Genomic DNA, 228,718 nt, shown 5'->3' on the forward strand with positions numbered 1-228,718 from the left:
AGGCCATAGCGATCCACGAAGGCGCTCAGCGGGTCGTACAGGATCACCGCGGCAACCGCGCCGAAGACATAACGGTTGCAGACGATATAGAACGCGCCCTCCAGGAACTCCCGCACCGTCAGCCGCCAATGGGCATGGCGTTCGTTGACCCATTCCAGGGCCATGATCGTCGCCATGATCACCGTGCCGGCACTGGCGCCGACCCAGGCGTTGCCCGTCACCCAATCGGGGGCCAGGGACCAGAACGCCAGGATGCCCAGTAGCATCGCGGGCTGCAGATACTTGAAGATAGCCCGCTTGACCGCGCCAACGGGCCGATGCGTGACAGGTTCGTCAGGACGAAAAGCCGCCGCTACCGCATTTCCACCTGCCGGAGCCATATCGTAGACCTGTTCACTACCGCCCATAGGAAATCTCCTGACGATCGCCGACACTTCTGACCCGCAGAACCTTCTTCATCTTCAGCTCACCAGCACGGCATGGCGGGCGAGGTGGCGCTTTTCCTGCTCCATCCAGTCGGCCCCCTCCACCGTCGATGGCGTCTGCGTATCGAAGGCGAACTCCGGTTCGAACACGTCGACTTCATAGAGGAGCACGCAAGGGTCGCCGCCGACGATCCCTTCTTGCGCGACAAGGCCGTCCGACCGGATCGAGAAGTCGCCCGCGCCGATCGCCTTGCCGTATCTGTCGGAACGGGTGCTGTAGGTGATGGTCCGTCCTCCGATCGCGACCGAAACCTCGTAACTTTCGATCTCGGCCTCCGTAGCGATGCCGTCTGACAGTGCCTCTTCCAGGCTGGCCGCGCGCTGCAGCGCCGCGTCGACCCTCGGCAGGCGTGATTGTGCGAAGGCTGCATGTTCGCCGGCGATGACGAGGCCGCCGTCCAGTTGGAACTCCTGCCCGGTCGCCTCGCTGATCGCGCTGACTAGGCGTAGGCCCAGGAACGGCCCGGCGCAGGATTTCTGGCGCCAATCCTCGACATAGGCCCCGGAAGGCGCGAATTCGAGGACGCAGTTGCCGATGAAGCTCAACTTGGCCGGCTCCGGCCACTGGTTGCGCGGCTGGTAGCTCTTCGCGATCTCCCAGGAGAGCTGGCGCGTGCGATCGTCCCAGAGCGTGTCGCCGACCCAACCCTGCCGCTCGGTCACCGGCGTGCCCGCAACCTCGGACAGTCGCAGATCGAGGCTGAAGCTCTTGGACTGGAGCCAGTAGACGATCGTCGTCTCGTCGGTGACGCCGGTGCAGAAGCTGATGCTCTTCCGCCGGAACGTCCCGAGCAGGTTGCGCGGGAAGGCGAGGCCTTCGATCTCCTTGCGGGGCAGGCGATCGAGCAGATCGGCCAGGGTCATGCCCGCACCCCCCCTTCCTGAAGGCCGAAGGAGTCGAGCGGAACCGCGTTGTTCAGGACGACCTCGCCCCGGGCGACCCGGCGCTTGAGATAGGCGAAGGTCTGCGCGGTCTGGTTGTAGAGATGCTCCCCGCATTTCAGCGGCTGATACCGTGGCGCCTCGCCCAGCGTGATCGGGGCGATGACGTGATCGTAGTCGCAGGAGAAGAAGAGCGGGAAGGAATAGCGCTCCTCCTTGACCTTCCTGACGCGGTGCTTCGTGGCCAGGTAACGGCCGTTCGAGATGATCTCCATCATGTCGCTGATATTCATGATCATGGTATCCTCGATTAGGGGCACGTCGACCCACTCGCCCTGCTTGTCGACGACCTGCAGGCCCGGCGCGGTCGCGAAGAGCAGGGTGAAGCATTCGTAATCGGTATGCGCGCCGATGCCCGGCCGATCCTGGGCGCTCGCATCATGCGGGTAATGGATCAGGCGCAGCTGGCTTGGTGGATGGCGAAGATGGGCGTCGAAGTGATCCTCCCGCAAGCCCAAGGCGATCGCAAAGGCGCGGAACAGTTGATCTCCGATCCTTTTGATGTGGCGATAATAAGCCAGAACATCGTCCCGGAATCCCGGCATGTCCGGCCAGAGGTTCGGCCCGATTAATGGGCGACGCTCCTCGGCTGCGTCGCAATCGTAATTGACGTCGTAGGCTTCCTTCAGGTCGTAGGTGCCGACGCCGAACTGCTCCTCACCCACCGGCACATAGCCGCTGTGGTTTTCGGACAGGCCGATATAGCTCCGCATCTTGGTCGCTTCGTCGAGCGCGAAATAGCTCTTCGCCCGCGTCACCAGCCGCCGGAACAAGGCGGCGTCGAACTGCGCACCCTTGATGTACAGGAACCCCGCCTCCACGCAGGCGCGGTCCAGATCGCGGGCGACGCTCAGCCTGTCTTCGAAGCTGTCACTGGACAGCCGCGAGATATCGACGAGAGGAAGAACGTAATCCTGCATTCCTGTCAGCACCATGTGTAAGTGTCGCCGGGGATGGCCCCGGCTTCCCCCGCTCTCACCCGTGACGAGAGCAGCCCCACGCAACGTTTGTCGCAAGCTCGCTGCATCGCGCTAGAACGTGAATCTTCATGCGAGACATTGATTTGGTCTATGCCCACGGCCCTTCGCCAAGGGCGGCGCGCAGCGGGGCGAGGTGGTGGGCGAAGCGAGCGGCGGAGCCGACCGACCGCACATGGATCGGCGCGCGGACCTGCGCCGCGCTGGCGGTCATCACGGCCGTGGCATCCTTCTCAGGATGGAGGCAGGCCTCTTCGAAACCGAGGCCGAGCCGGGGAAGGAGCGCCTCCATCGTGGCTTCCGACTGTGACACCAGCGCCTCGTAATCGACCTCGACAAGCCGTTCGCCGAGCGCCTCCCGCCAATGGTCCATCAACGCCCGATAGGCGTGATGATACGCCCCCATTTCCGCCTGATCGTAGGAGAAAGGATACCCGTCCCGAAACAGCGTCTTGAAGACCGCGAAGCACAGGTCGAGCGGATTGCGGCGAATGTGGAGGAGGGTGGCACCCGGGACGGTGCGGGCGATCAGCCCCGCATAGAGGAAATTGATCGGCAGCTTGTCAACGAAGCGCGGCCGCCGATCGCGAAGCGGCGCTGCCATCGACAGATAGTCCTTGCCCATCGCCGACATGTCGAGACCCGCACTCGAGTCGATCAGCTCGGCCTTGCTGCCGGGCATGCGCCCCATCCGGTCGCGGAACGCACCGACCAATGCCTGACCGAAGAAGGGCAGTTCGCCCAGGGACTGGACCTGCGTGTGCCGCCCCAGCATCCTTTCGAGCAGGGTCGAACCGGACCGGGGCATGCCGATGACGAAGATGGGGCCGCTCGGGTCACGGGCCGATCGCGCCGATGCGCACCAATTCCGGTCGTGCACGGCCGCTATACGCTGCATCGCCCCGATATCTTCGGCCACCGAATAGCGCATGTGCCGTCGCCGGACGTCGGCCCCTCGTGCGATGCTGGCGAAGGCCGCGTCGTCATCGCCGAGGTCCTCCAGCTCCTTGCCGAGCGCGTATCGCAGATAGACCTCGCTCTGCCAGGGCAGCGGATCGCGGCCGAGTGCCGAGACGAGTGAATCGACATGGTTGCGCGTCGCGGACTGGCGTCTCAACTGAGATCGGTTGAGATAGGCCTCCGCTCGATCCGGCGAGGCGGCGATGATCCGGTCATAAGCCTGCTCAGCCTGATCGGTAAGGCCGAGGAAGGCGGCCGCCGTGGCGAGGTTGAACAGGACCTCCGGCCGGTTCGGCGCGACCTGCGCGGCGCGGGTGAAGGCCTCGTACGCCTGTGTCGGCCTGTGGCACCGCGTGAAGACGCTGCCGAGCAGGTCGAGCGCCCACAATTCGGTGATCGGCGTTTTCATCGCGCGATCCGCCTCGGCCAGCGCATATGCGACCTGACCGAGTTCCGCGTGGGCGTAGGCCCTCTGCACCTGAAAGCGGGGATCGACGGAACCCTGCGGCACGCTCCGCAAGAGGTCTGCGAAGCGCCCGGCCTGCAAAAGCTTCAGGCCGTCGGCGATCAGCCTGGCTGTGGGCGGTTGCGGCCGCGTGTCGCTCATCATCCGGGTCTAGCGACGAATGGCTTCAGTTGCCGATCTTTTCGGGGTGCGGCCACCAGGTCATGGTCTGGATGTCGTGCTCGGTCGTCCATAGCCCGGCGTCGACATAGCGTAGTGCGCCGCTGCCGATCTGCGGACCGATGCGGGCCTTGATCGCGAGCGTGTCGGGGTCGATCACGACGAACATCTGGTCTTCGGTCGTACGCAGCCAGATCTTCCCGCCGCCGGCGGTCACCTCGCCCCATTTCAGCTTCGCACCGATCTTGATGCGGCCATTCACCTCGCCGGTCGCAGGGTCGACCCGCGCGACCGTGCCGTCGCCTTGCTCCTGAACCCAGATCCCGCCTTCGCCGGCGGCGAGGAAGCCGGGCTCCGATCCGACCTTGATCTTGTGGACCACCTTGTTGGTCGCGGGGTCGATCCGCTGCAGGCTGCTATGCGGCCCGCTCGCCGCCCAGAGCGACCCGTATCCGAAGACGAGGTACCAGCTGTCGGGATCGACGGTGATCCTGGCGATCACCTTCAGCGTTTCTGGATCGACGCGGCTGATCAGCCCCTTTGTGTCGCTGGGCACCCAGAGCGAGCCTGCCCCGACTGTGACGTTGAACTCGCCGGGGCTGGCAAGACCGGTCTTTATCTTGGCGGTGATCTTTATCGTCGCCGTATCGATGCGGTTGAGGGTGCCGTCCTTACAGTCCGCCGCCCAGAGATCGCCGCCGATCAGCGATATGGCGCCGCAGGGCTTGCCCATTACCAGCTCGCCCAGCTTGCCCTTGGTCGACCAGTGTTCGATGCGGTCTTCATTGTTGATCCAGACGCTGTTGTCGCGGGCATCGATCTCCGCGAAATTCGCATAACCGGGCACCGACAGGGTTTGTTTCTCCGGCTCCGCAGCTGCAACCGCGATTGAGCAGCAAGCGGCCACAATCACCTGAGAAAACCCTAAGAACCGCTTCATGCACACCCCTTCTACGAACGCAAGCGCACTCCCGTCACCCCGTGGCAGCAAGCATTTGACGATCGTGCTCCGGCACTACACAAAACGGAGGCGCCTCAGCAAACATGCCCACGACATTGTCAGCGCTTCGAACAAGCCGTCCGGCGTGATGTTCTCGTATGAGCTCCTGTGTCGCTAGCCCGGCAGCGTTCATGGGCGTCATAAACCGGATCTATGGCTTAGCTCGGCCAGCCGTGACGTGCTCCCCTGAAATGTGACCGATTTTGAGTAGAGTCCGACGCGAAGGAGTCGGACGAAGATGAAGCGCAGCAGGTTCAGCGAAGAGCAGATCATCGCGATCTTGAAGGAGCAGGAAGCGGGCATGGCGACGGCGGATGTGTGTCGTCGCCACGGGATCAGCGCGGCGACGTTCTACAAGTGGAAGTCGAAGTATGGCGGCCTGGAGGTGTCCGAGGCCCGGCGCCTGCGCACGCTTGAGGAAGAGAACAGCCGGTTGAAGAAGCTGCTGGCTGAGGCGATGCTCGACAACGTCGTGCTGAAGGATCTGGCCTCAAAAAAATGGTGACGCCCGGCGCTAAGCGGGACGCTGTCGCCCATGCTCGTGAGCATCACGGGCTGAGCGAGCGTCGGGCGTGCAACCTGGTCGGCGTGAGCCGCGGGGTGATCCGGTATCGGTCGTCACGGCCAGATGACGGTCCTCTACGGCAACGACTGCGCGAGTTGGCAGGGGAGCGGCGCCGGTTCGGCTACCGGCGCCTGGGCTATCTGCTGGCGCGAGAAGGCATGACGCCCAACCACAAGAAGCTGCTGCGGATATACCGCGAGGAGAACCTGCGAGTCCGACGCCGCGGTGGTCGCAAGCGCGCCTTGGGCACCCGGGCACCGATGGTGCTGCCGGATGGGCCGAACCAGCGCTGGTCGCTGGACTTCGTCTCCGACACCCTGACGTGCAGCCGTCGGTTCCGCATCCTGTGCGTGGTCGACGACTACACGCGGGAATGCCTGGCGCTGGTGGCTGACACGTCGCTGTCGGGCGTACGGGTAGCGCGGGAACTGACGCGGCTCATCGGTATGCGCGGCAAGCCGCATACGGTGGTCAGCGACAACGGCACCGAGCTGACGTCGTCGGCCATTCTGCCCTGGTCGCAGGAGCGGCGGGTCGAGTGGCACTACATCGCCCCGGGCAAGCCGATGCAGAACGGCTTCGTCGAGAGCTTCAACGGCCGTCTGCGCGACGAATGCCTCAATGAGACGCTGTTCACGTCGCTGGCCCATGCCCGCTTCGTGCTCGACGCTTGGCGGCACGACTACAATCACGTCAGGCCGCACTCGAAACTGGGCGGGAGAACACCCGCCGAGAAAGCCGGCGAACCTGTCTGGGGGCATGCCCCCAGACAGGTTGTCATACACTCAACCAACCATCATGAAGGAGCCGGACTCTACCTCTGAATGGTAACAATCAGGGGAGCACGTCAACCCAGATAGCTTTTAACTCTCGCATCGAGATACGTTGCGGCGGCAGAGAGGGTGAGTCCGTTCACCGGGCGCGCGGCAATCTCGACCTCCGCGCCTTTTATCTTTGACTTCGGAACGTTCTGCAGACGATCCAGCGGGCCGAAGATAGGATCGACGAACTTGGCCCGCAGCTGCTTGTCCCGGTACTCGTAGTAAAAGGCCGCAGCATTTATGTTCAGGCGGCGATCGAGCAACTTCTCCCGGACTGCTTCGGGATCTCTCCATCCTATTACCTCTCGTATCCCAAGTCGAATTTCTCGACCTTGGCGTTCAGGTCATTTATCAGGTTTGTGTCGGAGGCAGGCATTTGAATCTTGATCTCTGCAAGATCGTAACCTTCGCAGGCGCTCCTTAATCGAGGAGACGCTCTGGACGTCATGAGTTGGCTCGTGTTTCGCTCGCCAACCCTCTGGCGAACGCTCACACACTCGCAACGCCGTCATAGCCTATCTTATGCGTCGGCGCTCTGGTGCGCGTTGATTGATCGCGTTGTTGCCTTATCGACCACCCGATCATCTGTCGCGCTCACTACTGCGCACTTCCGAAAACGGATGAAAGCATCCGTCCCCTTACGACGCGGGCAGCCCGACGTTAGCTCCGGCTCGTATAATCGACTATGAGCCCGGATCCCGTGCAGTCATAAGGCTGGAGCGAACGAGGAGCTAAGAAGTAAGTGCGTTTGTTCGAACAGGTTCGCGACTCGATCCTTCTCCAGATCAAGGAGGGGACCTTAGTATCGGGCAGCCGGCTGCCAAGCGAACGGGCGCTCGCAGAACAGTTCAAGGTCGGGCGACACGCCGTGCGCGAGGCGCTCCGTACGCTGGAGATGTCCGGTGTGCTGCGGTTCGCGAAGGGTACATCCGGTGGCGCCTTCGTTCGCGAGAAGAGTTCGAGCGGTGTCAGCACTTCCATTCGCGACATGATCCTGCTGGGTCGCATGCCGATCAGCGATCTCACAGTAGTCCGGATCAATCTTCTGACGCAAGCCGTCGAACTGGCGATCACACACGCGGATGCCGCCGACTACACACTTCTGTTGGAAAACATAAGGAAGACGGAACGTGAAGTCGCCACTGGCGATCCGATGGCCACGATCGGTCCTGTTCTCGAGTTCAATCGAATTCTCGGGCGGGCGTCGGGGAACCCCGTTCTTGCCATGCTGATCGATTCGGTCGCGGACATCATGCAGGAGGTTCTGGAAGCAGCGCCTCTGCCGACCGAGATCGACTTGATCCAACCCCGGCTGGAAATCCTTGACGCCATCAAAGCCGGTGACACCGCACGCGCTGTCCATGCCGTCAAACGTCATTATGAAGAAGTGACTGGCTACGTTCTCGCGAGGCTACCTGCCGCCTATGATTTCGCTGGCGAGAGCGCCAAAAGCACAACTCATTTTCCGCACAGGAATGGTTTGACCAATTCCTAATCAAAAGGTACACATGTTATCAATCGGCGGGCTTGCAGCACCTTCGAACGATGTTGCGGAGAGGTTGAACGGAGCGGATGATAACTGGGCGTAACATGCCGGCGCGGCGGCACCGGCAAACCCACTGACGAGCATAGTGCTGCCGAAGGCTCTTAATAAAATTGAAGGCGACGCCCATTCGGAAAGTCTAGATCGAAGTTCAGTAAAGTCAGCGCGAGGTTGCAAAAACCCGCATGAAAAGGAGGATGGATGTCATGAATAGCGGATTTGGATTCAAGTTGGTACTGCTCGCGTCCGCGGTGGTGCCGCACATGGCCTTCGCCCAGACCAGCGATGTCGGCGAACCCGCAGCGGCAAGCGCGCCCGATCTCAGCGGCGAGATCGTCGTGACCGCGCAGCGCCGTTCCGAACGGCTCCAGGACATTCCGGCCTCCATCTCGGCTCTGGACAGCGAGCGGCTGCAGGCGGCGGGCGTCGTCGACATCAGCAATATCGCGCCGCGTATTCCCGGCTTCTACGCAGGCGGCTTCGGCGCGAGCCGGCCGCAGCTCTATATCCGCGGCATCGGCACCCGGCAGTTCGACCCCGGCTCGGAATCCTCGGTCGGCGTGTTCGTCGACGAGAGCTATCTCGGTCGCACCGGCGGCGTGCTCGGCACTCTCAAGGACATCGAGCGTGTGGAGGTCCTGAAGGGACCGCAGGGGACGCTCTACGGCCGCAACACCATCGCCGGCGCCATCAACGTCATCACCAAGGGCCCGACCAGCACGCTTTCGGCAGAGGCCGAGGCGGGCGCGGGCAATTACAACAGCTACGATCTGTTCGGCGCGGTGTCGGGCCCGATCGCAGGCGACGCGCTGAAGGGCCGCATCGCCGGTTGGCGCAGCTATCGCCGTGGCTACGTGACGAACCTGACGACAGGAAACCACGCCCAGGGCCTCGACAATTATGGTGGGCGCCTTCGCTTCGAGATCAACCCGGCCAGCAACCTGAAGATCGACCTGATCGGCGAAATCATGCGCGACACGGGCCCATCGTTCCAGGGCGAAAGCGTCGGCAGCACGCTCAACCCGAACGGGATCCTGCTCGGCAAGGCGACGCTGGTCGTTCCGCGCACCGGCGACCGGTACAAGCAGCCGTACACCACCGACACGGACTATAACCGCCACGTCGATGCCGTCACCGCGAAGGTGCAGCTCGAGACCGAGCTTGCCGACATCGTTTCCGTAACGTCCTATCGCAAGATGAAGTATTCGGACGACCGTGATTTCGACAACACGGTCTTCGACGTCATTCGCCAGATCAGCGTCGAGGACTCCAAGCAGTTCTCGCAGGAGCTGCGTCTCGTCTCCAATGAGGACGGCGCACTATCATTCGGCGGTGCCTTGAACTGGATCCTTGGCGTCTACTACTATGACGACAAGAGCTATCACCAGGATACCTTTGACTTCGGTGCCGACAGTGTCGTCGGCGAAGGCGGTCTCGACACGACCTTCGGCAATTACCGCACCAAGAGCCTCGCGTTCTTCGGCCAGGCCACGATCGATATCACGTCGACTCTGAATTTCACGGCCGGCGCGCGTTATACCGAGGATCGCAAGCGCGCGGACTTGGGTGGAACGACGACCGACGCGCGGCCGCTCGTTCCCGCACCGTTCCTGCAGCGGAACCCGGAGAAGAAATTCACCTCGTTCGACCCGCGCTTCACGCTCGCGTGGCAGCCGACCCGCGACCTCAACTTCTACGCCAGCTATGGTACGGGCTTCAAGTCAGGCGGATACCAGTACACACCGCTCAGCGCCGCGCAGGCCGCGCTCGTCTTCGATCCGGAAGAGATCAAGGCCTATGAAGTGGGCGTTAAGAGCGTGTTCCTCGACGGCGCGGTGCGGGCGAATGCGGGGGCTTTCCGCTATGACTATTCCAACCTGCAGGTCTCGCGCGTGACACTGCTGCCCGATGGCACGACCCCTTCGCTCATCACCAATGCCGGCAAAAGCCGGATCGAGGGTGGCGAGCTTGACCTGACGGTCACCCCGATGCGCAGTCTGGAACTCAGCCTCGGCTATGCGTACACCAAGGCACGGTATCTCGATTACGTCGCCGGCGCGCTCGATTTCTCGGATACGCGCATGGTCCGGGCACCGAAACACTCGGTCAACCTGGGTGCGCAGTACACGGCCGAGATTGACGACAACAACGACCTGACCTTCCGCGTCGATTATGCGTACCTCAGCAAGTTCTTCCATGAGCCCGGTCAGGCGGAGATCCGCTTCGGTTCGACCATCCCGCTCACGGCGGAATCGGGCTATGGCCTCGCCAATGCCCGGATCACCTACCGCATGGGTGATTGGAAGCTGAGCGGCTGGGTCCAGAATCTCGGCGACGTCGATTACCGCCGCACGGTGCTGGCGCTGCCGGGACAGGTCATCAACATCTACGGTCAGCCGCGTACCTGGGGCTTTACCCTGAACTGGTCGATCTGACGAACCGACACCGAACACCGCTGCGTATCGAGAGTAGTATAGTGGGTACTTACCAGTTTCTTCTTCTTGAACGTCGCGGCGGTGTTCTTGTCGTATCGCTTAACCGGCCGGACCGGCTGAACGCCCTCAACCCCGCGGTGATGGCAGAGTTGACCGCGCTCTTCGCCTCGCTCGGCGGGGAGGAGGGGGCGGGCATCCGCGTCGTCGTCCTTCAGGGCGAGGGCCGTGCCTTCTGTGCTGGGGCGGATATCGGTTCCGATGCATTCGCCCCCGCAGGGCCCGGGCGCGCGCAGCGGCAGTTCGCGATGCAGAAGCTGGCATCGGGCCTCATCCGCGAGATGCGGGCCTGTCCGCAGCCGATCATCGCGCTTTGCCACGGGGCGGTTTGCGGCGGCGGGTTCTCGCTGGCGCTCGCGGCCGACGTCCGGCTCGTTACGCCGGATTGCCGGATGAACGCCGCCTATCTGCGCGTCGGGCTAGGCGGCACCGACATGGGCTCCGGCTACCTGCTCACCCGGCTGATCGGCTATTCGATGGCGTCGCGTTACCTGCTGACCGGCGATTTCATCGTGGCGGAAGTTGCAGAGCGGCTGGGCCTCGCCGCGGGGATCCACGCGCGCGAGGAGCTGCTGGAAGCCGGCCTGGCGATGGCGGAGCGTATGCTTGATGCATCTCCGATGGGGCTGCGCCTGACAAAGGATGCGCTCAACATGCTGGTAGACGCGCCCAGTTTCGATGCCGCCATCGCGCTGGAAGATCGCCAGCAGGTCATCCTGATGGAGACCGCCGATCACCGCGAGGCGCTCGCCGCATTCATGGAAAAGCGCAAGCCCGTGTACCGGGACGAGTGACGATGGGCTGGACGGATCGCCTCCCGCTCGACGGCCTGATGATGGGCGAGCAACTGTTGCTCTCGCGGCTGATCGACTATGCCGCCGACTATCACGGCAAGACCGAAGTCGTCGCGCGGGAGCTGGACGGAACGGTCGCGCGGAGCGACTGGGCAAGCGTCCGCCGAGGCGCGGCGCGCATGGCGAACGGGTTGCGCGCGGCCGGGTTCGACGGTGAATGCCGCGTCGCCTCGCTCGAGTGGAGTACACTGGCGCATCTGCAGCACTATTATGCCGTGCTCGGCTTGGGGCTGCCGCTCCACACACTGAACCCGCGACTAACGCCCGACGACCTCGCCTATATGGTGCGGCTGGTCGGCGATGACGTGGTCATCTTCGACACCGAGAACGCCGCCCTTGCCGCCAGCCTGGCACCGCTCGTGCCGGAGGTGGCCGCGTGGATCTCAGTCGGCGACATCGCGGACGAGCTGGTGGCCGCATTTCCCCGCCTGATCCGTGAGAGCGATCTCCTTGCGGGTGCGGCCGATGCGGTCATCTGGCCGGAGTTCGACGAGAATCGTGCCGCCACCATCTGCTTCACATCCGGCACCACCGGCCGGCCGAAGGGCGTCGCCTATACCCATCGTTCGATCACGCTGTCGGCGATGAACATGTCGATGGCCGACATGTATGCGAACACGCGCGGCGGGGAGGCGGAATGCGTCTTGCCGATCGCGGCGATGTTCCACGCCAATGCCTGGATGATGCCGTTTTCGGCCGCGCTGAACGGGCAGAAGCTGGTGCTGCCCGGTCGCAGGCTGGATGCCGGGCCGATCGTCGACCTGATCGTCGATGAAGCGGTGACGCTCGCAGGCGGCGTGCCGACGATCTGGACGGGCGTGCTCGACGAACTCGACCGGCGGGGTATCACCTCGACCCCGCTCCGGACCGCATTGGTGGCGGGCACCGCGCTGCCGGGCCATATCTTCGATCGCCTCACCGAACGCGGCGTCGTCGCCCGCCAGAGCTGGGGCATGACCGAAGTGCCCGGGGCAGCGCGCGGGGCTCCTCCACTTGGCGCGAGCCGGCAGACGCCCGAACAGCAGCGCAAGCTGGCCGTTGAGCGTCAGGGCCGCGTGGCGGCACAGGCGCGCGCCCGTCTTGTCGATGGTGAAGGACAGCCTCTGCCCTTCGACGGCGTCGCCGCCGGCGACCTGGAGCTGCGCGGACCGACTGTGCTGAGCCGCTATGTCGGCGAACCGCCCGAGGCCGCGCGCGAATGGCTGGCGACCGGCGACATCGCGGTGATCCATCCGGACGCCACGCTGGCGATCGTCGACCGCGCCAAGGATGTCATCAAGTCCGGCGGCGAGTGGATCAGCTCGCCGCAGCTGGAGGCCGCTGCGGTCAGCCATCCCGCGATCGCCGCCGCCGCCGCGATCGCCATGCCGCATCCCCGCTGGCAGGAACGACCGCTCCTGGTCTGCGTCGCTGAAGCCGGCCTGACGGTCAGCGACGAGGAATTGCGCACCCATATGGAGGCTGCTGTCGCACGCTGGTGGCTGCCCGAGATGATCGTGTATCGCGCCGATCTGCCGCTGACGCCCACGGGCAAGATCAACAAGGCCGCCCTGCGTGCCGAATACATCGAGGCGGAGGGATCGAAGCGATGAGCGCGCGCATCGCAGCTATGCATGGGAGCCTTCGGCGTGGACTTCTCTGACACCGATCACCTGCGCCACGGCCCGGACAGCTCCGGGAGGATGCGCGATTCCCTGTTCTGGCAGGCGACCTTACCGGGCGAGCGGCTGGGCTTTCAGGCCTATCTGTACCTCACCCATGCCGGGAAGGCCGGGTTCAACGTCGTCGTCTGGGGTGAGGATGCCAAGCCCCTCGTCTTCGACTTCGCGGAAGGAACCATTCCCGCCGAGATGAACCTGGACGACTTCACCTTCGCCGGCCTCCGCCTGCGCAAGACCGGCTTCGGCGAGCCTGCAAAGGTCGAATACGAGAGCGCCAAAGTGAAGCTGGCGTTCACCTTCACCGGCAGCCACCCGCCCTTCAGCTACCACGCCAATCCGGACGGGCTCCCCAGCTGGTTCGCCATGAACCGCTACGAACAGACCGGCACAATCACCGGTTCGATCGAGGCCAAGGGACGGACGATCGCGCTGGACGGGATGGCGCATCGCGATCACAGCTGGGGCAATCGCATGTGGGGCGTGCCGCAGCATTGGAAGTGGTTCTGCGCCTATACCCCGGATGGCGCGCGGATGGTGAACGGCTGGATCTGGATCGCGCGGGGCGAGTGGGGCTGTGCCGGCTATGTCGTGCGCGACGGTCGGCAGCTGGCGATCGCCACCATCCGACAGCACGCGATCTATCGCGACGACATGAGCCAGCAGTCGCTCCGCGCCGAAATCGTCGATGTCGAAGGCGAGACCTGCCTGGTCGAACTGGAGCGGTTCGGGCTGGTCAAGCTGCCCGGCAGGGACAAGTTTGGCACGATCATCATGGAAGCGGCCTGCACCGGACGGATCGACGGGCAGGAGGCGGCCGGTCAGTTCGAGACGCAGTGGCAGCAATCCTATCTTGACGGGCTGATCGAAAGCGGGGCGACGGGATGAGCTGGGCCTTCACGCCCGACGTCGAACAGCGCCTGCACGCCTTCCTCGCCAATCGCGGACTTGCCACCGGGCCGATCGAGATCAGCCGCATCGGCGAGGGCCATAGCAACCTTACCTTTCGGGTTCGGAGCGGCGGCCGCGCGGTGGTACTCCGCCGCCCCCCACCCCCACCCCTCCCGCCCGGCAGCAATGACGTGCTGCGCGAGGCGATGTTCATCGGCGCGGTGGAAGGGCGCGGCGTACCGGTCCCCAAGCTGCTTGCCACGGGCCAGGCGGGCGATGTGTTCGACGTGCCGTTCTTCGTCATGGACATGGTCGATGGTGTCGTCATCACCGATGTGCTCCCTTCCGCCCTCTCAGCGGCCGGAACCCCGCGGTTGCTTGCCGAGGCGATGGTCGACGCGATGGCCGCGCTCCACCGTGTCGACTGGCGGGCGGCGGGGCTGGCCGATGCGGGTCGGCCGGAAGGGTTCAACGCCCGACACCTGCACCGGATCGCGAGGATCGTCACGGAAGCTGATGGCGAGATCGCCCCGGAGTTCGTGGGCCTGTACCGCTGGCTCAGCGCTCACGTTCCGCCGGAATCGGGCAGCGCGATCGTGCATAACGACTTCCGGCTGGGCAATCTGATGTGGGACCGCGCCGCGCCGCCAAGGCTGGCGGCGGCGCTCGACTGGGAGCTTGCGACGATCGGCGATCCGCTGCTGGACCTCGCCTATCTGGTCACCGCGATGCCGCAGCAGGGGGTATGCCGCACGCCCGTTCAGGACCTCGCCGCTGCACTCGTCGCACCCGATCTGCCCGACGCGGCCACGATCTGCGGCCGCTACTTCGCCGCGACCGGATCGGCCCCGCAGCCGCTCGCCTGGCACGCCGTCATGGTCAATTGGAAGCTCGCCGCACTCTACCGCTACTCACGGTTGCGCGGCGAAGACGCGTATTTCGCCGACCGCTGCCATGAGGCTCGGTTCCTAGCAGAAGCGGAGCGCTGGTGCCCGAAGTAGGGCACGCTTCCGAGCGACCAGAACCGCCAAGAAATGAGCGAGTGATATTGCCGGCGCTGCTGGTCAGACCTCCGCGACGACCATCCGAGAGCCGCCATTGTACGCCGCACACCCCCCACTATGGCGAAGCCGGACTCGCGAGCGCCGCCGGCGCCGCCACAACCCCGAATTCTCAGCGCGGGCCTGTGCAGGTTGGCGGACGCGTCGTGGCCCCTGCTCTGATGGCAACGTACATCGAGGATGTCAGTTTGCCCCTAAAGCGCTCCGCCCCCTAGCTTATATGTCACCTGGAACAGCGCACTTCGGCCAACGCTGTCGAACCAGCTGATGTCGTAATAGGGATAGGAGGTATAGGTCGGATCCTTTACCGGCATCTTGTCGAACAGGTTGGTGACCGAGACCGACGCGCGCAGGTGATCGGTGAAGTCATACTGCAGAGTGGTGTTGAACAGATAGCTCGCCTTGGTAAACGCGTCCTCGTCGTAGTTCGGCAGCTTGCCGAGGCGGCGGCTTTCGATGGTCCATTTTACGGCGTCGAGTGACCAGGTCACGCTTACCGTCGATTTGTCGCGCGGGATGTAATAGCCGCTGGTATACGCCAGCTTGTTGATCGTCGGATCGCCCGGATACTGCCGGAAGGTGTGATCGAAGACGTGCGTGTGCGATGCGCTCAGCGCGAAGGTGCCGATATCCGTCGGCAGATTTCCGTGCACGGTGACGTCAATGCCGCTCGTCTTCTCCTTGGCGATGTTGATCGGATTGACGGCGCCTTCATTCACGCCGCCCGAAAAGCGGTTCACCCGTGCGATCGCGTCCTGGCAGGTGGCCGAATTGATATCGACGGCAGCGCCCCCACTGGTCATGCCGATCCGGCAGTCCGCCTCGTCGCGGAGGAGCGCATCGGTGCTGAGATCGCGCACCTGGTTGGATAGCGCCACGCGAAAGTAATCGACCGAGATGTCGAAGCGCGGAGAGGGAGCCCAGACAATGCCGGCATTGATCGACTTGCTCGTCTCCGGCTTCAGCTTGCGGTTGCCGTTGCGCTGCACGACGATACTCTCGTCGGAATAGCTGCAACCGCCGATATCCTCATCCGGCTCCTCCGTGCGGCAGCGATAGTAATCCGTTGCTGACGGGTGCGTGTTGCCGGGGCCGGTGAACACGTAATGCAGGTCGGGCGCGCGGAAGCCGGTGCCATAGGCCGCGCGCAGCAGCAGCGTGGAGAACGGACGAACCTCGATGCCGCCATTATAAGTGAACTTGCCGACACCATTGCCGGCAAAGCGGAAATGATCGTAGCGCGCTGCGCCGGAAAGCTCGATGAAGCTGGCGATCGGCGCGCGCAACTCGCCGCCCAGCGCCCAATGATCGCGCTTGCCTTTGCCGTCGCTGTCGCGAAGCCCGTAGTAATAGTCAGTCAGCGCCAGCGGGTCCGGCTTCAGATCATAGCCCTGCTTGCCGATCTCACCGACTGCCGCGAAGCCGATCGGCCCGGCGGGAAGACGGAACAGCTCGGTGCTGGCGATAGTGGCAGAGAAATTGTCGGTCCAGCTTTTCGGGTTGTAGACACTGTAGACGGCGATGCTGTCATACTCCGCCCGCGTCAAAGGCGTATAGAGGCGCGTCGGGTCCGCGTTGTAGATCGGGTAGCCGTCCTCATCGACGCCCAGCTGCTCGCCCAGGAACAGAGCCTGCGCCTTCCCCGCGATGATCTGCGGGAACTTGACCTTCGACTTGTATTCGCTGTGATTGAACGACGCCTCGTAAGTCCACTTGGAGCCGAGCGAGCCCTTCAAGCCGGGTGTGATGCTGAACGTCTGCTGCCGATTGCGCGTTTTCGCCGTCGAGAAGCCACCCGATTCTTCAGGGGTGAACTGCCGGTACCAGTCGTCGTAACGTTCATCGAAGGCGTTGTAGAATGTGGTGTCGCTGCTTCCCGGTGCGGACAGCGTCTCCCAACTCAGAACGTCGGACAACAGCGCGACCTTGCTGATGCCGAACTGCGCATCGACGAAGAGGTCGATCGCGTCGGTCAGTTCGTAGCCGGCCGAGGCGTAGGTGTTGAAACCTTCGCGGCGTGAGATGATCGTTCCATAGCCGATCGACGTATCACTGCCGCAGAACCGACCGGGGCCGTAGTCGTCGAGCGCCTCGTCGAACGGTCCCCAGCCAGGGCGCGAGGCATAATAGGTCGATCCGCCGTTCAGATAGGAGAGGCCGGCGCAGGTCGCGGCACCCGGGTCGACATATTCCTGGATGTCGGGATCGTACCGCAGGAAGGTACGCCGGGCAATCACGTCCGTGGTGGTCGGGTCGTCGGCGGTGCTGTCCTGGATCTTGCGATCATAGGCCCAGATCGGCTTCTGCAGCAGATACTCGCCGCCCACGACGATGTGGAAGCGATCCTTCGACCAGCCGGTGCTGGCGACGAAGCGATGCGACTTGCCACCGCCCCGCTCGCTCAGGCCGTATCGATAATCGAGCGTGGTGCCGTCGACCGTGTCCTTCAGCTTGAAGTTGATCACGCCGGCGATCGCGTCCGACCCGTAAATGTTTGATCCCTCAGTGTGGTGGTACGGTCGACCAGCATGCATTGCGGGAGGAACTATGGGCCAGGTTCTACACGGCAGCGCCAGAACGACAGAGGCGGTCCGTCGAGCGATACAGCGCAGTGAAGAGAGCGTGAGCGCGCTTGCCCGACGTCACCGGATCAGTCCGACTACGGTGCAGAAGTGGCGGAAGCGGACACACACCGCCGATGCTCGCATGGGGCCGAAGGCCATTCACTCCACCGTGCTCACGACCGAGGAGGAGGCGATGGCCGTGGCGTTCCGCCGCCACACGCTGCTGCCGCTGGACGACTGCCTTTACGCTCTCCAGCCGACGATCCCGCACCTGACCAGATCGTCGCTGCACCGCTGCCTCCAGCGGCATGGCATCAGCCGCCTGCCGGCCCTGGAAGGGGAGGCCGCCGAGAAAAAGCGCTTCAAGGCCTACCCCATCGGCTACTTCCACGTCGACATCGCTCAGGTGCAGACGGCCGAGGGACGCCTCCAGCTGTTCGTGGCGATCGACCGCACCAGCAAATACGCCTTCGCCAAGCTCGAGGAGAAGGCCACGATCGCCATCACAAGCGCCTTCTCGAGGCGCTCATCGAGATCGTGCCCTACGACATCCACACCGTGCTAACCGACAACGGCGTCCAGTTCTGCCACGCGCCGCGCAACCGCAACGGCCCGACCGCCCAGTATAGCCTGCACATGTTCGATCGCATCTGTCGCGAGCACGGCATCGAACACCGGCTCACCAAACCGAACCATCCGTGGACCAACGGGCAGGTCGAACGAATGAACCGCACGATCAAGGATGCGACCGTCGAGCGATACCACTGCGGCTCCCATGACGAACTGCGGCAGCACCTCCAGCTCTTCATCGACGCCTACAATCATGGTCGCCGGCTCAAGACCCTGCGCGGCCTCACACCAAACGAATACGTCGCTCGCACCTGGACAGAAGACCCAAGCCGCTTCAAAACCGACCCGTATCACCACACCTCGGGACTAAACACCTAGCTCCGCGATCTTGGCGACTCGAAGTCCGGAAGGGTTTGGGGAACTGATCCCTCCGCTACCGTGGCGACCGTCCGGAAGCGGGACGAGCTGCGCCTTCTCAGGGTGGAGCGAATGTCACCGCATGACTTTGCATGTTCCTGGTCGTTGACCCGTCAGTGATCCGCCTTAGCCTCGCGCGCGAAAGCTTCCAGGGGTCAGCGTTGCGCATTGCCATTATTGACGATAGCGGGCTGCGCGCGACCATCCTGGAGGAAGGGCTGCGCGAAGCGGGCTTCGAGGAGATCGAGGTGGTGCCGCCTCATGGTGCTTTCGTCGCGCGGCTGGAGCGGATGGCGCCCGACGTCGTGCTGATGAACCTCGGCAACGCCAGCCGCGACTCGCTGGAGGAAATGCTGACGGTCAGCCGCGCGCTGGCGCGACCGATCGCTATGTTTGTCGACCAGTCGGATGAGGGCATGATCGGTGCCGCGATCGACGCCGGCGTCTCCGCCTATGTGGTCGACGGGCTGCGCAAGGAGCGGGTGAAGCCGGTGCTGGATCTCGCGATCCGGCGGTTCAACGCCTTCTCCAAGCTGCAGAACGAGCTTGAGGCCGCACGCACGGAACTGGCCGAGCGCAAGACGCTCGACCGCGCCAAGGCCATTTTGATGCAGAGCCGGGGCCTGAGCGAGCCGGAGGCCTACGCAGCGCTGCGTACCACCGCGATGAAGCAGGGGCGGCGCATCGCCGAGGTTGCCGAGGCCCTAATCACTGCCGCCGACCTGTTTGGAGATGGGCGATGACACCGCTTTCGATCGCCTTCCTTCCACTGACCGACAGCGCGCCGATCGTCGTGGCGCGCGAACGTGGCTTTGCCGCCGCCGAAGGGATCGCGCTTTCCCTGGTGCGCGACACCAGCTGGGCGGCGGTGCGCGACCGGCTGGTCTATGGTCAGGTGCAGTGCGCGCATATGCTGGCCCCGCTGGCGGTGGCAGTGACGCTGGGGCTCAGCCAGGCACCCTGCGCGATCGCGGCACCGTTCAAGCTCAACGACAACGGCAATGCGCTGACGCTTTCGGCCGAGTTGGCCGCCGCGCTCGACCCGGATGCCCGCAACCGGGTGCAGGATCCCGTCGCCACCGCCCACGACTTCGCCGCCGCGATCGGGCTGCATCGGCGTAAGCCCGTGATCGGCATCATCCACCGTTATTCCAGCCATGCGCTGATGCTCCGCTACTGGCTTGGCTATGCCGGGGTGAACCCGGATCGTGACGTGACCCTCAGGGTGCTGCCGCCCTCGCTGATGGTGCAGGCTCTGCGGCTGGGCGAGATCGACGGCTTCATCGCCGGCGAACCCTGGGGCAGCGTCGCGGTGGCGGAGGGCGTCGGCGAGATTGCGGCGGCCGGCGTCAACATCTGGCAGCGTGGCGTGGAAAAGGTGCTCGCCACCCGTGCCGACTGGGCCGAAGCCAATGGCGCGGCGCTGGACCGGCTGCTTCGTGCGCTCGACCGCGCCGCTGCCTGGTGCGACGATCCGGCGAACCATGAGGAACTCGCGCTGCTGCTGGCCCGGCCCGACTATCTCGGCCAGCCCGCCGAGCTGATCGCGCAGGCGCTGGCCGGGCGGATGCCGCTGATGCAGGGGGGCGAGGCAATCGACTTGCCCGGTTTCCTGGTCTTCCACCACGGTGCCGCCAATTTCCCGTGGCGCAGCCAGGCGCTCTGGATCTACTCGCAGTTTGTCCGCTGGGGGATGGTCGAGCCAAGCGCCGAGACCCACCGCGCCGCCGCCGGCGTGTTTCGGTCCGACCTCTACCGCGACGCGCTCACCGGACATGGCGTGGCGATGCCGGGCGCGAGCCTGAAGGTGGAAGGCGCGCTGGCCGCCCCCCTGCCCGCCGCATCCCACCAAGGGAGCCTGTTGCTCTCGCCGGACCGGTTCTTCGACGGCAAGTCCTTCGACCCCGAAGACATCGCAGGCTATCTCGAAGCACTGAAGCGAAGCTAACATTTTTGCACTTGCGAAGATCGCGACTTCGCGTCAGCTTGTGCAGGTCGCTCGAATGGCCGGGCGACACATATAGGGTGATCGCGGCGACGTAGGCGCGAACATCCACCGGAATTCAGCAAAGCCGCTGTCGGATCCCCGCTCGTCGGGAGGTCGGCAGCGGCTTTTTCGTGCCTGCGGCACAGGGGAGCAGAGCGGATGACAGTTGCGGAACTGATGCGCGAAGGGTTCGTGGCAATCGGCGGTGGTGCCGACGTCGATCCCTCGCCACCGCGCGCCACGAAATCTGCGTTCTGGAGCAGCGGCCACACGCCGACGCTGATCGCCGCGTTCCTCTACTTCGATCTGGCGTTCATGGTCTGGGTGCTGCTGGGGCCGCTCGCGCCCGAGATCGCCAAGGATATCGGCCTGAGCCCCGCGCAGAAGGGGCTGATGGTGGCGACGCCGACACTGGCGGGCGCGCTGCTCCGCCTGCTCGTCGGCCTGCTTGCCGACCGGATCGGGCCGAAGCGCACCGGCTTTATCGGGCAGTTGATCGTAATCACCGGCTTGCTGACCGCCTGGTGGCTGGGCGTGCACAGCTTCGCCGCGACGCTGGCGCTAGGGGGCGTCCTGGGCTTCGCAGGAGCCAGCTTCGCGGTCGCGCTGCCGCTCGCCAGCCGCTGGTATCCCCCGGAGCATCAGGGCAAGGCGATGGGCATTGCCGGCATGGGCAACTCGGGCACCGTGCTCGCCGCACTGTTCGCCCCGATGCTTGCCAAGGCGTTCGGCTGGAACGCGGTCCTCGGGCTGGTGTGCATCCCTCTGGCGGTCGTGCTGGTGGTGTACGTCGTGATGGCCAAGGACGCGCCGAACCAGCCCGCGCCCAAGCCGCTCGCCGCCTACCTCGAGCCGCTCAAGACCGCCGACGCCTGGTGGCTGATGTTGTTCTACGGCGTGACCTTCGGCGGCTTTTCGGGCCTAGCCTCCTCGCTGACCATCTACTTCACGGACCAGTTCGCGCTGAGCACGGTCGCCGCCGGCTACTGCACCGCCGCCTGCGTGTTCGCCGGATCGCTGGTGCGCCCTCTGGGCGGCGCCTTGGCGGATCGGGTCGGCGGCGTCGCGGCGCTGACCGCCGTCTACATCGTCGCGGCGGTGGCACTCTTCGGTGTCAGCACGTCGCCAGCCAGCCTCGGTGTGGCGCTCACCCTGTTCGTGATCGCGATGCTCGCGCTCGGCACCGGCAATGGTGCGGTGTTCCAACTCGTGCCGCAGCGTTTCGGCAAGGAGATCGGCATCCTGACCGGCCTGGTCGGCATGGCGGGTGGCGTCGGCGGTTTCTACCTCGCCTCGTCGCTCGGCCTTGCCCGCCAGATCACGGGAAGCTTCGGTCCAGGTTTCCTGATCTTCGCGATCCTGGCCGTCGCCGCCGTCACGGCCCTGACGCTCGTCAAAGGAAGATGGCGCGCCCGCTGGGACGCGGCATCGCAGGGCGTGCGGATCTGATGCGCCGCGCGCTCCTCTTCCCTGTCGCGATCGCGGCCACTCCGGCGCTGGCACAGGAGGTGACGCCGATCCTCGACGCCCGCCTCCGCCATGAGGCCGTCGATCAGGCCGGGTTCGCGAAGGACGCCCATGCGCTGACCGTCAGGCTGCGCGCCGGCGCGGAGATCAGGCAAGGCGACTTCGCGCTGCTCGCCGAGGCGGAAGGCACGCTCGCCCTCAAAGAGCGGTACAACAGCAGCACCAATGGCCGCACCGCTTTTCCGATCGTGCCCGATCCCGAGAACATCGAGATCAACCGCATCCAGCTGCAGTATCGGGGCATCGAAAGCACGCTGATCACGGCCGGTCGCCAGCGGATCGCCCTCGACGATCAGCGTTTCGTCGGCAATGTCGACTGGCGCCAGAACGAGCAGACCTTCGATGCGGTGCGTGTCGAGAGCAGGGCGATCGGGCCGCTGGCGATCGACCTGACATATGCGTCGGCGGCGCGCACGATCTATGGCACCCGCAGTCCGATCGCGCGGATCGATGGCGACAACATCTTTGCCGGGGTCAGCCTGAAGCTCGGCCCAGTCAACGCCAAGTGCTTCGCCTATCTGATCGATCAAGACACGGCGGTGCGGCGGCATTTCTCCAGCCAGACCTATGGCCTTCGGGCAACGACAGCCCTTCCGCTTGGCCGCGCCAAGCTTTCCCTGGCGGCGAGTTACGCCCGCCAGTCCGACTGGCGCGACAATCCGAACCGCTATGCAGCGGACTACTGGCTCGCCGACGCACAACTTCAGTTCAAGGCGGTCGGCTTCAGCGGTGGCTACGAGGTCCTCGGCGCGGATAAGGGCCTGACGAATACCAGCTTCCAGACCCCGCTTGCGACGCTGCACAAATTCCAGGGCTGGGCCGACAAGTTCCTGGTGACGCCGGCTGACGGCATCCGCGATCTCTATGCGGGCGGCAGCTATACGCTGGTGCTCGGCAAAGCCCCGCCGATCAGAATGCAGGCGATTTACCACCGCTTCGACAGTGATCGGAACACCCGTCGTTACGGCGATGAATGGGATCTTCAGCTCGGCTTCAGGCCCGCCAAACGGCTGGCCGCGCTCATCAAATATTCCAATTACCGCGCCGCCAGCTTCGCGACCGACACGCGCAAGCTGTGGCTCCAACTTGATTTTTCTCTGGCGAGTAATCAGGCATGACGCAGCACATCAAACGCCCGCATCTGGTGGTGATCGGCAACGGCATGGCCGGTTGCCGCGCGGTGGAGGAACTGCTCGCGCGCGACGCCGGCCGCTATCGCGTGACCATCTTCGGCGCCGAGCCGCATGTGAACTATAACCGGATCATGCTCTCCCCGGTGCTCGCCGGTGAGAAGACGTTCGACGAGATCGTGATCAATCCACGCGGCTGGTATGACGACAACGGAATCGAACTGATCGCCGGCGATCGCGTCACCGCGATCGATCGGGCGGCGCAGACCGTCACCGCCGATAGCGGCAGGAGCGTCAGCTATGACAAGCTGCTGATCGCGACCGGTTCCGACCCCTTCATCATCCCGGTGCCGGGCAAGGACCTGCCCGGCGTGATCAGCTTTCGCGACATGAAGGATGTCGACGCGATGCTCGCCGCCGCCGACAAGGGCGGTGACGCGGTGGTCATCGGCGGCGGCCTTCTCGGGCTGGAGGCGGCGCATGGCCTGACGCTGCGGGGCATGAAGGTGACCGTCCTCCACCTGATGCCGAGCTTGATGGAGCGCCAGCTCGACGAGGCGGCGGCCTGGCTGCTCAAGTCCGAACTCGAGACGCGCGGCCAGACGGTCCTCACCGGCGCGGACACCGCCGAGATCCTGGGGGGCGATCATGTCGAGGGCGTGAAGCTGAAGGACGGTCGCGTCATCCCGGCCAGCCTCGTTGTGATGGCGGTCGGCATCCGCCCTTCCACGGAACTTGCCCGTAGCGCCGGGCTGACGGTGGGGCGCGGCATCCAGGTCGACGACCACATGGTCACAAGCGATCCCAACGTGCTCGCGGTCGGCGAATGCGTCGAACACGACGGCAACGTTTACGGTCTGGTTGCGCCACTTTGGGAGATGTGTCGCGCGCTGGCGGACGGGTTGGTGGAACAGCATAGCGGCTATCGCGGCTCGGTCACGTCCACCAAGCTCAAGGTCTCGGGCATCGACCTGTTTTCGGCCGGCGACTTCTCGGGCGGCGACGGCGCCGAGGACATCGTCCTGCGCGACGCCAGTCGCGGGGTCTACAAGCGCGTGGTGGTCAAGAACGACCGCATCGTGGGGGCAGTCCTCTACGGCGATACCGCAGATGGCGGCTGGTATTTCGACCTGCTCAAAAAGCAGGAGGACATCTCGGAACTCCGGGACCTGCTGATCTTCGGCCAGGCCTACGCCCAGGGAGGTGGGCAGGCGGACCCTAAGGCGGCCGTTGCGGCGCTCTCGCACGATGCAGAGATCTGCGGCTGCAACGGCGTGTCCAAGGGTCAGGTGGTCGCCTGCATCGACAATGGCGCGTGCAGCCTCGACGCGGTGCGCGCCGGCTGCAAGGCCTCGGCAAGCTGCGGATCGTGCACCGGACTGGTCGAGACCCTGCTCTCCGTCACGCTGGGCGGCGCGGTCCAGGTGGCAGCGAAGACGATGTGCAAATGCACCAGCTTCGGTCATGACGACGTCCGGCGCGAGATCGTCGCCCAGAACATGCGGTCGATCCCGGAGGTGATGCAAAGGCTTCACTGGAGTACGCCCGATGGCTGCTCCAGCTGCCGCCCGGCGCTCAACTACTACCTGCTCTGCGCCCTCCCCGGCGAGTACCGCGACGATCAGCAGAGCCGCTTCGTCAATGAACGGATGCACGCCAACATACAGAAGGACGGCACCTATTCGGTCGTGCCGCGCATGTGGGGCGGGATCACCAGCCCCCAGGAACTGCGCGCGATCGCCGATGTCGTCGAGAGATACGACGCGCCGATGGTCAAGGTGACCGGCGGCCAGCGGCTCGACATCTTCGGGATCAGGAAAGAGGATCTGCCGGCCGTCTGGGCCGATCTCAACGCGGCGGGGATGGTGTCGGGCCATGCCTATGGCAAGGCGCTGCGCACGGTGAAGACCTGCGTCGGCTCCGAATGGTGCCGCTTCGGGACCCAGGATTCCACCGGCCTCGGCGTCAAGCTGGAACGCGGGTTCTGGGGCAGCTGGATGCCGCACAAGTTCAAGATGGCGGTCTCGGGCTGCCCTCGGAACTGCGCCGAGGCGACGATCAAGGATTTTGGCGTGGTCTGCGTCGACTCTGGGTACGAGCTGCATGTCGGCGGCAATGGCGGCATCCATGTCCGTGCGACCGACCTGCTGGTGAAAGTCGCAACGGAGCGTGAGGCGCTCCATTACGCCGCCGCCTTCGTCCAGCTCTACCGTGAGGAGGCGCGCTACCTGGAGCGGACCGCGCCGTGGATCGAGCGGGTCGGGCTGCAATACGTCAAGGAGCGGATCGTCGAGGACGAGGAAGAGCGGCACGCGCTCGCCGACCGCTTCTGGCATTCCCAGACATTCAGCCAGGACGACCCCTGGGCCGACCGCGCCGCCGGCAAGGCGCGGGAGCAACACGCCCACATGGCTGCATTCAAACCCATGCTTCAGGAGGAAATCGCATGATCGGCGACTGGCTCGACATCGGCTGGCTGCAGGAGATCCCTTTGCGCGGCAGCCGCACCGTGCCGGTGGACGGCGGCGAGGACATCGCCGTGTTCCGGACCGGCGACGACAAGGTCTTCGCCCTGATCGACCGCTGCCCGCATAAGAACGGCCCGCTCAGCCAGGGCATCGTCCACGGCCACAGCGTCACCTGCCCTTTGCACAACTGGAAGATCGCCCTCGCGACCGGCAGTGCCGAGGGTGAGGACAAGGGCTGCACCCCAGTCATTCCGGTCAAGGTGAGCGGCGGGCGGGTGCTGATCTGTCGCGCGACCACGATGAAGGCCGCCGCCTGACATGGCCGAAAAAACCCGCACTACCTGCGCCTATTGCGGCGTCGGCTGCGGCATTGTCGCGACACGCACCGGGGCGCGGACGGTGGAGATCAAGGGCGACCCGGATCATCCCGCCAATCTCGGGCGGCTCTGTTCCAAGGGCATGCACCTTGGCGACACGATGGGGCTGGACGGCCGTCTGCTCTACCCGATGATCGGCAAGCGGCGCGCAAGCTGGGACAAGGCGCTGGACCTCGTCGCCCGGCGCTTCAAGCAGGCGATCGCCGAACACGGGCCGGACAGCGTCGCCTTCTATGTCTCGGGCCAGCTGCTGACCGAGGACTATTACGTCGCGAACAAGCTGATGAAGGGGTTCATCGGTTCGGGCAATATCGACACGAATTCGCGCCTCTGCATGTCGAGTGCGGTGGCGGGACATGTCCGCGCCTTCGGCGAAGACGTGGTGCCGGCCAGCTATGACGATCTTGATGCGGCCGACCTGATCGTCCTGGTCGGCTCCAACACGGCCTGGTGTCACCCGATCGTCTACCAGCGCATCCGCGCCCGCTGCGATGCCGGCGCCAGGCTGGTGGTGATCGACCCGCGCCGCACCGAGACCTGCGAGGGTGCCGATCTGCACCTCGCCATCCGTCCCGGTAGCGACGTCGCGCTGATGAACGGCCTGCTTGCCCATTGCCGGGAGGCGGGGCTGGTGGATGAGCCCTTCCTCGCGTCCAGCGTGCAGGTTCCGGACGGGTTCTGGGACATCTTGAGCACGGCAAGCGATCTGTGGTCGGTCGCGCGGACCTGCGATGTGCCCGCCGCCGACCTCCGGCGTTTCTACGATCTCTTCGCGACGCATCCCCGCACGGTCACGCTGTTCAGCCAGGGCATAAACCAGTCGCTGCGCGGGACGGATCAGGTCAACGCGATCATCAACGTCCATCTGGCGACCGGCCGTATCGGCAAGCCGGGGGCGGCGCCGTTCTCGATCACCGGCCAGCCTAACGCCATGGGCGGCCGCGAGGTCGGGGGGCTCGCCTCAAGCCTCGCCGCGCATATGGATTTCGCGCCCGAGAACCGTGCACGGGTGCAGCGTTTCTGGTCTTCACCCGCAATCGCACAGAAGCCGGGGTTGAAGGCGGTCGACCTGTTCCGGGCGGTGGACGAAGGCCGGATCAAGGCGCTGTGGATCATGGCGACCAACCCGGCGGTCTCGATGCCCGATGCAGGTGCGGTGCGCGCCGCCCTCGCGCGCTGCCCCTTCGTCGTCGTCTCCGACGTCATCGCCGACACCGACTGCACGCCCTACGCGCATGTTCGCCTGCCCGCGACCGGCTGGGGTGAGAAGGACGGCACGGTCACCAATTCCGAGCGCCGGATCAGCCGACAGCGGCCTATCTTCGAACCCCCCGAAGAAGCGCGACCGGATTGGTGGATCATCAAGGAGGTCGGCCGCCGCATGGGCTGGCCAATGGACTTCGACTATGCGCGCCCGGCCGACATCTTCCGCGAGCACGCCCGCCTGTCGGCCTATCAGAATGACGGCGCGCGGTTGTTCGATCTGAGCAGCAAGGTCGCGGTCAGCAACGCCGATTACGAGGCGATGACACCCTTCCGCTGGGGCGGCGATGCTTTCGCCGACGGCCGTTTCCCGACAAGCGACGGCCGCGCCCGGCTGGTGCCGGCCAGTCAGATGTCCCTGCCCGCCCCTCCCGCCAAATGGCCGCTGACGCTCAACACCGGGCGCTACCGCGACCAATGGCACACGATGACGCGGACCGGCCTCAGCCCCAAGCTTTCGCGCCATCGTGAGGAGCCGCTTGTCGAGGTGCATCCCGCGGATGCGGCGGCCTATGCGCTGGAAGACGGCGGCCTCGCCCGTGTGTCGACGCCGCAGGGTGCCAGCCTGTTCCGCGTCCTGTTCAGCACGGGCCAGCGCCGGGGTGAGATCTTCACGCCCATCCATTGGACCGACCGGCAATCGACGGGCGGTCGCACCGGCCTGCTGCCCCGTTCGCTGGTCGACCCGCATTCCGGCCAGCCGGGGTTCAAGTCGACGCCCGCGACGGTGGAGGCGGTGAAGACCGCCTGGCGCGGCTTCCTGATCACGACCGAGGCGATGGAGCGCCCCGATTGCCTCTGGGCGACGCAAGTCAGCGTGCCCGGCGGCAGGCTCTTCGAACTGGCGGGCGACGGGCCGACGCAGGCGATCGCGACGAGGCTGCCGCGCGGCGAGCGGATCGAGAGCCTCGACCGGGGACGCGGCTCGCACCGGGTCGCGGTGCTGCGCGACGGCCGCTTGGTCGCCGCGCTGTTCTGCACCGATCGCGGCGTCCTGCCCAAGCGCGCATGGCTCCTCGACCAGCTCGGCCAGCTTGCCGGCGCCGCGCTCCTCGCCGGTGGGCCACCGGGCAGGCAGGAAGATCGTGGCCCGATGGTCTGCGCGTGCTTCGACGTGGGCCTCAAGACCATCATCACCGCCATCGGCAGTCAGCAGCTCACCAGCGTCGAGGCTGTGGGCGTCGCGCTTTCGGCGGGCACCAACTGCGGATCATGCCGCCCCGCCATTCGCCGCATCCTGGAGGAGAACAGAAATGTCGCAAATGGCTGACATGCCGCATCCCGGCGAGGTCTGGCTGGTCGGCGCGGGGCCGGGCGACCCCGATCTGCTCACGCGAAAGGCCGAACGGCTGCTACGCGCGGCGAGCGTGGTCTTCTACGACGCGCTGGTCGGGGCCGGCGTGCTGGCGCTGATTCCCGGCAATGTCCGGCAGGTGGCGGTCGGCAAAAGATCGGGACGCCATTCGAAGGATCAGGATGCGATCAACACGCTGCTGGTCCACGCGGCGCGAGCGGGCGAGCGGGTAGTCCGGCTGAAGGGCGGCGACCCTTCGATCTTCGGCCGTTCTTCCGAGGAGATGGTGGCGCTCGCCGCAGCCGGAATTCGGGTGCAGGTCTGCCCGGGCATCACCGCCGCCAGTGCCGCCGCCGCAGGGGCGGGCGTGTCCCTGTCGCTTCGCGGTCTCGCCCGCCGCGTCCAATTCGTCACCGCCCATGTGCGCGCAGGCGAGCCTCTGGGACTCGACTGGGCCGCACTCGCCGATCCGTCCTCGACGACGGCCTTCTACATGGGCCGGAATGCTGCGGGTGACATCAGCCGCAACCTGATCGCTGCCGGCTTGAGCGGCGCCACGCCGGTGCTGATCGCGTGCGACGTCAGCCTGGACAGCGAACAGCTGCTGCACACCAGGCTGGACCTGCTGCCGATCGCTGCAAAGGTGATCGCGGGAGACAGGCCAACCCTCCTGCTGGTCGGCGAGGCTGTGGCAGGCGATCGTGCTCAAACTGCGGTCGCGATGGCAGAGCAGCTGGCATGAAGCACGCTCCGGTCACCCGCTGCGAACAGGTCCCCTGTGCCGCCACGCTGAGTTTCGACGCTGCGCAGGCGCTGCTCGCCAGTGTGATCTCTCCGCTCGGGACCGAGAGCGTGCTGCTGGCCAAGGCCGGAGGTCGCGTACTGGCGGAGCCGGTGCGGGCGGCGATGGACATCCCGCGCGAAGATCTCGCCGCGATGGACGGCTTTGCCGTTCGGGATGCCGATCTCGCCGCCGGGCAAAAGCGGTTCAGGGTGATCGGTGCCGCTTATCCGGGTGCGCCATATGAAAAGCTGATTGGCAGAGACGAGGCCGTGCGGATCATGACCGGAGCCGCGACGCCGCGTGGCACCGACAGGGTCCTGCTGCGCGAGCTGGTGACGGAGATCGCAGGCTCGATCGAGATCGACGAGAAGCCATCGGGTAAGCCGCATGTGCGGCCGCGCGGATCGGACACGCTGGCGGGCGTCGAAGTGCTGCCGGCCGGCAGGGTGCTCGATCCCCGCGCCCTTGTCGTAGCGGCGGCGGCGGACGCGGCGCGGCTCACCGTCTGGTGCCGTCCGCGCGTGCGCCTGATCGCCACCGGCGACGAACTGGTGCCCCCCGGCGCGGCGTCGCAGGGCAATGGTGTGCCGGACAGCCTTTCGCAGGCGGTCCTGCTGATGGCGCAGCAATGGGGCGGCTTGGCCGCGGGCGCTGCGCTCGTCCGCGACGATATCGCCCTGCTCACGGCAGCGGTGGCGGCGGCCACCGAGGACGCCGACCTGATCGTCCTTACCGGTGGAGCCTCCCGTGGCGATCGCGACTTCGCCAAGTCGGCGCTGGCACCGCTCGGGCTCGAACTGCTCTTCGCCGACGTGGCGATCAAGCCGGGCAAGCCGGTGTGGGTTGGTCGCATCGCTCGAACCTTGGTGCTCGGCCTACCCGGTAACCCGACCGCAGCGATGACCGTGGCCCGGCTGTTCCTGGCGCCATTGCTCACCGGCCTTGGCGGTCGCGGGATGGCGGCAGGCCTGCGCTGGGAGCGTGCACCCTTGATCGAAGACACGGACGCCGGCGACCGTGAAAGCTTCCTCTGTGCCGAGCGTCTGAACGACGGTGTCCGCATCATCGCCCGGCAGGCGGCATCGAGCCAGTGTATGCTGGCGCGCGCCGATGCGCTGGTTCGTCTCCCTGCAGCCCGGGAGACCTTACCCGCCGGCACCCCTGTCGATCTGTTGCGCTTCTGATGCCTGTCCTCGGCGCGGTGCTCGCCGGCGGCAGATCCACCCGCTTCGGCAGCGACAAGGCGCTGGCGGTTCTCGACGGGAAGCCGTTGATCGAGCACGCAATCGCCGCACTTCGCGCACATTGCGAGACCGTGGTCATCTGCGGACGGTCCTGGCAGGGCTTCGAGACGCTTGAGGATCGCCCGGCAGGTGGCTGCGGCCCGCTCGCCGGGCTCAACGCCGCGCTAGCGCTTGCACGAGAGCGTCAATTCGATTCGGTGCTTTCCGTTCCGATCGACACTCACCCTCTGAGCGGCGCCCTGTCTCGCATCCGTCACCTCGGCTGCGCAGTTTCGGAGACGCAGTGGACTATAGGCATCTGGCCGTCTGACCTCGGGCAAGTATTGGATCGCCATCTCGCTGACGGACGGCGCTCGCTTCGAAGTTGGATAGATGTCGCGCAGCCGACCCTCGTTCCTGACGGGGATCTGGAACTGCGTAACTTCAATCTGGCTTCGGATCTGCTCGATCGCATGCCGGTCACCGACGATGGCAGCATGAAGATCGCTCGAAGCTTGTAAATGATCGGACGGCAGATGCGACTCTGAGCACTGAGTGAATCAGAGGACCGAAGCTCGGCCATGCCGTCGCGCCAGCGGCGATGTCGGCATTCGTGATCTGATCCACGCCCATGTCGCCGAACGGCAGCAACAGGCCACGGCGGATCACGGAGCAGCTTGGTGAGGGTCATATCCGACAGGGGGGCACAAAGTCATAGAGACCCTCCGATACGCACATGTGAAAACCTCATAATCTGGAGGATGCGCTCGCAAGGATGGGGAATATGCAAGTGCGGGAGAAGCTAAGTCCTTGAACCAGCCCGCCTATCAGGTCCTGGCGGAGAGGGTGGAAGGATAATTCCTGAGTTATGTATCTGCATTGCAACTGAAAAGTTTCAGAAGCAAGTCTGTGTGCCATACATCATACCATAGATGCTAGACCGTAGATCATTGGGGACGTTTCGTGCCTCTCTACCTGTGATCGCAAGTCCGACCTTCTAAGCATCGAACGTCGCACTTGGGACCCTGCCTGGAGAGGCACCGCGCGGCTCCAGCGGGAAAGACGCGCGCACCCAGCGTGTTCCGTCGCGCTTGCGGAAACGAAGCGTTGCCGGTGCCCCAAGCGACAACGAGAACCGCCACGGACCGTTGATTGGCAATGAGTCCCGCACTCCCCGACGGCACCTCACAACGCGCCTGGCTGCCCAGGCGCGTGTTCGTGACCCGCTCGGCACGGGATTGGGCACATGGTTGTGCGATCGCGGAGAAAGCAACCAGTCGGGGCGTCGATGTCCGGAGCTTCCAGGCGACAGGGTCACCCTGGACCTGAGCGAAGATTCACGACGCGCCTATTCGGAAGCAAAGTCGACGCTAGCCGTCGCTGTGACACCGCCTTCGAAGCGGCGGCTTCAGCCGATCGCACCCAGTGCCGACTGGCGGGTCGATCTGGCGGAGGGCTGCTCGGCGCATCGCAGCTATTGTTATCTCGTCGGATCGCTGAAGGGGCCGCCGATAACGCGGGTCTACGCCAACCTGGAGGAGATCCTTGCGGGCTTGCCGGCCTATCTGGGCCAAGGCTCGGTCACTTCGCGGAGCCGGGCACGGAGCCATGAGGGGACGACCTTCGAGGCGTCTTGCTATACCGACCCGCTTGCCCTCGAGCCGCTGACGGGTTCGCTGTCGGCCGCGATAGCGTGGTTCGGCCGGTGGAATGCGGATGCCCAGCTCCATTTCACCACGAAGTTCGCCGATGTAGCCGCCCTCTTGCCGCTCGATCATGGCGGACGAACCCGGATGCGGGCTTCGATCAACCCGCGTGCTTTCGCCCGCTTCGAGGGGGGAACCGCGCCTGTCGCCGCCCGCCTGTCGGCGCTCAGGCGCATGGCGGACGCGGGCTATCCGGTCGGATTGACGATCGCGCCGATCATCGCTGCTGAAGGGTGGGAGACCGCTTATGGCGAACTGATCGAACAAGCAGGCATTGCCCTGGATGGCGTCATCGACCTGGATCTTACGGTCGAACTGATCACCCATCGCTTCAATCCGGGTTCCAAGGCTGTGCTTGAGAGCTGGTATCCCGGATCAGACCTCGACATGACTGGCCAGAACCGGGCGACCAAGCGGACCAAGTTGGGGCCGAGAAGCAGGTTTATGACGCGGACACCATGCGCCGCCTGCGGACCTTCTTTGAAACCCGGATCACCGAACGCTTACCGGCAGCGCGGATCCTCTACTGGACATGACGGTCTTTTTCACGTCCGACACCCACTTCGGGGACCATCGCACAATCAACCTCTGGAAGCGTCCTTTCGCGAGCACTGCCGAGATGGACGCTCTCCTCATACAGCGTTGGAACGCGGCCGTCTCGCTTCCGGACGAGGTCTGGCACCTCGCACCTCCACAAGCTCGACGTCCGGGTAGCGGGCGAGGCTTCCGGCCCCGTTCGTACCCGCGTACTGCCGGCCCAAGGTAGATGAGCTTGGGGTCGATCAGGGTTCGCGGGAACGCGCCCGGTTAATAGTGGAAGCTTGCCTGCAACATTACTTCACGACCTCGAGCGACAACACCGCGCTGTTCGCTGATCGTGAGCGGCGCCGCGATGCCGCCTGTACGATCGCCGGCAAACAGCAGGTAGTACTTGTTCGTCAGATTTCGGCCGATCAGCGAGACTTGCCAGCTCCCGTCTTCGGCGCCGACCCTGGCACTCGCGTTGAACCGCCAGAAGTCATCCTGCCGCGATGAGGGCGCAAACGAATCGCTCGCGTAGTAACCCGAGCTGTAGAAAGCATCGCCGGTCAGGCCAAACTCCAGACGGTCTGCCGCTGGCAGGGTCATCTCGAACCCTGCGTTTCCGCTGAAGTCGGGCGAGCGGGCTGGCGAGCGGCCATCGAGCACCGCCTTGAGGATTGGAGCCCCCGATGCGGTCAACGCCCGCCCACCGCTGCTATTGGTCACGAACGAGCACCCCGGAGGCGGTGCCGCAGTCTGAGCGACGCTGGCCGGCACGGTATAGCCGTAACATTGACCCGTGTAATTCCGGAACCGATTTCTGACATAGGCGATCGCAGTATGGAGTTGAAGGACGCTGGACGCCTTGAACGCCGCCTCTAGCTCAAAGCCCCGCTGACGCACTGCGCCGGCGTTATTGATTTGGAACCGGATGGCGGTCGCGTCGTACGTCGTGACCTGCAAGTCGCGGAAGTTGTATCGGAAGGCAGAAGCAGTAAGCCGCAGCCGGCGATCGAATAGCTCAGCTTTCGCGCCGGCCTCGAAGCCTTTCACTGTCTCGGAGTTGAAGTCGAAGTCGCCGATCGTCGAGCTCGTCTGCAAGGGACTTGTTATACCAAAGCCGCCGGACTTGAAACCTGTTTTGTAGGCCGCATAGATCGTTGACCCTGGAACCGGATGGTACGACAGCGTGACTTCCGGCGAGATGTTACTGTCCTTAAAACGTCCTGCGAGAATACCGGGGGCCGGGTCAGTCGAGCTCGGATAGATCGTGGCAAGCGTGTTGAACTGCCCTAGCGCTGAATTCACCCCATAATGGTTCTGGTTAAACGTCTTCTTCCGCTCGGAAGTGTATCGTGCACCCGCTGCTAACTCCAGCTTCGACGTGATCTCCCACGTACCTTGCCCGAAGACGGAATAGGTTCGGCCATCTAGGGTTGCATCCTTCACGTAGGTGACAAGCTGGTCGGCCATCGGGTTGTAGCTGAGATCAGCACGAAAGTTGGTGTGATTATAGAGTGCGTCACGCGTGTCGCCGAAGTACGCACCCAGCAGGAAGTTCAACGCGCCGTCGAACTTTGTGAGGAGCCGGAGCTCCTGAGAGAAGCTGCGATAGCTCGTGTTCTCATAGGTGGTCAGCGCGTTGTCGACAGTGTGCGTCAAACCGGAAACGCTTCGATACCGATTGAAAATTTGGCCCGTAAGCGAGGTGAGGCTGAAGTCATCGTCCTCGTACTTCAAAGTTAGCGAGGCCGTATACGCCTTGTTCACACCCCTCGAACGGTTGTCGCCGTTCAGAGCGGGAATGCGGTCGGCGATTGCTGGCACGATATTGCTGAAGGACACGTGATTGTCGGCCTTGCATTCACCGAACGGATCCACGACGCCAAAGGACCGAGGCCAGCCGTCCCGGCAAGGGCCGATATTCTGCGACGTCGAACCACCGCCCTGATCGTGGCCGATGAGGCCAAACAGCTTAACCGTAGCTGAAAAGGCACCGTCGTCGTCATAGGCGAGCGTCAGTCGGGCAAGCTTCTCATCATCGCCGACACGCCTACTACGCGGCCCCGGCAGGCGTCCCGACGACGCCGGGAGCGCGGCGGGGAAAAAGGGATTAGCCGCTGCCTGAGCATCATTGTGCAACCAGCCCTTGGCGTCACGAAAGCGGATAGCAAGCCGTGCGCCGAGCGTCTCTGTCAGCGGGCCTGAAATATGACCTTCGGCCATAAACTCGTCTGCGACAAATTCATAACCGACCCGGCCTCCGACCTCGAAGTGGTCTGTCGGCCCAGCGGTCGTAATCGATATGACGCCTGCTGGGCTATTTTTTCCAAAGAATAGCGCCTGCGGTCCCTTGAGAATCTCGACCTGTTGAAGATCGAAGAAGCCTAAGGTGGCCACGCGCCCCGAGGATGACTGAATGCCGTCGATCGCGACCGAAACAGGCTGCTCATAGCCGACCTGCGTTGGCGGCGAGCTGATGCCTCGGATCGCGATCGAGCCCCCGCCAATCGTCCGGTAATTGCCGACGATAACCGTTGGAGTCAGCTCTCCAATCTTCGTAAGATCGACCGCATTATACTTGCCGATCTGCGAAGCAGAAAGAACAGATACCGCAACCGGCGTCTCCATCAGCCCTTCCGACCGAAGCCGCGCCGTAATCACGATGTCGTCAGCGGTCCCTTGCAACGGCTCATCGGCGGGAGACGACGCGCTCGTTGAAGGATTGGACTGGTTCGCAGCAGCTTCCCGCTCAGCTGCTGCTGCCGAATGGGAAAGCGACGCACCCAGACATGACGCAGCGAGGGCGGCCGAACGCAACCTTCGCCCGAAGCTTTTCCGCATTGATCCCACTCCCAAGGCTCGCCTGATCCGCCTACGCATGTCTCCGCGCTAGCGTCCGCCTGTTTAAGCTGTTCCAGTTAGGCGCTCGTTGCGCGTGCACTCTTTCGTCGGCAACACACGTGTTGTCAATCGCTCGAACGACAATTAATTGTATTGGAGCTTCAGCGTACGTCAGTGTACGCCCTTAATACACACATCATGCCTGATCGGCCGGGCTGGTTAATCGGACGGAGGCGCGCAGTGCAGAACGTCAGCCGCGTCGATCAAGGCTCAGGCTTCTGCGAGAGCATGGAGCCTCGGGTTTATGCCGCCTGCGGCGCGTCCGCTCCGACCGCGCGACATCCCATTTCAGCCCACAGGCTTAAGGCCATTTGGCGCCGGCGATAGCTCGCGTCGAACATGACAGCTTGCGACTAACCCTCGCCGCAGACAACCCCACCCTACCCCATTGACAACATATATGTTGCCAGGTTTATGATCTAGTGGATTATCGAATTGGTCGGATGCTGTCGCCGTTCAAACCGGCTCAGCGGCACCGGTTTCGAAGATGCGCCGGAGCTACTTCCCTCGAAAACTAAGCGTTCCCCCACAGACTGCATCCCGAGATGCGTACTCTGTAACAGCAGGAGAGTTCAATGCGTAGTGCCCTGATCGTCTCAACAGCTCGCACGCCGATCGGCCGCGCTTATCGAGGAGCATTCAACAACCTGCCGTCGCCCACCCTTGCATCGCACGCAATTCGCGCGGCGGTCGAGCGCGCGGGGTTGGCGGGCGAAGAAATCGAGGATGTCGTTATGGGGGCCGCCCTCCAGCAGGAGACGCAGTATACCATCGGCCGGAACGCAGCACTCAGAACTGGTCTGCCTGTTACTGTGCCTGGCCAGTCGATTGATCGTCAGTGCGCATCGGGACTTATGGCAATTTCCATCGCGGCTAACCAAGTTGTGCTCGACTCGATGGATATCTGTGTTGCCGGAGGCGTCGAGTCCGTTTCCCGCGTTCAAACTAAGGCTCTTCGGACGACAGCCGATCCCGAGCTGGAGGCGATTTTACCTGAAGCTTACATGCCTATGCTTCAGACGGCCGAGGTGGTTGCCAAACGCTATAAGATCGATCGCGAGAGGCAGGATGAATATGCCTTGCGATCGCAGCAACGTACGGCGGCAGCACAGGCCGCTGGTGCCTTCGACGATGAAATCGTGCCTGTGATGGCGACGATGACGATTCAGGACAAAGCGACCGGGGAGGTCTCCGGCAGAGAAGTCACGCTGTCGAAAGATGAAGGCAACCGTCCCGAGACCACGATTGAAGGGCTGCGGTCCCTGGCACCGGTTCTTGGGGCCAACTCCGTCATCACCGCCGGCAATGCCAGCCAGCTTTCTGACGGGGCATCCGCCTGCGTGGTCATGGAGGAGCGTACCGTCGGCGCGCGTGGGCTGCAGCCGCTCGGCCGGTTCATGGGAGTGGCTGTGGCCGGCACCAATCCTGACGAGATGGGGATAGGCCCTGTCTTTGCGGTGCCGAAGCTCCTTCGCGCACACGGCCTGAAGATGGATGATATCGGCCTTTGGGAGCTGAATGAAGCCTTCGCAGTGCAGGTTCTGTATTGTCGTGATCGCCTCGGCATTCCCGACGAGTTGTTGAACGTGAACGGGGGAGCGATCTCGATCGGCCATCCTTATGGGATGTCCGGCGCGCGCATGGCGGGACACGCCCTGATCGAAGGGAAGCGCCGCTCGGCCAAGTACGTCGTCGTAACCATGTGCGTCGGCGGCGGCATGGGAGCCGCAGGCCTGTTCGAGGTACTGTAATTGCGCTTCTTGCGGGTCTGGTCCTACGATTATCTCGCCTAAGGTTCGGCCCCGCAACTCTCCACCCTGTAATCATGTACACTCGCCGCCGAGGCAATCGTGCCTCCGCGGGGGTCTTGCCGTGTCTCGGACTCGGCAATGTTTGTGAAGATGCGCGTCAGGTGCCCATCTTCGACGAAATCCGCCGAGTAACGCTTGACAACACCTATGTTGTGCGGGATCGTGTTAGAAAGATCGGGGGTGCAGACCCTCGGCGAGGAGAGACTGCTCATGGATTCGGCTTGGATTAGGTCGGCATTGTGGGACCGCATCGATGCGCCCGTGCTGATTACGTCATGTCTACGCGATATCGCTTAGTGCGGCGAGCCAATCCCACGATCAGCCATGAGCCGAAACTCGCAACCTGATAGAGAAGAAGGAATGATCCGGTGAGGAGTGCATCTGAGAGCGAGGCGGTCGTCCGAAAGTTCATGGAAGTGTTCTCCTCAGGAGACGCTGACGGCGTGGCGGCGATGATGGATCCCGACGCCACCTGGTGGGTGGCGGGGACGATGCCTATTTCTGGCACGTACACGCGGGAAGAGTTCAGGGCACTTCTCGTGGGAGTCAGCGACGCCTGCGACGGTCCTATACGGCTGATTCCGCACGAGTTCACCATTGATGGTGATCGCGTCGCAGTCGAAACGGAATCCATGGCCCAGACCTTAAATGGCAGGACTTACAATAATTTCTATCATTTCCTCTTTATCCTGAAAGGCGACAAGGTTCTCCGTGTAAAGGAATATCTCGATACGATGCACACCAACGCTGTTCTTTGCACACCCTGACCCCCCGTTAGTTCGGTAACATACAAAAAAAAGACGTTGGCCTAAGCAAGTCCATAGTCTGACCTGCGCGAACTCGTCCGAATTGGACGCGCACCCAACAACAAAGATAGGGAGAGTAAAAGTGATTTCATCTCGTCGCGCGTTGGCTGTCTGCTTGCTCCACAGCCTTTCCTCGCCCGCTCTTGCGCAGACCAGTTCGACTGAGGCAGCGGTTCCGGCGAACACGGGTATCGGCGCGGCAGACGCATCGCAGGCGCAATCGCCATCCAGTGCCGCCACCACGGCGCCCACCGACAATGGGATTGGCGAGATCGTCGTCACCGCCACCCGGCGCGCGGAAAATCTCCAGCAGGTTCCGATCAGCGTCTCCGCGATCAGCTCTGCCCAGTTGGCGAGTCGCGGTGTCGCCCTGACAAACGACCTGGCGACTGTCGCGCCGAATGTCACGGTTAACACCCAGTACGGCGAGACGCAGCCGAACTTCACCATCCGCGGCGTCGGCGTCGCGAACGAGTTCAACGTGAACGCAGCATCTCCGGTTGGTGTCTATGTGGACGACGTATATAAGTCCTTCCGATTTACCCACGGCCAGTCTCTGTTCGATCTCGATCGTGTCGAGGTCCTGCGCGGCCCGCAAGGAACATTGTTCGGTCGTAATACAACGGGCGGTGCGATCAATCTCATCACCCGCAAGCCTACGTTGAGCGGATCAAGCGGCTACGTCACGGCGGGTTACGGCAACTACGATCGCTACAAGGTCGAAGGCGCTTTGGAGACGACCCTGAAGGACGATGAGGCGGGCATTCGGGTTGCTGGGTATCGGACGAAGCAGGACGGCTTTTTCCGCGAAGTCGATCCATCCGCCAACAAGTTCGGATCTAAGCGGTATAACGGCGTTGATTCCTATGGCGGTCGCGTGACGCTTCGCATCAAGCCTTCGGACCGCTTCGACGTGACGCTGAGCGGCCAATATGGGCATGACAATCCGACCGGCCCTGCACGCTATGCCTACGGTATCGTACCTAATGGCAGCGGCGGTTTCACCGACTTCAGCGGTTACTCGCGCTTCGACGATCCGCTGATCAAGAGCAAAAACCAGTTCCATATGAACGACATGGGCAAGTTCAAGACGATCTCGCGCTCGGGTATCCTGAACATGACCTGGAACGATGGCGACCATTTCTCGGTGACCTCAGTCACCGGCTACACGTCCGGTCTCTATGATCTGAACGACGAGAGCGACGGCGGCCCCAATGGGCTGGTCGGCATCCACTACCGCGCCTCGACGAGGGATTTCAGCCAAGACGTGCGGATTAACTATGACTCGGATAATTTCAAGTTTATTCTTGGCGGATATTACGGAACGGACCGTTTGCGTGCGCGCAACGATCTTGGCTTCTTCGGGTTCTTGCCTGATGCGACGTCGCCTGGAACGTTCAACCCCGGCGTTTCCTCCTCGTTCAATGCGCTGCAAGTCTATGGCCAGGATCGTAAGTCAAAGGCCGTATATGGCGAGGGAAACTACAAGTTCAGTTCCAAACTCGATCTGACGATCGGACTACGATATACCGACGATCAGATTGAGTATGTAAATGGAAAATCCACCGTCTACTCAAATTTCTCGTCGACAGGCACGCCGTTGTTTCCGCTGTTTTCGAACTTGAATCAAAAGAATGGATCCAAGAAGGTCTCCGGTCGAGCGATCCTCAACTATAATTTCGCGGACGACATCCATGCGTATGTGAGCTTCAGCCGCGGCCAGCGTTCGGGAACGTATAATGGGTTCGCATATCAGAGTGCCTCGCAAGTTTACTTCGTTCCCCCGGAGCAACTCGACGCTTACGAAGGCGGGTTGAAGACGCGCTTCTTCGACAACCGCCTGCAGGTGAACGCGGCGGTATTCCACTATGACTATAAGGGTCAGCAGGTTCAGGAGATCCGCGGCGTCGTCGGCTTCCTGACGTCGGTCGATGCCAAAGTGGACGGCGCGGAGCTTGAGGTGATCGCGCGTCCGATCCCTGATCTTACACTGCGCGGCAATGTCGGCTATCTTGACACCCGGTATGCGGGTGGCTCGGTCATCTCCGGCGTCGATATCGGCGGCAACAAGCTGCCCTTCGCTCCGAAGATTACCGCCAATGGCGGCTTTGACTTCACCCTGGCGAAGATGTCCGCGGGCAACATCGTGGTGAGCGGCGATGCGCAGTATACCGGTCTGTTCTGGTATGACATCTTCAACGACGATCAACCGCCGCCCCCCGGCTTCACGCGCCAGATCGTTCTGCGGCAGAAAGCCTACACGCTGCTGAATGCGCGGCTCAGCCTCGTGAACAGTGCCTTCACACTCGCGCTGTGGGGCAAGAACCTGACGAACAAGACCTACTATCCGGCCGGGTACAACGTCGAAGGCGGGGTGGGCATCGATTATCAGGTGCGGGGCGCGCCGCGCACCTATGGTGTGGAAGGAACAATCCGTTTTTGACGGTTATCTCTACCATCACGTGTTTCGTACATCAGTCCGGTGGCCTGACACCCTTCCCGCAGGCCACCGCCCTGAGCAATGTTCGACTTGGTTGGGAGCCACCATCAGCAGGTCTGGTTGATCCCGAACGGCTGCCGACACATGGCAGGAGGCTGTTTCATGAAGAGGCTTGAGCACAAAGTCGCGATCATCACCGGTGCGGCGCGCGGCATGGGAGAAAGTCATGCACGTCTCTTCGTATCCGAAGGGGCGAAGGTGGTTCTCACCGACTTGGATGCCGTCGCCGGCGAGGCGCTGGCCGACGAACTCGGTGAAGGTGCCCTGTTCACACTTCACGACGTCGCCGATCCGGACGCCTGGGGGCCGGTAGTCGATCTCGCGATTTCCCGGTTCGGGGGAGTGGACATCCTCGTCAACAATGCCGGGATTTTGGGACCGATCGCGCCCCTCGTCGATCTTGCGATACCCGACTATCTGCGGGTTTGCGCGGTCAATCAGCACGCACAGTTCTTTGGCATGAAGGCGGTGGTGCCGGCGATGCTGGAACGTGGCGGCGGATCCATCGTCAACATCTCGTCCATCGCGGGGCTGGTGGCGAATTACGGGGCGCCGAGCGTTGCCTATGTGTCGAGCAAGTTCGCGGTTCGCGGGCTGACCAAGGCCGCAGCCATGGAATACGGCGGCCGGAACATACGCGTTAATTCGGTTCATCCTGGCTTCATTCGTACCCCGATGATGACAGAGGGTACGGACGACACGGGTGGTGACGCGCTGTCGCTCATCCCCCTCGCCCGCATCGGCGAACCCGACGAGGTATCAAAGCTGGTTCTGTTTCTTGCCTCGGACGAGGCGTCCTACATCACCGGAGCGGAGCACGTTATCGACGCGGGCATGACCACGCATTGATCGAGAGCGGTTACGTTTAACGACAGACCCAGGAGTATCAGATGCCTTCCAAGTTGCGCTATGGTGCGTTCATCGGCCCTCATCACCCTATGAACGAAAACCCGACCCTCTGCTTGCAACGAGATCTCGAGCTTGCCGAGCACCTCGAATATCTCGGCTATGACGAAATCTGGTATGGTGAACATCACTCTGCGGGTTGGGAGACGATTGCCAGCCCGGAGGTGATGATTGCAGCCGCAGCGGAGCGCACGAAGCGGATCAAGCTCGGCTCTGCGGTAAGCTCCGTGCCGTACCATCACCCCTTGATGCTTGCAGAACGCTACAGCCAACTCGATCACATGACGCGTGGGCGCACCATGCTGGGCATGGGACCGGGTTCCCTCGCCTCCGACGCCGAGATGATGGGGATCCCCGTCGCACGCCAACGGGATATGATGGACGAGGCTATTGACGTCATCACGCGCCTTATGCGCGGTGAGACAGTCACCCACCGGACCGACTGGTTTGAGCTGAACAACGCGCGTATTCACCTGACGCCCTATTCGCGGCCGAGCATCGACATGATCGCCGCAAGTACCGTGTCGCCGACGGGATCGCGGGCGGCCGGCCGGAACGGTATCGGGATGCTGTCTTTTGGCGCAACATCGTCGGCGGCGTTCGACGCGCTCTCCTCTAACTGGGCGATCTGCGAAGAGATCGCGCGCGACAACGGGAAGACCGTGGATCGGTCCAACTGGCGGCTGGTTGCGCCCATGCACATCGCCGAGACGCGCGAGCAGGCACGTCACGATGTCCGTTTCGGCATCGAAGGCTGGGCGGACTATCTGCGCAATGTAGCCGCACTGCCGATCGTGCCCGGCGGCGGCGACGTGGTCGACGCGATGCTCGACTCGCACATGGCGGTGATCGGCACGCCGGACGACGCTATCGCTCAGATACAGCGTCTGAAGAAGCAGTCCGGCGGCTTTGGAACGCTCTTGCTCTTCGGAACGAACTGGGCAGACTGGCCGCAAACCAAGCGATCGTACGAGATGATTGCGCGCTACGTCATGCCAAAGATCGACGAAGCGCCGGATAATCGTATCATTTCGGAAGCAGAATGCCGTGCGGCGCGGCCGGAACTCGCCGGAAAGATTGGTGCCGCTATCCAGGACCGGATTCAGCGACACATCGCAGAGAAGGGAGAAAGCAACATCGCGCCGGAACTCATCGCCGCTCTACCCCCGAAAGCAGACGAAAGCTGACGCTTACGTCGGCCTACGCACCCGCCGGGCTTAGGCGCTGATCGTTTCCACTGCAGCCCTGTTTCATCTTGAAGGGATGCAGCCTTTCAACATATTTGGTCCTTCAGTAAGGCGACTCCAAGCCGGACAGGACCATCTCGGCGTAGGTTTTTCCGATCTCCTCCGCTGAGATGTCGCTCCGACTCGGCCGAAACCACCGGTTTGTCCAGCCGATGACGCCGAAGATACCGTAGGCGACAACCTTGGCGGAGCCGATCCTCCGAAAACTGCCGTCGGCGAAACCTTCCTCGATGACGGTGATCAGGGCGTCCGTGGTGCGCTGGTTCATGGCGCGCATCTCCGCCGACCACGCGGATCGCGCGTCACTCACATGTGAGAGGTTTTCTCGGATGTAGATGTAGAACAGAGGGTAGTGTTCGCCATACGACGTCATCAGCGCAGTGATCATGTCACGCATTTTGCGGCGGGGATGAAGCTTGCTTCGCGATATCTTCAGGACAAGCTCAAGATTACGTTCGACAACGGCACGAACAACCTCGTCAAACAGCTCTTCCTTGCTGCTGACATAGTGATACAGAGTAGACCTGTCGGTCTTCATCTCCTTCGCCAAAGCGGAGATGCTGGCCTTTTGGAAGCCAAGACGGTCGAAGACCCTGACGGCTGCCTCCGCTATTTCCCGACGCCGAGCAGCATAGGCGACGGGATCCGCCTCCGCCGCTGCACGACGTTTTTCGATGACGCTTTCATGGCGGGACGATGCCTCGCTCGGCGGAAGGCTGGTCGGCTTATCGTTCGGCACCACGTGTCCACATGTTCGCTGATCCTTGGAAGCTCGATCGACTTCCATATCCCGACACCAACCACAGTGGAACCATCAACGCGCGAACAGAAATAGCTTACGATCAGAAGAAGCGGATACGAGCGATGGCCGTGCCCCTCGGGTCTGCCGCCCTCCCCCACGCCCAGGCATCGTCAGTCCAGGATAGCGACAGCCCTTGTCCATCCCGCCGACGCACCCTTGATCTTCACCGGGAAGCACACGACGCGAAAACCCGTCGACGGCAGGCTCTCCAGATTGTGCAGCTTTTCGAGATGACAGTAGCCGATCTCTCGCCCAGCCTTGTGCCCCTCCCAGATCAGGTCGGCGTCGTTGCTCTCAGCGAAACGGCCAGCCGTGACCGTGAACGGCACGTCCCAACTCCAAGCATCGGTGCCCGTAACGCGAATCCCGCGGTTCAACAGGTAAAGAGTGGCTTCCCGGCCCATGCCACAGCCCGAACTCACGTAATTGTCCTGCCCGTACCGGGCACCGGCGGCCGTGTTGACGATCACGATGTCGAGCGGCTGCAGTTCGTGGCCGATCCGCGCCAGCTCTTCGGCAACATCCTGTGCCGTGACGATGTAACCATCAGAGAACCTGCGGAAGTCGAGCTTGACGCCCGGCCGGAAGCACCAGTCGAGCGGAACCTGATCGATCGTGATCGCCGGCGTACCCTGGTCCATGGTCGAAGCGAAGTGCCAAGGAGCGTCGAGATGGGTGCCGTTGTGAGTATTGAGCGTGATGTGCTCGATCGCCCATGCTTCTCCGTCCGGCATCGACTGCTTGTCGAGTCCTGGAAAAAATTGCTGCAGGGCCGGCATCGACTGCTGGTGATTCACATACTCGATGTGCGGCGTGTAGCCCGGAGGATCGGACCTGACATCGTTTTCAATCGGGATGGAGAGGTCGATGATGTTCATGGCTCAAATCTCCGTACGATCGGCGCCCTTCAGTGCCAAGATGGCCCGAGCCTCCTCCGCCGAGGCGGGTTCACGGCCGAGTTCACGAACGATGCGGACGATCTTCTCCACCTGCTGTGCGTTCGAGTCGGCGAGAACGCCGCGCTTGATGAAAAGACTGTCTTCAAGGCCGACGCGGACATGGCCTCCAAGCAGAGCGGCTTGCGTGACGAACGGCATCTGATGCCGGCCTGCCGCGAGAACCGACCATTGAAAGTTCTCAGGACCGAACAGGCGATCAGCCACGCCCTTCATCAACACCATGTTTTCGAGATCGGCACCGATGCCGCCGAGAATGCCGAAGATCATCTGCACGAAGAAAGGGGGCTTGACGAGGCCGCGATCGATGAAATGGGCGAGGTTGTAGAGATGGCCGACGTCATAGCACTCGTGCTCAAATCGGGTGCCATGATCCGCGAGGCTCTCAAGGATATAGCGAATGTCTCGGAACGTGTTCTTGAAGATATAGTCATCGGAATTGATAACGTAGTCGCGCTCCCACCCATACTTCCACTCTTCGACATGACGTCCGGCATCGAAGAAGGCGAAGTTGATGGAGCCCATGTTAAGAGAGCACATTTCCGGTCGGAACCGCATCGCGGCGAGCAGCCGTTCCGCGACCGGCATGGTCGCCGATCCGCCGGTGGTTAGGTTCAAGACTGCGCCGGTCCGCTGCTTCAGGGCTGGCAGGAAACCGTTGTAGATATCCGGATCGCCGGTTGGTGCTCCAGTCTCCGGAATGCGGGCGTGAAGGTGCAGGATGGCCGCACCCGCGGCGGCGGCGGCGGCGCCTTGGTCAACCATCTCCGCCGCGGTGACCGGCAGTGCCGGCGACATGGACGGCGTGTGCGCGCCACCGGTCAGGGCACAGGTGATAATCACCTTGTTCGCGTTGGTACTCATTCTTCTGGCCTCCTCCGGAGAGCGTGCCTTAGACAGGCATTGGACAAGTGCCCGGCATCGGGTTGGGCTCAATTCCCCGCTTCCAGCATCTCGTCGCGTGAAGGCGACGCCAAGGTCGTGTCTCCTGCCGTCATCCCGCCATCGACGGTGATCACCTGACCCGTCACATAGGCCGCCTCGTCGGAGAGAAGAAAGGCGATCACATTGGCGACATCCCGCGGCACCCCGAACCGGCGCATCGGCGTGCGATCGAGAACAGCCTTGGAAAAGCGCGGAATGCGGAACGCGATACGTGTCATCTCGGTTTCGATATAACCGGGATTCACAGCGTTCACGCGCACGCCTTGCTCCGCCAGCTCCGTGGCGACCGCGCGCGTGAACATGCCGATCCCACCCTTTGAAGCGGCGTATGGTGAGAGATTTGGCGCGGCGAATTGTCCCATGACCGAGCCGATGTTCACGATTCCGCCGCGCTGACCGGCCAGCTGCCGAACGAAGTGCTGCGTCATCAGCATCGTCCCCGTCAGGTTGGTGTCGATCACCTTGCGCCAGGCATCCAGCTCCAGATCGACGAAGGCAGAGCGGATCGTGATCCCGGCCGAATTGACCAACCCGGTCACCATTATGCCCCGGCTGTCCAGATCAGCGAACAACTTGTCGCAGGCGCCCGTACTACAGACATCGAGGTAGACGCCTTCGGCGCTACCGCCCGCCGCAACCGCCTTTCCGGCCGTGACATCGGCAGTCGCCGGGTTATGGTCCGCGACGATAACGTGAGCGCCCCGTTCGGCGAGGACCTCGACTACGCCGGCGCCGATTCCCGAGCCGCCACCTGTCACGATGACCACATGTTCCGCCAGGCTCTTCACTGCAGGCGTTCCCCCGTGTGATCGCGCACGAACTGCCCGATCTCGGCGAGCGCCTCACGCGCCTCCGGAAGCCTGTCGGCATAGACCGGATAGATATGGACCATCTTCGCGCCGACGTGAAAACGCGCGTCGACCCCCGACCGCAACGCAGCCTCGACACATAACTTACCGTCGTCGCGGAAAACCTCGATCTCGCCGGCGATGACCAGCACCGGCGGCAACCCCGTCCAGTTCCCGAACAGGGGCGACAACGTGGGGGCGGTTCGGTCACGATCGCCGCAATACGTGATGGCCATCGACTCGAGCAGCTCGGTCGTGACAAGCGGATCAAGCGCTGCATTGCTGGTCCGGGATTCTCCCGACGCGGTAAAATCCGCTAATGGCGAAATGGCCAGGGCGCAGCCCGGCAGAGGAAGGCCGGCCTCGCGCACCTGCTGCAACGCAATTAAAGCAAGCCCGCCGCCCGCGCTGTCGCCTGACAAGGCGAGCTTGGCCGGATCGGATCCACGATTTAGAAGCCAGCGATAGACGGTCAGTGCATCCTCAACTGCGGCAGGATGCGCATTCTCGGGAGCGAGCCGATAGTCGACGAGCAACACTCGAGCACCAGTTGCCGCCGAAAGAAGACCGCCAAACGACTTGTAAGATGCCGCCGATCCCAACAGATACCCGCCCGAGTGGAAATGCACGACAACACGACTGTTGTCCACTGACGCGCCGTCTGCCCAGATGCAGGACACCCCGTCCGCATCCGCATCCTCAAACCGCGTTCCCTCCGGGATCGGAAACTGCGCCAACCATTCCTCGAAGATGCGACGAAAGTCATCATATGTGTAATTCGGATCAGCAAGCCAGCTGGCCAGCAGATCTCGATTCATTTCAATCAGTTCATCATGGGTAATGTCTGCCATCGCACTCTCCCGTGCCACTTCGGCGAGGCCTCTTACAGAGCCGTTCTAAACCTTTTCGAGGCCGCCTTTTTCAGCCAATATGCTGGTATCAGCCGTGGACAGCAGAGGCAAGCCCGTCGCAACACCATTGTTGTTGACTTCCTCAAGGCGCGCCCGTAGCTTTGCAGAATGAAAATGGAAATGCGTTCGGGGACAATGGTGTCCGGACGGGGAGATGGAGACAGAATATGCAAATCGGCCACCTGAACGTTATGCAGAACTGGCATAAGGATCTGGACGATTACCAGATGTACCAGGGTGAAATCGATCTGGCGGTGGCCGCCGATGAGCGTGGCTTCGATTCGCTATGGTGCGTCGAGCATCACTTCGAAGATTATGGGCTCTGCCCCGACAACATCCAGTACTTATCCTACTTGGCGACGAAGACGAAGCGTGCGAAGCTTGTGCCCGGCGCGGTAATCCTTCCATGGAACGATCCGCTGCGCATCGCCGAAAAGATGGCGATGCTGGAGTACTTTGCTCCGGGGCGGGTTGGTCTCGGCATCGGCCGCGGCCTCGCCCGGCGCGAATATGTCGGCATGCGGATCCCGATGGAGGAGGCGCGCGGACGCTTCGATGAAGCCGCCCGCCTCGTTCTGAAGGCGCTCGAAACCGGCTACATGGAGAGCGACACCGCCCTCTTCAAACAACCGCGGGTCGAGATCCGGCCGCGGCCGCTCAAGAGCTATTATGACGACCTGAACTGCGTTGCCATGTCCAACGACTCCGCGCTGGCCGCTGCGGAGATCGGCGGCAGCATGATGACTTTCATTCAGTTCGCATTCTCGCGGCACCTGCCGATGATCAACCTGTACCGTGATCGCTTCCGTGAGGTGCATGGGCGTGAAGCGCCGCCGTGCACCCTCACCGATGTGACCGTCATCCACGAGGACGAGGAGGAGGCTCGCCGCCTCGCCTACGAACACATCGGCAACCACTACATGGCGGTGACCGACCATTATGAGTTCGCAGGCGATCACTTCAAAGGCATTCGCGGCTACGAATCCTATCAAACGGGTGCGGACCTGATCAAGTCGGCTGGTCTCGAGGAATCGCAGCGGACCTATATTGAGGCGCAGAACTACGGTACGCCGAAGCAGGTGATTGAGAAGTATCGCGAGCGTCTCGAACTCGTCGGAGAATTCAATGCCATGCTCGTGCTGTCGTTCGGCGGCATCTCCTTCGAAAACGCCCAGAACAGTCTTCGCGTATTCGCCGACAAAGTCATGCCGGAACTTCGCAAGATGCACACCAACACGCGGCAGGCGTCGCAGGCCGCCTGATTGTCGGTTTCCGGGCGGCGACTGCTTCGTCGTCTGGACCTTGCATTGAACGACCGGCCGCTCGTACGCGACGCGGCCGGCAACGATGGGTTCGATGGCGTGGCCGAAGCAATAGAAATCAGGATTGCGCACCTCCCGGCGGGGCACGTCCGGGGCAGCGACTTTCAGCAGGTGGCCGCGCGCCTTGCCGACCCAGGCCCGACCGAGGTCTTGGTACGGAATGAATGGATGTCGCTCGATCCTTACATGCGGCTGGGTTTGACGGGACAAGACGGCTACGTCTCGCCTCTGCAACCTGGCGATATCCTCGGCGGTCCCGCCATCGGGTTGATCGAGGCGTCGTCGGATGCAGGCTATCCGATCGGAACGCGCGTTTTGAATCAGCTGGGCTGGCGTTCTCGTTTCGTCGCCACGCCCGCCGAGGCGGGTTTGGTCCGCATCGACGATGAAGATGTGCCACTTGAATGGCATCTCGGCCTGCTCGGTCTGACGGGTGTAACGGCGTGGATCGGCATAGAGCGCGTCGTGCAACCTGCGGCGGGGGAGACGATCTTCATATCCGGCGCGGCCGGCGCGGTTGGCTCGCTCGCATGTCAATTGGCCAAGTTGCGGGGCGCACGCGTGTTGGGATCTGCGGGAACCGCAGAGAAGATGACCTGGCTTTTGGAAGAAATCGGCGTCGATGCAGCCTTCAACCATCGGGAAGGTGGGCTGGAGACGTTCCTGGATGAACATGCGCCGGCCGGCGTCGATTGCTACTTCGACAACGTCGGAGGCCCGATGCTCGAAACCTTCCTTGGCAGGACCAGGCGCGGCGGACGTATTGGGCTGTGTGGAGCGATGTCGCAGTACGAAGGATCGGATTACCGTGTCGGTCCCGCCAACTTCTTCGCGGTGATCGAGAAGGAGTTGAAGCTTGAGGGGTTTAATGCATTTCTCCTGACGGGAGAGGAGTGGGCGTCCGCACAGGCCTCGCTCAAGCGCCTTGCTCAAGCCGGCGATATCCGACCTTGCCACGCTGTGGTCGGGGGAATTGAGAAGGTGCCGGAGGCTTTCGCACAACTGTTCGAGAGCGGGCACCGTGGAAAGTTGATCGTACAGATATGAGCCGCGCGGCGGAAGTTGATCCTTCGCTTCGGACGCTGCTGAGCTACGATCGCGCACAGATCAGGGCACCAGCGTCGTGGAACGACGTGACGAAGTTTCGCGCTTTCCTGGACGCTCCACTGCTGGCGATCAAAGGGAATCCGGTCTCTAAGGTCCATGATCTTACCATTCGGGGGTCAGACGGAGATGTTCCGCTTAGACTGTACTATCCGGAACGGTCCTGCGAGGGTACACCCGCGACCGTCTTCATGCACGGTGGTGGTTTCGTAGCGGGATCGCTCGACACGCATGATGCGCTGTGTCGCGCGCTCTGCCGCGCAAGCGGGTCGGTCGTCGTGGCTGTGCAATATCGCCTCGCACCGGAACATCCGTGCCCTGCGGCGTTGGAGGACTGTATGTCCGCCCTTCACTGGATCATGGCGCATGGCGGCGAAGAGCACCTCCGTACCGATCTGGTCAGTCTCTGCGGAGACAGCGCGGGCGGCTACCTCGCCCTGCGGATGGGCGCTGTCGTGAGGGATACCGGACTGCCGGTGCGGGTGGGCCATATCGGCCTGCTCTATCCTGTCGTGGACCCCGGTTGCGATACGTCGTCGATGCACGCTCTGGCCGAGGGTTTCGTACTCACGCGAGGTGCAATGAAATGGTTCTGGCGGGCATTTGCCGGCGAGCGAGAGCAGACAGCCGAATTGTCCCTGCTGAACCTCGATCTGTCAGGACTGCCGCCGGTATCGATGGTCATAGCTGGGTACGATCCGTTGAAGGATGAAGAAGCGTCACTGGCCGACCGGCTTTCGGATGCGGGTGTCGTGACGTCGACGTTCTTCCACGCCGGAATGATTCACGGCTTCGCGAGCTTGCCGCACATTACTCCGGCAGCGGAAGTCGCGGTAAGTCAGATCAGCGCAGCGATGAGAGCGGGATGATCAACAGCCTGCGATTGACCCCACAACAGGCCTGTTGTACGGTTTTGGTAGAATGTTGACCTAGACCGTCGCAATGAAAAGATCATTGCGGTAAGGATTTCGCCAGTGCGACTGTGGCGTCGTGATGCTAAAATCAAAGTAAGGGCTTCGCAAGATGTTCAGTATTGAGGGATTGGAACAGAATGCGAATTCTGACTGGCTAAGGTCGGCTATTCGCGTTGCTAATGTTCCGACCCTAGCGTGTCTGCTGGTTCAGCTTACGGGCGATATACGTTGGATCGAAGGTCGGTTCGTCCCCGTGCGGACGCGCGGCCTGGATGATAACGAGGATGGCGGCCTTCCTCTGGACGTCCAGGAGGAAATTCGTTCTGCGGCCATCGAGGCAGTCGAGGCATGGCTGGCAGGGAAGCCTCCTGCGCTTGAAGATCCCGATGACGCGCTGCTGTGCCGCATCATGGGCGTCTCGTTGGGAGAAGAGATCCCGCTCGATTACGCCCCCATGATCCGGCAGGAGCTACGTCTGCCGAATCGGAGCGATCCCCTCCCCTCCGTGCAGGTTCCAGACGATTTCCTGGCGATCATCATCGGGGCGGGTATCTCCGGCCTTTGCGCGGCTCTCGAGTTCCGCAAGGCAGGCATTCCTTATATCATCTTGGAAAGGAATGATCGACCTGGAGGCGTGTGGCTGGAAAACCGCTATCCTGGGGCAGCATGCGACGTTCCAAGTCATCTCTATTCCTTTTCCTTCGCCCCTGGCGACTGGTCGCGCTACTTCGCCGGCAGCCGCGAGATACAATCCTATCTCGAAGCCTTTGCTGCGGATCAGGATATCGTCCCGAATATCCGCTTCCGCGAGGAGGTGGTAGAAGCACGCTATCGCGATGATGAAGCCTATTGGGAGGTCGATGCCATATCCGATGGCGTCACACGGACATATCGCGGAAAGATCATCGTGAGTTGCGTCGGCGCGTTCAACAAGCCGCGTCTACCCTCGATCCCGGGAATGGAAACGTTCATGGGGCCGAGCGTCCACACCGCCCGATACCCCGACGAGGGGCTTGCGCTCGCGGGCAAGGACGTCGTCCTGGTCGGCAACGGCGCGAGCGCGATGCAGGTAGCCCCGGCGATTGCGGGCGAGGTCAAATCGCTGACGGTCGTCTTGCGAACGCCGCAATGGGTGGCACCGTTTCCCAAATTCGGCCAGAGCATTCCTGACGATCTGCGTCGATTGCTACGAGAGGTCGAGCCCTATCGTCTATGGTACAGGCTTCGCCTGAGTTGGGCCTTCAACGACAAACAGCATGGGTCGTTGCAGATTGATCCAGATTGGACGTCGCGGACGGATTCCATAAACGCCCTAAACGATGCGCATCGACGAGGTCTGACCGCGTATATGCAGCAGGAACTGGGAGATGCGCAGCATTTGCTGCCTAGCGTGATACCGGATTATCCGCCTTTCGGTAAGCGGATGCTCCTCGATAACGGGTGGTTTCGCACGCTCGCCAAGCCGAACGTCACGTCCGTGAACGGTTCGGTGGTCGAAGTCCGCCCGGTCGGTGTCGTTACGAGCGACGGTGCCGAGCACAAGGCCGACGTTCTTATTTGGGCGACGGGGTTCGACGTGGTGAACTTGCTCGCTCCAATGAACGTACGTGGCCGCGGTGGTCAGATCTTGCATCGAGAGTGGCAGGGGGATGATGCCAGAGCTTATCTCGGCACGGTCGTACCGGGCTTCCCCAATTTCTTCTGTCTCTATGGTCCGAATACTCAGTTTGGCCACGGCGGGAGCTTGATCTCGGTGCTCGAGAGACAGATGCACTATGTCATGTCGCTGTTGCTGCAGATGTTTGATGACGGCATCGCTGTGGTCGACGTTCGCCGCGACGTCTATGAGAACTACAATCAGCGCGTTGATGATGCCCACGCCAAGATGATCTGGTCACGGCCAGATCTGAATGGTTACTACAAGAACTCGAAGGGTCGCATCGTCGTCAACAATCCCTTTCGCATCATCGATGTTTGGAAGATGACGGAACGCGCCAATATCGCGGATTACGAGGTCGTAGAGACAATCGATGCGCAAGACCGAGGCCTGATGACCCACAAGGCGTGACCCCGTGAGTCAGAATGGAGCCAGCTGCCCGGCAAGCAGGCCCGCCTTCCGTGATTCACCATCCCCCACCGTGACATACGGACCGCTATGATGATGGCTTCGCCTGCTCGTTGGAATGCGCCTGATGGAGGGGCAGTGATGATGTCGCGTATCGAGGATGTTATTGCGGATGCGCGCGCCGGTCGCCCATTTGTCTTGATCGACGATGACTTACCGGAGGCAACCGGGCACCTGGTGGTGCCGGCGGAGGCCGCCACTCCCGACGTTATCAACTTCATGGCTAATGATGCGCGGGGCCTGATCTGCCTCGCGCTCGAAGCCGGAGCAGCCGACCAGCTGCAATTGCGGCAGTTGCCGCAGACAGGATCGACACGGCGCCACGCATTCGCCGCTTCGATCGAAGCAAAAGAGGGCGTGACGACCGGCATCTCAGCCTATGATCGCGCCCATACAATAGCGGTAGCGATCGATCCGAACTCCACCGCTAAAGACATCGTATCGCCCGGCCACGTCTTCCCGATCGTGACCCGGAAAGGAGGCGTGTTGGTCAGTCCGGGAAGGGTGGAGGCCGCTGTCGACATAGCAAGAATTGCAGGTGCCAGACCCGCGGCGGTCGTATGCGAGGTGTTGAACGCTCAGGGAGATCTCAGCCACTTGGCGGAACTCGACGCACTTTGCGCGTCACGCGGCATGAAGATCGCCACGGTGGCCGAGTTGATCGCGTACCGCCGCCGGTGGGAGAGGCTGGTGGAGCGGGTGGCCAGCGCGCCGATGTCCAGCCGTTACTGCGGCCAGGTCACGATCCACGTTTATCGCGACAGCGTCGACGGCGGCGAACACGTGGCGATCGTGCGCGGCGAGATAACGCCGGATGCCCGCACGTTGGTCCGTGTGCATCAGGTCGATATCGCCACCGACTTACTTGGCTGGTCTGCCGGCCGGGAAGACTACGTACCCATGGCCCTCACAGCCATGGAGGCTTATGACGGTCCGGCAGTGGCAGTCTTCGTCCATGATCCAAGCCCGACGTCCATCGCGGACAGGATCAACGGCAAGCGTCACGAGTATATGATGAAGCATGCCGTCCGTGATTATGGTCTGGGTGCCCAGATCCTGCTCGACCTCGGCGTCAGAGACATGGTGCTGCTGACTTCCAGCGCCAGGAAGCTCGACGCACTGGAAGGTTTCGGCTTGACGATCGTCCGACATCAGCAAATCTGACGCGCGCCACTGCGTCGCCGTTTCGCTCCGCCAGGAAGGTCCATGGCAATAGCTGACGCTTGGCGGCGGGAGGCGACGTCGCATCAAAGGCTGAGTTCGGATCGGGAGGAGTGATCAATGAAGTACCGCCGCCTCGGCCACTCGGATCTGAACGTCAGCGCGATCTGCCTGGGATCGATGACATGGGGCTCTCAGAACAGTGAAAGCGAGGCCCATGATCAGCTCGACTATGCGACTGATCACGGGGTCAACTTCATCGACACAGCAGAATTGTACCCGGTCACTCCGCCAAGCCGGGAAACTCAAGGCCGGACCGAGGAGATCATCGGTACTTGGCTGCAGGGTCGCAAGCGGCGGGAGACCACCATCCTCGCAAGCAAGGTGGCTGGCCCCGCCTTCGATCCCAAGCGGCCGGTTAGAGGCGGGAACAATCGCCTGGATCGGCGTAATATCGAACAGGCCATCAACGATAGCTTGCGACGGCTAAGGACCGATTATCTCGACCTCTACCAAATTCATTGGCCCGATCGCACCGTCGCGATGTTTGGTGACAGGGCGCGCAACTCCCTCGACGATCACCCCGATACGGTTCCCATCGAGGAAACGCTTTCGGTCCTCGCCGATCTGGTGACGGCCGGTAAGGTGCGCCATGTGGGCGTGTCTAACGAGACGTCGTGGGGCGCGGCCGAATATCTCAGGCTTGCGCGGGATGGCCGGCTGCCGCGTATCGCCTCGATCCAGAACGCCTACAATCTCCTGAATCGGCTATATGAAGGTGGTCTCGCGGAGTTCTCCCTACGCGAAGGCGTCGGTTTGCTTGCATATTCTCCGCTTGCGGCCGGTCACCTTACCGGAAAGTATCTGGGCGGCGTGACGCCCCCCGGATCGCGTTTGGCGGTCACCTGGAACTTCGCGCGTTATGATCGGCCCACGCAGCCGATCGCCACCGCCCAGTATGTGGCGATCGCCCATGCCCACGGTTTGGATGCCGCCACCATGGCGCTCGCCTTCGTCAACCAGCAACCCTTTGTTACCGCGAACATCATCGGAGCGACCACGCCCCAACAACTGGCGGTTGCCATAGCAAGCATCGACGTCACGCTAGACGAGGCGGTCGTCGCAGCTATCGAGGCGGTTCATGCACAACTGCCGGACCCCTGCCCCTGACGAGCCCCGCGCTCGCTTACCTATCCGAGTTCGTGTTTGAGTATCTTCCCCGAAGCGTTCTTCGGCAAAGTCTCCTTGAAAATCACTGAAGTCGGGCACTTGTAGCGGGCGAGCATCGATCGGGTGAACGTTATCAAATCACTGTCGCTTGCTTGAAAGTCTGCACGAAGCACGACAAAGGCACGCGGCGTCTCGCCCCACAATTCATGGGGAACGCCGATGACGGCGACTTCGGCCACCGCAGGATGCGCGCTCATCACGTTTTCGATTTCGACCGGATAGATGTTCTCTCCGCCCGATACGATCATGTCCTTGTATCTGCCGCGAAGGTAAATGTAGCGATCCCCGTCGAACGCGGCAGCATCACCCGTTCTCAGCCAGCCATCCTCACTCAGCGCCTCGCGAGTAGCGCCTTCGCGATTCCAGTACCCGAGCATGACCATGGGGGAGCGGATGCAGAGTTCCCCGGTGACACCCGGTTCAGCATCGGTGCCGGTCGTCGGATCGACTATGCGCGCCTGCGCCCATGCGACAGCCTGCCCGCAGGATGAAAGGCGCTCCGGGTGAGGGCCCGCCGGGTCATGGTCCTTGGGCAGCAGCGTCACGACGGTTCCCGCCGTCTCCGTCATGCCGTAGGCGTGGGCGAAGTCGCAGCCGAGAACGGCCGTGGCGCGCTGAAGCAAGGTGGGACTGATCGGTGCCGCACCGTAAATCACCAGCTCGAGAGACGGCAGTGTCGAGCCGCTTTCCTCGAGATGCTCGACCAAGCGCAGAATGACGGACGGTACGAAGAATGCGTGCGTCACCCGATGGCGGGTCATGACATCCTTCAGGGAGGCCGCATCGGGCTGCGCCAGCAGCACAGTGGTGCCGCCCTGGCTGAGAGCCATCATTCCGTAGCCAATTCCTCCGACATGGAAGAGCGGCATGGCGACGAGATTGACGCTATCTCGTGTGAAACTCCAAGCCTCCCGTGCAGTCCGCCCATTCAGCGCCACGCTCGCCTGACTGAGCATCACCCCCTTGGGTACGCCTGTCGTTCCCGATGTGTAGAGAAGGAGAAGAGGCTTTTCGGGATCAGAGACCGGCAAGTTTCCGGACGCCCGGGCGCCATCGCGCCAAGCTACGAACGGCTCGCCCAAATCTATCGTGTCGGCTACATCGACAACCTCGCCGAGGAGGTGGCGTAAGCTGGGATCTACGATGATGAGCTTGGGCGCGCCGTCAGCGATTATGGCGGCGATCTCGCGCGGCGACAGGCGCCAGTTCAGGGGGTTCATGATGGCGCCCAGCTTGGCACAGGCGAACACCAGCTCGTAGAAAGCGATGCTCGTGTGACCGATGATCGCGACCCTGTCGCCGGGGCCAACGCCGCGCTGCTGGAGCGCGGTGGCCAACCGATGACTTCGGCAATCCATTTCGAAGAAGCTGACCACCTCCTCCCCAAAGATGACGCAAGGCCGATCGGGGTCGTCAACGGCATTCACGCTCAGAAAGTCGAGGAGTGTCGGCGGCGCCATAAGCGTCACGGTCATGGCCTTACCACGTCCCGGAGCAGTTGTCGGCATGCTGCGCCATGAGAGGAACGAAAACCGATCGCCAACCCGGCATCCTCTCGCAAGGCGAGGTGCCACGAAAACTTACCCTGATCCATCTGCCGCCGTCTCCTAACTCTCATTATCTAGGCGCAGCGCCTGCTGCTCAACCTTCACGTTCGTCTAGTTCTCGGTCTGCCGCACGGCAGGACAAACGCCGCCATCGAACACAATGTCATCGTCCGCTCCCACCATGTCGCCTTTTGGATCAAGTGATCAACGCCACCATCCGATCGCCGTTGACGCTTACAACAGGAGTGTTGTAAGCCTTCTTCGGCTAAGAGCAAGGGATGGTCGTTCGGGGCTGATTGTAGAAGGCGTTTGCAGCGGGCCCGGCCGGCGCGCTGCGTTATCCGCCTGAACCTTAAGACAGGCCGCTGCAGAACTGTGCGGCATCATGTCTCAATTGAAAACAAGAGGATGGGGATGAGTGGCTTTGAATGACGAAGGCGAGGCGCCCGTGCTTGTCGACCGCGACGGCGCCGTTCTGATCATCTCGATCAATCGGCCGCATCGACGGAATGCCGTCAACCGCGATGTTTCCGTCGCCATTGCAGCCGCGTTGGACGACCTCGACAGCGATCCGGGTCTCAGCGTCGCGATCATCACCGGAACGGGGGGGCAATTTTCCTCCGGGATGGATCTGAAGGATTTCGTGGCCGGCGCTCGGCCGGAACTTCCCGGACGGGGGTTCGCAGGCGTGACGGAGCGGCCGCCTGTGAAGCCCTTGATTGCCGCGGTCGAAGGCTTTGCGCTGGCCGGCGGGTTCGAGCTGGCGCTGGCATGTGATCTGATCGTGGCGGGGACCGGGGCGCAATTCGGTCTGCCAGAGGTCAGTCGCGGCCTTGTCGCCGGATCCGGTGGGATGGTGCGGCTCGCTCAGCGTATGCCGTTCGGCATAGCGCTCGAGTACGTGCTCACCGGGCAGCGACTTGCTGCGCCGGAAGCCTACCGACTTGGTCTGGTCAATCGGCTGACGGAGGATGGCCAGGCCCTGCAAACGGCGATCGACCTTGCAAAGGTGATCGCCGCCAATGCGCCGCTGTCGGTCGCCATGGCCAAGCGGATCATGAACGAGGCGCGCGACTGGCTGTCCACCGAAGTCTGGGAACGGCAGCGTCCGCTGGCCGAATCCGTCATCGGGTCGGAAGACGCACAGGAAGGCGCGCGTGCCTTCGCAGAGAAAAGAGTTCCCATCTGGAGCGGCCGATGAAAAGGGTTACGGTTATTGGCGGCGGTACGATGGGCATCGGCATCGCTTATGTCGCCGCTCAGGCGGGCGGTGAGGTCACGGTCGTCGAACCAGGCAACGAGCGCGCGGAGGCGATGATGCGCACCGTGGCGGACGCGGCACAGGGTGCGGTCTCCCGAGGCAAGCTCAGTGCGTCCGGAGCCTCGGAGTTGATCGGGCGTATCCGGCGCGTCGCATCCACGTCGGACGTACCGTTGCGCGAAGACGTCATTATCGAGAGCGTTCCTGAGGATAAAGCCCTCAAGCTCAAGGTGCTCACTGCCGCCGCTGCCCGTTCACCGCGCCTCCTGGCCAGCAATACGAGCGCATTGTCGATCGACCGTCTGGCGACGGCAGTCGCCGATCCGACGATCTTCCTTGGGATGCACTTCTTCAATCCTGTCTGGTCCCTCAAGCTCGTCGAAATCGTGCGCGGTGGCGCTACGGCGGAAGCGGCTGTCGATGAAGCGCGCGAGATCGGACGCTGGATGGGAAAGGAAACCCTCGTCGTTCTCGACATACCGGGCTTCGCGACCAGCCGGCTCGATCTTATCGCGTCGCTGGAAGCGATCAGGATGCTGGAAAGCGGCGTTGCGAGCGCCGAAGACATCGATCGCGCGGCGACGTTGGCCTACCGGCACCCCGTTGGTCCATTGCGGCTTAGCGATATCGTCGGCCTCGACGTGCGGCTGGATGTCGCGCGCGCCCTGGAGCGTGCGCATGGCTCTCGATACGCCGCTCCCCCTTTGCTGGAGCGCATGGTCTCCGAGGGACGGTTGGGTCAGAAAAGCGGCCAAGGCTTCTTCAGCTGGCCAAGCTAGAACTAGCGGAGAATGAGAATGTCATCGCAATCGATCTTCCACAACGGACTCGTAGATCAGGCGGATCATCATTCCGATCTGCGCAGGAGCGTCGCGCGCCTGATGTCGCGATTCGGCCGTGGATACTTTCAAGAACTGGTTCGCAAGAACGAACGGCCGGACGAGTTGTGGAGAGAACTCGGTCAGGCCGGGTTTCTCGGGATGCACGCGCCGGAGGAGTTTGGCGGCGGCGGGGTCGGAATGTCCGAATACCAGCTGATGGTCGAGGAGGTGGCGGCACATGGCTGTCCGTTGCTTCAGCTTGTGATCAACTCCATCACCGTGCCGATCATCGCCACATATGGCTCTGATGCCATGAAGCGCGAATGGCTCCCGGCGCTTGCGAGCGGTGAGCGGAAAATCTCATTTGGCATCACGGAGCCGGATGCCGGGACCAATACCCACAACGTTTCCACCACGATAAGGCGGGATGGAGACGGCTGGCTTCTGAAGGGTGCTAAGTACTGGACGTCGGCGATTGACGAGGCGGATGCCGTGCTGGTCGTTGCGCGCGACGCCGATCTGTCGACGCCCGAGCGGTCGGCATTGTCGCTTGTCCTCGTGCCCACTGATTCGGTTGGTCTCAGTTGGAAAGCAATCGACTCCGCCGTCATGGTTCCGGAAAAAACGTTCTTCACGTTCTATGACGACATAAAGCTTCCGGCCGAGGCGTTGATCGGCGAGCCTGGGAAGGGCCTCAAGCAAGTCTTTGTTGGCCTCAATCCAGAGCGCATGGCTGCAGCGGCAATCAATAACGGCATCGCACGCTTCGCTCTCGCTCAGGCCGCTCAGTACGCCGTCGAGCGTAAGGTATGGCAGGTGCCGATCGGGGCGCATCAGGGTGTTTCCCATCCGCTCGCCGATAGCTACGCGGGCGTTCAGGCCGCGCGGCTTATGACGGCGCGTGCCGCCGATCTGTTCGACCGGGGGGAAGATGCGGCGGAAGCTGCAAACATGGCCAAGCTGCTCGCCGCCGACGCTTCGCTCAAGGCGCTTGATCAGGCTATACAGGTCCATGGCGGCAATGGGCTTTCCTATGAGTACGGCTTAGCTGACCTGTGGTTCGTTGCGCGTCTCCACAAAACCGCCCCGGTCAGCCGAGAAATGGTTCTAAACCACATCGCACAGCACAGCCTGGGGCTGCCCAAGAGCTACTGAGCGTTGTCTTTGCCGTTGCAAGACGTACTTTAGGAAAAGTTGGTTGATATGATAGATCGCAACGTTCGGCTTCTCCGGGGATTCGCGGTTGATTTCCTGACGGCGCACAATCCGGAGGCTGCGCGTGTCGTCATGTCGCCCCGGTATTGTCTATCCATTGGGGGCATTGTCCTCGACGGGCGTGAGGAGGCCTATCTTCCCGCTACGGTCGCGCAGCTTGATCAGTTCCCCGGTCTATGCGTCACCGCGCATGATACGGTGATCGGGACGGACGCTGTGGCGCTGCGCTTTACCGAACACGGGGTGAGCGCGAAGAACGGCCGTGTATCGACATGGGGCGGAATAACCCTGTTCCAGATCGCCGATGGGCAGTTGAGAAACGGCTGGGCTGAAGAGGACTATTACGCCCGAAAACGTCAGCTAAAGTCGGGCGTCCCAGACGAGATCCGCCCTCCACATCATGCCCCTTGGGACAAAACCGCAGAAGCTCACGACAGCCAGACCGAGGTCATGGTGCGCGCCTGGCTCGCCGACACAGCGCACCTGCTTGATCTTATTGACGAGATCAGCGCCGAAGGCCCTCGCCTCGCGGAACTGATCAGACCGGAAAAGATCCGGTTGTCCTTCCTGTTCACGGCAGGACATCGCGCGGCTTTTCATGGAGAGATCGAGGGAGTCTATACCGGCGGCTTTTCCGATATAGATCGTACAATGATCTCAACACCGGTCCGTCTCCCGATCGCGGCAATCGTCGACATCGCCGAAGCACAGGTCTATCGCGTCCAGCTGTGCGGTGACCGCCTCGGCCTGCACCGATCTCTGCTCCCCTCGCGCTGAACCTCGTTGATATGAGAAGCCTAAGCGAGTGCGGCTTCAGAGAGCCTCTACCAGCAGTCATATGTAGCTGACGTATTCGCATATCGTCGGCATAGAAGCCACCGGCTGACAGCTTCGACGCAGCGCTTGAGAAGGTTGATATCGAACCCGACCACGCGATCGTTCTCCGAGACACCCCGTACGATGTCGAGGGGCGCTTAAGACTGATATTCCAGCAGTCGGACTGACGTCCGGTCCATTCAGCGCGGCTCAACCGAAGAATGCGGGTGCAGTTGCCGTGTACGCCGATGTCGCCGTACTGCTAGCCAACTTCGAGCTGTCGCCGCTCTCAGCCTGACGAGCGCTGAAAGCCGATCGGGCGGTGCGGAGCGAATCACCATCGCCCATCACGCTGATCTTCATCAACGTACCATCGATCCCTGATTACCCCGACCGCCACCTGGCGGTCGGCACCTCACATTCGACTTGCTTGCCGCCGGTATTCGAGCATTCTAACTTCGCTCCCGTGAAAACCGGGAGCGGAGGCCTGCCGTAGCCCACTTCCGATCGCTACGGCCGCAAGCTTCGCGTGCTGGTGCGAAGCGCGCACTCCCTTGGCGATCGCTGGACTTCAAAAAACATCTTGCTTCCAGGTCCAAGAGACTCTCAGGCGCTCAGTTCGGCTCCCGCCGCTCGCGCAAGTGCTCGCGGCGGGAATCTCTCCAACCTTAGTCTGACGCTTTGCTCACCATGGCCTCGTCGATCACCCGATTGATAAGCGCCCAGACGCTCTGCCGACGATCTTGCTCCTGGATGTGAATCTTCTTATCCATTCCGGAAATGCCAAGTTCGGGCGCTGCTTCCTCAGTGACGTACGCGGTGTAGCGATTTTCGAGAATGTTGAGGCTGGTGTTGGCGATCCTGGCCTCGGCTAGGGTTCGGGCTTCTTCCTCCTTGCCAAAGGGCCAGAGCTGAACGGTGACCACGATCATCGTGTCGTCTCCCGCGGCTGTCCTTCGCCGTCTGAGTTGGTGATCATCATTTCCTCCATCTGCTACTGATCACGCAGCAGCCATTTTCTCGTCATCGGTCAGTCGGCCGTCCGGGGCTGACCAGTCTCGGTGCGCTTCAGCCCCAGACCTCGCTGCGTAGATAGTCCCGCACCTTGCGCACTCCGTCCTGCTCCTCGAGCATAAGTGCCAGCGCAGATCGCCCGGCGGTTAAGGACGCGCTATTTGGCTTGCGGAACCAGGCGCATGCTCGCTCCACGTCCGACAGCAGCGTGGCAGCGAGCGTGACACTCTCCATGAGGACGATGACCCGCTCGACCGGCGCGAGCGGCCATTGTGTGATCGGCACCTCGCGAAGAGCGTCGAGGGTCGATCCAGAGTCTAGCCCGAACAGGCGCTGCGTTTTGCCATCGTCCAGAGCGAGACCATGCCGGATGCTCTCGGCCGCGATCACGAGCATTTCCGCAAGCTCTGAAGCCGTAATGCCGGCATCCACCTCGCGCGCCTGACGCAAGATGAAGCCGATTGCGATGGCGCGATCGCCGCTGGTGAAAGCCTCATCCCGGGTCGCATCCTGCGCTTGCGCCAACCACGCGTCGAAGCGAGCGAGGATCGAAGCCTCATCCTGCATAACCGGCTCCCTCGCGATGAGCCGACCACTCAGCGTCGATGAGCTTGCGGCCCTCGGCGGGGTTGATGAGCTGCTTCACGAAGGTCGAGAAGCCGACCGCGGAGCCGATCCTCCGAACCGGGATAACGAGGTGCGCGTGAGCGCCATTCGCGCCCCAGGAGCGGGCGGGCACATGCAGGATCACGACGCCAGCGACCTCGAGCTTGCGGGTGAGCGTGAAAGCGAAGCCGCGCGACAGCTCCCACGCCTCATGCAGGTGCATTCGCACTGCCGAGTCTTCGATCTCCGGAAAGCGTAAGGTCACGACCGCTGCGAGGTGCTGGATCTTTTCCCGTGCTTTCAAATGATACGCCTGTGACAGCACCTGCGGATCACCAAAGCCGTCGCAAGCCTCGCGGGGCAGGATAACATCCCACTCCTCGCAGGTTGGGTTCTGCCATGGGAGCCCCGGCCCCGGCCGCTCGGTCGGAAAAAGGCGCCGAACGAGGACATCACTGAGCGTGCGTCTCGGTTCGTCACCGTTCGCGGCTTCGACCACGCCATAGGAGAGGTTTGGATTGGTGCCAGAGATTGGCGCGTAGTCCAGACCGGCTGGAATCTTCATCTGAGCCGCCATCAGCGCCACGCCTCCATGGCTGCATTGCGGATCCGCTTCGCGGCCTGGCAGACGCCGTGATTCCGCTCATCCCAGCTGACGAAATCAGGCACGACCTCGATGTGGATGCCGTCGGCGGCCAGCCGCAGATAGGGTCCGTTCTCGGGCGGGACGAGCCAAAGCTCTCCATACCTGGTCTCGCACAGGATGTAGTCGCAAACGGAGGTGACGCCGTTATTGTACCAATAAGCCACGTCCCAGAGGACCGGGCTCAGCGCCTCTGGATAGAAGCCATGGCGCGACAGGATGACGTCGGCGCGCGTGTCCTCAGCAACGCGCGTCATGGCGGGCTGAAAGACTGGCACCATCATCGGCGTGCCGCCGATGATGAGCCGCGGCTTGTCGAGATAGATCGAGCCGGCGGGCAGGCCGGCGGTGATCGGTGAGCCTGCCGACTGCTCGGTTGCACCGAGGATCAGGCTGATCATGGCGTGCGTCGACGACGCAACATAAGTGTCGGCTGTTACAAGAGTGTTCATTTCGAGGAGGTCCTCAGCGGGTGTCAAACGACCTTCTGGTCGCTCGGAGCCTCCTTCCGATTTCATTCACTTCCAGAAGCTCGCAGCTTCGTCTTCAACCTTCATCTTACTGGACGGTCGTCACTCGCGACGGTCTCGGTCCAGCTTCACGTCCGGCGCGCCTGAACCAGTACCCGCGTCGGTTAGCCCAGCTAGGCGCTTAAAGAAGCCTATTTTGGGACTTTCCTGACCGGCAGCTATCGCGAGCCTCGAAGAGGATAGCTGCCAATTGGCACTTCGGGGCGGGATCGTAACCAGCCATCGTGCAACCGATCGTAGCAGATCGTGAAGATCCTGAGGTCGACTCTCAGTGCGATCTTGACGCTCGCCCTAACGAGTTCGGAACAACGTTTACGCCATGCCGCTTCCATGTGTTTCTCTCACCCGGATGTCAGTGCTCATGACTTCACCTCCGTCGGATCAATCTCGTTTGCGGGGTGCCCGCCCGAGCGAGATCTCCAGACGTTGACAGCAAGTCCGGTCAGCACGAGCGCTGTCGCGGCAACCTTCCAGGCCGGCATCGGCTCGGCGAGCAGCCAGGCGGCCGCCGATATGCTCAACACCGCCACCAGAAGTCCGATGGGCGCGACGTCGGCGGCGGGATGGCGCGCCAGCAGCCAGATCCAGACGGAATAACCGAACAGCGAATTGGCGAACGACTGCCACGGAACGGTGGCCCAGGCGAACGCGTCCGCCTGCGTAAGTCTCCGCATCATCAGCTCGGGACCTTCGATCACCAGCGCAGCTGCGAGAAGAGGCGGGACGGCGGCGAGACCGCTCCACACCATCAGCGCGAGCATGTCGATGTTTCCGGCACGCTTGGCGAGGATGTTGCCGCCAGCGCAGCCGAGCGCTGCCCCTAGGACCAAAACGATCCCGAGCGGATCCGCAGCACCCCCGGTATTGAACCCGATCAGCGAACGGCGACGATAATTTCCTGCGAAGTCTGATCTGGCGGTCAACGGCGGGTCTTGCCGCCGGCTAACGTAGCTTTCCGGTCCGCCAAACGGCCTGAGTTGGTCGCGAGCCGCATGGCAGCTCGCGGCCGCGACGGCCCAATAGTCGACACTCGCGCGGCTTTCCGATCGTCCCAACTTCGGCCATTGGCTCATGTCGCGCGGCGCGGGTCTCAACGGCTTGCTTTGGGACAAAGCCGTCCGCCTGTTCTGAACATCACGACTAGCCATAGCTGACGCCGTTCTCATCGGGATAAGCCGATAGGTCTTGCTTGTCGGACACTGATCGAATATTCCCGATCTATGAATCAGGATTTGGCAATCGCCGCGCTCGCGGCTCTGGCGCATCCGACCCGGCTCAACGCTTTCCGCTTGCTTGTTCGCCACGAACCGGACGGTTTGCCAACAGGTGCGCTGGTCGAGGCAAGTGGGCTCATGCAAAGCACCTTCTCAACGCACCTCGCGGTGCTCGCCAAAGCCGAGATGGTGATTGCCGAGCGACAGGGCAGACAACAAATTCAGCGCGCCAACATCGACACGCTCCGTGCTCTCATGACCTTCCTCGCGAAGGATTGCTGCGAGGGCCGTCCCGAATTATGCGAGCCTTTGCTCGCCGAGCTCGCCTGCTGCTGAAGGGCCGGCCGTGACCGATATTGTGGTCTACCACAATCCCGCCTGCGGCACGTCGCGGAACGTGCTTGAGCTGATACGCAACAGCGGCGTCGAGCCGCACGTAATCGAGTACCTGAAGACGCCACCGCCTCGCGCGCTGCTCGTTGAGATGATCAAGCGCGCCGGGATGACGACCCGAGAGCTGCTCCGCGAGAAGAGCACGCCCTATGCGGAGCTCGGTCTTGATAACGAGGCGCTGACCGACGAGGCCCTGATCGACGCGATGATGGAGCACCCGGTCCTCATCAACCGCCCGTTGGTTGTGACGTCGCTCGGGGTGAAGCTCTGCCGCCCGTCCGAAGCGGTCCTGGACATCCTGCCCGACGCGCAGCGCGGCGCTTTCGCCAAGGAGGATGGCGAGCAGGTCGTCGACGCGGACGGTCGGCGCGTCGCCGGGGCGTGATCCGCCGCGCCCTCCTGTCCGAGGCGCTCGGCACCCTCATCCTCTTCGCGACGGTCATCGGATCCGGCATCATGGCCGAGCGGCTGGCCGGCGGGAACGTCGCCGTCGCGCTCCTCGGCAACACGCTGGCGACAGGCGCGATCCTGTTCGTGCTCGTCTCCATGCTCGGCCCGGTCTCCGGGGCGCATCTCAATCCGGCCGTCACACTCGTCATGCGCCTGCGCGGGCACGTCAGCACCAGGGTGGCTATCAGTTATGTCCTCGCCCAGCTGATCGGTGGCATTTTCGGCGTTTGGCTCGCCCACCTGATGTTCGACGTCCCGGTTCTGCAGCTGTCGCACAAGATTCGCACCGGTCCCGGCCAATGGAGCGGCGAGGCGGTTGCCACCTTCGGCCTCATTGTGACGATCCTCGGCACAGCGAGGATGCGGCCGGAGAGTATCCCGACCAGCGTCGCGCTCTACATCACGGCTGCCTACTGGTTCACGTCATCGACCAGCTTCGCCAATCCCGCGATCACCATCGCACGGTCGCTGAGCGACAGCTTCGCCGGCATTGCCCCCGGGTGCGTGCCGGGCTTCATCGCGGCGCAGATCGTGGGTGCCCTGGCGGGGCACTTCGCAGCCGATCTACTGTTCACCGAAAATCTGAAGGCCACCACATGAGCCGCGTCCGCGTCCTGTCCGATCCCGACCATCTGCCTGCTCTCGACCGATCCTTCGTCATCGACCGGCCGGCGCTGGGACTCGGGGCTGACCAGCCGCCGCCACGCATTCTCCTGCTCTATGGATCGCTCCGCTCGAGATCCTTCTCGCGCCTGTGCGTCGAGGAGGCGGCACGTCTGCTCCAGTTGTTCGGCGCCGAGACACGCATCTTCGATCCCTCCGACCTACCGCTGCCCGACCAGGCGGCTGGTGACGACCATCCCGCCGTTCACGAGCTGCGCGATCTTTCGATGTGGAGCGAGGGACACGTCTGGTGCAGCCCTGAGCGGCACGGCCAGATCACGGGCGTCATGAAGGCTCAAATCGACCACCTACCGCTGGCGATGGGCGGCATGCGCCCCACGCAGGGCCGCACGCTCGCCGTCATGCAGGTTTCGGCCGGATCGCAGTCCTTCAACAGCGTCAACACGCTGCGCCTGCTCGGCCGCTGGATGCGGATGTTCACGATCCCGAACCAGAGTTCCGTCGCCATGGCCTATAAGGAGTTCGGCGACGACGATCGGATGCGGCCGTCCAGCTATTACGACCGGATCGTCGACGTAATGGAGGAGCTCGTGCGGATGACCGTGCTGATGCGCCCGCACGTCGCCCAGCTTGTTGACCGTTATTCCGAGCGTAAGGAGGGCGGCGTGACGGTGGCGCGCGAGGACGGCGATTGCTACCGGACGGTAAGTTCTCGCTCTGGACGTCAGGTAACGAGGACGGTGGCCCGTCTCTCAAACGGCAACAAATGGAGTGATGGTCGCCCGTCAGGTTCGTAGCGGCAACGACCCAAAATCGGTCGTTCGGCGCGTCTTGCTCACCTCTCGGAACCTGCCATTCGTTCATGAGAATCAAGCGCCAACGCTGGCGAGAGTGACACCGGCGTCCGTGGCTGGCAGCCTTGATCGCCGTTCGTGTTCTTGCCAGCCCGGAGTTGCGATGGCGCCCCTTAGCTCAGCTCGATAGTAGAGCGAAGCATCGAACGGTAGTTGCCGCTACTGAGGAAGAGCGCGTTCTCTATCCGGCGAAACTTACCGGCGATCACGCCCGCCCAAAGCTCCGCGCCAGGTTAGGGTAAAGGCTGAAAGGAGAAGAGTTCGGTACGGATCGCTGGCGGAGCGCCGGGCTTGAACCACATCGTGTCCTGTATGTGACTGGCGGTCACGTAGATCGTCCCATCTGGCCCTTCCGAGAAGGTGTCGGGCCAGCGCAGGCGTCGGTCGGTCAGCACCTTGGTGACGGTCTGGCCATTGAGCCGGGTGATCGAATAATCGGTCGGCGAGGTCAGATAGAGCGTTCCCGCCTTGCTCATCCAGAGCCCGTCGGCGACATGGGTGCGGGCGACCGTGCGGACGCCGAGCTGGCGGTCCTTGTCGCTCACGTCGGCGCGGAGGAGGCCAGTGTCGATCGCGTAGAGCGTCTGCCCCGTCAGCGCCTGCCAGTAGAGCGTACGGCCATCGCCAGCGATCGCGATACCATCGGACGAGAACATCGGCTGGCGGCCATCGGGGCGGCGCAGCGGCTTGCCGTCGAGCGTGATAGTTACGGTTTTGTCGACCTGGGTGGTCGGACTCCCGTCGAGAGCACGCCAGCTTCGTCCGCTCTCGAGATCGACGACGATGATCGCGCCGCGCGTGCCGCTGTCCGTGATGTAGCCCATGCGGCCGTCGGGCGAGAAGCGGATGTCGTTCAAATAGCTGCCCTGGAGCGCGACGTCTCCTGGGATCGCGATGACCTTCGCTACGCGATTGGTGGAGAGATCGATCTTCACGAGCTTTGGCGCGCCCTCCAGGATCTTCTCGTTACCCGGCGCGCCCGGATCGACCACCCAGAGATTCCCGTGGCCGTCCGGCACGATCGACTGGACGCAGACGAAATAGTCGCTGACTGGTAGTTCATTGGCGCGGGCATTCCGCCAGCTGTTCCAGCGCGCGTCGGGATAGGGGCGGAGCGAGCCATCCTTCATTACCTCGGCCACCGAGATCGGCGCGTCTTCGGTCCAGCGCGGGAAGTTGACGAAGCGGCGACCGTCGGCGGTGACCGCGACCCCGGTCGCCTGATGATCGAAGGCGGCGACCTGGGTCAGCGGCGCAGCGGCGCGCTGGGCGATCGCGACCGAGCCGGCAAGCGCCGTAACGGCCCCGATGCTCGCCAGAAGGATGATCTTTCTCTTCATCGCTCGTCTCCAGAGTCCGTCCCCCCGAACCCCCGGCCTTAGGGCGGGTTCCCGAGCAGCAGGACCGGCCAACATGGATCAAGATACTGAATTAGTTAAGGTTAGAGGAACTCGCCCGTCGCCCCGCGGTTATGCGACGCGGGGCGGCCTCCACAGGGACATCGGAATGAACAAGCGCGTGCCTCTCGGCCTAGCCCTCCTTCTTGGCGTCTCCGCGCCGGCACTCGCGCAGTCGCCAAGCTCGCTCAACGCACCGCCTCCGCCGCCGCCACCGGTTGCGACCCAGGCGGCGAAGGTGGCCCCGGACATGCAGGCGGTGCTCGACGCTCACGCCACGCTCGGCGCCAAGCCGATCGAGGCGCTCACACCCGTTAAGGCGCGGCTCCAGCCGAGCGCCGCCGATGCGGCCCATGCGGTGATGCGCAAGCAGGGCATGTCGACCGCGCCCGATCCGACGGTCGTGACCCAGGAACTCCCCTACGGCGCCGATCGGATGCAATATGCGCGCATCTACAAGCCCGCGACTGCGGTCGCGGGCGGGCCGCCGCTGCCGGTGATCGTCTATTATCATGGCGGCGGCTGGGTGATCGCCGACATAAACGTCTATGACGATACGCCGCGCCTGCTCTCCAAGCAGCTCGGCGCGTTGGTTGTCTCGGTCGAATACCGCCATGCGCCGGAGGCCAAATTCCCGGCCCAGCACGAGGATGCGGCGAACGCCTATCGCTGGGTGCTCCAGAACGCGGCTGCATAGGGCGGCGATCCAGCGAAGCTGGCGCTCGCCGGCGAGAGCGCGGGCGGCAACCTTGCGGTGGCGACCGCCATCTATGCGCGCGACAACGGACTCGCCGCGCCGCGCCATATCCTCGCCGTCTATCCGATCGCGAACAGCGACATGGGCTTGCCGTCGAAGCAGGACTCGGCGAACGCCAAGCCGCTCAACACACCAATGCTCAAGTGGTTCGGCTACTACCATTCTAAAACCGAGGCGGACAGATGGACCCACGTGTCAATCTGGTGAAGGCGGACCTGCGCGACCTACCGCCGGTGACAATCGTCAATGCCGAGATTGATCCGCTGCGCTCCGACGGCGAGACTCTGGCCGATGCGATCCGGGTGGCCGGGGGCAAGGTCGAGCAGAAGACCTTCCCGGGCGTGACGCACGAATTCTTTGGCATGGGGAAGGTCGTGCGCGGCGCCTACGATGCCGAGAATTGGAGCATCGCCAAGCTGAAAACGGCGTTCGCCAAGTGACCCGCCGAACAGGAGACCGGACCATGAAGACAAGTATGCTTGGCGCGCCGCTGATGCTGGCGATCGCCGCCCCTGCCGCCGCGCAGGTGATGACCCCGGCCGACTATGGCGCGACGGCCGGCGCCAGCGATCTCTACGAGCGCACCTCCAGCCAGATCGTGCTTGAGAGCACCAGAGATCCGAAGGTAAGATCGTTCGCGACGATGATGGTCGCCGATCACGGCAAGAGCACCGCAACGATCGAAGCCGCGGCCGCGAAATCGCAGGTGACGGCGCCGCCGCCGAAGCTGATGCCGTTGCAAGAAGAGCTGGTGGCGGAGCTTCGCGCGGAGAGTGGCCCGGCGCGCGACACCCGCTACGTCGCCCAGCAAAAGGCGGCGCACAACCAGGCGCTGGCGGTGCAGAAGGCCTATGCGGCCGAGGGCACCGCGCCGGCGCTTAAGTTGGCGGCGGCCGGGATCGTCCCGGTCGTGGAGCACCATATTGACATGCTGAAGACGATGTGAGCGGATCGGAGTTGTGCTGTACAAAGCGCAGCTCCGATCAACATCAATCTACCTGAGCTTAGGATGGTGTCTGCAGACAGCTACATGACCGCTGATGTCGGGCGGGACGTTAAGGCAGCTGCGACCCATATTCGGCCGTTCGTGCCACCCATCCCGCTTCTCCGAATCGGCCATTCACCCATCTGATCGTTTCGAAGCTTGGGGCTCGTCATGCGGCACCCGTTAGCAACTGTAGAGTTACTGGATCGCGACCAAGGAGATACGCAATGGCCTCGACCCCAACCAACGCTGGTGAGAGCAATGCGGGCAGAATAGCGCGCGGTTTGGTCGCAGGGGTGATCGCGGGCGCCGTCGCTTCCTGTGCGATGGACCAGTTCCAAGCGGTGGTATCTCCGCTTCTACCCGAGAACGAGAGCGACCCTGAACCGGCAACCGAAAAAGCCGCCGGTGCCGTTGCGACGGCTATCACTGGCAGAACAATCCCGGCCGCGGACAAACCGCTGGCCGGACAAGCGGTCCATTACGCGATCGGTATCGCACTAGGTGCGGCTTATGGTGTCGCTGCGGAGTTCCGGCCATCGATCACGGCAGGCTATGGTACTGCATTCGGCGTTGGTACCGCGACGATACTGGACGAAGCTGCGGTCCCCGCCACAGGTCTTGGCAGCGCGCCTTGGAAAGCGGGGATCGCGAGCAACCTCTATTCATATGCCTCGCATTTGGTCTTTGGCTGCGTTAGCGAGATCGTGCGCAGGCAGGTCGCGAGCACGCTGAAGCCGCGGCAAGCCGGCTGAGCTCTCCCACGAGAGCGCCAACATGACCCACAAGCGGCCGTTCAGCACCTCCTTACCACTTGCGGGAAGCGGACGCTTGTTCAGGCCCGCAGCTGGAGACTGGACGCCGGGCCGATGAGGGATCATCAAAGGCGCGTTGCGCAGCTGAAGACTCAGCACATGGCAAGTGAGGCGAAGGGGCCCGCATCGTACTTTCCGGCGATCGAGAAGAAGTATGGTCGCCCAATAGGTGAGTGGCTGGACATTGTACGACAGCGCCTGCTCGCGAAGCACATGGAACTGGTGGCGATGCTGAAGTCCGAGCACGGCATGGTTATGGCCACGCCAACGCGGTCGTGGCGCACGCGATGGCTCACGAGGGCGTCTAATTTGGCTATATCTCTTCTGTGACGCGGCTTGCCCTTACGCAGTCTTTCGACGACGGTCTGGACTCGTGGGATGTGGCCGACGCGGCGCCCTCTCCTGCGCTCGCCGGAGCTGCCACACGGTACAGCTGGTGGCGCGAGAGCACCGGCAGCTTCGATACACGACAGGAGCTGGCGTTGACGGGCGGCGTCTTTATCATCAACCTAGGGGCTCGCTCGAGATCACCGACGCGAGCGGCGCAACGATCCGCCTGCGCGCGGGGGACGGCTTCGTCGGGGGGATGGCTCAAGGCACATCCCTGTCCCGCTCCACCGGAGCCATGGAGGGTATCCACGTCTTCATGTCCATCGACGAGTTAGCCCGTTCGATGGGCGTGTCGGTCGGAGACCTTGCCGATCGAACGGTGACGCTCGACCAAGTGCTCGGGCGCGAAGCCGGGGAGCTCGGCGGCCGTCTTCTCACGAGCGGATCGACCGACACTCAACTCGACGTCCTGGACACCTTCCTTGCGAAGCGGTTGAGCTTGGCGCCAGAGAGGGACGGCACGATGGCGCACATCATGCAGCGGCTGCGTTGCTGTCAGTCTAACGCGAACCGCTCTCCACAGGATGCACTTGGGTCTTTGAGCGCAGCTGCTTAGCTCGCGATGAGCTGCCACTCCGCCAGGGCGGCGGAGCGGCGTTTCTTGTAGGTTGGGCGGTCAACGAGGTGGCGTTCGAGGCCGAAGTGATTGTGCAGGCTGGCGTGGACGGACGAGAACTTCTGCAGGCTCTTCATCTGCCGAAAGCGGAGCATCGCTCGTTCTCGTCGTCGGAACGGCAGGTGTGAGTTCTCTATCCGGTTGTTGGCCCAGCGACCAACCTCCTGCCGATCGCGGCAGCCAAGCTCGTCCATGGCATCGCCGTAGCTGCGCAGCCCGTCGGTGGTGATCGCCTCGGGAGAACCGTGGCGCTTCAGCGCCTTCTTCATGAAGCGGAGTGCCGCCGCCTTGTCGCGGGCACGGGTGACATAGCTCTCCAGCACCTCGCCCTCATGATCGACCGCCCGCCACAGGTAGACCATCTCGCCGTTCAGCTTCACGTACATCTCGTCCAGGTGCCAGCGCCAGTGCCGGAGCCCGCGCATGCGGCTGACCCGCTGCCGGCGTATGTCGCCGGCGAACATGGGACCGAACCTGTTCCACCATAGCCGCACCGTCTCGTGACATACATCGATCCCGCGCTCGAACAGCATGTCTTCCACGTTCTGAGGCTAAGCGGAAACCGCACGTACATCAGCACACCAGCCGATCACCTCAGGTGACGAGTTGAGACGGCGGAACGGGCTAGGCGGGAGCGCTCGTGATCTGCGGGGCATCCGGCGCGAGTATCAGCCCGCGCCCGCCTGCCACGTTGGTTTGACTGTGCCCTCCTGAGCCATATCCCAACTGGTACAACACGCTGATGACCCACGTGAACACATCCCGACACGCGGTTGATGGGGATCGCGCTACTGCTAGCATCCTTCGCTCTGCCGTCGAGATCCTGCTCGTTCCCGAAACGTGGACGGGCTGACCCCGACCGTTTTCCTGAAGGCACGATTGAGGTGGGAGGCGTCGAAGAACCCGAACCAATGAGCGATGTCCGTTACGCTGAACCCCGCGAAACTGTCGCTCAGAAGCGCCTCTCTGACCCGATCGAGCCGGGTCGTAAGAACGAAGGCGGAGAACGTCGTTCCTTCAGCCGCAAAGGCGAGCTGAAGGCTCCGCGTGCTGCTTCCCACAGCCTCCGCCACCGACATCAGTGTCACGGCATCCAGATCGGCTGCCGTGATATGGACCTTTGCCAGGCGCGCGAGGCTGCTGAGCCTACCACGCGATTTTGCGGGTACTAGACTTTCGGAGAGATGCAGGCACAAGAGCTCGATCGCCGTGTCTAGGAGGCGTGCCTGCTGCGTTCCTGAGAGCGTCGCTCCCTCATCGACAAGGAGGCGAAGATGTTGGCTGACGATCTTGGGCAATCCGCTCGCGCTCGAGGTCTTCATGCCAATGCCGTCCCGGATTGTGCCTACCCGCAGTTCCGCCCAGCGCGTCGGGAACCAGAAGTTATAGGCTCTCGCGTCGCTCTCGTTCTCCAGGCGCATTGGCGCGCGATTATCCCAAAGCACGATGTCGCCGGGTGATAGGACGACATCATGATCGGGGAAGCACATACGATGCTGGCCCTGCCGCTGAAGCGTCAGGCACATGCGCGCATCCTCACCAGAAGAGCCTCGTGACCGTGTCGCGCGGCAAGGGCCAAAGCGGACGTCCGCGAACTGGAGCGAACCGACCTGCTGTGTCCTAAGCCGGGCGCTGAAACGACTGGATCGTGTGTCCAGCATCCAGGGTACGGGCAAATCCTGGACGGCTGCCGCAAACTCATCGAGTGACAAGCATTCGAGCGAGTTCACACGAGTTTGCGTTCCGCTCATGGACCAAATCCTCCTCCAGCTTACTCTTTTATGACTCAAGCCTATTCGCATGACCGACGGCGGGCAAGCGATGAGCAACCTGCGCAGCGATACAAGCGCGGATGCGCGCATGTCCTATTCAGGGCGGCGTAAATCCGTTGATCTATCGGGCAGTCAAAACCAGAAGCATTGGAGGGGGCGTGATCAAGATGATCGTCGCCGTGTACCGGCGACCCGAACTGACACTCGAGGAATTCGAGTCCTATTGGCGAGATACGCACGGCCCGCTGGCGGCGATCTACGGCCGTGTCCTTGGCATGAAACGCTATGTCCAGAGCTACGGCATCGACGCGCCCGAGATACAGGCCTTCGCGCGGTCGCGTGGCTGGGTCGAGCCGCCAGAGGCGCTGGCGGAAGTATGGTGGGAAAGTCGCGACGCGATGGAGGCCGCGTTCGATACGCCTGAAGGACGCGAAGCGAGCCGAATCCTTGCCGAAGACGAAGCCAAGTTCTGCGACATGACGAGGATGTCGGCGTTCCTCTCTTACGAGAACGTCGTCTTTTCCGACTTTTAGAAAATTCACATCAGGGGAGGTGTCCACAGGATGGCACGCGAAATGAAGAATCTGTTCGTCGGATGTTCGATGCTGCCGTTGCTTGCGATCTCGTCGCTTGCTGGCGCGCAGACTGCCGCTCCCGCAGGCGAGACGCCCGCCGCCGCGCCCGATGGAGACATCATCGTCACGGCGCAAAAGCGCGAACAGCGGCTCCAAGATGTCGGGCTTGCCGTTGCCGCCATCAGCGGAGAGGCGCTTGCTGCGCGGCGTATCGTTACGCTGGCGGATCTCGCACAGGCGGTGCCGGGCCTTATCTACACACAGAGCCAGGCGAATACGCCGGTCTATACGCTGCGTGGCGTCGGCTTTTTCGAATCCTCGCTTGCCGCCTATCCAGACGTGGCGACCTACATCGACCAGGTCCCGCTGCCACTGCCGATCACCTCGACGCTTACCGCCTTCGATCTGGAACGGGTCGAAGTCCTTAAGGGTCCGCAGGGCACCCTGTTCGGCAACAACGCGACCGGCGGCGCCATCAACTTCATCGCCGCCAAACCCACGCGGGATTTCAGCGCCGGCGTCTCGCTGGGCTATGCGCGCTTCAACACCGTAGAGGCCAGCGGGTACGTCTCCGGCCCGCTTACGGACACGCTCCGTGCCCGGCTGGCGGTCAAGGCCGTCAAGGGTGACGAATGGCAGAAGAGCTTCACGCGAGACGACAAGATCGGGAAGACCGACAACGTGGCGGCGCGACTGCTCGTTGACTGGGATGCCACTGATCGGCTGAAGCTGTCGCTCAACGTGAACGGCTGGCGCGATCGGAACGATCCGCTGAGCCCGCAGGTGTACAAGCGGAATCCGGTGAACCTGCCCGGCACGGTCGGCGTGGGCGGCACCGTTCCGGACGACCTCCCGATCTTCAACACGCCGCTCGCGCCCCACAAGCCACGGGCGACCGACTTCACGCCGGGCAGCCGCCCATTCGCCAACAACAGCTTCTGGCAAACGGCCCTGCGCGGCGATTACGAACTGGCGGATTCGGTGACGCTGACGTCGCTCTCCTCCTACCTTCGAACGAAGATCGACAGCCGCATCGAATACGATGGCACGGCGCTCATCGGCCAGGACCTTGATCAGTTCCGCGGTAAGATTCGCTCGTTCAGCCAGGAACTCCGGCTCACGGGAGACACGGGGCCGCTTCGTTGGGTCGTCGGCGGCAATTACGAGCGTACCACGGTATCGGAATCGACCTCCGACCTGACGCTCGATTCGTCGAGTGCGATCCTGAACGGCTTCAGCGAGAGCCTGTTCTTCTCGTCGCAGAAGATGCGGAACTATGCGGCTTTCGCAAATGCCGAATACGAGATCGTGCCGCGGCTCACCTTCAAGGCGGGCGTCCGCTATACAGAGGCGCGGCGTACCGCTGTATCCGGCAATCGGGAGAACACCGACCGGCCCGATCCGCTTTCCCCCGGTATCACGAATTTCTTCAACATCGTGTGGGGATCTCTCGGCTTCATCTACCCGAATTATAAGCCGATCCGGCCCGGCGAGTCCTTCACGATCGATAACCGCCTCGGCCCGGACGGGCTGCCGCTCGATCCGAGCACATACGGCACCGCCGGCACGTTCGTCGGCCGGTTGAAAGAGCATAACACATCATGGAACGTAGGCCTCGACTACAAGGCGACCGACGATGTCCTCCTCTACTTCAACGTCCGCAAGGGCTACAAGGCGGGCAGCTTCCCGACGGTGGCGGCAGCGGCGTGGAGCCAGCTCGTCGGCATCAAACAGGAGTCGCTGCTGGACTATGAGGGCGGGTTCAAAGCTCAGTTTTTCGACCGCAGGCTGACGCTGAACGGTGCCGCCTTCTATTACGACTATAAGGACAAGCAGCTTCGGGCCAAGATCGTTGACGGTATCTTCGGACCGCTCGATGCGCTGGTCAACGTTCCCAAGTCGCGGATCACGGGCGCCGAGCTCGAACTCATCGGACGTCCGCTCACAGGGCTGACGATCAACGCGTCGGGCACATACATCAACGCCAAGGTGCGCGAGTACCAAGGCGTTGTCGGGTCTGACCTCGATGCCGCGACGGGGCTGAGGATCCCGGTTTTCGCGTCGTTCAAAGACGCACGGCTTCCATTCGCGCCGAAATGGCAGCTGTCGGGCAACATCCAGTACGAAACCGCGCTCACGGAAAGCCTCACCGGTTATCTCGGCGCCGACGTTTCGTTCCAGACAAAGAGCCTCGCCATTCTTGCGATCACGGCATCGGATAAGCAAGATTATGAGGTTCGGGAGCGTGCGCTGGTCGGCGCCAATATCGGCTTCGGCTCGGCAGATGGACGCTGGAAGGCGCTGTTCTGGGGCAAGAACATCTTCAACAAGTACTACACGATTAACACCATTCTCGATTACGATACGACCGGCCGATACGCTGGCCGCCCGGCCGAATACGGCGTCACCCTATCGTGGAAACTATAGGCCAGCCGCCGGAAGGGGTGCCCGACCGGCAGTATGCAAGAGAGGTTGATATGAGACAGTTGGAAGGCAAGTCCGCGATGATCACCGCGGCGGCGTCCGGGATCGGACGGGCGACCGCGATTACCCTGGCGAAGCGGGGTGCGTCCGTCATGCTCGCGGACATCGCACTGGGTGCCGCAGAAGCGGTCGCCGCCGAGATCCGCAGCGAGGGCGGGGTGGCCGAGGCAATCCACTGCGACATCGGTGAGGAGGCGCAGATCAAGGCGGCGATCGACGCCACCGTATCTACGTTCGGCAAGATCGACATCCTCCACAACAATGCGGCGCTCCTCGATCCAGAAGTCTTCGCAGAAGACGTGGACATTACCACGATCAGCACCGAAGCGTGGGATCGAACGATGCAGGTCACGCTGCGCGGGACGATGCTCGGGTGCAAATACGCGGTGATTGAAATGAAGAAGACGGGTGGCGGCAGCATCGTCAACACGTCTTCGATGTACGGTGTGAGCGCCTTCTACCGGCAATCCGCCTACGGCGTCGCCAAGGGCGCGATCATCACGCTCACCGAATATGTCGCGACATCATTCGGCCGCGACAACATCCGCTGCAACGCGATCGCCCCTTCGATGATCCGCACGCCGATCCTGGCGGAGATCATTCCCGAGGCGCTCATCAAGTTGAATGAGGACAGCGTCCTGCTGCCGTTTCTGGGTGAGCCGCAGGATATGGCGAACGTCGTCGCCTTTCTGGCGTCGGAAGAGGCGCGCTATCTGACGGGTTTGGTGATCAAGGCGGACGGTGGTTCGACGTCGCACCTCGCCACCTATGCGGATGCGCGGCGCTTCTACGATGGCGCCTGACCAAGCGACACCGTCGTCGGTTGCTCGCGCCGTTGCCGCGTGAGAAGACAAGCTTGCTCGGCAACAGGCTCGATCGGCAAACGCCGATCGCACTTGGCAGGCGCACCGTGGAGAGGATTGCAGAATGACTGAGGCATCAACGCCAGCGATCGCGGGCACGTCCGGCGGCGAACCTTTCCCGCTTGTCGATTTCTTTTCGGCTGACATCCTCGCCTCCCCCCACGACTTCCTACAGAAATCGCGAACAAGCGGCGGAATCGTGGAAATCAGGACCTCGCCCAGCCAGCGGATCCAGTATCTCGTCACGCGTTATGATCTCGTGAAGCATGTCCTCCTCAATCCACAGCTTTTCTCCAGCAACTATCAGGATATCCTAACCAGCGGCGGCCGTGCCGACCCGGAGGTCGAGGAAATCCGCGCCCAGGGCTTCGAGGAGGTCAGCAGCGTTCTGACGGCCGACGATGCGGATCATCGCCGGCTGCGCACCCTGATCTCGGACGCCTTCTCCCCGGCCAGGCTGCGCGCGATGAGCGAGGCGCTGGAGCAGGTGGTCCATGATCGTATCGATGGTTTCATCGAACAGGGCCGCTGCGATTTCATGCATGACTTCGCGGATTGGCTGCCCTCCGCTGCGCTTGCCTCGATGATGGGGCTGGATGGCAAGCGGAACGGGGAGATCCAGGCCTGGGCCCTCGCCATCACCCGCCGCTTCGGAGGTATGGGCGAGCTCTCGCAACGGGTCGCGGACGAGCGCGCCATCCTCGATGCCAAACGCTTCATGGAAGAGCTGGTCGAAGACCGCCGACGCCGGCCCGGAGACGATCTGGTTTCCGATCTGCTGCGCGCCCGCCTGGATGGCGACCGGCTCAGCGAGCTGGAGATCTACGCGACCATCTTCATCCTGCTCGTCGGGGCGACCGAGACGACGTTCAACACACTTAACTTTGCCATGTTGCATCTTGTGGAGTATCCGGAGCTCCGCGACCGATTGAGGCAGGATCCTCCGCTCGTGTCTGCCTTCGTCGATGAGGTGCTTCGCTACTATACTCCCGTGGCCGGCGTCTGGCGGATCGTCCGAGAGGACCTTGAGCTCGGCGGGGTTTCCCTATCCAAGGGAACGCTGCTGATGGTCCGCTTCGATGCCGCAAATCGCGATCCGGCGCAGTTTGAGCAGCCGGAGGATTTTGACATCTTCCGCAAGAACAACTCGCGCCACCTCAGCTTCAGCCTGGGGCCGCACACCTGCATCGGGTTCCGCTTGGCCAAGCAGGAACTGACCATCGCCATACCCGCGCTGATCGATCGGCTCTACGATCTAAAGGTGGACCGGGAAAGATCAGACCTGTCGCTTGTGCCCGCAGCACATGCACGCGGCCTGACTTCGCTTCACCTGACCTTCACACCGGGGTCGCGATTGAAATGAGCCATAGCGGTTGATCTCGGGGCGAACTACACTCAAGAACAAAAAATTTTGGTGGGGCTTAATCATGCTCAAGGGTCAGAAGCTGGCGCAGGTCGCCTACTGCGTGCCGGATGTGGCGGCCGCGGCGGAGCAACACAGCCGCTTGTTCGGCTCGGGTCCGTTCTACTTGGCCGAGCACGTCCCGATCAGGTCCGCAACCTATCGCGGCGCGCCTGCCGAGTTCGATCACAGCGCCGCCTTCGGTCAGTGGGGCGATGTGATGGTGGAGCTGCTGACCCTCCACACGCCGGGTCCATCGATCGTTACCGACGTTTTTCGGAACGTGGTGAGCCCCACAGGGCTGCATCACCTCGCATTCATCGTTGATGATCCCCACGCCGCGATCGCCGCCGCAGCGCGGGAAGGGTTCGATCTGAGCCTCCACGTGGTGCTCGAAACCGGGCTTGAGGCCTTCTTTGTCGATACTGTCCCGGCCTACGGCCATCTGACCGAGCTTTATGCCCCCTCGCCAGAGATCCTCTCGATCTACGACTTCATTCGTGAGCAATCGATCGGCTTCGATGGCACGAATCCGGTTCGCAGCCTGCAGATCGGGGCTGAAGGCACTGCCTGATCGGCTGCCGCCCGTCCGAGTGACAGCGAGGACTTTGACATGAGCGTACTCAAGGGGCAGACGGTCTTTGTCACCGGCGGAAGCCGCGACACCGGCCGATCGATCGTCACCGCCTTCCTCAATCGGGGAGCGCGGGTTTTCACCGTCGCGTCGAACATCCAGCCGTGACCAGAGACCGTAATTTGTCAAGGCCGTGCTAGCCAGAGCAGCGGTCGCAGCCGCGTCTGCTGATTCGCTCCACTCGTCCGTGCCGGTCTTTTGACTCGTTACCCGAGCTGCTCTAACCTCCCGGGAGCGATATACATGGGCTGAAACCGTGTGGTGTGGTGCGCCTTAGCCGTACTCCTCGGAATAATTCTTGACATAATCGAAATAGTCACGATTCCAATTGAACTCACAGATCCCAACGCCGGGTTTTCCATCGAACTCCACCGTCGCATAACCGGTATTGATAACCGTTTTGGGGTCGTAAGCAGATACCAAGAATCGAAAGATGTTATACGTGATCGTCGCTTGCCGCCCTTCCGTGTCTACGACTGTGACCTGAAAGTCTTTCTGCAGCATATTACCGTCGAACCTATATGCAGGTTGCACATTTGCCAGGTGCGCCATCTCACCGTCTTTGAACAGGAAGCCCTGCATTGTCACACGCCCGAAAGCATGCATTTCGAAGAAATGCATTGATTCCTCGCCTGTAGTGGCGTGAACCCATTTGTAGTGCTGGTTGACGCCCCATATACGCGGACCCCAGCTGTGATCGCGAACCATCAGTCCATCATGGTCGAAGGTCTCGCCGTCGAGAGTGATCTTCCCTCGAAAGCGCCCATGCTGTTCAGTACGATCGTCGCCGTAATATCGCGGATTTCCGTCCGGATGAGTGCTGAAACCATAAGGCGGATGAAACGCCTCAAATTCGCCATCAATCTTTATCCGATTGCCATCCCATTTCAGCGCGACCCGCTTGAAGGGTTCTAGCACCTGCATCTGCAGATTGCCTACTCGCCAGTCCTCGAAACCCATGTCAGGTGACACCTGCGCTTCGGAAACTTCGAAGATTTGCTCGTCGAAAGGGCCGCCCGAAGCACTCGCCACCGCTTTGGCTTGCCCGTCGCCGAGAACGGCGGGATAGAGGTAGGCAGCGACACCACGTTCGGGGATGATGATCATATGCGCGAGAGACTCGCGCGCCTCGTTGCTCCGCAGCTTGTGGCGGAAAGCATGCTGAGTCGAATAATTTAGAAATTTCTGGTTGGTATCAGTCATCTCGCCTCTCTTCAGCGGAGCTCAGTGATGACCGCGCCCTCACAAAGCTTTGTCTCTGCAAGCAGAGGATAGTCCGGCTCGGCACAAATAGCCAGCTAGGGCAGGACCCACTGATGTGAGGCTGTCGGTCCGATCCAGGCTTCGCAAGAAGACGGAGCGCAAGCGATCTGTACTTGCTGACGAATGAGTAGATGGAGCGGCTTGAGCCGTATTTTCCCAGGAGCCACTGCAGGCCGAGAGTGGACGATCGGCGCATGCTGAGCGGGATCATCTACGTCAACTGCGGCGAGTTGCGCTGGCGGGGTCCGCGGAAGGACTATCGCGCGCGCAAGACGCTCTACAATCGTGGGAAGCGCTGAGGTCAGAGGTCTCGTCAGTCTAACGCGAACCGCTCTCCCGCCCATGATCAGTGGCGAGTGGACAGGAGTCGTGGCGCTGACGGAGAGTGGCGCGGGCGACGTGCAGCTTCGTAATTAGACAGACCCACAAGTGGACGTTCAACGACGCGCTGCCACCTCCCGTAATCTGCCATCCGTTCAGGTGACGAGAGGACTCATGAAGGGGCAGGCGAAAACGGTGCTTGGCGCTGGCTACCAGGCTGCTATCGCTTGGTTGAGCGGTTACTCAGCCGCAAACTTGCCGTGCAGCCGGATGTGGCGCGGCCTCGCAACCCGCCTTCGATAGTCGGCAACGCTGAGTTGAGCAAAGCCCTGAAATGGAGCATCCTGGCTACCAGCAAAGGTATAAACATAATGCGGATATCAGAATCTGCGCTTGCCACGAGCGAGCCATTGTTCGAGCAATTTGTTGAATGCATGCGGGTGATCAGGGACTTTCATTGCGAAGCGTTTGCGAAGAGGAAACAAAAGGACCTTCACTCCGAGACGCTGCGGGTGCTGAACCACTATCAGCAAGACCGAACTCAGGCAGCATATTGCCTGATAGTAAATGGGCTCGTCTGGGACGCGGAGGTCGTAATTCGGGTCGCCTACGAGACCTTCGCGAAAGTGGCCTTTCTAGCAACTGCTTCTGAAGAGCAGCGCGCTGAATTGCTTCACGAGTATTGGGAGTTGCTCGGCGCCGTCTACGACAGACAAACCGCCCTGAAGGCCATGGCAAGCGAGCACCTCCTCGATCGTTTCGGCGGCCACGGCGGCTCTCGCATGATGGCTGCGCTTCGCGATGGAAGCGTCTATAGGACCGACCCGCTCGGGGATAAGCGCTTCCGGAAGCAACTTGAGCAACGGTGGTCTTTTTCGGAAATTCTCGAGGCGTTGAAAAGTGGCCGATTAGGCAACGCTCCCCTGAGTGGCATTGAAGCGCTCGCGCATATCTATAGCATGTCCAGTCATTTCGCTCATGCCAACTCTAGGGCGCTGGACCTATTAGAAGACCGCGCAACCCGGGTAAGCGACCTCATCCAACTAGGTCGTGAACCCATAAACGGCGCTCATAGGGACGTGGCTAGCCATTGGGTGAGTGAGCCAATGACGCGAGCATCTGCTCGTAGTCCTTGAGCGCTTGTTGCTTCTTCGACCATCGCCAGCGGAACGTCGCTCCGACTGCGGAGCTGACCAGTCCACCAACTATGAAGTTGACTTCGACAGCCCACAGCTCGCTCCAGCCAAGAAGGCCGCGTGAATGTGCCCATAGTAGATAGGCGAACATCCCAAGGACAAGAATCGCCGCGAGTCCAAACCAGAGCAAATAGGTTGCACGGGACGGAACCAAGGGACGGATGCCCCCAGCACCTTTAACCCGCCCATTTGATATCCTGCCACTCATAGGCCAATCCTACATCGCTTGCGCCTGCTCGCAACAGGGCAGCTACCGAAGTTTGGCTTTCGCATTGCGGTGGAATCTGATTCAGCGTCGGCATGAGCCGATACGACCTGACCGACTTCGAGTGGCGCGTGATCGAGCCGCTGCTGCCCAACAAGCCTAGAGGCGTGCCCCGCGTCGATGACCGCCGCGTGCTGAACGGTATCTTTTGGGTGCTGCGCTCCGGTGCGCCATGGCGTGACCTGCCAGAACGATACGGGCCGCGCACCACCTGCTACAACCGCTTCGTGCGATGGCGAAAGGCGGGTATGTGGGACCGGCTCATGGACGCCATCACCGCCGCCTACGACGGCGACATCCAAATGATCGACAGCACCTCCGTTCGCGCCCACCAACAGGCTGCGACGGCAAAAAGGGGGGTGCAGATCAGTGTCTCGGTCGATCACGCGGCGGGCTCACGACCAAAATCCACGTCGTCGTCGACGCGCAGGGCCTCCCGGTTCGGTTCGGCCTAACCGCCGGACAGACGCATGACGGACAGATCGCTGACACGCTGCTCAGCCACCTTGGCCCGCGCACCATCGTGTTGGCCGACAAGGCGTATGACGCCGACCGCATCCGCGAGCTGATACAGGACCAGGGCGCCACGCCCAACATCCCGCCCAAGAGCAACCGGCGCTGGAAACCCTGCTTCAGCAAACGGCTCTACCGCGAGCGCAACCTGATCGAGCGGTTCTTCTCGAAGCTGAAGCACTTCCGCCGCGTCGCCACTCGGTACGACAAGCTGGCTGCCAACTTCCTTGCCATGATCCAGCTCGCCTCAATGCGTCTGTGGCTGCGCGCTTATGAGTTTACGGCCTAGAGGTGGGACATATATGCCGAATGCTCAGCGACATGGTTTCACTTACGTCTTTCAGCCTATTCCTGAGTGAAAGGTCGTGGGCCGGTGGTAACGAGATGCCAGATCCGTTGGCGGCCGCCTTCCGGGCGATGTCCAAAAGCATCGAGCCATTCCAGGCCGAATTCGAGTCTTCCCAAGACGACCTCTACCGCAGGTGGCCGATGAAGGGGTAGGGCGCACGCTTCCGGCATCCTCGCCGTGGAAGCTAGCTGAACGAGGGTCTGCTTCTATGACCAACGCCGCGATCAAGCGAAATTTCCGGTTCTGACATGAGCGGAAGCGGCAGAAGCTGATCCATTTTCACCGCGTTCAGGCGGTGCCAGACAATGCACTGTTGACCGGCAGGCTACGCGATGGTGTAGTATCCACCCCGGGGGGAATATGCGCACGGAATATGAGACGATACAGGATAGCGGGCCGCATCGAGGAGCGACACTCCCGACGGCACCGATTCCGGCTCGTCCGACCGTCGGCGCGTAAGATGACAACCTCGTCTGAACCAGCCGACGGTGAACCGCCGGCGCCGCCCCGATTCATTGCTGTCGACTTCTTCTGCGGTGCCGGCGGCACCACTCGCGGCCTCGTTGATGCAGGAGGTTACGTGCTGGCAGGGGTCGACAAGGAGGCGCGCTGCAAGCGCACCTACGTCGAAAACAACACCAACCTGCGCGGCGACCGAAGGCCTCCGGAGTTCCTTCAGCGCGACATCTTCGCTAAGTCCGAGGCGTACCCGGCGGGTGAGCAGGAGGAGCTCGCGCGCGAATTGGCCGCACTGATCGGAAAGGCGCAGGAGCGGTTTCCCGGCGTACCCCTGCTATTCGCCATCTGCGCACCTTGTCAGCCCTTTACCACGCTGTCGTCGCGCAAGAAGATGAGCGGCGGCAGGATCGAGAAGCGCGGTCGCGACAGCAACCTCCTTCGGGCCGCACTTACCTTCGTCGAGAAGCACAGGCCGGACTTCGTCCTTTCGGAGAATGTCGCCGGCATCCAGGATGAGCGTTTCGGCGGTATCTGGGGCGACTTCCGCGAGCGACTAAACCAGCTCGGATTCGTCACCGGATCCGAGACCGTCTGCGTGTCGAAGTTTGGCGTGGCGCAGCGCCGCAAGCGCTCGATCCTTCTCGCCGCCAGCCGTGATCGGGTCCGCAAGGATCGGCTCACCGGGGACCTGGTCGCCAGCGAACTGATCGTGCCCCAGAAGGACGAGAACGCCGGGCCGCTAACCGTGCAGGAGGCTATCGAGCACCTCCCGCGCCTGAAGGCTGGAGATAACGATCCCTCGGTGGCGAATCACCGGACACGCTCGCTCACCGACATCAACATCAAGCGCATCAGCTCGGCGAAGCCCGGCGAGACGAATCGCTATCTGGACGCGACCAAGTATGGCGACCTCAGTCTCGACTGCCACCGCCGCGTTAACGCCAAGCTGAAGACGCGCGGCTTCAACGACGTCTACACCCGGATGCGCCCAGACGGCCCCTCGCCCACGATAACAACCCGCTGCCACAGCATCTCTAACGGCAGGTTCGGTCACTATGACACGACCCAAAATCGCGGGATCTCCCTGCGAGAGGCGGCGGCGCTCCAATCCTTTCCGGACGGGTACGTCTTCTATCCGGTGGAGATGATCGAGCCGGTCGCCCGGATGATCGGGAACGCCGTGCCCCCGCGCCTCGCCCAGTTCTTCGCGACTTATCTAATCGAGTCTGTCGAGGCCTGATTCCGACGCGCCTCCAATTCGGCAAGGAGGGCGGCAACACCGCTCTCAAGGCCGCATTCCCAGATCACCCATACGTTCCAGCCGAGCTCCCGCAGGCCCGCCTCGGCACGACGGTCACGCTCGAGGTTCCGGTCCAGCTTGGCGGTCCAGAACTCCCGGTTGGACGCTGGCCGTTTGCCGCGAGCGCAGTCGTGACCATGCCAGAAGCAGCCGTGCACCAGCACCGCGACGCGGTACCTCGGCAGAATCACGTCGGGCCTGCCCGGCAGTTCTTTCCGATGTAAGCGGTATCGGAAGCCACGAGCGTGGAGTGCGCGCCTGACCACCATCTCTGGACCGGTATCCCGATTCCTCACCCGTGACATGTTCCGGGATCGGGTCTCCGGGGCTACCCGATCCATTCAGCTTCGGCATCCAAGCCGGTCTAGGCAACGACCATCGCCGATCACGACGAGAAGGCGGCCCGCAGGGTCGCGGCGTCGTACGCCACTACGTGCTCCTCGTCGGCGACCACGCCGGCAGCCGCAATCATGGTGGCGATCAGGTTAGCGATCGCCTCATCCGGACTCTCCTCCACGACCGGGCAGCTCCCGAACGGGTCAGGCCGCGAGGCCGGACTTGCCGCTCCCCTCATTCTCCCCCTCCAACTCGCCGAACTTCGCGTAATCCACCCCAATGCGGGATTGGTGATTGCCCAGGAGGTGTAGGAACCTGGCCGCGTACTGAGGCCTAAGCTGGCTCACGGCGAACGCCTTGCGCTCCCCGATGTCGAGCGCATCCCCCACTTTCCTCAGCTCCTTGAAAAGAAAGCCGTGCCTCTGCCAGACCAAGTCGCCCGAGAAGCCGGCCGGCTCCAGCATCCACGTCAGCGGCCGAGGCTGCCGCATCTGCGCGTGGACTGCGCGCAGGAAGTGTTGCCTCCCGTCCACGGTGACGAAGACCTGCGTCCCGCGCTCTGCCTCGGGCAAGGCCTGCTTCGCCTTACTCTTCTCCAGCTTGAGCAGGTGCACCGGGCGGAACGGGAACATGTCCGCGTGCCAGCTGAATGCGTCCGAGGACTTGCGCGGCACCATGTCGCAAGCCGGCGTCACGCAAATCCACCACTCGTCGGTATCAGCCGAGCAGAGTACCGTTCCTGTAGTCAGGTGACCGCCCCGGAAACGGTCCGACGACAGGTACTCATTCAAGGCGTGTAGAACCTCGAACTCCATGTTCGCCTTGTCGCGCCAGGCGACACCCGCCTCCTTCGCCGCGGCCGCGACCACCTCCACCTCCGGCTTGCCGGTTAAGTTACCCATCGCCTCCACGGAGAGCCGGGCCGCAACCTTGCCAAACCGCATCAGCTCGGATTCCGGGTCGGCCAGCTGAACTTGGATCGACTGCTCGATGGACTCTGCCAGCCGGGCGTTCAGGGACGCCACTAGGCCGTCAACGGCCATGTCTTCGCCACCGGCACCGTGCTCACGCAGCATGTGAAACATCCAGCCTGCCTTAAGCAGGCTAGATGGCATGAGCGAGCTGTCGAAGGCATAAGACCGGTGCTCAAGCTCGTTCTGCAACTCGGAGACGAGGAGTTGAAGGACGCTTGGCTTCCACGTCTTCAACGCCGCGTCGAGGCAGTCGAAGATGTCCGGCTTCTCATGCTGAGTCGGATGCCCGTCCTCGCTCTGCTCGGGCTTCTTCATCAGGCAGACGAAAACGCTTCCCGCGTTCAGATAGGGTGGAGCGCCGGCCGGAGCGCCCTCCAGAGAGCGAGGTTCAGCCGCGTCTGCCTCGGCCCCATGACGCTGGATCGCGGCGCGATGGATAAATGCCTCGAGAACGGCCTTCGTCTGGGCACCCGGCACCCTGTGCAGCTCCCGGAGGTCTTTGAGCAGTTGCTGATACTGAGAGCAGATGTGCCTCATCCCGTGCAGGACGTAGTCGCGCAGGACCTCGTCGGGAACGAGTTCTAAGGTGCCTTCCGGGTCAAGGTCGCCGACCAGCTCGTCCGCATCCCTGCCTTGGCCGAGGTCGAGGCCGTCGAGGAAATGCTCCTTCTCGCGCCAACCTCTATGCAGCCTCACGGCCGCTCGAGTCCAAACCTTCAACAGGTCGTCCCGCGTGTAGATGATCACGAGATTGAAGTGCGGGCTGTGCGACAGGCCCGAGAGCACGCGGACCGCATCCTCGCTGTCCTGCGGCTCGGCTCGCCTGAGGTTCCAGTCGAGCACAACGAGATCGCTCTTGCGGATTTTTTCGATGAACTCGCCATCCACGTGGCCGACAGTGTTCTCGACGTCGCACACGATACGGTGCCTGTGCATCAAATCGTACAGGCGCCGTGCCTCGTCGACGTCGGGGAAGTCGGCACGAACGGCCGCCGCGTCGTTCGCCGCCAGCAGGTCGTTGTAGCTGGGGAAGCTGTCGTCGATGAGGATAGCGGACTGGACGGCCCGCTTCCGCAGCGTCTCGACGATCGCCTCGTCATAGGTCGCCAGCTCAGCCATGAGTCATACCTCGGAACTCGATGATGAAGTTTGCGCCGGGCAAGACCTTGGAATCCTCCGGACCCGCATAGCGGATGTCATGATGGGAAACCGCCAGGTTCAGCTTGCAAAGATGCAGGCCGACGCCCCTGCCGTTCGTCCGGCGCGTGAAGAATAGGTCGAACAGATTGGGAATGTCGTCCGGGTCAACGCCGGGTCCCGAATCCGCCACGACAACCAGTTCGCCGACGAGGTCGAGCGTTATCCTGCGGTCGTCAACGAACCGCACCCAGTATAGCGCGTTGTTCACCAGGTTGATGAACACCGGCAGCAGACGAGACCTAAGATCGATGACCCGGATGGACCGGAACGCGGGCGTAGCGGTGAACTCAACCCGCTCGTCCTTAAGCCGGCGGCGAAAGAAGTCCTGGACGAAGTCGGCTATCGAATCACCGGTGATCGTCTCCCGTGACCTGTAGCCCGCCAGGCGGAGCGGCGCCAGGAAGCGCAGCCGATCTGTGATAGCGCTGTGGGCTTCGAAGGCGAGCCGATAGGCATCGCTCTTCTGAACGTCGGCGGGAAGCCGGTGCAGGTTGCGCCGGACCTCGGCGTCCATGGTGTCCAGCTCGTGACCAATGATCTCAATTGCGATGCCCATCTGGGCCAGCACGTTGAAGTCGTTCACGCGGCGATCGAGCTGTGCCCGCTCGTCCTCCGTGACTGCCAGCGCGCCCTCCAGGTCGATGTCGTTGCGCAGCTGCTCGAGCGCCCGGAGGAACGGCTCGTAGCGGCCGACGAAGTCCTCCTCGAGCTGGGCCGCCGTTGCGTCCAGCCCGTTCAGCACCGTGCCGAGCCGGATCCCGCGCTCGAGATCCTGCAGCTGCGGGCTTGCCAGCAAATAGTACTGCTTGAAGTCCGACTCGGCCTGCGCCCGCCACTTCTCGCGCAGTTCAGAGATCTGGGCGTCGATGATCTTGCGGAACCGGTCGACCCTTGCGCTCAGCCTCGATTGATTGCTCTGAAGCCGCCGCGTCGCGACAGCATCGGGAGGCTCCACTCTCATTACCTCAAGCGCAGCTGATATTTCGTTGCCGGCAGCATCGATGGCCGCCCCAAGCGCCCGGTAGTCGTCGCGATACCGTCTGTACGCTACCTCTTGGTCGCCCAGCTTGGAAGGCACCTGCGGGACGCGGAGTCGATCGCGCTCGTCGCGCAGAGCGTCGAGCTCCTCGGACGCGAGCGCAACTTCTCCCGGATCCTGCTGGGCTAGTGCCCCTGCAAGGCGCTGCCTCAACGCGCCCGCCGCCTCCACTGCCTGTCGGACGGGCTCGGCATTCGACTTCAGGAACTTGCGAAAGGTCGAGGCCCGCGCCCGTGTGGCCTTCTGCGCCGCCTCCGCGGCAGCCTTGTTGCGGGCCTTGATCTCCTCCAGTTCCCCTTTCCGGATATCGGAGTCGGTACCGAAGTACCGCTTTCCAACTGAGACCAGCAGATCCTCCACGAGAATCCTGAGTTCGCGAAACGCCCGGTTGTCAACCAGCCCCTCGCGTCCCGCCTTGTCACGCAGGTTCGGATTTTGCTCGCGGGTGAATGCCGTCCGACCGAAGCTCCTCCGATGGGCCCAGAAGTATCTTCCCGCGTGGCGGGACCTGCGCTCCTCGATGGCATAGAGGTCGGATTCCGGATTGCCGTAAGGCATGATCCGAAGATTATCGCGATAGACGTAGACGCCCCCGTACTGATCCGTTTTCGCCGACAGGGCGGCATGGACAGCCTTCGGGTGTGTGCTCGCATCCGCATCCTGCTCGAAGGTTCCGATGCAGAACTTCACCGGTCCTAGGCGCTCGCGAGAGCCGCGAGGCGGCGGCCGGGTCGGAACATGGGTGATCTCGCCGCGGTCCTTACCGAGCACGCGCAGCTTCCCACGAAACACGCCGAGCTCGTCGAAGCCACCGTCAATCGAGTGCTCAAGCGTTCGGAACTCGTCGATCCCGAACACATCCGCAGCCCTCACGATGGCGCGACGTTGTTCACCTTGGTGCAGGACCACCTCGTAGTCGAACGGCTCGCGGTCCTCCTCGAACGGGTCGGTGAAGCCGGTCAGCGTCTTCACCAGATCGAGCTTGACCACTTCGACCTCGGCGTCGTCATCCGCCGCCGAGGTGTCGACTTGGACGGACAGCTCACGATGCACATCTAGGAGGAGGATGGCGGTTCCGGTCTCCCGCGTCCCCGCGAAGACCGGCCAATCACGCAGGTGCCGCTCCTCGAGCTGCACGCGCGCTCCGGCTAGGATCCGCTCGGACGTAGTCTCCGATAGACCTAACGCGCGCTCGTATTCATCGAACCGCGACCACGCCGCCGTCAGCCGGTCGTGCCTCGGATCGTCCTCGTCCGGTCTGACGTTTGCGGTCAGGGTTGCACGCATCGAGTCCAAGAGGCCGAGGATTTCGCGCGTCGAGGTGAAGCCCTCGACCGCCACTGCGATGTCCTCAAGAGCCAAATACGGGTTCTCGAACAACCGCCAGTCGACCATCACTGCCGCGAAATCGCTGCCGGCCCTCTTCGAGAGGATCAGTGTGACAGGCGCCAGGAACGCCGCCGAGAGACGACCGATGCCCTTCTCACCCTGACGGGGCCGCGGCGTCCGGCCCTCGGGAACATCGGCCTGGTCATCCCTGTCCCTGATCTTCGAGTCGGTGCCGACCACTAGCCAGCGCTCGAGGAAGTCGGCCCGCGACATGCCGAGGCCGTCGTCATAGATTGCGCCGACGGCGGGGCTGCCGTCGAACACGTGCAGGGACACGCTGTCGGCGTAAGCATCGTAGGCGTTCTTCCAGAGCTCGCTGACCGCGGTCGGGCAGTCGGCGATCTGACCGCGCCCAAGGTGGTCGATGGTGCGGGCGCGAGTCTGAAACGTGGTGCGCTGCACCGTCACGCTGACCACCACCGCACGTACGCGCCCCTGCCTTCCCGGCCGCTCGGCAACCTCTTCAAACCTTCTTCCCCCGCCCGCTGCGACCCGAACCAGTGCGGGTTCCCTTCTCTCGGGCTAACGGATCATAAACGCCGCGGCTGCGCCAGTCAGCAGACGTCGCAATTGGATTTGGAATTCGATCCACTCCGGCTGCGGTTTCCTGCCAAATTGAGGGCGAGCCGAACAGGACGGGCGGCGCCATGCAGTTCATCGTGGACCTTCCGACCAGACATGCCGGCTACGAGGGCGGGACGCGTACCATCGCCATCTCCCCCTAATGGCTGGATCTGCACCCCGAATATTGCTCTAAAATGAACGAAGGGCGGCTCACCGCGGTGGGTGCCCGAAAGCGGACCGGCAGCTAACCACCCAATCGTGGAAGATCCGAGGGACGAGGTCACCCGATGAGAATCGGTGAGCGGATATCTGGATCTAGCACTCACATCGGAGGAGGCGCATCCGTGGGTGAGAACAGCTATTTCAGTATCGTAGTTATCTTTCCACCAACCTTTCCTGGCAAGAAATCTTTAAGACTTTGGGGCGATAACGATGACTTCGAGGGGCGTGCGTCGATGGCTCGGAAGAGCCAGCTACAAAAACCTAAGCTGATGCTGCTCAGGCTTGCCTGACAGATTGAAGCCTCGAAGGGAGGGTAGGCGAAAGCCTGCCCTCCTATTCGCGTTATCGAGCGCGACCTCGCTGCGCAGCGAGAGCTGCCAATGTCGCCAGATCGATGTCATTGCTGTCCGACCGCTTCTCCTCAAGTGTCGGCTGCCTCGTAGCCTCTTGCCGCGGAACAGGATGCGGTGTCGCGAACAGATCGTCGGGCGGGCGCGAGCGCAGCACAGCAGTGACATTGACGCGCCGCGACAGCGGCTTTTGCGACGTGCTGGCGGAAGCGCTCTTCTCGCGGGCCGCTACGAACTCCGACCAGTTGGGCCAACGCGAGCGGCTGAGAGAAGCAAGTTCGTCCTCAAACCTTTGGCGTTCAGCGGCTATCGCAGGCGCGCGGACCTCGGCATCAAAGCGACTGTAGAAAGCTCGTCGCTCGCCCCTTGCAAGCTTCTTCGCCTCTCCGCGGCGACGGCGCATGAGCGCACCGCGCAGCTTCGCGATGGCCGCCGCGAGTTTCTCCCGCGATGCGTGACGCTTGCGCTTTTTCTCAAACTCCGCTGCGACATGGGCCGCGCGCAAGCGGTCATACTCGGCTTTGAGAGGCGCACTAGACACATTCGGACCGGGAGCAGACAACTCCGGCGGTGCACCATCCTGGGCTGCCCAGTACTCTTCAAGTCCTAGTGCCCCGGGGGCATTCCGCGACTCAAGCTGGCACCACCCATATCTGCGGTCGGCCAGATCAAACTGCGACGCTTTGACCGAGTTCGCCGGATCCGAGAGATCAAAGATCACGACGCCGCGGATCTTCTGCTGGCGTACTGCGACCCTCGACACCGGCTTGAATGCCAGCCCAAGCGCGCCGAGCGCGCGCTGTCGGCTGGACCAATCTGTCGTATCCAGTGCGGCGCGGATGTCAGCGGCGCGTTCGACAAGTGGAACACTGCCGGTCCTCTCGCCACGTCGAATCTGGCCGACCGGCACCGGGCGCGCGGTGCCGGTCGCCCGATCCTGAGCCGTCTGCGCGGGCGTCCGTAGTTCGCGAAGCTTCAATTTGCGCTCGAGGTCGCGGCACACATGCTGCGCGCGTGGCAGCATTCGAGAGTCATAGCTCTTCCGTTTGCGACGGCGTGGTGAAATGCGGCCAACTTCTTCATCGGTCAGAGCTCGCGGTCCGATTGAGGGGTCACCGCAACCCCTTGCGAGAAACCAGCGCTTGGGTGGAGTCTGACCGGTTTCAACGGAGACCGTGCACCAAAAGACGTGGACGTGATCATGATCCTTGTCGCGGTGACGAACGACGACGCGCTGGTGTCCCGCGAGACCGAATTCGAGCTCGTGCCGCTCGACAGCAAACAGCCACTGATCCGGCGTGAGCACGCCATCCGTGGGGGATGCGGATAGAGAGAGGTGAAGAAGCTTGCAGCGAGTACGCGACGATAGGTCGGCGACAGCGTTCATCTCGGCAGCGGCATGCTCGATTGATGAAACGGCTGTCAGGTCGAGCACCTCGTGATCGCGGTTCTCGGTGAGGTAGCTCGTGAGACCTGCGAAGTCGCTACCGCGCGTGATGTTGGGGATCACGATCGCGCGACCCTCAGCGCGAGGAGGAGTCCGGCGTACGCGTCGCGCAAATCTTCAGCGGAAACGACGCTGTTCGCGTTCAGGCGGCGGGCAATCTGGTTGATGTTCGTGCCGAGTTTTGTAACTTGGAGCACCAGGTCGCGCGACACAACGATGTGGCGGTCCGCACGTGCCACCAGCCGGCGCAGAATCTCAGCCTCGGTGCAGCCAGCGTATTGGGCAAGCCGCGAAAGCTGTTCCGCCTCCTCGACCGTCCAGCGGGTGGTGCGGACCTGTTGGCGCTGCCGAACTTCGGTGCCACGCTGTCCTGGCATTTTTTCATACCTTTCTGATGAACGATTCTTGGGAGGCAGGAGGGGGTCGGGGGAGGATGGATCCCCCCGCAAGGTCAGGCCAGGGCGGGTACGGCGACAGAGCGGAGCGACAGAGCGCACCCCCGCGACGCCGGAGGGCGGCGCGGTATGCTCTGGCCAGCCCTTGCTGGCTTTCCTCCTATTCGGCGCGGAGCGCCGGCTGCATTCGTCTTCTGTTCTTGTCGCAGCCGTCGAAGACGGTGTTGCCGTGCTGGCTGGGGTGCATCAGCTCCCGGCCGCGCGGCGATCGGCATAGCTGGCCGCGCAACCGCGCGCAGTCTGAACGTAAGTCGTGATGTCGATCGGAGGGGTCCCGCGCTTGTTAGGAGCGCGGAGCGCGGAGCCCGCGGCGTGGTCCATGCACGCGCTGAACCGCTCCTCGTTCAACGCGTGCGCCTCTGCCGCCGTCTGCTCGGCCTGGCGATTGGCGAGCATCCATCCGGCCGTGCAGAACGTGATCGCGACGATCACGGTCCAGCAGAACGACCACTTCAGCATGCGGGCGAGGCGGTCGGTGGCGTCGACCGGCATGCGATCACGCATCTTCTTGAGCGCCGCAAGCGCGGCATCGTCGATACGCTGAGGAAGGTCGGCGTGGATGCGCTGCTGTCCATCGAAAGCGGCCTGCTTTACCACCTTCTCGAGCTGGTCGAGATGGTCTGCCCGCAGAATAATCTCTGCCAGAGCGCCGGGGCTGCTGGCAATTTCGGGCGGCAGGTTGAGGATCAGCTGGTTGATGCGCCGGTAATCTTCGTCGGTCGGGCTGCGACCGAGGAGACGGACGATCATGACACCGGCATCCATTACTTGCACTCCTCGAGCATGCTGATGAAGGGGGAGAACGCCCTCTCGACGGCCGTCCACCACATATCGAAGTCCACGCGCTCCCACGCCTGCAGCCCCGCGTTCGACACATCATGGAAGGGGCTGCGTGAGCGTGCGATGCGCGTGCGCGCACGGATCGGGAGCACCGGAAGATAGATTTCGGTCAACCCCTGCGCGATCATCTCGGCGCGCAGCGGGGACTCCTGCCAGAGCTTGAAGTCACGCGGGCTGGCACCGAACCTGCCGTTCATCACCACCAGCGTTCGGGACGGCGCAGCGAGGGTCCGGACGCGGTTTAGGAGCGTGACCGAGTCCTCTTCGTCGTCGATAACCCAGACGTGAATGAGCTCACGACCGAGCACTTCGAACACTCGGTGCAGCTTGTTGATCTGCCTCTCGATCACATCGCCGACATTCGCCGGCAGATCGAACAGTACGGTGGCATTCGGAGTGTTTTCGATCTCATCGAAAACGAGGTCCCATCCGCCCTCGCGGCGGAGCTGCGTTCGTACCACTCGGGAGCTTGCTCCATAGTAACGTTCGAGATGTGCATTCCGGGCGTCGCAGTCGAAGCCTAACAGCTTCAGGCCGTACATGATTATCAATGCGGCTATAATCCGGGCGGTGGTGGACTTACCCACGCCGCCCTTATCAGCCGAGACGACGATTGCGAACGCAATCGCGTTTTTGGAGGTGGACGTCAGATGTTCTTTCGTCATGATTAATCCTTGAGCCGCGCGCAGGCTTCGGATCGAGCGATTGGAGGCGCGGAACCGCAGCAGCGCGACGTTGAGTTTGTTGTGGGTTCGCCGCTGGCGGCAGCGATTAGTTCGGAACGAACCCGTCGTCGTCGAAGAGTTCGCCGGGCGCGCGAGAGGTAGTCGTCGTCCGTGCGGCATGCGGCTCGGCGAGCTTCGTCCGCTTCCGACGTTTTGGCGGCGTGACGATCAACGCAGCGTCCGCGTCTGCCCGAAGGCTCTTACGCGCATCGGTCAGCGCCCGACGCAGGAGGTTCTCGGTCACCCCAGCCGCGGTCATCCATTCGCGGACCTGCGGGTTTGCGACGATCTGCGGAAGCTTCGCCGTCTCGCACTTGCCCAGCAGGCCAGCGACCATCTGGGCCGCCGCGATCTTAGGTACCACGTCCGACGTCTGCGAGGTGACGAGCATCTCGCCGATTGTCGCCCCGAATTGAAAGTTGTTCATGTCTGTCTCCCATAGCCGAGCGAAAGACGGCTCGGTCGCTCAGGCCTGCAGGATTCGCGGACTCTCGGCGTGGGGGGCGACGTCCGACTAATTAAGCGGATCGCAATCGATTGCCTGCAATCGTTGCTCCCAGCGAAAGGGGACGTCGATGACATTGCAGCCAACCGCGCCGCTTGCCGCGATCGACCCGGGCTTGGATTTTAGCGTTGCCGGGGTCCTCGGCCGTATCCCCGCAGAACAGCAGCGTGCACTATACGGCGATCTCAGCCGAGCCGAATTCGAAGGTCGCTTGTTCAGCTTCGTCGACTTCCAAACCCTTCCAGTCGGCCATCTACTAGATCACCGGGTCGTGATGCCGCTCGCTCGCGCCGAATGGCTGATCGATCAGTCATCAGCGACCATCGCCAACCATTGCATGAAGATGCTTTGCGCCAGCGATCATTCTCAAGCAGCGCGGATGCTCTCATCCGCGCTTCGTCTGGACCTACCCGACTATGCGACGCGCGCACGAGCGCTCGCTGAGGGCTATCGCCCCTTCGTAATCGATTGTTTGCGCGGCCTGCTCGGCGATGCGGAGGCGGCGATCGAACCATGGATGCCCTGCGCAAACGACATGCGCGAACTCCTGGCAAAGTCCGCTATCCTGTTTGGAGCCCTCGAGGTTCAGCTTCTGGCGCTGCGCCAGAAGCGGATCGCAGACTACCGGCTTGGGCTTGCTCACGGCTCCGACACAGTCGGCGCGATCCTTACTGATCAGACGGCGATGGTGAATGCCATCCTCCACGCGAAAAAAAGGCTTTCCAAACAGCCGCCAAAAGGGCGGAGGCCCCAGCTCTTTCCCGCTCTTGAGAGCTCGGCCTTGGCCACCCAGGCAGCTTACCGGCACGCGTTCCCGGATGTCACCGAAGACCAACTCGAGCTGCAACTCAAAACGACACTCACTACATTGATCGACCTGTTCCATCTTGATGAGAACATGTTCGCGCTGAGCAGGGAGGACGCCCGTTCTGCATCGCGGATGCGCGCTTCGACCGTGATGGCCAGTTGCACGGCGGGAGAGCAGCTTGCTTTTGCAAGCATACGGCTCGTCACTTATGCTCGCAATGTTCGTGGCCTAATTACGACCGGCACCACCGGCCGCAACCCGCTCGCATGGTTTCGCGGCGAAAAGCCTTCCCGCTCTGACAGAGCGTTGGAGACGGTTCTGTTCATCAACCGGGTCGTCGTCTGGTCCCCATCTGGCCTAGAAAGCGCGTTCGATACGCGTGGCGATGAAGTCGATCTCAAGGGCCTACTGAAAACATACCTTGGCGCGGGAACGAGCGCTGGCGAGGACCTGATCAAGACCGTGCGTGAAGAGCGCCGGGCCTACTTCCAGCGCGCGCCGATCTTTGGCGATCTTGTCGGCGCTCAGCTTTTCGACGTCCTGCCCGATTTCCGCTTTCGAATTACCCGTATGTCACCCCCCAACCCCGGCAGTCTCGTCCACGCTATCGTGGGTCATGCACAGGAGCCCGAACAGCGTACGGTATTCAAAGTCCAACCCGGACGGTCAGCAGACCGAACGTCGTCGTCAGGCCGAGGCCCTGTGTGATGCGATTCTCGAGCGGCTCGTCGGCGACGAGCGGTTCATCCAGGTTGTGGCCGCCGCTATCGCCGGTAGGCAAGCAGAATACGAGACTGACATCCTTATCCCGCTCGAGGAGGTCGAGCGCCTCGCCGGGATAAAGAAGTCGAAGATATACCAGCTCGTCCGCGCAAAAGAGTTTCCGCCGCCATACAAAGCTGGCGGCTCGTCGTCGCGGTGGAGTCGCGCCGAGGTGATCGCCTGGCGGGCGCAACTTCGCCCGATCTCGATGCGGGATCCCGTGCGCGTCTAGCAGCGGTGACCTGGCCCATTCTTAGCCCAGCGCATCGGACCACTCACCAACGTCGAGGCAGGCCAGAAATTTTGGAGGAGCATGTCGGCCCATTCCTGCGCGAGCGCACGACGCCGCGGCATATAGGCCGCGCGATTGTAGCTCCCTTCCGATGCTGAGACCAAAGTTGCACGGTTGTCCCGTCCTTTGATCCTATCGGAAGGCGTATGTGCGAGCATCAGGTCGATAACCGCGCGATCGACGTCTTGGTGTTGCTTAGCCGGGCGCTCGTTCATGATCGTCGAGAATGAGGCCCTAAAGCCATGGGGTACATGACGCTGATAATAGCCGGCCCTAATCAGCAGCGCACGCAGTGTATTTTCGCTAATTGGGCGATGAACGTGCCGATCACTCGTGAAGCAGAACTTATAGCGTCCGGTCAATGGACGTAGTGCATTCAGCACTTCGACCGCCTGGGTGGCAAGCGGCACTAGGGTCCGGACTCACAACCACCAGATGACGGTGGCGGCGAGGGCGATGGCGCCCATGAAGTTCTTGATGTTGCGATCGAAGCGGGTGGCGAGCCGCCTCCAGTCCTTGAGGCGGCAGAACATGCGCTCGATGACGTTGCGCTGTTTGTAGATGGTGCGGTCGTAGTCGTACTGGACCTTGCGGTTGCAGCGCGGCGGGATGACGGCCTGGGTGCCGCGCTGGTCGAGCCACTCGCGCAACTCCTGACTGTCATAGCCCTTGTCGGCGACGAGTTCGACGGATGGGGGCAGCGCCGCGATGCAGGTCTTGGCGACCTTGCAGTCGTGGACGTTGCCGGGCGTCAGCAGGAGGACGTGAGGGCGGCCCTTGGCGTCGCAGACGGCATGGACCTTGGTGTTCCGGCCGCCTTTGGTGCGGCCGATACCATGGGCCAAGGCCCCCCTTTTCCACCGCCTGCGCAGCGGTGGACCTTGATGCAGCTGCTATCGATGAACAGCCGGTCCGGCGCGTCGTCGGCGCCTGCCAGCGCGCTGAAAATCCCCTCCCAGATGCCGCGCTCGGACCAGCGCACGAAGCGATTGTAGAGCGTCTTCTTTGGCCCGTACACGTCCGAGCAGTCCACCCAGCGACCGCCGCAGCGGAGCGCATGCACGATCCCGCTCAGCACCCGGCGATCATCCACACGTGCCTTGCCGCGAACGTCCGTCGGCAGCAGTGGTGCGATCCGCTCCCACTGCGCATCGGAAAACCAGAAGAAATCAGCCATTCCACCGCCTCCACACCAACGCAGTGAATCACGATCCAAGCGGTAGCAAAAGCCATTATTGGGTCCGGACCCTACATGTTCATGGCGCGCGCTAGACTTTTTTTGCTTGTCCCCCTTCATGCGCGAGCCTGGGACTATCCAGGTTGGCTCGCGGCCGTCGAGATCGTGAAACTCTTCCCATTGCGCGCCAGCAAGTTCGCCTGGACGGACAGCCGTCAGAGCGAGAAATCGCAATGCTAGCTTCGTCGTCGAGCGGCACCGCTCTGCTTCGCAGTCAACGATAAGTTGACGGATCGCAGTCAGGCGCTGGTCCTGATCGACCAACCCGTCGATGATCGCAGGCTGCGGAACCGATTGCGGCATCGGCTCGAGGATCGAACTCAAGCTGGCAGCAACATCGATCTGGCACGCACCGACTGCGATGCCGTAGACAAAGATCGCTGACACTCGCTGTCGTAGCCGGTGCGCGGTTTCGATCGCTCCCCGCCGCTCAACGGCCTTGAGTGTATCGAGAACATCGCGGCTGGTGATCGCGGCCATCGCCGCACCACCGAGATCCGGGAGCACGTCGCGCTCAAGACTCGTCAGAACGTCCGCCGCATGGACGGCCGACCAACGTCCATTATGGTTCTTGATCCAGTGCTCCGCCTGGAGGTGCGACCACCGTCCGTCATGCGCATCGGCCCAGGCCCGCAGCTTGTCGAGCGACCAGCCACTGTTGAGCTCGAACCATTCTTCCGCCAACGCTCGGAACGTGTTGCGTCGCGCGGCCGCGTCATCCCTTTCAAGCCGTCGCCGCTCCTCCGCAGGGTCAAGTCCTTTGGCTAGCAACGCCTTGGCCCGGTCCCGCTTCTCGCGCGCCTCGGCCAGCGACACCGCCGGATAGGAACCGAAGCTTAGCGTTTTCTGAGTTGGCTTACCCTGGTCGTTCCTGCCGAACGTGTAATTCATCCGCCAGTGGCGCCCGCCGCTCGGCGTCACTTGAAGATAGAGTTGGCCAGAATCACCCAGCCGGTAAGGCTTATCCGCAGCCTTCGCTGCGCGAATTTTCGTGTCACTCAACATGGTATAACCCAATACCATGCACTCTGACCTTGATACCATGGCCCATGCCATGGCTAGCTGTGGAAGCGCGCGGCCCGCAGCGCACAAATGCGGAGGGAGAACTCGTATATTGCTGAGAGTTTCAGCTACTTATGAACGTCTGCGCTCGCCAGCGGATGCTTAGTTGGCGGAGAGGGTGGGATTCGAACCCACGGTGAGCTTGCACCCACAACGGTTTTCGAGACCGTCCCAATCGACCACTCTGGCACCTCTCCGCAGAGGTATGGCGGACCGCCTGTGGAGGCGTCCGGTCGATAGGCGGGGCGCATTAGCGGATGGTTCCGAGCTTGCCAAGCGCAGTTGCACGCGCCGCGGCCCAACCTAAATATAGGGCATGCAGATCGATTCCTCTCATCCCGACCTCGCCGACACCCTTGGCGTGGCGGCTGCCTATCCGCTGGCGCCCGCCATCTCGCATGCGAGCTTCGCGATCGGCGACGTCGTACGGCACCGGCTGCTCGACTTTCGCGGAGTCGTGTTCGACATCGATCCGGTGTTCGCCAATTCGGACGCCTGGTACGATTCCATCCCGGAGGCGGTGCGTCCCCGCAAGGACCAGCCGTTCTACCATCTGCTCGCCGAGAACGCCGAGTCGAGCTACGTCGCCTATGTCAGCCAGCAGAACCTGGAGCACGACGCCAGCGAGGAGCCGATCGACCATCCCGCAGTCGAGGACATCTTCGACGGTTTCGCCGCCGGGCGCTATACGTTGAGGGCGCGGCACCGGCACTGACCGCCGGACCATTGCGGCGTTGACAGAAAGACGCAGTTCCCTTAGCGGGCTGCTTCCCGCGCGGGGTGTGGCCGTGGCCATGTTCATGCGCGACATTCGGATTGGAAGTGAAGAGAGCCATGTTCGCTATCGTGCGCACGGGCGGCAAGCAGTATCGCGTTGCCGCGGGAGACAAGATCGTCGTCGAGAAGATCGCGGGTGACGCGGGCTCGACCGTGTCGCTGGGCGACGTGCTGCTGGCGGGCGAAGGCTCCGAGCTGCGGGACGTGGCCGGCCTGACCGTCTCCGCCGAGATCATCGCGCAGGCGAAGGGCGAGAAGGTCATCGTCTTCAAGAAGCGCCGCCGTCACAATTACCGTCGCCGGAACGGTCATCGGCAGCAGCACACGATCCTCAAGATCACCGCCATCGGCGCGGCCAAGTAAGCTTCGGGAGCATTCGACATGGCACATAAGAAAGCAGGCGGCTCCTCGCGCAACGGCCGCGATTCGGCCGGCCGCCGTCTGGGCGTGAAGAAGTTCGGTGGCGAGATCGTCATCGGCGGCAACATCATCATCCGCCAGCGCGGCACCAAGGTCTATCCAGGCCGCAATGTCGGCATGGGCAAGGACCACACCCTGTTCGCGACCGGCGAGGGCCGCGTGGTGTTCCATGAGGGCAAGCTCGGCCGCAAATACGTATCGGTCGATGCGGTGGCGCAAGCCGCGGAATAGCCGGACGATCATGAGGATCGTCCGACCGGACGATCCTCCCGCCGGCGAGCGTTTCCGCTCAGTTCGGCCGATAAGGGAGGCGGATCATCCGGCTCCCTTTTTCTTTGCCTCCCTGCCGACGCCGCCCTGTAACCTTTTCAGGTCAGGTACGTTTCACGCCCGCGAGGGAGAGGCACTACCCCATGTTTGCACGTACCAATCGGCTGCTGCTGCGGCCGGGCTGGATGGAAGATGCGACCGCGTTGACGGCCGCCCTGAATGATCCCGCCGTTGCCCGCATGACGCGCGGCATTCCCACCCCGTTCACCCTTGCCGATGCCGAGGCGCATATCGCGCGTCAGCAAGATGCGACGGTTCCCGACCTTCTGATGTTCGCACGCACCCGGGGCGCGCCGCGCCTGGTCGGTGGCGTCGGCCTGACCGGCGCTAGTGCGCGCAAGCCGATGCTGTCATATTGGGTGGCGCGCGATCACTGGGGTCTCGGCTATGCGACCGAAGCGGCCGCGGCGCTCGTCAGCATCGCTTTCCACGGTCTGCGCATCGGCGAGCTTCAGGCGGAGAACTTCATCGATAATCCGGGTTCCGAGCGCGTGCTGCGCAAGCTGGGCTTCTTTCCCACCGGACTTCGCGTGGACCGGCCATGCGTGGCGCGGGCGGAAGACGTACCCTGCCAGCAGTACCGGATGGTTTCCGAGGTGACGCACTGTGGCGAGGGTCATCCCCTCGCCGCCTGATGCGGCTGCCTTAGCGACAAGGCAAGCTCCGCGGCGGTGAACGGCGGGTCGCCGCTGCTCGCGTGGCAGTTTCGCTGCAGCGGGCGCGGCGCAGGTTCCTTCCGGGGCGGCATTCGGGTAAGCGCCCGCCATGCATTTTCTTGACCAGGCAAAGATCTTCGTCCGCTCCGGTGCGGGCGGGCCCGGGGCGGTCAGCTTCCGGCGTGAGAAGTTCATCGAGTATGGCGGGCCGGACGGTGGGGACGGTGGTAAGGGCGGCGACATCGTGTTCGAGGCGGTGGCAGGGCTGAACACGCTGATCGACTTCCGCTACACCCAGCATTTCCGGGCCAAGCGGGGCGTCGGCGGATCCGGGTCGAACCGCACCGGCGCCGCCTCCCCCGACCTCGTCATCAAGGTGCCGGTCGGCACGCAGATCCTGTCCGAGGACAAGGAGGACGTGCTGCTGGACCTCACCAAGGTCGGTGAGCGGGTCGTGTTCCTGCGGGGCGGCGACGGCGGGCGCGGCAATGCCAGCTACAAGACATCGACCAACCGCGCGCCCCGCCAGCACGGTCCCGGCTGGCCGGGCGACGAGGCCTGGGTGTGGCTGCGGTTGAAGCTGATGGCGGATGCGGGGCTGGTCGGGCTGCCCAATGCAGGCAAGTCGACCTTCATCAACGCCGTCACCAACGCCAAGGCGAAGGTCGGCGATTATCCGTTCACGACGGTCAGGCCGCAGCTTGGTGTGGTGCGGCACCGGGAGCGGGAGTTTGTCGTCGCGGACATCCCCGGCCTGATCGAGGGGGCGGCGGACGGTGCGGGGATCGGCGACCGCTTCCTCGGCCATATCGAGCGGTGCCGCGTGCTGCTCCACCTTGTCGATGCGACCGGTGATGATCCGGTCGAGGCGTACCAGATCGTTCGGGAGGAGCTGTCCGCCTATGGCGCGGGGCTGGAGGACAAGCCCGAGGTGCTGGCGCTGAACAAGGTCGACGCGGTGGACGAAAAGATCCGCAAGGCGCTGACCACCAAGCTGAAGAAGGTGAGCGGCAGAGAGGTGCTGCCGCTGTCCGGAGCCAGCGGCGAGGGTCTGGAGCCGGTGCTCGACCGCCTTCTCGGCGAGATCGTGGAGGAGCGCGAGGCGGACGAGGATGCGCCGAAGGAGAAGCCCTGGTCGCCGCTTTGACGGATCGAAACCGGCGCGAACCCGTTGATAGTCCAACGGCAAAGGAGATCAGTCATGGGTGAGTTCATCGACAAGGTGAAGGGTGCCACCAACGAGGCGGTAGGTCAGGTCAAGCAGGCGATCGGCAAGAACAACAACGATCCCGACCTCGCCGCCGACGGCGCCGCGCAGGAGACCAAGGGCAATGCCCAGCAGGTCAAGGGATCGGTCAAGGGCGCTCTCGGCGACACGATCTGAGCCGGCAATTGCGTCCTAGCAGAGGCTGGTTCGCTAACCAAGACGGGCGTCCCTGAGGGGGCGCCCTTTGTGTCTTAGCGATGCCGGCGTCCGCTGACATGACGGCAAATAGTTGTTTGATCACGCGGTTTGATGATGTGATCGGCTCGTTGGAATGCAAGGAAGCGCTAAGAGCCTGGTTCACCACGGGAGCGCCAAGACCGCCCACGCCGTCGGAGCAGCAATGCAGCGATCGGACATTGGCACTGGGTGCGGTCTAGCGGCTGATGCATGATGTTCAGATCGGATCGGCAGAGGCCGGCGCCGCTATCCTAATGCGGACCTCGCCAAGCTCCGGTAAGGGCCTGGGACATCGACGAACTCGGGGCGATGGCCCCACTCAACCAGACGATGTGCTTGCACGGCGCTCACCTCTCATGCCGACGAGCCGCTTGCGCGACATGAGACGCCGGTGCTTCGCTTGAGCGCCAGACCGCGAACGAGGTGCTGGTCTTCAAGGAATAGTGCACGCAGCCTCTCCGAGGCCGCTCGCCCACCCGATCCGCAAGGGTAGAGTTTCCGAATATTGATCGGCTTGTTTCCACAACGGAGTGCGCGGCACCCCACCCTTCAGGCTAACGATCCTGCTCTAACTGAGCAGCGACGATGAGACATCGAGTGCCCTTGTGGTTGCCCCATCCTCGCCGTATGTATCCGACATATCGTCGGAAACTATGGAGATCACCAAGACTGGGCGCGCAGATGCAGGTCGCGGAACATGCGTGATCAAGATGGGCCGAAATTGAGAGAGGGGATATGATCAACAAAATCGTCGAGACGACCGAACAAGCCGTGGCCGGGCTTAAGGATGGCGCGTCCATCATGATCAGCGGCTTCGGGGACGCCGGCGCGCCGCATCAGCTGATCGAGGCCGTGATCGCCCATGGCGCAACCGATCTCACCATCATCAGCAACAACGCGGGGTCGGGCGAGACCGGCATCGCCGCGCTGATCAAGGCGAACCGGGTGCGCAAGGTAATCTGCTCCTTTCCTCGCCAGTCCGCGTCGCACCACTTCGACAACCGCTACCGCGCGGGGGAGATCGAACTGGAACTCGTGCCGCAGGGCAATCTCGCGGCCCGCATCCAGGCGGCAGGATCGGGACTAGGCGCGATCTTCACGCCGACGGGGTACGGAACCTTGCTGGCGGAGGGCAAGGAAACGCGCCGCATCGACGGGCGGGACTATGTGCTGGAATATCCGATCCACGCGGACTTCGCCCTGGTGAAGGCCAGCGCCGGTGATCGCTGGGGTAATCTGGTCTACCGGAAAGTCGCGCGGAACTTCGGTCCTATCATGGCGATGGCCGCGAAGACCACCATCGTTCAGGTCGCCAAGATCGTCGAACTGGGCGACCTTGATCCGGAAGCGATCGTGACGCCCGGGATCTTCGTCGATCGCATCGTGCGCGCGGATCCCGCGCCTGCCGTTGCCGTCGCCGCTTAAGGAGAAAAGATGATGAGGCGCTTGAATCGCGAGCAAATGGCAGCACGCGTGGCCCAGGACATACCCGAGGGCGCGTATGTCAACCTCGGCATCGGGCTTCCCACCACCGTGGCCAACTTCCTGCCTCAGGAGAAGGACATCTTCCTGCAGAGCGAGAACGGCCTTCTCGGCATGGGTCCGGCCCCAAGTGAGGACGACATCGATTGGGAGTTGATCAACGCGGGCAAGCAGCCGGTCACCCTGCTGGCAGGCGGCTCGTTCTTTCATCATGGTGACTCCTTCACCATGATGCGTGGGGGGCATATCGATATCTGCGTGCTCGGCGCGTTTCAGGTTTCGATCCACGGCGATCTCGCCAACTGGCATACCGGCGCGCCTGACGCCATTCCGGCTGTCGGGGGTGCGATGGACCTCGCCATCGGCGCCAAGCAGGTCTTCGTGATGATGGATCTTCTCACCAAGTCCGGCGAGAGCAAGCTGGTCGAGAAATGTACCTATCCCCTGACGGGGCTGGCGTGCGTGGCGCGCGTCTATACCGATGTGGCGGTCTTCGAGGTTGGCAAGGACGGCGCGACCGTGATCGAGATGGTGGACGACCTGACCCTCGATCAATTGTGCGAGATGGCGCGCCTCGACCTGCAACTCGCGAGCGCCTGATATGGCTGCACAGCATGTGTTCGGCGCCTTTTCGCTAGACATCCGCGACGACGGCGTGTGCATCGCGACGTTCTCGAGGCCACCCGTCAACGCCGTTTCGCTTTCGGTTTACGAGGACATCGGACGGTTCGCCGACCATGTCACCGAGGATGACAGCATCCGCGTGATCGTCATCACGGCGCCGGACGATTCACGCGCCTGGTGCGGCGGCGCTGACCTGCACGAGTTCAAGGGCATGACCGCGAGCAAGCGGAAGGAGCGCTATCAGTTCATCAACGCGCAGCTTCCGCGCTTTCACCGGATCGATCGACCGATGATCGCAGCCATCAGGGGCGCCACCGTCGGCGTGGGGGTGATGCTCGCCGGGATGTGCGACATGCGTGTCGCCAGCGAGAACGCCCGCTTCACCTGTCCCGAGGTGGACTACGGCCTTGTCGGCGGCAGCCCCGGCCTCTTCGCCACCTTGCGAATGCCCGAAGCGAAGGTGCGCGAGATGGTCTACACAGGCCGCGCCTTCACCGCGCGGGAGTTGGAGTCGACGGGCTTCTTCAACTATGTCGTGCCTTCGGCTGCGGTTTTGCCGATCGCCCTCGACCTTGCCGAACAGATCGCCCGAAAGAGCATGCCGACACTTCGGGCACGCAAGCTTGCATCACTGATGTGGGAAGGGTCAGGCTGGATGGACGCCTATCTGGAGGCGCAGGAAATCTCCTCCGCCCTCGTCGAGAACCCAGAAAGCAAGGCAGCCGTGCTTGCCGCGCTCGAACGGGGCCAAGGCCCTGGCCGTTAGAGCGTTTTCCGATCATGCTGGATCGTAGCCGCACGAGCTGAAGTAGTTGGCGCATTCGTCGGGCTGGAAGATGTCGACGAGTTGGCCGATGCGGTCCCAGAGGCCGTTGACGGTGCGCTCGGCGGCTTTTCGTAGCATCGCCTTGAGGCGAGCGAAGGCCTTCTCGACCGGATTGAAGTCGGGCTGTAGGGTGGGAGGTAGCGTAGGCTGGCGCCGGCGGCCTCGATCAGTTCGCGGATCGCAACGCGCTTGTGGCTCGAGAGATTGTCCATCACGACGACGTCGCCGAGGCGCAGCTCGGGCACGAGCACCCTGGCAACGTAGGCTTCGAACCAGTCGCCGTTGATCGGCCCGTCGAGCACCATCGGCGCGATCATCCCGGTCATGCGCAGGCCGGCGACGAATGTGGTGGTCTTGCGGTGGCCATGCGGGAAGCCCATCCGCAGTCGCTCGCCTTTCGGGCAGCGGCCGTGGCTGCGGGCCATGTTGGTCGCTGTCCACGTTTCGTCGATGAACACGAGACGCTCGGGTTCCAGGTCGAGCTGGCCATCGAACCAGGCATGGCGCCGTCTCAGGAAGTCGGGGCGGTCTTGTTCGATCGCGTGACCCGACTTTTTTTGCGCGTAACCTTGTGGCGATCAAAGAAGCGCCAAAGCGTGCCGATCCCAACGCTGATGCCGCGCTCGGCGAGCCCGGTTTGGATCTCGGCGAGTGTGATGTCGCCATTCTCCTCCAACATCGCCATGATGAGCTCGGCGTGAGCCTCGGTTTTCGATGAGCGCTGGTCGCCTCCCGGCTTGCCGGCCACCGCTCGCCCGTGCGCCAACGCCATCTGCCGCCAGCGGATCGCGGTCGCCACGCCGACCCCGAACCGTGCCGCGGCCGCCCGGCAACTCAGGCCGCCATCGACCGCCGCGACCACCCGATCACGCAAATCCTGAGATAATGCTCTGCCCATCCATGCCGGCCTCCAACTCCAGCAAAGAGGATGAATCAGACCGAGCGCGCCTTGGGAATCCCCATCGATTCAGGCGCTGTGGAAAACGCTCTAGGGTTAGTCGCCGATCATCCCCTGTAATCGGGACGCGATGATCGATCGGGCATCGCCGACGACCCGCTCGATCAGTTCGGCACAACTCGGGATATGGTGGATCAGGCCTTGCGCTATGCTGGCCCAGTAGACGCCCGCATTGAGATCGCCCGTCTGGAGAACATCCTTCCCGCGTGCGCCGGACACGAGGGCCGCGACGTCGGCGAACGTCGCACCGGGTATTGCCGTTCGTCTGAGCACTTCCTGGGACACCGAATTTCGTCCCACACGCGCCGAGTTGCGGAAGGGCCGGAACAACAGGTCCGTCTCGCGTTCGTCCTTGTCCACATAGGCTTGCTTGACGTGAGGGTGGATCGGGGCTTCGCGTGTGGCACACAGGCGCGTTCCCATCGTCACCCCTTCCGCGCCCAGCGCCAGCGCGGCGGCGAGCCCGCGTCCGTCGGCGATGCCGCCGCTCGCGATCACCGGAACCGTCAACTGATCAACGGCCGCCGGGATAAGAACCAGTCCCGGAACGTCATCCTCGCCCGGGTGGCCCGCGCATTCGAAGCCATCGATCGACACGGCGTCCACACCGTAGCGCTCCGATGAGACCGCATGGCGGACGGATGTGCATTTGTGGATGATCCTGATGCCGTGCGCCATCAAGAGATCCCAGACCTCGCGGACCTGGGGCGTGCCTGCCGTTTCGACGACGCCCACGCCCGCTTCAGCGATCACGTCAACGATCGACTGGTAGTCGGGCGGACGCATCGTCGGGAAAACGGAGATGTTTACGCCGAAGGGCGCTGAGGTCATTCCTCTGCACCGCGTGATCTCATCGGCCAGCGATCTCGCATCAGCAAAAGTGAGCGCCGTCAGCATGCCGAGGCCGCCCGCGTTGCTCACGGCGGCGGCGAGTTCGGCATAGCCGACGTTCTGCATACCGCCCTGAATGATCGGGTGCCGAATGCCCAGAAGATCGGTGACCCGGGTCCTGATGGTCATCGCTTCCTGCGCACCTCGCAACCGACGTAACAAAGGCGCGTGCGGACGCGCCGGATTAGGATCCCGTCCACGCCGGACTGCGCTTTTCGAGAAAGGCGGCGACGCCCTCCCGCTTATCCGCAGTTCCGAAGAGCGCGGAGAATGCCTGGCGCTCTAGCGTGAGATGCGCGCTCTGCTGGGTCTCAAAGGCGGCGCGAACGAGCACCTTCGCCTGCTGCATGGCGAGCGGAGCGCGGGCCGCGATCCGGCTGGCGAGATCGGTGGCAGCGGCAAGCGCGGTTCCGTCCGCTACAACAGCGGCAATCAAGCCGGCCTGAAGGGCCTCCGCCGCAGTGATCGGCTCACCAAGGAGGCACATCATCATCGCGCGGCTACGTCCGACCAGGCGGGGCAGGATCGCGGTTCCGCCGGCGCCGGGAATTATACCCAGATTGGTTTCGGGCTGACCGAACTTTGCCCCCTCCCCTGCCACGACCAGATCGCAGCACATCACGAGTTCGTTGCCCGCACCCAGCGACCATCCTTCGACCGCCGCGATCAAGGGCTTCCCGAAGTTGCGGATGCGCGTCCAGATCGCAGGACGGGGATCGGCCAATGCGCCGGCTGTCTGTCGCGACGCCATTTCGTTGATGTCCGCGCCTGCGGCGAAGAAGCGGTCAGAACCGGTAACGACGACCGCCCGCACGGACGGGTCGAGCGCAGCGGCATCGAGCGCGTCGGCGACGCAGCCGAGCAGATCGGTGGCGAGCGCATTGCGCTTTTCCGGCCGATTCAGGGTGAGAACGAGGACATGTTCCGAAACCCGTTCCGACTTGAGAATCTCGGGACGATCCTCGCTCATGCTGTGTTCCTCAGATAGTATGATGGCCTGTAGATCGCCTCGCCCGTACCCTCGGCGATCGCGTCGAGCAGCTTGATGAGCCCGGCTCTCCCATACTGATGAGCCCAGGCGAAAGGTCCGAACGGATAATTCGCGCCGAAGCGCAGGGCGGAGTCGATCTCGCTCTCGTCCGCGACCTTCTCCAGCACCGCGTCGGCCGCCGCATTGGCGATCTGCGCGAGCGTTCGCGCGACGATGAGGCCCGGCCGGTCGGTCACCTCGCAGCCGACCTTTGCGCCTGCCGCGAGAGTACCCGCGACGGCGTCCAAGGCGCTCTCATCCGACAGCGCATAACCGATTGGGCCTGTGCCATCTCCATTCGACCAATCGAGGAGCGCGACCGGCGCATTGAGCGCGCGCGCTTCATCGATTGCCGGCAGGCCCCGTGTCGTGCCGATGAAGGTATCTCCACATCTTACGAACTCGCCGGGTGCTGCCGTCTCAAGTTCTCGTGCGGCTTCCTGATGCTCCTGCCTGATCGCCGGCGGTAGCGCGGCCTCCGGCTCGGCGGTGGCGGCGCCTTCCGAATAGTCATAGACGCCGCGCTTGGTCTTACGCCCGTACCAGCCCGCATCCACCAAGGCCGCCTGCCGTACCTGCGGCACGAAGCGGGTCCGGCCGAAGTAGGAGTCGAACACCGAGCGGGCCACCGCGAAGTTGACGTCCTGCCCGATCAGGTCGGTCAACTCCAGCGGGCCCATGCGGAACCCCGCGCCTCGGAACAGTGCATCGATGGTGGCAGGCGTAGCCGCACCCTCGTTCCATGCAACGAATGCTTCGGCATAGAATGGACGCGCGACACGGTTGACGATGAAGCCTGGGACGTCGGCGACACGGATGCCAACCTTGCCCCATGACTTGGCCGCCGCCAGAACTCGTTCAACCACACTAGGCGGGGTCGCAGGGCCAGGGATCACCTCGACAAGCTTCATCACGGTCGCGGGATTGAAGAAGTGCATTCCGACGAACCGGTCGGGATGCCGAAGTTGACGGGCGAGGCGGCCGACCGGGATAGATGAGGTGTTGGTGGCGATGACCGCACCCGGCGCGACGATGTCCTCCACCTGTGCGAAAAGCCGAGCCTTGATCGCGGCATCCTCGATGATCGCTTCGACCACCAGATCGCGATCGGAGAGGGCATCCAGTTTAGACACCCATTCCATTCGGCCGAGAAGGTCCGCGCCCTCTTCCTTTGCAAGCTTGCCACGGGACACCAGCTTTTCGATCTCAGCGGTCGTCCTGGTGTGGCTGAGCGCCAATGCATCGGCGTTCACGTCGAAGACGCGGACATGCGCGCCGGATTGCGCCGCCACCTGGGCGATACCGGATCCCATCGCGCCGGCACCGCAGACCGCGACCTTCTGAAGCACACCGGCCATCAAGCGGCCTCCTCGACAACGAGAATGGTTGCCCGATACTCGACGAGATCACCCGGTGAGACATCAACCCGAATGATCCTGCCAGTTGCCGGCGCCTCAAGATCCTCGACGCTGTCGAGAACACGCAAGCCGGCCACGCGGTCACCCTTGGCAACGCTTGTACCGACTGCCGCCAGTTCCTGAACGGTGCCGACATGCGGCGCTTGAAGGGAAACCTGGGTGCCGGGCGCTACCGATGCGGGAAGCTCGACTGATGCAGGAAGCGGAGCCGCACGCATCGGATTGCGTCCCCCGCCATCCCGCGCGACGAAGATCTCCGTGTCTTCGGAGGAGACATACAATTCCTGCCAGTCGTGCGCGACGAACTCCGCGAGAAGCGCACGAGCGTCATCGATGGCCTGCCTTGTGTAGTTGATCATGCCGCCATGGCTCCGAATTCGGGGAGGAGCACCTGCTCAAGCCAGCGGGTGTGAATCCGGTTCTCGACGAAGTCCCGATGGCCGATGATCGCCCGATGCAGTGGTAGCGTGGTCGGCACGCCTTCGATGACGAAGCTGTCGATTGCATCCGCTAGACGACCGATCGCATCCGCCCGATCGCTGCCGTGCACGATGAGCTTGCCCACCATGCTGTCATAGAACGGGGGGATCATGGCCCCAGCTGACATATGGCTGTCGAGCCGAACGCCCTCGCCAGTGGGAGTTTCCCAGCGGGTCACACGGCCGGGGCTCGGCATGAAGTCGCGTGTGGCATCCTCTGCGTTGATCCGGACCTCGATGGCGTGCCCGCGCAGGACCACATCCTGCTGCGTGACCGAGAGATCCGCGCCGCCCGCAATGCGGATCTGTTCCTGGACCAGATCGAAGCCCGAAATCATCTCGCTGACAGGATGCTCGACCTGGATACGCGCGTTGACCTCGATGAAGTAGAATTCCTGCCGTCGTACGTCGAACAGGAACTCGGCCGTGCCCGCATTGCGGTAGTTCACGCTGGCGGCCAGCGCGACTGCGGACTCGTGCAGTTGCCGGCGCAGATGATCCGGCATCGCTGCGCAGGGCGCCTCCTCGATCAGCTTCTGGTAACGACGCTGCACGGAGCAGTCACGCTCGCCGAAATGAAGCACCTGCCCCTTCCCGTCGCCCATCAGCTGGACTTCGACATGCCGCGCCTCGGGCACGAAGCGTTCCATGAACAGGGTGCCGTCACCGAAGGCGGCGACCGCCTCGGCGGAGGCACGGTGGAAGCCCGCCTCGGCCTCATCGCCGTTATTGGCGATCACCATCCCGCGCCCGCCCCCTCCGGCGGAGGCCTTCAGAAGAACCGGATATCCGATGCGATCGCCCTCGCGCCGCGCATCGGCGGCGGAAGCGACGCAATCGCTTCCAGGAACAAGCGGGACGCCGGCGGCGCTAGCCATCGCACGCGCCCTCAGCTTGTCTCCCAAGGCATCAATGACGTCTGGCTCTGGTCCGACGAACGCTACGCCATGCTCCGCGCAGAGCCGTGGCAGGATCGCGCGTTCCGAGAGAAAGCCGTATCCCGGATGAAGCCCGTCGCAGCCGCTTTCCTTCGCGGCGTGGACGATCAGGCTGGGATCGAGATAGCTGCGCGCGGCTGCGGAGGGGCCGAGGACGATGGATCTATCGGCCAGCCGCGCGGCCGCACTGTCCCGGTCGGCGTCCGACACCGCAACCACCGTCTCGATGTTGAGCGTCTGTGCCGCACGCACGATCCGCAGCGCGATCTCGCCACGGTTGGCAACGAAGAGCCGCTTGATCAACTAGCTTCTCCTCAGGGCGAACAGGGGCTGGCCGCCCTCCACCATAGCGCCATCTTCGACCAGAACGGCATGTACGGTCCCCGCGATGTCTGCTCGCACGGCCGTGAAAAGCTTCATCACCTCGATGAGGCATAGCTCGTCGCCAGCCTGAACGCTCGAGCCGACCTCGACATAGTTCGGAGCGCCAGGCTTGGGCGCGCGATAGAATGTTCCGAGGTTGGGTGCTTTGATGATGACGGCATCATGGGGGAGATCGACCGTAGCGGCCAACGACGGAGCGGCCGCGATCTTCGGGGCGGGCGAGGCTGGAGCAGCTGCGGCCGGAACGGCAATCGCACCGGGTAATTCCTTATCCTCACGCGCGAGGAGGGGACCGGAGGCCGCGGCATCGTTGGAAAGATACAGCTCGAAGTCGCCATGGCGGACGTGAAGCTCACGCAGTCCTGACCGGGCAAACTCCTGGAGCAATGTGTCGAGATTATCCGGCAGGTTGTTCTGGCTCATCTATCCCCATCCACGTGGATCGGGGGTGCGACATCTTCATGTCGCACCCCGGATCGGGTCAGTACTTGAACGCGACCGACATGCCGTACACCGCCGGCTTGCCGCGGTAACGGATCAGCGTGTCGAGATAGGTCGACACAGCGGTCGTGTAGGACTTGCCCGCGATGTTCCGGCCATAAGCCGTAACCCGCCAGCGGCCATCCTCGGTGCTGAGCCCGGCGCGCAGGTCAACCAGGGCATAGCCCTTGATGTAGAACTCTTCGGCCGGCAGCAGATCGTTGTTGAACGTGGTGTTCTGCTTGCTTTGATACGTCACGCCGCCACCGAGGAACGCATTTAAATCGTCGCTGACGGGGAAGCTGTACTGGATGTCCGCGTTCGCACTGAACTTGGGCGTGAACGGCAGATCAGATCCCTTGAAGTTCCCGGTGTAGCCGGATGCGTTGTAGACCGCCAAGCCATCGGGCGTTGCCGAGTAGTTCGATGTGACCTTGCTCTTCAGGTAGGTACCGCTGGCGCTGAAGCGCAATCCCTCGGCAGGCCGCGCGACGATCTCGGCTTCCAGACCCCAAACGTAGGACTTGGGAACGTTCAGCATCTTTTCGAGCAGGCCGAAGACCACATCCTGAACGCGACCGCGAACCTGCTTGTCGGAATAGTCGTAGTAGAAGCCCGCCGCGTTGAACTGCAGCGCATTGCCTGCAACGGGAAGTTTGACACCGCCTTCATAGGCGATGACCTTTTCCTGGGTCGCGGGCGTGTACTGGTTCACGCGCGAGGCACCGATCGCCGAGAAGATGCCGGCTTTATATCCCTGGCTAATGGTCGCATAGATCAGGCCGCCCTGATCGAACTTGTAGTTAACGCCAGCGCGGAAAGAGACGTTGTCCTCGGTCAGCTTCTGATTGACCGGCTCCAGCGTGGACTGCGCGGTGCCGAGAAGGAGATCGCCGGTGGTCGGGAAGCACTGGCCTGCGCCGATGGTAATCGGCACACTGTTCAGGGCGCTTCCAAACAACACCGCCGCACCAGTTCCGGTCGGATCGCTGTAGCAGTAGGTCGCGTTCTGCTTGTTCTTTGTATAGCGGATGCCGCCCTGCACGGTCAGCTGCGGGGTAACTTCAACCTCGACATTCGCGAAGGCGCCGTAGCTCTTCATCCGCGAGTCGAAGTTGTTCTCGGTGATGGTGATGAGATCGGAGTTCGCCGAATATTGGTCGAGACGGAAGAAGTTGTTCTGCGACGTCCGAAGGTTGTCGTAGCTTCCGCCGATGAGGGCATGGACCTGATCGGTATCGTAGGCCAGCCGGAGTTCCTGGTTGAACGAACGCACATCGCCCCAGAGCGGCACGTCCACGACGGCCACGGTCGTACCGTCGAGATCCTGATTGTACTCGAGCTTCTGCTTGGCGAGGGCCGCCAAGTAGGTCAGCTTCAGCGTATCGCTGAGCTCATAATCACCGCGTCCGGCAAACTGGAAATAGTAGTTGTCGGACTTGCCGAGCAGGCCCGGCGTCCATTCGGCGTCGCGCGAACTGTTGCTAACGCGCGTGCCGAGCAGCGCCTGCGCACCAGCCGCCTTGACCGGATCCGTCCCGTTCAGTCGCCCCACGACGGTAGTCTGCCGGCCCACGAAAGACGCGTCGTAACCCGGCGATGCGGGGTTCGTCAGGTCGTTATAGCGCTGCGCATCCACCTGCGCGTACGGATTGCCCGACGCGTCAGCGGCGGCCTGTGAGCCGTAGATGTTGAGCAGCGTACCGGCATACTGCGGGGCCAGCGGGTCCGAACGATCTCGGACACCCGTCGCCATGAGTTCGATGTTGAGACGCTCGGTCGGCTCGATGTCCAGGGTAAGGCGCCCCATGATCTTGCGGCTGTCACCGTTATCATCGTCCGGCCGCGAGAGGCTACGCTGCCATGCGCCGCCGCTCACGCCCTTGACCGCGAGACGCGCCTTGATGCCTTGGGCTAGCGGGCCGCTGACGAAGCCCGAGAGCTCGGCACGATTGAACCGCTCATACGAGGCATCGGCGCCAGCGCGGAATTCACTCGTCGGCTTACCCACGATGTAGTTGATCGCGCCGCCGGTCGAGCTTTGGCCGAACAGCGTTCCCTGCGGACCCTTGAGCACCTCGACCCGCTCGATATCGAGATCGAGTGCGTCGGACATGACCGGAACATTGCGCGGGATCTGATCGGTGTAGACCGACACCGACGGCGCGGCGCCGAAGGTCGCATCATAGAGACCGATACCGCGCAGCGTGAACACCGGCGTCGAATAGAGCGACTGCGTGAAGGTGAAGCCGGGAACCAGCTTCGCCAGATCCGCGACACCGCCGATGCCGCGCTGAGCGAGCTCCAAGCCGCTTGCCGCCTGGATGGTTAGACCGACATTGTTGACCGACTGCTCGCGCTTGTTCGCCGTGACGACGATTTCCTCTATGCTGCGCTGGCTCACTTCCGCCGACGGCGTGGTGGGATCCGCCGCCGATGTGGTCGAGGATGTCGATGCGCCCGTCGAGGCGGTCTGCGCCGACGCGCCACCGGCCACGCCGGCCATGAGCGCGATAATCGAAGCCTTCGTCATATACTTGACGCTGTTCATAACCTCTCCTCCCAATCGATCTTACTGACGACTATTTACTTGAAGGCCGCTTCAACCGGCGGTCATTCCTCCATCGACGACATGTTCGGCCCCGGACACGAAGCTGGATTCGTCCGATGCGAGAAAAAGGACGACGTTCGATACCTCTTCCGGCTGCGCCATTCGTCCCAGCGGGATGGCGTCGCTGGCGCCACCACCGGTCTCGTCCGTGGCGGCAACCATCATTGGAGTAAGGATGTAACCTGGGTGAACCGAGTTGACCCTGATCCCCGCATGGCCCCACTGGGCAGCGATAAGCTTGCTCATGCCCCGCACGGCGAACTTGCTTGCGCAATACGCCGCGTTCGACGAGGCGCGCGTCCCCAGCATTCCCGCAATAGACGAGATGTTGACGATGGAGCCACCGCCCGCAGCCACCATCCCCGGAACAACAGCCTTCATGCCGAGAAAAACGCCCAGTTGGTTCACTGCGCAGACCTGAAGAAACTCCTCCTCTTCGAAGTCCAGCAGGCTTTTGACAGGGCCGATCACCCCGGCATTGTTCACAAGCACGTTTACAGGACCGAAACGCGCCTCCGCCGTGATCAAGACGTTGTCCCAGTCCTTTGAACTCGAAACGTCGTGCGGCACGAAGATCGCGCGATCACCCAGTTCGCCCGCCAGATCGCTGCCCGCCTGCCCGTTCAGGTCCGTGAGGACCACGGACGCGCCCTCACGCACGAACAGCCGGGCATGAGCCTCGCCCATGCCTCGGGCAGCGCCGGTGATGACCGCGATCTTGCCAGCGAGCCTCGCCATGATCAGGCCGCTTCGACCTCGGCAGAAGTCGCCAGCTTGGGAACAACTTCGTTGACCAGCAACTGCATCGAGTGCTCCCAAGGTTCGGGATTATCGATATAGTCGTGGCTGTAGATCAGCAGCGTGCCGAACGGGCCACCGAGATCGTCGATCCACGCATCCATCTTCTGGCGCACGGTCTCCACCGAACCAACGATCCAGACATGCTCGGCAAGGTACTCGGCGTCGACCTTGGTCAGGTCCATTGAGGGATCGTGGACGAGGTGCTTCAGCACGCCGAAGCGCTCATACGTCGGCCGGATGTACTCATCCCAGGCCAGACCGATGCCGCCATCGATCGCCATCTTTCGCGCTTCCTCGTCAGTCTCTGCGACGATCACGTCGCGAACGACGCGATGCATCAACCGATCCGACGGGCGCCCCGCCTCTTCCATCTTCTCACGATAGGTCTGGAAGTGACTGCGAAGGAAATCGTTGCCGGCGTAAACCGAGGCCGGAATGAACCCGTGTTGCCCCGCGAAGCTGATCGACGGCGAGGGCGCGCTCAGCCCCGTCATCGCCATCTGCATCGATCCACCCCAAGGGCGAACGTCCCTCAGCTTCTTCTTGCCATCAGCCTCGGGGAAGCCCGCATCCCAGTAAGTGCCTTCGAACTGGAAGGGCTCGCCTTTCCACACGCGCTCCATGATGTCGATCGCCTCGAGCATCATCGGATGGTTCTTGGAAAGATCACTTATGCCCCGCAGGGCGGCATCGGTCGGATACGCGCCGGTCGCGACCCCCAGCATGTAGCGCCCCTCCAAAATCTGGCTGAGCCAAGCCGTTTGTATCGCGAGCGTTGCGGGGTGATGATAGGGAAGAAGATGCGCTAGGGGGCCGAACTTGATCCTGCTCGTCTGCAAGGCTGCAGCTGCAATCACCAGCTCCGGACTGGGAATTCCTTCCCAGTTCAGGGTTGCATGTTCGCCGATCCAGTATTCACTGAAGCCGATCTTGTCAGCAAAGATCGCCTGCCGAATAGCCCACTCGAAGACCTGTCGAGCAGACCTTTCCGGACGCAGAAAAGGCGTCTGAAACATTCCAACTTGCATAACCCTACCTTCTCCCGCTCATCTCATTCGGTAGGCTAAAATCAGCCGTGATCCTTCCACTCGATCAACTTGCCCTCCGTGTCGAACCGCATGACACTGCAGAACTTGAGGCGGAAGGCCTCACCTGCGGCTCCGAACCCGGGCAGATCGACTGCAGCGGTTCCGACATACCAGGCCTCACGCACAACGATGTTTTGCGACACGATCACCCGCTCCGGCTCCTCGAAGTGCCGGTCCGGTACGTAGGTAGCCGCGAAGTTTCGCAGCACCTCAAGAAGTGCATCGCGGCTAGTAAGAACAAAGTCACGGTTGTAGTGGGCGAAGTCGAGGTCCGCCGCGATGAGGTGCTCGAGAGCCTCGAAGTCTTTGTGATTGTACGCATTCACAATGCGCTCGGCAGCCGCGGCGAAATCCATATCGAACTCTCCTAGCGACGGTGCTCACGACAAAGCGTCGGAAACCGCTTCGACATCATACAGAGCATGCCCGTCGTCCTCTCCGCCTGTGAGCGGCGGCCGCACTGGAGCAGCTCGCCTTGTTATGGATGATTGCTACAACCCACCCACGGTCCGGTCAATCACAAAACTCGACGTTTTGTCGGGAAACCGAGGTTGCTGACCGCGCTCGTTCACCGCACCATCTCACAAGGCCATTCGGTAAACATGAGGAATCATCAACTCTTCCCCAATCTCGGGCTTGCGCCGCATTGCAGAAAAGCGAATGTGGTTCGGTGCGTGCGCCAGGCGAAAGCGGCGGACGAGTTGGAGATGCGTGTTGGCGACGAAGAACAGTGCTGATGTTCGCGCGGGGGCGGGCCCCGCTTGGGACGACCTTCTTGAGCAAATCGCGCATCGGCCGAAGCGAGCCACCGAGCGGAAGCAGGATCGCAGCAAACGAACCGAGCAGCAAATCCTGAACGCAGCACTGCGCGTCTTCGCGCGGGATGGCATCTCCAGGTCTCGGATCGCCGACATCGCAGCCGAAGCCGGTATCTCGACCTCGACTCTCTATGAATATTACAAGAGCAAGGAAGATCTCGCCTACGACGTCCCCCTGTCGCATCTGGCGGAGTTTTTTACGACCTATCAAGCCAGTGCGCCGTCTCGGCTGTCGGCGAGGAGCAGGCTTGAGACCTATCTCACGATGTCGGCGGATTATGCGCGCGAGCATGCGGAGTGGGCGCGTCTGCTATATCTCGAAATCTGGCCTAGCGTGTTCGTCAGCGACACCGAACTGCGCCACAGTATCGATGACTTCACCCGCGTCATCCTGTTCCTGGTGCGCGAGGGTGTCGCGGAAGGATGGGTAGCGCCGAACAGGAACGCCTATGAGACGGTGGCGCTGGTCATCGGCAGCGTGAACCAGCTCATTATCACCTGGCTGCTCTATCGAAAGCCTCGCAACCTGACCAAGGCAAGCGCGGACATGGCCGACCGCCTGATCAGGATGTTGGAAATGGAGGCGAAGGCCTCCCGCACCTAGCGGCTATTTAGGCAAGCGATCCGCCGGTAAAAGCGCGCACGGCGGTGCCCGGTCGTGGCGCGCCATCGGGTCGGCGAAAGAGCGAACGCCTCGGCCCAGTTGAGCCTTGGAGGCTGCTGGATGCCACTTTCCGAGCGGTATCTTAGCATGTGCAAACAGTCGGACATCACTCGCTACCAGCCGCTGCTCAGACGAGCGCCGGGATACGAGCATACCCGATGCCACGATCATCCACGCTCCACTTGAAAGAGCCGAAGGTGACCGTCGTTCGGCGAACGCAATAAGATGGGCGAAGGTCGAGCTACATATCAGGCATATGCTGAGCGGCGCGCCTGATGCCCTATATGTCCCACTCCAGAACGAAGGGTTTGACGCTACCGACGATGCCGTTGGTGTAACGCAGAGGCTCGTCGCCTGCGATGCGGAATTCCGGAATGCGCGCAAACCACTCGCGCAGCACGATCTTCATCTCCATCCGGGCGAGATGGGCACCCGGGCAGGTATGGGAGCCCTTGCCGAAGGTCGAATGCTTGCGTGCCGGTCGATTAAGTTGGAAGTCGAGCGGATTGTCGTTCATCTCGTCGTCAATCGCGACGACGATGGTCGGTGCCATGACCATGTCGCCGGCTTTCAGGTTCACTCCCTCGAAGTCGATGTCTCCACGAACCTCCCGGGCCGAGGAGACAACCGGGAATCGGCGGAAGAATTCCAGAAGCGCGTCGTCGATCCGCGACGGATCGGCGGCAATCGCCTGGCGGAGATCATGATCCTTAGCGAGGTACGAGAAGGTGAAGCCGAGCATGTTCACGACGGTATCGAGGCCACCGACCAGCACCTGGATGCAGATGTTCTGCGCCTCGAGATCCGAGAGTTCGCGTCCACCGACCTGACCGTTGATCATCCGGCTCAGCATGTCCTGCCCTCCGGCGCCACGCCGCGCCTTTATGACCGGATCCAGATACTCACGGAAAAGCTGCGCAACTTCCGGATAGGTCAGAGAACCGTCCGGTCGGGTGAACTGGTCGGCGAGATGCTTTAACTTGGGCAGGTCCGCGACCGGCAGATCGACGATCTGCATGAAGATGCGGACCGGAAGCTGCTCGGCAAATTCATGCACGAAGTTACAACGGCCCTTCGGCCGAAAGCCCTCGATGAGGCTGACGGTCAGATCGACGATCGTGTCCTCGACAGGCTTAAGTGGCTTCGGCCCGAGGTTATCGTTGAGAAGATTCCGAAACGGGCGATGCTCCGGCGGATCCAGCGAGAGCGGAATAAGGCGATAGGCCTCCCCTGCCGTCTCCTTCGGGACGAGAACGGTATGATTGGAGAACCGCTCCGAATCAGACATGACGATGTCCGAGACACTCGCCTTGAATGCCACCCAATGGCCACCGTTGTGCGGTGTCCACATGAGCGGATAGGGAACCGTGTCCATCAGCTGGCGCCAGCTCTGGTGAAAATCCAGTTCCTCAGGCACGTCGCGATAGATATCGAAATCGATCACGCGATCGGCGGGAACGTTGACAGGCCGACTCACCACATTGTCGACCGGCTCTTTGACACCAACTTCCATCTGGCCTCTCCGCTTTCGGCGCTCATAGCACTCCGCTGTGGCCGCATGATATCCGCGGCGATGGGAAGTATAAAGAATTTTCGTCGGGAATTTTGCGTGTTAGTGCCTGCGGTGAAGCGCGACGCGAACGCAGTGGAGCGAATTTTCCGACATAAGGTCGGGTTTTGGAGAGAGATCGATGGGTAAGTTGGGAGGTAAAGTCGCCATTATCACCGGCGCGGCGCAGGGCATGGGCGCTGAGCACGCACGCCGCTTCGTTCGTGAAGGCGCGAGAACGATATTCACGGACATCAACGAGGCCGCTGGAGCTGCGTTGGAGAACGAGCTCGGCGCGCAATCCCTCTTCGTCCGGCACGACGTTTCCGATGAGGGCGATTGGCAGAAGGTGATCGAGTCCGCAGAGGAGCGCTTCGGGCCGGTCAGCATCCTCGTGAACAACGCCGGCATCCTCGGTCCGGGCGCAAAGGCCACCGAACTGGCGCTGGCGGACTTCACCAAGGTTTGCGCAATCAACCAGACGGCTGTTTTCCTCGGCACAAAGCATGTCATTCCTTCGATGATCCGCGGCGGCGGCGGTTCGATCGTAAATGTCTCCTCGATTTCGGGCATCGTCGCGATCTACGGGACGCCGAACGTTGCCTATGCGGCAAGCAAGTTCGCCGTGCGCGGGATCACGAAGCAGGTCGCCATTGAATTTGGCGAGCACAAGATTCGCGCGAACTCGGTCCATCCTGGCTACATCCGGACCCCGATGATGACGGCGGCTCTGGATGACGATCAGATCAAGGTCGCCAGCGCCTCGGTGCCCATCAAGAGCGTCGGCGAGGTGGAGGACGTCTCCAATCTCGTCGTGTTCCTCGCTTCGGATGAGGCGCGCTTCATCACGGGGTCCGAATACATCATCGATGGCGGTCTTACCGCCCTGTGACATCGGCGCAGGCTGGGGAGTGGCGGCGCGGCTGGCACCTCGTGCTGCTGACAGCCGTGGGGCTGATGTGCGCGCCGACCACCCTCCCCGTTTATACCATCGGCATTCTGGCCGCTCCGCTTCATGCCGAGTTCGGCTGGAGCCAGGGCGCCATACAGGGAGCGATCCTTTTCAGCACGGGCCTTGGTCTCATCGGGGGACCGCTGGCGGGCTGGCTGGTGCGCCGCGTCGGGCTGCGCCCAGCTATCCTTTCCGGCGTGGCAGGCGTTGGATGTGCGCTCGGGCTGGCGACGCAAATGACGGGTGCGATCTGGCATATGTACCTGGCTTATGCACTGATAGCGGTGGCCGGATCGGGGGCCAGCGCGGTCACCTGGAGCAACTTGATCGCCACCCACTTCGATCGGAATCGCGGGTTGGCTCTGGGCATTGCACTATCGGGGACGGGGCTGTCCGCCATCCTGATGCCGCACATCGCCGCTTTCGGTCTTGATCTGGGCGGCTGGCGCTATGCCTATGGCCTGCTCGCGACGGTCACGCTCGCGGCGATACTTCCCCTCTGCTTTGCTCTGCTGCCGGCACCCAAGACGGAGGACAGGCCTGAGGGGAAGCGCGGCAAGGAACACCAGGATGCTATAAACCCTTTGGCGCATGGAAGCTGGCGCTTCTGGCTGCTCGGCCTCTCTACGGCTGCGGTCTACGTCGCTGTGGGCGGATTCATCCCCAACCTTGTGCCGGTGCTGAGTGAGAAGGGGGTGGCGAGGGACGATGCGCTCTCAATCCTGTCATTACTTGGGCTTACGCTGATCGCCGGGCGGATTGCCGTCGGCGCACTGATCGATCGGGTCTGGGCACCCGCCGTGGCGGCTTGCGTCCTCATCCCCGCCGCAATTGGGTGTCTCGCCATCTCGGCGGGTGGACCGATGGTCGTCTATGCGCTCGCCGCAGCGCTGATCGGGATCGCCACAGGCATGGAGTTCGACATGCTCGGCTTCCTGGTCGCACGATACTTCGGAATGTCCGACTACGCCCGCATCTACGGTCGGCTCTACATGTTCCTTGCGGTAGCGGCCGGTGCCGCTCCGCTCGTCTTCGGCACGATGCGGGATCACAGCGGCGGCTATGGCATGCCGCTGATCTTTTCCGCGTTGCTGCTCGTGGGCGGCGCGGCCGGGCTCCTGGGGCTCGGCCGCTACCCGGTCAGCGATCGCGCCGAAGGCTGACGTTCAGTCCTGAGGTCTTGATCTCGACTACCGGCATGGTGGCGACCTGCATCAGCTTGCGGACCTGCTCGAGCTCAGGGGAGGAAAGCAGCGGATAGTCCCGTCGCACCGGGCCGGCCGCCCGCATCTTGTCGATGTCGGCCTGCGGCACCGTGGCGCGCATGATCAGTTCGTCCTCGTCGTCCGTGCCGTACTGCTTCTTCAGGTCCTCAAGGCTGGGATCGGCCGGCGGATTGTCGAGCACCTCCTTGGCGCGCGCGCTTGCCATGATGCGATCCATCACGTCCGCATCGATTGGCGCGACCGTCTCGCCGTAGAACCCTGCGGCATACTGCACCACCTCGTCGGGAACGGTGCCGTACCGCTTCCCCGTCACGATGTTCAGAACCGCCTGGATACCCACCAGCTGGCTGAAGGGGGTCGCCATGCCCGGATAGCCCAGATCCCGGCGCACGGCCGCCACCTCCGCCAGAACGTCGCTGATGCGGTCCGTCATGTTGTGCATGGCAAGCTGGGCCTTAAACGTGCCCATCATCCCGCCCGGGATCTGATGCTCGATCGAGAAGATGTCGTACTCGGCATGCTGGTCGACCAGGAAGCCCGCAGCCTTGCCGACTGCCCGGAAGTGATCGGCGACCGGCTGGAAGAGGCTGGTGTCGAGATTGTGGGTGTGCCCCTTGAGTTCGATGTTGCGGACCATCGTCTCGGTGGCCGGCACCGACGGGCCATTCGCCATCGGCATGCTGGCGGTGTGTAGCACGGAGACGCCAAGATCGACAGCGTCCAGATAAGCCTTGGCCGTCTGGCCGAGCAGGTTGTTCGCGTGGAACTCGATCGGCTTCCCGTTCGCCGCCGCGACGATACCGGGCAGCAGCGTCTGCAGCCGCTCCTTTTCCAGGACCCCGGCCGTATCGTAGAGCAGGATGCTGTCCACATCGGGGCTCGCGGCGAGAACGCGAACCTTCTCGGCGTAATAGGCATCGGTGTGGACCGGCGAGAGCGCGAACATCACCGCGGCCGCCACCCACGCGTCGCTTTCCTTCGCGACCTTGGCGAGGCGGAGCATGTTTTCGAAGCCGAACAGCACGTCGTAGATCCAAAACGAGCGTACCCCATGCGCGCAAAGACGGCGGACCCAGAGGTCCATCAAGGCGCGCGGGCTAACGCTGAACGTGACATTGGCATTGGCGCGAAGCCCCGCGCGAAGCGGCGTATTCGGCATCGAGGCGACGAGGAGGTCCAGGCCCTCCCAATAGTTCTCCTGACAATAGCGGGTGAGCACGTCGAGCATGCCGCCACCGGTCAGGTCGATGGTCTTGAACCCGGTCTTGTCGAGCAAAGGAGAGACCGGCAACGCCATGCCGGCACGCATACGCAGGCCCCAAAGGCTCTGCTGCCCATCCCGCATCGTTTCGTCGAGGAATTCGATATGTGCCATGTTCAAAACTCCCGCCCTTCCCTGGGAAGGGGATCAATCACGAGTTCAGTTAATCTCGATGTAGGCAAGCGTCTGGCCACCCTCGACCAGCGCGCCGTCATCGACGGCGACATGCCGCACGGTGCCCGACAGGCCGGCTTTCACGGAGGTGAACAGCTTCATCACCTCGATCAGGCAGATCTCGGTAGAGGGCTCCACCCGCTGGCCGACTTCCACGAAGGGGGCGGCGCCAGGCTTCGGTGAGCGGTAGAACGTGCCGAGATTTGGCGCCGTGACGGCCACCCAATCGGGATCGATCACGCCGCCACTGGCGCGCTTTTCCCGACGGTCGGGCACAGGATCCACCTTCTGCCCTGCTGCGGCAGGTGCCTGTGGAGGCCGGGCGCCCTTTTCAGGCGCAGCCGGGGCTGCAAGGGCCGACCCGCCATTTGAAGTAGAATCGGGATCATTGGAAAAGAGCAGGCTGATGCCGCCGCCCTCGACCCGGAGTTCGCTCCAGCCCCCAGCCTTGAACAACTCGGCAAGGGCAGCGATGTCGCGCGTTATCTGCTCGCTCATCCCGCTTGCAGTCCGCGCGAGTCATCCATGAGGGCCAAAGTCTGCGCCACCACCCGCTCGTAATGCCAGCTGTGATTGCCGAATGCGTGCTCCAGCACCTTGGCGCGCCGCAGGAAGCGGTGAAGGCCCAACTCCCAGGTAAAGCCCATGCCGCCATGGATCTGGATCGTGTCGTTGCAGACGTCCCGCGCCACCTCGCCGCAATAGGCCTTGGCCATCGAGCTTGCGCGGCTGGCATCCGGCGCCACCTCACCGATTGTCCAGAAAGCGTAATATGCGGCGGATCGGCCCGCCTCGACCATCATCGCCATGTCGGCGCAGCGATGCTTGATCGACTGAAAGGCGCCGATCGCCTGCCCGAACTGGATACGGGTCTTGGCGTATTCCACGGCCGTAGCGAGCATGCGCGCGGCGATTCCGATCGCGAGACCGCTATAGGTGGTTGCGGCGACATCGATCAGGCGCTCCACCGCTGCCGCCGGACGATTACCGCCGAGCACTTCGTCGGACGAAATCGAAACGCGATCCAGGGTGAGTTCTCCGAGGGAAGCGGATGGATCGATGTCCTCATGCGTGCGGACGTGGACTCCTGAGGCATTGGCCGGCACCAGGAGAACGCGCGCCGCGCCCTCCGCCTTCGCCAGAACGAGGAACAGGCCCGCCTCGCCGGAACCGGCGACCAGGATCTTGCTGCCGCTCAGAACGCCCGCTTCGACTGCGGAGCGAACCTCGGCCGGATCATATCCAGAGTCACTTTCCGATGTCGCGATTGCGATCTTCAGCTCTCCGGTGGCGATGGAGGGAAGATACCTGTCCTGCTGGCTCGGAGAGCCATGCCGTACGATCAGATCGGTCGCGATCAGCGTGGAGGCGACCAGCGGCGGTGCCAGCCCGGCCCCGAGCGCCTCGATTGCGAGCCCCAGGTCGAGCACCGAAAGGCCGACGCCCCCATGCTCCTCCGGCACGAGCAGCGAGAACAGCCCAAGCTCGGCGAGGGCGGTCCAGACATCCCCTCCGGCAGCGGCGACGGGATCCGGATCGATCAGGCGCGTGTGGTCGGCAACGAGTTGAGCGACGGTCTCGCCAAGGCTCTTCTGCTCCTCACTGAAGCTAAAATCCACGGAGTCCCCCTCGTTATCGTGGCAGGCCGAGCATGCGCTCGCCGATGATGTTCCGCTGGATCTCCGAGGAGCCGGAATAGATGGTGAAGGCCTTCGACTGGAGATAGCTCAACTGGAAGCGGCCACTGGCGGTACTCAGCGGGTCGTTGCCGCTGATGGGCGCAGTCGGCCCGAGGATGTCCAGCGCAGACTCGTTCATCCGCTGCGCGGCGTGGCTCCAATAGAGTTTGATCAGCGACGCGTCCGGACCCCGATCTTCACCGTTCAGATACTTGCTGAAGGTCCTTACCGCATTCAACCGCATGATCTCGACCTCGGTGATCGAGCGGGCGAGCTTCTGGCGAACCAGTGGATCGTCGATGGCGCTCCCGCCACCACGCTTCAGCTCTGCGGCCGACTCGATGAGCTTGTCGAGTTCCTGCTTGAAGCGGATCTGGCGTCCAAGAGCATCCTCGGGGCCCCGCTCATAGGCGAGTGTCGTCATCGCGATACGCCAACCATCGTTGATGTCGCCCACGATGTTTTCGACCGGAACCTCGACATCGTCGAAGAAGGTCTCGTTGAACTCGTACTCGCCGGAGATCTGCCGGAGCGGCCGGATGGAAATTCCGGGACTGCTCATGTCGATCAGGAGGAAGCTTAGGCCCTTGTGCTTCGGGGCGTCCGGATCGGTTCGAACCAGCGCGAAACACCATTGCGAATATTGTGCGTAGCTCGTCCAGATCTTCTGGCCGTTGACGACAAACTTGTCTCCCCGACGCTCCGCGCGGGTGCGCACCGAGGCGAGATCGGAGCCGGCATTCGGCTCCGAAAAGCCCTGGCACCAGACCTCGTCCGAGGAGATGATCTTCGGCAGGAAGCGCTTCTTCTGGGCTTCTGTGCCGTGCCGCAGGATCGTCGTGCCGGCGAGGTTATGGCCGATGATGTTCAGCCCTTCGGGCGCCATCGCGCGCGCCATCTCCTCGGCGAAGATCGCGCGCTCGATCAGCGTCGCGCCGCGACCGCCATATTCCTTGGGCCAGTTGATGCCGCTCCAGCCGCCTGAATAAAGCTTTCGCTCCCAGGCAAGCCGGAACATCGCCCGCTCTTCTTCCTCTTCGGGCTCGAAGGCGGTTTCACCCCAACCTTGTGGAAGCGCGTCCTTTAGCCAGCCCCGAAGCTCGCGTCGGAACTGCTCTTCTTCGGGAGAATAGTTGAAGTCCACGTCGGGCTCCTCTTAGCGCCAGCTGTCGTCGACCTGGGCCGGTCCGGACGTGAAGTTGGGCTTCCGCTTCTCTCGGAACGCCATGACTCCCTCCATATAGTCGGGAGTCACGAAAGAGATCGTCTGAGCGAAGACCTCATACTCAACCATCTGGTCGAATGTCGCATATTCCGACTTGTTGAGCAGGCTTTTGCTGAGCGCGACCGATGTCGGAGCATTCTGGACGATCAGCGCCGCCATGGCGCGCGCTTCCGTCAGCAGATCGTCATGCGGAACGACCTTGCTGACGAGCCCGATCTCCAACGCCTCTGCGGCATCGACCTTGCGTGCTGTGAACGCCAGCTCCTTCGCGCGTGCCAGGCCCACAGCGCGCTGGAGGAAGTACAAGCCGCCGAAATCAGGAACCAAGCCGACCTTGGCGAAGGACTGGGTGAAGCTCGCCCGATCGCTGGCAATGACGAAGTCACACGCCAACGGTATGTTGGCGCCAGCGCCGGCGGCCGCACCGTTGACGGCGGCGATTACCGGTTTCTCCAGGCGATAAAGAGGTTCCATGATCTCCGTCAGGATCCACCGATGCCGGGCGCTGAGTTGCAGCGGGCTCAGGTCGGTGCGGCGGTTCTTCAGGTCCGCGCCGGCGCAGAACCCACGACCCGCTCCGGTCAGGATGACACAGCCCACCTCAGGGTCCTTGCGCAGCTTGGGAATGAGGTCCTGCAACTCGCCATACAGCCGATCCGTGGTGGCATTCATGGAGTCGGGGCGATTGAGTGTTACGACCGCGATCCGATCGCTCACCTCGAAAATGATGTCCTGATAGCTCATGGTCGTACCTTCAATTCGATGGCGGCTGGGGCGGCACATGCGCCAGATCGCCGGCCGTGGACTCGGGGATCGCGAACCATTCGTCGGGAATGCTGCGCGGAATGCGGAAGTCGTGCGCGGGCACGACGATGTCGCTGTTGTCCAGCACACGCCGCATGGCCTTTTGCCAGTCGCGCTCGCTCTCGCTGCGGATGTTGCCGGTCAGAAACGCTCCGGTGAGCGAGCGTTGGGGCCGATCCGTGGCGCGGGGATCCGCCGGGTACCAGTAGCGATAGTGGTCGCCCAGGTCGGAGACGAGCGCCGCGCGCCCCTTCTCCGTGCTGACGATCACAACCTGCATCCCCTCGGTATGGCTGGGCACCGAAAGCAGGCGGATGCCCGGAAACAGATCATGGTCGCCATCGACGAGCACCAGCTGGTTCGGGCGCTTGCGCGCGATCAGATTGTCGATCGTCGTCTGCCAGTAATAGATCCGCTGCGAGGGCACGGGATCGATGGCGGCCATCAACTCTCGCCGCTGGACCACGACACAGGCGTTCGGGAACAGGTCCAGATTATCCGCATGGTCGAAATGCATGTGCGTCAGGACGACGTGACCGATGTCATCGGGGGTAAGCCCGTGTTCGGCGAGGGCAGAGCGCAGCCCTTCATGCCCACCGCCGGTTCCCTGCACCTTCAGCCGGCGCTCAATGAGCGGAAGGTCCGCCATCCCGGTATCGACCAGGATATTCCGGCCCTCCCCCTGCACCAGCCAGCAATGGATCGGATCGCGCATCAGCGATCCGCCATGCGGCAGGTACAGTTCTCCGACCCGGAGCGAGGAGATCCGATAGTGGGTCACGCGTCGATAACCTCGAAGCGTTCGATGTCGGAGACGCGCCCCTTGCGCTCGCCCTTGGTCCAGACCGCCTTGACGCGCGTGCCTGGCTTGATCGTCTTCTTCGCGGTTTCGAGATCGTCGATCTCGATGACATGGATCATGCGTGTGGAGGCCCCGTCCAGCACAATCTCCGCATAGACATACGGCACCTCCCGGGTCTGACCATAGACCTCCATGTTGATGATCGAGCAGGCGCGGATGGTGCCCGTATCCGCGCAAGCCTTCCACGTCCCTGTCCGGGCATGTGTGACATCGTCGATCTCGCGCGGGGGAAGAAGCGCCGAGTCGACACCCGGGGAACGAACGCCGACGATGGTTCCGTTGGCGCGGATCTCGTCGAACATGCGCCCGTAATAGGGACCATATGCATGTTCGTACTGGAGGGCCATCTTGTAGGGCACGACCTGGACAGGCTCCTCAGTGCCATCGATCGGCCGGACCGTGCCGGCCGGTGCGTCCGGCGCAAGCGTGAAACCCTTGATCGAGAGGACCGATCCCTCGACACCCTCGTCCCATTCAGCTTGGACGCGCTGCCCGACCTCAAGCTTGTCGAAGTCGGCGAGAATGCGATGCGGGAACGTGTTGTCGCAGCCGTCCAGGCGAATGAGGCCGATGACATTGCCGTCGACACGCGTGAACGCGGTCAGTTCGCCGGTCTGCGGCGCCTCGACGAAGGACTCCAGCTCTTCACCGCCGGTGGAGGAGAAATCCTGCGCCGGCGCCTCGACATGGCCCGAAGCGAAGCGCGATCCGATGATGCGCTTGTTCTTCACCTCCGCCAGGAAGGTGCCTGCCGCGCGGCCGGGCGTCAGCGTATAGGGAAGATTGATCTCGCTGTGGAAGGTCGGAAGATCGATGGCATAGCTGTCGGGAGCCGAGTACATCCTGTATCTCCTTACGCGCTCAGCACGGCGCAGCCGCGCAGATTGGCCCAGCCACCGCCGGATTGAACGAGGGCTGTCTCCGCGCCCTTGATCTGGTGCGATTCATTACGACCCATGACCTGGGTCGCAGCCTCGATCAGCCGGATGACGCCGACCGCGCCGATGGGGTTCGCCCCCATGCAGCCGCCGGACGGGTTCACCGGAATATCACCGTCCAGCTGGGTCGCGCCGGAGGCGATCAGGTCCGCCGCCTGCCCCGGCGGGCAGAGACCGAGGCTCTCGTAATAGTTCAGCTCGAAGCAGGAATACGGCTCCTGCACCTCGACGACATCGAATTGGCGGCGTGGATTGGTGATCCCGGCTGCCTGGTAGACCCGCCGGCTGGCGATCGCCAGCGGCTCCGACAGCATGAGAGAACGCTCCGGCGCGTTGTCGGCTTCGCAGCAATAGGCGATCCCGCGGATCCATGCCGGACGACCGGTGGAGTGATGGGCGACCTTTTCCGACGCAAGCACGATGGCCGCGGCCCCGTCCGAAATCGGCGGGACATCAAGCAGCTTGATCGGCCAGCAGAGCGGCTTGGAGTTCAGGACGTCCTCGACCGTGACCTCCTTCTTCACATGCGCATACGGGTTGGCGATCGCATTCTTGCGGTTCTTCGCCGCGACCATCGCAGCCGCTTCTTCGGTATGGCCCAGCACGTCCATGCGCGCCCGCCAATAGGCCGCTGAGAAGCCCATGATGCCGACCGCGAACTCACGACCCCAGAACGGATCGTAGAGCGTCGAGATGGAATATTGCAGCTGGCCCTCGGACAGCTTGTCGTACGCCACCACCAAGGTGCGTTCGGAAAAGCCGCCGGCGACCTGATAGTAGCCGGCCAACGCACCGGCGAAGCCTGCGCCGCCGCCGCTGGTCAGGCGCACCACCGACTTGCCCTGCGCGCCGATCGCATCGACTACCCACTTCTCCGGCTGGTTCACCGCGGCGAAGAGCACGGGGCCTGTCGCGACGACGACCGTATCGATGTCGTCCATGCTGAGCTTGGCGTCGGCGAGTGCCCGATTGACGGCTTCGCGAACGAGGCCCGCCTGGCTGACATCGGTCCGGCGGCGCGAATGATGGGTCTGACCGACCCCGACGATTCCTACGTGACGGCCCATGATCAAACCTCGAGAGTGAAGACGCAGTTGTTCTGCATGCCGACGCCGCCGGCGCCATGAACGACCGCCCGGCTGGGGCTGCCGCCGTCGTAGAGCTCGGGAAGGCTGAGCTGACGCGTCGCTTCCGCCAGTCGAACCAGGCCGGTGGCCATGATCGGGTCCGCTGGAAGGGCGCCGCCCGAACGATTGATCGCTGTCTTGCCCGCCTTGAGAGCCGCGCTCCCCTGACCGGCTTCCGCAAGACCGAGTGCCTCGATCGCCAGAAGCTCGCCGACGACCGACGATCCGCTCACTTCCGCCACGTCCGCCTCGACCGAAGTCCAGCCGGCGTTGCGGTACGCCATCTCCGCCGCAGAGGCGGCCGACGCCAGCTTGCCCGCCGCTCGCTCGGCAAAGCTATGCGTGTCCATCGAGGTGCCCATGCCCGTGATGAACACCGGCGAACGGCTCGCACGGCGAGCAATGTCCTCGCGCGCGATCAGGACAGCCACCGCACCGTCGACCGGACGTGCGAACATCAACTTGGTCAGCGGGGCCGCACCCTCGTCGGAGGCGAGAACCGCCTGCGCATCCGGCAAGTCCTCGATCGGGACATTGCCCGACGCCGAGGCCGCGGACCAGCGATCCGCCACGATCTGCGCCAGATCCTCGCGCGAAATCCCGCTGGATGCCAGATAGCGCTGCGCCTGAATGCCGTTCGCCGCGCGCTGACCGAACCCTACAGGGCGCTGGTAGAAAGGCTCGACCTGCGCGTTCCAATAAAGGTCTACGTTGGACTCGGATGGCTTCGAATAGGCGACGATAAGCCCTAGCGCCGATGAGCCGGCGCGGATTTTGTTGACGCCGTACAGTGCGCCCCAGAGCCCGTCCTCCTCGACGCGCGCCTCTTCCTTGTGATGCGCGCCAAGCGCACCGAGGAATCCGCAGTTCGAGATCGAACGACCGTCCAGCACGTCGCTGCCGGAGTCGATGATGAAGTCGACATCGTCGAGCGTAAGTCCAGTGCCCTTGAACACCGAAGTGACCACCGAGGAGATCAGATCGATATGTTGAGCATTGCTCCAGGCAGGCCGAAGTTCCGTCTGGGCGGTCGCAACGACCCCCACCTTGCTTAGCGCCATCAGTACATCCCTCATCCCAGCGACGCTCGCCCGCAGCCCGATTAAGCGGATTGCCCCTTCGAGATCGGCGCGCCTCGTCCTCCAGTGGTTAGGACGGCGGGAAGAAGCCCGTCAACCGTTTTCGACGTTTTGTCGGATTCTTTCGAAACGCCGAAACGTGCTTTCTCTCCGAAGGGCAGTCCATTCTCTCCATTGCATTTTGCACTAACCCGAAACATCATCGGGACAACGATACGTGAGAGGCGCCGGAATGGGTTTGGATGTGACTGGGCGGTACCGCTACCCGCCGCCCGACCCGAACTGGCTCAGCCATGTGCACGAAGATGTGCTGGAGCCGCATCTTCCGATCATCGACGCCCATCACCATCTTTGGGAACAGGATGGACGTCCGTATCTGTTGGGCAATTTGCTGACGGATGTGCACGACGGACATGCCGTCGCTGCCACCGTGTTCGTGCAGGCGCATTACGGCTATCGGACAGATGGCCCATCTCACCTCGCGCCCGTGGGAGAGACGGAAAAGGTGGCGGCGATGGCCGAGACGGCGGCACGCAGGGGCGAGCCTTGCGACGTCGCCGCGGCGATCGTCGCATTTGCCGATCTTACCCTCGGCGATGCGGTGGATGAGGTGCTGCAGGCCCATCACGAGGCGTCCGCCGGGCGACTGCGCGGCATCCGCCACAGCACGTCGCGCGATCCGCTGTTTCCTGACGGCATCGTTCTTCGTCCTGCACCCGCCGAACTCATGTCGCACGGCGACTATCGTGCTGGCCTCGCCCGCGTAGAGGCGGCGGGTCTCGTCTATGATGCGATGCTTTACCACCGCCAGATTCCCGAGCTGACGGCTTTGGCGCAGGCTCGACCGGGCCTGTCGATCGTCCTGGACCACATCGGCTGCATCATCGGAGTCGGCCCCTATGAGGGCGGGGCCGACGAGAACTTCCGCAGCTGGCGGCGCGACATGGCCAATCTGTCACTATGCCCGAACGTGAAGGTGAAGATCGGCGGTTTCGGCATGATCGTCTGCGGCGCGCGGTGGCATGAGCGGCCTACACCACCCGGCTCGCACGAACTGGCCGAAGCGTGGAGGCCGTATGTCGAGAGCTGCATCGACCTGTTCGGGCCTGAAAGATGCATGTTCGAAAGCAACTTTCCCGTCGACAAGGCGATGTATTCCTACCGGACGCTGTGGAACGCGTTCAAGCGCCTGACGAGTGACCTGAGCGCCGAAGAACGCGCGCGCCTGTTCTCGGGAACAGCCGCGTCCACCTACGGCATTACGGCGCCTGCCACGGCCTTGGCCGAATCACATGCCTAACCGCGTGCGCGCTCTTCTCGACAGGGCCACAGGGACGCCCGACGCGGTCGCCCTCGTAGTGGGCGACACGCGCTTCACCTTTGCCCAAATGGCCTCGGAAGCAGGCATCATGGCCGCCCGGCTGGCTGCGCACGGAATCAAGGCCGGCTCTCACGTCGGCATCCTTCATCCGGCCTCGGCCGATTTCATCATCGTTCAGCAGGCCCTGTTCTGGCTCGGGGCGATCGTCACGCCGATCAACATTCTGTACAAGCCTGCGGAGATCCGGCACGCGGTCGCCTGCTGCAGGCTCGACTATCTGGCGACCTCGCCGCAGTATGGCGACGCACTCGGCACGATCGAGGACTGCATAGTGCTCGCCACGGACGGGCTGAAGGGCGATCTCTCCGATCAGGCCAGGTTCGTTCCGCCGCCGGTCGCCGAGTTGCAGGAAGCCGATCCGGCGATGTTGCTCCTGACCAGCGCCACGACCGGCAAGGCCAAGGGCGTTATTCTGACGGTCGGCAACCTTTCGGCCAACTATGACGCCACGCCGGCCTGGCTGGGCCTCGGACCCGATACCGTCATCCTCTGCGCCCTCCCGCTCTACAACACATTCGGCCTCAACCAGTGCATCAATGCGATGCTGGTGACCGGCTGCCGCATGGTGTTGCTGCCGCGCTTCGACGCGGAGAAGGTCATCGCTAAGATCGCGGAGCACGGCTGCACCTTCCTGCCGGCGGTGCCGACGATGCTGCAGAAATTGCTCGATCATCCTGCCGCCAGCGAGGGGACCCTCGGGTCGCTGCGCACGATCATGACCGGCGGGGCGCCAGTCCCCTCCGCGCTCTTGCAGCGACTCCTGCGGGTGGCGCCCCGGGTGAAGGTTCTCACCGGTTACGGCCTGACCGAGGCGACGGCATTGGTGACGCTCACCCATGTCGAGCTGGACGGCGAAGGCGGGCTGAAGCGCGGTCGCACGATCGGACGGGTTTTGCATGGCATGGAACTGGCGATCGTCGATGAGGAAGGAGGCGAACTTGCCGCGGGCGCCGATGGCGAGATCGTTATTCGCGGCCCGAATGTCACACCCGGTTATTTCGAGGCCCCGGAAGACACCACGATGGCATTGCGAGGCGGCTGGCTGCGTACCGGGGACATCGGGCATGTCGATGAGGACGGGTACGCCTACATCGTAGATCGCAAGAAGGATGTGATCATCCGCGGCGGTCAGAACATCTATCCGGCCGATGTCGAAGAGGTTCTGTATCAGGTTCCCGGAGTCGCTGAGGCGGCGGTGGTCGCGGCGGGTGACGAGATTCTCGGCGAAGTTCCGATCGCCTATGTCGCGCTGAGCGTCGGAAGCCGGATAACCGCTGATCGTATCCTGGAATGTTGCAGAGCGTCCCTGGCCTCGTACAAGGTACCTACCGAAATCCACCTTCGCGAAGAGCTGCCGAAGGGGCCGACGGGCAAGATCCTCCGCCGCGCTCTCCGTACACCTTCCGCCCTAGCCTGATCAGACGATGACATCAGAAGATCAGGCCACCTCATTCTTTGTCGATCTCGGCGGCTCGCGTCGTCATGTGCTCCATTGGAGGCGAGATGGTGCGCCGACGCTGGTCCTGCTTCATGGCATGCGCGACCATGCCCATAGCTGGGACTGGGTCGCTCGCCGCCTGAGCAGTGCCTACAACGTCATCGCGCCCGACTTGCGCGGCCATGGCGACAGCGACTGGTCTCAAGATGGATCGTACAGTCTGTTCAACTATGTCAGCGATCTTGCCGAGATCATCGATACTCTGGGCCTGAACGGCATCAACCTCGTCGGCCATTCACTCGGCGGCCACATCGCACTACGGTTTGCGGCCTCCTTCCCGGATCGGCTGCAAAGCCTCTGCACGATCGAGGGCATCGAATTGCCGATCGTTCGCGAACAACGGGAATCACCTACTTCATATCCGGTAAGGCTTCGGCGGTGGATCGAGGACGAGCGCGGCCGACGCCGGCGCCAGCCGCGCTACTACCAGAGCGTGTCCGAAGCTGCGGATCGGATGGCGGAGCAGAACCCGGGGATCAATCGGGACACCGTCGACCACCTCACCCGCACAGGCCTCGTCGCTGTTGCCGGATCGGGGTTGCGATGGAAGTACGACAATGCCTGCCGCTTCCGTGCGCCCGATGATGCGGACGGGACCGATCTCGACGAGATCCTTGGCGCGATCTCCTGCCCCACGCTTCTGGCCTACGGCGAAAGCAGCTGGATCCCGGTTCCACCGGCAGAGCGCCTGTTGCGTCTGCGATCGCACGAGTTGGTGACCTTCCCGGGTGCGAGCCACTGGCTGCACCATCAATCCCGCGAAGCCTTCCAGACCGTTCTCGAAGACTTCCTGTCCCGATCTTCAAGCTAGGAAAGAGAAACGTTCATGCGTGAAGCTGCAATCGTATCCACCGCCCGCACCGGTATCGCCCGCGCTCACAAGGGAGCGTTGAACGACACCGATGCTCCGGCATTCACCGCGCATGTCGTGAAGGCCGCGATCGAGCGCGCCGGCATCGACCCCGCGCGAATCGACGACGTGGTGATCGGCATCGGCACGCAATGGGGCACGCAGGGCGGCAATCTCGCACGGACATCGATCTTCGCGGCGGGGTTGCCGGACACCATCCCGGGCACGACCCTTGACCGCAAGTGCGGCTCCGGCCTGACCACCCTGGCGTTCGCGGCGCGCGGCATCATGGCCGGGGACATCGATGTCGCGCTCACCGGCGGCGCGGAGTCGATTACCCACACCCGCAACAGTCACGCCCCGACCTACCGCGCGCAGCCCCAGGTCGTCCTCGATGCCAAGCCCTATGCCTATATGGCGATGATCGAGACGGCCGAGATCGTCGCCGAACGCTATGGCATCAGCCGTGAGGATCAGGATGCGATCTCGGCGCTCAGCCACCAGCGCGCCGCAGCCGCAACAGCCGAAGGGCGGTTCGGCGCGGAGATCGTGCCCATCACCGTGCAGAAGAATATCGTCGAGAAGGACGGTTCCGTATCGGGCACGGAGACCGTGACCCTGGCGGCAGACGAGGGGATCCGGGCGGATACGACCGCTGAAACCCTGGCGAGGCTGAAGCCGGTCTGGAAAGACGGCCTGCGCGTCAAGGAGGGCAAGTTCGTCACGGCCGGCAATGCCAGCCAGCTGTCCGACGGCGCTTCCGCCCAGATCGTCATGGATCATGCGACAGCCAAGGCCGAGGGCAAGGACATCCTCGGCATCTTCCGCGGATTCCAGTCGGCCGGCTGCGCGCCCGAGGAAATGGGCATCGGACCGATCTTCGCCGTGCCGAAGCTCCTCGATCGCGCCGGGCTGAAGGTCTCCGACATCGGCCTGTGGGAGATCAACGAGGCCTTTGCCAGCCAGTACCTCTACTGCCGCGACAAGCTCGGCATCGATCCGGAGACGATCAACGTCGATGGCGGCGGGATCGCGCTCGGCCATCCGTTCGGCATGACGGGCAGCCGCCTTGTGGGTCACGCCTTGCTTGAAGGCCGTCGCCGCGGCGTACGCTGGGCGGTCGTGTCGATGTGCGTTGCGGGCGGCATGGGCTCGGCCGGCCTCTTCGAGATCGTCGGATAGGAGGACCGGCGTGATGGCGATGCGCTTCGACGACGATGTCGTTGTCGTGACCGGGGCCGGCCGAGGCCTTGGTCGGGAATATGCGCTCGCCTTCGCAGATGCCGGTGCCGCGGTCGTGGTGAACGATCCCGGCACCGAGCCGGACGGCCGTGGCGGCGAGATCTCCGTCGCACAGGCGGTCGTCGAGGAGATCCTCGCCAGGGGAGGTCGAGCCATCGCGGACGGCAACTCGGTCGTCACGCGCGCGGGGGCGGAGTCCTGTCTCGCAGTGGCGGTCGAGACCTTCGGCAAGGTCACCGTGCTCGTGAACAACGCCGGCATCATCAGCTTCGCCAAGCTGACTGAAATCGATGACGATGCATGGCAGCGCATGATCGACGTGTCGTTGACCGGCACGTTCCGGATGTGCCGCGCCGCCTGGCCGCATATGGCTCGGCAAGGGCATGGCCGGATCATCAACACGACGTCGAATGCCGGCTTCGCGGGCAGCGAACAGCTCGTCCACTACGCAGCCGCCAAGCTGGGCGTGGCGGGTCTGACCAAGGCGCTCGCGCAGGAGGCGCTCGGGACCGGCATCACGGTCAGTGCCGTCGCGCCGATGGCGATCACGCGGATGAACCGAGAAGCCTTCTTCGGCGGCCACGCTGTCGACGAAACCGATTGGAAGAGCGACATCCGGGAAGGTCGTGCTCCGATCGGACCGGCGAGCGTCGTGGCACCGGCTGTCCTCTGGCTTGCGCACGCGTCATCGAGGATCAACGGTCAGATTTTCAGCGTCTCCTCGGGCAAGGTCGCGCGGGTCGGATTCGTGGTGGAAGGCTGGTTCGATCCCGACCATTCCGCGGAGGACCTCGCCGAGCATGAGGCACAGATAACAGAGCTGCGTAGTTATCAGGAGCCGTCTTCGACAGCTGAGGAACTGACCTATATAGCGAGAGCTTTCCAGGTGTGCAGGGTAGACCTGTAGCCACGCAGGGGGGTGGACCGCATGAAGGACGACGCCAACTACAGCATCGAATTATGCCCGACACAGGGCCTGGTGAGAATGAAGCTGACCGGATATTGGGACGATGAGACTTCCGAGCGCTTTGCTACAGAACTCCGGTCCGCGATCAAGAAGCTTGAGGATGTTGGCGTGGGAAGGGGCGAGTACCTTCTGTTCGCAGACCTGAGTGAAAGCGCCATCCAGTCCACGGGAATGGCGGATCAGTTAAGGAGACTGGCTCAGGATTTCGGGGCCAACGCCAAGCGTGTGGCGGTGATTGTCTCGAGCACTCTTCTCAAGCTGCAAGTGGGAAGAATGAGCAGCGGAATAGACACCTATCGGGTTTTCGGCCCGGAACAGGCGAGCTTAGCCCAAGGCTGGCTTGTCGACCCAGCCGCCGGATGAGCCGACGGATGGAAACACGAGTGTTCGGGGATGCCGAAATCTGACGCCTCGTCGAGATGACATCTAGGCCGCGTCGCGCCTTCGGCAATCCCGCAGGTCGGCCAGGCCCTTGCCGGCGAGGAGCGCGGTGCTCAGCAGGTCCCAGTCGGCGATGCCCCAGCGTTCCGGTGCCTCGCGGTTGAGGATCTGGTCGCCGCCGCGCCGGCCCTGCCCCACCACCAGATCCTCCGGCGCCACGATCGCGCGGTCCATGATCGAGTAGAAGGCGCGGACGCGGGTGCTGGTCAGGTCCTTGCCCGCCGCGCCGAGGACGATGCCGAGGCGGTTCGAGCGCAGGCGGACCAGCATTCCCACCGGGTAGATCGAGATCGAGCGGAGGAATTTGGACAGCAGCTCCTCATCGAAATGGCCCTGCCACGCGACCATGCGCGAGAGCGCGTCGCCCGGCTCCCACGCCTCCTTGTAGACGCGGGCGGATGTAACCGCGTCGTAGACGTCGCAGATTGCCGCCATACGGGCGTAGAGGCTGATCTGGTCGCCCGCCAAGCGGTAAGGATAGCCGGTGCCGTCCACCTTCTCGTGATGGTGGAGGCAGACGTCGATAGCGATGTCGGGCACCTGCCCGCTCTCCAGCAGGATGTCACGGCCGCGCTCGCAATGGCCGCGAACCTGGTCGAACTCGTCGTCGGTGAGGCGACCGGGCTTGCTGAGGAGTTGCTCGGGCACCGCCATCTTGCCGATGTCGTGGAGGAGGCCGGCCATGCCGACGTCGCGCACCACGGCCTCATCCATCTCCATCTGCCGCGCGAAGTTAACCATCAGCGCGCAGACGGCGACCGAGTGCATGTAGGTGTATTCGTCCTTGTTCTTCAGCCGGACGATGCCGATCAGCGCATTGGCATTGCGGGTGACCGAGGCGGCGATCTCGTCGACCAGCGGCATCAAGTCGCCGGCGCGCACCGCCTTGCCGAGCCGGGCCTCACCGAAGAGCTTCAGCACTTGCCCCTTGGACTTGGCGACGATCTGCTTGGCGCGGGAGACCTCTTCGGCCGCCGAACAGGGCTGCTGAAGGCCAAGGCGCAGCGACAATGCGGTCGGCTCGCTGCCATTGACCGCCGAGCCGACCCGTGGTCGAGCCGGGGTGCGCTGGGTTGGAGCGGAGGGGGTGTAGGCCGGCGCCTCATCCTCCACGCGTCGCGCCGTGACGAGGGGCGCGTCGGCCGTGTCGAGGCCTTCGTCCGTGTCAATGATGACGCCAGAGACACCGCTGCCGCGCACCTTCGCCACATCCTTCGGATCGGTGAGCAGGAAGCTCTTCCGCCAGAAGGGGTGCGACAGCCAGGACCCTTCGAAGGAGCGGATGAACATGCCGAGCCTTACCTCGTCACAGGTAATGCGCTTCAGCATGAGGGAATCGTTACGCTCCGGATCGAACTGTCAGACGGTAGAGCTTAGGGCGCTCATGGTTGAGAAGTGGTGAAGCTTCCTGTCTTTCAGGGTCGCCGCGCATAGAGCGCCCGCATCGCCGCCTCCAGCATCGCGCGGTCGACGCTGCGGATGACAGTCTGCTCGCGCTCGCCGAGTTTCGGGCGGTAAGCGGCGGTCCAGGACAGGGTGTCGCCGTAGCTGGCGCCGCCATCGGTTTCGAAGTCGATGTAGAGCCGCTCCTGCTCGGTCACGATCTCCGGATGGAGCCACACCATCGCGGCGAGTTCGTCCCACATCGGAAAACCTGCTTCGATTGACCGGGCGAGCGCGGCCGTGAGCGGCGTCTTTGGCAAGGCGGCGATGAACTCGGCGGTCCATTCGGTGCCGGTGGAAGGATCGACCGGAACCATCGTCACCTTGGCGAAAGGCGCATGGGCGACGATGCGCGCCGCCTCCGGATCCCAGCGGATGTTGAACTCGCGACGCGGCGTGTTGACGAACTCGCGCGCGAACTCGGCGGCGGAGCGGGTGGCGAGGCGCTGTCGCGGGGCGAGGCTGCCGCCCATGTAGACCAGTTCCCTGATGTTCGCCGCGAAGCTCGGATCGAGGCTCTGGGCGATGGCGATGTTGGTCATCGGGCCGGTGGCGATCAGGGTGATCTCATGCGGATGCTCCCTGGCCATGCGGACCAGCCAGGCGGCGGCGATCTCCGCCGAGGGCCTGGTCGTGGGATTGCCCTCACGCAGATCGGGCACGACCTCCGGCGGGTGCGAGGGCGGCTTCGACTGCAGCGTGTCCTCAGCCCAGTCGCCGGTCCACGGACCCTTGTAGATGAGCCGCCCGTGCAGCCCCTCCCAGGCGCGGGTGCGCGCCTCGTTGTTGATGAGCGGGTAGACCGCGCCGGGGATCACCGGAACACGCGCGTCGACGATCTCGACGGTGCGCAGCGCATGGGCGGTCGCGGTGTCGCGCCAGACCGATCCGCTGGTGGTGGTAATGCCGAGGACCCGCACGTCCGGCGCCTGGAGGAGCAGCGCGGGCGCGCCGTTCATGCCGATCACGTCATCGTCGATGATGACGAGGCGGGGTGCGGCGGCGGTCACCGTCGGGGCGAGAAAGGCGATTGAAAGCAGCAGGATAGCGCAGGCGGCGGATGCTAAGTTGCGTAAGTTGCGGCTGGGAGAGGGTGCCTCGCCGCTTCCGCTTAGGTTCGGAAGTTGCGAAAGTTGCGGCTCGTGACGGGTGCGCGCACCACGCTGATCAATGCTGGGTGGTGTCGGGCGGCGGAGGGGGAGCAGGGTCGCGGTCATGTCGGGGAGTGGCATAGCCGAAGAGCGTGCCTGTAGGACAGCGTGATGCCCCTTGCCTCCGATCACCGCCCCACGCCGTTCGCCCCGAGCTTGTCGAAGAGCCAGAGATCACCGTCTCACTGGCGCTTCGACAAGCTCAGCGTGAACGGGCGTGGGGGGGTGGAGCGAACGAACGCGGAAGCCATACGCTCGCAAGGCGCTTGCGCTGGCCCCCTTGTTCCCTGCACAACCGGAGGGAAAATCAAGACGGGATGTGTCCATGCTGCTCAAGCCCCCTGCCCTCCTCGCCGCCATCGCCGTAAGCCTCGCGGTGCCTGCCGCCGCTGCGGAGGTGAAGGTCACGCCCGCGATCGCCGCCGCCGTCGCAGGCCCCGCGCGCACCGATGCCGACAAGGCGCGCGACCGCTATCGCCATCCGGCCGAAACGCTGAGCTTCTTCGAGGTGAAGCCGGGCCAGTCGGTGGTGGAACTCTATCCCGGCGGTGGCTGGTTCACCCGCATCATCGCGCCGCTGGAGAAGACCGGGCAGTACACCGCCGTGGTCGGCAACGAGAAGAGCAAGGGCGCGACAGAGAAGATGCTGGCCGATCTCGGCGACAAGGTGGGCGCCACCAAGGTGGTCGTGTTCGACGGGCAGAAGGGCAGCGAGTTCGCGCCCGCCGGCACCGTCGACCGCGTCCTCACCTTCCGCAACATCCACAATCTGGTCGAGGGTGGTCAGGCCGAGGCATTCTTCGCCGCCGCGTACAAGGCGCTGAAGCGCGGCGGGCAGCTGGGGATCGAGGAGCACCGCCTGCCCGAAAGCGCGCCGGCCGAGCGCGAGACCAAGAGCGGGTACATGAAGATCTCGACCGTATATCGTCTGGCGACGGCGGCGGGCTTCACTCTGGTCGGATCGTCGGAGATCAACGCGAACCCGAAGGACACGGCGGACTGGCCCCAGGGCGTGTGGACGCTGCCACCGGTACTGGAACTCGGCGACAAGGACCGCGAGAAGTATCTGGCGATCGGCGAAAGCGACCGCATGACGCTCCGGTTCGAGAAGAAGTAGCTCCGAAGCGGTCACCTGCCGCAAATGCGCTCGACACGCACCGTTCGTGCCGAGCGAAGTCTAAGTACGGGCTTCAGGCGAAGCGTTCGTTACCCGTCCTTCGACTTCGCTCAGGACGAACGGAGTTCCCGCGCACGGGCGGTCACTTCACCAGCTTGTCGATCTTGTCCTGCAGCCCCGAGAGCTGGGCCTTGAGCGCGGCGATCTCGTCCTCGGCAGCGGTGCTTGCGGCGGTGGCCGGCTTGCCCTTGGCCACCGCAACATTCGCGGTCTGGAACGCCTGGGCCGCCGCCTCGAACATCTCCATGTTGCGCTTGGCGATGTCGGCAAAGGGTCCGCCGGCGAAGGCCCCCTCCATCGCGGAGCGGAACTGCGCCTGATTACGGCGGAACGCCTCCATCGAGGCCTCGAGATATTGCGGCACCATCGACTGCATCGAGTCGCCGTAGAGCGAGATGAGCTGGCGCAGGAAGCTGACCGGCAGCATCGTCTGGCCCCGGTTCTCCTCCTCCATGATGATCTGCGTCAGGACGGAGCGGGTGATGTCGTCTTCTGACTTGGCGTCGATCACCTTGAACTCGCGACCGTCGCGCGTCATCTGGGCGAGATAGTCGAGGGTGATGTAGCTGGAACTCTCGGTGTTATAGAGCCGCCGATTGGCGTACTTCTTGATGATGACCGTTCCGCCATCCGACACCGACTTGGCCATGCCGACCCACTCTCCCGTTGAAGAGGCACAGTAGCACCGATGCTTGCCGCACCGCAACACGGCCCGCGCCCCCTGCCCCTGTTTCTCAGCATGGTGCAGCATGAGACCGCAGCAAAGCCGGAGCGGATGGCGCGCATTCTTGAGGGCCTGCGCGCCTATCAGGAAGCGCCGCGCATCAACCGCGTCGAGAAACCGCCGGTGGTGGCGCGGGCGGGCCGGGCCATGCTGCGCAGCTATGGCGACGAGGGACGGCCGCTGATTGTCGTGCCGTCGCTGATCAACCCGCCCGACGTGCTGGACCTGTCGGAGGCGAACTCGCTGCTGCGCTGGCTGGCGACGCAGGGGGTGAGGCCGTTTCTGGTGGACTGGGGGGAGCCGGACGGGGCCGATCGCGACATGACCGTAGCGGGGCATGTCGAGGCGCTGCTCACGCCCCTCCTCGCGGACTTCGGGCCGGAGACGATCCTGGCGGGCTATTGCATCGGCGGCACGATGGCGATGGCTCTCGCGCAGACGCGGCCGTTCGCGGGGTTAGGCCTGATCGCGACGCCCTGGGTGTTCTCCGGCTTTCCCGACAGCGCGCGCGCGACGATGGCGGGCCTTTGGGGGCAGACGCATCTGATCGCCGAGCGGCTCGGCTATCTGCCGATGGAGGTTCTGCAGACCGCGTTCTGGCAGCTCGACCCCGCGCGGACCGTGGCAAAGTTCGAGCGGTTCGCCGGGCTGGAGCCGGGATCGGCGAAGGCGCAGGAGTTCGTCGCGATGGAGGACTGGGCGAATGCCGGCGCGCCGCTGACTTACGGCGCCGCGCGGGAGATGCTGGAGGACATGTTCGGGCAGGACCTGCCGGGTACGGGCCGGTGGATGGTGGCCGGCGAGGCGGTCGATCCGGCGCGGATCGCCTGTCCGGTGTTCAACATCGTCTCGCGAGGCGACCGTATCGTGCCGGCGGAGAGCGCCGCGCCGGTCGGCGAACGGCTGGACCTCGACCTCGGCCATGTCGGCATGATCGTCGGCGGCCGCGCGCGCGAAGCGATGTGGGAGCCGCTGGCGAGCTGGCTGCGCGCGCTAGGCTAACCTTCGTCCAGCGAGGTTCACCGCCAGAGCGTCGCCCGATATCGCTCGAAACAGCGCGCGCCGCAGGTCAGGCGGATCAGCGCACCCTCGGCGATCGCGGTGGCGCGGCGGGGGTCCTCCTCGACGGCGGGGCGGATCGCCTCGCGGTTCCAGTCGGCGCTGTGCTTGATGTCGAGATGAGCGTGGAGGTCGAAATATCGTCGCTCCTTCTCGCTGAGGCCGATGCGTCGCAGGCCCCTGGCAACCATCGCCGACCGACCGGGAGCGGTCAGCTCGATCACGCCGAGCGCGCCGACCGAATGCCAAGCATAGCGGCGCGACGTCGCCATCGCCGTCATCGCATTGGCAAGCGCCAGGCTCTCCCAGGCGGTGTTCTCGATGGACGGGTTGACGGCGAGCGTCTCAGCCAGCGCGTGGAGCATCGGGCCATGCATGCCCTTGACGTTGCCGCGCCCCATCTCGTCCCAGTAATTGCGGGCGAGTTCCATCTTCGGCTGGGTCGGCAGCTTGACCTGCGTGTAGGCGACGAGATCATCGAAGCCGGCTTCCCCTGCCGCCTCCTGTTCGAAGAACCAGCGCAGTTCGTCGCGTGTCGCCTCTTCGGCGAGCCAGGGGAACAGCGGATCGCCCTGACCCGGGCCATCCTGCATCAGTCCTTCGAACCAGGCCATGAAGCCTTCGACATCGGTCGGCGCCTCGGCGGCGCGATCGGCGATCTCGGAGCGAAGCTCCTCGACGAACCCGCCCTCAAGCCGAAGCATCCGGCCATCGCGGTCGAGCGTCTTCTGCCAGTCGTCCTGCGGGAAGGCGGGGGCGAGCCGTTCGCGGTTCCAATGGGCAAGGCCGCGCTGAAAGCTGTCGGTCAGAAATTGCGAAGAGCGAGAAGCCCCTTCGTCCAGACGAAGTCTGGTCGCCATGTAGAAACACCCTGTCGTTGAAGTCGGGGTTTGAACGCCCTCGATTTCATGGGGTTCCGCCTACTGGATCGGCCCTTCGGCCCGGCCCTGGACGAACTGGTCCACATAGGGGTTGCCGCTGTCGTACAGGCGGTCACGCGGGCCGTGCCAGATGATCCGCCCCTGATAGAGCATGGCGACGCGATGCGCGATCTTGCGCGCGGATGCCATGTCGTGGGTGATGGTGAGCGCCGTCACGCCGAGATCCTCGACCAGATCGATGATGAGGGCGTTGATCACGTCGGCGCGGATCGGATCAAGGCCGGTGGTCGGCTCGTCGAAGAAGATGATCTCCGGCCGGGGCGCGATCGCGCGGGCCAAGGCCACGCGCTTCTGCATGCCGCCGGACAGCTCGTTGGGGCGCAGGTTCAGGATCTTGCCGTCGAGGCCGACGCGCTCCAGATTCTCCTCGGCGATCTTGCGCATCTGCGCGGGATGGGTGTTGCGCCCCTGGGTGATGCCGAAGGTGACGTTGCGCCAGATCGGCATGGAATCGAACAGTGCGCCGCTCTGGAACAGCATGCCGAACTTCGCGCGGGCGGCGGCCATGTCCTTGGCCCGCGCGCCGACGATCTCCTGCCCGTCGATCTGGATCGATCCGCTGTCCGGCTGCACCAGGCCGAGGATGCACTTCAGCATCACCGACTTGCCGGTGCCGGAACCGCCGATGATGACAACGGACTCGCCGGGCTCGACCGAGAGGTTGACGCCGTCGAGCACACGGTTGGTGCCGAACGCCTTCACCACCTCGGTCAGCTTGATCTTCGGGCCGGGCATCAGCCGAAGGCCATGACGGTGATGAGGAGATCCGAGAACAGGATCAGGATGAAGGCCGAGACCACCGCGTCGGTGGTGGCGCGCCCCACGCCCGCCGCCCCGCCGGTCGTCGCGAAACCGTGATAGCAGCCCATCAGCGCGATGAAGAAGCCGAACACCGCCGCCTTGACCAGGGACATGACGACATCGCTGAATTCCAGGATGTTCATCGTGCTGCGCATATAGCCTGCGGGGTTGAAGCCGAGCTTGTAGACCGACAGCAGGAACCCGCCCCAGATGCCGATCGCGTTGGCGAGGAGGACCATCAGCGGCAGGGTCAGCACCGCCGCCACCAAGCGCGGCGCGATCAGGTAGCGATAGGGGTTGGTGCGCAAAGTCGTCATCGCGTCGAGCTGCTCGGTCACCCGCATGGTGCCGAGTTCCGCCGCCATGGCCGACGACACCCGCCCCGCGACCATCAGGCCGACGAGGACGGGGGCGAGCTCGCGCACCATGCCGATCACGACAATCGCGGGCACGGTCGATTGCGCGTTGAAGCGGGAGCCGCCGGTATAGATCTGCTGCGCGAGGGCCGCGCCGGTGAACACGGCGGTGAGACCGACGACCGGCAGCGAAAACCAGCCGATATTGGCGCATTGTTCGAGGAAGCGGCCGGGATAATAGGGCGGCGTCACCGCCCCCGCGATCGTCCGCCCGGCGAAGATGGTGACGCGGCCGATGCGGCGGAGCGTCTCAAGCACGCCGGCCCCGATGAAAGCGAAGATGGCGATGAGGCCGCGGGCAAGGTTCACGATCATGTCCACCGGCGCTGATAGCGGTGCCCGAGCGAAGTCAGCAACTCATATTGCGAGAGGCCCGATTGCGCCGCGGCGCGCGGCAGGTCGAAATCGATGGGCAGCCAGTCGCCCTCGGACACCGCCTCTCGCCCGATATCGACCGCCATCAGGTCCATCGACACGCGCCCGACCACCGGCATCTCGGCCCGCCCGGCGAGCACCCTGCCCGTGCCGGAGAAGCCGCGCAGATGGCCGTCCGCATAGCCGATGTTGAGGATGGCGATTCGTGTATCCTCCTTGCACTTGTGCGTGCCGCCATAGCCGACGGTCTGGCCCTTCTTCGCCTCGCGCACCTGCACCACCTGCGCCTCGGGCCGGACGACCTGAAGGATATGCCCCGCCGCCGCCTTATGGGGCACGCCACCATAGAGGGCGAGGCCGGGGCGGGTGAGGTCGAAGGCGTAGTCCTGCCCGAGGCAGATCCCGGCGGAATTGGCGAAGCTGCGGCGACGGGCTTTTACCGTCGTCGCGACCGGCAGGAACGCCTCAAGCTGACGCCGGCTCATCTGCCTCTCCGGCTCGTCGGCGGAGGCGAGATGGCTCATCAGCGTCTCTATGGCCAGACCGTCGAGCGCGCCTCCCGCCGCCTGGGTGAGCGACAGGCCGAGGCGGTTCATGCCGCTGTCCACCATCACGTCGCAGGCCCCGCCCCCTGCTTCCCTCCAGCGGTTCACCTGCTCGACCGAGTTGAGGACCGGCCGGGCGGGATGGGAGAGCGCGAACGCCATGTCCTCTGCACGTACGCCGTGCAGCACCGAGAGGCTCAGCTCGGCCGGCCACTCGCCCAGCGCCTCGGCCTCGGCCCAGGTCGCCACGAAGAAATCCCGGCACCCCGCCGCCGCCAGCCGCTCCACCACGCCCCGCGCGCCGAGGCCGTAGCCGTCCGCCTTCACCGCCGCCCCGCAAGCCGCCCGCCCGCTCGACCCGGCGAGCCAGCGCCAGTTGGAAACCAGCGCATCGCTGTCGAAAGTCAGGCGGAGGGGGGAAGGCACAGTCACCGGCGCGGCGATAGCGACGGGATGGCGGCTGGTCGAGGCGGGAGTTGTCGGGCTTGGTGGTTTACAGGTCGAAGCGAAGATGCGCCGTCAGGCGGCTGCCGATGTGGCGGTCGTCCACGGCCGGGGCAGCTTCGTCGCTGTCGATCGAAGTTGCGGTGAAGCGCAGGCCGGCGGTCAACGGACCACGGACATGCTCGGCGGACAGGTGGTAGTCCCAATACGAGCCACCGGGCCGCAGGCGGGCGGCGCGCAGGCCGTTGCGGGTCTCGCCCGAAGATCGCCCCGCGCCCGCCCGGAAGGTCCAGGGCGTGCCGGGCAGCGCCAGTTCGGCATCGGCGGCGATGTAGAGGTCGTCGCCGCCGATCGCGTTCTGGCGCGGCGCATAGGCCAGCGACCCGCCGAAAACGGCTGGGCCGATCTGGTAGGCCGCGCGCGCGGTGACCTCCGCATAGTTCAGGGCGGAGCGGTCTGCGAAGGCATGGCCCAGCAATCCCGCCGACAACCGCCATCCCCCAAGATCGTGCCGGTAGCGCAGCCCGGCGTCGATGCCGAGGTCTGCGCCACCATGCCGCGCGCTCCCGCGCAGGGTCGAGGCGGCAGCCTCCAGATCCAGCCCGCCGGTCACCGGCAGGTAGCCGGAAGCGGTGAGGGCCGGGCGACCGTCACTCCAGCTGAGACCGCGCCGCCTGTCGTCGCTCGCGACCTCGATCGACAGGCCCGGCGCGGCGATTGCCTGCGCGCGCGCCGGGCCCGTCGAAAGCAGCACTGTCGCAAGGGCTAAGGCCCCGGCGGCGTGACCGCGTGTCAGTTGGCGGACGCCAAAGCGTGCGCTGCGTCGATGTCGGCCAGCATCGTCGGCCGGTCCGCCGCGATCACCTCGGCCAGCAGCCGCTCGACCTTTGCGGGCTTCACCGGTCCTTCCTCGCCAAGGGCGTGGCGGGCCTGCTGGCAGTTGCCGGGATGACTGCCCTCGATCACGCGGGATGCGGGAATGGTGCGATCATGCGCCTCGGTCTGGCCGTTGCGGCGGATCGAGCGCTCGAACGCGACCTCGGTCGTCCAGCGGCACCGTTCGGTGCTCGGTCGCGTGCCGACGGACATGCCGACCGTCTTGTACGTCGTCCGAACCTGAGGGCGGTAGCTGACCTCATAAGACACGCCACGATGCTGAACGACGGCCTCCTGCGGCACCGCCGCCACGGCTGTCGCCGCGTACAGCGCCATTGCGAGATGGATCATCCTCTTTCTCCTTCTGATCTGCCTAATCGCAGGGCATAGATGCCTACGAAACGAGCAACCGAGATAACGCGAGGAATGTTTCCTAACTGTGTGAATGTCGTATGTTATTGTACAAGGAGCGCAAGAGCCGATCGGCGACATGCACGTTTTCCGGGCATTCCGCCCGCGTTCAGCTGACGGAGCGCTCCATCGGCACGAACCGCACCGGCGTCTCTCCCGCCTCAACCACCACTTCCGCTTCGCCGTCGAAGCCAAGCCGGCGGTAGAACGGCACGCCCGGCAACGTCGCCATCAGCTCCAGCCGACTGAACCCGGCTCCGGCTGCGGCGGCTGCGCAATGGTCGAGGATCGCCTGCCCCACCCCGCGCCGCGCGAACTCGGGTGCTACGAAGAAGGCGCGGATCTTGGCGGCATCGGTAGCGGGGTCGAGGAACCCGCTCTCCCGCCCGGCGAAAGCGTCGCCGCCGAACAGGGTGCGCCTGCGGCTCCACCCCCCGCACCCGGCGACTTCGCCGTCCACCTCGGCGATCACATAGGTCCCGTCGGAGACCAGCTCGCTGTCCACGCCGAAGATATGGGTGATCAGCGCCTCGATCTCCCCGGGACTGTAATCGCCCGTGCTCAGGCCGCGCGCCGACCGCGCGATCAGGTCGTTCAGCGCCGGGATCTCGTGCTCTCGCGCGGGCCTGAGCGTGATCATCGCGCCACCGCGATCCGCTTCGCAGCCGTTGCCCCGGCGAGATCGCCCGCGCGCAGCCGCAGCTGCAACCCGCGCCGTCCGCCGTTCACGAACACCGCCGCCTCGTCATCCACCCCGGCATCCAGCACCACCTCGGCCCGGCCCTTCTGCCCGAGCGGGCTCACCCCACCGACCTTGTAGGCGGTGAAGCGCTCCGCCTCCTCCACGGTCATCATCCGCGCCGCCTTGGCCGCCAGCCCCCGCGCCAGCTCCTTCATCGCGATCTCCCGATCCGACGGCAGGATGACGCAGACCGGCCGCTCGTCCACGCGCGCCATGATCGTCTTCAGCACGGCCGACGCCGGGACCCCCATCGCCTCCGCCGCGGCGATCCCGATCCGCTCGGCAGACGGATCATAGGCGTATTCGTGCTGCGTGAACGCCACCCCGGCCTTGTCCAGCGCGGCGGTCGCCGGCGTCCCCGCCATCAGAGGCTCGGCGGAGTGCCGGGCAGCACCGGGTCGAGCCCCCGCTCCCGCATCGCCGCCTGCCAGCGCTCCAGCGCATCCCAGTAATAATCGAAGATGCAGGGACAGCAGCCGCGATGGCAGCACTCCCAATCCTCGGGCTTCACAGGCGGCTTTGGCGGCGGGTTCACGGGTTCAATAAAGACCGGAAATGCGGGCTTGGTCCACCCCTAAGCCCCACCTACGCTCCTGCCTCCCATGTCCGTTCAGGCTGAGCCTGTCGAAGCCCAGCGCGACCGTGCGGCGCTGGCCCTTCGACAAGCTCAGGGCGAACGGGCGTTGCGCGGGTGCGGTCCGTAAGAGACCCGCCGCAACATCCACTCCATCGGCCCCATCGGAAAGCGCCGCAGCCAGGCGAGGCAGAACAACGCCGTCAGCACCCAGATCCCGGCCGCGATGCCCATCAGCCCGGCGAACCCGATCGCCCCCAGCACCCCAAAGCCGTAGAACAACACCGAGGTCAGCACCGACTGGAGGCTATAAACCGTCAGCGCCATCCGGCCGAGCGCCCGCAGTGGCCGCGCCTGCCCTAGCGCGCCGCCGCGGAGCAGCAGCACCACCGCCCCGATATGCCCCATCGTGATCAGCAGGCGGGCCGGCTCGTACACCCCCTCCTCCCACATCATCAGCAGCGCATCGGGATGGTCGAGGTCTGTCACGAACCCGTGCCGGCCCATCATCGCCAGTGTCGCCAGCCGCAGCGGGATGCCGATCCCATAACCTACTGCCACCATCGCCCGATATACGGCGGGCGGCGCGGCCCCGGTCAGCACGCCGGTGCGGAACAGCATCATGCCGATGGCCATGAACGCCACGGTTTCGAACAGCCAGGTCCAGCTGTCCGCCCGCAGGTTCCACTCCGCCCATTTCTCCTCGCTCCACAGCAGCACGCCGGGAAAACTGGTGCGCTGCGCTTTCTCGGCCGCCACCGCCTCGGCCGACGGGTGCAGGTAAGCGGCGTACTCGGCGCGCGCGGCGACGACCCGCCGTTCCTGTTCGGTCTCCGGCCCGCCCCGCGCGATCGCCGCCGCCGCCACCTCCAGAGTCCGCACGCGCCCGCTCGCCTCGAAGGTCTTGTAGGCGGACAGCATGATCAGGATGATCGCCGCCAGGGCCACCAACTGTCTCGGCTCGGCCTTGCGGAGGAGCAGCAGCAACAGCCCGGCCCAGCCATAGCACCACAGGATCTCGCCCGGCCAAAGGAACACGGCGAACTGCGCGATGCCGAGCGCGAGGAGGCCGATGCAGCGCCTGACCCACAGCCAGACCGCCGCGCCGTCATCCTCGCCTGCCTTGCCGAGCATCATCACCATGCCCGCGCCGAACAGCATGCTGAACAGCCCTCGCATCGTCCCTTCGGCGAGCGTCGACTGCAGCCCCCAGGCGATCCAGTCCGGGTTCCACCCCGGCGCGCTGCGCGGCGTCTCGGCATCGCCGATCGACCCCATCGCCACGACGTTGATCAACAGGATCCCGCACACCGCCACGCCGCGGATGACGTCGAGTGTGTCGATCCGCTGGCGAGAGGCGGTGGGGACGAGAGTTCGGGTCATAGATGCCAAGATCGTCCCCCGGAGGGGAGGCTGAACTCACTCCGCCACCAAATCCTGCTCTTCCGGGTGCCGTTCCACATAGGCGGCCACGAATTCGCAGGCGGGGATGATCTTCAGCCCCTTCGCCCGCACGTCGGCCAGCGCGCCCTTGACCAGCCGGCTCGCGATCCCCTGCCCCTCCAGCTCCTCGGGCACCTCGGTATGGACGAAGGCCAGCGCGTGGCCGCGCGGGCGATAGGCGGCGATGGCGATCTTGCCGTCGACTTCCAGCTCGTAACGGCTCTCCGCCGCGTTGTCGCGAACGTCCATGCTCATCGTCCCTCAGCCTCGATGCTGGCAATGTAGGAAAACCCGTGCCAAGCGGCCAGCCATGCAATGGGCGCGCGGCATATTCGTCTCATCGAGATCTATCCCGCCGCATGCGGGACGCGGGCTAAGTTGCGATGCGAACCACAACTTACGCAACTTAGCGCCCCGATGACCGCCACCCGCTTCACCCCCGCCGCCTGCCCGCGCCTGATCGTCAAGGTCGGCTCGGCGCTGCTCGTGGCACCCGAGGGCACCGTTCGGCGCGACTGGCTGGCGGGCGTCGTCGCCGATCTCGCCGCGCGGATCGCCGCCGGGCAGCAGATCGTCGTCGTCTCCTCGGGCGCGATCGCACTCGGCGCCCGCCGCCTCGGCCTCGAACGCGGCGGGCGCGCGAGCCTTGAGGATGCGCAGGCCGCCGCCGCCACCGGCCAGATCGCGCTCTCGCAATGCTGGGCCGAGCTGCTCGGCCAGCACGGCCTCACCGCCGCGCAGATGCTCGTCACCCTCGACGATCTCGAGGACCGCCGCCGCTACCTCAACGCCTCGGCGACGCTCCACCGCCTGCTCGGCCTCGGCGTCGTGCCGGTGGTCAACGAGAACGACAGCGTCGCCACCGCCGAGATCCGCTTCGGCGACAACGACCGCCTCGCCGCGCGCATCGGCCAGGCGGCGGGGGCGCAGGGCGTGGTGCTCCTCTCCGATATCGACGGCCTCTACACCGCCAATCCCGGCCGCGACCCGCACGCCGCCTTCGTGCCCGAAGTCACCCGCATCAACGCCCGCATCCGCGCGATGGCCGACGGCGGCTCGGCCTCGGGCATGGGGTCCGGCGGCATGGTGTCGAAGATCGAGGCGGCGCGCATCGCCACCTCCGCCGGCGCGCATCTCGCCATCATCTCGGGCAAGCGCGGCCATCCGCTCGCCGCCTTCGACGCCGACGAGCGCGGTACCGTCTTCGTGGCGGAAAAGGGCGCGTCGGCCCGCAAGGCGTGGCTCGCCGGCCGGCTGACATCACGCGGGCGGATCACGGTGGATGCAGGCGCGGCCAAGGCGCTTGGGCAAGGCCGCAGCCTCCTCTCGGCCGGGGCGACCGCGGTCGAGGGTAAGTTCGCGCGCGGCGACGTGGTCGACATCGCGGACACGGACGGCCACGTCATCGCGCGCGGTCTCGCCGAATACGACGCGAGCGAGGCGGCCCTTATAGCAGGCCGGCGCAGCGACGCGCTTGCCGACATCCTCGGCTACGCCCCGCGCGCCGCCCTCGTCCACCGCGATCACATGGTCCTGCTGTGAGCGCCCTCGCGATCACCGGCGGCACCGGCTTCCTCGGCTCGCACCTTATCGACCTCGCCATGAAGCGCGGCATCCCTGTCCGCGCCCTCACCCGCCGTCCCCAGCCTGCGCGCGAGGGCGTCACCTGGATCGAAGGCGCACTTGACCGCCCCGACAGCCTGCGCAAACTGGCGGAAGGTGCCACCGCCGTCATCCACGTCGCCGGCGTCATCAACGCGCCGACGCAGGCCGGCTTCGACGCGGGCAATGTCGCCGGCACCGAGGCGATGCTTGCCGCCGCCGAAGCAACGGGCGCGCGCCGCTTCGTCCACACCTCCTCGCTCTCCGCCCGCGAGCCAGCCCTCTCGATGTACGGCGCGTCCAAGGCTCGCTCGGAGGATGTCGTCCGCGCCTCCGCCCTCAACTGGACCATCGTCCGCCCACCGGCGATCTACGGCCCCCGCGACCGCGAGATGCTGGAGCTGTTCCGCATGGCGCGCCACGGCTTCGTCCTCTTGCCCCCGCGCGGGCACCTTTCGGTCATCGCGGCGGAAGACCTCGCGCGCCTGCTCCTCGACCTCGTTCCCGCTGAAAACACCACCGGCCGCCTCTACGAACCCGATGACGGTCGCGAGGGCGGGTGGAGCCACCACGATTTCGCCCGCGCGCTGGGCAGGGCGGTCGGCCGCAAGGTCGTGCCCCTCTCCACCCCTGCCGCGCTCCTCCGCCTCACCTCCCGCTTCGAGGGGCTGTTCCGGCGCGGCGCGGCGAAGCTCACTGCCGATCGCGTCCGTTATTTTTGCCATCCGGACTGGGTTGCGACACCAGAGGCCCACCCCACCGCCTCGCTGTGGCGCGCGGAGATCCCGACGCCGGACGGCCTCGCCGCCACCGCCGCCTGGTATCGACGGGAGGGCTGGCTAAGGTAGCGCCCGCTCCATGAACACCACGTCCAGAAGCCGCCCGAACTTGAACCCGGCGTCGTGCAGCATCCCGCAGCGGACGAAGCCCGCCCGTTCGTGCAGCCGGATCGATCCGGCATTGGCGCTGTCCCCGATCACCGCGAACATCCGGCGGAACCCCGCATTAGCCGCCGCGGGAACCAGCGCCTCCAACAGGGCAAACCCGACGCCCCGCCCCCGCGCGCTGTCCAGCACATACACCGCATCCTCCCCCGCGAACCGGTACGCCGCCCGATCCCGGAACTGCCCGCAATAGGCGTAGCCGAGGATCACCCCACCTTCCTCCGCCACCAGCCACGGCCACCCCCGGCCGGCGATATGCGCCATCCGCGCCGTCATCTCCTCAATGGAAGGCGGTTCCTCCTCGAAGGTGCCGGTGCCGTGGAGGACATGATGCGCATAGATGGCCGTTACGGCGGCGGCGTCCTCTTGTCTGGCGGGCCTGATCTGCATGAAGAGGGCGTTAGCTCAATCGACCAGCGAGGCGGAAGATGCTCGACCGGATATTCACCAAGATCTCGACCCGCATCGCCGCCTTCGCCGGGCAGCCCGCCTCCTTCGTCGTGGCGATCCTGCTCATCCTCGTCTGGGGGCTGAGCGGCCCGGTATTCCACTATTCCGACACCTGGCAGCTGGTCGTGAACACCGCGACGACCATCGTCACCTTCCTGATGGTCTTCCTCATCCAGAACTCGCAAAATCGCGACGCCGCCGCCATGCAGGCCAAGCTCGACGAGCTGATCCGCGCCGTTGACAAGGCGCGGGGCCAGTTCATCGGCATCGAACATCTCAGCGACCGGCAGATCGAGACGATTCGCGACGACCTCGAAAAGGAATGCGCGGAAGAGGAGGCGCGGACCGGCAAGCCCTCCAGCGAGGAAACTGTGGAACGCCTCCGCCGCCGCTACTGACCGCGCAGCCCTCCCCATGTCACGTCACCCCAGCGAAGGCTGGGGTCGCTCGAACCAAGGACCACCCGATGCCAGCCTTCGCTGGGGTGACGAACTTGAATGGAAAAGATGGTGGTAAGCGGTCGTTGCATTACAGAGCGTGTGCTGCTCTGATCCTCCCCTGGAAGGGGAGGGGGACCGCCGCCGCAGGCGGTGGTGGAGGGGTAGCGCACCACATGCTGCACGGTCCGAAATCAACGCAAAAGCGTGCAGCAGTGCTCCGCCGGACCATGACCTTGCCAGAGGTACTCTTGTGGCAGGCATTGCGCGGACGACCGGCCGCTTTGCGGTTCCGGCGTCAGCATCCGGCAGGACGCTATATTCTGGACTTCTATTGCCCCGCCGTCCGACTTTGCATTGAAGTGGATGGTGAGGTGCATGGCCGGGGAAATCAGCCTGCCTGGGACAAGGAACGCGATGCGTGGTTGCGGTCACAGTCAGTTCGCGTCCTTCGTATCCCCGCAGGCGAAGTGCTGCGGGATGTTGAGGCCTGCGTGCTTCACATCGTGCGTGTCGCTCGCGGAGACTACCCCTCCACCGCCTGCGGCGGTCCCCCTCCCCTTCCAGGGGAGGAATAGAAGCGTCCGCCGTTGGGCCTTTATCGCCGCTACCCCTAACTACTCTTCGCCGCCCCCTCCTTCTTCGCAGGCACCTTCTTCGCAGGTGCCTTCTTAACCGGCGCCTTCTTCGCCGGGACAGCCTTCTTCGCCGCCGGCTTCTTCCCCTTCTTGGCCGGGGCCGCCGCCGCGCGCGCGTCGACCAGCTGCGCCGCCTCCTCCAAGGTCAGCGCGTCCTTGTCGATCGTCTTCGGCAAGGTCGCGTTGGTCGTGCCGTCGGTGACATAGGCGCCGTAGCGCCCATCCATCAGCTTTAGCTCAAGCTCGGTGCGCGGGTGCTTGCCGAGTACCTTCAGCGGCTCGCGCGCTGCCCCGCGCTGCGGCCGTCCGCCGCCCGCCGCTGCCTCGGCCAGCTTCACCACCGCCGCGTTCATGCCGACCTCGAACACCTCGGCGGTGGAGGTCAGCCGCGCGTACTTGCCCGAATGCGCCAGATACGGCCCGTACCGCCCGATCGAGGCGGTGATCGGCTCGCCCGTCTCCGGATGCTTGCCGACTTCGCGCGGCAGGGACAGCAGCTTCAGCGCGAGGTCGAGGTCCAGCTCGCCCGCGTCCTTGGGGATCGAGGCGCGCTTGGCGTCCTTGCCGTCGCCCAGCTGGATATACGGTCCGAACCGACCGGAGCGCTTCGACACCTCAAGCCCGGTCGCGGGATCGGCACCCATCACCTCCGGCCCGCTATCGCCCGCCGCACCCTCGCCGCCCTGGCCGAAGCGCCGCGTAAACTTGCACTCCGGGTAGTTCGAGCAGGCCACGAACGCGCCGAACTTGCCGCCGCGCAGCGCCAGCTGCCCGTTGCCGCAGGACGGGCAGAGGCGCGGATCGGCCCCGTCCTCCCGCTCCGGAAACAGATAGGGTGCCAGGAACTGGTCGAGCGCCTGCGTCACCTCGGACGGCTTCTGCTCCATCACCTCGGCCGTCTTCGGCTTGAAGTCGGCCCAGAACGCCTCCAGCACCTTCTGCCATTCGGCGCGGCCGCCGGAGACGTCGTCCAGTTCCTCCTCCAGCCCCGCCGTATAGTCGTAGCTGACATAGCGTTCGAAGAACCGCTCCAGGAACGCCGTCACCAGCCGCCCGCTCTCCTCCGGGTAGAAGCGGTTCTTCTCGATCCGCACATAGGACCGGTCCTTCAGCGTCTGCAGCGTCGCCGCATAGGTGGACGGCCGCCCGATCCCCAGCTCCTCCATCTTCTTGACCAGGCTCGCCTCGGAATAGCGCGGCGGCGGCTGGGTGAAGTGCTGCTCGGCCTTCACGCCCTTCACCGCCGGCGCGTCGCCCTCCTTGAGGCGCGGCAAGCGGCGGCTCTCCTCATCGGCCTCGTCGTCGCGGCCTTCCTCGTAGAGCGCGAGATAGCCGGGGAAGAGCACCACCTGACCCGTGGCGCGCAGCACATGCTGGCCGGTCCCGTCCGACAGGTCGACCGTCGTCCGCTCCAGCCGAGCCGAGGCCATCTGGCTCGCCATCGCCCGCTTGAAGATCAGGTCGTAGAGGCGCGCGTGGTCGCCCGAACCGGCGCTGCCCTTGGCGAAGTCGGTCGGCCGAATCGCCTCATGCGCTTCCTGCGCGTTCTTCGCCTTGGTCTGGTACTGGCGCGGCTGGTCCGGGACGTAGCCCGCATCGTAGCGGTCGGCGATCGCCTTGCGCGCCGCCGAGATGGCGCTGCCGTCCATCTGCACACCATCCGTCCGCATGTAGGTGATCGCGCCGTCCTCATAGAGGTTCTGCGCGATCCGCATCGTGTGGCTGGCCGAGAAGCCGAGCTTGCGCGCCGCCTCCTGCTGGAGCGTGGAGGTGGTGAAGGGCGGCGGCGGGTTGCGGGTGAGCGGCTTGGTCTCGACGGAGGAGACGGAGAAGCGCCCGCCCTCGACCGCGGCCTTGGCGGCGAGCGCATCGCTTTCCTCGCCGATCGTCAGCCGGTCGATCTTCTCGCCCTTCCAGCGTACCAGGCGGGAGAGGAACGGGATGCCGTCATGTTCCAGATCGGCGGTGACCGACCAGTATTCCTGCGGTTTGAAGACCTCGATCTCCCGCTCCCGATCGACCACCAGACGCAGCGCCACGGACTGCACCCGCCCCGCCGACTTCGCCCCCGGCAGCTTGCGCCACAACACCGGCGACAGCGTGAAGCCCACCAGATAGTCGAGCGCCCGCCGCGCCCGATACGCGTCAATCAGATCCTCATCCAGTCCGCGCGGATTGGCCATCGCCTCCAGCACGGCCGGCTTGGTGATCGCGTTGAACGTCACCCGCCGCACGTCCTGCGGCAGCGCCTTGCGCTTCTTCAGCACCTCCTGGACATGCCAGCTGATCGCCTCGCCCTCGCGATCGGGGTCGGTGGCGAGGATCAGCGCGTCCGCGCCCTTCGCCTCGTCGGTGATCGCCTTCAGCTGCTTGGCCTTGTCGGCATAGGCTTCCCACTCCATCGCGAACCCCTCGTCGGGGTTCACGGAGCCGTCCTTGGGCGGCAGGTCGCGGACATGGCCGTAGGACGCGAGGACGCGGTAATCCCCGCCGAGGTATTTCTCGATGGTCTTCGCCTTGGCGGGCAATTCAACGACGACAAGCTTCATAGGTCCGACATTTCTCTCACGTACACGCGCGAGGGTGGCGGGACGGCAGGACGATCGTCAAGCCGGTCGCGCCGAACCCGCGGCTCGCTAGTCATGCTGCGCTGCAGCAATAAAATGTCACGGCCTGCTCAAACTCCATTGCGATCGAACGCTTAAATGGCAGTTTCGCATACCTTTTTTATGGCGCATACCCGATGCGAGACAACCTGATCGAAGCCCTGCTCGGCCGTATTATCCTGGTCACGTTCGGTGTCGGCATCCTCGCCTTCCTGGTCGCGGCCGACCGCACCGACTGGTTCAACATCCGTCCGGCCACGGGTGCGACGGTTGCACTGGCGCAGGCGAGCGCCGACCGGCCGTCCGCAGGCCCGCAGCGCTGAGGCGATCCGGCGAACCCATGAGCGTTATCGCCTGACCCCATGATCGTCACCGCCACGCCGCGCATAAAGCAGATCCTGCGCGAGATCTGGAAGCCGCTGGTGGTCCTCGGCCTCTGGGACGTGATCGTCACGGTCACCTATTACGTGACGCCGTTCCATGCGCCGGACCTGCCGCTCACCATCTTCGGCTCGGTCCTGGCCCTCTTCCTCGGCTTCCGCAGCAACTCCGCCTATCAAAGGTGGTGGGAGGGGCGCGGGCTTTGGGGTCTGATGATCAACGCCAGCCGCAACCTGGCGCGGCAGGCGCGCAACTTCCTCCCGGATCCGGAGGCGCGCGACATGAAGCGCACCATCGTGCTGCGGCAGATCGCCTATGTGAACGCGCTCCGTTGCCAGCTGCGTCGCCAGAGCCCGGATGCGGAGGTGCTGCGCTTCCTGTCGAAGGGCGAGGCGGACTATTCGCTCCGGCGGGCCAATGTCGCGAACGGCATCGTCGACGGCACCGGCCGGCGCATCGACATCGCGCGGCGCGAAGGCTGGATCGACACCATCCAGCAGACGCAGATGGAGGCGATCCTCGTCGACATCGCCAATGCGCAGGGTGGCATGGAGCGGCTGAAGAACACGCCGCTGCCCAACCAGTATCGCTTCTTCCCGACGCTCTTCACCCACCTGTTCTGCATCCTGCTGCCGATCGCGCTGGTGGAGACGCTCGAGGTCGCCACCCCGCTCGGCTCGACGCTGGCGGGCATGATGTTCCTGGCGGTGCTCGCGATCGGCGACGATCTGGTCGATCCCTTCGCCAATACGGTTCACGACCTTCCCCTCACCGCCATGTGCCGCACCATCGAGATCGACCTGCTCCAGGCGATCGGCGAGGAGGCGCCCGAGCCGATGAAACCGGACGCGCATGGGGTGCTGTGGTAAAGGCGTGATCCTCTCCCACGAGGGGAGAGGGAGCAACGCACCGGAGGTTCCATGCCCGACCGCATCCTCGTCCTCTACGGCTCCTATCGCCGCGACCGCATGGGCATCCGCCTGGCCGATTACCTCGTCCGCAACCTCGCCGCGCGTGGTGCCGAGGCCGAACTGGTCGACGCCAAGACCGTGAACCTTCCCATGCTCGACCGCATGTACAAGGAATATCCGAGAGGTGAGGCTCCGCCAGAGATGGAGGCCCTGGCGGAGAAGATCCGCACCGCCGACGCGTTCGTCTTTGTCATCGGCGAGTACAACTGGGGGATGCAGCCCGGCCTCAAGAACCTGACCGATCACTTCCTGGAGGAGTGGTTCTGGCGCCCCGCCGCCATCGCCAGCTATTCGGCCGGCCGCCTGTCCGGCGCACGCGCGAACAGCCTCTGGCACGGGACGCTGTCGGAGATGGGCATGGTGGTGATCAGCAGCACGCTGACTGTCGGCCCAATCGCGGCGACGCTGGACGTGGAGGGCAATGCCACCGGCGACGCCGGCAAGTCCCTCGACCGCGCCTTTCCCCGCTTTGCCGACGATCTCGCCTGGTGGACGGAAGCGGCGCGTGCGCAACGTGAAAGAACGGCGCCGCCCTACTGACGCGATGACGGCCGGATCAAGCCACGCGCAACGTCGGCTTGGCGTAGGCGACCGGTCCCTGTCCGGTGATCTGGTCCAGCTGGCGCCGCACATTCGCCGCCATCAGGTTGACATAGGTCCGCGCCGTCTCGTTCAGCCGCGCGGCCTCCTCGGCCAGCGCCTTCACTTCAGGCGTCATCTCGTCGCGCTGCACGCCATGCAGGTTGCCGAGCGAGCGTTCCTTGGTCGCCGTCGCGGCCACCAGAGCGTCGAAGTCGAAAGCCTTCAGCGCCGCGATCTCGTTGTTCAGAGACGCGATGACCGCCGTCAGTGCCTCAAGCCGCGTCATCGAGCCGCCATCCCTGCTCGAAGGCGATCAGCCGGTCGGCGATGGTGGAGGGCACCATCGGGAACTTGCCGTCCTGGATGGCCCGCTTGATCCGGGCGACCCGCTCGGAGTCCACCGGCGGCGCGGAGGCCAGCGACTTGGCCGTTTCCGAGGCGCCGCTGACCACCATGTCGGCGGTCTTGGTGACGCTCGTGGCGGCCGGCGTCTTCACGACCGCCGTCTCGACGCGCGCGACCTCCGTCCGCTTGTCCGCGATCTTCACCAGTCTCGATGCGATTGGATCGACCATGTTCCGTTCCTTCCCTCATGGAGAGAAACGGCAGGTGCGAACGAAGCTTTAACATCGTCACGAGATTCCCTGCGGCACGGTGGCGAGGCCGGGTTCGACGGCGACCGCCTGAACCGGCACCGCGCGGTCGTCGATCTTGATGCGGACCCGCGCGCCGGGCGCGGCGTCGGTCATCGCCACGCCATCCCGCGTGACGGAAAAGGCCCCGGTCGAAACCCGCACCGTCACCGCATCGCCGCGCCGGATCACCGGCTCTGCCGCTGTGGGGCGAGGTGCCGAAACCGCTTGAACCGAGGCGTTTCGGACCGGCGCCGCAGCAGCCGAGCCGCGCATCACCGGCACGAAGATGCGCCAGGCGGTCGGCCCCTTGCACTCGACGACGACCGCGTCCTGCCGCTCGCTGCGCCAGCTGATCGCCGGCTCCCCACCGCAATCGGCGAGCTTCAGGCGACGATCGATCGGCGCGCGCGGCCCGCCCTCCTGCCCCGGCAGGGCGCCCGCGAACATCGCGACGCGCATGTCGAGTGCGGAGAGGTCGACGGCGGCCTCAGCCGGCAGGGCGGCCGCAAGTCCGAACAGGGCGAGGACGGGAAGTTTGGTCATGGATCGTTCCCTCAAGATCACTGGAAGCGGACGCCGATATCGACGCGCGGGCGGCCTGCCGCCCGATGCGCCTCGATCTCGATCCGCCGTTCAGAAATGAAGCCTTCGGCGCTGAGGCCGTCGGCAATGGCCTCGGCATGGGCGGCTGCAGCGGCGAGGTTCGCGCCATAGCCGCTCACCACGATATGCGAGCGCGGATCGGCGGAGGCGGCGCGCGCCCATTGCGCCAGCGCGGCACGGTCATAGCCGGCGAAGTCGGTCACACGGTTGATGTCGACGGTCAGCGCCTCGGGCGCTTGCCCGAGGAACTCGGCACGGAGCCCGGCGGTCATCTCCGCCTTGGCCTTGTCGCCCCGGCCACTCACCGCCTGCACCATCGCGAAGAAACCGACGAGCAGCAGGGCCAGGTCGGCAAGGGTAACCACCCAATTGGACCGGCGCGGACGTGCGAGCGCGATCATGCCGCGATCTTCCGGCGGGCAGGCCGCGCCGAGACCTCAGTGCGGGCCAGTGCCACGATGTCCCGCTGTAGCGCGATCCGTGCCTCGTCCTCGATCGCGGCCAGCCGCGTCAGCCGGGCGGAGATTGGGCCAGCGATCCCATTGGCGAACACCGCGCCGTAAAGGGTGGTGAGCAGCGCCAGCGCCATCGCGGGTCCGACCTTGGTGACGTCCTCAAGATTGGCGAACATCTGAATGAGGCCCAGGATCGTCCCGATCATCCCCATCGCGGGGGCGGCATCGGCGACGGCGCACCAAAAGGCGGGAGCAACCGTGTGACGCCGACGACGCTCCTCATCCGCCCGCGTCAGCGTGGTGATGAGGGCGTCGAGCGGAACGCCGTCCACCGCCTGCGCGACGGCCTGATCGAGCGTCGCGTCGCCGGTCTTTTCATGTTCGATGGCAAGGAAGCCGTGGCGCTTGGCCAACCGCTCCAGCCGCACCAGCTCGGCCCGGCGATCCTCCAGACTGAACGGCCGCCGCATCGCACCGAGCGCGCGGAACGCGGTGACAAGGTCGCCACGCGTACCATGCAGCGCGGCCACGAACACGCTCCCGCCGCAAACCAGCAGGACGGCGGCGGGGTCGATCAGGCGGAGCAAGGGGGTCAGGTCGGTCACGCCGGGTATTCAGCAAGAGCGATGCCAATTTCCGCGTGCCTTGCCGGGCGGGTTGCGGCGGCAATGGTGGCGGCAAAGATTTGCCGGATGGATTGCCGCCTCTCGTCCTCGCGCGATCGTCAAACCTGCTTCTTCCGTTCGTGCTGAGCGAAGTCGAAGCACGGGTTTCTAAATGCGTCGCTTGCCACCCGTCCTTCGACTACGCTCAGGACGAACGGGTACCTCACGTGCTTTCAGGCAAACTGGCACACCCATTGCATCGTCCCTCCCGACGCAAGTCAGGAGTGTTAGACGTGCCTCTCGGCGACGACATTTTCGGCATCCACGGCAAGGCGCTCGAACTGCGTTCGCAGCGGCTCGGCCTGTTGGCGTCGAACATCGCGAATGCCGCGACCCCGGGCTATAAGGCCAAGGACATCGACTTCACCGCCGCGCTGGATCAGGCCACGCGCAGCGGCGACGTCAATGCCGCGTCGGAGCGGAACACCATGTTCCGCGTGCCGCTCCAGCCCTCGCTCGACGGCAACACGGTCGAACTGAACACCGAGCAGACCGAGTTCGCGGAGAATGCCGTCGCCTATCAGACGACGCTGAGCTTCCTGAACGGCCGCATCAACACCCTCACGCGTGCGCTGCGGGGAGAATAAATCATGGCGAACCCCTTGAACGTCTTCGATGTCGCCGGCCGCGCCATGTCGGCGCAGCTGATGCGGCTGAACACCACCGCCTCCAACCTCGCCAATGCGGGTGCGGTCTCCTCGACCGAGGCCGACGCGTACCGATCGATCAAGCCGGTCTTCAAGTCCAGCTACGACAAGGCCACCGGCATGACGACGGTGGACGTGCAGAAGGTGATCACCGCCGGCAACGCGCCGACCAAGCGCCACGAACCCGGCCATCCGATGGCCAATCAGGACGGCGACGTCTTCGTCTCCGCCGTCGACGAAACACAGGAGCTCGTCGAAATGATGGAAACCTCCCGCCAGTACCAGAACAACGTCGAGGTGATGAACACCGCGAAGTCGCTGGTTCTCGACACGCTGAAGCTCGGCAAATGACCAGCGTCACCGACAACTTCAACAACGTGATGTCGAACCTCGGCATCAAGAGCGGAACCAAAGGTTCGACCGTCAAGGACGCGACCGCGCTCGACCAGTCGTCCTTCCTGAAGCTAATGACCGCGCAGCTGAAGAACCAGGACCCGTTCGAGCCGATGGACAACAGCCAGATGGTCTCGCAAATGGCACAGATGTCGCAAGTCTCGGGTGTGGCCGAGATGAACACGACGCTGAAGAACCTCGCGGCCAAGCTGTCTGGCGGCTCCACCGCCGACGCCGTGGCCCTGGTCGGCAAGACCGTGCTGGTGGAAGGCAAGACCGCCTATCCCTCCTCCGACGGCTCCGTCACCGCAAAGGCCGTGCTCGCGAACGATGCCGACAGCGTGCAGGTCGCGATCAAGAACGCCGCCGGCAACACCGTGCGCACTCTCGATCTCGACAAGCAGACCAAGGGCACGATCGAATTCACCTGGGACGGCAAGGACGCGAGCGGCAACGCCGTGTCTGGCGGACCCTTCACCCTCTCCGCGACCGCCAAGGTCGATGGCCTGCCCACCGCGCTGACCACTCAGGTCTGGGCTCCCGTGACCTCGGTCGCGCTCTCGCAGACGGGCGGCGCGCCCACCCTTCAGATCGCCGGCATCGGCGAAAAGCCCCTCTCCTCCGTCATTCAGGTCGGCTGACCTAAGCTACAAGGAACAACCCCATGTCCTTCTACACCTCCCTCACCGGCCTTCAGGGCGCGACCAAGCAGCTCGCGACGATCTCCAACAACGTCGCCAATGTCGGCGTGAACGGCTTCAAGAAGAGCCGCGTCGAATTCGGCGACATCATCTCCTCCTCGGTCACCTCGGCCCCGAACCAGATGGTCGGCTCCGGCACCGTGGTGAAGGCGATCCAGCAGCAGTTCGGCCAGGGTGCCATCAAGCAAACCGCCTCCGCGCTCGACCTCGCGATCTCGGGCGAGGGCTTCTTCGCGGTGAAGCCCTCGCTCACCACCGACACGGTCAACTACACCCGCAACGGCGCCTTCTCGGTCGACGCCGATCGCTACGTCGTGAACTCGAACGGCGCGCATCTGCAGATCTACCCCGTCGATGGCTCGGGCACCGTCGTCGCCTCCGGCCTCGGCGCCACCAAGAACCTGCAGCTCCCGCTCACCTCGGGCGAGCCGCAGGCGACCGCCAATGTCGGCATCGCCGTCAACCTGCCGGCGAGCGCGGAGGTCATCACCAAAACCTTCGACCGCTTCGACGCGACCACCTACAACCAGTCGTCGAACACCACGATCTACGACTCGCTGGGCACGCCGGTCACGGCCACCAGCTACTACGTCCGCACCGGCACCGGCGCTGCGTCCACCTGGGACGTCCGCACCTTCGTCGGGGACAAGGAGGTCTCTTCCGACCCGTCGACCCCGACTCCGCCGGTTCCGCTGGAGCTGACCTTCAACGCGTCGGGCAAGCTCGTCACCCCGGCCGCGCCGGTTACCTATGCCCCGTTCACCCCGGGCAGCGCGTCCGAGCAGAACATCGCGATCGACTTCACCGCCTCCACCCAGCAATCGGGTGCCTTCGCGATCAACAGCTCGACGCAGGACGGCTTCCCGATCGGCCAGCTGGAGAACGTGTCGGTCGATTCGAACGGCATCGTCATGGCCGCCTTCTCGAACGGCAACTCGGTGGCGCTCGGCAAGCTGGTCGTCGCGACCTTCGCCAACCCGACCGGCCTGAAGCAGAACGGCAATTCGATGTGGTCGGCGACCGGCCTCTCCGGCTCGCCGATCCTCGGCCAGGCCGGCACGCTCGGCGTTGGCAACATCCAGTCGGGCGCGCTTGAGCAGGCGAACGTGGACATCACCGAGGAGCTGGTCGACCTGATCGCCGCGCAGCGGAACTTCCAGGCGAACTCCAAGGCGATCGAGACTGCCAACACGCTGACCACCACCATCATCAACATGCGTTCGTAAGACAGGCGAGGGTCGAGGCTAAGTCATGGACAAGCTGGTCTACACGGCGCTTTCGGGCCTGCGCGGGCATATGTCGGCGCAGGCGGCGATCGCCAACAACATGGCCAATGCCTCGACTATCGGATACCGTTCCGACAAGGTCAATTTCGACAGCTTCAAGCTGACTGGCGAAGGTATCGAGACCCGCGCTCCCTCCGGCGAGCGGATCGTCGATGCCGATCGCCGTGACGGTGCGCAGGTCCAGACCAACCGTGCCCTCGACGTGGCGGTCAGCGGCGAGGACTGGCTGACCGTGCAGGCGGCCGACGGGCAGGAAGCCTATACTCGCCGCGGCGATTTGCAGATGAGCGACAGCGGCCTGCTCACCACCGGCGACGGCTTTCCCGTCCTCGGCTCCAGCGGCAGCCCGATCACCATCCCGCCCAACCAGGGCATCAAGATCACCCCGGATGGCTCGGTCACCATCGTGCCTATCGGCGGCAGGGCCGACGAACCGCAGGTCATCGACCGTCTGAAGGTCGTCTCCGCCACCGGCACAGAGACGGTGAAGGGCCTCGACAACCTCCTCTACGTCAAGGGCGGCGGCTCGCTGCCCGAGAACCTCGACGCCAAGGTCCGCTCCGGCGCGCTCGAACAGTCGAACGTCAATCTTACCGAAGCGCTGGTCGACATGATCGAGAACCAGCGCAGCTACGAGGTCCAGGCCAACCTGCTCCAGCAAGCGAAGAGCATGGACGAGGGTGGTGCCTCTCTGCTTAGGCTGCCGAACTAACTTACGCCCTCGCTCCTCACGCCCCTCAACACCGTTCGCCCTGAGCCTGTCGAAGCCTGTCCTGAGCGACTGCCGCAGGCAGGCAGTCGAAGGGGGCCAGCGGTCACCCTCTCACTGGCGCTTCGACAAGCTCAGCGCGAACGGCCACGGGGGTGTGCGGCAATGTGATCTGCCGCCCGGCAACATCTTGCCGCCCCTGCCGCCTTCCCACCCCCAAACGCCAAATCCCACCGCCACAACATCACTTGGCACACCCCTTGCTTCCTTTCGCTCGAACGAAAGGATTTGCCGCCGATGACCATCGCCGCAATGCACATCGCCCGCACCGGCCTGGATGCCCAGGACACGAAGATGCGCGTGATCTCGAACAACCTCGCCAACGTGAACACGACCGGCTTCAAGCGCGATCGTGCGAACTTCGCGACGCTTTCCTACCAGACGATCACCGCCAACGGATCGCCCAGCTCGGCCGACAGCAAGTACGCGACCGGCACCAATCTCGGCACCGGCGTCCGCATCCAGGGCACGTCGCGCATCGACACGCAGGGGTCGCTGAACACCACTGGCAACGCGCTCGACATGGGCATCGACGGTGACGGCTTCTTCCAGGTGACGATGCCGGACGGCACCACCGGTTACACGCGTGCCGGCAACTTTTCCCGCTCGGCCGAGGGCAACCTCGTCACCAGCGAGGGCTATCAGCTCATCCCCGGCATCACCGTGCCGGAGGGAACGAGCAACATCACCATCGGGCTAGACGGCACCGTCTCGGCGACCGTTCCCGGCCAGACCGAGGCGACAGAACTCGGCCAGCTGCAGCTCGCCAACTTCCCGAACGCCGCCGGCCTCCAGGAACTCGGCGACAACTATCTGCGCGAAACCGCCGCCTCGGGCGCGCCAGCGGTAGGCGCTGCGAATGCCGATGGCCGCGGCTCGATCCGCCAGGGCATGCTCGAAGGCTCGAACGTCAACACCGTCGAGGAGTTGGTCGACATGATCGAGACCCAGCGCGCCTATGAGGTCAATTCGAAGATGATCTCGGCGACCGACGAGATGCTGAAATACGTGAACCAGAACCTGTGAGGATCGACGTGACCGTTCCTTCCTCACCCTCGGAAACCCGTTTCTCGCGGGTTCTGGTCGGCGTGGCCGGCGTGGCGCTCTGTTTGTACGGAGCCCACCCGGCCGAAGCCAAGAAGCCGAAGCTGCCCGACACGCAGTTCCAGGCGACCTACGCCCCTGCACTGCCCGGCCCCGTCTACGGCGCGCCGCCTGCCGCCCCCACGGGGGCCAATGGCGCGATCTTCCAGGCGGCGAGCGGCTATGCGGCGCTGATCGAGGGCCAGCGCGCCCGCCGCGTCGGCGACACCGTCACCATCGTCCTGGTCGAGCGCACCGTCGCCTCCAAGTCCGCGAACAGCGACCTGAAGCGCGACGGCAGCTTCGGCCTGAGCGTGCCGACCACCGGGCCGCTGTCGCTCCTCAAGGACACCGACGCCAAGTTCTCGGGCGGCAGCAAGTGGAAGGGCGGCGGCACCGCCGATCAGTCCAATGCGCTGAGCGGCGAGGTCTCCGTGACCGTCGCGGAGGTCTACGCCAACGGCACCATGCTGGTGCGAGGGCAGAAGGCCGTTACGCTCAATCGCGGCGACGAGTTCATCCAGATCTCCGGCCTGATCCGTCCGGCCGATATCGATCCGGACAACCGCATCGAGTCGACCCGCGTGGCCGACGCCAAGATCAAATACACCGGCACCGGCGATGTCGCGCGGTCCAGCCGCCAGGGTTGGCTATCGCGCTTCTTCCAGGTCGTGAGCCCCTTCTGAGGACCGTCATGCGCCTTCTGTCCGCCATCTTCCTGCTGATCGCCGCGATCGCTGCCCCCGCTCATGCCGAGCGGATCAAGGACCTCGGCAACTTCCAGGGCATCCGCTCCAACCAGTTGACCGGCTACGGCATCGTCGTGGGCCTGACCGGCACCGGCGACGACAACCTCGAATACACCGTGCAGAGCATGAAGGGCGTCGCCGCGCGCTTCGGCCTCAGCCTGCCGCCCGGCGTCAACCCCGGCCTCAAGAACGCCGCCGCCGTGCTCGTCACCGCCGAGCTGCCCGCCTTTTCCAAGCCCGGCCAGCGCATCGATGTCACCGTCGCCGCGATCGGCAAGGCGAAGAGCCTGCGCGGTGGTTCGCTGATCATGATGCCGCTCTACGGCGCGGACGGTCAGGTCTATGCGATGGCGCAGGGCAGCCTCGCCGTCGGCGGTCTAGGGGCGGAGGGTGACAGCGGGTCGAAGGTCATCATCAACGTCCCCTCCTCCGGCCGCATCCCCGATGGGGCGACGGTGGAGCGGGCGGTCGACACCGGCTTTGCCGACTCGCAGTACCTGACCTTCAACCTCGCCAAGGCCGATTTCACAACGGCCGAGCGGGTGCAGAACGTCATAAACAGCCGCCTCGGCCGTATCGCCCGCACGGTGGACGGCGTGTCGATCGTCATCGACGCGCCCGCCGGTGCCGCCATGCGCAGCGCGCTTGTCAGCCAGATCCAGGATCTGCCGGTCGAGAGCGCCGAGCCTGCCGCCCGCGTCATCGTCAACGCGCGCACCGGCACCATCGTCATCAACTCGGCGGTGCGCGTGGGCCCGGCGGCTGTCAGCCACGGCAAGCTCACCGTCCGCATCGACGAGCAGCCGCGTGTCAGCCAGCCAGGCCCCTTCTCCAGGGGCGAGACCAAGGTCGTCCCCGACAGCCAGGTCTCGGTCGAGGAGACCAAGAGCCCGATGTTCGTCCTCGCCCCCGGCCCGCAGCTTTCCGAGATCGTGAAGGCCGTGAACCAGGTCGGTGCGTCCCCGGCGGACCTCGTCGCCATCCTCGAGGCGCTCAAGGAAGCTGGCGCGCTCAAGGCGGAGCTCGTGGTCCTGTGACGACGATCCCCGGCACCTCCTCCACGACGGCGCTGGTCGGCTCGGCGGGCTCCACGCTCAACGACACCAGCCGCCTGAAGAACGCCGCTAACCTCAAGGAGGCGGGCGAGAAGTTTGAAGCGATGTTCATCGGCATGATGATGAAGTCGATGCGCGCCACCAAGCTCGGCGGCGATATCCTCGGCTCCTCCTCGCTCGACAAGTTCCGCGACATGCAGGATCAGAAGACCGCCGAGGACATGGCCAAGAAGATGCCGCTGGGCATCGGCGCCGCGCTGACCAAGTTCCTGGCGCAAGGCGACAGCACGTTAACAACTCCTCAACCATCCTCCTCCACAAATGAGAAAGGTTCGACAGAGAGTAGCGAATGAGCAACCTGCTGGGCATCGGCGTCTCTGGCGTCCGCGCTTATCAAAGCGCGCTCACCGTCGTTGGCGAGAACATCGCGAACGCGGGGACGACAGGCTATGTCCGCCGTGACATCAGGCTCAGCGAGTCCGCCGCGATCGGCGCGACCGGCCCGCTGCAACTCTCGCTCGGCAACTATTCGGGCGTGGACGCGACCGGGGTTAGCCGGTCCTGGGATCAGTTCAAGGCGGCCGCCGTCCGCACCTCCACCTCGGATCTCACCTCGACAGAGGCGAGCATCACCTATCTGACGCGGATCGAAAGCGCGCTCAGCGGCAACAGCGTCACCGACAAGCTGACCGCCTTCTTCAACGCCGCGACGGCGCTTGCCGCCGACCCGTCCAGCGCCCCGCCGCGAGCCGCGTTCCTGACGCAGGCCGATGCCGTCGCCCAGGCGTTCCGCGGCACCTCCGCCGCGCTCGACACCATCGCCAGGGACATCGTCAACGATGCGAAAAGCACCACCGACACGCTGAACGGCCTGGCGAACAGCCTCACCCAGGTGAACGCGACGATGGCGCGCACCCGCGCCGACAGCGCCGCCTCCGCCGCCCTCCTCGATCAGCGCGACGCCATCCTCGACAAGATGAGCGCGCTTGCCGGCATCTCCGTCTCGATCGAGAAGAACGGCGTCGCCAATGTCCGCCTGGGCACGGCCACGGGTCCGCTGCTGATCGACAACATCGCGGCAAACCGCGTCAATGTTTCGTCGAATACCTCGGGCACCCTCGCCTTCTCCATCGTCACCGACGGCAATCATCTGCAGAATGCGACGATCTCCGGCGGCGCGCTTGCCGGCCTGACCGACGCCGCGCTCCGCATCAGCAACACGCGCGAAGGGCTGGACGAGATCGCCAACGGCTTCGCCGCCGCCGTGAACGGCATCCAGGCCGACGGCATCGACAGCAACGGCAATGCCGGCAAGCCGCTCTTCACGACCAGCTACTCAACCGTGTCGCCGATGCCCGGCACCAGCGGCGGCGCGTCGGTCGAGGTCGCGATCGCGGCGAACGCAACGCCCTCCGCCGACGGCTACACCGCCCTCTGGGATTCGACCGCGAGCAGCTGGACGATCTCGCGCCTCGACGGCACCGGCACGCCGGTCACCGGCACGGGTACGCTCACCATCGACGGCATTTCGGTGACGCTCGGCGGCACGCCGCAGGCAGGCGACGGCTACACCATCGCCACCGGCCAGGGCGCACGTGGCCTCACCGGCGCCGCGCTCGACCCTCGCGAGGTCGCGGCCGCGTCGAAGTGGAGCGTCAACGCGCCGATCACCAATTCCGGGACCGGCGCAATCACCGTCGCAATCGACACTACCGCGGCCGGCCTGCCCACGCTCAACAGCTACAAGGTCAGCTTCGACAACGGCCAGCTGACGGTCACCGATCCCCTGACCGACGACGTTCTGCTGACCACAGCTTTCGTGGCGGGCGCGGTGGTGGAAGGCGACGGCTTCACCTTCAAGATGACGGGCGCGCCAAGGAACGGCGACAGCTACACCATCGGCAAGACCGGCGCGAACAGCCTCTCCAACGGCAATCTCGCCGCCTACGCCACCCTTCGAAACAGCGGCACCTACGAGAACCGGATCGACGCCCTCGCCAACACCAACGCCGCCGCCCTCGCCAGCCGCAAGGCCCTGGCCGAGGCGCAGGGTGCCATCCGCGACAACGCCGTCGCGGCACAGGACAGCGTTTCGGGCGTGAACCTCGACAGCGAGGCGGTGGACCTCCTCCGCTTCCAGCAGGCGTACCAGGCCTCCAGCCGCGTCATCCAGGTCGCGCGCGAGACCTTCCAAAGCATCCTCGACCTGTCCTGAGGCCAGTAGCCATGCAGATCGGCACATCCCAGCTCTTCAACAACTCCTACTCCCGCATGAGCACGCTCAATGCTCAGGCGGCCAAGCTGCAGACGGAGATTGCCACCTCCAAGAAGTCGAACGCGCCGTCCGACGACGCGGTCGCCTTCGGCCGCCTGACGCGCATCACGCGGACGATCTCGAACGAGGGCCAGTACGCCGACAACATGAAGCTCGCCTCGTCGCTGCTCCAGCAGACCGACGACGCGCTGGGCGCGATCAGCACGCAGGTCCAGCGCGTGCGCGAGCTGTCGCTCCGCGCCGCCAGCGACACCCTGTCGGAAAGCGACCGCACATCGATCCAGACCGAGCTGAACGGCATCGTCGATGCGATGATGTCGATCGCGAACACCACCGATTCGCGCGGTATCCCGCTGTTCGGCGGAGCGGACGGCCAGACCCCCTTCGTCAAGGATGCGGACGGCAACATCGTCTACCAGGGCCAGGGCGAACCCGCCGCGATCCCGATCAGCGACGTCGCCTCGATCCAGGCGGTCAGCAGCGGCGCCCGTGCGTTCGGGGCGATCCCCGACGGCAGCACAAACGGCGGCACCACCGACCTCTTCGCGCTGGTGAAGACCCTCGCCGCCGCCCTTGATCCCACCGTCTCGGTCGCGGATCGCAAGGCCGCCACGGAAAAGTCGTTGACCGCCCTTGCCGCAGCCGACAACGCCGTCACCAACCAGCGCGCCTCGGTCGGCGCGCGCGGTGCCCGTCTCGAACTCGAATCGGAACAGCTGGCAAGCCTCGCCGAAACCCGCGAAATCGAGCGATCCAGCTTGGAAGACGCGGACACCACCGAAAGCGTGGTCAAGCTGCAGCAGATCATGACGATCCTGCAGGCGACGCAGGCGAGTTTCTCGAAACTCAGCCAGCTTTCACTCTTCAATTACTTGTCCTGAGTAAGACCTTCTCAACCAGACCGCTTTACCAAGGGTCTTAGGCATGAACCGGAGGCATCCGCCTCCCCGGTCGACAAGTGGGTGAGAGAAGATGTTTCCAGCGATTGGCCTCGTCGTCCTGATCGCGATGGTGTTCGGCGGCTTCGCCATCACCGGCGGCGCGCTCGGCCCCGTCATGCACGCCATCCCGCACGAGATGCTGATCATCGGCGGCGCCGCGGTGGGCGCGCTGATCATCGGCAATTCCGGCAAGGAGCTGAAGGCGCTGGGCGGCGGCCTCGGCAAGGTCTTCAAGGGACCGACCTACAAGAAGCAGGACTATCTCGACGTCATCTTCCTGGTGTCGCGCCTGATGAAGCTGCTGCGCACCGACGGCCCGATCGCGCTGGAACCGCATGTCGAGGATCCGAAGTCCTCCTCGATCTTCTCGGAATATCCAAAGCTTCAGAAGGACAAGGCGCTTGTCTACATGATCTGCGACACGCTGCGGCTGGTCGTCGTCTCCTCCGGCACGCTCGACGTGCACGCGGTGGAAGAGGTCATGGATAACAGCCTGAAGACCCACCACCACGAGGCGATGGGCCCGGCCGGCACGCTGACCAGCCTCGCCGATTCGCTGCCGGCGCTCGGCATCGTCGCGGCCGTGCTCGGCATCGTGAAGACCATGGGCTCGATCGACAAGCCGCCTTCGGTGCTTGGCGGCATGATCGGCTCGGCGCTCGTCGGCACCTTCATGGGCGTGCTCCTCGCCTACGGCATCGTCTCCCCGCTCGCCAACCGCCTGAATCAGGTGCTGGAGGCGGATGGCGCGATTTATGGCGTGGTGAAGCAGATCATCATCGCCTCGCTCCACGGTCATCCGCAGCCGCTGGTGATCGAGGCCGCACGCTCCGGCATCGTCCATTCGAACCAGCCCGGCTTCGCCGAGGTGTTCGACGGCCTGAGGGGCAAGTAATCCCATGGCGAGCAAGGCGGCCAAGGCCCCGAAGGGCGCGGCATCGAACGAGCCGCCCAAGGTCATCATCGTCAAGAAGATCATCGAGGGCGGGCACGGCGGCCATCACGGCGGCGCGTGGAAGGTCGCCTATGCCGACTTCGTGACGGCGATGATGGCGTTCTTCCTGCTGCTCTGGCTGCTCGGCGCGACCACCGAGCGTCAGCGCAAGGCGCTCGCCGACTATTTCACGCCCACCCTCGTCGAGCTGCGCAAGAACAGCGCGGGCTCGAACGGCATGTTCGGCGGCGCGTCGATCATCGACAAGGACAACTACCCGCACAAGGCCGCCCAGACCGGCACCCGCGCCATCACCGTGCCGAGCGAAGTCGGAAAGGGCGGCGACAAGGAAGGCACGGGCGACAAGGGCACGCTGAAGGGATCGAGCCGCTTCGCCGACCGCAAGGCGTTCGAGGATATGAAGCGCAAGCTCGAATCCACCTTGAGCAAGGACAAGCGCTTCAAGAACATCCGCAGCCAGCTTCGCTTCACCAGCACGCCGGACGGGCTCCAGATGGATCTGGTCGACCGCGCCGACTTCTCGATGTTCGCGACGGGCACGACCAGCCTCGTACCGCAGGCGGCGCAGCTGATCGGCGAGATCGGCCGCTCGATCTCGGGCCTGCCGAACTCGGTCACCATTCGCGGCCACACCGACAGCGCGCCCTATGGCAACACGCTGGCGATGAATAACTGGATGCTGTCCACCGGCCGCTCGGAAGCGGTGCGCCGCAAGCTCAACGGCTCGGGCGTCGCCGACACCCGCTTCAACCGCATCGAGGGCGTCGCCGATCGCGAACCCTATATCGCGAACAACCCCTACGACCCCCGCAACCGCCGCGTGTCGATCACGCTGAGGTATCGGGACTAGGAAAAAACGCGGGGAGTGGGAACAGACCCCAGACCCCGTTCGCGCTGAGCCTGTCGAAGCGCCAGCGCCACCGCCTCCCTGGCCCTTCGACAAGCTCAGGGCGAACGGCCGAGGATTCAACCTATACCTGTCAGTGCGATCCACCGATCGGAGCGTCACCGCCCCTGTCCGGCCGGTCGGCCGAACCGAAGCGGACCGCCCCTCCACCGCCGACCGGATCGGAATCGTAATCCTCCTCACCACCGCCCCCACCGGCCCCAGCGCCGCTGCCGGTGGCGCCACCGCTGCCGGCATCCGGCGCGCGGCTGCCTCTGTTCTCCGCCGCTTGCCCGCCGCCCTCTGAGGGCTTTGCCCCTGCGTCGACAGGCTTGGGATCCTGATCGGCGGCGTTGCCGCTCTGCAGATGGGGTGCGCGGTAGGCGGCGTTCGCGTCCTCGCTTCCCCGGTCCAGGGTGTCGCTGGGGTTCGCGGCGGAGCCCTTCGGCTGGTGTTCGGTCGAAATATTGGCGCGGTCCTGCGTCATCGTGCGATGCCTTTCAGATGCGAGCTTTCAGAACAACAGGGGCGATGGCCGGTTCCGACGCCGGGGCAACTGGACGCTGGAAACGGGAAGCTGCTACGAATGTTGTTGGGCGAAAGACAGCCTGGAGAACCGCGTTGACCGTCACCCGCCTCGAAACCCGCCGCGTCGAGAAGCCCTGGGGCCGCCGCAAGCTCTGGCCGGGCTTCGACGATGTCGTCGACGGGGGCGAGCCGGTGGGCGAAATCTGGTTTCAGCATCCCGGCGAGGACCCCGAACTACTGGTGAAGTATCTCTTCACGTCCGAGAAACTGTCGATCCAGGATCATCCCAGTGACGAGTTCGCTCGCGAGAAGGGCTATCCGCGCGGCAAGAGCGAGGCCTGGGTCATCCTCGACGCCGAGCCTCATGCCACCATCGCCCTCGGCATGCGGGAGGTCTACACCCGGGAACAGCTGCGTCAGGGCGCGCTCGACGGCTCGATCGAAGACATGGTCGATTGGAAGAGCGTGAAGGCCAACGATTCGATCTTCTCGCCGGCCGGAACGGTTCACGCGATCGGCCCCGGCCTGACCCTGATCGAGGTCCAGCAGAACGTGGACCTGACCTACAGGCTCTACGACTACGGTCGCCCGCGCGAGCTGCATCTGGAGGACGGCATCGCGGTTGCCGATCCCGTCCCCTATGTCGCGCCCTTTATCCCGATGGAGGCCGAACGCGGGCGGACGATCCTGGTCGACAGCGACGCCTTCGTCATGGAGCGCTGGACCCGCGAGGGCAGCGGGCGTTTCGCTGCGGTGGAGGGCCGTCCCGTCTGGCTCGTCCCGATCAGCGGAGGCGGCACCGCGGATGGGGAGACGATCTCGGCGGGCGGCGTCTGGCTTGCCGACGGGCCGTTCGATCTCACGCTGGAACCCGAGACTGATCTGGTGATCGCCTATCCCGGAAAGGGCGTCCTGCATTCGCCCTGGTGACCTGCCTGCCCTGAACCCCTCGCCCTCCAAGCGGGTGCTCGCGGTCTTGCGGGCACCGCTTGCCCGCCGCCATCTCCGGCGCCTCGCACCGGAGGGTGAGTGGCTGGTTCAGGCGGAGCGGTCGCAAATCCGCCGGCACCTCCTGATACTGGCGCGCGCGGGTCGCATCCCTGCCCGCCTGATCGCAGAGGCGGCAGAGGATCTGCCCGCAGCGGTCTCGCTCGACCTGCTCGACGCCGGCCGAATCGGCCACCCGCGCAGCCGCCGCCTTTTCCGCCAGTTCGTCAGCCTTTACCTAGCGAACGCCGATCCGGCACGGGCGATCGCTTTCGGCCGCGCCGTCCTTGAGAACACATCGGACCCGGCTGACGCCCAGGCGGTCTGGATGGCATGCCCACCGTTGCGCGATCTGGCCGAAGCCCGTTTCGAGGCGTTGGCGGTCGATGATGCCGAAACATGGCGGATGCGCGCGCGCCGCCTCCGCAAGCTCGAACGCATCGATGAGGCGATCGCTGCTTATCGCGGAGGGCTGAAGCGCGGCGGCCAGATCGGCCCGGCGATGCTGGCCGAGGTGGCGCATTACGCGATCCGGCGAGGACGCTACGCCAGCGACCGCGACCTCGTTCAGGAAGCATGGGACTTCGGCCTCCTCGACCGATCCGACCCGCGTACCGCCAGCTTCCTCAATGTAGATGCCGCCGATGACGCGCCCGCCGGCGCCTTCGCGATGCTCGACCGCTTCATCGGCGATCGCCCGCTCTATGCGCCAGAGGACCGCATCCTGATGATCGGCAACTCGCTCCGCGCCGGCGGCATGGAGCGTGTCCTCGCTGCGTCCATCGCGGAGTTGCGGAAGGAGACGCCGGTCGATCTCCTGCTCGACGACACGACCGACCCGTTCTTCCTGTCCCAGACCGGATTGGACGAGACCGCCATCCGCCCGCTCGCCTCCTCCAGGGTCACGCACCGGGCGATCCACGCTCTCCCGGTCTCCTGGGCGCGCCGCGCACAAGGCGCGTACGACGCCATCACCGCCATGCGCCCCCGCGTCGTCCACATCTGGAACGATCAACTCGGCCTGATCGGCTCCTTCGCAGCGCTCCTCGCCGGGTGCCCCCGCATCGTCATTCACTTCCACCACATGCGCCCGACCCGCGATGCCGACGAGGCGCGTCAGTCGGCGAGTTGGCCGGCCTGCTACCGCCATCTGATCGACCGTCCGGAGATCAGGCTGGTCTTCTGCTCGGACGCCGCCGCTCGCGACTATGCGGACTGGTGGGGCGTCGCGCATTCCCCTCGCTTTCACTGTCTCCACAATGGCTTTCCGCCTTTCACAGCCGATAATCGTGCGGCCGCTCGCGCTCACCTCCGCATCCCTCCGGACGTGCCCGTCATCGGCACGCTAACCCGCTTCGCGGAGGTCAAGCAGCCGCTCCTCTGGATCGAGGCCGCCGCCCAAATCGCGGCCGCGATCCCCGGTGCACATTTCGTCATGGCCGGTAGCGGCCCGCTCCTCGGCGAGGCTCGCGAGGCAATCGCCCAGGCACAGCTCACCTCCCGCTTCCGCCTGCCCGGCCGGGTCACCGACATCGCCATGCCCCTCGCCGCAATGGACATCGCGATGATGACCTCGCGGAGCGAAGGCCTGCCGAGCGCGGCGATCGAAGCGCAACTCGCAGGCGTCCCGCTCGTCGCCTTCGCGGCGGGCGGAACCGGGGAGACGATCGTGGAGGGCGTGACAGGCGCGCTCGTGCCGTCTAACGACCCCGCCGGACTGGCGCGGACGGTCGTCGAATGGCTCGGCGATCCGGCGGCTCTGGCCGAGGCGGGCATGGCGGCAAAGATCCATGCCGCGAGCGCCTTCTCAATGGGACGATACGTGTCGGAACTCCGCAAGCTCTACGCCGCATGACCAGCACTCTCGATGACATGCTGTCCCGCCTCCGCGACGAGGCGGGGGTGACGCGGATCAGCTATTTCCACTGCGACCATTTCGAACCTTGGCGCTGGGGCAACGGCCGGAACGGACTCGATCGCGGCAACACCGACGACGTGCTGCGCTTCGTGGAAGCGATGAAGGCGTTCCCTTATGCTCGCCGCCTGACGCTGTTTATGAAGTCCCCCCTGACGGCCTCGCCCCAGCCGCGGCCCGGATCGCGCGGCCTGCCCGGCGACGAGATCTACATCCCACGCCTCCGCAGGCCGCAACATCGTTTTCTGCGTGAGGCTCTACGGGCCATCGTGGATGGCGGGCATGAGTTGCAGGTCCACATCCACCACGAGCGGTTCACCCGCAACGACTGGTACTCGACATCGCCCGAGCGGCCGGAGAACGAACCCTTCCGCGACTTCCTGACCCATCGTTCCACCCCGGAAATGGATGAGGCGCGCTTCGAACTCTACCTCGGCCTGACCCTCCGCCTCTTCCGGGCGCTGTCCAAGCAGCGACTTAGGCGGTGGATGTTCGTGCATGGCATGTGGTCGCTGAACGGGTCCGACCGCGACTATTGCTGCATCGATCGTGAGATCGAGATCCTGCAGAAGTTCGGCTGTGTCGGCGACTTCACCTTCCCTGCGCCCCGCACGCACTGCAACCCGGCTCAGGAGGCTCCATACCTCTGCAATCCTGTGGCGGCTCCGAAGGGCTATGACGATCCGCTCGCCGCGCCCGAAAAGGCGGTGGGCCAGAAGGCGCGCCGGCGCTTCTTCATCTGGTCCAGCCAGCTTTCAAGCGCGCTCTGCTCGCTCGACACCGTCGGCGGACGCTTCGATGAACTGTCCAACGATCCGGCGGGATGGGCGCAGGGGCTGATCGATGGCGCGGTGGTGCGTGATGGTGCGGTTCATGTGAAGACCCACGCCCATTCGATGATGCCGATCTACTTCGACGGACTTCCGACGCCGGCGTATCCGCATGCCCATCCGGCTATCCAGGCGATGTTCGGGCACCTGATGGACAGCGCCGCTCGGACCGGCCTGAGCTTCGAGTTGGATACCGCCGGCAGCATCTACCGTCGCTTCGTCAAGTTCGGCCCAGCGGCACCGATCCCGCCGCTCCCGCAAATGGCTGAGATCGCCGAGGCCTAGAATCGTACGAAGCGGCCGATCGTGCCGAGGACCTCGGCCGCGAACGCCCGCTCGAAGGCGATTGCGTGGCTCTCGCCGACGCGATGGCGCGTCGGTCCCCGATCGAAATAGTGCATTTCGGCACTTTCGAAGAAGTCGAAGCCCAACGCTCGGAACGGGGTCTGCATAACGAACTCCAGCATCAGGAGCGCCCGCATGCCCGTCGTCGGCACGGGGTAGAGGAGAGCGTCGGAAAGGCGGTGCAAGAAGGGCGGCAGAAAACACGCCTGCTCCGGGCCAAGGTTCAGCCGCATCCGGCCCATCGCGAAGGCGGGCAACTCGGGAACGTGCAATGCATGGCTCTGGATCAGAATCGACTTCGCGCCAGCGACCCCGTCCGGATCGGGTTCCGCCTGCCGGTTTGCCGAGGACAACCAGATGTCGGTGCGCCGTCCCACATCCGGTTCGAAGCCGGCCAGGCGGAAATCGTTGATCCGGACGACACTGCCATGCGCATCGATGGTCGGGCCCAACCCCTCTCCCCGCAGCTTGGGGGAGTTGCCGACCAGCGCCACCGATCCGCCCTGCAGCCCCCTCAGGATCTCATCGAAAAGGTCCGCGGATCGGCGATAGCGCTCAAGCGGGTGCCGTAAGGTGACACCGTCGAGCAGGTAGACCTCGCCCGCTGCCCTCGCCGCCCGGTAAGCCGAAAGGATCACCTCGCCCTTTCCATAGGCGCGGTCCAGCGCCGCCCGCGCGATCCGCTCCTGCCCGGCGCGCATTGCGATAAAGGCGCGCATCGGCTCGACCCAGAAGGAGAGATCGTCGTCGGACTGCACATCCAGCCAACGCCGTGCAGCCGCAAGTTCGCCCGCCATCGCCAAGGTTCGTGCGATCCCGCATCGCTCCACCGCGCTCGCAGGGTCGAGGCCATGCGCCGCGCGATAGGCCAAAGTCGCCGCCTCCCACTCGCCTTCGCGCTCGGCGAGTTGCGCGAGCTTGCGGGGAAAGCGCGGATCCTGCGGAAAGCGCCGGGCGCCCTCCCGCGCGAGGCCTCCTCCTGCCGCTACATCGCCCGAGAGCAGGACGGCGTTCAGATAGCCGGACAGGTCATTGGCCTTACCCGTCTTCGCGAACACAGCGGCAAGCTTCTCGACGGCCTCGCCATGCCGGTTGGCGACGATCAGCGCAGCGGCTTCGGCGCGGGAATCCTCCACGCGTTCTCGTCTGTACTGCACCGTCTCAGCGAGCACCGGCAGCCCCGCTTCCCGGGACAGCCGGACGATCTCTCCCGGCTCCTCGGCCATCTCCGCCGCCGCCGTCAGCGCCCCCGTCCGCTCCAGCAGCCGAACCCGCGCCCGACGCACCCCAGGGTCCGCTTTTGCCGCGTCGAGCACCGCGAACGCCTCTTCATAGCGGAGCCCCTCCACGAGTGCGCGCGCATAGCGGATCGCAACTGCCGCCGTCGGTCGCTGCGCGTAGACCCGTCGCCACACCGCCCAACGAACCCACGGCGGAAGTGCCGCCGTCTCCTGCTCGGCGCTCGCGAGCAGGTCCGGGGGCGCACGCCGCCCCAGCAGCGCACGAAGACCGGTCAGGGCGCGGACGAGAACCAAGGGCATGGCTCGCCATAGGGTGCGTTCTCCACCGCCATCAACCTTGATTGCCCGCGCGCTCCGCGCCGCCTATCAAAGTATGAGTGGGACGAAGCGCACTCCATCTCCTCCGCCGGCTTCTCCCCGCCCGTCGTCCGTCCCGCCAAGATGTCTTCCCTGAACTCGCGGCGCTTCTCTCCGCCCGCAAGGACGGGAACCACCGTGCCATGTTTACGGCCTCGGCAGGCACTGACGCTGCCGTCCGGAACTTCGCTCGCCTCTTGATTGCCGTCGATTATCTGATGCCCGAGGTCGTGCTGCCGCTTTCCGAGGCCTGGCTCACACCGCGCCAGCCGAGTCCGATCCGTCGCTTCGCTCTTGAGAAACGCGCCGTCGCTCTCGCGAAGCTGGGGCACCATCACCGGGCACTCGAAACGCTTGCTGAAGCACGATCCGAGGGTCTGATCTCGCCACGTAGCCTTCAGTTGATCACCGCCAACCTTCTCCGCCACGCAGACCCTGCGCGCGCGTTGGAGACGTTGCGGGGCGTGGCCGAGCCGAACCACGGCTACCGACTCCTGACACTGATCCTGACGCTGGAGCTGGAGGGACCCGACGCGGCCGCTAAGCTGATCCACCTGGACGACACCTCAGCCGAGGGAACCTTCGCCCGGGCAACCGTCGCCGCTGGCCGTGATCGGACATCACATGAAGAAGCCATCGCGGATGCATTCCGCACCTATGGCTTGGCAGCACCCACGCTCCCGAAGACCGGCGAATATACCGCCGACGCGATCCTCAATCCCGAGGGGCTGGAGCAACATGCGGACGGCCCGCTCGTCACCCTCATCGTGACCGCTCACAATGCAGCCGCCACCCTGACGGGCGCCGTGGCATCGCTTCAGCAGCAAACCCACGGCAATCTGGAAATCCTCATCGTCGATGATCTGAGTACGGATCCCACGGCAGAGATCGCGATGCAGATCGCCGACGCCGATCCCCGCGTCCGCGTTCTCCGGAACCGCAGCAACATCGGCACCTACCTCTCTCGCAACCGCGCGATCGCGCAGGCCAAAGGTGAGTTCGTCACCTTCCACGACTCCGACGACTGGAGCCATCCGGAACGCATCGCGCGCCATCTGGCCATGATGGTTGCGGACGAAAGGCTGATGGTCACCAAGTCCAAATGGGTCCGCATGCTGCCCGACGGATCCCTCTCGCTGCGGCGCTGGACCCGCAGCTTCCTGCACGTCAATCCCTCCTCCCTGTTCATCCGCACCGATGCCTTTCCCCGCATCGGCTGGTTCGATGCCGTGCGCGCCGACGCCGATTTCGAGCTGTCCCGCCGCATCGACCTGACCCTTCCCAACGAAGCTGTCGCAACGATCGATGCGCCGCTCGCGATCGGTTTCATACGCCCGATCTCGATCACCGCCGCAGGGCCGCTCGCGCTCGACCGGGAACATCATTCGCCCGTCCGCTCCGCTTACAAGCAGGCGTGGACCGCCAGCTATCCGGCCAGGATGGCCTCGGGCACCCTCCCCCTTCCGCCCTGCCCGGCCGCCTACATCTACGACGTTCCGCCTTCCATGCGCGTCGATCTCGCCGGCGTGGCGGACTGGTTCGACGCGCGCGATTGACCCTCTCTGGCGTTGCCCGGCAACAGGGTCTACGAAGCTGGCATGGTTCAAGTCATCGCCGAAATCGGCTGCAACCACATGGGCGATCTGGCCGTTGCCAAGGAGATGGTCACGGTCGCTGCGCGGGTCTGCAAGGCGGACGTGGCGAAGTTCCAGAAGCGCAGCAACCGTGAACTCCTGACGGCGGAGCAATATGCCGGCCCGCATCCTGTGCCCGCGAATGCCTATGGTGCCACTTACGGAGAGCATCGCGAGAAGCTCGAATTCACCCCCGAGCAGCACCAGGAACTGCAGGCGCATTGTGCTGCCGAGGGCATAGGCTACTCGACGTCGGTCTGGGATCTGACCTCCGCGAGGCAGATGGCGGCGCTCGCCCCATCCCTTCTCAAGATTCCCTCTGCCAGCAACCTCAACTGGGCAATGCAGGACTGGCTCGCACGGAATTATGGCGGGGAGATCCACCTGTCCGTGGGCATGACCACGCGCGAAGAGGTGGAGGAGATCGTGCACTTCTATGAGGTGCGCGATCGGGCACGCGACGTCGTGCTCTACGCTTGCACCTCCGCTTATCCGGTCTCGTTCGATGACATCTGCCTGCGCGAGATCACCGCGCTGAAGGACCGCTACGACGGCCGGGTTAAGGCGATCGGCTTTTCCGGTCATCATCTTGGCATCGCCGCGGATGTCGGCGCCGTGGCGCTCGGCGCCGAGTGGATCGAGCGGCACTTCACGCTCGACCGGACCTGGAAGGGAACCGACCACGCCGCCAGCCTGGAGCCGGACGGCCTTCGCCGGCTTGTCCGCGATGTGGCAGCGGTGAGCCGCGCGCTCAGCTACAAGTCCTCGGACCTTCTCCCCGTCGAGATTGAGCAGCGCCGCAAGCTCAAATGGCAACGGGTGGACGAGGCCGCAGCCTGAGATGGATGCGCCTCGCGCGATTGCGGTCATTCCCGCCCGCGGCGGATCAAAGGGGCTGCCGGGCAAGAACCTGGCGCCGCTGGACGGCGTCCCCCTTGTCCTCCGCACGATCCGCGCTGCGCAGGCGGCAAGCCGAATCGATTGCGTCATTGTGTCGAGTGACGATCCGGCGATCCTGGCGCTGGCGAAAGAGGCCGGCGTGACGGCGCTTGATCGTCCGGCCGCCATCTCCGGCGACGAGGCATCGTCCGAAGCTGCTGTGCTCCATGCGCTGGATTCGATCTCTACCGCAGATGGCGTGGTGGTGATGCTGCAATGCACGTCGCCGTTCACCACGCCGGTCGAGGTGGATGCGTTGGTAACGGCACTGGATGACGCGGCTTACGACAGCGCCGTGATCGTCCGTGCCGATCACGGCTTCCTCTGGCGCCGGGACGCCGGACGAGGGGTCGGCGTCAATCACGATCCCACCTGCCCCCGCCAGCGGCGGCAGGATCTGGAGCCCGCATTCCGCGAAACCGGTGCGGGCTACGCCATGCGGATGGCGGCGTTCCGGCAAACCGGTCATCGCTTCTGCGGCAACGTGGCTCTGGTTCAGAGCGACGCGCCCGCCGTGGAGATCGACGATGCGGCCGATCTGGCTCTCGTTCGGGCGATCGCGGCGACGCGGGCAGAACTGACTATTCCGAGTCTTTCCGGGGTTCGGGCGCTGGTCACCGATTTCGACGGCGTGCACACCGACGATTGTGCGATCGTGTCGGAGGATGGAACCGAGTCAGTCCGGGTGTCTCGCCGTGACGGCCTAGGGATTGAGATGCTGAAGGCGGCGGGCGTACCCGTCCTGATCCTCTCCCGCGAGGCAAATGCGGTGGTGCGACGACGGGCGGAGAAGCTGCAGGTGCCGGTCATACACGGCTGCCGCGACAAGCTGACGGCACTTCGCGACTGGGGTGTGGCAGAGGGAATACCGCTGTCCGACATCGCCTATGTCGGGAATGACGTGAACGACATCGAGTGCATGGCAGCGGTTGGCGTTTCCTGCGCACCAGTCGATGCTCATCCTGAGGCGCTCCGGGCTGCGACGATGGTGCTTGAAAGGCGCGGCGGTGACGGGGCGGTGCGTGAGATCTGCGACCTGATCCTGGCGGCACGGGGATGATCGCCGGGATCCGGCGCATGATCGGCGCGGACAGGCTGCTGCGCGACAAGCTCAACAAGGTCCGGAACCAGCGCGACGAACTCCGCGAGCGACTTGCCGCCCTGACCAATCTCGCCAGGAACGGCGGGTTCCACCTGATGGATGCCTTCCGCGAACGGGCGGGCTGGGCGGAGGGAGAGTTGCCGCCCTACGAGGCTTCACCGCTGCCCACCGATCCACCGCCGCCCGGCGTCGCCTTCGTCGTGGTGGCGACGGCCCGCTTTGCTCCCGGGCTAGGTGCGCTGCTTCGGTCGATGAAAGCGGTCTACCCGAACCTCGATTCCGATATCCACGTCTTCCACGATGGGTCGCTTACCGACTTCCTGCAACAACGGCTCAGGCTGGTGCACGAACGGCTCATCTTCTCGATACCGGACATGAGCTGGATGGGGAGCGTTCCGGAGACCTCCCCCAACCACCGCCGCATCGGGGCGATCGGGTACATGAACGTCATGGCGCTGGAACTGGAGGGCTACAACCGGCTGATCCTCCTCGACGCCGACATGCTGGTTCTCGGCGGCCTTGCACCCTTGTGGCAGCGGGAGGGGTTCGTCGTCTGCGCGGATTGCGGCGAGCGGCCTTATGCCATCCGCTCCCCCGCGACAGGCGATCTGGTGCTCAACAGCGGGGTCATCAGCGTTCCGGGTGAGGAGACCGGGCCTGCCGCGTTCGCCGCAATGCAAGAGACAGTCCGCCGCTTCGCCGCCACGACCGACTGCGCGGCGCTGGACCATTTCGCCGACCAGAAGATCTGGAACCTGTACCTCAAGGACAAACCGAAGAGCTGGGCGCCGCTGAACCTCAACTGCAATTCGAAGTACCTGGCCCGATGGCTGGGCGGCAACGCGGAGGCTGTATCGATCCTTCATTTCACCGGGCCGAAGCCTTGGGACGAGCCGACCTATCTGCCGAAGGCTATGACCGATCACGACACATCACCCGCCCCGCATCCGCACCTATGGCGGGATGTGCAGCGGCGGCATGCTTCGCGGGCCCGGCTGTCGGAGTTCCGGGCCCTGCCTCGCCCGGCCCGGGGCAAGTCGGAGACCTGCGTTCTCGTCGAACGGGCCGAGCAGGCGATGGCCGATTGCGAGACGATCGCCCTTGCGGACGTGGGTGTTGCCCAGGCTGACCACCTGATCCTCCGTCCCGAGATGATGGGCGGGTGGAACAGCTTTGCGCCGCATTTGCCGGAGCACCTCTTGCCCCGCGTCCGGGCTCAGGCAAAGCCGCCGCGGCTCTGGGCGCCGTTCTATTTCCGCGAGTACCTGAACATGCTCGATCTGGACGGGGTGACGCTGGACTGGCTGCTGATCGAGGATCCGTTCCGCCGCTATGTGGACCGCACCGGCCGCTATGATCCCGACCCGACCGGCTTTCTGGACGACGCCCGTTCCGACCTGCTGACGCTGGGCGTGCCGGCCGCGGTGGCACTGGGGGCCAAGCGGATCGTCCTGCCCCCTCCCCCGGTCGGTGACGAGCGCACCGGCTACGCCCATCGATGCGTTGCCGACGGGTTGCGTCGGCGCGGCATCGCTGTCGATCAGTACGCCTTGTAGGACTTTTCCTCAGCGAGTTCGGAGCCGAGCAGGAGATTGATCCGGCGCTTCAGGCCGGCGCGACGGTCGTTCTGGATGTAGACGGCGCGGGCGAGCGTGGTGAACTCCTCGGTGAAGTCCTTCTCCCGCTCCTTCTCGCGGATGTCGTCCTCGATCTGCCAAAGCTGGGCATTCACCGCCTTCAGGTCGGCGATAAGATCGGCGAGATCCTCATGCTCGATGGCGTCGGTGAACTGGCGCAGCAGCTCCAGCTCCCGCCGCACATTGGCCAGGGCGCGCACCGCCTCCAGCTTCTCCTCCTTGATCTCGAGGATCGTGATCTTGTCGAACAGGTCACCCCAGGACACCGGCACCACCGGCGTCGCCAGACCATGCGTCGGACTTGCTTCGCTGTTCACAGCCTAACCTCTTGCCTTCCCCGCGATATCCGCGCGCCCTGCGCGAAGATGAATCCGGGATCAACCCTCATGCGGGATTAATCCCCAACTCCTGAAGTTTCCGTTCCCAAGCGAGTGCATCGGCGACGATTCCGTCGAGATCGTCACGAACCGGCGCCCACCCGAACCGCGCTTTCAGGGCGCTACTGTCCGCGACGAGCGCATCGGGATCGCCGGCGCGGCGGCCTTCGATACGGCGGTCGATCGACAGGTTGGTGACACGATCGACCGCGTCCAGCACCTGCAGCACCGAATAGCCGTGGCCATAGCCGCAGTTGAAGACGTGGTTCTCATCCGGAGCGGCGACCAGTCCCTCAAGCGCCTTCACATGCGCATCGGCAAGGTCGCTGACGTGGATATAGTCGCGGACGCCGGTGCCATCCTCCGTCGCAAAGTCGGTGCCGAAAACAGACACATGGCCGCGCTTGCCGATCGCGGCTTCTACGCCGACCTTGATGAGGTGGGTCGCGCCGAGCGTCGATTGGCCCGAACGCCCCCTCGGATCGGCACCCGCCACGTTGAAGTAGCGGAGGGCGCAGTAGTTGAAGGAGTGGGCCGCCGCCGTGTCGCGCAGCATCATCTCGGTCATCAGCTTCGAGGTGCCATAGGGGTTGATCGGCCGCGTCGGCGCATCCTCGCGGATCGGCACCACCTCCGGCACGCCATAGGTCGCGGCGGTCGAGGAGAAGATGAAGTGGCGCACGCCGGTCTTCACCGCGCTTTCGATGAGGGCGCGGCTCTTCACCGTGTTGTTGAGGTAGTATTTGAGGGGCTGTTCGACCGACTCTGGTACGATGATCGATCCGGCGAAATGCATGATCGCCTTCACGCCATGCGCCGCGATCGTTGCCTCAATGAGGGTCTGGTCGGCAATGTCGCCGGAGACGAAGGTGGCGCTGTCCGGCACGGCCCAGCGGAAGCCGGTGGTGAGATTGTCGATGACGACGACCGACCAGCCGGCGTCGAGCAGCGCGAGCACCGCATGGCTGCCGATATAGCCGGCACCGCCGGTCACGAGGACGGGGAAACGGTCGCTCACAGGCCGTGATACTCCTTGTACCAGCGGAGGAAGTTGGGGATGCCGATGTCGATCGGGGTGGTCGGCGCGAAGCCGAGATCGCGGCTGATCGCGCTGATATCGGCGCTGCTTTCGGGCACGTCGCCAGGCTGCATCGGCAGGAGGTTCAGCTCCGCCTTCTTACCGAGCTCCGCCTCGATCAGGCCGATCATCCGCATCAGATCCTCCGACCGGTTGTTGCCGATGTTATAGAGCCGATGCGGGGCAAAGCTGCCGCCCGCCTTCTCCTCACCGTCATCCGGCGGCGGATTGTCGAGGCTGGCGACCACGCCCGTGACGATATCGTCGATATAGGTGAAGTCGCGGCGCATCTTGCCGTGGTTGAAGACCGGCACCGGGCGGCCCGACAGGATCGCGTCGGCGAAAAGCCACATGGCCATGTCCGGCCGGCCCCACGGGCCGTAGACCGTGAAGAAGCGGAGGCCGGTGAGCGGCACGCGGTAGAGATGGGCATAGGTCTCGCTCATCAACTCATCCGCCTTCTTGCTGGCGGCGTAGAGCGAGAGCGGGTGATCGACGCGATCCTCGACGCGGAAGGGCAGGTTCTTGTTGCCGCCATAGACCGATGAGGAGGACGCGTAGACCATCGGCAATGAGCCGCGGTTCCGCGCCAGCTCCAGCAGGTTTACATGGCCGACGATGTTGGAATGGACGTAGGCGCGGGGGTTCTCGATCGAGTAGCGGACCCCCGCCTGCGCGCCGAGATGGACGATGCGGTCGAAGTCGCGGCCGGCCAGCGCGGCTTCGAGCGCCTCCGCCACCGCGAAGTCCACCCGGACGAAGTCGAACCGATCACCATGGTCCGCCGCCAGCTTGGCAAGCCGGGCCTCCTTCAGGCGCGGATCGTAATAGTCGTTCACGACATCGACGCCGAGCACGTGGTCCCCGCGCGCGAGGAGCCGCGCGGCAGTATGGAAGCCGATGAACCCGGCGACGCCGGTGACCAGAACCGTCATCTACGCTTTCCCCCCAGACGCTCGCCCCTCGTTCTGCCGCCGAACTATTTCAGGAGCACCAATTCCTCCGCCATCGACGGGTGGAGCGCAACCGTATCGTCGAATGCCTGCTTGGTCAGCCCAGCCTTCACGGCGACGGCGGCGACCTGCAGAATTTCCGGCGCGTCCGGCCCGATCATGTGGATGCCCACCACCTGGTCGGTCGTAGCATCCACCACCATCTTGTAGAGCGAGCGCTCCTCCCGCCCCGCCAGCACGTTCTTCATCGCGCGGAAGTCCGAGGTGTAGGTGCGGACGGTGCCGAGCTTGTTCTTGGCCTGCGCCTCCGTCATGCCCACCCCCGCCATCGGCGGATGGCTGAACACCGCCGAGGGAATGCAGTTGTAGTCGACGCGCCAGGGCTTGTTGCCGAACACGGTATCGGCAAAGGCCTGCCCCTCCCGGATGGCGACCGGGGTGAGCTGGACCCGGTTGGTGACGTCGCCGACCGCATAGATGCTGTCACAGGTCGACTTGCTGTCCTCATCGACCTTGATCGCGCCCTGATCGTCCAGTTCGACACCTGCGGTTTCCAGGCCCAGGCCCCTGGTGTGCGGCACGCGGCCGGTGGCGAAGAGCAGGCAGTCGGTCTCGATCGTCTTGCCGCCGGCATGGACGGTCAGCGATCCGTCCCCGTTCTTCACGACCTTTTCGAAGGGTGCGTTGAAGATAAACTGGATGCCCTTGGTCATCGAGATCTGGAGAAGGCGATCGCGGATCTGCTCGTCATAGCCGCGCAGGATGGTGGCACCGCGATTGGCGATCGTCACCTCGGCTCCGAACTGGTTGAAGATCCCGGCGAATTCATTGGCGATATAGCCGCCACCGGCGATCACGATGCGCCTCGGCACCTCCGGCAGATGGAACGCCTCGTTGGAGGTGATGCCGAGTTCCGCGCCCTCGCATTCGGGCCGCTGCGGCCAGGCCCCGGTCGCGATCAGGATGTACTTGGCGGTGACCTCCTGCCCCTTGCCGAGCGACACCGAGTGCGGGCCGGTGACGATGGCGCGGGCGTGGATCACCTCGACGCCGTGGCTGGTCAGCGTGTTGTTGTAGAGGCCCTCTAGCCGCTTGACGTCGTTGAGGACGTTGTCGCGGAGCGTCGACCAGTTGAACCTGCAGCCGTCGATCTCCCAGCCGAAGCGTTTTGCGTCGATGATGTCCTCGGCGAAGTGCGCGCCGTAGACGAGCATCTTCTTCGGCACGCAGCCCCGGATGACGCAGGTGCCGCCGACCCGGTACTCCTCCGCAACGGCGACCTTCGCCCCGTGGGCCGCCGCGATGCGGCTGGCGCGAACGCCGCCCGAGCCGGCGCCGATGACGAAGAGGTCGTAGTCGTATTCGGCCATGGGGTCCGCCTGCTGAAATGATGCCGGGACATGAGGTGTGGGCGGTGCCGCGTCAACCGCCGCGCACGCCCGATTCGGGCGCGGAAGTTTGCCAAGTTGTCACTACGTAACGCCGGGAATCGTCCCTCGCAGACGTTCCGGCTGAGCGTGCGAGGATGTGGCGGGAGGTGGTCATGCGACCAGCTTGCAGAAGAAGTCCTACATTGGAAGGACAACGACGATCCTCCCCCGCAAGGGGGAGGTGGCGCCGCCAGGCGACGGAGGGGGCGGGCGGCGGAGACCTCGGACTTCCTGTCCTCCCCCTCCGTCAGGCTACGCCTGCCACCTCCCCCTGGCGGGGGAGGATAAGGTTACCCGAACGCGCGCTCGATCAGCGCCTTGGTGGAGGGATCGAACTCGGTCGCGCCGCCGCTCTCGATCGACTTGGCGATTTCCTTGCCCAATTCCACGCCGAACTGGTCGAAGGGGTTGATGCCGATCAGCTTGGCGCCGGCGAAGACGCGGTGCTCGTAGAAGGCGATCAGCGCGCCCAAGCGGGCGGGAGTCAGCTCGTCCATCAGGATCGTGCTGCTCGGCCGGTCGCCGGGGTAGGAGCGGGCGGGATCGTCGGAGGCCTTGCCGGCCATCAGCGCCGCGCCTTGGGCGAAGCAGTTGGTAAGGAGCGCCTTGTGATGCCCCTCATCGAGCACATGGCCTGGCTCGATCGCGGCGATGAACTCGACGGGGACGAGGTGGGTGCCCTGATGGAGGAGCTGGAAAACGGCGTGCTGCGCGTCGGTGCCGACGCCGCCCCAGGTGATCGGCGCGGAAATGGGGACGGGATCACCTTCGACGGTTACCCGCTTGCCGTTCGATTCCATCTCCAACTGCTGGAGGTAGAAGGGGAGCAGCGCGAGCCGTTCGTCATAGGCGAAGATCGCGCGGGTCTGCGCACCACGGACGATCGCGTAATAATAGTCGATGAAGGCGGCGAGGACGGGGATGTTCTCCTCCGGGGCGGCGTAGCGGAAGTGGCGGTCCATCGCGCCCGCGCCCTCCAGCAGTTCCTCGAACGCGTCCCAGCCGAGTGCGATCGCCGCGGGGAAGCCGATCGAGGACCAAAGCGAGTAACGGCCGCCGACCGACTCGGCGAAGGGGAGGATGCGGGTCTCGTCCACGCCGAACTCGATCGCCTTTTCCGGCGCGGCGGTGAGGGCGATGACCTGGCCGTAGGGATCCTCGACACCGCCCTCCGCCATCCAGGCGAGGGCGGAGCGGGCGTTGAGCATGGTCTCGCTGGTGGTGAAGGTCTTCGATGCGATGGCGATCAGGGTCGCGGCGGGATCGAAGCGCTTGAGCGCCTGTTCGAGCGCGGCGCCATCCACGTTGGAGACGATCTCGACATCGTAGCGGTCCGATTCGCGGCCGAGGGCGTCGACCAGCAGCTTGGGGCCGAGCGCCGAGCCGCCGATGCCGATGTGGAGGACGTGGCGGATCGGGCCCATCGCGTCCGCCTCGATCGCGTCGATCAGCGCGCGCATGCGGGCGTGATAGGCCTTGGCGCGGTCGACGCTCTCGGGCGCGCCCTGCCCTCGCTCGGCGGTGTGCTCGGCGGCGCGCCCTTCGGTCGGGTTGACCACCGCGCCGGAGAAGAGCGCGTCGCGGGCAGCATCGAAGCCGCCGGCCTTCAGGATCTCGGCGAACTTGGCGATCAGCGGCTTGGTGAGGTGGGTCTTGGCGAAGTCGAAGCGGAGGCCTGCCTCTTCGAAGACGAAGTTGGACAGGCGGTCCGGCTCGGCCTTGAACAGATCAATGAGCGTCGGCCGCTCCGCCGCCACGATGTCCTTCCAGATCCCGTCCGTCTGCGTCACGCCATGACCTCTTCGGCTTTTGCTGTGGTGCAGCATCGTAGCCGCTCCCGCCCCGTCATGCCAGCGGAGGCTGGCATCGCGCAGATGGTGAGCGATCCCAGCCTTCGCTGGGGTGACGAAAGCAGGCATAGGGGTGCCATGACCGAGATCACGATCGCCAGCGCTGCCCTGTCCGCCACCATCTCCCCGCTGGGCGCGGAGTTGCAGGTCTTGCGCGATCCCGAGGGGCGCGATCTGCTGTGGTCGGGAGATCCGGCGTTCTGGAGCGGGCGTGCACCGGTGCTGTTCCCGATCGTCGGGGCGCTGAACGGGGGCGTGTACCGGGTCGATGGCCGGGAGTACGCCCTGTCGCAGCACGGTTTTGCGCGGCGGCGGACCTTTGCGCTGGTGGATCGGACGGACACCTCGGCGCGGTTCCGGCTGGAGGCGGATGAGGGAACGCGGGCGGTCTACCCCTTCGATTTCCGGCTGGACGTGATCCACGCGATCGAGGGCGCGACGCTGACCACGATTGGTGAAGTAACCAACGAAGGCGACGAGTCCTTGCCGTGCAGCTTCGGCTTCCACCCCGCCTTCGCCTGGCCGCTGCCTTATGGCGCGCCGCGTGGCGAGCACCGGATGGTGTTCGAGCGGGAGGAGCGCGATCCGGTCATGGCAGTCGAAGGCGGGCTGTTGCTGCCACCGACCGCGCCGAACCCGGTGAATGATCGCGTGCTACGCCTCGATGACGCGCTGTTTGTTACCGACGCAGTGGTGATGCCGACGCCTGCCAACCGCTCGCTCCTCTACGGCGTCGAGGGCGGGCCGCAGTTACGGATCGACTGGCCGGACATGCCGTCGCTGGCGATCTGGTCGAAGCCGGGGGCGGGGTTCGTCTGCGTGGAGCCCTGGCAGGGCCATGCCGATCCGGTCGGCTTCACGGGAGAGTTCCGCGACAAGCCGGGGGTGGTCGAGATCGCGCCCGGCGAGACGCGGCGGTTCGGGATGAGTGTCACATTGGTTTCCTGACAGCCACAGCCGTTCGGGCTGAGCTTGTCGAAGCCCCGGTGCGGCGGTCATCTCTGGCCCTCGACAAGCTCAGGGCGAACGGCGTTGAAGCGTTGACAGCGCTGCCATATTCTTCAGTTGCGTCGAGAATGGCCCGCTCCTAGAGGGCGCTGGACGGCTTGGAGGAGACATGATGGGCAGCGCGTTCGGATCCCTCCTCCTCTTCGGCGCGACGGGCGACCTGTCGCAGCGGATGCTCCTCCCCTCGCTCTACGGCCTCCATGCCGACAAGCTGGTGCCCGATGACCTCACCATCTTCGGCACGGCGCGTAGCCCGATGTCGGACGAGGAGTTTCGCCAGTTCGCGGCCGAGGCGCTGAAGAAGCATGTCAGCGCGGATCGACTGAACGACGAAGCCGTCGCGAGCTTCCTGCCCCGTCTCCGCTACGTGCCCGTCGACGCATCGCAGCCCGACCACTTCGACGAACTCGCCAAGGCGGTGAAGCCCGTCGCGAAGGACCGCGGCCTTGCCATCTTCCTGTCCACCGCGCCCAGCCTATTCGCCTCCACGATCGACGGGCTGAAGCAGGCGGGGCTGACCGGCGACGATGTCCGCCTGGCCCTCGAAAAGCCGCTCGGCACCGATCTCGCCAGCAGCCGGGAGGTGAACGACGCCGCGCTCTCCGCCTTCCCGGAGGAGCGGACGTTCCGGATCGACCATTACCTCGGCAAGGAGACGGTGCAGAACCTGCTCGTCCTCCGCTTCGGCAATCTGATGTTCGAGCCGCTGTGGAACAATGCCGGCATCGACTATGTCCAGATCACCATCGGCGAAACGGTCGGGCTGGAGGGCCGCGCGGGATATTACGACGGCTCCGGCGCGCTGCGCGACATGGTGCAGAACCACATGCTCCAGCTGCTCGCCCTCGTCGCGATGGAGGCCCCTGCCCGCTTCGACGCGACGGCGATCCGCAACGAGAAGGTGAAGGTGCTGAGCGCGCTCCGCCCGATCACCACCAGCGCGCGCGACGACACCGTGACGGGCCAGTATGCGGCGGGCGTGGCGGGCGGTGCGGGTGCGCCTGGATATATCGAGGAACTGGGCAAGACGTCCGACACCGAGACCTTCGTGGCGATCCGCGCGCATGTCGACAACTGGCGCTGGGCGGGTGTCCCCTTCTACCTGCGCACCGGCAAGCGCCTGCCCGTCCGCACGTCGGAGATCGTGATCCAGTTCAAGTCGGTGCCGCATTCGATCTTCAAGGATCGCGGCGGGCGGCTGCACAGGAACCGGCTGGTCATCAAGCTGCAGCCGGAGGAGTCGGTCAGCATGCACGTCATGGCCAAAGTCCCCGGCCTTGACCGCGAGGGGATCGACCTGCGCGAGGTGCCGCTGGACCTTTCCCTGACAACCGCCTTCGCCGGCAGCCGCAAGCGCATCGCCTATGAACGCCTGCTGCTGGATTTGCTGGAAGGCGACCCCACCTTGTTCGTGCGCCGCGACGAGGTCGAGGCGCAATGGGCCTGGATCGACGGGATCAGAAAGGGTTGGGCGATGAACCAAGTCACGCCCAAACCGTATCCTGCGGGGACCTGGGGTCCGGCGGCGGCGATCGCCCTGACCGAACGCGACGGAGTGCATTGGAATGATTGAAGCCGAATGGTGGGACTATGACGACGCCGCCGAGCTGAATGAGGCGGTGGCCGGCGACATCGGCTTCATCATCGAGAGCGCACTCGACGCGCGGGATCAGGCGCTGATCGCGCTGTCCGGCGGCAAGACCCCGGTGAAGGCCTATGAGAAGCTCGCCAAGGCCAAGCTGAAGTGGAAGAACGTCGTCATCGTGCCGACCGACGACCGGCTGGTGCCGATCGACAGCCCCTTGTCGAACGTGGCGATGCTTGCGCGGATCTTCATGCCTTTGGGCGCACGCGTCCTGCCGATCGGATCGACCAACGACGACTATAAGGCGGCGGGCAAGGCGGCGGATGCGCGACTGGCGGATCTCAGCTGGCCGCCGGATCTCGTCCTTCTCGGCATGGGTGCGGACGGGCACACCGCCTCGATCTTCCCCGGACCGGATTTCGACGAGGCGCTGAACGGGCCGAAGACGCGCCGCGCGATCGGCGTCATGCCGGACCCGATGCCCAAGGACGCGGCGGTGCCCCGCGTTACGCTGACCAAATCGGCGATCCTCTCCTCCCGCTCGCTGGCGATGATGATCACCGGGCAGGACAAGCGCGAGGTACTGGAACAGGCGATCGAGCAGGGCGCTTCCGCCACGACGCCGATCGGCCGCGTACTGGCCGATTGCGAGCTGCCGATCGACATTCACTGGAGCGCGTGAGCATGGTCCATCCCGTCGTCGAGAAGGTGACCCGCCGCATCGTCGAGCGATCGGCGGACCGGCGGCGCGACTATCTCGATCTGATCGCGCGCGAAGCTGACAGCGGTGTCGATCGCCCGCGCCTCGCCTGCGGCAACCTCGCCCACGGCTTCGCGGGCACGGAGGAGGACCGCGACGCGATGATCGAGCGACCTAAGGCGATGAACATCGGCATCGTCACGGCCTATAACGATATGCTGTCGGCCCACGCGACCTATCGGCAATATCCCGAGCAGATGAAGGTCTTCGCGCGCGAGGTGGGCGCCACCGCGCAGGTGGCCGGCGGCGTGCCGGCGATGTGCGACGGTGTGACGCAGGGGCAGCCGGGCATGGAGTTGTCGCTGTTCAGCCGCGACACCATCGCGCTCTCAACGATCGTGGCGCTCAGCCACGGCATGTACGAGGGCGCGGCGCTGCTCGGCATCTGCGACAAGATCGTGCCGGGCCTCGTGATCGGCGCGCTGCGCTTCGGCCACCTGCCGACGATTCTGGTGCCGGGCGGCCCGATGCCTTCGGGCGTTCCGAACAAGGAGAAGGTCCGCGTCCGCCAGCTCTATGCCGAGGGCAAGGTCGGTGAGGCGGAACTGCTCAAGTCCGAGATCGCGAGCTATCACACCAAGGGCACCTGCACCTTCTATGGCACGGCTAATTCGAACCAGGTGATGATGGAAGCGATGGGCCTGCACATCCCGTCGGCGGCGTTCATCAATCCGGGCACCAAGCTGCGCCAGGAACTGACCCGCGCGGCCGTGCACCGGCTGGCCCAGATCGGCCGGAACGGCGACGATTACCGTCCGCTCGGCCGCTGTGTGGACGAGAAGGCGATCGTCAACGCGTGCGTCGCCCTGCTGGCGACCGGCGGATCGACGAACCATGCTATCCATTTGCCGGCGATGGCCCGGGCGGCGGGGATCATCATCGACTGGGACGATTTCGCCGAACTGTCGGCGGCGGTGCCGTTGATCGCGCGGGTCTATCCGAACGGGCCGGACGACGTGAACGCCTATCGCGAGGCGGGCGGCACGGCCTATACGATCGGCACGCTCCTCGATGGCGGGTTCCTGCACGGCGACATCCTGACCGTGCATGGCGACTTCTCGGATTACGCCAAGGAGCCTGTGCTGGAGGGGGACAAGCTCGCCTGGGCCGCTGTGCCGGTGGCGCGCGACACGACGGTGCTGCGCCCCCATGCCGACCCCTTCCAACCGGAGGGCGGGATGCGCCTCCTCCAGGGTAATCTCGGCCGCTGCGTGATGAAGATCTCGGCGGTCGAGGAGGAGCGCTGGATCGTCGAGGCCGCGGCGCGGGTGTTCTCCGATCAGGACGAGGTGCTCGCCGCATTCAAGAACAAGGAGTTGGAGCGCGATGTCGTCGTTGTCGTCCGCTTCCAGGGTCCGGGTGCGAACGGAATGCCGGAGTTGCATAAGCTGACCCCGGCGCTCGGCGTGTTGCAGGACCGTGGGTTCAAGGTCGCGCTGGTGACCGACGGGCGGATGTCGGGCGCGAGCGGCAAGGTGCCGGCGGCGATCCACCTATCGCCCGAGGCTCTGGGCGGCGGGCCCGTCGCGCGGCTTCGCGATGGTGATGTGGTGCGTGTGGATGCGGCGAACGGAACGATCGATGCGCTGGTCCCGCAGGCCGAGTGGGAATTGCGCGACCTGGCGAAAGCGCCGGAGTTCCGCGCCGGCACCGGCCGCGAGTTGTTCGCGCTGATGCGGCATGGCGTTTCGACCGCGGAAGAAGGCGGATCGGCGATGCTGGCTTTGGCGGGATTATAGAAAACCAGCCGTTCGGGCTGAGCCTGTCGAAGCCCCAGCGGCACGGTAGTGCGGGCACTTCGACAAGCTCAGTGCGAACGGGCGTAAGGATATGACGATGACCACCGACGATGTGATGACCCTCGCCCCCGTGATCCCGGTGCTGGTCATCAACGACGCCGCCGACGCCCGGCCGATCGCCGAGGCGCTGGTCGCGGGCGGCATTCGTGCGCTGGAAGTGACCCTCCGCACCCCCGCCGCGATCGAGGCGATGCAGGAGATGGCGAAGGTCGAGGGCGCGGTGGTCGGCGCGGGGACCGTCATCAACGAGAACCAGCTGCGGCAGGCACTCGACGCGGGCGCGCAGTTCATCGTCTCGCCCGGCCTGACCGAGGGGCTGACGAAGGCGGTACTGGCGGCAGGCGTTCCGTACCTGCCCGGCGTGGCGAGCGGCAGCGACATCATGCGCGGCATGGACCTCGGCCTCACCCGCTTCAAGTTCTTCCCGGCGGAGGCGAATGGCGGCATCCCCGCGCTGACCGCCCTCGCAGCGCCGTTCTTTGAGGCGCGGTTCTGCCCGACGGGCGGGGTCAATGCGGGCAATGCGCGCGACTGGCTGGCGGTGCCGGCGGTTAAATGCGTCGGCGGCAGCTGGCTGGTGCCGAAGGGACCGGTGGACAAGGCAACGATCACTGCGCTGGCGAAGGAAGCCGCCGCTCTACGCGCGTAAGCGCAATCAGCTCATTCTTCTAGAGGGCGCTGCGCGGCTAGATGCCGCCTTCGACCGTTTCGTAGCCGAGCGCCTTCAGCCCTTCGGTGACCGCGCCCACACAAGCGTCAAGCGCCGTCGCGTCCACCGACCGGCAAACGAAGTTCGCGCCGACCCGGCCCTGGTTGAAGAACGGATAGCTCCCGATCTGGCAGCCTTCATGCGCGCGCTCGGTCTCGCGCAGCAGATCGGCGATCTCGCTTTCCGGCGCAAAGGCGCCGACGGTGCGGGAGAGGACGGGCAGGCCGCCCTCCAGCGTGCCGGTCAGCGCGTCCAGCATCATCTGGGCGATGTGCGGCACGCCCGCCAGAATGAAGATGTTGTCGTAGCGGATGCCCGGCGCGCCCGACATGCGGTTCTCGATCAGGCTCGCGCCCTCAGGCACCCGCGCCATGCGCAGGCGGGCGTCGGTCAGGCCGCCGCGCGCCGCATAATAGCCCTCTAGCACGGCGCGCGCCTTTGGGTGCACCACCACCGGCACGCCCAGTGCCGCCGCGACCGCGTCCACGGTAATGTCGTCATGCGTCGGGCCGATCCCGCCAGTGGTGAAGAGGTAATTGTGCGCCGCGCGCAGGCTGTTCAGGGCCTCGCCAATCGCGGCCATGTCGTCGGCGACGACCCGCACCTCCTTCAGGCGGATACCCTGGACGTTCAGCCAGGTCGCGAGCTGCGCGATGTTCTTGTCCTGCGTGCGGCCGGACAGGATTTCGTCGCCGATCACCATCAGGGCGGCCGTGTAGATGCGCGTGCTGGTCATGGAGCGGGCATAGCGCGGTGCAGGACGGGCGGACAGTCCCCAAGCATCGCGAACGGCGGTGGGGTGACGGCGTGGGAAGGGAGGACTATATCGCGCTCATGACCGAATACGTCCTCGCCGACACCGCCGCGCCCTCGCGTACCCACGCCATCAAGCTCTACGGCCCGGACGGCTTCGAAGGAATGCGGCGGGCCGGGCGGCTGGCGGCGGAAGTGCTCGACGCGCTGGTGCCGCATGTGAAGGTGGGCGTTTCGACCGACGAGATCGACCGGATCGCCTATGAGCACATCGTCCGCGCGGGTGGCCTGCCCGCCTGCCTCGGCTATCGGGGCTATACTAAGACGACCTGCATCTCGATCAACCACGTTATTTGCCACGGCATCCCGTCCGAGCGGACGTTCAAGGACGGCGACATCGCCAATATCGACGTGACGGTGATCCTCGACGGCTGGCACGGCGACACCAGCCGGATGTACCTGCTGGGCGATGTCGGCGTGAAGGCGAAGAAGCTGGTCGACACGACCTATGAGTGCCTGATGCTGGGGATCGAGCAGGCGAAGCCGGGCAATCGGCTGGGCGACATCAGCCACGCGATCCAGACCCATGCGGAGCGGCAGCGCTACAGCGTTGTGCGCGATTTCTGCGGCCATGGCGTAGGGCGCGTGTTCCATGATGCGCCGGACGTGGTCCATGCCGGCAAGGCGGGCACCGGGCCGGAGCTGAAGCCCGGCATGTTCTTCACGATCGAGCCGATGATCAACATCGGGCGGCCGGACGCGAAGATCCTCGACGACGGCTGGACGGCGGTGACGCGCGACCGGTCGCTTTCCGCTCAGTTCGAGCATTCGGTGGGGATCACCGAGGACGGGTGCGAGATCTTCACGAAGAGCTTGGCGGGCTTGGATCGGCCGCCTTACGCATAATTCTCCCTAGCGAAGCTGGGGAGGGGGACCATCCGAAGGATGGTGGAGGGGTCGCCGCGAAGACGGCGGTTGCGCCCCGCCCCTCCACCACCGGCTCCGCCGGCGGTCCCCCTCCCCGAGCAAGCTCAGGGAGGATTTACTTCTGCGCCCCCGCGAACGTCACCAGGCTCTCCGCACCGTTCTTCGCCACGGCCGCCACCCCGAAGAAATTGTCGTCGATGTTGACGTTCTTCAGGAACAGGCTGGTCTCGCCGGCGCCGACGTCCTTCATCTCGGTCCAGTCCTGCCGGTCCGCGCGACGCCAGCGCACCCGGTAGCCCGCCGCACCCGGCACCGCCGCCCACGCCACCGTGGTATCCGCCGTCACCGCACCGGTAATCGAGGCCGAGCCCGGTGCCGCAGGCGCGTTCGCCAGTTCGCGGGCGGCGGCGATGTTCACCGCCGTGACCTTCGCGAGATAGGGGAAGTCCATCGCGTCGATGGTGTCGCCGTACTTGCGGCCATCCTCCGTGCGCAGATCCTGATGCTCTCGGTCGTAGTTCTCCGTCGCCTCGGTAAAGCGGATCGCGGGAAAGCCCGCTTCCAGGAACGGCAGGTGATCGCCGCCCCGGCTGAACCGGTCCGGACGGCGGATCGCGACCACGCCGAAGTCCTTGGAGCCGCCGACCCGCTGCGCGAGCTTCGCCAGCGCGCGCGAGGGGCCGTCATCCTCCCCGCCGATCCCGCGCCGCTTCAGCGCCGCGTCATGATCCTCCGCGAAGCGGATGCCCTCGCTGAACACGCGCACATAGGAGTCGATGTGATCGCCGCCTTGCCCGTGCGTGTTGCCGACGATGTCGTTGTTGAGCACGCCCGCCACCCGCCAGCCGCGCTTCCTGGCCGTGTCGGCGAGGAGCTTGCCGCCCCACAGCCCCTGCTCCTCACCGGAGAGGAGCGCATAGACGATCGTCGCGCCGAGCTTTTCCTTCGACAGCAGCCGCGCCGCCTCGATCACCAGCGCGCTGCCGGATCCGTCGTCATTCGCCCCCGGCGCGTCGCTCGTCGCGTCCATGACATCAGTGACGCGGCTGTCGATATGACCCTGGATGATGATGACGCGGTCGGGATCGGTGGTGCCGCGCTGGATGGCGAGCACGTCCTCCACCACCACGCCCGCCGGAGCGCGGGGGCCGGTAAAGCGATCCGCCACCCGCTCGACCGTCAGGCAGCCGCCGCAGTCCTTCGCGATCTCCGCGAAGCGCCCCGCCGCCCAGTTCCGCGCCGCACCGATCCCGCGCTTCGCGTCGGTGGCGGAGGAAAGCGTGTGGCGCGTTCCGAACGACACCAGCTTCTCGACGGTCTTGTGCAGTTCCGTCGTGCTCGGCGCCGGCGCGGCGGCGGTCAGCGGCAGGGCCGCGGCGGCGAGGAGAAGCGGGCGCAGGTTCATCAATTCACTCCAGTCCGGAAATCGAGCGCCCGGGCGAACACCGCCTCGAACATCGCAGGCGTCAGAACGCGCGTGTTCTGATTATAGCGCGAGCAATGATAGCTATCGATGATGGTCAGGCCGGAGGGTACGACATGCTCGGCCAGATGCCCGAAGCGGCATTTGGGCAGCTTGCCGCCCAGTGCCTTGACCGCCGACTGATGGGCGATCTGCCCTAACGCCACCACCACGCGCAGGTTGGGCAGCAGCCCTAGCGGGGGCACGAGGAAGTCGCGGCAGGTGCGGATCTCCTCCGGCGTCGGCTTGTTCTGCGGGGGCACACAGCGCACCGCGTTGATGATGATCGCGCCCGTCAGCCGCAGGCCGTCGCCCGGTGTGGCGCCGTATTCCCCCTCCGCCAGGCCCACCTTCAGCAGCGTATCGTAGAGCAGGTGCCCGGCGAAATCGCCCGTGAACGGACGCCCCGTGCGGTTCGCACCCTGAAGACCCGGGGCAAGGCCGACGATCGCCAGCCAGGCGTCCGGATCGCCGAAGGCGGGCACGGGTGCGTTGTGCCAGTCCGGGTGAACGGCGCGCTGATCCTCGCGGAAAGCGACAAGGCGCGGGCAGAGCGGGCAGTCGCGGCCCGGTTCGGTGGTAAGGAGGGGCACGGGCGGAAGCTGGCTATCGGATGTCACCGCACTCCGATAGGCGGGCGGCGATGACGGTGACAAGCTATGCCATCGCACTGGGATCGAACCGCCGGCACGGGCGGCACGGATCGCCGGAAAACGTCCTGCGCGCGGCAAAGGCGGCGCTGGAGGCGGCGGGCCTGCGCGTCACCGCGACGTCGCCGGTGATCCGGACCGAGGCGATGGGGCCGGCGGGGCGCGGCTTTGCCAATGCCGCCATGCTGGTGGACAGCACGCTCGCGCCCCCTGCCCTTCTCGCCTTGCTGAAGGCGACGGAGCGCGCTTTCGGCCGGCGGCGGCGAGGGCGGCGCTGGGGTGCGCGGGTGCTGGACCTCGATATCCTGCTCTGGTCCGGCGGCGCGTTCCACGCATCCGGCCTCTCGGTGCCGCATCGCGAGCTCGCCCGCCGCGCGTTCGTCCTCCGGCCGCTGGCGACCGTTGCAGGCGGATGGCGGCTGCCGGGATCGGTGCTAACCGTCCGCCATCTCCTCGCACGCTTGCAGGCGCCGCACCCGGTTGACCCCCAGCGCCCCCGCCCCTAGGACCGCCCCCGGCATGGGCCTGTAGCTCAGTTGGTAGAGCAACGGACTTTTAATCTGTAGGTCCCGGGTTCGAGTCCCGGCAGGCTCACCAGGCTGTTCGATGGTTGGCTGGCACGCTCTTGGCCAGATGCGGATCCAACGTCTAAGCCGCGTTCCTCTTCGCCTTGGATCAGTTCATCCGCCGGCGATCTTTGCCTGACTAACGCTTGCCAGCGGCGAGCCGGCCCTCGGTTCAGGCCGGTGCGCTCGCCGCCACCTGCTGAAGCACGCGGTCGGCCAGTTCGGGACGGCAGATCAGCAGGTCGGGGAGATAGGTGTCAGCCTGATTGTAGACGAGCGGCGACCCGTCCACGCGGCTGGCGTGAAGCCCGGCGGCGAGCGCGACGGCTGCCGGTGCGCAATTGTCCCATTCATATTGCCCGCCGGTGTGCAGGTAGATGTCCGCGTCGCCGCGCAACACGGCCATCGCCTTTGCACCTGCCGAGCCCATCGGCACCAGTTCGGCACCCAGCGCCTCGGCAACCGCGATCGCCTCCTTGGCCGGTCGCGTACGGCTGACGAGCATCCGCAAGCGCGCCGGTGCGGCAGGAAGCGGCTGAGGCTGTGCCGAGCAGAGCGTGAGCGGGACGCCGGGCAGCGCGACCGCACCGATCGCCGGCACCCCATCGATCGCGAGTGCGATGTGAACCGCCCAGTCCGACCGTGCCTCGCCGTATTCGCGCGTGCCATCCAGCGGATCGACGATCCACACCCGGCTGGCGCTCAGGCGCGAGGCGTCGTCCTTCTCCTCTTCCGACAGCACGGCATCGTCCGGCCGATTGTGGCGAAGCGCCTCCATGATGAAGGCGTTCGCGGTCCGGTCTCCCGCCTTCCCCAAGGCCTTGCCTTCGAACAGGCCTGATCGCTGCAGCGTCATCAGCAGCTCCCCAGCCACGTCCGCGATGTGCCGCGCTAGTGCGGCGTCGTCCTCAAAGGCGCTCACGGGATCAGCCTTGCGACGATCAGGTCGGCCGCTTCCTCGGCGGACATGGCAGTGGTGTCGATGCGGATCTCGGGATCCAGCGGCGGCTCATAGGGGCTGTCGATCCCGGTGAAGTTCTTGAGCTCGCCGCTGCGCGCCTTGGCGTAGAGCCCCTTCACGTCGCGTGCCTCGGCATCCGCCAGCGGAGTGTCGATATGCACCTCCACGAACTCGCCCGGCGCCATCATCGCGCGTACCATCTCCCGCTCCGAGCGGAACGGCGAGATGAAGGCCGTTATGACGATCAGCCCGGCATCGGCCATCAGCTTCGCCACCTCGCCCACGCGGCGGATATTCTCCACCCGATCGGCATCGGTGAAGCCGAGATCCTTGTTGAGACCATGCCGCACATTGTCCCCGTCGAGTAGGAAGGTGTGGCGGTTCATCCGCGCCAGCTTCTTTTCGACGAGATTGGCGATGGTCGACTTGCCCGCGCCGGACAGACCCGTCAGCCACAGCACCGCCGGCTTCTGGTTCTTGAGCATCGCATGGCTCTCGCGCGTCACATCGGTCGCCTGCCAGTGGACGTTCTGCGCCCTCCGCAGCGAGAAGTGGATCATGCCCGCGGCCACAGTCGCGTTGGTGATCTTGTCGATCAGGATGAATCCGCCGAGCGTGCGATTGGCCTCGTACGGTTCGAACACCAGCGGGCGATCGGTCGAGAGGTTGGCGACGCCGATCGCGTTGAGTTCGAGCGTCTTGGCCGCAAGGTGCTCCATCGTGTTGACGTTGACCTGGTACTTCGGCGCCTGAACATTGGCCGTCACCGTCTGCGTCGCGGTCTTCAGCCAATAGGGCCTCCCCGGCAGCATCGGCTCGTCCGCCATCCAGACGATGGTGGTCTCGAACTGATCGGCGGCCTGAGGCGGATTGTCGGCTGCGGCGAGCACGTCGCCGCGCGAACAGTCGATCTCGTCGGCAAGCGTGATCGTCACCGACTGCCCTGCAATCCCCACGTCCAGATCACCACCCAAGGTGACGACGCGTGACACCGTCGAGGTCTTGCCCGAAGGCAGCACGCGCACGGCGTCACCCGGCTTCACCTCCCCCGTGGCGATCAGGCCGGAGAAGCCGCGAAAGTCGAGATTGGGGCGGTTCACCCATTGCACGGGCATCCGGAACGGGCGCGCCTGGTCCGAGACCTGGTCGAGCTCGACCGTCTCCAGATGCTCCATCAGCGCCGGCCCGTCGTACCAGGGTGTGTTGGCCGACCTGGTGGTGATGTTGTCGCCCTTGAAGCCGGAGATCGGCATCGGCACGAACGCCTTGATCCCGATGCTCTCGGCAAAGGTGCGGTAATCCGCGACGATCTCGTCGAAGCGCGCCTGATCATAGCCGACCAGATCCATCTTGTTCACCGCGAGCACGAGGTGACGGATACCGATCAGATGGGCGAGGTAGCTGTGGCGGCGGGTCTGCGTCAGCACGCCCTTGCGCGCGTCGATCAGGATCACGGCGAGGTCGGCCGTCGAGGCGCCCGTCACCATGTTCCGCGTATATTGCTCATGCCCTGGTGTATCGGCGACGATGAACTTGCGTTTCTCGGTTCCGAAGAAGCGATAGGCGACGTCGATGGTAATGCCCTGCTCACGCTCGGCGGCGAGGCCGTCGACCAGCAGCGCGAAGTCGATCTCCTGCCCCTGCGTGCCAACGCGCTTGCTGTCGCTCTCAAGCGCGGCCAGCTGATCCTCGAAGATCATCTTCGAATCGTAGAGCAGGCGGCCGATCAGCGTCGATTTGCCGTCGTCCACCGAACCGCAGGTGATGAAGCGCAGCAGCGTCTTGTGCTGGTGCAGGTCCAGATAGGCGTCGATATCCTCGGCGATCAGGCTCTCCACCTGATAGACGCTGTCGCTGCCGGGCGTAGCGGTCGTCGCCATCAGAAATACCCCTCCTGCTTCTTCTTCTCCATGCCCGCGCCGCCCGCGTCCTTGTCGATCGCGCGACCCTGCCGTTCGGAGGTGGTGGTGAGCAGCGTTTCCTGGATGACCTCGCTGAGCGTCGTCGCCTCGCTCTCGACCGCGCCGGTGAGCGGATAGCAGCCGAGCGTGCGGAAGCGGATCGACCTATCGACCGGCACCTCGCCGTCCTTCAGCGGAAAGCGCTCGTCATCGACCATCAGCAGCATGCCGTCCCGCTCCACCGTAGGTCGCGGCGCGGCGAAATAGAGCGGCACGATCGGCACGTCGTTCAGCTGGATGTACTGCCAGATGTCCAGCTCGGTCCAGTTACTGATCGGGAAGACACGGATCGATTCACCCTTGTTCTTCCGCGCATTGTAGAGGTTCCACAGCTCGGGCCGCTGGTTCTTGGGATCCCAGCGGTGGTTGGCGGATCGGAACGAGAACACGCGCTCCTTCGCGCGGCTCTTCTCCTCATCACGGCGCGCGCCACCGAACGCCGCGTCGAAGCCGTATTTATCGAGCGCCTGTTTGAGACCCTCCGTCTTCCACATGTCGGTATGCAGGGCGCCATGATCGAACGGGTTGATGCCGCGATCCTTGGCTTCCTGATTGTGATAGACCAGCAGCTCCATGCCGCTTTCGCGCGCCATGCGATCCCGCAGCTCGTACATCGCCTTGAACTTCCACGTCGTATCGACATGAAGCAGCGGGAAAGGCGGCGGCGAGGGATAGAAAGCCTTGCGCGCAAGATGCAGCATCACGGCCGAATCCTTGCCGACGGAATAGAGCATCACCGGCTTCTCGCACTCGGCGACGACCTCGCGCAGGATATGGATGCTCTCGGCCTCCAGCCGCTCCAGATGCGTGAGAATTTTCGGAACGCTTGCCACTGTCGGCATCCCTCCTTGGTATCGCGCTGCGTTTAGCCCGTTCATTCGCCCGCGCAGTCCCTATATGGGGACAGGATGGCATTGTCGCAGACCGATGAAACCGAACTGCTGGTGCCGCTTCATGCAGGTGTCACGGAGGAGCCGCGTTGGCAGACGTTCCTGCGGCGCATGCAGCGGCGTCTGCTGGCCGACCACGTCGCCATCATCATCGGGCTTGATGGCGTATCGATCCGAAGCGCCTCCATGTGGGTGGCGGGCAGAGACTATCGTTTCGAGGAGGAAAAGTTCGCCCGCCTCGCGACGCTCGATCCGACGCCCTTCCACCGCCTCCGGCCCGAACGCGTCTACACGATGGCCGAGTTCCTGCAGCCCGGCGACCACGAACATGATACATATCGGCGGGAGTATCTGGAGCCGCTTGCCGTCGGTCATGCCCGGCTGATGCGCGTAAAGGGGCCGCGGCGCAGCAATCTATGGTTTACCGCTGTACGCGGGGGCAGCGACTTCTCGGCGACCGACGGTGCGTTGATCTCCTCGCTCGCGCCGCATCTTGGCGTCGCGCTGCGCAGTCTGGCGCATATCGAGCAGCTCGTGCTTGCGAGCACGATGCAGGCGGACGTGCTCCGCCGTGCCGGCCTGGGATGGACCGTCCTCGACGCGCATTCGGAGGAGCTCGCGACGAGCGGCTCAGGACTGGAGGACCCCACGGCGTTCGCTTCCATGCGGATCGAGCCACCGGAGTGGCGACCAGCGACGATGCCGCCGCCGGCCGCGATGCAGTTGGTGAGCGATCCGCCGAGCGCGGGCACCGCGGCTGCAACGGCATTGTGCGAGAGCTATGAGCTTACGGCGCAGGAGGCCCGCCTGGCGCTTGCGCTCGCAGCGGGCCGTTCGGTGGTGGAAGCGGCGGAAGCACTGAGCCTCTCGCTCGAATCCGCCCGCACCTACTTGAAGCGCATCTTCGCCAAGACAGGCACGCATGGGCAGGTCGATCTGGTTCGCCTGATCCTCACCGGTCCAGAACGGCTCGCCTGACGGAGCAACCTACTCTCGACCACTTAGCGCCACTCAGCGGCTAGCCGATACCGGCCGCTCATTCGTGTGGATGGGCGACTGCCTCGGCGACTCCAGCCAACGCGTCGGGGCCGTCGCGCGGCGTCTGCGTTGGCATCTTCTTGGACAGCCCGAGCAGGCTGCGCAGCAACACGCCGGCGCGGCAGGCGCCGTCACCGGGTATGGAGCACCAGCCGGTCCACTTGGTCGCGAACAGCGCCAGAACACGCCGCGCTGCGCAATCCTCCCGCCACTCGTCCTCGGCGATCTGGGCTGCATCCTGGTGCCCGGACGGGACTATGACGCGACACGCTCCTGCATGAAGCGGCGGACTACTTCTAGGGTCCGGACTCACAACCACCAGATGACGGTGGCGGCGAGGGCGATGGCGCCCATGAAGTTCTTGATGTTGCGATCGAAGCGGGTGGCGAGCCGCCTCCAGTCCTTGAGGCGGCAGAACATGCGCTCGATGACGTTGCGCTGTTTGTAGATGGTGCGGTCGTAGTCGTACTGGACCTTGCGGTTGCAGCGCGGCGGGATGACGGCCTGGGTGCCGCGCTGGTCGAGCCACTCGCGCAACTCCTGACTGTCATAGCCCTTGTCGGCGACGAGTTCGACGGATGGGGGCAGCGCCGCGATGCAGGTCTTGGCGACCTTGCAGTCGTGGACGTTGCCGGGCGTCAGCAGGAGGACGTGAGGGCGGCCCTTGGCGTCGCAGACGGCATGGACCTTGGTGTTCCGGCCGCCTTTGGTGCGGCCGATACCATGGGCCAAGGCCCCCCTTTTCCACCGCCTGCGCAGCGGTGGACCTTGATGCAGCTGCTATCGATGAACAGCCGGTCCGGCGCGTCGTCGGCGCCTGCCAGCGCGCTGAAAATCCCCTCCCAGATGCCGCGCTCGGACCAGCGCACGAAGCGATTGTAGAGCGTCTTCTTTGGCCCGTACACGTCCGAGCAGTCCACCCAGCGACCGCCGCAGCGGAGCGCATGCACGATCCCGCTCAGCACCCGGCGATCATCCACACGTGCCTTGCCGCGAACGTCCGTCGGCAGCAGTGGTGCGATCCGCTCCCACTGCGCATCGGAAAACCAGAAGAAATCAGCCATTCCACCGCCTCCACACCAACGCAGTGAATCACGATCCAAGCGGTAGCAAAAGCCGTTATTGGGTCCGGACCCTAGAAGAACGGCGCGTTGAGGCTGTGGGCCATGATCTTGTCGCGGACCAGCGCGGCAAAGTGCTCCGCGCTCTGCAGCGCTTCGATTTCGGCCCGCGTAACGACGAGCAGATTGACCTTGCGACCGCGCGCGCTCTGGATTGCCGCATGCGCTCGGGTATTGCGCCCGCCGCTGCCGGTGATTCCCTGGGCAGCGACCAGAAATGCCCAGCTGACCTGGACATCCTCGAGCTTCGCGATGAAGTTGCGCACCCCCGCGGCGTCGATGCGATGGCCGGTGTTCTTGCACTCGACCACGATCGCAGGCTCGGCGAATGGAAACGGGCTCAGGCGGATGTCGTTATGGAAGCACACATCGAATTCCGCGCTTCCATCATCGGTGAGATGCCGGCTCTTCCAGTGCGAGAAGCCAGGTAACCCGCCGAAAAGCGACTTGACCAACTCCTCCAGTATCGCGCCGCGCTCGTTCGCGCTGCCGGACGCATCGGATTGCGCCCAAGCCTGTGCGATCTCGGCGATATAGGCGGGATCCGGACTCAACGGTCTATCCCGCCGAATGCGCGAGCAGGTTTCGCGCGCGCACCATTTCGCGGACGAGCTGCTCCGCCGCCAGCAAGTCCTCGAGCTGCGTGAGACCGACGCGAAACGTCATCGGGCTGAGACGAAGGAGCGACAACGGCTGCTGGTCGACATCCTCGACGAGCATCACCGCGCCCACGCCGCTCTCCAACGCATATTTCTCCAGCTGATCGAGCCGGCGCTTGCCCGTGCCGCGGCGAGCCGCCTCCTGGCCGACCAACTCGACGACCAACGGGTTCGGTATGACCTGGCGCGCGTCGCGCAGCCAGAGCGCGAAGTCGGGCCGAAACCGCCGGCCGGCTCCGAGCTGCGGTTCGAGATGCACGGCTTCGATCTCGATAGCCTGCTCGAAGGCGGCGAGTAGCCGCCCCTCGAGCTGACTTTCGGGATGCGACGGACGGCTCGAGCGTGTCTTGCCATGCTCAGAAGCGACTTTCAGCGATCCGGCGGCGGGGCGGGAACGGTCGTTCTGGACTCCGTCGAGAAAGGCCCCGACATGAAGGCGCAACGCCGCAGTGTCGGCGAGCGTCGCGCGAACACGCGGCAGCCCGATCAGCAACCGGTCGGGCACCAGCCCGTCGCTGATGGCAGCATCCTCCGCGATCAACAGCACAGGCCGGCCATGCCCCAGCGCCACCCCCATTTCGACGAGCGTGTTCGGACTGTCCTCATCGGTGAGAACGACGAGGACGGCGTCCGCTCCCGCGATGAGCGCGATCGTCGTGTCGAGGAAAGCGGCCGTCCCGCGCTCCACGCTTTCGAGGTTCAGGACGCGCCAGCCCGTGTCGCGCACGACACGCGTTAACGGATCGAGCTTGGTCCCGGTTGGCGCGATGATGAAGCAAGCGGGCAGAAGGCAGTTCCTCTAGCGTCGAAGCAAATGGTCGGGCGCACTATGGCAGCGCCGGGCGGATCAGACTTTCCAAACTATCTTACGCCGTGCAGATGGGATGTCATCTGTGGTTGTCTGGGCCAACCGGCGGTCACCGGCATGCGCCAGCAACAGGTTCACCCCGACCGCGGTCCGGTTTTATCATTCGAGGCATGGAATAGTAGTGACCCAGGGGTGAGGAACTCTCGTTACCCTCCTCGGTCGCCAGACTGCCACTTAAGTAGCGATGACCGAAATAGCGCAATGCCGAACAAGCGCAAAGGAGCTATAGGAAGGTCGGTCACCAGACGGCCATACCCCTGACGCCCCCGCACATTGTCGAGGCAGGTGCATAGGCATAGCTGGGTGGCGAAAGGACATGATGATGACCAAGCAGCCGACCAATGTCGTCAGCTTCCCGGCCGCCGCGCCGGCGAAAGCCGAAGCCTCCCACGTACGGATCTGGAGCAAGCCGGTGGTCGCGCTCGGCTATACGGCGCTCCCCTCCGTGATGATCCAGGCGCAGCGGCGCCTCGGCATCACGCCGCTCCAGTTCAACATCCTCGCCCAGCTGCTGGACTATTGGCGCGAGCCTAGCCGCGCGCCGTTTCCGTCGAAGGCGGAGCTTGCCGAGCGGATCGGCGTCAAGCCCAAGACCATCCAGACCAACATCCGTGCGCTGGAGAAGGCGCAGCTCGTCACGCGCGAGATGCGCAAGACTGCGGCGGGCGACTGGAACTCCAACGTCTACCACCTCGACGGCCTGGTCGCGCGCATCAAGGCGCTGGTGCCGGAGTTCGAAGCGGCCAGGGAAGAGCGGAACAAGGCCAAGGCGGCGCAGAAGCGGGCGCAGACGCCAAAGGGCCAAAGGCAGCAGCCCTAGAAACGTGTTACCCCGGCCGCATGCCAAGCAGAGGCGGAACCGGGGTGTCCGAGGGTGGAGATAACAGAGACCCTACCCTTTTTCAAGTCCCTAGGATCGCTGATGCCCAGTCCTGACGATATCGAGGCGGCTCTCTCGCTCGAACGCTTTGGCCGCTACGTCGCCTGGACCGGCGGCGACCGCCGAGCCGCCGTCGAGTTGTATAGCCTCAACGCGCGTGTTTCGGAAGCGCTCTACATACCTATCCACGGGCTCGAGGTTGCGCTGCGCAACCGCATCCACACGGTCATGACCGAGGCGAATGGCGAGCGCTGGTTCGACACGGACGGACTGCTCCTCGCGCCGCACCAGAAGGACCAGCTCACCACCGCCGTCGCCGAAATCGAGGAAGCCGGCAAGGAAGCGACCGCCGGGCGCATCGTCGCGGCGCTCACCTTCAGTTTCTGGACCGCGATGCTGAGCCCCGCCTACGAGACCCTGTGGCGCGCAACGCTCAATCGCATCGCCGAAACCGAGGAGTGCAAGCGACTACCGCGCAAGAGCTTCTCCCGGCCGCTCACCCAGATCCGCCTGCTGCGCAACCGCACCGCGCATCATGAGCCGATCCTCCACTGGAACTTGCCCAAGCATCACGGCAATATCCTCCAGCTGACCCGCTGGCTGTCTCCGGCCGTCCACCATTGGGTCGCCTCGATCGACCGCTTCGATGCCGTGCTCGCTGAGGGCTATACGCTGGCAGTCGATGGCGAGCCCGACCGGGATTAAACCAGGCAGGGGCAACGCATCGTGACACGCGGCGAAGAGATACTGGCAGCCTTCTCGGACGCGCTCGCCGCGCTCGATGCGCTGCGCCTCGAACATTATGAAGATGCCGACATCCGCCTGATCGTTGAACGGCTGGGCTCGCGCGTCGAGCGCTTCTTCAAGACCGCCGTCTTCCCGGACGCCGCCGCCACCGACACCTTCGACACCCTGATCAACCGGCTGAAGGCGATCGGCATCGACAAGACGGTCCGCCGCCAGCTGCATGCGCTGCGCGAGCTCTACAATGACGCCAAGCACAATCCGGCGGCGATCGCCAGGCTAAAGCCCTCCGTCGACACGATCGCTGCATCGCGCACCGCCGTCGAGACGCTGATTGGCGCCGGGCTCGGCGCGACCTCGGCGCCGGTCGAAAAGGTCATCAGCCGCCTGCTTTGGGTCTCGGCCTATGATGTCTATGTGGGCGGCGTCACTGAAGTCTATGTGAGCCTGCCGCTGCCCGAGGATATCTTCGCCACCCATCTCGACCTCGTCTGGATCAAGGGGCTGGAGTGGGACGCCATGAAGGCCGAACTGCTCGCGACCGACTGCTTCCATTATGGCAAGGAGCATTTCGATCCCGAGGTCTACGCGCGCTTCGGCCAAGAGCAGGATTTCCTCAACGCCGGCGTCTGGGACGGCGACTATCGGCAGCTCATCCGGATCATCTCGAAATATGAAGATCGTCCGACGGCGGGGCGCCTCATCCCCGACCTGCGCCGCGATCATATGTCGATTGCCGTGCTCTCGGCCATCGCTCTCGCCGGCGTGGACATCGCCACCGCGGCCACCGCCTCCCTGAGCCTGGACGAGCTCAAGGCAGCGATCCTCAAGCGCGCCGACGCAGTCTACGCGATGCCCGATGAACGCAGCTGGGTCCAAGCGACGGCGGCGGGCCTGGCCGAGCTGATCGTCCAGCTCCCCTTTGTCACGTGGTCCCAACTAAACGGGCCTTTTTGGAATCTCTGGAACCCGAAACCGCTCACTGCTGCGCTCTCCCCGGTTGATGCGAAGAAGATCCGGTACGTCATCGACGATGCGAGCCGCGTCGTCATCGTCTGACGCGGGGGGCCGTCAGCGATCGCGCGAGCGGTCGAACTTCGTCTCGACTTCGCCATTGCGCGTGCGGATGCCGATCGACTTCGGCGCGGGCTCGCCGAAATGCTCCTTGATGAATTGGAGCGGGGGCTTCTGCCTGGAGAACACGAACTGCTGCGCGTTTTGAAGCGCAATGCGATTCATCCTCGCCGCGCCCCGGTTGTTCGCACGCATGATCAGGCACCGCCTGGAATGGCTGTCGGGAACGGGCATCACCTCGATCGCCATCTTGGGCGTGAGCGGCGCATGGATGTCGAATGGCACCGGGCCGGACCGCCAGGGCTCTTCGACGCTGATGCCGGCATCGCTAAACAGCAGCTCGTTGGTGCCATCGATCAGCAGCAGTCCGAGATGCGCACGCGCGATCTGATCGCGATAGATTTCGAACACCTGCAGCATGTTGTCGAGCGCGACCGTCTTGATCGCGGCGTCACGCGGGAGCGCTGCCGGCAGGGGCGTGCCCTCCCTGTCGTGGAAGGCGACGAGCTTTGCGAGGTAGCGCGGGCTGCGCACCAGCAGGGCCGCAAGGTAGCGGTCGATGGCGTCGCGGTGCTCGGCCGAGAGGATCATCTCTTCGACCTTCGTCGGCACGATGAAGCCAAGCTCACGCAGCTCCTGTTCCTTGTCGCTTCGTCGCGCAGGGAGCGGCGAAACCTTGATCCCCTCCATCGTGGCGAGCCGTTCGAGCGCTTTTACAAACGGCGTCTCGATCTGCTGGCCGAACCAGTGCTCGATCGTGAGGTCCTTCTCGCCGGCCAGTTCGTAGCGCGTGTAGAGCTCGCCTTCGACGCCGATCTTCGACGGCGGTGCCCGGAACGTATTCCCGTCCGCCCGGGTCACGTTGATGAGCCCGTCCGCGTCAGTCCAATGACCCGATTGAAGCTGGGGCCACCAATGGTGGCGCTTAGGTTTCGTCACTGGCGATTCCGGTTCTATTGATCGTCACGAATACCAGAAAGACGGGGTCGGCACCTCGGCGGCTTAGTGCCCGACCCGCTCTAATTCGTATCGCTGCCACTCGCGGTCACGAGCCGCACACCACCGTTCCTGATCTAGATATACCTGTCCGCTTGCAGGCAATCGTTCGAATGCACTCAACGACCCGAATTGGGTGCGAAGCAGCCATTCAGACGCGGCCCGCTGAACGGCCCGCTTGGACGCCTTGCCGCCGCATGGTTTCGATGAACGAACGTCCGCTTCTTTCATCCGGCGCCTGAAAGCAGACCAGCGGCTTCCCACCCAAAATCAGCCATCTTGAGATCACCAGCCGTAAATCTCAAAGAGGCTTCCTTGCTCGCTGATGCAAGATGATTCTTCGGCCCCTTGCTGGCGTGAATGAGAACCGGTGCGTACCGTTCATCGTCAATGATTTCCGCACTTCTCGAAGGCGCTTCGCCACACGTTGGCTGCCTCGGGACGTTCTCGTCACGCGCTCGGCGCGGAACCGGGCACATGGTTGCGCCATCGCGGAGAAAGCAGCGGATCTCGGTGTCGATGTCCGAGAGCTTGCGGGCGACAAACTCACTCTGGACCTGAGCGAAGATCCGCGGCGCGCCTTCGCGAAAGCGAGGTTGACCGTGGCCGTCGTTGTGGCACCGCCTTCAGAACGGCGGCTGCAGCCGATCGCACCTAGCGCCGACTGGCGGGTCGGTCTGGCGGAGGGCTGCCTGCCCATCGCAGCTACTGCTATCTGGTCGGATTGCTGAAGGGAGTGCCGATCACGCGGCTGTACGCCAACCTTGAGGAGATCCTAAGGGCATGGCGGCTATCTGGCCAAGGTTCGGTTACTACATACCGCCCCATCGATTCGCTTGGGCGGGCTCCCTAGGAGCATGGTCGTCCTTCAAAGAACCGAATCGCGATCGTCAAGCAGAATCTGAGCCAATCTAAAGTCCTTGTGCTCAAAGGCACCATTTCGACGTTGAACTTCGATCGCGGAACAACTCTTCGAAACAATATTCAGGTCGTCCGCACGGTGGTGAGCTGCCGTTTCCTCCTACCTTAAGGCGGGATCGATATGAATCTTCCTCATCGTGATATTTGGGCATTCTAGCGTGAAATAGATCGAAACATCAACGAACCATCCGTAAAGCTAAGCCTCACAGATATGCAATGTAATTCGGGCATGTTTATAGAACGACACCCGAGTCTATACCAACGCAACTAAGTTTACGACGCTCAAACCACCCTCTCGAAAGCTATTTTACAAGTTCACGGCCACACGCATCAGCTTCGTAAATCTCGCTGCCTCGGCCGCCAAGGGCAGTGCTTGCTCGGTTCAGAATATTATTACTCAGTTCAAAACCCCATTATGTAGTTCTAAACTATATTTGTAATATGCAGAGGGTGCAGCGCCTGCCAAATCCTCACTCCACCGTGACGGACTTCGCCAGGTTGCGCGGTTGATCCACATCCGTGCCCTTCAGCACGGCGGCATGGTAGGCGAGCAGTTGCACCGGCACCGCGTAGACGAGTGGCGCGATCAGCGGGTGGACCTTGGGCATGGTAATGGTGGCGATGCACCCCTCGCCCGCCGTCTGGATGCCGTCATAGTCGGAGATCAGGATCACCCGGCCGCCCCGCGCGCGGACCTCCTGCATGTTCGACACCGTCTTATCGAAGAGCGGGCCTGACGGCGCGATGACGATGACGGGGACGAGGTCGTCGATCAGCGCGATCGGCCCGTGCTTCATCTCGCCCGCCGCATAGCCCTCGGCATGGATGTAGCTGATTTCCTTCAGCTTCAACGCACCTTCCAGCGCTAGCGGATAGTCCGTACCCCGCCCCATGTAGAGCACGTCGCGGGCACCGGCGACGGTATGCGCCATCTCCGCGATGGTCTCGTCATAGGCGAGTGCCGCGTTCAGCGAGGCGGGCGCTTCGGCGAGGTGGCGGACGATCTCCTTCTCCTCGGCGGCCGACAAGCGCCCTTTAGCCCGCGCGAGGTTGGCGGCGAGCGCGGCCAGCACACCCAATTGGCAGACGAAAGCCTTGGTGGAGGCGACGCCGATCTCCGGCCCGGCGTGGGTGGGCAGCAGCAGGTCCGCCTCCCGCGCCATCGAGCTGGTCGGCACGTTGACCACCACGGCGATTTTCTGCCTCTCGGCGCGGGCATGGCGGAGGGCGGCGAGCGTGTCGGCGGTCTCGCCCGACTGGCTGATGAAGAGGGCAAGGCCGCCCTCCTCCATCACCGGCTGACGATAGCGGAACTCGGATGCCACATCGAGATCGACGGGCACGCGGGCGAACTGTTCGAACCAGTATTTCGCGACCATGCCCGCGTAGAAGCTGGTCCCGCAAGCGACGATGGTGACGCGCCTCACAGCCCCAAGATCGAAATCGGGGATCGGCAGGGTGACGCGATCCTCCATCCGCTGCAGGTACGAACGCAGCGTCTGCGCGACGACGATCGGCTGCTCGTAGATCTCCTTCAGCATGAAATGGGCGTGGTTGCCCTTGGAGACCACCTCGCTCTGCGCGCCGGACAGGACAATCGGCCGCTCGACCGGCCGGTTGTCACGGTCGAAGATCTCGATCGTCTCGCGCGTGATCGCCGCCCAGTCGCCCTCTTCCAGATAGGCGATGCGCTGGGTCAGCGGGGCGAGCGCATGGGCGTCGGAGCCGAGATAGTTCTCCCCCTCGCCATAGCCGACCGTCAGCGGCGCGCCGAGGCGGGCGGCGATCAGCAGATCGGGCTCGTTGCGGAACAACGCCGCCAGCGCGAAGGCACCGTGCAGCCGCGGCAGCACCGTCGCGACGGCAGCACGCGGATCGGCCCCGCGCTCCAGCTCCCGCGCGACGAGATGAGCGACGACCTCGGTGTCCGTCTCGCTCAGGAACGTCCGGCCGTCGGCGATAAGCTCCTCGCGCAGCGGCTTGAAGTTCTCGATGATGCCGTTGTGGACGATCGACACGTCGCCGACGATGTGCGGATGCGCATTGTCCTCGGTCGGTCCGCCATGCGTCGCCCAGCGGGTATGCGCGATGCCGGTCGCTCCGGCCAACGGCTCCGCCGCCAGCCGCTCACCCAGGTTCGCCAGCTTCCCCGCCGCCCGCCGCCGCTCGATCGCGCCGTCATGGATCGTCGCGATGCCCGCCGAGTCATAGCCGCGATATTCGAGCCGCTTCAGCCCCTCGAAGAGCCGCGTGGCCACCTCACCGCGCCCGAGAATACCAACAATACCGCACATGATGAGCTGTCCGAACTAGAGCGTATAGGGAACGCGGACGCCCGGCATATCCGTCGGGAAATCGCGCGTGTTGCGGGTGACGAGGGTACGGCCGTTCAGCTGCGCCGAGGACAGGATGATAGCATCCGATGACTTTAGACGGGGCCTCTCCCGCCGCAACTGCGCTGCGCGCTCGGCGGTGTCGCCGTCGATTTCGTCAATCCCGAACGGTTCCAAGAACCGCATCGTCTCGCCGATTAAATCCTCCTCGCCTTTCGAAAGGACTTCCATCCACACCATGCGGCTGATCCACAGTTCCGCTCCGCATCCAGCCAGATATCGCAACTCGTCATGTGCGAGGGGATAGCCAAGCAGTGCGTCGATGAGGATGTTCGCATCCAAGCTGTATCCACTCACTCGCCACCGCTTGCGTCTGGGTCGGTCCGGCCCTTCGTCAGGGCGATGTAATGCGCGCGCGCGCGATCATCATCCTCGGTGAAACACTCCGGCGATTCTGCGCGAACCTCGTCGTAATGCGCGTCCCAGGGCCGCGTCCATTCGGCCCGGCGACGACGATCATCTTCATGACGATCTGCGGTCGATCCTTGTCGTGCCCACAGGCCAAAGCCCTGCTCCAGCCCTTCCAGCCGGTTTGCCGGCGACTGCGCCTTGTAGGTGGCCACCGCCTCACGCAGCACTGAGGCGCGGGAACGGCCCAATTCGGCAGCGCGCTGATCCAGCCAGCGAAGATCGTCGTTAGGCAGGTCGGCAAGAATGCGGGTCATCGGACGTACTGATATCATAGTCCGATATCATTATGCAACCTCTCTGTCGAAAAGGCCATCACGAAGGAACGCGAACGCCTGACGCAACACCCGAGCGTCATAGACCATCAGAGTATGCGTCACCGGCATGACGATGTGGTCGGCCATTCCCTTCAGCCTGGTGGAGGCGACCGTCACCTTCCCGTCGCTCGGCCCGGCAAGAGGTAGCGAGGGAGGATCGGTGCCAGCGCCCGGTCGCCTGCGATGACGCCGAGTTCGAAATCAACGGGTCCATAGGATCTACCCGCAACCTCATCGCGCATCGTGCGCAGATGTCCAGCCGTTCGGCGCGAGGACAATCCGGTCGAGCTTCAGGCGGATCAGCAGGTCGGCGAGTTCGCTTCCGCTGTTGGGCGGGCCGAGCATCACAACACGGCCGAGGCGTTCGCGCGGGATCACCCCCGCCACGATCAGCGCGCGGGCGACGAGGCCACCAAGCGAGTGCGTCACGACGTGCATCGGGCCGGGCACCTTGGCCAGATGGGCAGCGATGCGTGGGCTAAGGCTGGCGACGATCGCCGCCATGTCGCGGCGGTACGGGTAGTTGGGCGACAAAGGCGCGAGGCCCGCCGTCCGGCCTCTCGTCGCGAAGCGGATCAGCGATGCGCCAAGGCGGCCATGGCCGTGGAGCAGCAGGAGCGAGCCCTTGCATCCGCCCGCACTCACCTCGCCTTCGACGCCCGCATCTTCTCCCGGAACCGCGCCGCCCAGCCCGGGCGCTCCTCTTGCCGTCCCCGCGCGACCGCCAGCGCATCGGCGGGCACGTCGCGAGTGATGACGGAGCCGGCCGCGGTGATCGCGCCGTCGCCGACCTTCACCGGCGCGACCAGCGCCGTGTTGGACCCGATGAACGCGCCCTCGCCGACCTCGGTCAGGGACTTGTTGAAGCCGTCGTAATTGCAGGTGATCGTGCCCGCGCCGATATTGCTGCCGGCACCGATCGTGGCATCCCCGATATAGGTCAGGTGGTTGGCCTTTGCGCCCTTGCCGAGCCGCGCCTTCTTCACCTCGACGAAATTGCCGACATGGACGCCCTCGCCCAGCTCCGCGCCGGGCCGCAGCCGCGCATAGGGGCCGACGATTGCCCCCGTCGCGACCGTCGCGCCCTCGATATGGCAGAAGGCGTGAATGGTCACATCGTCGGCGATCGCAGCGCCCGGTCCGAAGACGACGTTCTGGCCGATCGTCACGTCGCGGCCGATGATGGTGTCATGCGCGAACCAGACTGTCTCGGGCGCGAGCAGGGTTGCGCCTGCCGCCATCGCCTCGGCCCGACGCCGCGCCTGCCACGCGGCCTCGAGGGCGGCGAGTTCGGCGCGGCTGTTGATCCCGGCGACCTCGGCCGCTTCGGTCTCGATCACCACGCAGGCGCGCCCCTCCGCCGCGGCCAAAGTGACCACATCAGGCAGATAATATTCGCCCGCCGCATTGGCATTGCCGATGCGAGCGAGCAGCGGCCAGAGGTCGGCGGCGCGCGCGGCGATCAGGCCGGAGTTGCAAAGGGTTACCGCCCGCTCCTCGGCCGTCGCATCACGGAACTCGACCATCTCCGCGATGCGCCCGTCAGTATCGGCGATGATCCGACCGTAAGCGAGCGGGTCGGCGGGGCGGAAGCCGAGCACCACGGCGACAGGCGCGTCTTCGGCATGAAGCCGGTCGAGCATCCGCGCCACCGTCTCCGCCTTCACCAGCGGCGTATCGCCATAGAGCACGACCACGTCGCCCTCGAAGCCGGCAAGAGCATCCTCCGCCATGCGGACGGCGTGCGCGGTGCCGAGCTGCTCGCTCTGCACGGCGATCTTCGCGCGCCCGGCGACCGCCGCCTCTACCTGATCCCTGCCCGCGCCGACGACGACCACCTTCTCGGCGGGCGCCAGGGCGTCGACCGCATCCATCAGGTGCAGCAGCATCGGCTTGCCCGCGATCCGGTGCAGCACCTTGTGCCGTGCCGACCTCATCCGCGTGCCCATGCCGGCGGCGAGGATGATGGCGGCGAAGGGCGCTGGGCTGGTCATGGCCGCGCGTCTGCCATGTTCCGCTTGCCACCGCCACAGCCTTCGCGCCAAGGGCGGCCATGGCCGATTTCCCTTTCGATACCGTCGTCTTCGATCTCGACGGCACGCTCGCCGATACCGCGCCCGACCTCACCGCCGCGCTCAACCACAGCCTCAACCAACTCGGCCGTCCCTCCATCCCCCCGAAGTCCGTGCGGCATATGGTGGGCCACGGCGCCCGCGCGCTGCTGCAGAAGGGGCTGGCGGCAACGGGCGAGGTCAGCGAGACCCTGATCGAGCAGGGCTTCCCCCTCTTCATCGACTACTACACCGCCCATATCGCCGACGGCACGGTCCCGTTCCCCGGCGTCGCGGCAGCGCTGGACGATCTCGCCGCACGCGGCGTCCGCCTCGCGGTCTGTACCAACAAGCTGGAGGGCCTGTCGCGCGAGTTGATCGCGGCGCTCGGCTGGACCGATCGCTTCACGGCGCTCATCGGCGGCGACACCCTGCCCGTCCGCAAACCCGATCCCGCGCCCTTGTTCGCCGCGATCGCCCGGGCCGGCGGCGGACGCGCGGCCTTCGTCGGCGATTCCATTACGGACACCGACACCGCCCGCGCCGCCAAGATCCCCTGCGTGGCGCTCACCTTCGGCTTCCACGACCGCCCGCCCGAGGAACTCGGTGCCGACGCATTGATCGACCATTGGGACGAATTGATCCCCGCTCTTCGGCAACTCGGCAACAAATAGCGACGTAATTCTGCAACTTCCCCGTCATATCCGGCGGCGATAAGGTCCGGCCATGCAGTCTTCGCGCGTGGCGATCACCTTCGCCATCCTGATCCTGATCGCGGCCGGCGCCGCTCTGGCGATCGGCCATCCCGGCTTCGCCATCACCATCGCCGTGGCGAGTGCTGCGGGTGCTTTCGCGGTGTGGATGTCACTGCCGCCCGATGGCCAGAACCTGGTCGAGACCAGCGGCGAGACCGAGGCGACGCTCCCTTTGCCCGCCGTCGTAACGCTGACGGACGACGCGGCGATCATCCTCGACGGCAACCGCATCGCCCATGCCAATGCGGCGGCGCTCGCCCTGTTCGGCCCGCATATCGAGGATGAGGACTACCGCCTCGCCATCCGCCATCCCGCCGTCACCGATTACCTGGCGACGGAGACGACAGAGCCGCTGGACGTGATCGGCATCGGCGGCAGCGACCGACGCTTCCTGCTCCACGCACTCACCATTGCGCCCGGATACCGGATGCTGCGCCTCGCCGATCGCACGCAGGCGCATGTCACCGATCAGATGCGCACCGACTTCGTCGCCAATGCCAGCCACGAACTGCGCACCCCGCTCGCCACCATCCTCGGCTTCATCGAGACGCTGCAGGACGCAAATCGGCCCGAGGAGGCGGCGGTGCGCGCCCGCTTCCTCGGCATCATGCTGGGCGAGGCGCGGCGGATGCGGCAGCTGGTCGACGACCTTCTCTCCCTCTCCCGCGTCGAGGCCGACCGGTTCAGCCCCTTGCGTGAGCCGCTGGCCGTCGGCCCGATCGCCGAGGAGGTCGCGGCGACCATCGCCACGGCCGAGGCGCTGCCGCCCAAGCGTCTGACGGTGAACGCCGCCCCCAACCTTCCGCCCGTCGCGGGGGATCGTGCACAGATCAGCCAGCTCCTGCACAACCTGATCAGCAACGCGCTGAAATACGGCCGCGCCGACACGCCCATCCGCATCGATCTGGCGCGAGAGGCCAACGAGTTGCGGCTGGACGTCATCGACCAAGGCGACGGCATCCCGCCGGAGCATCTTCCCCGGCTGACCGAACGCTTCTACCGCGTCGATCCGGGCCGCAGCCGTGCGGGCGGCGGCACCGGCCTCGGCCTCGCCATCGTCAAGCACATCGTGGAGCGACATCGCGGCCGGCTGGAGATCGACAGCACGGTGGGCGTCGGCACGCGTTTCCGCATCCGCCTCCCTGCCCTCTCGGAACCGCTGTCATCGTAGTGTAACACAACCGTCACAGAGCCGACCTGCCCCAACCCTAACCGGGTCGCGATTTCGGAGACGGACATGCGTAAAGCCATCGCCACACTCATCCTCGCCTCGTCGGCGCTCGCCGCCTGCGGCCAGGGCGGCGGATCGGGCGCGGGCGGCGGTTCACGTGACCAGATCCGCGCCGTCGGCTCCTCCACCGTCTATCCCTTCACGACCGCCGTGGCCGAGCAGTTCGCCCGCAAGAACGCCAGCTTCAAGGCGCCGATCGTCGAATCCACCGGCACCGGTGCCGGCATGAAGCTGTTCTGCGGCGGCATCGGCGCGGCCTATCCCGACATCGAGAACGCGTCGCGCCGCATCAAGGCGTCCGAGGTGGCGGATTGCGCCAAGAACGGCGTGAAGGACATCGTCGAGATTCAGGTCGGCATCGACGGCATCGCCTTTGCCGAGAGCAAGTCGGGCGCCAAGATGCAGCTGACCCCGGCGCTGATCTACAAGGCGATCGCGGCCGAGCCCTATGGCAAGCCGCAGACCGCCAAGACCTGGAAGGACGTCGATCCCTCCCTTCCCGCTACCGCGATCCAGGTCTACGGCCCGCCACCGACCAGCGGCACGCGCGATGCGCTGGCCGAGCTGATCCTCGACAAGGGCTGCAACGCCGACCCCGCGACCAAGGCGCTGAAGGCGACCGACGAGGACAAGCACAAGGCGATCTGCACCAAGATCCGTGAGGACGGTGCTTATGTGGAATCGGGCGAGAACGACAATCTGATCGTCCAGAAACTCTCCGCGAACCCGGATGCGATCGGCGTCTTCGGCTACAGCTTCCTCGAGGAGAACGCCGACAAGGTCGTCGGCGTGCCGCTCTCCGGCGTGACGCCGACCTACGCCACGATCTCCGATTTCTCTTATCCCGGCGCGCGCCCGCTCTACATCTATGTGAAGAGCGCGCATTTGAGGGCGATCCCCGGTCTCAAGGAGTTCGTCGCCGAATATGCGGCCGCCTGGAACCCGGAAGGCTATCTCGCGCGCCGCGGCCTGATCGCCGCGCCGGAAGATGTCCGCGCCAAGAACCTCGACATCGCGACCAAGCTGACGCCGCTCGACACGGCCAGCGTCAAGTAACGGCGGGCGAATGTCCTTCCTCGCACTCTTGATCATGGTCGTCGGGCTCGGCGCGGCGGGCTTCGTCGCCGGCCGGGTCCGTGCGCTGGCGTTCGCCCGCGGCCCCGGCGCGCGGCCCCACTCGCTGCCGGTGCATCACGGCCTCTATGTGGCACTCTGGGCGGCGATCCCCGCGCTGATCTTCGTCGCGGTCTGGACGCAGCTTGGGCCCTCGCTCGCCGTCGATACGATGCTGGCCAGCCCCGAGGCACAGGCACTTCCGGCCGAGCCGATGGAGCGGCAGGCGATCGTCAGCGAGGTGACCGGCCTCGCTAGCGGCACGATCACCGCCGCGTTCAACCCGCTCTCCGACACGCTGTTGCCGGTGTACCAGGCGGCGGCGCATCGTTACGCGCTGATCGGCTATGTGCTTGCGGCAATCCTGGCGCTTGCTGGCGGGGTCTTCGCCTATTCGCGCCTTAGCCATGCCTTCCGCGCGCGCACCAAGGTCGAGCGCATGGTGATGGGCGGGCTGCTGCTCGCCTCGCTGATCGCAATCCTGACGACGGCGGGCATCGTCGCCTCGCTGCTGTTCGAATCGTTGCGCTTCTTCTCCCAGGTCTCCCCGATCGAATTCCTGTTCGGCACGACCTGGAGCCCGCAGACCGCGATCCGCGCCGATCAGGTCGGATCGTCCGGTGCCTTCGGCGCGGTGCCGCTGTTCTGGGGCACGATCTTCATCGGCGCGATCATCGCCATGGCGGTGGCCATTCCGCTCGGCCTGATGACCGCGATCTATCTCACCCAATACGCCCGCCCGAGCGTCCGCAAATGGCTGAAACCGACGCTGGAGATGCTCGCAGGCGTGCCGACCGTCGTCTACGGCTATTTCGCCGCGCTGACCCTCGCGCCCTTGATCCGGCAGGCGGCGGTGTCGATCGGCATCACCAGCGCCTCGTCAGAAAGCGCGCTCGCCGCCGGTCTCGTCATGGGCATCATGATCATCCCGTTCGTCTCCTCAATGGCAGACAATTCCATCGCCGCCGTGCCGCAGGCGATGCGCGACGGCAGCCTGGCGATGGGTGCCACCACGTCGGAGACGATCAAGCGCGTCCTGGTCCCCGCCGCGCTTCCCGGCGTGGTCGGCGGCGTGCTCCTGGCTGTCAGCCGCGCGATCGGCGAGACGATGATCGTGGTCATGGCCGCCGGCCTCGCCGCCAACCTCACCGCCAATCCCTTCGCCAGCGTGACCACCGTCACCACCCAGATCGTGCAGCTGCTGACCGGCGATCAGGAGTTCGACAGCCCGAAGACGCTCGCCGCCTTCGCCCTCGGCCTCGTCCTCTTCGTGGTCACCCTGCTCCTCAACATCGTCGCGCTCCGCGTGGTGAAGAAGTATCGGGAAGCGTATGAATAGCACCGCCCTTGCCGCGGGTTCCCCCGCGCGCGACCGCCTGGTGGCGGAACGGGTGCCGACCGACTGGAAGACCGACGTGATGCAGAAGCGCATCCGCCGCCGTTACGCGGCGGAGCGGCGCTTTCGCCTGCTCGGCCTCGGCGCGGTGCTGCTGTCGGTCGCGTTCCTCGCCTTCCTGCTGGTCACGATGATCAGCAACGGCGCGCGCGGCTTCACCCAGACCGAGCTGAAGCTGCCGATCGATATCCCCACCTCCACGCTGATCATCGATCCCGCCGCGCTGAAGACCAATGCCGACCAGACCCTCGCCACCGCCGATCTGGAGGGCCTCGCGGCGAAGGCGGCGGACGCCCGCTTCGGCAAGGGCGGCGCGCGGCTGCTGTCCGACGGTGCCTGGCTGACGGTGCGCGACGCGATCAAGGCCGACCCCTCGATCCTCTCGAAGAAGACCGAGATCTGGGTCCCCGCCGCCACCGGCATCGATCTCGCCGCCAAGGGCAAGGGCAGCGCCGATGCGAAGGCGCGCTACGACCGCCTCAAGGCCGAGGGCGCGGTGAAAACCGGCTTCAACCCCGGTTTCCTCACCAAGGCGGATTCGACCGATCCGACGGTGGTCGGCATCTGGGGCGCGCTCAAGGGCTCGATCCTGACGATGGCCGTCACCCTGATCCTCGCCTTCCCAATCGGCGTGCTCTCGGCCCTCTACCTTGAGGAATATGCGCCCCGGAACCGCTGGACCGACATCATCGAGGTGTCGATCAACAACCTCGCCGCCGTGCCCTCGATCATCTTCGGCCTGCTCGGCCTTGCCGTGTTCCTGAACACGATGGGGATGCCGCGCTCCGCTCCGATCGTCGGCGGTCTGACGCTCGCGCTCATGACCATGCCCGTCATCGTCATCGCCGGGCGCAACGCGATCAAGGCCGTGCCGCCGTCAATCCGCGACGCAGCGCTCGGCATCGGCGCCTCGCCGGTGCAGGTCGTCTTCCATCACGTCCTGCCGCTCGCTTTGCCCGGCATCCTGACCGGTACGATCATCGGCATGGCCCGCGCGCTCGGTGAGACCGCGCCCCTGCTGATGATCGGCATGCGCGCCTTCATCTCCGCCCCGCCCGCCGGCCTCACCGAGCCGGCGACGGTGCTACCGGTGCAGATCTTTCTCTGGTCGGACGAGGTCAGCCGCGGCTTCGTGGAGAAGACCTCGGCCGCGATCATCGTGCTGCTCGCCTTCCTCCTCGCGATGAACGGCCTCGCCATCTATCTCCGCAACAAGTTCGAACGACGCTGGTGACGAAACCGATGACTGACACGCTGAACGACATCGCCGGCACCCAGGACGCCGCCTCGACGGAGACGACGAAGATGGCGGCGCGCGGCGTCAATGTCTTCTATGGTGAGAAGCAGGCGATCAAGAACGTCTCGATCGACGTCAGCCAGGAGAACGTCACCGCCTTCATCGGCCCGTCGGGCTGCGGCAAGTCGACCTTCCTGCGCACGCTCAACCGCATGAACGACACGGTCTCCTCCGCGCGCGTCGAAGGCGTCATCACGCTGGACGGCGACGACATCTACGCGTCCGGCATGGACGTGGTGCAGCTGCGCGCCCGCGTCGGCATGGTGTTCCAGAAGCCCAACCCCTTCCCCAAGTCGATCTACGAGAACGTCGCCTACGGTCCGCGCATCCACGGCCTCGCCCATGCCAAGAGCGATATGGACGGCATCGTCGAGAAGTCGCTGAAGCGCGCCGGCCTCTGGGAGGAGGTGAAGGACCGCCTCTCCGACAGCGGCACCGCGCTCTCGGGTGGTCAGCAGCAGCGCCTGTGCATCGCCCGCGCCATCGCCGTCGATCCCGAGGTTATCCTGATGGACGAGCCCTGCTCCGCGCTAGACCCGATCGCCACCGCCAAGATCGAGGAGCTGATCCACGAATTGCGCGGCCGCTACGCCATCGTGATCGTCACCCACAACATGCAGCAGGCGGCCCGCGTCTCCCAGCGCACCGCCTTCTTCCATCTCGGCACCCTCGTCGAATACGGCGACACGTCCGAGATCTTCACGAATCCGCGGGAAACGCGGACCAAGGACTACATCACCGGCCGCTACGGCTGAGGAGAGAGATACCGCAGATGGCGACCACCACCTCCCACACCGTCAAGGCTTTCGACGACGACCTCAAGGAACTCCGCGCTTTGGTCGCGGAGATGGGCGGACGCGCGGAGGCGGCGATTTCCGACTCGATCACCGCGCTCACCCGCCGCGACCTCGATCTCGCCGCCCGCGTCGTCGATGGCGACAAGCGCATCGACGATATCGAGGCCGAGATCGAGCGGCTCTGCGTCCGTCTGATCGCGCTGCGCGCCCCGATGGCCGACGACCTCCGCGACGTGCTCGGCGCAATGAAGATCTCCGGCGTGATCGAGCGCATCGGCGACTACGGCAAGAACATCGCCAAGCGTGTCCCCCTCCTCTCCGGCGTCCGCAACATGGAGCCGCTGTCGATCCTCCCTGCCATGGCGCGTGCCACGCTCGACATGGTCAAGGGCGCGCTCGACGCCTTCGCCGCGCGCGATGCGCAGGCGGCGGTGCGCATCTGCGCGCAGGACAAGCAGGTCGACGATTTCTACAATTCGCTGTTCCGCGCCCTCCTCACCCACATGATGGAGAACCCGCAGACGATCAGCGAGGCGACGCACCTCCTGTTCATCGCCAAGAACCTGGAACGGATCGGCGACCACGCCACCAACATCGCCGAGACCGTCTATTTCGCCGCCACCGGCCGCCACATGGCGGACCGCCAGCGCGGCCAGGACATGCTGACCGCGGAGGACTGACATGGGCGCACGATTGCTGCTGGTCGAGGATGACGACGCGCTGGCCGAACTCTTGATCTACAATTTCCAGCGTGAGGATTTCGAGGTCTCGCGCACCGCCGATGGCGAAGAGGCCCTCCTACTCGCGCGGGAAGAGACGCCCGATCTCGTCCTGCTCGACTGGATGATCGAGGGCGGCGTCTCCGGCATTGAGGTGTGCCGCCGTCTGCGCAAGATGCCCGATACGCAGAACGTGCCGATCATCATGCTCACCGCGCGCGGCGAGGAGGAGGATCGCATCCGCGGTCTCGAAACCGGCGCCGACGATTACGTCACCAAGCCATTTTCCCCGCGCGAACTGGTCGCCCGCGTCTCGGCTGTCCTCCGCCGCGTCCGCCCCGCGCTCGCGGGTGAGCGTCTGGAATATGGCGGAATCGAAATGGACACCGTCGCCCATAAGGTGAAGCGCGACGGCGCGACCTTGGCGCTCGGCCCGACCGAGTTCCGCCTGCTCCGCCACTTCCTGGAACATCCCGGCCGCGTGTTCAGCCGCGAGCGCCTGCTCGACAGCGTCTGGGGCCGCGACAGCGACATCGAGGCACGCACCGTCGACGTCCACATCCGCCGCCTCCGCAAGGCGATCAACGTCGGCGACGCGCCCGACATCATCCGCACGGTCCGCTCGGCGGGCTATGCTTTGGACAGCGAGGCGGTAGCGTAGGCGCGAGCGCCCCTTTCAGGACACCGTCCCGCGCCGCACAGCCTCCCCCGCCCGTTCCGCCTCTCCCCAAGCCGTTCGCGCTGAGCCTGTCGAAGCGCGAGTGAGACGGTCATCTCCAGCCCTTCGACAAGCTCAGGGCGATCGGCGTAGGAGATTATAAGCCGCGGTGTCGGGTGGCGGGCGGCAAGACAATGCCGACCACAGCCCCACACACATGCACCCCGTTCGCGCTGAGCCTGTCGAAGCGCCGGCACCGGCTCCCCGACAAGCTCAACCCAAACGGAACGAAGCTTACGCCGCCAGCACCACGCGACGACGCGAAACGCGGCTCGCCCCGCCGACCAGGCCGAAGCCGGCGATCATCATCGCCCAGCTCGCCGGCTCCGGCACCGCCGGCGTGACCGCGTTGCCGGCCTTCTGGACGCCGATGGTCACCTTGGCGATCGCGTTGCTGCCGAAGGTGACGCCCGCCAGGTTCGAGAAGGTGACGTTGAACTTGGTGCCGTCCGCCGCCGTCAGCGACTGCACGGGGTTGTCCCAGACCACCGCGCCCTTGACCACGCCGGGCGTGAAGAAGCCGCCGAGGCGCAGGTACGATGCCGTGGCACCCGAGGACGCCGCGTCGACGATCGGGCTGGTGAAGGCGAGGACCGCATCGATCCGCGCGTTCAGGTCGCTGCCGAAGCCGGCGGAGACGTTGAACTCGGCGAAGTCGAAGGTCTTGCTCGCACCCTCGTCGATCGAAAGATCGGCGAACGGCAGCAGCAGGCTGGCCGAAAGCGCACAACCGGCGGACGGCGCGCAGATGCGCCCGTTCTCGACGACCGAGATGCTCGATGCCGCCGCGTCGAACTGGAAAAGAGTCGCCGCGAACGCCGGCGACGACGAAACGAGGGCGCCGGCCAGGCCGGTCGCGATCAGGGTCAGATTACGCACGATTGTTCCTCCCGTTCCGATGCGCCGTCTGGATTTACGAACACCGGTAAGGCAGGCGTAATGATCTTTAATGATTCGGTAACGTTCTAAGATTGGTTAAGAAACTGGCGTTTCGGTGATTCTGTTTCGGTCTGGCACAGATGCTCGTGTATTGCTCAAACAATACACCTGTGCTATCCCGTCGGGGAGAGGACTTGGCCGGCATGTATAGCGAGAGCGATATCGACAGCGCGGTGGAGGCGGGCGCGCTCACTCCGGCGGCGGCGCAGGCCTTCCGCGATCATGTCGCCAGCGGCCGGGCGACGCCGATGGTGGATGAGGAAAGCTTTCGCCTGCTCACCGGTTTCAACGACATCTTCGTGTCGATCGCCACGATCCTGTTCCTCGTCGCAGTGGCTTGGATCGGCAGCGTGATCGCGAACGGCGCGTTCTACGGCGATAGCCAGGGTGCCACACAGCTGGTCTTCGCAGGCACCCTCCTGTTCGGCGGCGCGGGCGTGGCGGTCGCCAGCTGGCTGCTCGCATCTTATTTCACCGCCAGGCGGCGCATGGCGCTCCCCTCGATCCTGCTGATGCTGACCTTCGTCGGCGGCGTCACCGCATTGGTCTTCGGTCTCGCCGCCCTCTTCCTCGACAATCCCAGCGATCGGGTGATGGGTCTCGTCTCGGCCAGCGCCGGGGTCGCGGCGGCCCTGGCGGCGCTCGCCCATTGGCGGCAGTATCGCGTGCCGATCACGGTAGCGGCGCTGACGGTGGCAGTGGTCGGCGTCGCCGTCGGCCTGCTGACCGCCGCCGTGCCGAGCGCGGTGGCTGGGTTGCGCTGGCTGCTCCTGATCGCCGGCCTCGGCATCTTCGCTTTCGCCATGCGCTGGGACATGTCGGATCGCGAGCGGCAGACGCGCCGCTCCGACGTCGCCTTCTGGCTCCACCTCGCCGCTGCCCCGATGATTGCCCATCCGGTGTTCTGGACGCTTGGCGTCACCAGCGGCGACCTCGGCGGCGGCGTGGCGGTGATGGTGATCGCCCTCTACGTCTTCTTCGGCCTTGTCGCTTTGGCGATCGACCGCCGCGCCCTCCTCGTCTCCTCGCTCGCCTATGTCCTCTACGCGCTCAGCAGCCTCTTCGAACGCTTCGGCGCGGTCGGCCTCAACGTCG

The 228,718-nt window shown here is 64.4% G+C and carries 218 protein-coding genes, 2 tRNA genes and 6 pseudogenes (2 of these 226 only partly in view); 125 read left to right on the forward strand and 101 right to left on the reverse strand.

Annotated elements, in window-relative coordinates; genetic code table 11:
- The 5 genes from ACM608_RS10370 to ACM608_RS10390 form a co-directional block, all read right to left on the reverse strand.
- Window positions 1-407, reverse strand: partial view of a sterol desaturase family protein gene (locus ACM608_RS10370; protein ID WP_419683150.1) — the 5' portion only. The gene continues 559 nt to the left of window position 1, outside the view; 407 of the gene's 966 nt are visible here — the first part of the coding sequence; it begins with the start codon at window positions 405-407; its stop codon lies beyond the left edge, outside the window.
- Window positions 408-461: 54 nt separating this feature from the next.
- Window positions 462-1,349 carry a hypothetical protein gene (locus ACM608_RS10375; RefSeq protein ID WP_419683151.1) on the reverse strand — a complete coding sequence of 296 codons (888 nt, stop codon included), beginning with the start codon at window positions 1,347-1,349 and terminating at the stop codon, window positions 462-464.
- Window positions 1,346-2,347 carry an isopenicillin N synthase family dioxygenase gene (locus tag ACM608_RS10380; protein WP_419683152.1) on the reverse strand — a complete coding sequence of 334 codons (1,002 nt, stop codon included), beginning with the start codon at window positions 2,345-2,347 and terminating at the stop codon, window positions 1,346-1,348. The genes ACM608_RS10375 and ACM608_RS10380 overlap by 4 nt, the downstream gene beginning before the upstream one ends.
- Window positions 2,348-2,495: 148 nt before the next feature.
- The gene (locus ACM608_RS10385; RefSeq protein WP_419683153.1) at window positions 2,496-3,971 is read right to left on the reverse strand and encodes a sulfotransferase; all 1,476 of its coding nucleotides are present in this window, start codon (window positions 3,969-3,971) and stop codon (window positions 2,496-2,498) included.
- A gap of 25 nt (window positions 3,972-3,996) precedes the next feature.
- Window positions 3,997-4,836: a glutaminyl-peptide cyclotransferase gene (locus tag ACM608_RS10390; RefSeq protein ID WP_419683154.1), complete on the reverse strand. Its 840-nt coding sequence runs from the start codon at window positions 4,834-4,836 to the stop codon at window positions 3,997-3,999.
- A gap of 391 nt (window positions 4,837-5,227) precedes the next feature.
- On the opposite strand from ACM608_RS10390, the gene ACM608_RS10395 reads away from it, so the two are divergent.
- Window positions 5,228-6,378, forward strand: a protein-coding gene (locus tag ACM608_RS10395; protein ID WP_419683155.1) for an IS3 family transposase whose coding sequence is annotated in 2 segments (ribosomal slippage) — window positions 5,228-5,480 and window positions 5,480-6,378 — 1,152 coding nt in all. Because the reading frame shifts where the segments join, the coding sequence is not laid out codon by codon here.
- A 23-nt stretch (window positions 6,379-6,401) separates the two neighbouring features.
- On the opposite strand, the gene ACM608_RS10400 is transcribed toward ACM608_RS10395, so the two are convergent.
- Window positions 6,402-6,638, reverse strand: a complete 237-nt coding sequence (locus tag ACM608_RS10400) for a TonB-dependent receptor domain-containing protein (RefSeq protein WP_419683156.1) — start codon at window positions 6,636-6,638, stop codon at window positions 6,402-6,404.
- A gap of 479 nt (window positions 6,639-7,117) precedes the next feature.
- Here ACM608_RS10400 and ACM608_RS10405 point away from each other — a divergent pair, with 479 nt between their 5' ends.
- From ACM608_RS10405 to ACM608_RS10430, 6 genes are all read left to right on the forward strand, one after another.
- A complete protein-coding gene (locus ACM608_RS10405) occupies window positions 7,118-7,870 on the forward strand; it encodes a FadR/GntR family transcriptional regulator (RefSeq protein WP_419683157.1) in 753 nt (250 codons plus the stop codon).
- A 254-nt stretch (window positions 7,871-8,124) separates the two neighbouring features.
- A complete protein-coding gene (locus ACM608_RS10410; protein ID WP_419683158.1) occupies window positions 8,125-10,353 on the forward strand; it encodes a TonB-dependent receptor in 2,229 nt (742 codons plus the stop codon).
- Between the two features lie 41 nt (window positions 10,354-10,394).
- The gene (locus ACM608_RS10415) at window positions 10,395-11,204 is read left to right on the forward strand and encodes an enoyl-CoA hydratase/isomerase family protein (protein ID WP_419683159.1); all 810 of its coding nucleotides are present in this window, start codon (window positions 10,395-10,397) and stop codon (window positions 11,202-11,204) included.
- A gap of 2 nt (window positions 11,205-11,206) precedes the next feature.
- Window positions 11,207-12,856: an AMP-binding protein gene (locus ACM608_RS10420; RefSeq protein ID WP_419683160.1), complete on the forward strand. Its 1,650-nt coding sequence runs from the start codon at window positions 11,207-11,209 to the stop codon at window positions 12,854-12,856.
- A 90-nt stretch (window positions 12,857-12,946) separates the two neighbouring features.
- Window positions 12,947-13,810: a DUF7064 domain-containing protein gene (locus ACM608_RS10425; RefSeq protein ID WP_419683161.1), complete on the forward strand. Its 864-nt coding sequence runs from the start codon at window positions 12,947-12,949 to the stop codon at window positions 13,808-13,810.
- Window positions 13,807-14,814, forward strand: a complete 1,008-nt coding sequence (locus ACM608_RS10430) for a phosphotransferase family protein (RefSeq protein WP_419683162.1) — start codon at window positions 13,807-13,809, stop codon at window positions 14,812-14,814. The genes ACM608_RS10425 and ACM608_RS10430 overlap by 4 nt, the downstream gene beginning before the upstream one ends.
- A gap of 254 nt (window positions 14,815-15,068) precedes the next feature.
- Here ACM608_RS10430 and ACM608_RS10435 read toward each other — a convergent pair whose 3' ends face one another.
- On the reverse strand, window positions 15,069-17,339 hold the full coding sequence (locus ACM608_RS10435; protein WP_419683163.1) for a TonB-dependent receptor domain-containing protein: 2,271 nt from the start codon (window positions 17,337-17,339) through the stop codon (window positions 15,069-15,071).
- A gap of 82 nt (window positions 17,340-17,421) precedes the next feature.
- Between ACM608_RS10435 and ACM608_RS10440 the strand changes: the two are divergent.
- From ACM608_RS10440 to ACM608_RS10495, 12 genes and pseudogenes are all read left to right on the forward strand, one after another.
- Window positions 17,422-18,386: pseudogene (locus tag ACM608_RS10440) on the forward strand (IS481 family transposase).
- Between the two features lie 200 nt (window positions 18,387-18,586).
- A complete protein-coding gene (locus ACM608_RS10445) occupies window positions 18,587-19,168 on the forward strand; it encodes an ANTAR domain-containing response regulator (protein WP_419685165.1) in 582 nt (193 codons plus the stop codon).
- Window positions 19,165-20,373 (forward strand): CmpA/NrtA family ABC transporter substrate-binding protein, encoded by a 1,209-nt coding sequence (locus tag ACM608_RS10450; protein ID WP_419683164.1) that lies wholly within the window; start codon window positions 19,165-19,167, stop codon window positions 20,371-20,373. Before ACM608_RS10445 ends, ACM608_RS10450 begins: the two co-directional genes overlap by 4 nt.
- A gap of 216 nt (window positions 20,374-20,589) precedes the next feature.
- Window positions 20,590-21,861, forward strand: a complete 1,272-nt coding sequence (locus ACM608_RS10455; RefSeq protein WP_419685167.1) for a nitrate/nitrite transporter — start codon at window positions 20,590-20,592, stop codon at window positions 21,859-21,861.
- Window positions 21,816-23,057, forward strand: a complete 1,242-nt coding sequence (locus tag ACM608_RS10460) for an alginate export family protein (protein ID WP_419683165.1) — start codon at window positions 21,816-21,818, stop codon at window positions 23,055-23,057. Before ACM608_RS10455 ends, ACM608_RS10460 begins: the two co-directional genes overlap by 46 nt.
- Window positions 23,054-25,519, forward strand: coding sequence for a nitrite reductase large subunit NirB (gene nirB / locus ACM608_RS10465; protein ID WP_419683166.1), 2,466 nt, complete (start codon window positions 23,054-23,056; stop codon window positions 25,517-25,519). The genes ACM608_RS10460 and nirB overlap by 4 nt, the downstream gene beginning before the upstream one ends.
- Window positions 25,516-25,854 carry a nitrite reductase small subunit NirD gene (nirD, locus tag ACM608_RS10470; protein ID WP_419683167.1) on the forward strand — a complete coding sequence of 113 codons (339 nt, stop codon included), beginning with the start codon at window positions 25,516-25,518 and terminating at the stop codon, window positions 25,852-25,854. The genes nirB and nirD overlap by 4 nt, the downstream gene beginning before the upstream one ends.
- Window position 25,855: 1 nt before the next feature.
- The gene (locus ACM608_RS10475) at window positions 25,856-28,447 is read left to right on the forward strand and encodes a molybdopterin-dependent oxidoreductase (protein WP_419683168.1); all 2,592 of its coding nucleotides are present in this window, start codon (window positions 25,856-25,858) and stop codon (window positions 28,445-28,447) included.
- A complete protein-coding gene (gene cobA / locus ACM608_RS10480) occupies window positions 28,440-29,213 on the forward strand; it encodes a uroporphyrinogen-III C-methyltransferase (RefSeq protein WP_419685169.1) in 774 nt (257 codons plus the stop codon). The genes ACM608_RS10475 and cobA overlap by 8 nt, the downstream gene beginning before the upstream one ends.
- On the forward strand, window positions 29,210-30,439 hold the full coding sequence (locus ACM608_RS10485; RefSeq protein ID WP_419683169.1) for a molybdopterin molybdotransferase MoeA: 1,230 nt from the start codon (window positions 29,210-29,212) through the stop codon (window positions 30,437-30,439). The genes cobA and ACM608_RS10485 overlap by 4 nt, the downstream gene beginning before the upstream one ends.
- Window positions 30,439-30,999 carry a molybdenum cofactor guanylyltransferase gene (mobA, locus tag ACM608_RS10490; protein WP_419683170.1) on the forward strand — a complete coding sequence of 187 codons (561 nt, stop codon included), beginning with the start codon at window positions 30,439-30,441 and terminating at the stop codon, window positions 30,997-30,999. Before ACM608_RS10485 ends, mobA begins: the two co-directional genes overlap by 1 nt.
- Before the next feature lie 861 nt (window positions 31,000-31,860).
- Window positions 31,861-32,898: a radical SAM protein gene (locus ACM608_RS10495; RefSeq protein WP_419683171.1), complete on the forward strand. Its 1,038-nt coding sequence runs from the start codon at window positions 31,861-31,863 to the stop codon at window positions 32,896-32,898.
- 93 nt (window positions 32,899-32,991) lie between these two features.
- On the opposite strand, the gene ACM608_RS10500 is transcribed toward ACM608_RS10495, so the two are convergent.
- Entirely contained in the window at window positions 32,992-35,550 is a 2,559-nt protein-coding gene (locus ACM608_RS10500; protein WP_419683172.1) for a TonB-dependent receptor, read from the reverse strand.
- Between the two features lie 635 nt (window positions 35,551-36,185).
- Between ACM608_RS10500 and ACM608_RS10505 the strand changes: the two genes are divergently transcribed.
- The 5 genes from ACM608_RS10505 to ACM608_RS10525 all read left to right on the forward strand — a co-directional run bounded on the left by ACM608_RS10505 (window position 36,186) and on the right by ACM608_RS10525 (window position 42,820).
- A complete protein-coding gene (locus ACM608_RS10505; RefSeq protein ID WP_419683173.1) occupies window positions 36,186-37,361 on the forward strand; it encodes an acetyl-CoA C-acyltransferase in 1,176 nt (391 codons plus the stop codon).
- A gap of 470 nt (window positions 37,362-37,831) precedes the next feature.
- The gene (locus ACM608_RS10510; protein WP_419683174.1) at window positions 37,832-38,188 is read left to right on the forward strand and encodes a nuclear transport factor 2 family protein; all 357 of its coding nucleotides are present in this window, start codon (window positions 37,832-37,834) and stop codon (window positions 38,186-38,188) included.
- A 121-nt stretch (window positions 38,189-38,309) separates the two neighbouring features.
- On the forward strand, window positions 38,310-40,670 hold the full coding sequence (locus ACM608_RS10515; RefSeq protein WP_419683175.1) for a TonB-dependent receptor: 2,361 nt from the start codon (window positions 38,310-38,312) through the stop codon (window positions 40,668-40,670).
- Between the two features lie 159 nt (window positions 40,671-40,829).
- Window positions 40,830-41,576, forward strand: coding sequence for an SDR family NAD(P)-dependent oxidoreductase (locus ACM608_RS10520; RefSeq protein WP_419685171.1), 747 nt, complete (start codon window positions 40,830-40,832; stop codon window positions 41,574-41,576).
- Window positions 41,577-41,617: 41 nt separating this feature from the next.
- Window positions 41,618-42,820, forward strand: a complete 1,203-nt coding sequence (locus ACM608_RS10525; RefSeq protein WP_419683176.1) for an LLM class flavin-dependent oxidoreductase — start codon at window positions 41,618-41,620, stop codon at window positions 42,818-42,820.
- Window positions 42,821-42,923: 103 nt separating this feature from the next.
- On the opposite strand, the gene ACM608_RS10530 is transcribed toward ACM608_RS10525, so the two are convergent.
- The 5 genes from ACM608_RS10530 to ACM608_RS10550 form a co-directional block, all read right to left on the reverse strand.
- Window positions 42,924-43,619 carry a TetR/AcrR family transcriptional regulator gene (locus ACM608_RS10530; RefSeq protein ID WP_419683177.1) on the reverse strand — a complete coding sequence of 232 codons (696 nt, stop codon included), beginning with the start codon at window positions 43,617-43,619 and terminating at the stop codon, window positions 42,924-42,926.
- A 173-nt stretch (window positions 43,620-43,792) separates the two neighbouring features.
- Entirely contained in the window at window positions 43,793-44,560 is a 768-nt protein-coding gene (locus tag ACM608_RS10535) for a cyclase family protein (protein WP_419683178.1), read from the reverse strand.
- 3 nt (window positions 44,561-44,563) lie between these two features.
- Window positions 44,564-45,502: a 3-keto-5-aminohexanoate cleavage protein gene (locus tag ACM608_RS10540; protein ID WP_419685173.1), complete on the reverse strand. Its 939-nt coding sequence runs from the start codon at window positions 45,500-45,502 to the stop codon at window positions 44,564-44,566.
- Window positions 45,503-45,570: 68 nt separating this feature from the next.
- On the reverse strand, window positions 45,571-46,371 hold the full coding sequence (locus tag ACM608_RS10545; RefSeq protein ID WP_419683179.1) for an SDR family NAD(P)-dependent oxidoreductase: 801 nt from the start codon (window positions 46,369-46,371) through the stop codon (window positions 45,571-45,573).
- The gene (locus ACM608_RS10550) at window positions 46,368-47,282 is read right to left on the reverse strand and encodes an alpha/beta hydrolase (RefSeq protein WP_419683180.1); all 915 of its coding nucleotides are present in this window, start codon (window positions 47,280-47,282) and stop codon (window positions 46,368-46,370) included. Before ACM608_RS10550 ends, ACM608_RS10545 begins: the two co-directional genes overlap by 4 nt.
- A 227-nt stretch (window positions 47,283-47,509) precedes the next feature.
- Between ACM608_RS10550 and ACM608_RS10555 the strand changes: the two genes are divergently transcribed.
- From ACM608_RS10555 to ACM608_RS10580, 6 genes are all read left to right on the forward strand, one after another.
- A complete protein-coding gene (locus ACM608_RS10555) occupies window positions 47,510-48,604 on the forward strand; it encodes an LLM class flavin-dependent oxidoreductase (RefSeq protein ID WP_419683181.1) in 1,095 nt (364 codons plus the stop codon).
- Between the two features lie 45 nt (window positions 48,605-48,649).
- Window positions 48,650-49,711 carry a zinc-binding dehydrogenase gene (locus ACM608_RS10560; protein ID WP_419683182.1) on the forward strand — a complete coding sequence of 354 codons (1,062 nt, stop codon included), beginning with the start codon at window positions 48,650-48,652 and terminating at the stop codon, window positions 49,709-49,711.
- Window positions 49,708-50,637 (forward strand): alpha/beta hydrolase, encoded by a 930-nt coding sequence (locus ACM608_RS10565; protein WP_419683183.1) that lies wholly within the window; start codon window positions 49,708-49,710, stop codon window positions 50,635-50,637. The genes ACM608_RS10560 and ACM608_RS10565 overlap by 4 nt, the downstream gene beginning before the upstream one ends.
- Before the next feature lie 154 nt (window positions 50,638-50,791).
- Window positions 50,792-52,750: a flavin-containing monooxygenase gene (locus ACM608_RS10570; protein WP_419683184.1), complete on the forward strand. Its 1,959-nt coding sequence runs from the start codon at window positions 50,792-50,794 to the stop codon at window positions 52,748-52,750.
- 138 nt (window positions 52,751-52,888) lie between these two features.
- Window positions 52,889-53,971, forward strand: coding sequence for a 3,4-dihydroxy-2-butanone-4-phosphate synthase (locus ACM608_RS10575; RefSeq protein WP_419683185.1), 1,083 nt, complete (start codon window positions 52,889-52,891; stop codon window positions 53,969-53,971).
- A 117-nt stretch (window positions 53,972-54,088) separates the two neighbouring features.
- Window positions 54,089-55,138, forward strand: a complete 1,050-nt coding sequence (locus tag ACM608_RS10580; protein ID WP_419683186.1) for an aldo/keto reductase — start codon at window positions 54,089-54,091, stop codon at window positions 55,136-55,138.
- Between the two features lie 20 nt (window positions 55,139-55,158).
- On the opposite strand, the gene ACM608_RS10585 is transcribed toward ACM608_RS10580, so the two are convergent.
- Window positions 55,159-56,673 carry an AMP-binding protein gene (locus ACM608_RS10585; protein WP_419683187.1) on the reverse strand — a complete coding sequence of 505 codons (1,515 nt, stop codon included), beginning with the start codon at window positions 56,671-56,673 and terminating at the stop codon, window positions 55,159-55,161.
- A gap of 490 nt (window positions 56,674-57,163) precedes the next feature.
- On the opposite strand from ACM608_RS10585, the gene ACM608_RS10590 reads away from it, so the two are divergent.
- The 4 genes from ACM608_RS10590 (at window position 57,164) to ACM608_RS10605 (ending at window position 60,819) form a co-directional block, all read left to right on the forward strand.
- On the forward strand, window positions 57,164-57,946 hold the full coding sequence (locus ACM608_RS10590; protein WP_419683188.1) for a crotonase/enoyl-CoA hydratase family protein: 783 nt from the start codon (window positions 57,164-57,166) through the stop codon (window positions 57,944-57,946).
- The gene (locus ACM608_RS10595; protein WP_419683189.1) at window positions 57,943-58,785 is read left to right on the forward strand and encodes a 3-hydroxyacyl-CoA dehydrogenase family protein; all 843 of its coding nucleotides are present in this window, start codon (window positions 57,943-57,945) and stop codon (window positions 58,783-58,785) included. The genes ACM608_RS10590 and ACM608_RS10595 overlap by 4 nt, the downstream gene beginning before the upstream one ends.
- Window positions 58,786-58,803: 18 nt before the next feature.
- Complete coding sequence (locus ACM608_RS10600; RefSeq protein WP_419683190.1) at window positions 58,804-59,982, forward strand: acyl-CoA dehydrogenase family protein; 1,179 nt, start codon at window positions 58,804-58,806, stop codon at window positions 59,980-59,982.
- A gap of 276 nt (window positions 59,983-60,258) precedes the next feature.
- Entirely contained in the window at window positions 60,259-60,819 is a 561-nt protein-coding gene (locus ACM608_RS10605; protein WP_419683191.1) for a hypothetical protein, read from the forward strand.
- Between the two features lie 707 nt (window positions 60,820-61,526).
- Here ACM608_RS10605 and ACM608_RS10610 read toward each other — a convergent pair.
- From ACM608_RS10610 to ACM608_RS10630, 5 genes are all read right to left on the reverse strand, one after another.
- Window positions 61,527-61,790, reverse strand: a complete 264-nt coding sequence (locus ACM608_RS10610) for a hypothetical protein (protein ID WP_419683192.1) — start codon at window positions 61,788-61,790, stop codon at window positions 61,527-61,529.
- Between the two features lie 136 nt (window positions 61,791-61,926).
- Entirely contained in the window at window positions 61,927-62,439 is a 513-nt protein-coding gene (locus ACM608_RS10615) for an antitoxin Xre/MbcA/ParS toxin-binding domain-containing protein (protein WP_419683193.1), read from the reverse strand.
- Entirely contained in the window at window positions 62,429-63,064 is a 636-nt protein-coding gene (locus ACM608_RS10620) for a hypothetical protein (protein WP_419683194.1), read from the reverse strand. Before ACM608_RS10620 ends, ACM608_RS10615 begins: the two co-directional genes overlap by 11 nt.
- Window positions 63,055-63,573, reverse strand: a complete 519-nt coding sequence (locus tag ACM608_RS10625; RefSeq protein ID WP_419683195.1) for a hypothetical protein — start codon at window positions 63,571-63,573, stop codon at window positions 63,055-63,057. The genes ACM608_RS10620 and ACM608_RS10625 overlap by 10 nt, the downstream gene beginning before the upstream one ends.
- Window positions 63,574-64,010: 437 nt before the next feature.
- The gene (locus tag ACM608_RS10630; protein WP_419683196.1) at window positions 64,011-64,817 is read right to left on the reverse strand and encodes a DMT family transporter; all 807 of its coding nucleotides are present in this window, start codon (window positions 64,815-64,817) and stop codon (window positions 64,011-64,013) included.
- A 54-nt stretch (window positions 64,818-64,871) separates the two neighbouring features.
- Between ACM608_RS10630 and ACM608_RS10635 the strand changes: the two genes are divergently transcribed.
- The 4 genes from ACM608_RS10635 to arsH are packed head-to-tail and all read left to right on the forward strand — an operon-like array spanning window position 64,872 to window position 67,129.
- Window positions 64,872-65,201: an ArsR/SmtB family transcription factor gene (locus tag ACM608_RS10635; RefSeq protein WP_419683197.1), complete on the forward strand. Its 330-nt coding sequence runs from the start codon at window positions 64,872-64,874 to the stop codon at window positions 65,199-65,201.
- Between the two features lie 10 nt (window positions 65,202-65,211).
- On the forward strand, window positions 65,212-65,643 hold the full coding sequence (gene arsC / locus ACM608_RS10640) for an arsenate reductase (glutaredoxin) (protein WP_419683198.1): 432 nt from the start codon (window positions 65,212-65,214) through the stop codon (window positions 65,641-65,643).
- On the forward strand, window positions 65,640-66,308 hold the full coding sequence (locus tag ACM608_RS10645; RefSeq protein WP_419683199.1) for an aquaporin: 669 nt from the start codon (window positions 65,640-65,642) through the stop codon (window positions 66,306-66,308). The genes arsC and ACM608_RS10645 overlap by 4 nt, the downstream gene beginning before the upstream one ends.
- A complete protein-coding gene (gene arsH / locus ACM608_RS10650) occupies window positions 66,305-67,129 on the forward strand; it encodes an arsenical resistance protein ArsH (RefSeq protein WP_419683200.1) in 825 nt (274 codons plus the stop codon). Before ACM608_RS10645 ends, arsH begins: the two co-directional genes overlap by 4 nt.
- 290 nt (window positions 67,130-67,419) lie before the next feature.
- Here the strand turns inward: arsH and ACM608_RS10655 are convergent, their stop codons facing one another.
- The gene (locus ACM608_RS10655) at window positions 67,420-68,526 is read right to left on the reverse strand and encodes an L-dopachrome tautomerase-related protein (RefSeq protein WP_419683201.1); all 1,107 of its coding nucleotides are present in this window, start codon (window positions 68,524-68,526) and stop codon (window positions 67,420-67,422) included.
- Between the two features lie 433 nt (window positions 68,527-68,959).
- On the opposite strand from ACM608_RS10655, the pseudogene ACM608_RS10660 reads away from it, so the two are divergent.
- From ACM608_RS10660 to ACM608_RS10680, 5 genes and pseudogenes are all read left to right on the forward strand, one after another.
- A pseudogene (locus ACM608_RS10660) lies at window positions 68,960-69,780 on the forward strand (alpha/beta hydrolase).
- 23 nt (window positions 69,781-69,803) lie between these two features.
- Entirely contained in the window at window positions 69,804-70,286 is a 483-nt protein-coding gene (locus ACM608_RS10665) for a DUF4142 domain-containing protein (protein WP_419683202.1), read from the forward strand.
- A gap of 266 nt (window positions 70,287-70,552) precedes the next feature.
- Window positions 70,553-71,080, forward strand: a complete 528-nt coding sequence (locus ACM608_RS10670; protein WP_419683203.1) for a DUF1440 domain-containing protein — start codon at window positions 70,553-70,555, stop codon at window positions 71,078-71,080.
- 159 nt (window positions 71,081-71,239) lie between these two features.
- Window positions 71,240-71,470 (forward strand): DUF4287 domain-containing protein, encoded by a 231-nt coding sequence (locus ACM608_RS10675; protein WP_419683204.1) that lies wholly within the window; start codon window positions 71,240-71,242, stop codon window positions 71,468-71,470.
- A 316-nt stretch (window positions 71,471-71,786) separates the two neighbouring features.
- Complete coding sequence (locus ACM608_RS10680; RefSeq protein ID WP_419683205.1) at window positions 71,787-72,086, forward strand: hypothetical protein; 300 nt, start codon at window positions 71,787-71,789, stop codon at window positions 72,084-72,086.
- On the opposite strand, the pseudogene ACM608_RS10685 reads toward ACM608_RS10680, so the two are convergent.
- Together ACM608_RS10685 and ACM608_RS10690 are read right to left on the reverse strand one after the other, a co-directional pair.
- Window positions 72,083-72,802, reverse strand: a pseudogene (locus tag ACM608_RS10685) (IS6 family transposase). The gene ACM608_RS10680 and the pseudogene ACM608_RS10685 overlap by 4 nt on opposite strands.
- Window positions 72,803-72,940: 138 nt before the next feature.
- Window positions 72,941-73,897, reverse strand: coding sequence for a helix-turn-helix domain-containing protein (locus ACM608_RS10690; RefSeq protein ID WP_419683206.1), 957 nt, complete (start codon window positions 73,895-73,897; stop codon window positions 72,941-72,943).
- A 188-nt stretch (window positions 73,898-74,085) separates the two neighbouring features.
- On the opposite strand from ACM608_RS10690, the gene ACM608_RS10695 reads away from it, so the two are divergent.
- The 6 genes from ACM608_RS10695 to ACM608_RS10720 all read left to right on the forward strand — a co-directional run bounded on the left by ACM608_RS10695 (window position 74,086) and on the right by ACM608_RS10720 (window position 79,984).
- On the forward strand, window positions 74,086-74,451 hold the full coding sequence (locus ACM608_RS10695; RefSeq protein WP_419685175.1) for an EthD domain-containing protein: 366 nt from the start codon (window positions 74,086-74,088) through the stop codon (window positions 74,449-74,451).
- 42 nt (window positions 74,452-74,493) lie between these two features.
- The gene (locus ACM608_RS10700; RefSeq protein WP_419683207.1) at window positions 74,494-76,920 is read left to right on the forward strand and encodes a TonB-dependent receptor; all 2,427 of its coding nucleotides are present in this window, start codon (window positions 74,494-74,496) and stop codon (window positions 76,918-76,920) included.
- Window positions 76,921-76,970: 50 nt separating this feature from the next.
- A complete protein-coding gene (locus ACM608_RS10705; protein ID WP_419683208.1) occupies window positions 76,971-77,780 on the forward strand; it encodes an SDR family NAD(P)-dependent oxidoreductase in 810 nt (269 codons plus the stop codon).
- A 124-nt stretch (window positions 77,781-77,904) separates the two neighbouring features.
- Window positions 77,905-79,203 carry a cytochrome P450 gene (locus ACM608_RS10710; protein WP_419683209.1) on the forward strand — a complete coding sequence of 433 codons (1,299 nt, stop codon included), beginning with the start codon at window positions 77,905-77,907 and terminating at the stop codon, window positions 79,201-79,203.
- Window positions 79,204-79,213: 10 nt separating this feature from the next.
- Window positions 79,214-79,816 carry a VOC family protein gene (locus ACM608_RS10715; protein WP_419683210.1) on the forward strand — a complete coding sequence of 201 codons (603 nt, stop codon included), beginning with the start codon at window positions 79,214-79,216 and terminating at the stop codon, window positions 79,814-79,816.
- 39 nt (window positions 79,817-79,855) lie between these two features.
- Entirely contained in the window at window positions 79,856-79,984 is a 129-nt protein-coding gene (locus tag ACM608_RS10720) for a hypothetical protein (protein WP_419683211.1), read from the forward strand.
- A 165-nt stretch (window positions 79,985-80,149) separates the two neighbouring features.
- Here the strand turns inward: ACM608_RS10720 and ACM608_RS10725 are convergent, their stop codons facing one another.
- Entirely contained in the window at window positions 80,150-81,079 is a 930-nt protein-coding gene (locus ACM608_RS10725; RefSeq protein WP_419683212.1) for a DUF7064 domain-containing protein, read from the reverse strand.
- A gap of 191 nt (window positions 81,080-81,270) precedes the next feature.
- On the opposite strand from ACM608_RS10725, the pseudogene ACM608_RS10730 reads away from it, so the two are divergent.
- From ACM608_RS10730 to ACM608_RS10745, 4 genes and pseudogenes are all read left to right on the forward strand, one after another.
- A pseudogene (locus tag ACM608_RS10730) lies at window positions 81,271-81,435 on the forward strand (transposase); the annotation flags it as partial.
- Window positions 81,436-81,687: 252 nt separating this feature from the next.
- A complete protein-coding gene (locus ACM608_RS10735) occupies window positions 81,688-82,596 on the forward strand; it encodes a hypothetical protein (protein ID WP_419683213.1) in 909 nt (302 codons plus the stop codon).
- Window positions 82,597-82,956: 360 nt separating this feature from the next.
- Window positions 82,957-83,723 (forward strand): IS5 family transposase gene (locus ACM608_RS10740; protein WP_419683214.1). Its coding sequence is split into 2 segments (ribosomal slippage): window positions 82,957-83,281 and window positions 83,281-83,723, totalling 768 coding nucleotides; the frame shifts between segments, so codons are not numbered across the junction.
- Window positions 83,724-84,363: 640 nt separating this feature from the next.
- Window positions 84,364-85,482: a DNA cytosine methyltransferase gene (locus tag ACM608_RS10745; protein ID WP_419683215.1), complete on the forward strand. Its 1,119-nt coding sequence runs from the start codon at window positions 84,364-84,366 to the stop codon at window positions 85,480-85,482.
- Here the strand turns inward: ACM608_RS10745 and ACM608_RS10750 are convergent.
- From ACM608_RS10750 to ACM608_RS10765, 4 genes are read right to left on the reverse strand one after another with little or no spacing between them, the layout of a single operon-like run.
- On the reverse strand, window positions 85,455-85,883 hold the full coding sequence (locus tag ACM608_RS10750; protein ID WP_419683216.1) for a very short patch repair endonuclease: 429 nt from the start codon (window positions 85,881-85,883) through the stop codon (window positions 85,455-85,457). The genes ACM608_RS10745 and ACM608_RS10750 overlap by 28 nt on opposite strands.
- Window positions 85,884-85,927: 44 nt before the next feature.
- A complete protein-coding gene (locus tag ACM608_RS10755) occupies window positions 85,928-86,059 on the reverse strand; it encodes a hypothetical protein (protein WP_419683217.1) in 132 nt (43 codons plus the stop codon).
- Between the two features lie 22 nt (window positions 86,060-86,081).
- Window positions 86,082-87,971, reverse strand: a complete 1,890-nt coding sequence (locus ACM608_RS10760) for a response regulator receiver domain (RefSeq protein WP_419683218.1) — start codon at window positions 87,969-87,971, stop codon at window positions 86,082-86,084.
- Window positions 87,964-90,888 (reverse strand): ATP-binding protein, encoded by a 2,925-nt coding sequence (locus ACM608_RS10765; RefSeq protein WP_419683219.1) that lies wholly within the window; start codon window positions 90,886-90,888, stop codon window positions 87,964-87,966. Before ACM608_RS10765 ends, ACM608_RS10760 begins: the two co-directional genes overlap by 8 nt.
- Window positions 90,889-91,388: 500 nt before the next feature.
- On the opposite strand from ACM608_RS10765, the gene ACM608_RS10770 reads away from it, so the two are divergent.
- Window positions 91,389-91,556: a hypothetical protein gene (locus tag ACM608_RS10770; RefSeq protein ID WP_419683220.1), complete on the forward strand. Its 168-nt coding sequence runs from the start codon at window positions 91,389-91,391 to the stop codon at window positions 91,554-91,556.
- A gap of 52 nt (window positions 91,557-91,608) precedes the next feature.
- Here the strand turns inward: ACM608_RS10770 and ACM608_RS10775 are convergent, their stop codons facing one another.
- From ACM608_RS10775 to ACM608_RS10795, 5 genes are all read right to left on the reverse strand, one after another.
- Window positions 91,609-93,126: a relaxase/mobilization nuclease domain-containing protein gene (locus ACM608_RS10775; protein ID WP_419683221.1), complete on the reverse strand. Its 1,518-nt coding sequence runs from the start codon at window positions 93,124-93,126 to the stop codon at window positions 91,609-91,611.
- Window positions 93,123-93,440: a plasmid mobilization protein gene (locus ACM608_RS10780; RefSeq protein ID WP_419683222.1), complete on the reverse strand. Its 318-nt coding sequence runs from the start codon at window positions 93,438-93,440 to the stop codon at window positions 93,123-93,125. Before ACM608_RS10780 ends, ACM608_RS10775 begins: the two co-directional genes overlap by 4 nt.
- Before the next feature lie 264 nt (window positions 93,441-93,704).
- Window positions 93,705-94,283: a hypothetical protein gene (locus ACM608_RS10785; RefSeq protein ID WP_419683223.1), complete on the reverse strand. Its 579-nt coding sequence runs from the start codon at window positions 94,281-94,283 to the stop codon at window positions 93,705-93,707.
- Window positions 94,283-95,023 carry a division plane positioning ATPase MipZ gene (locus ACM608_RS10790; RefSeq protein WP_419683224.1) on the reverse strand — a complete coding sequence of 247 codons (741 nt, stop codon included), beginning with the start codon at window positions 95,021-95,023 and terminating at the stop codon, window positions 94,283-94,285. The genes ACM608_RS10785 and ACM608_RS10790 overlap by 1 nt, the downstream gene beginning before the upstream one ends.
- Window positions 95,024-95,129: 106 nt before the next feature.
- On the reverse strand, window positions 95,130-95,510 hold the full coding sequence (locus tag ACM608_RS10795) for a hypothetical protein (protein WP_419683225.1): 381 nt from the start codon (window positions 95,508-95,510) through the stop codon (window positions 95,130-95,132).
- Between the two features lie 148 nt (window positions 95,511-95,658).
- Here ACM608_RS10795 and ACM608_RS10800 point away from each other — a divergent pair, with 148 nt between their 5' ends.
- Window positions 95,659-97,104 (forward strand): hypothetical protein, encoded by a 1,446-nt coding sequence (locus tag ACM608_RS10800; RefSeq protein ID WP_419683226.1) that lies wholly within the window; start codon window positions 95,659-95,661, stop codon window positions 97,102-97,104.
- 46 nt (window positions 97,105-97,150) lie between these two features.
- Entirely contained in the window at window positions 97,151-97,390 is a 240-nt protein-coding gene (locus tag ACM608_RS10805) for a helix-turn-helix transcriptional regulator (RefSeq protein WP_419683227.1), read from the forward strand.
- Between the two features lie 482 nt (window positions 97,391-97,872).
- Here ACM608_RS10805 and ACM608_RS10810 read toward each other — a convergent pair.
- The 3 genes and pseudogenes from ACM608_RS10810 to ACM608_RS10820 form a co-directional block, all read right to left on the reverse strand.
- A protein-coding gene (locus ACM608_RS10810) for an IS5 family transposase (RefSeq protein WP_419681115.1) occupies window positions 97,873-98,627 on the reverse strand; the annotation gives its coding sequence in 2 pieces (ribosomal slippage) (window positions 97,873-98,283 and window positions 98,286-98,627; 753 coding nt in all).
- A 390-nt stretch (window positions 98,628-99,017) separates the two neighbouring features.
- A pseudogene (locus ACM608_RS10815) lies at window positions 99,018-99,743 on the reverse strand (tyrosine-type recombinase/integrase); the annotation flags it as partial.
- Between the two features lie 113 nt (window positions 99,744-99,856).
- A tRNA-Ser gene (locus tag ACM608_RS10820) sits at window positions 99,857-99,946 on the reverse strand.
- A 119-nt stretch (window positions 99,947-100,065) separates the two neighbouring features.
- Here ACM608_RS10820 and hspQ point away from each other — a divergent pair.
- The 9 genes from hspQ to ACM608_RS10865 all read left to right on the forward strand — a co-directional run bounded on the left by hspQ (window position 100,066) and on the right by ACM608_RS10865 (window position 106,248).
- Window positions 100,066-100,464, forward strand: coding sequence for a heat shock protein HspQ (gene hspQ / locus ACM608_RS10825; protein WP_419683228.1), 399 nt, complete (start codon window positions 100,066-100,068; stop codon window positions 100,462-100,464).
- 119 nt (window positions 100,465-100,583) lie between these two features.
- Window positions 100,584-100,889 carry a 50S ribosomal protein L21 gene (gene rplU, locus ACM608_RS10830; protein WP_419683229.1) on the forward strand — a complete coding sequence of 102 codons (306 nt, stop codon included), beginning with the start codon at window positions 100,584-100,586 and terminating at the stop codon, window positions 100,887-100,889.
- Between the two features lie 18 nt (window positions 100,890-100,907).
- Window positions 100,908-101,177, forward strand: a complete 270-nt coding sequence (gene rpmA / locus ACM608_RS10835; protein WP_419683230.1) for a 50S ribosomal protein L27 — start codon at window positions 100,908-100,910, stop codon at window positions 101,175-101,177.
- Window positions 101,178-101,359: 182 nt separating this feature from the next.
- Window positions 101,360-101,911 carry a GNAT family N-acetyltransferase gene (locus ACM608_RS10840; RefSeq protein ID WP_419683231.1) on the forward strand — a complete coding sequence of 184 codons (552 nt, stop codon included), beginning with the start codon at window positions 101,360-101,362 and terminating at the stop codon, window positions 101,909-101,911.
- Window positions 101,912-102,041: 130 nt separating this feature from the next.
- Complete coding sequence (gene obgE, locus ACM608_RS10845) at window positions 102,042-103,079, forward strand: GTPase ObgE (RefSeq protein ID WP_419683232.1); 1,038 nt, start codon at window positions 102,042-102,044, stop codon at window positions 103,077-103,079.
- 54 nt (window positions 103,080-103,133) lie between these two features.
- Window positions 103,134-103,316, forward strand: a complete 183-nt coding sequence (locus tag ACM608_RS10850; RefSeq protein ID WP_419683233.1) for a CsbD family protein — start codon at window positions 103,134-103,136, stop codon at window positions 103,314-103,316.
- A gap of 795 nt (window positions 103,317-104,111) precedes the next feature.
- Complete coding sequence (locus ACM608_RS10855) at window positions 104,112-104,801, forward strand: 3-oxoacid CoA-transferase subunit A (protein WP_419683234.1); 690 nt, start codon at window positions 104,112-104,114, stop codon at window positions 104,799-104,801.
- Between the two features lie 12 nt (window positions 104,802-104,813).
- Window positions 104,814-105,458: a 3-oxoacid CoA-transferase subunit B gene (locus ACM608_RS10860; RefSeq protein ID WP_419683235.1), complete on the forward strand. Its 645-nt coding sequence runs from the start codon at window positions 104,814-104,816 to the stop codon at window positions 105,456-105,458.
- 1 nt (window position 105,459) lies between these two features.
- On the forward strand, window positions 105,460-106,248 hold the full coding sequence (locus tag ACM608_RS10865) for an enoyl-CoA hydratase/isomerase family protein (RefSeq protein WP_419683236.1): 789 nt from the start codon (window positions 105,460-105,462) through the stop codon (window positions 106,246-106,248).
- A 12-nt stretch (window positions 106,249-106,260) separates the two neighbouring features.
- Here the strand turns inward: ACM608_RS10865 and ACM608_RS10870 are convergent.
- From ACM608_RS10870 to ACM608_RS10920, 11 genes and pseudogenes are all read right to left on the reverse strand, one after another.
- Window positions 106,261-107,206: pseudogene (locus ACM608_RS10870) on the reverse strand (IS630 family transposase).
- 96 nt (window positions 107,207-107,302) lie between these two features.
- Window positions 107,303-108,286 carry an NAD(P)H-dependent flavin oxidoreductase gene (locus ACM608_RS10875; RefSeq protein WP_419683237.1) on the reverse strand — a complete coding sequence of 328 codons (984 nt, stop codon included), beginning with the start codon at window positions 108,284-108,286 and terminating at the stop codon, window positions 107,303-107,305.
- A gap of 55 nt (window positions 108,287-108,341) precedes the next feature.
- Complete coding sequence (locus ACM608_RS10880; RefSeq protein WP_419683238.1) at window positions 108,342-109,127, reverse strand: enoyl-CoA hydratase-related protein; 786 nt, start codon at window positions 109,125-109,127, stop codon at window positions 108,342-108,344.
- The gene (locus ACM608_RS10885; RefSeq protein ID WP_419683239.1) at window positions 109,124-110,545 is read right to left on the reverse strand and encodes a 3-hydroxyacyl-CoA dehydrogenase NAD-binding domain-containing protein; all 1,422 of its coding nucleotides are present in this window, start codon (window positions 110,543-110,545) and stop codon (window positions 109,124-109,126) included. The genes ACM608_RS10880 and ACM608_RS10885 overlap by 4 nt, the downstream gene beginning before the upstream one ends.
- Window positions 110,545-110,964: a hypothetical protein gene (locus ACM608_RS10890; protein WP_419683240.1), complete on the reverse strand. Its 420-nt coding sequence runs from the start codon at window positions 110,962-110,964 to the stop codon at window positions 110,545-110,547. Before ACM608_RS10890 ends, ACM608_RS10885 begins: the two co-directional genes overlap by 1 nt.
- Complete coding sequence (locus tag ACM608_RS10895) at window positions 110,961-112,325, reverse strand: acetyl-CoA carboxylase biotin carboxylase subunit (protein ID WP_419683241.1); 1,365 nt, start codon at window positions 112,323-112,325, stop codon at window positions 110,961-110,963. Before ACM608_RS10895 ends, ACM608_RS10890 begins: the two co-directional genes overlap by 4 nt.
- Window positions 112,326-112,829, reverse strand: a complete 504-nt coding sequence (gene accB / locus ACM608_RS10900) for an acetyl-CoA carboxylase biotin carboxyl carrier protein (protein WP_419683242.1) — start codon at window positions 112,827-112,829, stop codon at window positions 112,326-112,328. It lies immediately after the preceding gene.
- A gap of 58 nt (window positions 112,830-112,887) precedes the next feature.
- Window positions 112,888-115,437 carry a TonB-dependent receptor gene (locus ACM608_RS10905; RefSeq protein ID WP_419683243.1) on the reverse strand — a complete coding sequence of 850 codons (2,550 nt, stop codon included), beginning with the start codon at window positions 115,435-115,437 and terminating at the stop codon, window positions 112,888-112,890.
- A 51-nt stretch (window positions 115,438-115,488) separates the two neighbouring features.
- On the reverse strand, window positions 115,489-116,235 hold the full coding sequence (locus ACM608_RS10910) for a glucose 1-dehydrogenase (RefSeq protein WP_419683244.1): 747 nt from the start codon (window positions 116,233-116,235) through the stop codon (window positions 115,489-115,491).
- A gap of 2 nt (window positions 116,236-116,237) precedes the next feature.
- Window positions 116,238-117,314, reverse strand: a complete 1,077-nt coding sequence (locus ACM608_RS10915; RefSeq protein ID WP_419683245.1) for an LLM class flavin-dependent oxidoreductase — start codon at window positions 117,312-117,314, stop codon at window positions 116,238-116,240.
- Window positions 117,315-117,367: 53 nt separating this feature from the next.
- Window positions 117,368-117,742 carry a nuclear transport factor 2 family protein gene (locus ACM608_RS10920; protein ID WP_419683246.1) on the reverse strand — a complete coding sequence of 125 codons (375 nt, stop codon included), beginning with the start codon at window positions 117,740-117,742 and terminating at the stop codon, window positions 117,368-117,370.
- 195 nt (window positions 117,743-117,937) lie between these two features.
- On the opposite strand from ACM608_RS10920, the gene ACM608_RS10925 reads away from it, so the two are divergent.
- Both ACM608_RS10925 and ACM608_RS10930 read left to right on the forward strand, forming a co-directional pair.
- Entirely contained in the window at window positions 117,938-118,123 is a 186-nt protein-coding gene (locus ACM608_RS10925) for a hypothetical protein (RefSeq protein WP_419683247.1), read from the forward strand.
- A complete protein-coding gene (locus ACM608_RS10930; protein ID WP_419683248.1) occupies window positions 118,101-118,808 on the forward strand; it encodes a TetR/AcrR family transcriptional regulator in 708 nt (235 codons plus the stop codon). The genes ACM608_RS10925 and ACM608_RS10930 overlap by 23 nt, the downstream gene beginning before the upstream one ends.
- A 340-nt stretch (window positions 118,809-119,148) precedes the next feature.
- On the opposite strand, the gene ACM608_RS10935 is transcribed toward ACM608_RS10930, so the two are convergent.
- Window positions 119,149-120,381, reverse strand: coding sequence for a cytochrome P450 (locus tag ACM608_RS10935; RefSeq protein WP_419683249.1), 1,233 nt, complete (start codon window positions 120,379-120,381; stop codon window positions 119,149-119,151).
- A 178-nt stretch (window positions 120,382-120,559) separates the two neighbouring features.
- On the opposite strand from ACM608_RS10935, the gene ACM608_RS10940 reads away from it, so the two are divergent.
- Window positions 120,560-121,309: a glucose 1-dehydrogenase gene (locus ACM608_RS10940; protein WP_419683250.1), complete on the forward strand. Its 750-nt coding sequence runs from the start codon at window positions 120,560-120,562 to the stop codon at window positions 121,307-121,309.
- Window positions 121,306-122,532: an MFS transporter gene (locus ACM608_RS10945; protein WP_419683251.1), complete on the forward strand. Its 1,227-nt coding sequence runs from the start codon at window positions 121,306-121,308 to the stop codon at window positions 122,530-122,532. Before ACM608_RS10940 ends, ACM608_RS10945 begins: the two co-directional genes overlap by 4 nt.
- On the opposite strand, the gene ACM608_RS10950 is transcribed toward ACM608_RS10945, so the two are convergent.
- The 9 genes from ACM608_RS10950 to ACM608_RS10990 form a co-directional block, all read right to left on the reverse strand.
- Window positions 122,510-123,970: a pyruvate carboxylase gene (locus ACM608_RS10950; RefSeq protein WP_419683252.1), complete on the reverse strand. Its 1,461-nt coding sequence runs from the start codon at window positions 123,968-123,970 to the stop codon at window positions 122,510-122,512. The two genes, ACM608_RS10945 and ACM608_RS10950, sit on opposite strands and share 23 nt — an antisense overlap.
- Before the next feature lie 45 nt (window positions 123,971-124,015).
- Window positions 124,016-124,528 (reverse strand): acetyl-CoA carboxylase biotin carboxyl carrier protein, encoded by a 513-nt coding sequence (locus ACM608_RS10955; protein WP_419683253.1) that lies wholly within the window; start codon window positions 124,526-124,528, stop codon window positions 124,016-124,018.
- Window positions 124,525-125,649, reverse strand: coding sequence for an acyl-CoA dehydrogenase family protein (locus tag ACM608_RS10960; protein ID WP_419683254.1), 1,125 nt, complete (start codon window positions 125,647-125,649; stop codon window positions 124,525-124,527). Before ACM608_RS10960 ends, ACM608_RS10955 begins: the two co-directional genes overlap by 4 nt.
- 13 nt (window positions 125,650-125,662) lie before the next feature.
- Complete coding sequence (locus tag ACM608_RS10965; RefSeq protein ID WP_419683255.1) at window positions 125,663-126,853, reverse strand: acyl-CoA dehydrogenase; 1,191 nt, start codon at window positions 126,851-126,853, stop codon at window positions 125,663-125,665.
- A gap of 12 nt (window positions 126,854-126,865) precedes the next feature.
- On the reverse strand, window positions 126,866-127,678 hold the full coding sequence (locus tag ACM608_RS10970; protein WP_419683256.1) for an enoyl-CoA hydratase/isomerase family protein: 813 nt from the start codon (window positions 127,676-127,678) through the stop codon (window positions 126,866-126,868).
- Window positions 127,679-127,688: 10 nt separating this feature from the next.
- Window positions 127,689-128,453 carry an N-acyl homoserine lactonase family protein gene (locus ACM608_RS10975; RefSeq protein WP_419683257.1) on the reverse strand — a complete coding sequence of 255 codons (765 nt, stop codon included), beginning with the start codon at window positions 128,451-128,453 and terminating at the stop codon, window positions 127,689-127,691.
- Between the two features lie 62 nt (window positions 128,454-128,515).
- Window positions 128,516-129,442 carry an OB-fold domain-containing protein gene (locus ACM608_RS10980; RefSeq protein WP_419683258.1) on the reverse strand — a complete coding sequence of 309 codons (927 nt, stop codon included), beginning with the start codon at window positions 129,440-129,442 and terminating at the stop codon, window positions 128,516-128,518.
- 11 nt (window positions 129,443-129,453) lie between these two features.
- Window positions 129,454-130,605: a thiolase C-terminal domain-containing protein gene (locus tag ACM608_RS10985; RefSeq protein WP_419683259.1), complete on the reverse strand. Its 1,152-nt coding sequence runs from the start codon at window positions 130,603-130,605 to the stop codon at window positions 129,454-129,456.
- 2 nt (window positions 130,606-130,607) lie between these two features.
- Window positions 130,608-131,726 carry a thiolase C-terminal domain-containing protein gene (locus ACM608_RS10990; RefSeq protein WP_419683260.1) on the reverse strand — a complete coding sequence of 373 codons (1,119 nt, stop codon included), beginning with the start codon at window positions 131,724-131,726 and terminating at the stop codon, window positions 130,608-130,610.
- 250 nt (window positions 131,727-131,976) lie between these two features.
- Between ACM608_RS10990 and ACM608_RS10995 the strand changes: the two genes are divergently transcribed.
- From ACM608_RS10995 to ACM608_RS11020, 6 genes are read left to right on the forward strand one after another with little or no spacing between them, the layout of a single operon-like run.
- On the forward strand, window positions 131,977-133,044 hold the full coding sequence (locus tag ACM608_RS10995; protein WP_419683261.1) for an amidohydrolase family protein: 1,068 nt from the start codon (window positions 131,977-131,979) through the stop codon (window positions 133,042-133,044).
- The gene (locus ACM608_RS11000; RefSeq protein WP_419683262.1) at window positions 133,037-134,542 is read left to right on the forward strand and encodes a class I adenylate-forming enzyme family protein; all 1,506 of its coding nucleotides are present in this window, start codon (window positions 133,037-133,039) and stop codon (window positions 134,540-134,542) included. The genes ACM608_RS10995 and ACM608_RS11000 overlap by 8 nt, the downstream gene beginning before the upstream one ends.
- A gap of 7 nt (window positions 134,543-134,549) precedes the next feature.
- Window positions 134,550-135,434, forward strand: coding sequence for an alpha/beta fold hydrolase (locus ACM608_RS11005; protein WP_419683263.1), 885 nt, complete (start codon window positions 134,550-134,552; stop codon window positions 135,432-135,434).
- Between the two features lie 15 nt (window positions 135,435-135,449).
- On the forward strand, window positions 135,450-136,655 hold the full coding sequence (locus tag ACM608_RS11010; RefSeq protein WP_419683264.1) for a thiolase family protein: 1,206 nt from the start codon (window positions 135,450-135,452) through the stop codon (window positions 136,653-136,655).
- Window positions 136,656-136,668: 13 nt separating this feature from the next.
- Entirely contained in the window at window positions 136,669-137,622 is a 954-nt protein-coding gene (locus tag ACM608_RS11015) for an SDR family NAD(P)-dependent oxidoreductase (RefSeq protein WP_419683265.1), read from the forward strand.
- 21 nt (window positions 137,623-137,643) lie between these two features.
- Entirely contained in the window at window positions 137,644-138,045 is a 402-nt protein-coding gene (locus tag ACM608_RS11020; RefSeq protein WP_419683266.1) for a hypothetical protein, read from the forward strand.
- Between the two features lie 63 nt (window positions 138,046-138,108).
- On the opposite strand, the gene ACM608_RS11025 is transcribed toward ACM608_RS11020, so the two are convergent.
- Both ACM608_RS11025 and ACM608_RS11030 read right to left on the reverse strand, forming a co-directional pair.
- Complete coding sequence (locus ACM608_RS11025) at window positions 138,109-139,452, reverse strand: HD-GYP domain-containing protein (protein WP_419683267.1); 1,344 nt, start codon at window positions 139,450-139,452, stop codon at window positions 138,109-138,111.
- Between the two features lie 86 nt (window positions 139,453-139,538).
- Window positions 139,539-140,783 (reverse strand): nucleoside hydrolase, encoded by a 1,245-nt coding sequence (locus tag ACM608_RS11030; protein WP_419683268.1) that lies wholly within the window; start codon window positions 140,781-140,783, stop codon window positions 139,539-139,541.
- Window positions 140,784-141,042: 259 nt separating this feature from the next.
- Between ACM608_RS11030 and ACM608_RS11035 the strand changes: the two genes are divergently transcribed.
- Window positions 141,043-141,834, forward strand: coding sequence for a class I SAM-dependent methyltransferase (locus ACM608_RS11035; protein ID WP_419683269.1), 792 nt, complete (start codon window positions 141,043-141,045; stop codon window positions 141,832-141,834).
- Between the two features lie 142 nt (window positions 141,835-141,976).
- On the opposite strand, the gene phaR is transcribed toward ACM608_RS11035, so the two are convergent.
- Complete coding sequence (phaR, locus tag ACM608_RS11040) at window positions 141,977-142,543, reverse strand: polyhydroxyalkanoate synthesis repressor PhaR (protein ID WP_419683270.1); 567 nt, start codon at window positions 142,541-142,543, stop codon at window positions 141,977-141,979.
- Window positions 142,544-142,633: 90 nt separating this feature from the next.
- On the opposite strand from phaR, the gene ACM608_RS11045 reads away from it, so the two are divergent.
- Window positions 142,634-143,620, forward strand: a complete 987-nt coding sequence (locus ACM608_RS11045) for an alpha/beta hydrolase (RefSeq protein ID WP_419683271.1) — start codon at window positions 142,634-142,636, stop codon at window positions 143,618-143,620.
- 17 nt (window positions 143,621-143,637) lie between these two features.
- Here ACM608_RS11045 and ACM608_RS11050 read toward each other — a convergent pair whose 3' ends face one another.
- The 11 genes from ACM608_RS11050 to ACM608_RS11100 all read right to left on the reverse strand — a co-directional run bounded on the left by ACM608_RS11050 (window position 143,638) and on the right by ACM608_RS11100 (window position 151,500).
- Window positions 143,638-144,537: an iron-containing redox enzyme family protein gene (locus ACM608_RS11050; protein WP_419683272.1), complete on the reverse strand. Its 900-nt coding sequence runs from the start codon at window positions 144,535-144,537 to the stop codon at window positions 143,638-143,640.
- A 60-nt stretch (window positions 144,538-144,597) separates the two neighbouring features.
- Complete coding sequence (locus ACM608_RS11055; protein WP_419683273.1) at window positions 144,598-145,353, reverse strand: ABC transporter ATP-binding protein; 756 nt, start codon at window positions 145,351-145,353, stop codon at window positions 144,598-144,600.
- A complete protein-coding gene (locus tag ACM608_RS11060; RefSeq protein WP_419683274.1) occupies window positions 145,353-146,150 on the reverse strand; it encodes an MlaE family ABC transporter permease in 798 nt (265 codons plus the stop codon). Before ACM608_RS11060 ends, ACM608_RS11055 begins: the two co-directional genes overlap by 1 nt.
- Window positions 146,147-147,181, reverse strand: a complete 1,035-nt coding sequence (alr, locus tag ACM608_RS11065) for an alanine racemase (protein WP_419685177.1) — start codon at window positions 147,179-147,181, stop codon at window positions 146,147-146,149. The genes ACM608_RS11060 and alr overlap by 4 nt, the downstream gene beginning before the upstream one ends.
- Before the next feature lie 67 nt (window positions 147,182-147,248).
- Entirely contained in the window at window positions 147,249-147,953 is a 705-nt protein-coding gene (locus ACM608_RS11070) for a TorF family putative porin (protein ID WP_419683275.1), read from the reverse strand.
- A 38-nt stretch (window positions 147,954-147,991) separates the two neighbouring features.
- On the reverse strand, window positions 147,992-148,426 hold the full coding sequence (locus tag ACM608_RS11075) for a hypothetical protein (protein WP_419683276.1): 435 nt from the start codon (window positions 148,424-148,426) through the stop codon (window positions 147,992-147,994).
- Between the two features lie 169 nt (window positions 148,427-148,595).
- A complete protein-coding gene (locus ACM608_RS11080; RefSeq protein WP_419683277.1) occupies window positions 148,596-149,126 on the reverse strand; it encodes a GNAT family N-acetyltransferase in 531 nt (176 codons plus the stop codon).
- The gene (locus tag ACM608_RS11085; RefSeq protein ID WP_419683278.1) at window positions 149,123-149,593 is read right to left on the reverse strand and encodes a YbaK/EbsC family protein; all 471 of its coding nucleotides are present in this window, start codon (window positions 149,591-149,593) and stop codon (window positions 149,123-149,125) included. Before ACM608_RS11085 ends, ACM608_RS11080 begins: the two co-directional genes overlap by 4 nt.
- Window positions 149,593-149,763: an oxidoreductase-like domain-containing protein gene (locus ACM608_RS11090; protein WP_419683279.1), complete on the reverse strand. Its 171-nt coding sequence runs from the start codon at window positions 149,761-149,763 to the stop codon at window positions 149,593-149,595. The genes ACM608_RS11085 and ACM608_RS11090 overlap by 1 nt, the downstream gene beginning before the upstream one ends.
- Before the next feature lie 132 nt (window positions 149,764-149,895).
- Window positions 149,896-151,185: a DUF418 domain-containing protein gene (locus ACM608_RS11095; RefSeq protein ID WP_419683280.1), complete on the reverse strand. Its 1,290-nt coding sequence runs from the start codon at window positions 151,183-151,185 to the stop codon at window positions 149,896-149,898.
- Window positions 151,186-151,221: 36 nt separating this feature from the next.
- On the reverse strand, window positions 151,222-151,500 hold the full coding sequence (locus ACM608_RS11100; RefSeq protein WP_419683281.1) for a GNAT family N-acetyltransferase: 279 nt from the start codon (window positions 151,498-151,500) through the stop codon (window positions 151,222-151,224).
- A 162-nt stretch (window positions 151,501-151,662) separates the two neighbouring features.
- Here ACM608_RS11100 and proB point away from each other — a divergent pair, with 162 nt between their 5' ends.
- Together proB and ACM608_RS11110 are read left to right on the forward strand one after the other, a co-directional pair.
- Window positions 151,663-152,787 (forward strand): glutamate 5-kinase, encoded by a 1,125-nt coding sequence (gene proB / locus ACM608_RS11105; RefSeq protein WP_419683282.1) that lies wholly within the window; start codon window positions 151,663-151,665, stop codon window positions 152,785-152,787.
- Window positions 152,784-153,695: an SDR family oxidoreductase gene (locus ACM608_RS11110; protein WP_419683283.1), complete on the forward strand. Its 912-nt coding sequence runs from the start codon at window positions 152,784-152,786 to the stop codon at window positions 153,693-153,695. Before proB ends, ACM608_RS11110 begins: the two co-directional genes overlap by 4 nt.
- On the opposite strand, the gene ACM608_RS11115 is transcribed toward ACM608_RS11110, so the two are convergent.
- Entirely contained in the window at window positions 153,687-154,181 is a 495-nt protein-coding gene (locus ACM608_RS11115) for an N-acetyltransferase family protein (protein ID WP_419683284.1), read from the reverse strand. The two genes, ACM608_RS11110 and ACM608_RS11115, sit on opposite strands and share 9 nt — an antisense overlap.
- 38 nt (window positions 154,182-154,219) lie before the next feature.
- Here ACM608_RS11115 and ACM608_RS11120 point away from each other — a divergent pair, with 38 nt between their 5' ends.
- A complete protein-coding gene (locus ACM608_RS11120; protein WP_419683285.1) occupies window positions 154,220-154,639 on the forward strand; it encodes a low affinity iron permease family protein in 420 nt (139 codons plus the stop codon).
- 269 nt (window positions 154,640-154,908) lie between these two features.
- Window positions 154,909-155,256 carry an endonuclease domain-containing protein gene (locus tag ACM608_RS11125; RefSeq protein WP_419685179.1) on the forward strand — a complete coding sequence of 116 codons (348 nt, stop codon included), beginning with the start codon at window positions 154,909-154,911 and terminating at the stop codon, window positions 155,254-155,256.
- Window positions 155,257-155,291: 35 nt separating this feature from the next.
- Here ACM608_RS11125 and topA read toward each other — a convergent pair whose 3' ends face one another.
- Window positions 155,292-157,865 (reverse strand): type I DNA topoisomerase, encoded by a 2,574-nt coding sequence (topA, locus tag ACM608_RS11130; RefSeq protein WP_419683286.1) that lies wholly within the window; start codon window positions 157,863-157,865, stop codon window positions 155,292-155,294.
- Between the two features lie 194 nt (window positions 157,866-158,059).
- On the opposite strand from topA, the gene ACM608_RS11135 reads away from it, so the two are divergent.
- From ACM608_RS11135 to ACM608_RS11145, 3 genes are read left to right on the forward strand one after another with little or no spacing between them, the layout of a single operon-like run.
- Window positions 158,060-158,245 (forward strand): hypothetical protein, encoded by a 186-nt coding sequence (locus tag ACM608_RS11135; protein WP_419683287.1) that lies wholly within the window; start codon window positions 158,060-158,062, stop codon window positions 158,243-158,245.
- A gap of 39 nt (window positions 158,246-158,284) precedes the next feature.
- Complete coding sequence (locus ACM608_RS11140) at window positions 158,285-159,172, forward strand: bestrophin family protein (protein WP_419683288.1); 888 nt, start codon at window positions 158,285-158,287, stop codon at window positions 159,170-159,172.
- A gap of 51 nt (window positions 159,173-159,223) precedes the next feature.
- A complete protein-coding gene (locus tag ACM608_RS11145) occupies window positions 159,224-159,814 on the forward strand; it encodes an NADPH-dependent FMN reductase (protein WP_419683289.1) in 591 nt (196 codons plus the stop codon).
- A gap of 16 nt (window positions 159,815-159,830) precedes the next feature.
- Here ACM608_RS11145 and ACM608_RS11150 read toward each other — a convergent pair whose 3' ends face one another.
- From ACM608_RS11150 to ACM608_RS11170, 5 genes are read right to left on the reverse strand one after another with little or no spacing between them, the layout of a single operon-like run.
- The gene (locus ACM608_RS11150; protein ID WP_419683290.1) at window positions 159,831-160,142 is read right to left on the reverse strand and encodes a flagellar protein FlgN; all 312 of its coding nucleotides are present in this window, start codon (window positions 160,140-160,142) and stop codon (window positions 159,831-159,833) included.
- Window positions 160,129-160,431: a flagellar biosynthesis anti-sigma factor FlgM gene (flgM, locus tag ACM608_RS11155; RefSeq protein WP_419683291.1), complete on the reverse strand. Its 303-nt coding sequence runs from the start codon at window positions 160,429-160,431 to the stop codon at window positions 160,129-160,131. Before flgM ends, ACM608_RS11150 begins: the two co-directional genes overlap by 14 nt.
- A gap of 57 nt (window positions 160,432-160,488) precedes the next feature.
- The gene (locus ACM608_RS11160; protein ID WP_419683292.1) at window positions 160,489-161,034 is read right to left on the reverse strand and encodes a flagella basal body P-ring formation protein FlgA; all 546 of its coding nucleotides are present in this window, start codon (window positions 161,032-161,034) and stop codon (window positions 160,489-160,491) included.
- A 17-nt stretch (window positions 161,035-161,051) separates the two neighbouring features.
- Window positions 161,052-161,495 (reverse strand): hypothetical protein, encoded by a 444-nt coding sequence (locus tag ACM608_RS11165; RefSeq protein WP_419683293.1) that lies wholly within the window; start codon window positions 161,493-161,495, stop codon window positions 161,052-161,054.
- Entirely contained in the window at window positions 161,492-162,154 is a 663-nt protein-coding gene (locus tag ACM608_RS11170; protein ID WP_419683294.1) for a motility protein A, read from the reverse strand. Before ACM608_RS11170 ends, ACM608_RS11165 begins: the two co-directional genes overlap by 4 nt.
- A gap of 293 nt (window positions 162,155-162,447) precedes the next feature.
- Here ACM608_RS11170 and flgB point away from each other — a divergent pair, with 293 nt between their 5' ends.
- From flgB to ACM608_RS11235, 13 genes are all read left to right on the forward strand, one after another.
- Window positions 162,448-162,801 carry a flagellar basal body rod protein FlgB gene (gene flgB, locus ACM608_RS11175; protein WP_419683295.1) on the forward strand — a complete coding sequence of 118 codons (354 nt, stop codon included), beginning with the start codon at window positions 162,448-162,450 and terminating at the stop codon, window positions 162,799-162,801.
- 3 nt (window positions 162,802-162,804) lie between these two features.
- Entirely contained in the window at window positions 162,805-163,212 is a 408-nt protein-coding gene (gene flgC, locus ACM608_RS11180) for a flagellar basal body rod protein FlgC (protein WP_419683296.1), read from the forward strand.
- A complete protein-coding gene (locus ACM608_RS11185; protein WP_419683297.1) occupies window positions 163,209-163,895 on the forward strand; it encodes a flagellar hook assembly protein FlgD in 687 nt (228 codons plus the stop codon). Before flgC ends, ACM608_RS11185 begins: the two co-directional genes overlap by 4 nt.
- Window positions 163,896-163,918: 23 nt before the next feature.
- Entirely contained in the window at window positions 163,919-165,181 is a 1,263-nt protein-coding gene (locus ACM608_RS11190; RefSeq protein WP_419683298.1) for a flagellar hook protein FlgE, read from the forward strand.
- Between the two features lie 25 nt (window positions 165,182-165,206).
- Window positions 165,207-165,953 carry a flagellar basal body rod protein FlgF gene (locus ACM608_RS11195; RefSeq protein ID WP_419683299.1) on the forward strand — a complete coding sequence of 249 codons (747 nt, stop codon included), beginning with the start codon at window positions 165,207-165,209 and terminating at the stop codon, window positions 165,951-165,953.
- Window positions 165,954-166,247: 294 nt separating this feature from the next.
- Window positions 166,248-167,036, forward strand: a complete 789-nt coding sequence (gene flgG / locus ACM608_RS11200) for a flagellar basal-body rod protein FlgG (RefSeq protein ID WP_419683300.1) — start codon at window positions 166,248-166,250, stop codon at window positions 167,034-167,036.
- Between the two features lie 8 nt (window positions 167,037-167,044).
- Window positions 167,045-167,779: a flagellar basal body L-ring protein FlgH gene (locus ACM608_RS11205; RefSeq protein ID WP_419683301.1), complete on the forward strand. Its 735-nt coding sequence runs from the start codon at window positions 167,045-167,047 to the stop codon at window positions 167,777-167,779.
- Window positions 167,780-167,787: 8 nt separating this feature from the next.
- Entirely contained in the window at window positions 167,788-168,879 is a 1,092-nt protein-coding gene (locus tag ACM608_RS11210) for a flagellar basal body P-ring protein FlgI (RefSeq protein WP_419683302.1), read from the forward strand.
- Window positions 168,876-169,250, forward strand: coding sequence for a rod-binding protein (locus ACM608_RS11215; protein ID WP_419683303.1), 375 nt, complete (start codon window positions 168,876-168,878; stop codon window positions 169,248-169,250). Before ACM608_RS11210 ends, ACM608_RS11215 begins: the two co-directional genes overlap by 4 nt.
- A complete protein-coding gene (flgK, locus tag ACM608_RS11220) occupies window positions 169,247-171,112 on the forward strand; it encodes a flagellar hook-associated protein FlgK (RefSeq protein ID WP_419683304.1) in 1,866 nt (621 codons plus the stop codon). Before ACM608_RS11215 ends, flgK begins: the two co-directional genes overlap by 4 nt.
- A gap of 11 nt (window positions 171,113-171,123) precedes the next feature.
- The gene (gene flgL, locus ACM608_RS11225) at window positions 171,124-172,053 is read left to right on the forward strand and encodes a flagellar hook-associated protein FlgL (protein ID WP_419683305.1); all 930 of its coding nucleotides are present in this window, start codon (window positions 171,124-171,126) and stop codon (window positions 172,051-172,053) included.
- Between the two features lie 91 nt (window positions 172,054-172,144).
- Entirely contained in the window at window positions 172,145-173,008 is an 864-nt protein-coding gene (gene motA / locus ACM608_RS11230; protein ID WP_419683306.1) for a flagellar motor stator protein MotA, read from the forward strand.
- A gap of 4 nt (window positions 173,009-173,012) precedes the next feature.
- Complete coding sequence (locus tag ACM608_RS11235) at window positions 173,013-173,918, forward strand: flagellar motor protein MotB (protein ID WP_419683307.1); 906 nt, start codon at window positions 173,013-173,015, stop codon at window positions 173,916-173,918.
- Between the two features lie 130 nt (window positions 173,919-174,048).
- Here the strand turns inward: ACM608_RS11235 and ACM608_RS11240 are convergent, their stop codons facing one another.
- Window positions 174,049-174,441, reverse strand: a complete 393-nt coding sequence (locus tag ACM608_RS11240) for a hypothetical protein (RefSeq protein ID WP_419683308.1) — start codon at window positions 174,439-174,441, stop codon at window positions 174,049-174,051.
- A gap of 134 nt (window positions 174,442-174,575) precedes the next feature.
- On the opposite strand from ACM608_RS11240, the gene ACM608_RS11245 reads away from it, so the two are divergent.
- From ACM608_RS11245 to ACM608_RS11255, 3 genes are read left to right on the forward strand one after another with little or no spacing between them, the layout of a single operon-like run.
- Complete coding sequence (locus tag ACM608_RS11245) at window positions 174,576-175,412, forward strand: class I mannose-6-phosphate isomerase (protein ID WP_419683309.1); 837 nt, start codon at window positions 174,576-174,578, stop codon at window positions 175,410-175,412.
- Between the two features lie 46 nt (window positions 175,413-175,458).
- On the forward strand, window positions 175,459-177,324 hold the full coding sequence (locus ACM608_RS11250) for a glycosyltransferase (protein WP_419683310.1): 1,866 nt from the start codon (window positions 175,459-175,461) through the stop codon (window positions 177,322-177,324).
- Window positions 177,321-178,499 carry a hypothetical protein gene (locus tag ACM608_RS11255; RefSeq protein WP_419683311.1) on the forward strand — a complete coding sequence of 393 codons (1,179 nt, stop codon included), beginning with the start codon at window positions 177,321-177,323 and terminating at the stop codon, window positions 178,497-178,499. The genes ACM608_RS11250 and ACM608_RS11255 overlap by 4 nt, the downstream gene beginning before the upstream one ends.
- Here the strand turns inward: ACM608_RS11255 and ACM608_RS11260 are convergent.
- Entirely contained in the window at window positions 178,496-180,100 is a 1,605-nt protein-coding gene (locus ACM608_RS11260) for a glycosyltransferase family 29 protein (protein WP_419683312.1), read from the reverse strand. The two genes, ACM608_RS11255 and ACM608_RS11260, sit on opposite strands and share 4 nt — an antisense overlap.
- A gap of 77 nt (window positions 180,101-180,177) precedes the next feature.
- Between ACM608_RS11260 and ACM608_RS11265 the strand changes: the two genes are divergently transcribed.
- The 4 genes from ACM608_RS11265 to ACM608_RS11280 are packed head-to-tail and all read left to right on the forward strand — an operon-like array spanning window position 180,178 to window position 185,388.
- Window positions 180,178-181,713 (forward strand): glycosyltransferase family 2 protein, encoded by a 1,536-nt coding sequence (locus ACM608_RS11265; RefSeq protein ID WP_419683313.1) that lies wholly within the window; start codon window positions 180,178-180,180, stop codon window positions 181,711-181,713.
- Between the two features lie 42 nt (window positions 181,714-181,755).
- A complete protein-coding gene (locus ACM608_RS11270; RefSeq protein WP_419683314.1) occupies window positions 181,756-182,631 on the forward strand; it encodes an N-acetylneuraminate synthase family protein in 876 nt (291 codons plus the stop codon).
- Between the two features lies 1 nt (window position 182,632).
- Entirely contained in the window at window positions 182,633-183,790 is a 1,158-nt protein-coding gene (locus tag ACM608_RS11275; RefSeq protein WP_419683315.1) for a cytidylyltransferase domain-containing protein, read from the forward strand.
- Entirely contained in the window at window positions 183,787-185,388 is a 1,602-nt protein-coding gene (locus ACM608_RS11280) for a hypothetical protein (RefSeq protein ID WP_419683316.1), read from the forward strand. The genes ACM608_RS11275 and ACM608_RS11280 overlap by 4 nt, the downstream gene beginning before the upstream one ends.
- Here ACM608_RS11280 and ACM608_RS11285 read toward each other — a convergent pair.
- The 5 genes from ACM608_RS11285 to pgi all read right to left on the reverse strand — a co-directional run bounded on the left by ACM608_RS11285 (window position 185,373) and on the right by pgi (window position 191,097).
- Window positions 185,373-185,786, reverse strand: a complete 414-nt coding sequence (locus tag ACM608_RS11285) for a DUF6165 family protein (protein ID WP_419683317.1) — start codon at window positions 185,784-185,786, stop codon at window positions 185,373-185,375. The two genes, ACM608_RS11280 and ACM608_RS11285, sit on opposite strands and share 16 nt — an antisense overlap.
- Before the next feature lie 67 nt (window positions 185,787-185,853).
- Window positions 185,854-186,864, reverse strand: a complete 1,011-nt coding sequence (gene galE, locus ACM608_RS11290; protein WP_419683318.1) for a UDP-glucose 4-epimerase GalE — start codon at window positions 186,862-186,864, stop codon at window positions 185,854-185,856.
- Window positions 186,861-187,859, reverse strand: a complete 999-nt coding sequence (locus ACM608_RS11295) for a GDP-mannose 4,6-dehydratase (protein WP_419683319.1) — start codon at window positions 187,857-187,859, stop codon at window positions 186,861-186,863. Before ACM608_RS11295 ends, galE begins: the two co-directional genes overlap by 4 nt.
- Before the next feature lie 44 nt (window positions 187,860-187,903).
- Window positions 187,904-189,247, reverse strand: a complete 1,344-nt coding sequence (gene gorA / locus ACM608_RS11300; protein ID WP_419683320.1) for a glutathione-disulfide reductase — start codon at window positions 189,245-189,247, stop codon at window positions 187,904-187,906.
- A 350-nt stretch (window positions 189,248-189,597) separates the two neighbouring features.
- Entirely contained in the window at window positions 189,598-191,097 is a 1,500-nt protein-coding gene (gene pgi / locus ACM608_RS11305; protein ID WP_419683321.1) for a glucose-6-phosphate isomerase, read from the reverse strand.
- A 138-nt stretch (window positions 191,098-191,235) separates the two neighbouring features.
- Between pgi and ACM608_RS11310 the strand changes: the two genes are divergently transcribed.
- The 5 genes from ACM608_RS11310 to eda all read left to right on the forward strand — a co-directional run bounded on the left by ACM608_RS11310 (window position 191,236) and on the right by eda (window position 196,958).
- Entirely contained in the window at window positions 191,236-192,105 is an 870-nt protein-coding gene (locus ACM608_RS11310; RefSeq protein ID WP_419683322.1) for an aldose 1-epimerase family protein, read from the forward strand.
- Window positions 192,106-192,274: 169 nt separating this feature from the next.
- Window positions 192,275-193,738, forward strand: a complete 1,464-nt coding sequence (gene zwf, locus ACM608_RS11315) for a glucose-6-phosphate dehydrogenase (RefSeq protein WP_419683323.1) — start codon at window positions 192,275-192,277, stop codon at window positions 193,736-193,738.
- Complete coding sequence (gene pgl, locus ACM608_RS11320; RefSeq protein ID WP_419683324.1) at window positions 193,731-194,432, forward strand: 6-phosphogluconolactonase; 702 nt, start codon at window positions 193,731-193,733, stop codon at window positions 194,430-194,432. Before zwf ends, pgl begins: the two co-directional genes overlap by 8 nt.
- Window positions 194,429-196,249, forward strand: coding sequence for a phosphogluconate dehydratase (gene edd, locus ACM608_RS11325; protein WP_419683325.1), 1,821 nt, complete (start codon window positions 194,429-194,431; stop codon window positions 196,247-196,249). The genes pgl and edd overlap by 4 nt, the downstream gene beginning before the upstream one ends.
- Window positions 196,250-196,346: 97 nt before the next feature.
- Window positions 196,347-196,958, forward strand: a complete 612-nt coding sequence (eda, locus tag ACM608_RS11330) for a bifunctional 4-hydroxy-2-oxoglutarate aldolase/2-dehydro-3-deoxy-phosphogluconate aldolase (protein ID WP_419683326.1) — start codon at window positions 196,347-196,349, stop codon at window positions 196,956-196,958.
- A gap of 37 nt (window positions 196,959-196,995) precedes the next feature.
- On the opposite strand, the gene ACM608_RS11335 is transcribed toward eda, so the two are convergent.
- Window positions 196,996-197,754, reverse strand: a complete 759-nt coding sequence (locus ACM608_RS11335) for a competence/damage-inducible protein A (RefSeq protein WP_419683327.1) — start codon at window positions 197,752-197,754, stop codon at window positions 196,996-196,998.
- Window positions 197,755-197,852: 98 nt separating this feature from the next.
- Here ACM608_RS11335 and map point away from each other — a divergent pair, with 98 nt between their 5' ends.
- Window positions 197,853-198,677 (forward strand): type I methionyl aminopeptidase, encoded by an 825-nt coding sequence (gene map / locus ACM608_RS11340; RefSeq protein ID WP_419683328.1) that lies wholly within the window; start codon window positions 197,853-197,855, stop codon window positions 198,675-198,677.
- Window positions 198,678-198,813: 136 nt separating this feature from the next.
- Here map and ACM608_RS11345 read toward each other — a convergent pair whose 3' ends face one another.
- Together ACM608_RS11345 and ACM608_RS11350 are read right to left on the reverse strand one after the other, a co-directional pair.
- Entirely contained in the window at window positions 198,814-200,103 is a 1,290-nt protein-coding gene (locus ACM608_RS11345; RefSeq protein WP_419683329.1) for a M28 family metallopeptidase, read from the reverse strand.
- Entirely contained in the window at window positions 200,103-200,780 is a 678-nt protein-coding gene (locus ACM608_RS11350; protein WP_419683330.1) for a uracil-DNA glycosylase, read from the reverse strand. Before ACM608_RS11350 ends, ACM608_RS11345 begins: the two co-directional genes overlap by 1 nt.
- A gap of 23 nt (window positions 200,781-200,803) precedes the next feature.
- Here ACM608_RS11350 and folK point away from each other — a divergent pair, with 23 nt between their 5' ends.
- The gene (gene folK, locus ACM608_RS11355; protein WP_419683331.1) at window positions 200,804-201,316 is read left to right on the forward strand and encodes a 2-amino-4-hydroxy-6-hydroxymethyldihydropteridine diphosphokinase; all 513 of its coding nucleotides are present in this window, start codon (window positions 200,804-200,806) and stop codon (window positions 201,314-201,316) included.
- Between the two features lie 15 nt (window positions 201,317-201,331).
- Window positions 201,332-201,407: transfer RNA gene (locus ACM608_RS11360), tRNA-Lys, on the forward strand.
- Window positions 201,408-201,548: 141 nt separating this feature from the next.
- On the opposite strand, the gene ACM608_RS11365 is transcribed toward ACM608_RS11360, so the two are convergent.
- The 3 genes from ACM608_RS11365 to cysD all read right to left on the reverse strand — a co-directional run bounded on the left by ACM608_RS11365 (window position 201,549) and on the right by cysD (window position 205,140).
- On the reverse strand, window positions 201,549-202,232 hold the full coding sequence (locus tag ACM608_RS11365; RefSeq protein ID WP_419685181.1) for a 3'(2'),5'-bisphosphate nucleotidase CysQ: 684 nt from the start codon (window positions 202,230-202,232) through the stop codon (window positions 201,549-201,551).
- A gap of 62 nt (window positions 202,233-202,294) precedes the next feature.
- A complete protein-coding gene (gene cysN / locus ACM608_RS11370; protein ID WP_419683332.1) occupies window positions 202,295-204,217 on the reverse strand; it encodes a sulfate adenylyltransferase subunit CysN in 1,923 nt (640 codons plus the stop codon).
- The gene (gene cysD / locus ACM608_RS11375; RefSeq protein WP_419683333.1) at window positions 204,217-205,140 is read right to left on the reverse strand and encodes a sulfate adenylyltransferase subunit CysD; all 924 of its coding nucleotides are present in this window, start codon (window positions 205,138-205,140) and stop codon (window positions 204,217-204,219) included. Before cysD ends, cysN begins: the two co-directional genes overlap by 1 nt.
- Window positions 205,141-205,206: 66 nt before the next feature.
- Between cysD and ACM608_RS11380 the strand changes: the two genes are divergently transcribed.
- The gene (locus ACM608_RS11380; protein ID WP_419683334.1) at window positions 205,207-206,166 is read left to right on the forward strand and encodes a helix-turn-helix transcriptional regulator; all 960 of its coding nucleotides are present in this window, start codon (window positions 205,207-205,209) and stop codon (window positions 206,164-206,166) included.
- Window positions 206,167-206,224: 58 nt separating this feature from the next.
- On the opposite strand, the gene ACM608_RS11385 is transcribed toward ACM608_RS11380, so the two are convergent.
- From ACM608_RS11385 to ACM608_RS11400, 4 genes are all read right to left on the reverse strand, one after another.
- Window positions 206,225-206,545 (reverse strand): hypothetical protein, encoded by a 321-nt coding sequence (locus ACM608_RS11385; RefSeq protein ID WP_419683335.1) that lies wholly within the window; start codon window positions 206,543-206,545, stop codon window positions 206,225-206,227.
- Window positions 206,536-207,290 (reverse strand): IS5 family transposase gene (locus ACM608_RS11390; protein WP_419681115.1). Its coding sequence is split into 2 segments (ribosomal slippage): window positions 206,536-206,946 and window positions 206,949-207,290, totalling 753 coding nucleotides; the frame shifts between segments, so codons are not numbered across the junction. Before ACM608_RS11390 ends, ACM608_RS11385 begins: the two co-directional genes overlap by 10 nt.
- 71 nt (window positions 207,291-207,361) lie before the next feature.
- A complete protein-coding gene (locus ACM608_RS11395; RefSeq protein ID WP_419683336.1) occupies window positions 207,362-207,901 on the reverse strand; it encodes a hypothetical protein in 540 nt (179 codons plus the stop codon).
- A 4-nt stretch (window positions 207,902-207,905) separates the two neighbouring features.
- Window positions 207,906-208,733: a hypothetical protein gene (locus tag ACM608_RS11400; RefSeq protein ID WP_419683337.1), complete on the reverse strand. Its 828-nt coding sequence runs from the start codon at window positions 208,731-208,733 to the stop codon at window positions 207,906-207,908.
- Between the two features lie 463 nt (window positions 208,734-209,196).
- Between ACM608_RS11400 and ACM608_RS11405 the strand changes: the two genes are divergently transcribed.
- The 3 genes from ACM608_RS11405 (at window position 209,197) to ACM608_RS11415 (ending at window position 211,557) form a co-directional block, all read left to right on the forward strand.
- Window positions 209,197-209,694 carry a helix-turn-helix domain-containing protein gene (locus tag ACM608_RS11405; RefSeq protein ID WP_419683338.1) on the forward strand — a complete coding sequence of 166 codons (498 nt, stop codon included), beginning with the start codon at window positions 209,197-209,199 and terminating at the stop codon, window positions 209,692-209,694.
- A 102-nt stretch (window positions 209,695-209,796) separates the two neighbouring features.
- Window positions 209,797-210,459, forward strand: a complete 663-nt coding sequence (locus tag ACM608_RS11410; RefSeq protein WP_419683339.1) for a hypothetical protein — start codon at window positions 209,797-209,799, stop codon at window positions 210,457-210,459.
- Between the two features lie 21 nt (window positions 210,460-210,480).
- Window positions 210,481-211,557 (forward strand): hypothetical protein, encoded by a 1,077-nt coding sequence (locus ACM608_RS11415; protein WP_419683340.1) that lies wholly within the window; start codon window positions 210,481-210,483, stop codon window positions 211,555-211,557.
- 12 nt (window positions 211,558-211,569) lie between these two features.
- On the opposite strand, the gene ACM608_RS11420 is transcribed toward ACM608_RS11415, so the two are convergent.
- From ACM608_RS11420 to glmU, 6 genes are all read right to left on the reverse strand, one after another.
- Window positions 211,570-212,511: a DUF4238 domain-containing protein gene (locus ACM608_RS11420; RefSeq protein ID WP_419683341.1), complete on the reverse strand. Its 942-nt coding sequence runs from the start codon at window positions 212,509-212,511 to the stop codon at window positions 211,570-211,572.
- 1,448 nt (window positions 212,512-213,959) lie between these two features.
- Entirely contained in the window at window positions 213,960-215,783 is a 1,824-nt protein-coding gene (gene glmS / locus ACM608_RS11425) for a glutamine--fructose-6-phosphate transaminase (isomerizing) (RefSeq protein ID WP_419683342.1), read from the reverse strand.
- Window positions 215,784-215,798: 15 nt separating this feature from the next.
- Window positions 215,799-216,164 (reverse strand): PIN domain-containing protein, encoded by a 366-nt coding sequence (locus ACM608_RS11430; protein ID WP_419683343.1) that lies wholly within the window; start codon window positions 216,162-216,164, stop codon window positions 215,799-215,801.
- Window positions 216,165-216,175: 11 nt separating this feature from the next.
- Window positions 216,176-216,547, reverse strand: coding sequence for a ribbon-helix-helix protein, CopG family (locus tag ACM608_RS11435; RefSeq protein WP_419683344.1), 372 nt, complete (start codon window positions 216,545-216,547; stop codon window positions 216,176-216,178).
- Window positions 216,548-216,838: 291 nt separating this feature from the next.
- Window positions 216,839-217,252 carry an esterase/lipase family protein gene (locus tag ACM608_RS11440; RefSeq protein WP_419683345.1) on the reverse strand — a complete coding sequence of 138 codons (414 nt, stop codon included), beginning with the start codon at window positions 217,250-217,252 and terminating at the stop codon, window positions 216,839-216,841.
- Window positions 217,249-218,601 (reverse strand): bifunctional UDP-N-acetylglucosamine diphosphorylase/glucosamine-1-phosphate N-acetyltransferase GlmU, encoded by a 1,353-nt coding sequence (glmU, locus tag ACM608_RS11445; protein ID WP_419683346.1) that lies wholly within the window; start codon window positions 218,599-218,601, stop codon window positions 217,249-217,251. The genes ACM608_RS11440 and glmU overlap by 4 nt, the downstream gene beginning before the upstream one ends.
- 59 nt (window positions 218,602-218,660) lie before the next feature.
- Here glmU and gph point away from each other — a divergent pair, with 59 nt between their 5' ends.
- The 8 genes from gph (at window position 218,661) to phoB (ending at window position 226,627) form a co-directional block, all read left to right on the forward strand.
- Entirely contained in the window at window positions 218,661-219,332 is a 672-nt protein-coding gene (gene gph / locus ACM608_RS11450) for a phosphoglycolate phosphatase (RefSeq protein WP_419683347.1), read from the forward strand.
- A gap of 52 nt (window positions 219,333-219,384) precedes the next feature.
- Window positions 219,385-220,584, forward strand: a complete 1,200-nt coding sequence (locus ACM608_RS11455) for an ATP-binding protein (RefSeq protein ID WP_419683348.1) — start codon at window positions 219,385-219,387, stop codon at window positions 220,582-220,584.
- Window positions 220,585-220,650: 66 nt separating this feature from the next.
- Window positions 220,651-221,700 (forward strand): substrate-binding domain-containing protein, encoded by a 1,050-nt coding sequence (locus ACM608_RS11460; RefSeq protein ID WP_419683349.1) that lies wholly within the window; start codon window positions 220,651-220,653, stop codon window positions 221,698-221,700.
- A gap of 10 nt (window positions 221,701-221,710) precedes the next feature.
- Window positions 221,711-223,096 (forward strand): phosphate ABC transporter permease subunit PstC, encoded by a 1,386-nt coding sequence (gene pstC / locus ACM608_RS11465; RefSeq protein ID WP_419683350.1) that lies wholly within the window; start codon window positions 221,711-221,713, stop codon window positions 223,094-223,096.
- Entirely contained in the window at window positions 223,089-224,387 is a 1,299-nt protein-coding gene (pstA, locus tag ACM608_RS11470) for a phosphate ABC transporter permease PstA (protein WP_419683351.1), read from the forward strand. Before pstC ends, pstA begins: the two co-directional genes overlap by 8 nt.
- 8 nt (window positions 224,388-224,395) lie before the next feature.
- Window positions 224,396-225,205, forward strand: coding sequence for a phosphate ABC transporter ATP-binding protein PstB (gene pstB, locus ACM608_RS11475; RefSeq protein ID WP_419683352.1), 810 nt, complete (start codon window positions 224,396-224,398; stop codon window positions 225,203-225,205).
- A gap of 17 nt (window positions 225,206-225,222) precedes the next feature.
- Window positions 225,223-225,927, forward strand: a complete 705-nt coding sequence (gene phoU, locus ACM608_RS11480; RefSeq protein WP_419683353.1) for a phosphate signaling complex protein PhoU — start codon at window positions 225,223-225,225, stop codon at window positions 225,925-225,927.
- A gap of 1 nt (window position 225,928) precedes the next feature.
- Window positions 225,929-226,627 carry a phosphate regulon transcriptional regulator PhoB gene (gene phoB, locus ACM608_RS11485; RefSeq protein WP_419683354.1) on the forward strand — a complete coding sequence of 233 codons (699 nt, stop codon included), beginning with the start codon at window positions 225,929-225,931 and terminating at the stop codon, window positions 226,625-226,627.
- A gap of 291 nt (window positions 226,628-226,918) precedes the next feature.
- Here the strand turns inward: phoB and ACM608_RS11490 are convergent, their stop codons facing one another.
- Window positions 226,919-227,563 carry a PEPxxWA-CTERM sorting domain-containing protein gene (locus ACM608_RS11490; protein WP_419683355.1) on the reverse strand — a complete coding sequence of 215 codons (645 nt, stop codon included), beginning with the start codon at window positions 227,561-227,563 and terminating at the stop codon, window positions 226,919-226,921.
- A gap of 203 nt (window positions 227,564-227,766) precedes the next feature.
- On the opposite strand from ACM608_RS11490, the gene ACM608_RS11495 reads away from it, so the two are divergent.
- Window positions 227,767-228,718: the 5' portion of a hypothetical protein gene (locus ACM608_RS11495; protein WP_419685183.1), read on the forward strand. The gene runs 149 nt beyond the window's last position; the window shows 952 of its 1,101 coding nt (coding positions 1-952); it begins with the start codon at window positions 227,767-227,769; the stop codon falls past the right edge of the window.

Source organism: Sphingomonas sp. ID0503 (genome assembly GCF_048565625.1).
In the GTDB taxonomy this organism is placed as follows: Bacteria; Pseudomonadota; Alphaproteobacteria; order Sphingomonadales; family Sphingomonadaceae; genus JBLZUR01.

Bases quoted from the DNA above. Each gene is read 5' to 3' on its own strand.
- ACM608_RS10375 (WP_419683151.1), bottom strand. From the start codon at position 1,349: ATGACCCTGGCCGATCTGCTCGATCGCCTGCCCCGCAAGGAGATCGAA.
- ACM608_RS10380 (WP_419683152.1), bottom strand. From the start codon at position 2,347: ATGCAGGATTACGTTCTTCCTCTCGTCGATATCTCGCGGCTGTCCAGT.
- ACM608_RS10385 (WP_419683153.1), bottom strand. From the start codon at position 3,971: ATGAGCGACACGCGGCCGCAACCGCCCACAGCCAGGCTGATCGCCGAC.
- ACM608_RS10410 (WP_419683158.1), top strand. From the start codon at position 8,125: ATGAATAGCGGATTTGGATTCAAGTTGGTACTGCTCGCGTCCGCGGTG.
- ACM608_RS10420 (WP_419683160.1), top strand. From the start codon at position 11,207: ATGGGCTGGACGGATCGCCTCCCGCTCGACGGCCTGATGATGGGCGAG.
- ACM608_RS10425 (WP_419683161.1), top strand. From the start codon at position 12,947: ATGCGCGATTCCCTGTTCTGGCAGGCGACCTTACCGGGCGAGCGGCTG.
- ACM608_RS10430 (WP_419683162.1), top strand. From the start codon at position 13,807: ATGAGCTGGGCCTTCACGCCCGACGTCGAACAGCGCCTGCACGCCTTC.
- ACM608_RS10450 (WP_419683164.1), top strand. From the start codon at position 19,165: ATGACACCGCTTTCGATCGCCTTCCTTCCACTGACCGACAGCGCGCCG.
- ACM608_RS10455 (WP_419685167.1), top strand. From the start codon at position 20,590: ATGCGCGAAGGGTTCGTGGCAATCGGCGGTGGTGCCGACGTCGATCCC.
- ACM608_RS10460 (WP_419683165.1), top strand. From the start codon at position 21,816: ATGGCGCGCCCGCTGGGACGCGGCATCGCAGGGCGTGCGGATCTGATG.
- nirB (WP_419683166.1), top strand. From the start codon at position 23,054: ATGACGCAGCACATCAAACGCCCGCATCTGGTGGTGATCGGCAACGGC.
- nirD (WP_419683167.1), top strand. From the start codon at position 25,516: ATGATCGGCGACTGGCTCGACATCGGCTGGCTGCAGGAGATCCCTTTG.
- ACM608_RS10475 (WP_419683168.1), top strand. From the start codon at position 25,856: ATGGCCGAAAAAACCCGCACTACCTGCGCCTATTGCGGCGTCGGCTGC.
- cobA (WP_419685169.1), top strand. From the start codon at position 28,440: ATGGCTGACATGCCGCATCCCGGCGAGGTCTGGCTGGTCGGCGCGGGG.
- ACM608_RS10485 (WP_419683169.1), top strand. From the start codon at position 29,210: ATGAAGCACGCTCCGGTCACCCGCTGCGAACAGGTCCCCTGTGCCGCC.
- mobA (WP_419683170.1), top strand. From the start codon at position 30,439: ATGCCTGTCCTCGGCGCGGTGCTCGCCGGCGGCAGATCCACCCGCTTC.
- ACM608_RS10500 (WP_419683172.1), bottom strand. From the start codon at position 35,550: ATGCGGAAAAGCTTCGGGCGAAGGTTGCGTTCGGCCGCCCTCGCTGCG.
- ACM608_RS10505 (WP_419683173.1), top strand. From the start codon at position 36,186: ATGCGTAGTGCCCTGATCGTCTCAACAGCTCGCACGCCGATCGGCCGC.
- ACM608_RS10510 (WP_419683174.1), top strand. From the start codon at position 37,832: ATGGAAGTGTTCTCCTCAGGAGACGCTGACGGCGTGGCGGCGATGATG.
- ACM608_RS10520 (WP_419685171.1), top strand. From the start codon at position 40,830: ATGAAGAGGCTTGAGCACAAAGTCGCGATCATCACCGGTGCGGCGCGC.
- ACM608_RS10525 (WP_419683176.1), top strand. From the start codon at position 41,618: ATGCCTTCCAAGTTGCGCTATGGTGCGTTCATCGGCCCTCATCACCCT.
- ACM608_RS10535 (WP_419683178.1), bottom strand. From the start codon at position 44,560: ATGAACATCATCGACCTCTCCATCCCGATTGAAAACGATGTCAGGTCC.
- ACM608_RS10540 (WP_419685173.1), bottom strand. From the start codon at position 45,502: ATGAGTACCAACGCGAACAAGGTGATTATCACCTGTGCCCTGACCGGT.
- ACM608_RS10550 (WP_419683180.1), bottom strand. From the start codon at position 47,282: ATGGCAGACATTACCCATGATGAACTGATTGAAATGAATCGAGATCTG.
- ACM608_RS10555 (WP_419683181.1), top strand. From the start codon at position 47,510: ATGCAAATCGGCCACCTGAACGTTATGCAGAACTGGCATAAGGATCTG.
- ACM608_RS10565 (WP_419683183.1), top strand. From the start codon at position 49,708: ATGAGCCGCGCGGCGGAAGTTGATCCTTCGCTTCGGACGCTGCTGAGC.
- ACM608_RS10570 (WP_419683184.1), top strand. From the start codon at position 50,792: ATGTTCAGTATTGAGGGATTGGAACAGAATGCGAATTCTGACTGGCTA.
- ACM608_RS10575 (WP_419683185.1), top strand. From the start codon at position 52,889: ATGATGTCGCGTATCGAGGATGTTATTGCGGATGCGCGCGCCGGTCGC.
- ACM608_RS10580 (WP_419683186.1), top strand. From the start codon at position 54,089: ATGAAGTACCGCCGCCTCGGCCACTCGGATCTGAACGTCAGCGCGATC.
- ACM608_RS10585 (WP_419683187.1), bottom strand. From the start codon at position 56,673: ATGACCGTGACGCTTATGGCGCCGCCGACACTCCTCGACTTTCTGAGC.
- ACM608_RS10595 (WP_419683189.1), top strand. From the start codon at position 57,943: ATGAAAAGGGTTACGGTTATTGGCGGCGGTACGATGGGCATCGGCATC.
- ACM608_RS10600 (WP_419683190.1), top strand. From the start codon at position 58,804: ATGTCATCGCAATCGATCTTCCACAACGGACTCGTAGATCAGGCGGAT.
- ACM608_RS10610 (WP_419683192.1), bottom strand. From the start codon at position 61,790: ATGATCGTGGTCACCGTTCAGCTCTGGCCCTTTGGCAAGGAGGAAGAA.
- ACM608_RS10615 (WP_419683193.1), bottom strand. From the start codon at position 62,439: ATGCAGGATGAGGCTTCGATCCTCGCTCGCTTCGACGCGTGGTTGGCG.
- ACM608_RS10625 (WP_419683195.1), bottom strand. From the start codon at position 63,573: ATGAACACTCTTGTAACAGCCGACACTTATGTTGCGTCGTCGACGCAC.
- ACM608_RS10630 (WP_419683196.1), bottom strand. From the start codon at position 64,817: ATGAGAACGGCGTCAGCTATGGCTAGTCGTGATGTTCAGAACAGGCGG.
- ACM608_RS10635 (WP_419683197.1), top strand. From the start codon at position 64,872: ATGAATCAGGATTTGGCAATCGCCGCGCTCGCGGCTCTGGCGCATCCG.
- arsH (WP_419683200.1), top strand. From the start codon at position 66,305: ATGAGCCGCGTCCGCGTCCTGTCCGATCCCGACCATCTGCCTGCTCTC.
- ACM608_RS10655 (WP_419683201.1), bottom strand. From the start codon at position 68,526: ATGAAGAGAAAGATCATCCTTCTGGCGAGCATCGGGGCCGTTACGGCG.
- ACM608_RS10665 (WP_419683202.1), top strand. From the start codon at position 69,804: ATGAAGACAAGTATGCTTGGCGCGCCGCTGATGCTGGCGATCGCCGCC.
- ACM608_RS10670 (WP_419683203.1), top strand. From the start codon at position 70,553: ATGGCCTCGACCCCAACCAACGCTGGTGAGAGCAATGCGGGCAGAATA.
- ACM608_RS10675 (WP_419683204.1), top strand. From the start codon at position 71,240: ATGGCAAGTGAGGCGAAGGGGCCCGCATCGTACTTTCCGGCGATCGAG.
- ACM608_RS10680 (WP_419683205.1), top strand. From the start codon at position 71,787: ATGTCCATCGACGAGTTAGCCCGTTCGATGGGCGTGTCGGTCGGAGAC.
- ACM608_RS10690 (WP_419683206.1), bottom strand. From the start codon at position 73,897: ATGAGCGGAACGCAAACTCGTGTGAACTCGCTCGAATGCTTGTCACTC.
- ACM608_RS10695 (WP_419685175.1), top strand. From the start codon at position 74,086: ATGATCGTCGCCGTGTACCGGCGACCCGAACTGACACTCGAGGAATTC.
- ACM608_RS10700 (WP_419683207.1), top strand. From the start codon at position 74,494: ATGAAGAATCTGTTCGTCGGATGTTCGATGCTGCCGTTGCTTGCGATC.
- ACM608_RS10705 (WP_419683208.1), top strand. From the start codon at position 76,971: ATGAGACAGTTGGAAGGCAAGTCCGCGATGATCACCGCGGCGGCGTCC.
- ACM608_RS10710 (WP_419683209.1), top strand. From the start codon at position 77,905: ATGACTGAGGCATCAACGCCAGCGATCGCGGGCACGTCCGGCGGCGAA.
- ACM608_RS10720 (WP_419683211.1), top strand. From the start codon at position 79,856: ATGAGCGTACTCAAGGGGCAGACGGTCTTTGTCACCGGCGGAAGCCGC.
- ACM608_RS10725 (WP_419683212.1), bottom strand. From the start codon at position 81,079: ATGACTGATACCAACCAGAAATTTCTAAATTATTCGACTCAGCATGCT.
- ACM608_RS10750 (WP_419683216.1), bottom strand. From the start codon at position 85,883: ATGGATCGGGTAGCCCCGGAGACCCGATCCCGGAACATGTCACGGGTG.
- ACM608_RS10760 (WP_419683218.1), bottom strand. From the start codon at position 87,971: ATGGCTGAGCTGGCGACCTATGACGAGGCGATCGTCGAGACGCTGCGG.
- ACM608_RS10780 (WP_419683222.1), bottom strand. From the start codon at position 93,440: ATGCCAGGACAGCGTGGCACCGAAGTTCGGCAGCGCCAACAGGTCCGC.
- ACM608_RS10785 (WP_419683223.1), bottom strand. From the start codon at position 94,283: ATGGATGCCGGTGTCATGATCGTCCGTCTCCTCGGTCGCAGCCCGACC.
- ACM608_RS10790 (WP_419683224.1), bottom strand. From the start codon at position 95,023: ATGACGAAAGAACATCTGACGTCCACCTCCAAAAACGCGATTGCGTTC.
- ACM608_RS10795 (WP_419683225.1), bottom strand. From the start codon at position 95,510: ATGAACAACTTTCAATTCGGGGCGACAATCGGCGAGATGCTCGTCACC.
- ACM608_RS10800 (WP_419683226.1), top strand. From the start codon at position 95,659: ATGACATTGCAGCCAACCGCGCCGCTTGCCGCGATCGACCCGGGCTTG.
- hspQ (WP_419683228.1), top strand. From the start codon at position 100,066: ATGCAGATCGATTCCTCTCATCCCGACCTCGCCGACACCCTTGGCGTG.
- rplU (WP_419683229.1), top strand. From the start codon at position 100,584: ATGTTCGCTATCGTGCGCACGGGCGGCAAGCAGTATCGCGTTGCCGCG.
- rpmA (WP_419683230.1), top strand. From the start codon at position 100,908: ATGGCACATAAGAAAGCAGGCGGCTCCTCGCGCAACGGCCGCGATTCG.
- ACM608_RS10840 (WP_419683231.1), top strand. From the start codon at position 101,360: ATGTTTGCACGTACCAATCGGCTGCTGCTGCGGCCGGGCTGGATGGAA.
- obgE (WP_419683232.1), top strand. From the start codon at position 102,042: ATGCATTTTCTTGACCAGGCAAAGATCTTCGTCCGCTCCGGTGCGGGC.
- ACM608_RS10850 (WP_419683233.1), top strand. From the start codon at position 103,134: ATGGGTGAGTTCATCGACAAGGTGAAGGGTGCCACCAACGAGGCGGTA.
- ACM608_RS10855 (WP_419683234.1), top strand. From the start codon at position 104,112: ATGATCAACAAAATCGTCGAGACGACCGAACAAGCCGTGGCCGGGCTT.
- ACM608_RS10860 (WP_419683235.1), top strand. From the start codon at position 104,814: ATGAGGCGCTTGAATCGCGAGCAAATGGCAGCACGCGTGGCCCAGGAC.
- ACM608_RS10865 (WP_419683236.1), top strand. From the start codon at position 105,460: ATGGCTGCACAGCATGTGTTCGGCGCCTTTTCGCTAGACATCCGCGAC.
- ACM608_RS10875 (WP_419683237.1), bottom strand. From the start codon at position 108,286: ATGACCATCAGGACCCGGGTCACCGATCTTCTGGGCATTCGGCACCCG.
- ACM608_RS10880 (WP_419683238.1), bottom strand. From the start codon at position 109,127: ATGAGCGAGGATCGTCCCGAGATTCTCAAGTCGGAACGGGTTTCGGAA.
- ACM608_RS10885 (WP_419683239.1), bottom strand. From the start codon at position 110,545: ATGGCCGGTGTGCTTCAGAAGGTCGCGGTCTGCGGTGCCGGCGCGATG.
- ACM608_RS10890 (WP_419683240.1), bottom strand. From the start codon at position 110,964: ATGATCAACTACACAAGGCAGGCCATCGATGACGCTCGTGCGCTTCTC.
- accB (WP_419683242.1), bottom strand. From the start codon at position 112,829: ATGAGCCAGAACAACCTGCCGGATAATCTCGACACATTGCTCCAGGAG.
- ACM608_RS10905 (WP_419683243.1), bottom strand. From the start codon at position 115,437: ATGAACAGCGTCAAGTATATGACGAAGGCTTCGATTATCGCGCTCATG.
- ACM608_RS10910 (WP_419683244.1), bottom strand. From the start codon at position 116,235: ATGGCGAGGCTCGCTGGCAAGATCGCGGTCATCACCGGCGCTGCCCGA.
- ACM608_RS10915 (WP_419683245.1), bottom strand. From the start codon at position 117,314: ATGTTTCAGACGCCTTTTCTGCGTCCGGAAAGGTCTGCTCGACAGGTC.
- ACM608_RS10920 (WP_419683246.1), bottom strand. From the start codon at position 117,742: ATGGATTTCGCCGCGGCTGCCGAGCGCATTGTGAATGCGTACAATCAC.
- ACM608_RS10935 (WP_419683249.1), bottom strand. From the start codon at position 120,381: ATGGAAGTTGGTGTCAAAGAGCCGGTCGACAATGTGGTGAGTCGGCCT.
- ACM608_RS10940 (WP_419683250.1), top strand. From the start codon at position 120,560: ATGGGTAAGTTGGGAGGTAAAGTCGCCATTATCACCGGCGCGGCGCAG.
- ACM608_RS10950 (WP_419683252.1), bottom strand. From the start codon at position 123,970: ATGGCACATATCGAATTCCTCGACGAAACGATGCGGGATGGGCAGCAG.
- ACM608_RS10955 (WP_419683253.1), bottom strand. From the start codon at position 124,528: ATGAGCGAGCAGATAACGCGCGACATCGCTGCCCTTGCCGAGTTGTTC.
- ACM608_RS10970 (WP_419683256.1), bottom strand. From the start codon at position 127,678: ATGAGCTATCAGGACATCATTTTCGAGGTGAGCGATCGGATCGCGGTC.
- ACM608_RS10975 (WP_419683257.1), bottom strand. From the start codon at position 128,453: ATGCGCGATCCGATCCATTGCTGGCTGGTGCAGGGGGAGGGCCGGAAT.
- ACM608_RS10980 (WP_419683258.1), bottom strand. From the start codon at position 129,442: ATGTACTCGGCTCCCGACAGCTATGCCATCGATCTTCCGACCTTCCAC.
- ACM608_RS10985 (WP_419683259.1), bottom strand. From the start codon at position 130,605: ATGGGCCGTCACGTAGGAATCGTCGGGGTCGGTCAGACCCATCATTCG.
- ACM608_RS10990 (WP_419683260.1), bottom strand. From the start codon at position 131,726: ATGGCGCTAAGCAAGGTGGGGGTCGTTGCGACCGCCCAGACGGAACTT.
- ACM608_RS10995 (WP_419683261.1), top strand. From the start codon at position 131,977: ATGGGTTTGGATGTGACTGGGCGGTACCGCTACCCGCCGCCCGACCCG.
- ACM608_RS11000 (WP_419683262.1), top strand. From the start codon at position 133,037: ATGCCTAACCGCGTGCGCGCTCTTCTCGACAGGGCCACAGGGACGCCC.
- ACM608_RS11005 (WP_419683263.1), top strand. From the start codon at position 134,550: ATGACATCAGAAGATCAGGCCACCTCATTCTTTGTCGATCTCGGCGGC.
- ACM608_RS11010 (WP_419683264.1), top strand. From the start codon at position 135,450: ATGCGTGAAGCTGCAATCGTATCCACCGCCCGCACCGGTATCGCCCGC.
- ACM608_RS11015 (WP_419683265.1), top strand. From the start codon at position 136,669: ATGGCGATGCGCTTCGACGACGATGTCGTTGTCGTGACCGGGGCCGGC.
- ACM608_RS11020 (WP_419683266.1), top strand. From the start codon at position 137,644: ATGAAGGACGACGCCAACTACAGCATCGAATTATGCCCGACACAGGGC.
- ACM608_RS11025 (WP_419683267.1), bottom strand. From the start codon at position 139,452: ATGCTGAAGCGCATTACCTGTGACGAGGTAAGGCTCGGCATGTTCATC.
- ACM608_RS11030 (WP_419683268.1), bottom strand. From the start codon at position 140,783: ATGACCGCGACCCTGCTCCCCCTCCGCCGCCCGACACCACCCAGCATT.
- ACM608_RS11035 (WP_419683269.1), top strand. From the start codon at position 141,043: ATGCTGCTCAAGCCCCCTGCCCTCCTCGCCGCCATCGCCGTAAGCCTC.
- phaR (WP_419683270.1), bottom strand. From the start codon at position 142,543: ATGGCCAAGTCGGTGTCGGATGGCGGAACGGTCATCATCAAGAAGTAC.
- ACM608_RS11045 (WP_419683271.1), top strand. From the start codon at position 142,634: ATGGTGCAGCATGAGACCGCAGCAAAGCCGGAGCGGATGGCGCGCATT.
- ACM608_RS11050 (WP_419683272.1), bottom strand. From the start codon at position 144,537: ATGGCGACCAGACTTCGTCTGGACGAAGGGGCTTCTCGCTCTTCGCAA.
- ACM608_RS11055 (WP_419683273.1), bottom strand. From the start codon at position 145,353: ATGCCCGGCCCGAAGATCAAGCTGACCGAGGTGGTGAAGGCGTTCGGC.
- ACM608_RS11060 (WP_419683274.1), bottom strand. From the start codon at position 146,150: ATGATCGTGAACCTTGCCCGCGGCCTCATCGCCATCTTCGCTTTCATC.
- ACM608_RS11075 (WP_419683276.1), bottom strand. From the start codon at position 148,426: ATGATCCATCTCGCAATGGCGCTGTACGCGGCGACAGCCGTGGCGGCG.
- ACM608_RS11080 (WP_419683277.1), bottom strand. From the start codon at position 149,126: ATGATCACGCTCAGGCCCGCGCGAGAGCACGAGATCCCGGCGCTGAAC.
- ACM608_RS11085 (WP_419683278.1), bottom strand. From the start codon at position 149,593: ATGGCGGGGACGCCGGCGACCGCCGCGCTGGACAAGGCCGGGGTGGCG.
- ACM608_RS11095 (WP_419683280.1), bottom strand. From the start codon at position 151,185: ATGACCCGAACTCTCGTCCCCACCGCCTCTCGCCAGCGGATCGACACA.
- ACM608_RS11100 (WP_419683281.1), bottom strand. From the start codon at position 151,500: ATGAGCATGGACGTTCGCGACAACGCGGCGGAGAGCCGTTACGAGCTG.
- proB (WP_419683282.1), top strand. From the start codon at position 151,663: ATGACCGCCACCCGCTTCACCCCCGCCGCCTGCCCGCGCCTGATCGTC.
- ACM608_RS11115 (WP_419683284.1), bottom strand. From the start codon at position 154,181: ATGCAGATCAGGCCCGCCAGACAAGAGGACGCCGCCGCCGTAACGGCC.
- ACM608_RS11120 (WP_419683285.1), top strand. From the start codon at position 154,220: ATGCTCGACCGGATATTCACCAAGATCTCGACCCGCATCGCCGCCTTC.
- ACM608_RS11125 (WP_419685179.1), top strand. From the start codon at position 154,909: ATGACCTTGCCAGAGGTACTCTTGTGGCAGGCATTGCGCGGACGACCG.
- topA (WP_419683286.1), bottom strand. From the start codon at position 157,865: ATGAAGCTTGTCGTCGTTGAATTGCCCGCCAAGGCGAAGACCATCGAG.
- ACM608_RS11135 (WP_419683287.1), top strand. From the start codon at position 158,060: ATGCGAGACAACCTGATCGAAGCCCTGCTCGGCCGTATTATCCTGGTC.
- ACM608_RS11140 (WP_419683288.1), top strand. From the start codon at position 158,285: ATGATCGTCACCGCCACGCCGCGCATAAAGCAGATCCTGCGCGAGATC.
- ACM608_RS11145 (WP_419683289.1), top strand. From the start codon at position 159,224: ATGCCCGACCGCATCCTCGTCCTCTACGGCTCCTATCGCCGCGACCGC.
- ACM608_RS11150 (WP_419683290.1), bottom strand. From the start codon at position 160,142: ATGACGCGGCTTGAGGCACTGACGGCGGTCATCGCGTCTCTGAACAAC.
- flgM (WP_419683291.1), bottom strand. From the start codon at position 160,431: ATGGTCGATCCAATCGCATCGAGACTGGTGAAGATCGCGGACAAGCGG.
- ACM608_RS11160 (WP_419683292.1), bottom strand. From the start codon at position 161,034: ATGACCAAACTTCCCGTCCTCGCCCTGTTCGGACTTGCGGCCGCCCTG.
- ACM608_RS11165 (WP_419683293.1), bottom strand. From the start codon at position 161,495: ATGATCGCGCTCGCACGTCCGCGCCGGTCCAATTGGGTGGTTACCCTT.
- flgC (WP_419683296.1), top strand. From the start codon at position 162,805: ATGGCGAACCCCTTGAACGTCTTCGATGTCGCCGGCCGCGCCATGTCG.
- ACM608_RS11185 (WP_419683297.1), top strand. From the start codon at position 163,209: ATGACCAGCGTCACCGACAACTTCAACAACGTGATGTCGAACCTCGGC.
- ACM608_RS11190 (WP_419683298.1), top strand. From the start codon at position 163,919: ATGTCCTTCTACACCTCCCTCACCGGCCTTCAGGGCGCGACCAAGCAG.
- ACM608_RS11195 (WP_419683299.1), top strand. From the start codon at position 165,207: ATGGACAAGCTGGTCTACACGGCGCTTTCGGGCCTGCGCGGGCATATG.
- flgG (WP_419683300.1), top strand. From the start codon at position 166,248: ATGACCATCGCCGCAATGCACATCGCCCGCACCGGCCTGGATGCCCAG.
- ACM608_RS11210 (WP_419683302.1), top strand. From the start codon at position 167,788: ATGCGCCTTCTGTCCGCCATCTTCCTGCTGATCGCCGCGATCGCTGCC.
- flgK (WP_419683304.1), top strand. From the start codon at position 169,247: ATGAGCAACCTGCTGGGCATCGGCGTCTCTGGCGTCCGCGCTTATCAA.
- flgL (WP_419683305.1), top strand. From the start codon at position 171,124: ATGCAGATCGGCACATCCCAGCTCTTCAACAACTCCTACTCCCGCATG.
- motA (WP_419683306.1), top strand. From the start codon at position 172,145: ATGTTTCCAGCGATTGGCCTCGTCGTCCTGATCGCGATGGTGTTCGGC.
- ACM608_RS11235 (WP_419683307.1), top strand. From the start codon at position 173,013: ATGGCGAGCAAGGCGGCCAAGGCCCCGAAGGGCGCGGCATCGAACGAG.
- ACM608_RS11240 (WP_419683308.1), bottom strand. From the start codon at position 174,441: ATGACGCAGGACCGCGCCAATATTTCGACCGAACACCAGCCGAAGGGC.
- ACM608_RS11255 (WP_419683311.1), top strand. From the start codon at position 177,321: ATGACCAGCACTCTCGATGACATGCTGTCCCGCCTCCGCGACGAGGCG.
- ACM608_RS11260 (WP_419683312.1), bottom strand. From the start codon at position 180,100: ATGCCCTTGGTTCTCGTCCGCGCCCTGACCGGTCTTCGTGCGCTGCTG.
- ACM608_RS11270 (WP_419683314.1), top strand. From the start codon at position 181,756: ATGGTTCAAGTCATCGCCGAAATCGGCTGCAACCACATGGGCGATCTG.
- ACM608_RS11275 (WP_419683315.1), top strand. From the start codon at position 182,633: ATGGATGCGCCTCGCGCGATTGCGGTCATTCCCGCCCGCGGCGGATCA.
- ACM608_RS11280 (WP_419683316.1), top strand. From the start codon at position 183,787: ATGATCGCCGGGATCCGGCGCATGATCGGCGCGGACAGGCTGCTGCGC.
- ACM608_RS11295 (WP_419683319.1), bottom strand. From the start codon at position 187,859: ATGACGGTTCTGGTCACCGGCGTCGCCGGGTTCATCGGCTTCCATACT.
- gorA (WP_419683320.1), bottom strand. From the start codon at position 189,247: ATGGCCGAATACGACTACGACCTCTTCGTCATCGGCGCCGGCTCGGGC.
- ACM608_RS11310 (WP_419683322.1), top strand. From the start codon at position 191,236: ATGACCGAGATCACGATCGCCAGCGCTGCCCTGTCCGCCACCATCTCC.
- zwf (WP_419683323.1), top strand. From the start codon at position 192,275: ATGATGGGCAGCGCGTTCGGATCCCTCCTCCTCTTCGGCGCGACGGGC.
- pgl (WP_419683324.1), top strand. From the start codon at position 193,731: ATGATTGAAGCCGAATGGTGGGACTATGACGACGCCGCCGAGCTGAAT.
- eda (WP_419683326.1), top strand. From the start codon at position 196,347: ATGACCACCGACGATGTGATGACCCTCGCCCCCGTGATCCCGGTGCTG.
- ACM608_RS11335 (WP_419683327.1), bottom strand. From the start codon at position 197,754: ATGACCAGCACGCGCATCTACACGGCCGCCCTGATGGTGATCGGCGAC.
- map (WP_419683328.1), top strand. From the start codon at position 197,853: ATGACCGAATACGTCCTCGCCGACACCGCCGCGCCCTCGCGTACCCAC.
- ACM608_RS11345 (WP_419683329.1), bottom strand. From the start codon at position 200,103: ATGAACCTGCGCCCGCTTCTCCTCGCCGCCGCGGCCCTGCCGCTGACC.
- folK (WP_419683331.1), top strand. From the start codon at position 200,804: ATGACGGTGACAAGCTATGCCATCGCACTGGGATCGAACCGCCGGCAC.
- ACM608_RS11365 (WP_419685181.1), bottom strand. From the start codon at position 202,232: ATGACGCTGCAGCGATCAGGCCTGTTCGAAGGCAAGGCCTTGGGGAAG.
- cysN (WP_419683332.1), bottom strand. From the start codon at position 204,217: ATGGCGACGACCGCTACGCCCGGCAGCGACAGCGTCTATCAGGTGGAG.
- cysD (WP_419683333.1), bottom strand. From the start codon at position 205,140: ATGCCGACAGTGGCAAGCGTTCCGAAAATTCTCACGCATCTGGAGCGG.
- ACM608_RS11380 (WP_419683334.1), top strand. From the start codon at position 205,207: ATGGCATTGTCGCAGACCGATGAAACCGAACTGCTGGTGCCGCTTCAT.
- ACM608_RS11405 (WP_419683338.1), top strand. From the start codon at position 209,197: ATGACCAAGCAGCCGACCAATGTCGTCAGCTTCCCGGCCGCCGCGCCG.
- ACM608_RS11410 (WP_419683339.1), top strand. From the start codon at position 209,797: ATGCCCAGTCCTGACGATATCGAGGCGGCTCTCTCGCTCGAACGCTTT.
- glmS (WP_419683342.1), bottom strand. From the start codon at position 215,783: ATGTGCGGTATTGTTGGTATTCTCGGGCGCGGTGAGGTGGCCACGCGG.
- ACM608_RS11435 (WP_419683344.1), bottom strand. From the start codon at position 216,547: ATGACCCGCATTCTTGCCGACCTGCCTAACGACGATCTTCGCTGGCTG.
- glmU (WP_419683346.1), bottom strand. From the start codon at position 218,601: ATGACCAGCCCAGCGCCCTTCGCCGCCATCATCCTCGCCGCCGGCATG.
- gph (WP_419683347.1), top strand. From the start codon at position 218,661: ATGGCCGATTTCCCTTTCGATACCGTCGTCTTCGATCTCGACGGCACG.
- ACM608_RS11455 (WP_419683348.1), top strand. From the start codon at position 219,385: ATGCAGTCTTCGCGCGTGGCGATCACCTTCGCCATCCTGATCCTGATC.
- ACM608_RS11460 (WP_419683349.1), top strand. From the start codon at position 220,651: ATGCGTAAAGCCATCGCCACACTCATCCTCGCCTCGTCGGCGCTCGCC.
- pstC (WP_419683350.1), top strand. From the start codon at position 221,711: ATGTCCTTCCTCGCACTCTTGATCATGGTCGTCGGGCTCGGCGCGGCG.
- pstA (WP_419683351.1), top strand. From the start codon at position 223,089: ATGAATAGCACCGCCCTTGCCGCGGGTTCCCCCGCGCGCGACCGCCTG.
- pstB (WP_419683352.1), top strand. From the start codon at position 224,396: ATGACTGACACGCTGAACGACATCGCCGGCACCCAGGACGCCGCCTCG.
- phoU (WP_419683353.1), top strand. From the start codon at position 225,223: ATGGCGACCACCACCTCCCACACCGTCAAGGCTTTCGACGACGACCTC.
- phoB (WP_419683354.1), top strand. From the start codon at position 225,929: ATGGGCGCACGATTGCTGCTGGTCGAGGATGACGACGCGCTGGCCGAA.